The 230,686-nt window shown below is 30.2% G+C and carries 207 protein-coding genes, 1 tRNA gene, 2 other RNA genes, 4 pseudogenes, 1 riboswitch and 3 other annotated features (2 of these 218 only partly in view); of the genes and pseudogenes, 29 read left to right on the top strand and 185 right to left on the bottom strand.

What is annotated here, in order from left to right:
* From comGC to GEMHA0001_RS08860, 19 genes and pseudogenes are all read right to left on the bottom strand, one after another.
* Positions 1-301, bottom strand: the 5' portion of a protein-coding gene (gene comGC, locus GEMHA0001_RS07225) for a competence type IV pilus major pilin ComGC (protein ID WP_003144973.1). It extends 32 nt beyond the left edge of the window; 301 of the gene's 333 nt are visible here — the first part of the coding sequence; its start codon is at positions 299-301; its stop codon lies beyond the left edge, outside the window.
* A gap of 10 nt (positions 302-311) precedes the next feature.
* Positions 312-1,358, bottom strand: a complete 1,047-nt coding sequence (gene comGB / locus GEMHA0001_RS07220) for a competence type IV pilus assembly protein ComGB (protein ID WP_040464508.1) — start codon at positions 1,356-1,358, stop codon at positions 312-314.
* The gene (comGA, locus tag GEMHA0001_RS07215; RefSeq protein WP_224207483.1) at positions 1,333-2,301 is read right to left on the bottom strand and encodes a competence type IV pilus ATPase ComGA; all 969 of its coding nucleotides are present in this window, start codon (positions 2,299-2,301) and stop codon (positions 1,333-1,335) included. Before comGA ends, comGB begins: the two co-directional genes overlap by 26 nt.
* Before the next feature lie 142 nt (positions 2,302-2,443).
* The gene (locus GEMHA0001_RS07210; RefSeq protein ID WP_003145471.1) at positions 2,444-2,740 is read right to left on the bottom strand and encodes a helix-turn-helix domain-containing protein; all 297 of its coding nucleotides are present in this window, start codon (positions 2,738-2,740) and stop codon (positions 2,444-2,446) included.
* Between the two features lie 276 nt (positions 2,741-3,016).
* Entirely contained in the window at positions 3,017-3,784 is a 768-nt protein-coding gene (locus GEMHA0001_RS07205; RefSeq protein ID WP_003145438.1) for a tRNA threonylcarbamoyladenosine dehydratase, read from the bottom strand.
* A 68-nt stretch (positions 3,785-3,852) separates the two neighbouring features.
* A non-coding RNA gene (ssrS, locus tag GEMHA0001_RS08875) (6S RNA) lies at positions 3,853-4,035 on the bottom strand.
* A gap of 179 nt (positions 4,036-4,214) precedes the next feature.
* Positions 4,215-7,043 (bottom strand): excinuclease ABC subunit UvrA, encoded by a 2,829-nt coding sequence (uvrA, locus tag GEMHA0001_RS07200; protein ID WP_003145577.1) that lies wholly within the window; start codon positions 7,041-7,043, stop codon positions 4,215-4,217.
* A gap of 266 nt (positions 7,044-7,309) precedes the next feature.
* The gene (locus GEMHA0001_RS09275; RefSeq protein WP_003145031.1) at positions 7,310-7,735 is read right to left on the bottom strand and encodes a DUF4037 domain-containing protein; all 426 of its coding nucleotides are present in this window, start codon (positions 7,733-7,735) and stop codon (positions 7,310-7,312) included.
* A gap of 141 nt (positions 7,736-7,876) precedes the next feature.
* On the bottom strand, positions 7,877-8,089 hold the full coding sequence (locus tag GEMHA0001_RS09270; protein WP_003144885.1) for a nucleotidyltransferase domain-containing protein: 213 nt from the start codon (positions 8,087-8,089) through the stop codon (positions 7,877-7,879).
* A 312-nt stretch (positions 8,090-8,401) separates the two neighbouring features.
* Entirely contained in the window at positions 8,402-8,734 is a 333-nt protein-coding gene (locus tag GEMHA0001_RS07190) for a DUF1697 domain-containing protein (RefSeq protein WP_338085694.1), read from the bottom strand.
* 23 nt (positions 8,735-8,757) lie between these two features.
* Positions 8,758-8,874 carry a DUF1697 domain-containing protein gene (locus GEMHA0001_RS09340; RefSeq protein ID WP_003145082.1) on the bottom strand — a complete coding sequence of 39 codons (117 nt, stop codon included), beginning with the start codon at positions 8,872-8,874 and terminating at the stop codon, positions 8,758-8,760.
* Positions 8,875-9,034: 160 nt separating this feature from the next.
* Positions 9,035-9,514, bottom strand: a complete 480-nt coding sequence (locus tag GEMHA0001_RS07185; protein ID WP_003145426.1) for a Csac_0668 family 2Fe-2S cluster-binding (seleno)protein — start codon at positions 9,512-9,514, stop codon at positions 9,035-9,037.
* A 143-nt stretch (positions 9,515-9,657) separates the two neighbouring features.
* Positions 9,658-11,739: pseudogene (locus tag GEMHA0001_RS07180) on the bottom strand (heavy metal translocating P-type ATPase).
* A 145-nt stretch (positions 11,740-11,884) separates the two neighbouring features.
* A complete protein-coding gene (locus tag GEMHA0001_RS07170) occupies positions 11,885-12,253 on the bottom strand; it encodes an ArsR/SmtB family transcription factor (protein ID WP_003145044.1) in 369 nt (122 codons plus the stop codon).
* A gap of 132 nt (positions 12,254-12,385) precedes the next feature.
* The gene (locus GEMHA0001_RS08870) at positions 12,386-12,517 is read right to left on the bottom strand and encodes a DUF1413 domain-containing protein (protein WP_428829628.1); all 132 of its coding nucleotides are present in this window, start codon (positions 12,515-12,517) and stop codon (positions 12,386-12,388) included.
* Positions 12,518-12,781: 264 nt separating this feature from the next.
* A pseudogene (locus tag GEMHA0001_RS07165) lies at positions 12,782-13,194 on the bottom strand (DNA cytosine methyltransferase).
* A 1-nt stretch (position 13,195) separates the two neighbouring features.
* Entirely contained in the window at positions 13,196-13,657 is a 462-nt protein-coding gene (locus GEMHA0001_RS07160) for a DNA-methyltransferase (RefSeq protein WP_232015373.1), read from the bottom strand.
* A gap of 8 nt (positions 13,658-13,665) precedes the next feature.
* Positions 13,666-13,965: a class I SAM-dependent methyltransferase gene (locus GEMHA0001_RS07155; protein ID WP_233445898.1), complete on the bottom strand. Its 300-nt coding sequence runs from the start codon at positions 13,963-13,965 to the stop codon at positions 13,666-13,668.
* On the bottom strand, positions 13,913-14,053 hold the full coding sequence (locus GEMHA0001_RS08860) for a helix-turn-helix domain-containing protein (protein ID WP_428829627.1): 141 nt from the start codon (positions 14,051-14,053) through the stop codon (positions 13,913-13,915). The genes GEMHA0001_RS07155 and GEMHA0001_RS08860 overlap by 53 nt, the downstream gene beginning before the upstream one ends.
* On the opposite strand from GEMHA0001_RS08860, the gene GEMHA0001_RS09400 reads away from it, so the two are divergent.
* Entirely contained in the window at positions 14,052-14,306 is a 255-nt protein-coding gene (locus GEMHA0001_RS09400; protein WP_126512761.1) for a transposase, read from the top strand. The two genes, GEMHA0001_RS08860 and GEMHA0001_RS09400, sit on opposite strands and share 2 nt — an antisense overlap.
* Positions 14,307-14,814: 508 nt before the next feature.
* Here GEMHA0001_RS09400 and GEMHA0001_RS07150 read toward each other — a convergent pair.
* The 17 genes from GEMHA0001_RS07150 to glgB form a co-directional block, all read right to left on the bottom strand.
* Positions 14,815-15,348, bottom strand: coding sequence for a DUF1697 domain-containing protein (locus GEMHA0001_RS07150; protein WP_003145273.1), 534 nt, complete (start codon positions 15,346-15,348; stop codon positions 14,815-14,817).
* Between the two features lie 155 nt (positions 15,349-15,503).
* A complete protein-coding gene (gene cydC, locus GEMHA0001_RS07145) occupies positions 15,504-17,237 on the bottom strand; it encodes a thiol reductant ABC exporter subunit CydC (RefSeq protein WP_003145572.1) in 1,734 nt (577 codons plus the stop codon).
* Positions 17,227-18,942 (bottom strand): thiol reductant ABC exporter subunit CydD, encoded by a 1,716-nt coding sequence (gene cydD, locus GEMHA0001_RS07140; protein WP_003144988.1) that lies wholly within the window; start codon positions 18,940-18,942, stop codon positions 17,227-17,229. The genes cydC and cydD overlap by 11 nt, the downstream gene beginning before the upstream one ends.
* Before the next feature lie 3 nt (positions 18,943-18,945).
* On the bottom strand, positions 18,946-19,974 hold the full coding sequence (cydB, locus tag GEMHA0001_RS07135; RefSeq protein ID WP_003145489.1) for a cytochrome d ubiquinol oxidase subunit II: 1,029 nt from the start codon (positions 19,972-19,974) through the stop codon (positions 18,946-18,948).
* Between the two features lies 1 nt (position 19,975).
* Complete coding sequence (locus tag GEMHA0001_RS07130; RefSeq protein ID WP_003145246.1) at positions 19,976-21,358, bottom strand: cytochrome ubiquinol oxidase subunit I; 1,383 nt, start codon at positions 21,356-21,358, stop codon at positions 19,976-19,978.
* 212 nt (positions 21,359-21,570) lie between these two features.
* Positions 21,571-21,924, bottom strand: a complete 354-nt coding sequence (locus GEMHA0001_RS07125) for a DUF1634 domain-containing protein (RefSeq protein ID WP_003145272.1) — start codon at positions 21,922-21,924, stop codon at positions 21,571-21,573.
* Position 21,925: 1 nt separating this feature from the next.
* The gene (locus tag GEMHA0001_RS07120; protein WP_003145357.1) at positions 21,926-22,774 is read right to left on the bottom strand and encodes a sulfite exporter TauE/SafE family protein; all 849 of its coding nucleotides are present in this window, start codon (positions 22,772-22,774) and stop codon (positions 21,926-21,928) included.
* A gap of 11 nt (positions 22,775-22,785) precedes the next feature.
* Positions 22,786-23,418, bottom strand: a complete 633-nt coding sequence (locus tag GEMHA0001_RS07115; protein WP_003145729.1) for a thiamine diphosphokinase — start codon at positions 23,416-23,418, stop codon at positions 22,786-22,788.
* Positions 23,418-24,062, bottom strand: coding sequence for a ribulose-phosphate 3-epimerase (rpe, locus tag GEMHA0001_RS07110; RefSeq protein WP_003145062.1), 645 nt, complete (start codon positions 24,060-24,062; stop codon positions 23,418-23,420). Before rpe ends, GEMHA0001_RS07115 begins: the two co-directional genes overlap by 1 nt.
* Position 24,063: 1 nt before the next feature.
* On the bottom strand, positions 24,064-24,945 hold the full coding sequence (gene rsgA, locus GEMHA0001_RS07105; protein ID WP_003145365.1) for a ribosome small subunit-dependent GTPase A: 882 nt from the start codon (positions 24,943-24,945) through the stop codon (positions 24,064-24,066).
* A 33-nt stretch (positions 24,946-24,978) separates the two neighbouring features.
* Positions 24,979-26,679 (bottom strand): DNA repair protein RecN, encoded by a 1,701-nt coding sequence (gene recN, locus GEMHA0001_RS07100; RefSeq protein ID WP_003145648.1) that lies wholly within the window; start codon positions 26,677-26,679, stop codon positions 24,979-24,981.
* A gap of 11 nt (positions 26,680-26,690) precedes the next feature.
* The gene (locus GEMHA0001_RS07095) at positions 26,691-27,500 is read right to left on the bottom strand and encodes a TlyA family RNA methyltransferase (protein ID WP_003145172.1); all 810 of its coding nucleotides are present in this window, start codon (positions 27,498-27,500) and stop codon (positions 26,691-26,693) included.
* A gap of 237 nt (positions 27,501-27,737) precedes the next feature.
* Positions 27,738-30,131, bottom strand: coding sequence for a glycogen/starch/alpha-glucan phosphorylase (locus tag GEMHA0001_RS07090; protein WP_003145499.1), 2,394 nt, complete (start codon positions 30,129-30,131; stop codon positions 27,738-27,740).
* 24 nt (positions 30,132-30,155) lie between these two features.
* Entirely contained in the window at positions 30,156-31,574 is a 1,419-nt protein-coding gene (glgA, locus tag GEMHA0001_RS07085) for a glycogen synthase GlgA (RefSeq protein ID WP_003144968.1), read from the bottom strand.
* 144 nt (positions 31,575-31,718) lie between these two features.
* Positions 31,719-32,834, bottom strand: coding sequence for a glucose-1-phosphate adenylyltransferase subunit GlgD (glgD, locus tag GEMHA0001_RS07080; protein WP_003144865.1), 1,116 nt, complete (start codon positions 32,832-32,834; stop codon positions 31,719-31,721).
* Between the two features lies 1 nt (position 32,835).
* Positions 32,836-34,008, bottom strand: coding sequence for a glucose-1-phosphate adenylyltransferase (locus tag GEMHA0001_RS07075; RefSeq protein ID WP_003145446.1), 1,173 nt, complete (start codon positions 34,006-34,008; stop codon positions 32,836-32,838).
* Between the two features lie 28 nt (positions 34,009-34,036).
* A complete protein-coding gene (gene glgB, locus GEMHA0001_RS07070) occupies positions 34,037-35,890 on the bottom strand; it encodes a 1,4-alpha-glucan branching protein GlgB (RefSeq protein ID WP_003145466.1) in 1,854 nt (617 codons plus the stop codon).
* A 332-nt stretch (positions 35,891-36,222) separates the two neighbouring features.
* On the opposite strand from glgB, the gene GEMHA0001_RS07065 reads away from it, so the two are divergent.
* The gene (locus GEMHA0001_RS07065; RefSeq protein ID WP_003145222.1) at positions 36,223-38,073 is read left to right on the top strand and encodes a glycoside hydrolase family 13 protein; all 1,851 of its coding nucleotides are present in this window, start codon (positions 36,223-36,225) and stop codon (positions 38,071-38,073) included.
* A 164-nt stretch (positions 38,074-38,237) separates the two neighbouring features.
* Here the strand turns inward: GEMHA0001_RS07065 and ppc are convergent, their stop codons facing one another.
* From ppc to yaaA, 5 genes are all read right to left on the bottom strand, one after another.
* Entirely contained in the window at positions 38,238-40,928 is a 2,691-nt protein-coding gene (gene ppc / locus GEMHA0001_RS07060; protein ID WP_003145307.1) for a phosphoenolpyruvate carboxylase, read from the bottom strand.
* A 351-nt stretch (positions 40,929-41,279) separates the two neighbouring features.
* Positions 41,280-43,727 (bottom strand): DNA gyrase subunit A, encoded by a 2,448-nt coding sequence (gyrA, locus tag GEMHA0001_RS07055; RefSeq protein ID WP_003145389.1) that lies wholly within the window; start codon positions 43,725-43,727, stop codon positions 41,280-41,282.
* Between the two features lie 16 nt (positions 43,728-43,743).
* Positions 43,744-45,660, bottom strand: a complete 1,917-nt coding sequence (gene gyrB / locus GEMHA0001_RS07050) for a DNA topoisomerase (ATP-hydrolyzing) subunit B (protein WP_003145227.1) — start codon at positions 45,658-45,660, stop codon at positions 43,744-43,746.
* 40 nt (positions 45,661-45,700) lie between these two features.
* Positions 45,701-46,837, bottom strand: a complete 1,137-nt coding sequence (gene recF, locus GEMHA0001_RS07045) for a DNA replication/repair protein RecF (protein WP_003145114.1) — start codon at positions 46,835-46,837, stop codon at positions 45,701-45,703.
* Positions 46,827-47,042 (bottom strand): S4 domain-containing protein YaaA, encoded by a 216-nt coding sequence (gene yaaA, locus GEMHA0001_RS07040; protein WP_003144994.1) that lies wholly within the window; start codon positions 47,040-47,042, stop codon positions 46,827-46,829. Before yaaA ends, recF begins: the two co-directional genes overlap by 11 nt.
* Before the next feature lie 375 nt (positions 47,043-47,417).
* Here yaaA and GEMHA0001_RS07035 point away from each other — a divergent pair, with 375 nt between their 5' ends.
* Positions 47,418-48,236, top strand: a complete 819-nt coding sequence (locus tag GEMHA0001_RS07035; RefSeq protein ID WP_003145071.1) for a choline kinase family protein — start codon at positions 47,418-47,420, stop codon at positions 48,234-48,236.
* 103 nt (positions 48,237-48,339) lie between these two features.
* On the opposite strand, the gene rplT is transcribed toward GEMHA0001_RS07035, so the two are convergent.
* From rplT to GEMHA0001_RS06985, 10 genes and pseudogenes are all read right to left on the bottom strand, one after another.
* The gene (gene rplT, locus GEMHA0001_RS07030; RefSeq protein ID WP_003144917.1) at positions 48,340-48,699 is read right to left on the bottom strand and encodes a 50S ribosomal protein L20; all 360 of its coding nucleotides are present in this window, start codon (positions 48,697-48,699) and stop codon (positions 48,340-48,342) included.
* Positions 48,700-48,762: 63 nt separating this feature from the next.
* On the bottom strand, positions 48,763-48,957 hold the full coding sequence (gene rpmI, locus GEMHA0001_RS07025) for a 50S ribosomal protein L35 (RefSeq protein WP_003145690.1): 195 nt from the start codon (positions 48,955-48,957) through the stop codon (positions 48,763-48,765).
* A 26-nt stretch (positions 48,958-48,983) separates the two neighbouring features.
* Positions 48,984-49,511, bottom strand: a complete 528-nt coding sequence (infC, locus tag GEMHA0001_RS07020; protein WP_003145601.1) for a translation initiation factor IF-3 — start codon at positions 49,509-49,511, stop codon at positions 48,984-48,986.
* Between the two features lie 234 nt (positions 49,512-49,745).
* On the bottom strand, positions 49,746-53,426 hold the full coding sequence (gene rpoC, locus GEMHA0001_RS07015; protein WP_003145713.1) for a DNA-directed RNA polymerase subunit beta': 3,681 nt from the start codon (positions 53,424-53,426) through the stop codon (positions 49,746-49,748).
* Between the two features lie 71 nt (positions 53,427-53,497).
* A complete protein-coding gene (gene rpoB / locus GEMHA0001_RS07010; RefSeq protein WP_003144890.1) occupies positions 53,498-57,301 on the bottom strand; it encodes a DNA-directed RNA polymerase subunit beta in 3,804 nt (1,267 codons plus the stop codon).
* Positions 57,302-57,451: 150 nt separating this feature from the next.
* Complete coding sequence (locus GEMHA0001_RS07005) at positions 57,452-58,048, bottom strand: class I SAM-dependent methyltransferase (RefSeq protein WP_003144898.1); 597 nt, start codon at positions 58,046-58,048, stop codon at positions 57,452-57,454.
* A gap of 153 nt (positions 58,049-58,201) precedes the next feature.
* Positions 58,202-58,564, bottom strand: a complete 363-nt coding sequence (gene rplL, locus GEMHA0001_RS07000; protein ID WP_003144912.1) for a 50S ribosomal protein L7/L12 — start codon at positions 58,562-58,564, stop codon at positions 58,202-58,204.
* A 51-nt stretch (positions 58,565-58,615) separates the two neighbouring features.
* Positions 58,616-59,117: pseudogene (rplJ, locus tag GEMHA0001_RS06995) on the bottom strand (50S ribosomal protein L10).
* Positions 59,118-59,150: 33 nt separating this feature from the next.
* Positions 59,151-59,282: a sequence feature (ribosomal protein L10 leader region), on the bottom strand.
* Positions 59,283-59,370: 88 nt separating this feature from the next.
* On the bottom strand, positions 59,371-60,108 hold the full coding sequence (locus tag GEMHA0001_RS06990) for a MerR family transcriptional regulator (RefSeq protein WP_003145127.1): 738 nt from the start codon (positions 60,106-60,108) through the stop codon (positions 59,371-59,373).
* A 127-nt stretch (positions 60,109-60,235) separates the two neighbouring features.
* Positions 60,236-60,763 (bottom strand): QueT transporter family protein, encoded by a 528-nt coding sequence (locus GEMHA0001_RS06985; protein WP_003145555.1) that lies wholly within the window; start codon positions 60,761-60,763, stop codon positions 60,236-60,238.
* Positions 60,764-61,139: 376 nt separating this feature from the next.
* On the opposite strand from GEMHA0001_RS06985, the gene rpsT reads away from it, so the two are divergent.
* On the top strand, positions 61,140-61,382 hold the full coding sequence (gene rpsT, locus GEMHA0001_RS06980) for a 30S ribosomal protein S20 (protein ID WP_003145397.1): 243 nt from the start codon (positions 61,140-61,142) through the stop codon (positions 61,380-61,382).
* A gap of 95 nt (positions 61,383-61,477) precedes the next feature.
* On the opposite strand, the gene GEMHA0001_RS06975 is transcribed toward rpsT, so the two are convergent.
* The 6 genes from GEMHA0001_RS06975 to GEMHA0001_RS06950 form a co-directional block, all read right to left on the bottom strand.
* Positions 61,478-62,662, bottom strand: a complete 1,185-nt coding sequence (locus tag GEMHA0001_RS06975) for a MalY/PatB family protein (RefSeq protein ID WP_003145052.1) — start codon at positions 62,660-62,662, stop codon at positions 61,478-61,480.
* A gap of 12 nt (positions 62,663-62,674) precedes the next feature.
* Positions 62,675-63,760, bottom strand: a complete 1,086-nt coding sequence (locus tag GEMHA0001_RS06970) for an aminotransferase class I/II-fold pyridoxal phosphate-dependent enzyme (protein ID WP_003145609.1) — start codon at positions 63,758-63,760, stop codon at positions 62,675-62,677.
* Positions 63,761-64,191: 431 nt separating this feature from the next.
* Positions 64,192-65,172 (bottom strand): DNA polymerase III subunit delta, encoded by a 981-nt coding sequence (gene holA, locus GEMHA0001_RS06965; protein WP_003145123.1) that lies wholly within the window; start codon positions 65,170-65,172, stop codon positions 64,192-64,194.
* Positions 65,172-67,097 carry a ComEC/Rec2 family competence protein gene (locus tag GEMHA0001_RS06960; protein ID WP_003145024.1) on the bottom strand — a complete coding sequence of 642 codons (1,926 nt, stop codon included), beginning with the start codon at positions 67,095-67,097 and terminating at the stop codon, positions 65,172-65,174. Before GEMHA0001_RS06960 ends, holA begins: the two co-directional genes overlap by 1 nt.
* Positions 67,098-67,099: 2 nt before the next feature.
* On the bottom strand, positions 67,100-67,561 hold the full coding sequence (locus tag GEMHA0001_RS06955; protein WP_003145233.1) for a ComE operon protein 2: 462 nt from the start codon (positions 67,559-67,561) through the stop codon (positions 67,100-67,102).
* Positions 67,562-67,563: 2 nt separating this feature from the next.
* Complete coding sequence (locus tag GEMHA0001_RS06950) at positions 67,564-68,196, bottom strand: helix-hairpin-helix domain-containing protein (protein WP_003145111.1); 633 nt, start codon at positions 68,194-68,196, stop codon at positions 67,564-67,566.
* 164 nt (positions 68,197-68,360) lie between these two features.
* Between GEMHA0001_RS06950 and GEMHA0001_RS06945 the strand changes: the two genes are divergently transcribed.
* Positions 68,361-68,729 carry a PH domain-containing protein gene (locus tag GEMHA0001_RS06945; RefSeq protein WP_003145152.1) on the top strand — a complete coding sequence of 123 codons (369 nt, stop codon included), beginning with the start codon at positions 68,361-68,363 and terminating at the stop codon, positions 68,727-68,729.
* Between the two features lie 76 nt (positions 68,730-68,805).
* Here the strand turns inward: GEMHA0001_RS06945 and mnmA are convergent, their stop codons facing one another.
* The 9 genes from mnmA to GEMHA0001_RS06900 all read right to left on the bottom strand — a co-directional run bounded on the left by mnmA (position 68,806) and on the right by GEMHA0001_RS06900 (position 76,590).
* Positions 68,806-69,918: a tRNA 2-thiouridine(34) synthase MnmA gene (mnmA, locus tag GEMHA0001_RS06940; RefSeq protein ID WP_003145275.1), complete on the bottom strand. Its 1,113-nt coding sequence runs from the start codon at positions 69,916-69,918 to the stop codon at positions 68,806-68,808.
* 2 nt (positions 69,919-69,920) lie between these two features.
* Positions 69,921-71,042, bottom strand: a complete 1,122-nt coding sequence (locus tag GEMHA0001_RS06935; protein ID WP_003145256.1) for a cysteine desulfurase family protein — start codon at positions 71,040-71,042, stop codon at positions 69,921-69,923.
* A gap of 146 nt (positions 71,043-71,188) precedes the next feature.
* Entirely contained in the window at positions 71,189-72,250 is a 1,062-nt protein-coding gene (locus GEMHA0001_RS06930; RefSeq protein WP_003145077.1) for a hypothetical protein, read from the bottom strand.
* 30 nt (positions 72,251-72,280) lie between these two features.
* On the bottom strand, positions 72,281-73,090 hold the full coding sequence (locus GEMHA0001_RS06925; RefSeq protein ID WP_003145596.1) for a phosphotransferase family protein: 810 nt from the start codon (positions 73,088-73,090) through the stop codon (positions 72,281-72,283).
* An 89-nt stretch (positions 73,091-73,179) separates the two neighbouring features.
* Positions 73,180-74,220 carry a tRNA (adenosine(37)-N6)-threonylcarbamoyltransferase complex transferase subunit TsaD gene (tsaD, locus tag GEMHA0001_RS06920; RefSeq protein ID WP_003145021.1) on the bottom strand — a complete coding sequence of 347 codons (1,041 nt, stop codon included), beginning with the start codon at positions 74,218-74,220 and terminating at the stop codon, positions 73,180-73,182.
* The gene (gene rimI, locus GEMHA0001_RS06915; protein WP_003145020.1) at positions 74,207-74,659 is read right to left on the bottom strand and encodes a ribosomal protein S18-alanine N-acetyltransferase; all 453 of its coding nucleotides are present in this window, start codon (positions 74,657-74,659) and stop codon (positions 74,207-74,209) included. Before rimI ends, tsaD begins: the two co-directional genes overlap by 14 nt.
* Positions 74,643-75,311 carry a tRNA (adenosine(37)-N6)-threonylcarbamoyltransferase complex dimerization subunit type 1 TsaB gene (tsaB, locus tag GEMHA0001_RS06910; RefSeq protein ID WP_003145162.1) on the bottom strand — a complete coding sequence of 223 codons (669 nt, stop codon included), beginning with the start codon at positions 75,309-75,311 and terminating at the stop codon, positions 74,643-74,645. The genes rimI and tsaB overlap by 17 nt, the downstream gene beginning before the upstream one ends.
* Positions 75,305-75,757, bottom strand: coding sequence for a tRNA (adenosine(37)-N6)-threonylcarbamoyltransferase complex ATPase subunit type 1 TsaE (gene tsaE / locus GEMHA0001_RS06905; RefSeq protein WP_003145527.1), 453 nt, complete (start codon positions 75,755-75,757; stop codon positions 75,305-75,307). Before tsaE ends, tsaB begins: the two co-directional genes overlap by 7 nt.
* 242 nt (positions 75,758-75,999) lie before the next feature.
* Positions 76,000-76,590, bottom strand: coding sequence for a nitroreductase family protein (locus GEMHA0001_RS06900; protein WP_003144946.1), 591 nt, complete (start codon positions 76,588-76,590; stop codon positions 76,000-76,002).
* 171 nt (positions 76,591-76,761) lie between these two features.
* On the opposite strand from GEMHA0001_RS06900, the gene GEMHA0001_RS06895 reads away from it, so the two are divergent.
* Complete coding sequence (locus GEMHA0001_RS06895; RefSeq protein ID WP_003145354.1) at positions 76,762-77,106, top strand: winged helix-turn-helix transcriptional regulator; 345 nt, start codon at positions 76,762-76,764, stop codon at positions 77,104-77,106.
* Between the two features lie 4 nt (positions 77,107-77,110).
* The gene (locus tag GEMHA0001_RS06890; protein WP_003145374.1) at positions 77,111-77,659 is read left to right on the top strand and encodes a hypothetical protein; all 549 of its coding nucleotides are present in this window, start codon (positions 77,111-77,113) and stop codon (positions 77,657-77,659) included.
* A gap of 137 nt (positions 77,660-77,796) precedes the next feature.
* Here the strand turns inward: GEMHA0001_RS06890 and GEMHA0001_RS06885 are convergent, their stop codons facing one another.
* The 15 genes from GEMHA0001_RS06885 to GEMHA0001_RS06815 all read right to left on the bottom strand — a co-directional run bounded on the left by GEMHA0001_RS06885 (position 77,797) and on the right by GEMHA0001_RS06815 (position 101,804).
* Entirely contained in the window at positions 77,797-86,736 is an 8,940-nt protein-coding gene (locus tag GEMHA0001_RS06885) for a Rib/alpha-like domain-containing protein (protein ID WP_003145352.1), read from the bottom strand.
* A gap of 488 nt (positions 86,737-87,224) precedes the next feature.
* Positions 87,225-88,307, bottom strand: a complete 1,083-nt coding sequence (locus GEMHA0001_RS06880) for a zinc metalloprotease (protein ID WP_003145456.1) — start codon at positions 88,305-88,307, stop codon at positions 87,225-87,227.
* A gap of 11 nt (positions 88,308-88,318) precedes the next feature.
* Positions 88,319-89,485, bottom strand: a complete 1,167-nt coding sequence (locus GEMHA0001_RS06875) for an ATP-grasp domain-containing protein (protein ID WP_040464504.1) — start codon at positions 89,483-89,485, stop codon at positions 88,319-88,321.
* Between the two features lie 122 nt (positions 89,486-89,607).
* The gene (locus tag GEMHA0001_RS06870; RefSeq protein ID WP_003144932.1) at positions 89,608-90,918 is read right to left on the bottom strand and encodes an isochorismatase family protein; all 1,311 of its coding nucleotides are present in this window, start codon (positions 90,916-90,918) and stop codon (positions 89,608-89,610) included.
* A 218-nt stretch (positions 90,919-91,136) separates the two neighbouring features.
* Positions 91,137-91,367: an acyl carrier protein gene (locus tag GEMHA0001_RS06865; RefSeq protein ID WP_003144982.1), complete on the bottom strand. Its 231-nt coding sequence runs from the start codon at positions 91,365-91,367 to the stop codon at positions 91,137-91,139.
* The gene (gene plsX / locus GEMHA0001_RS06860; RefSeq protein ID WP_003145190.1) at positions 91,367-92,359 is read right to left on the bottom strand and encodes a phosphate acyltransferase PlsX; all 993 of its coding nucleotides are present in this window, start codon (positions 92,357-92,359) and stop codon (positions 91,367-91,369) included. Before plsX ends, GEMHA0001_RS06865 begins: the two co-directional genes overlap by 1 nt.
* Positions 92,352-92,987: a class A sortase gene (locus GEMHA0001_RS06855; RefSeq protein WP_003145276.1), complete on the bottom strand. Its 636-nt coding sequence runs from the start codon at positions 92,985-92,987 to the stop codon at positions 92,352-92,354. Before GEMHA0001_RS06855 ends, plsX begins: the two co-directional genes overlap by 8 nt.
* A gap of 9 nt (positions 92,988-92,996) precedes the next feature.
* Positions 92,997-95,006 carry an ATP-dependent DNA helicase RecG gene (recG, locus tag GEMHA0001_RS06850; RefSeq protein WP_003145407.1) on the bottom strand — a complete coding sequence of 670 codons (2,010 nt, stop codon included), beginning with the start codon at positions 95,004-95,006 and terminating at the stop codon, positions 92,997-92,999.
* On the bottom strand, positions 94,999-95,871 hold the full coding sequence (sdaAA, locus tag GEMHA0001_RS06845; RefSeq protein ID WP_003145476.1) for an L-serine ammonia-lyase, iron-sulfur-dependent, subunit alpha: 873 nt from the start codon (positions 95,869-95,871) through the stop codon (positions 94,999-95,001). Before sdaAA ends, recG begins: the two co-directional genes overlap by 8 nt.
* Before the next feature lie 11 nt (positions 95,872-95,882).
* Positions 95,883-96,551, bottom strand: coding sequence for an L-serine ammonia-lyase, iron-sulfur-dependent subunit beta (gene sdaAB, locus GEMHA0001_RS06840; RefSeq protein WP_003145603.1), 669 nt, complete (start codon positions 96,549-96,551; stop codon positions 95,883-95,885).
* Between the two features lie 2 nt (positions 96,552-96,553).
* Positions 96,554-98,224 carry a ribonuclease J1 gene (gene rnjA, locus GEMHA0001_RS06835; RefSeq protein ID WP_003145720.1) on the bottom strand — a complete coding sequence of 557 codons (1,671 nt, stop codon included), beginning with the start codon at positions 98,222-98,224 and terminating at the stop codon, positions 96,554-96,556.
* Complete coding sequence (locus tag GEMHA0001_RS06830; RefSeq protein ID WP_003144942.1) at positions 98,217-98,435, bottom strand: DNA-dependent RNA polymerase subunit epsilon; 219 nt, start codon at positions 98,433-98,435, stop codon at positions 98,217-98,219. The genes rnjA and GEMHA0001_RS06830 overlap by 8 nt, the downstream gene beginning before the upstream one ends.
* Positions 98,435-100,009, bottom strand: a complete 1,575-nt coding sequence (locus tag GEMHA0001_RS06825; protein WP_003145015.1) for an aminotransferase class V-fold PLP-dependent enzyme — start codon at positions 100,007-100,009, stop codon at positions 98,435-98,437. The genes GEMHA0001_RS06830 and GEMHA0001_RS06825 overlap by 1 nt, the downstream gene beginning before the upstream one ends.
* A 207-nt stretch (positions 100,010-100,216) precedes the next feature.
* A complete protein-coding gene (locus GEMHA0001_RS06820) occupies positions 100,217-101,407 on the bottom strand; it encodes an NAD(P)/FAD-dependent oxidoreductase (protein WP_003145158.1) in 1,191 nt (396 codons plus the stop codon).
* A gap of 37 nt (positions 101,408-101,444) precedes the next feature.
* Positions 101,445-101,804 carry a HesB/IscA family protein gene (locus GEMHA0001_RS06815; RefSeq protein ID WP_003145654.1) on the bottom strand — a complete coding sequence of 120 codons (360 nt, stop codon included), beginning with the start codon at positions 101,802-101,804 and terminating at the stop codon, positions 101,445-101,447.
* Between the two features lie 463 nt (positions 101,805-102,267).
* On the opposite strand from GEMHA0001_RS06815, the gene GEMHA0001_RS06810 reads away from it, so the two are divergent.
* Positions 102,268-102,522: a NifU family protein gene (locus GEMHA0001_RS06810; RefSeq protein WP_003145574.1), complete on the top strand. Its 255-nt coding sequence runs from the start codon at positions 102,268-102,270 to the stop codon at positions 102,520-102,522.
* Positions 102,523-102,580: 58 nt separating this feature from the next.
* Here GEMHA0001_RS06810 and GEMHA0001_RS06805 read toward each other — a convergent pair.
* The 16 genes and pseudogenes from GEMHA0001_RS06805 to ssrA form a co-directional block, all read right to left on the bottom strand.
* A tRNA-Arg gene (locus tag GEMHA0001_RS06805) sits at positions 102,581-102,654 on the bottom strand.
* Positions 102,655-102,885: 231 nt separating this feature from the next.
* The gene (rpsO, locus tag GEMHA0001_RS06800; RefSeq protein WP_003144987.1) at positions 102,886-103,158 is read right to left on the bottom strand and encodes a 30S ribosomal protein S15; all 273 of its coding nucleotides are present in this window, start codon (positions 103,156-103,158) and stop codon (positions 102,886-102,888) included.
* Positions 103,159-103,313: 155 nt separating this feature from the next.
* Positions 103,314-104,231: a bifunctional riboflavin kinase/FAD synthetase gene (locus GEMHA0001_RS06795; protein ID WP_003144897.1), complete on the bottom strand. Its 918-nt coding sequence runs from the start codon at positions 104,229-104,231 to the stop codon at positions 103,314-103,316.
* A 10-nt stretch (positions 104,232-104,241) separates the two neighbouring features.
* Positions 104,242-105,165, bottom strand: a complete 924-nt coding sequence (gene truB / locus GEMHA0001_RS06790) for a tRNA pseudouridine(55) synthase TruB (protein ID WP_003145155.1) — start codon at positions 105,163-105,165, stop codon at positions 104,242-104,244.
* Positions 105,165-105,614 (bottom strand): Fur family transcriptional regulator, encoded by a 450-nt coding sequence (locus tag GEMHA0001_RS06785; RefSeq protein ID WP_003144956.1) that lies wholly within the window; start codon positions 105,612-105,614, stop codon positions 105,165-105,167. Before GEMHA0001_RS06785 ends, truB begins: the two co-directional genes overlap by 1 nt.
* Before the next feature lie 19 nt (positions 105,615-105,633).
* Complete coding sequence (locus GEMHA0001_RS06780) at positions 105,634-106,509, bottom strand: deoxyribonuclease IV (protein WP_003144978.1); 876 nt, start codon at positions 106,507-106,509, stop codon at positions 105,634-105,636.
* Positions 106,509-107,840: a DEAD/DEAH box helicase gene (locus GEMHA0001_RS06775; RefSeq protein WP_003145284.1), complete on the bottom strand. Its 1,332-nt coding sequence runs from the start codon at positions 107,838-107,840 to the stop codon at positions 106,509-106,511. Before GEMHA0001_RS06775 ends, GEMHA0001_RS06780 begins: the two co-directional genes overlap by 1 nt.
* Before the next feature lie 266 nt (positions 107,841-108,106).
* Positions 108,107-108,745: a deoxyribose-phosphate aldolase gene (gene deoC / locus GEMHA0001_RS06770; RefSeq protein ID WP_003145376.1), complete on the bottom strand. Its 639-nt coding sequence runs from the start codon at positions 108,743-108,745 to the stop codon at positions 108,107-108,109.
* A gap of 9 nt (positions 108,746-108,754) precedes the next feature.
* A pseudogene (locus GEMHA0001_RS06765) lies at positions 108,755-110,058 on the bottom strand (thymidine phosphorylase).
* Positions 110,059-110,109: 51 nt separating this feature from the next.
* Positions 110,110-110,658 (bottom strand): hypothetical protein, encoded by a 549-nt coding sequence (locus GEMHA0001_RS06760; protein WP_003145436.1) that lies wholly within the window; start codon positions 110,656-110,658, stop codon positions 110,110-110,112.
* Between the two features lie 17 nt (positions 110,659-110,675).
* A complete protein-coding gene (locus GEMHA0001_RS06755) occupies positions 110,676-111,005 on the bottom strand; it encodes a hypothetical protein (RefSeq protein ID WP_003144888.1) in 330 nt (109 codons plus the stop codon).
* On the bottom strand, positions 111,002-111,481 hold the full coding sequence (locus tag GEMHA0001_RS06750; protein ID WP_003144986.1) for a crotonobetainyl-CoA--carnitine CoA-transferase: 480 nt from the start codon (positions 111,479-111,481) through the stop codon (positions 111,002-111,004). The genes GEMHA0001_RS06755 and GEMHA0001_RS06750 overlap by 4 nt, the downstream gene beginning before the upstream one ends.
* 23 nt (positions 111,482-111,504) lie before the next feature.
* Complete coding sequence (gene floA, locus GEMHA0001_RS06745; RefSeq protein WP_003145096.1) at positions 111,505-112,494, bottom strand: flotillin-like protein FloA; 990 nt, start codon at positions 112,492-112,494, stop codon at positions 111,505-111,507.
* Between the two features lie 21 nt (positions 112,495-112,515).
* Entirely contained in the window at positions 112,516-113,139 is a 624-nt protein-coding gene (locus GEMHA0001_RS06740) for an NfeD family protein (RefSeq protein ID WP_003145218.1), read from the bottom strand.
* A 6-nt stretch (positions 113,140-113,145) separates the two neighbouring features.
* Entirely contained in the window at positions 113,146-113,865 is a 720-nt protein-coding gene (locus GEMHA0001_RS06735; RefSeq protein ID WP_003145404.1) for an MBL fold metallo-hydrolase, read from the bottom strand.
* Positions 113,866-114,012: 147 nt separating this feature from the next.
* Positions 114,013-114,369: a transfer-messenger RNA gene (ssrA, locus tag GEMHA0001_RS08855) on the bottom strand.
* A 150-nt stretch (positions 114,370-114,519) separates the two neighbouring features.
* Between ssrA and GEMHA0001_RS06730 the strand changes: the two genes are divergently transcribed.
* Positions 114,520-115,767, top strand: a complete 1,248-nt coding sequence (locus tag GEMHA0001_RS06730) for a replication-associated recombination protein A (RefSeq protein ID WP_003145422.1) — start codon at positions 114,520-114,522, stop codon at positions 115,765-115,767.
* Positions 115,768-115,811: 44 nt separating this feature from the next.
* Here the strand turns inward: GEMHA0001_RS06730 and murB are convergent, their stop codons facing one another.
* From murB to GEMHA0001_RS06700, 6 genes are all read right to left on the bottom strand, one after another.
* The gene (gene murB / locus GEMHA0001_RS06725) at positions 115,812-116,714 is read right to left on the bottom strand and encodes a UDP-N-acetylmuramate dehydrogenase (RefSeq protein WP_003145662.1); all 903 of its coding nucleotides are present in this window, start codon (positions 116,712-116,714) and stop codon (positions 115,812-115,814) included.
* Positions 116,707-117,228 (bottom strand): GrpB family protein, encoded by a 522-nt coding sequence (locus GEMHA0001_RS06720; RefSeq protein ID WP_003145537.1) that lies wholly within the window; start codon positions 117,226-117,228, stop codon positions 116,707-116,709. Before GEMHA0001_RS06720 ends, murB begins: the two co-directional genes overlap by 8 nt.
* A gap of 133 nt (positions 117,229-117,361) precedes the next feature.
* Positions 117,362-117,925 (bottom strand): DNA-3-methyladenine glycosylase I, encoded by a 564-nt coding sequence (locus GEMHA0001_RS06715; RefSeq protein WP_003144989.1) that lies wholly within the window; start codon positions 117,923-117,925, stop codon positions 117,362-117,364.
* On the bottom strand, positions 117,918-121,469 hold the full coding sequence (mfd, locus tag GEMHA0001_RS06710) for a transcription-repair coupling factor (protein ID WP_003145569.1): 3,552 nt from the start codon (positions 121,467-121,469) through the stop codon (positions 117,918-117,920). Before mfd ends, GEMHA0001_RS06715 begins: the two co-directional genes overlap by 8 nt.
* A gap of 67 nt (positions 121,470-121,536) precedes the next feature.
* Entirely contained in the window at positions 121,537-122,094 is a 558-nt protein-coding gene (gene pth, locus GEMHA0001_RS06705; RefSeq protein ID WP_003144984.1) for an aminoacyl-tRNA hydrolase, read from the bottom strand.
* A 95-nt stretch (positions 122,095-122,189) separates the two neighbouring features.
* Positions 122,190-123,140 carry a ribose-phosphate diphosphokinase gene (locus GEMHA0001_RS06700; RefSeq protein ID WP_003144872.1) on the bottom strand — a complete coding sequence of 317 codons (951 nt, stop codon included), beginning with the start codon at positions 123,138-123,140 and terminating at the stop codon, positions 122,190-122,192.
* A gap of 494 nt (positions 123,141-123,634) precedes the next feature.
* On the opposite strand from GEMHA0001_RS06700, the gene glyA reads away from it, so the two are divergent.
* The 4 genes from glyA (at position 123,635) to GEMHA0001_RS06680 (ending at position 128,334) form a co-directional block, all read left to right on the top strand.
* Entirely contained in the window at positions 123,635-124,852 is a 1,218-nt protein-coding gene (gene glyA / locus GEMHA0001_RS06695; RefSeq protein ID WP_003145251.1) for a serine hydroxymethyltransferase, read from the top strand.
* 188 nt (positions 124,853-125,040) lie between these two features.
* Positions 125,041-126,402, top strand: a complete 1,362-nt coding sequence (gene guaD / locus GEMHA0001_RS06690; protein ID WP_003145189.1) for a guanine deaminase — start codon at positions 125,041-125,043, stop codon at positions 126,400-126,402.
* A 33-nt stretch (positions 126,403-126,435) separates the two neighbouring features.
* A complete protein-coding gene (locus GEMHA0001_RS06685; protein WP_003144913.1) occupies positions 126,436-127,749 on the top strand; it encodes a uracil-xanthine permease family protein in 1,314 nt (437 codons plus the stop codon).
* A gap of 114 nt (positions 127,750-127,863) precedes the next feature.
* Positions 127,864-128,334 (top strand): S-ribosylhomocysteine lyase, encoded by a 471-nt coding sequence (locus tag GEMHA0001_RS06680; RefSeq protein ID WP_003145014.1) that lies wholly within the window; start codon positions 127,864-127,866, stop codon positions 128,332-128,334.
* 62 nt (positions 128,335-128,396) lie between these two features.
* Here GEMHA0001_RS06680 and GEMHA0001_RS09045 read toward each other — a convergent pair whose 3' ends face one another.
* The 12 genes from GEMHA0001_RS09045 to GEMHA0001_RS06615 form a co-directional block, all read right to left on the bottom strand.
* Positions 128,397-132,458 (bottom strand): Rib/alpha-like domain-containing protein, encoded by a 4,062-nt coding sequence (locus GEMHA0001_RS09045; RefSeq protein WP_003145460.1) that lies wholly within the window; start codon positions 132,456-132,458, stop codon positions 128,397-128,399.
* 463 nt (positions 132,459-132,921) lie between these two features.
* Complete coding sequence (gene yajC, locus GEMHA0001_RS06670) at positions 132,922-133,185, bottom strand: preprotein translocase subunit YajC (RefSeq protein WP_003145274.1); 264 nt, start codon at positions 133,183-133,185, stop codon at positions 132,922-132,924.
* An 89-nt stretch (positions 133,186-133,274) separates the two neighbouring features.
* Positions 133,275-134,429, bottom strand: coding sequence for a tRNA guanosine(34) transglycosylase Tgt (gene tgt / locus GEMHA0001_RS06665; RefSeq protein ID WP_003145688.1), 1,155 nt, complete (start codon positions 134,427-134,429; stop codon positions 133,275-133,277).
* A 21-nt stretch (positions 134,430-134,450) separates the two neighbouring features.
* Complete coding sequence (gene queA / locus GEMHA0001_RS06660; protein WP_003145706.1) at positions 134,451-135,479, bottom strand: tRNA preQ1(34) S-adenosylmethionine ribosyltransferase-isomerase QueA; 1,029 nt, start codon at positions 135,477-135,479, stop codon at positions 134,451-134,453.
* 159 nt (positions 135,480-135,638) lie between these two features.
* Positions 135,639-136,856, bottom strand: a complete 1,218-nt coding sequence (locus tag GEMHA0001_RS06655; RefSeq protein WP_003144881.1) for an FtsW/RodA/SpoVE family cell cycle protein — start codon at positions 136,854-136,856, stop codon at positions 135,639-135,641.
* 1 nt (position 136,857) lies between these two features.
* Positions 136,858-137,142, bottom strand: coding sequence for an Fpa/YlaN family protein (locus tag GEMHA0001_RS06650; RefSeq protein ID WP_003145230.1), 285 nt, complete (start codon positions 137,140-137,142; stop codon positions 136,858-136,860).
* 10 nt (positions 137,143-137,152) lie between these two features.
* Complete coding sequence (locus GEMHA0001_RS06645) at positions 137,153-137,353, bottom strand: YqgQ family protein (RefSeq protein WP_003145053.1); 201 nt, start codon at positions 137,351-137,353, stop codon at positions 137,153-137,155.
* 10 nt (positions 137,354-137,363) lie between these two features.
* Complete coding sequence (locus tag GEMHA0001_RS06640) at positions 137,364-138,803, bottom strand: tetratricopeptide repeat protein (protein ID WP_003145442.1); 1,440 nt, start codon at positions 138,801-138,803, stop codon at positions 137,364-137,366.
* A 39-nt stretch (positions 138,804-138,842) separates the two neighbouring features.
* Positions 138,843-139,346: a PTS sugar transporter subunit IIA gene (locus tag GEMHA0001_RS06635; RefSeq protein ID WP_003145298.1), complete on the bottom strand. Its 504-nt coding sequence runs from the start codon at positions 139,344-139,346 to the stop codon at positions 138,843-138,845.
* Between the two features lie 223 nt (positions 139,347-139,569).
* Entirely contained in the window at positions 139,570-140,631 is a 1,062-nt protein-coding gene (ftsY, locus tag GEMHA0001_RS06630; protein WP_003145682.1) for a signal recognition particle-docking protein FtsY, read from the bottom strand.
* A 160-nt stretch (positions 140,632-140,791) separates the two neighbouring features.
* Entirely contained in the window at positions 140,792-142,291 is a 1,500-nt protein-coding gene (gene lysS, locus GEMHA0001_RS06625) for a lysine--tRNA ligase (protein ID WP_003145548.1), read from the bottom strand.
* Between the two features lie 1,424 nt (positions 142,292-143,715).
* Entirely contained in the window at positions 143,716-144,363 is a 648-nt protein-coding gene (locus GEMHA0001_RS06615) for a GDSL-type esterase/lipase family protein (RefSeq protein ID WP_003144975.1), read from the bottom strand.
* 171 nt (positions 144,364-144,534) lie between these two features.
* Here GEMHA0001_RS06615 and GEMHA0001_RS06610 point away from each other — a divergent pair, with 171 nt between their 5' ends.
* The gene (locus GEMHA0001_RS06610; protein ID WP_003145348.1) at positions 144,535-145,440 is read left to right on the top strand and encodes a cation diffusion facilitator family transporter; all 906 of its coding nucleotides are present in this window, start codon (positions 144,535-144,537) and stop codon (positions 145,438-145,440) included.
* 42 nt (positions 145,441-145,482) lie between these two features.
* Here GEMHA0001_RS06610 and GEMHA0001_RS06605 read toward each other — a convergent pair whose 3' ends face one another.
* From GEMHA0001_RS06605 to uppS, 24 genes are all read right to left on the bottom strand, one after another.
* The gene (locus GEMHA0001_RS06605) at positions 145,483-146,166 is read right to left on the bottom strand and encodes a YjjG family noncanonical pyrimidine nucleotidase (protein WP_003145439.1); all 684 of its coding nucleotides are present in this window, start codon (positions 146,164-146,166) and stop codon (positions 145,483-145,485) included.
* Between the two features lie 87 nt (positions 146,167-146,253).
* Complete coding sequence (locus tag GEMHA0001_RS06600) at positions 146,254-147,300, bottom strand: LLM class flavin-dependent oxidoreductase (protein WP_003145088.1); 1,047 nt, start codon at positions 147,298-147,300, stop codon at positions 146,254-146,256.
* 62 nt (positions 147,301-147,362) lie between these two features.
* Positions 147,363-147,770, bottom strand: a complete 408-nt coding sequence (locus GEMHA0001_RS06595; protein ID WP_003145195.1) for a MarR family winged helix-turn-helix transcriptional regulator — start codon at positions 147,768-147,770, stop codon at positions 147,363-147,365.
* Between the two features lie 141 nt (positions 147,771-147,911).
* Positions 147,912-149,702 carry an ABC transporter ATP-binding protein gene (locus GEMHA0001_RS06590; RefSeq protein ID WP_003145708.1) on the bottom strand — a complete coding sequence of 597 codons (1,791 nt, stop codon included), beginning with the start codon at positions 149,700-149,702 and terminating at the stop codon, positions 147,912-147,914.
* Positions 149,695-151,848, bottom strand: coding sequence for an ABC transporter ATP-binding protein (locus GEMHA0001_RS06585; protein ID WP_003144938.1), 2,154 nt, complete (start codon positions 151,846-151,848; stop codon positions 149,695-149,697). The genes GEMHA0001_RS06590 and GEMHA0001_RS06585 overlap by 8 nt, the downstream gene beginning before the upstream one ends.
* The gene (locus tag GEMHA0001_RS06580; RefSeq protein ID WP_003145559.1) at positions 151,835-152,299 is read right to left on the bottom strand and encodes a MarR family winged helix-turn-helix transcriptional regulator; all 465 of its coding nucleotides are present in this window, start codon (positions 152,297-152,299) and stop codon (positions 151,835-151,837) included. The genes GEMHA0001_RS06585 and GEMHA0001_RS06580 overlap by 14 nt, the downstream gene beginning before the upstream one ends.
* Before the next feature lie 156 nt (positions 152,300-152,455).
* A complete protein-coding gene (locus GEMHA0001_RS06575; RefSeq protein ID WP_003145659.1) occupies positions 152,456-153,901 on the bottom strand; it encodes an N-acetylmuramoyl-L-alanine amidase in 1,446 nt (481 codons plus the stop codon).
* A 2-nt stretch (positions 153,902-153,903) separates the two neighbouring features.
* Positions 153,904-154,356 (bottom strand): D-aminoacyl-tRNA deacylase, encoded by a 453-nt coding sequence (dtd, locus tag GEMHA0001_RS06570; protein WP_003145209.1) that lies wholly within the window; start codon positions 154,354-154,356, stop codon positions 153,904-153,906.
* A gap of 8 nt (positions 154,357-154,364) precedes the next feature.
* On the bottom strand, positions 154,365-156,542 hold the full coding sequence (locus GEMHA0001_RS06565; protein ID WP_003145318.1) for a RelA/SpoT family protein: 2,178 nt from the start codon (positions 156,540-156,542) through the stop codon (positions 154,365-154,367).
* Between the two features lie 213 nt (positions 156,543-156,755).
* Positions 156,756-158,252, bottom strand: a complete 1,497-nt coding sequence (locus tag GEMHA0001_RS06560) for an amino acid permease (protein WP_003145605.1) — start codon at positions 158,250-158,252, stop codon at positions 156,756-156,758.
* Positions 158,253-158,339: 87 nt separating this feature from the next.
* Positions 158,340-158,518, bottom strand: a riboswitch (Lysine riboswitch).
* Between the two features lie 466 nt (positions 158,519-158,984).
* On the bottom strand, positions 158,985-160,931 hold the full coding sequence (locus GEMHA0001_RS06555) for a fructose-bisphosphatase class III (protein ID WP_003145449.1): 1,947 nt from the start codon (positions 160,929-160,931) through the stop codon (positions 158,985-158,987).
* Between the two features lie 179 nt (positions 160,932-161,110).
* Positions 161,111-162,274 (bottom strand): ATP-grasp domain-containing protein, encoded by a 1,164-nt coding sequence (locus tag GEMHA0001_RS06550; RefSeq protein WP_003145502.1) that lies wholly within the window; start codon positions 162,272-162,274, stop codon positions 161,111-161,113.
* Between the two features lie 25 nt (positions 162,275-162,299).
* Entirely contained in the window at positions 162,300-163,040 is a 741-nt protein-coding gene (locus GEMHA0001_RS06545) for an esterase family protein (protein ID WP_003145629.1), read from the bottom strand.
* A gap of 32 nt (positions 163,041-163,072) precedes the next feature.
* Positions 163,073-163,903, bottom strand: coding sequence for an alpha/beta hydrolase (locus GEMHA0001_RS06540; protein ID WP_003145734.1), 831 nt, complete (start codon positions 163,901-163,903; stop codon positions 163,073-163,075).
* 323 nt (positions 163,904-164,226) lie between these two features.
* Positions 164,227-165,393 carry a D-alanyl-lipoteichoic acid biosynthesis protein DltD gene (gene dltD, locus GEMHA0001_RS06535; protein WP_003145057.1) on the bottom strand — a complete coding sequence of 389 codons (1,167 nt, stop codon included), beginning with the start codon at positions 165,391-165,393 and terminating at the stop codon, positions 164,227-164,229.
* Between the two features lie 4 nt (positions 165,394-165,397).
* Complete coding sequence (dltC, locus tag GEMHA0001_RS06530) at positions 165,398-165,631, bottom strand: D-alanine--poly(phosphoribitol) ligase subunit DltC (protein WP_003145008.1); 234 nt, start codon at positions 165,629-165,631, stop codon at positions 165,398-165,400.
* 21 nt (positions 165,632-165,652) lie between these two features.
* Positions 165,653-166,810, bottom strand: a complete 1,158-nt coding sequence (dltB, locus tag GEMHA0001_RS06525) for a D-alanyl-lipoteichoic acid biosynthesis protein DltB (RefSeq protein WP_003145080.1) — start codon at positions 166,808-166,810, stop codon at positions 165,653-165,655.
* Between the two features lies 1 nt (position 166,811).
* A complete protein-coding gene (gene dltA, locus GEMHA0001_RS06520) occupies positions 166,812-168,314 on the bottom strand; it encodes a D-alanine--poly(phosphoribitol) ligase subunit DltA (protein ID WP_003145236.1) in 1,503 nt (500 codons plus the stop codon).
* Positions 168,315-168,529: 215 nt separating this feature from the next.
* A complete protein-coding gene (locus tag GEMHA0001_RS06515) occupies positions 168,530-172,375 on the bottom strand; it encodes a PD-(D/E)XK nuclease family protein (RefSeq protein WP_003145334.1) in 3,846 nt (1,281 codons plus the stop codon).
* 26 nt (positions 172,376-172,401) lie between these two features.
* Positions 172,402-175,428, bottom strand: coding sequence for an AAA family ATPase (locus tag GEMHA0001_RS06510; protein WP_003145425.1), 3,027 nt, complete (start codon positions 175,426-175,428; stop codon positions 172,402-172,404).
* Positions 175,415-176,554: an exonuclease SbcCD subunit D gene (locus tag GEMHA0001_RS06505; protein WP_003145105.1), complete on the bottom strand. Its 1,140-nt coding sequence runs from the start codon at positions 176,552-176,554 to the stop codon at positions 175,415-175,417. The genes GEMHA0001_RS06510 and GEMHA0001_RS06505 overlap by 14 nt, the downstream gene beginning before the upstream one ends.
* 343 nt (positions 176,555-176,897) lie before the next feature.
* Positions 176,898-178,190, bottom strand: a complete 1,293-nt coding sequence (gene rseP, locus GEMHA0001_RS06500) for an RIP metalloprotease RseP (RefSeq protein WP_003145269.1) — start codon at positions 178,188-178,190, stop codon at positions 176,898-176,900.
* Between the two features lie 20 nt (positions 178,191-178,210).
* Positions 178,211-178,984 carry a phosphatidate cytidylyltransferase gene (locus tag GEMHA0001_RS06495; RefSeq protein WP_003144991.1) on the bottom strand — a complete coding sequence of 258 codons (774 nt, stop codon included), beginning with the start codon at positions 178,982-178,984 and terminating at the stop codon, positions 178,211-178,213.
* Complete coding sequence (uppS, locus tag GEMHA0001_RS06490; RefSeq protein WP_003145590.1) at positions 178,974-179,738, bottom strand: undecaprenyl pyrophosphate synthase; 765 nt, start codon at positions 179,736-179,738, stop codon at positions 178,974-178,976. Before uppS ends, GEMHA0001_RS06495 begins: the two co-directional genes overlap by 11 nt.
* A gap of 254 nt (positions 179,739-179,992) precedes the next feature.
* Positions 179,993-180,206, top strand: a binding site (T-box leader).
* A gap of 44 nt (positions 180,207-180,250) precedes the next feature.
* Here uppS and GEMHA0001_RS06485 point away from each other — a divergent pair.
* From GEMHA0001_RS06485 to GEMHA0001_RS06465, 5 genes are all read left to right on the top strand, one after another.
* Entirely contained in the window at positions 180,251-181,270 is a 1,020-nt protein-coding gene (locus tag GEMHA0001_RS06485) for a methionine ABC transporter ATP-binding protein (RefSeq protein WP_003145714.1), read from the top strand.
* On the top strand, positions 181,260-181,940 hold the full coding sequence (locus GEMHA0001_RS06480; RefSeq protein WP_003145653.1) for a methionine ABC transporter permease: 681 nt from the start codon (positions 181,260-181,262) through the stop codon (positions 181,938-181,940). The genes GEMHA0001_RS06485 and GEMHA0001_RS06480 overlap by 11 nt, the downstream gene beginning before the upstream one ends.
* Before the next feature lie 15 nt (positions 181,941-181,955).
* Positions 181,956-182,783 (top strand): MetQ/NlpA family ABC transporter substrate-binding protein, encoded by an 828-nt coding sequence (locus GEMHA0001_RS06475; protein WP_003145517.1) that lies wholly within the window; start codon positions 181,956-181,958, stop codon positions 182,781-182,783.
* A 21-nt stretch (positions 182,784-182,804) separates the two neighbouring features.
* Positions 182,805-183,986 carry an aminotransferase class I/II-fold pyridoxal phosphate-dependent enzyme gene (locus GEMHA0001_RS06470; RefSeq protein ID WP_003145165.1) on the top strand — a complete coding sequence of 394 codons (1,182 nt, stop codon included), beginning with the start codon at positions 182,805-182,807 and terminating at the stop codon, positions 183,984-183,986.
* Between the two features lie 116 nt (positions 183,987-184,102).
* On the top strand, positions 184,103-185,314 hold the full coding sequence (locus GEMHA0001_RS06465) for an L-lactate MFS transporter (RefSeq protein ID WP_003145487.1): 1,212 nt from the start codon (positions 184,103-184,105) through the stop codon (positions 185,312-185,314).
* 41 nt (positions 185,315-185,355) lie between these two features.
* Here the strand turns inward: GEMHA0001_RS06465 and GEMHA0001_RS06460 are convergent, their stop codons facing one another.
* The 15 genes from GEMHA0001_RS06460 to GEMHA0001_RS06395 form a co-directional block, all read right to left on the bottom strand.
* Positions 185,356-185,823, bottom strand: a complete 468-nt coding sequence (locus GEMHA0001_RS06460; protein ID WP_003145406.1) for a LysM peptidoglycan-binding domain-containing protein — start codon at positions 185,821-185,823, stop codon at positions 185,356-185,358.
* A gap of 16 nt (positions 185,824-185,839) precedes the next feature.
* A complete protein-coding gene (locus GEMHA0001_RS09090) occupies positions 185,840-186,016 on the bottom strand; it encodes a DUF6501 family protein (RefSeq protein WP_003145576.1) in 177 nt (58 codons plus the stop codon).
* 45 nt (positions 186,017-186,061) lie between these two features.
* The gene (gene panF / locus GEMHA0001_RS06455; RefSeq protein ID WP_003145649.1) at positions 186,062-187,516 is read right to left on the bottom strand and encodes a sodium/pantothenate symporter; all 1,455 of its coding nucleotides are present in this window, start codon (positions 187,514-187,516) and stop codon (positions 186,062-186,064) included.
* Entirely contained in the window at positions 187,506-187,760 is a 255-nt protein-coding gene (locus tag GEMHA0001_RS06450) for a YhdT family protein (RefSeq protein WP_003145515.1), read from the bottom strand. Before GEMHA0001_RS06450 ends, panF begins: the two co-directional genes overlap by 11 nt.
* Positions 187,753-188,355, bottom strand: coding sequence for a phosphatase PAP2 family protein (locus GEMHA0001_RS06445; protein ID WP_003145382.1), 603 nt, complete (start codon positions 188,353-188,355; stop codon positions 187,753-187,755). The genes GEMHA0001_RS06450 and GEMHA0001_RS06445 overlap by 8 nt, the downstream gene beginning before the upstream one ends.
* Position 188,356: 1 nt before the next feature.
* A complete protein-coding gene (locus GEMHA0001_RS06440) occupies positions 188,357-189,439 on the bottom strand; it encodes an undecaprenyldiphospho-muramoylpentapeptide beta-N-acetylglucosaminyltransferase (protein WP_003145304.1) in 1,083 nt (360 codons plus the stop codon).
* Positions 189,440-189,441: 2 nt separating this feature from the next.
* Complete coding sequence (gene coaD / locus GEMHA0001_RS06435) at positions 189,442-189,933, bottom strand: pantetheine-phosphate adenylyltransferase (protein ID WP_003144971.1); 492 nt, start codon at positions 189,931-189,933, stop codon at positions 189,442-189,444.
* 2 nt (positions 189,934-189,935) lie between these two features.
* A complete protein-coding gene (gene rsmD / locus GEMHA0001_RS06430; protein WP_003144905.1) occupies positions 189,936-190,490 on the bottom strand; it encodes a 16S rRNA (guanine(966)-N(2))-methyltransferase RsmD in 555 nt (184 codons plus the stop codon).
* Between the two features lie 97 nt (positions 190,491-190,587).
* Positions 190,588-190,851, bottom strand: a complete 264-nt coding sequence (locus GEMHA0001_RS06425; protein ID WP_003144958.1) for a DUF2129 domain-containing protein — start codon at positions 190,849-190,851, stop codon at positions 190,588-190,590.
* 9 nt (positions 190,852-190,860) lie between these two features.
* Positions 190,861-192,948 (bottom strand): polyribonucleotide nucleotidyltransferase, encoded by a 2,088-nt coding sequence (pnp, locus tag GEMHA0001_RS06420; RefSeq protein ID WP_003145313.1) that lies wholly within the window; start codon positions 192,946-192,948, stop codon positions 190,861-190,863.
* A gap of 239 nt (positions 192,949-193,187) precedes the next feature.
* Positions 193,188-194,822, bottom strand: coding sequence for a Na/Pi cotransporter family protein (locus tag GEMHA0001_RS06415; RefSeq protein WP_003145435.1), 1,635 nt, complete (start codon positions 194,820-194,822; stop codon positions 193,188-193,190).
* 221 nt (positions 194,823-195,043) lie between these two features.
* Complete coding sequence (rpmA, locus tag GEMHA0001_RS06410) at positions 195,044-195,325, bottom strand: 50S ribosomal protein L27 (RefSeq protein WP_003145565.1); 282 nt, start codon at positions 195,323-195,325, stop codon at positions 195,044-195,046.
* 5 nt (positions 195,326-195,330) lie between these two features.
* On the bottom strand, positions 195,331-195,660 hold the full coding sequence (locus GEMHA0001_RS06405; protein ID WP_003145722.1) for a ribosomal-processing cysteine protease Prp: 330 nt from the start codon (positions 195,658-195,660) through the stop codon (positions 195,331-195,333).
* A 2-nt stretch (positions 195,661-195,662) separates the two neighbouring features.
* Positions 195,663-195,971, bottom strand: coding sequence for a 50S ribosomal protein L21 (gene rplU, locus GEMHA0001_RS06400; RefSeq protein ID WP_003144981.1), 309 nt, complete (start codon positions 195,969-195,971; stop codon positions 195,663-195,665).
* Between the two features lie 19 nt (positions 195,972-195,990).
* Positions 195,991-196,062 (bottom strand) — a sequence feature (ribosomal protein L21 leader region).
* A 130-nt stretch (positions 196,063-196,192) separates the two neighbouring features.
* The gene (locus tag GEMHA0001_RS06395) at positions 196,193-197,086 is read right to left on the bottom strand and encodes a YidC/Oxa1 family membrane protein insertase (protein WP_003145552.1); all 894 of its coding nucleotides are present in this window, start codon (positions 197,084-197,086) and stop codon (positions 196,193-196,195) included.
* 208 nt (positions 197,087-197,294) lie between these two features.
* On the opposite strand from GEMHA0001_RS06395, the gene GEMHA0001_RS06390 reads away from it, so the two are divergent.
* Both GEMHA0001_RS06390 and GEMHA0001_RS06385 read left to right on the top strand, forming a co-directional pair.
* Positions 197,295-197,729, top strand: coding sequence for an ArsR/SmtB family transcription factor (locus tag GEMHA0001_RS06390; RefSeq protein ID WP_003145202.1), 435 nt, complete (start codon positions 197,295-197,297; stop codon positions 197,727-197,729).
* Positions 197,730-197,800: 71 nt separating this feature from the next.
* Positions 197,801-199,018, top strand: coding sequence for an MFS transporter (locus GEMHA0001_RS06385; RefSeq protein WP_040464453.1), 1,218 nt, complete (start codon positions 197,801-197,803; stop codon positions 199,016-199,018).
* A 132-nt stretch (positions 199,019-199,150) separates the two neighbouring features.
* Here GEMHA0001_RS06385 and GEMHA0001_RS06380 read toward each other — a convergent pair whose 3' ends face one another.
* The 13 genes from GEMHA0001_RS06380 to GEMHA0001_RS06320 form a co-directional block, all read right to left on the bottom strand.
* On the bottom strand, positions 199,151-200,431 hold the full coding sequence (locus GEMHA0001_RS06380) for a solute carrier family 23 protein (protein WP_003144928.1): 1,281 nt from the start codon (positions 200,429-200,431) through the stop codon (positions 199,151-199,153).
* Between the two features lie 259 nt (positions 200,432-200,690).
* A complete protein-coding gene (locus GEMHA0001_RS06375) occupies positions 200,691-201,275 on the bottom strand; it encodes a peptidylprolyl isomerase (RefSeq protein ID WP_003145124.1) in 585 nt (194 codons plus the stop codon).
* 204 nt (positions 201,276-201,479) lie between these two features.
* Positions 201,480-203,423, bottom strand: coding sequence for a threonine--tRNA ligase (gene thrS / locus GEMHA0001_RS06370; protein ID WP_003145320.1), 1,944 nt, complete (start codon positions 203,421-203,423; stop codon positions 201,480-201,482).
* 337 nt (positions 203,424-203,760) lie between these two features.
* Positions 203,761-204,960, bottom strand: a complete 1,200-nt coding sequence (locus tag GEMHA0001_RS06365; protein WP_003145613.1) for a leucine-rich repeat domain-containing protein — start codon at positions 204,958-204,960, stop codon at positions 203,761-203,763.
* Complete coding sequence (locus tag GEMHA0001_RS06360; RefSeq protein WP_003145341.1) at positions 204,941-206,509, bottom strand: glycosyltransferase family protein; 1,569 nt, start codon at positions 206,507-206,509, stop codon at positions 204,941-204,943. The genes GEMHA0001_RS06365 and GEMHA0001_RS06360 overlap by 20 nt, the downstream gene beginning before the upstream one ends.
* A 6-nt stretch (positions 206,510-206,515) precedes the next feature.
* The gene (locus tag GEMHA0001_RS06355) at positions 206,516-207,478 is read right to left on the bottom strand and encodes a glycosyltransferase family 2 protein (protein ID WP_003145434.1); all 963 of its coding nucleotides are present in this window, start codon (positions 207,476-207,478) and stop codon (positions 206,516-206,518) included.
* A 15-nt stretch (positions 207,479-207,493) separates the two neighbouring features.
* Positions 207,494-208,525: an L-threonylcarbamoyladenylate synthase gene (locus GEMHA0001_RS06350; RefSeq protein WP_003145154.1), complete on the bottom strand. Its 1,032-nt coding sequence runs from the start codon at positions 208,523-208,525 to the stop codon at positions 207,494-207,496.
* 25 nt (positions 208,526-208,550) lie between these two features.
* Positions 208,551-209,339: an energy-coupling factor transporter transmembrane component T family protein gene (locus GEMHA0001_RS06345; protein WP_003145303.1), complete on the bottom strand. Its 789-nt coding sequence runs from the start codon at positions 209,337-209,339 to the stop codon at positions 208,551-208,553.
* Positions 209,332-210,219, bottom strand: coding sequence for an energy-coupling factor transporter ATPase (locus tag GEMHA0001_RS06340; protein ID WP_003144940.1), 888 nt, complete (start codon positions 210,217-210,219; stop codon positions 209,332-209,334). The genes GEMHA0001_RS06345 and GEMHA0001_RS06340 overlap by 8 nt, the downstream gene beginning before the upstream one ends.
* On the bottom strand, positions 210,204-211,025 hold the full coding sequence (locus tag GEMHA0001_RS06335) for an energy-coupling factor transporter ATPase (protein WP_003144867.1): 822 nt from the start codon (positions 211,023-211,025) through the stop codon (positions 210,204-210,206). The genes GEMHA0001_RS06340 and GEMHA0001_RS06335 overlap by 16 nt, the downstream gene beginning before the upstream one ends.
* A gap of 189 nt (positions 211,026-211,214) precedes the next feature.
* Positions 211,215-212,012 carry a tRNA pseudouridine(38-40) synthase TruA gene (truA, locus tag GEMHA0001_RS06330; protein ID WP_003145518.1) on the bottom strand — a complete coding sequence of 266 codons (798 nt, stop codon included), beginning with the start codon at positions 212,010-212,012 and terminating at the stop codon, positions 211,215-211,217.
* Between the two features lie 330 nt (positions 212,013-212,342).
* Complete coding sequence (locus tag GEMHA0001_RS06325; RefSeq protein WP_003145543.1) at positions 212,343-213,443, bottom strand: MGDG synthase family glycosyltransferase; 1,101 nt, start codon at positions 213,441-213,443, stop codon at positions 212,343-212,345.
* Positions 213,444-213,455: 12 nt separating this feature from the next.
* On the bottom strand, positions 213,456-214,064 hold the full coding sequence (locus GEMHA0001_RS06320; protein ID WP_003145129.1) for a phosphatase PAP2 family protein: 609 nt from the start codon (positions 214,062-214,064) through the stop codon (positions 213,456-213,458).
* Positions 214,065-214,409: 345 nt separating this feature from the next.
* Between GEMHA0001_RS06320 and GEMHA0001_RS06315 the strand changes: the two genes are divergently transcribed.
* The 8 genes from GEMHA0001_RS06315 to GEMHA0001_RS06290 all read left to right on the top strand — a co-directional run bounded on the left by GEMHA0001_RS06315 (position 214,410) and on the right by GEMHA0001_RS06290 (position 218,357).
* Positions 214,410-214,637 carry a hypothetical protein gene (locus GEMHA0001_RS06315; protein WP_003145204.1) on the top strand — a complete coding sequence of 76 codons (228 nt, stop codon included), beginning with the start codon at positions 214,410-214,412 and terminating at the stop codon, positions 214,635-214,637.
* Between the two features lie 17 nt (positions 214,638-214,654).
* A complete protein-coding gene (locus GEMHA0001_RS06310; RefSeq protein ID WP_003144907.1) occupies positions 214,655-215,494 on the top strand; it encodes a serine hydrolase in 840 nt (279 codons plus the stop codon).
* A gap of 152 nt (positions 215,495-215,646) precedes the next feature.
* Entirely contained in the window at positions 215,647-216,303 is a 657-nt protein-coding gene (locus tag GEMHA0001_RS06305) for a LexA family transcriptional regulator (protein WP_003144979.1), read from the top strand.
* A gap of 353 nt (positions 216,304-216,656) precedes the next feature.
* Entirely contained in the window at positions 216,657-216,851 is a 195-nt protein-coding gene (locus GEMHA0001_RS09260; protein ID WP_248657387.1) for a Y-family DNA polymerase, read from the top strand.
* A 37-nt stretch (positions 216,852-216,888) separates the two neighbouring features.
* On the top strand, positions 216,889-217,083 hold the full coding sequence (locus GEMHA0001_RS09255; RefSeq protein ID WP_003145621.1) for a UV-damage repair protein UvrX: 195 nt from the start codon (positions 216,889-216,891) through the stop codon (positions 217,081-217,083).
* A gap of 47 nt (positions 217,084-217,130) precedes the next feature.
* Entirely contained in the window at positions 217,131-217,721 is a 591-nt protein-coding gene (locus tag GEMHA0001_RS09250) for a DinB/UmuC family translesion DNA polymerase (protein WP_345908466.1), read from the top strand.
* Positions 217,718-218,080 (top strand): hypothetical protein, encoded by a 363-nt coding sequence (locus GEMHA0001_RS06295; protein ID WP_003145306.1) that lies wholly within the window; start codon positions 217,718-217,720, stop codon positions 218,078-218,080. Before GEMHA0001_RS09250 ends, GEMHA0001_RS06295 begins: the two co-directional genes overlap by 4 nt.
* Positions 218,067-218,357, top strand: a complete 291-nt coding sequence (locus GEMHA0001_RS06290) for a DUF5960 family protein (protein ID WP_003145414.1) — start codon at positions 218,067-218,069, stop codon at positions 218,355-218,357. Before GEMHA0001_RS06295 ends, GEMHA0001_RS06290 begins: the two co-directional genes overlap by 14 nt.
* 72 nt (positions 218,358-218,429) lie before the next feature.
* Here the strand turns inward: GEMHA0001_RS06290 and GEMHA0001_RS06285 are convergent, their stop codons facing one another.
* The 18 genes from GEMHA0001_RS06285 to GEMHA0001_RS06215 form a co-directional block, all read right to left on the bottom strand.
* On the bottom strand, positions 218,430-220,100 hold the full coding sequence (locus GEMHA0001_RS06285) for a YSIRK-type signal peptide-containing protein (RefSeq protein WP_003145491.1): 1,671 nt from the start codon (positions 220,098-220,100) through the stop codon (positions 218,430-218,432).
* Between the two features lie 204 nt (positions 220,101-220,304).
* The gene (locus tag GEMHA0001_RS06280) at positions 220,305-220,616 is read right to left on the bottom strand and encodes a hypothetical protein (RefSeq protein ID WP_003145680.1); all 312 of its coding nucleotides are present in this window, start codon (positions 220,614-220,616) and stop codon (positions 220,305-220,307) included.
* A gap of 353 nt (positions 220,617-220,969) precedes the next feature.
* Positions 220,970-221,479, bottom strand: coding sequence for a ClbS/DfsB family four-helix bundle protein (locus GEMHA0001_RS06275; protein ID WP_003144941.1), 510 nt, complete (start codon positions 221,477-221,479; stop codon positions 220,970-220,972).
* Positions 221,480-222,132: 653 nt separating this feature from the next.
* The gene (locus tag GEMHA0001_RS06270; protein WP_003145686.1) at positions 222,133-222,897 is read right to left on the bottom strand and encodes a class I SAM-dependent methyltransferase; all 765 of its coding nucleotides are present in this window, start codon (positions 222,895-222,897) and stop codon (positions 222,133-222,135) included.
* 59 nt (positions 222,898-222,956) lie between these two features.
* The gene (locus GEMHA0001_RS06265) at positions 222,957-223,574 is read right to left on the bottom strand and encodes an SAP domain-containing protein (RefSeq protein WP_003145380.1); all 618 of its coding nucleotides are present in this window, start codon (positions 223,572-223,574) and stop codon (positions 222,957-222,959) included.
* 202 nt (positions 223,575-223,776) lie between these two features.
* A complete protein-coding gene (locus GEMHA0001_RS06260) occupies positions 223,777-224,919 on the bottom strand; it encodes a hypothetical protein (RefSeq protein WP_003145447.1) in 1,143 nt (380 codons plus the stop codon).
* 687 nt (positions 224,920-225,606) lie between these two features.
* Positions 225,607-225,837: a recombinase family protein gene (locus GEMHA0001_RS09395; protein WP_050767696.1), complete on the bottom strand. Its 231-nt coding sequence runs from the start codon at positions 225,835-225,837 to the stop codon at positions 225,607-225,609.
* A 39-nt stretch (positions 225,838-225,876) separates the two neighbouring features.
* Positions 225,877-226,236 carry a recombinase family protein gene (locus GEMHA0001_RS09390; RefSeq protein ID WP_224207481.1) on the bottom strand — a complete coding sequence of 120 codons (360 nt, stop codon included), beginning with the start codon at positions 226,234-226,236 and terminating at the stop codon, positions 225,877-225,879.
* 26 nt (positions 226,237-226,262) lie between these two features.
* Positions 226,263-226,586: an Imm59 family immunity protein gene (locus tag GEMHA0001_RS06250; RefSeq protein ID WP_003145244.1), complete on the bottom strand. Its 324-nt coding sequence runs from the start codon at positions 226,584-226,586 to the stop codon at positions 226,263-226,265.
* Between the two features lie 355 nt (positions 226,587-226,941).
* Positions 226,942-227,268 carry an Imm59 family immunity protein gene (locus GEMHA0001_RS06245; protein WP_040464449.1) on the bottom strand — a complete coding sequence of 109 codons (327 nt, stop codon included), beginning with the start codon at positions 227,266-227,268 and terminating at the stop codon, positions 226,942-226,944.
* A complete protein-coding gene (locus GEMHA0001_RS09335; RefSeq protein WP_003145242.1) occupies positions 227,265-227,399 on the bottom strand; it encodes a hypothetical protein in 135 nt (44 codons plus the stop codon). The genes GEMHA0001_RS06245 and GEMHA0001_RS09335 overlap by 4 nt, the downstream gene beginning before the upstream one ends.
* 223 nt (positions 227,400-227,622) lie before the next feature.
* Positions 227,623-227,955: an Imm59 family immunity protein gene (locus GEMHA0001_RS06235; protein ID WP_040464448.1), complete on the bottom strand. Its 333-nt coding sequence runs from the start codon at positions 227,953-227,955 to the stop codon at positions 227,623-227,625.
* A 14-nt stretch (positions 227,956-227,969) separates the two neighbouring features.
* Entirely contained in the window at positions 227,970-228,134 is a 165-nt protein-coding gene (locus tag GEMHA0001_RS08985) for a hypothetical protein (RefSeq protein WP_155800212.1), read from the bottom strand.
* Between the two features lie 215 nt (positions 228,135-228,349).
* Positions 228,350-229,042 carry a hypothetical protein gene (locus GEMHA0001_RS06230; RefSeq protein WP_003145624.1) on the bottom strand — a complete coding sequence of 231 codons (693 nt, stop codon included), beginning with the start codon at positions 229,040-229,042 and terminating at the stop codon, positions 228,350-228,352.
* A 19-nt stretch (positions 229,043-229,061) separates the two neighbouring features.
* Positions 229,062-229,661, bottom strand: a complete 600-nt coding sequence (locus GEMHA0001_RS06225; protein WP_233445907.1) for a hypothetical protein — start codon at positions 229,659-229,661, stop codon at positions 229,062-229,064.
* A gap of 150 nt (positions 229,662-229,811) precedes the next feature.
* Positions 229,812-230,264, bottom strand: a complete 453-nt coding sequence (locus GEMHA0001_RS06220) for a YrhA family protein (protein ID WP_003145194.1) — start codon at positions 230,262-230,264, stop codon at positions 229,812-229,814.
* Between the two features lie 133 nt (positions 230,265-230,397).
* Entirely contained in the window at positions 230,398-230,568 is a 171-nt protein-coding gene (locus tag GEMHA0001_RS08980) for a hypothetical protein (RefSeq protein WP_155800211.1), read from the bottom strand.
* A 43-nt stretch (positions 230,569-230,611) separates the two neighbouring features.
* On the bottom strand, positions 230,612-230,686 hold the 3' end of the coding sequence (locus tag GEMHA0001_RS06215) for a hypothetical protein (RefSeq protein ID WP_003145101.1). Its footprint extends 378 nt past the window's final position; 75 of the gene's 453 nt are visible here — the last part of the coding sequence; its start codon lies off the right edge, out of view — the gene reads right to left on this strand; its stop codon occupies positions 230,612-230,614.

The raw sequence follows: 230,686 nt of genomic DNA, 5'->3' as shown, positions 1-230,686 counted from the left end.
TTACTATTTTCTTACCATTAGGTGCTGTACTAGCTTTATCTGCAGGGCCATCTAAATAATGTTTTTCAACTAGTTTTTCAAATGTAACATCTTTATCATTTTCATTAATTTCATAAGCAGTAACTTGTGATTGTACTGTTTTTTCATATGCTTCTGAACTTTTATCTTTAGCTGTGTCTATATTCTTAGTAATATTAGGGATTATAAGAATTAATAGAATTGCGATTATAAAGAGTACGATTAACATCTCTATAAGTGTAAATGCATCTTTGTTTTTAAACTTTTGAATAATTTTTTTCATAATTCCCTCCTTATTTTAATGAACTTGCCATGTTAAAAATTGGAAGTAGTATTACCATATACAGTCCCACAATTACTACGGCTAAGATTCCAAATAAAATAGGTTGTAATTTTTTTAAGGTTCTATCTAATGATGTTAAAAAGGTATCTAACATCAATTCACTGAAAAGTTTTAATTCTTTATCAATCAAACCATTATTTCTTCCATGGCTTACAAATTTTCTAATTGATTTATCAAAATATTTAATTTTTCCAATTGCGTCTTCGAAACTTATGCCTTTATCTAGTTCATATAAAATTTCTTTAGCAAATTCTGTTAAATAATAATCATAATTTTCTTCGACCATTACTTCTAAAGCAGTTTTCAAAGAGAATCCACTCATAAGAAATAAACTTAACTCCATAGAAAATCTGTAAGAAAAATATAGTTTAGAATAGTTTCTAATCTTAGGAATATATAATAGAGTCTTTAAAAATAGATGTGGTTTATATCTAATTGTATAAAATAAGTAACTTATACCTAAAAGGATAAATAAAATTATAATGGAAATGATTTTTGGAATATAATAAAGTGATTTGATTAATATAATGGTTTGGAGATCCATCTTAATATTAGATGAAGTATAGATGTTCTCAAATTGTGGAATTACTAGCGCATTAAATACCATAATAAGGCATACTAATGTAAGTGTTAAAAATAGTGGATATCTTAATGTTTTTATTATCTTTTCTTGTTGTATTTTTTGTATTGATAGATAAGTTTCTACTTCGAGTAACATATCTTCAATTCGACCATAGTCTTCAGCAAATTTTATTTTGCTTATAATTAGTTGTGAATAACCAAGATACCCCAATATATCGGATAATTTATTTCCGTTAGAGAGTTTTTCTTTTATCTTTTTAATTTCATCATCAGCAACTTCATATTGTATTAATAGAAATTCTAAAGAATCTTCTAACATATATCCATGATTTATCAACTCATATAGACGCTTAATAAAATATATTTTATTCTCTTTATCTAGGATTTTTTTAATATCCCCATTTTTCTTTTTCATCATTGTTGATTAAACCTTTTTCGTAAGCTAATTCAAACTTTTTCTCTAAATAGTTTTTATGTATTCTATTATTATCTATATATTCATGAATATCTTCTTTTTTCAATATTTCGGTTACTAATCCTCTTTTTCCGTTTACTAAATTCACCAATCTTTGCGAAATAATGCAAATCACGGTTTGTTTTATATCTTCTAGTGACAGGTTTAAATCTCTTAATCGATTTATTACTCCAATAGAATCTTCCGCATGAATTGTACTTAAAACTAAATGTCCTGAAAATGCTGACGTAATTACTTGACTAGCTGTCTTATAGTCACGGATTTCTCCGATTACCATAGCATCCGGATCACATCGCAAGATAGATTTTAAGGCATTATCATAGTTAATTCCTGCTTTTTCATTTACTTGCATTTGTATTAAACTAGGAATCTTTTTTTCTACAGGATCTTCTACTGTAATTACCTGCTTATTCATGTTAGCAAGCTCACTTGCTAATTTATACAGTGATGTTGATTTACCGCTTCCTGTAGGTCCTGAAAATAATATTAGACCATTAGCTTTTTTTGAAAGATTGTTTATATATTCACTATCTTCTTCAAAAATACTGTATTCAACATCTTCTAATTCATTAATAAATATTCTAACCACACAGCCCTCATTTAACTCACTTAGTGGTAAGGTGGAAACACGTAAAAAATAATCTCTATCATTATAATTATAGACAAAGCGACCACTTTGCGGTTCCTTATTCCTTGAAATATCTATATTAGAATTAAATTTTAAAAGCGATATGATCGCGTCTAGCTCCCTATTAGAAAATTGTTCATATTTACTCAGATGACCGTTCACCCTGAGTTGTACAAAGGAATTCCCCGACGTATGTGGGTATATATGGATATCACTGGCTCTTTTTTCTATTGCTTCGTTAATAATTTGGTTCATTAATTCTTTTACATCAATAGTTATCACCCCTTTTTCCCAAGAAAAGAAAAATATAGGCTAAGTATTACCACTTAGCCTATATTAAAAAACTATTAATTTAATTTACTACATTATAACTCTATAGCCTAAGTATTTGAGTATGTTATAGATTTATATTTCTCGAAAAAGAATATCCCCTAAATCTTCTCAAAACTTCTTCTACTAATTTACAGTCCTCACTATCAAGTGATTTAATCATATCAATTACTTCAAAGTGAGTATCTGCCAACTCTTCTGGTTCCCCTTTTTCAGTTTTATAGCCTACTAGTTCATCAATAGAAACGTTATATAATTTCGCTATTGATACTAGTGTCGCAACGTTTGGTTCGTTACGCCCATATTCCCAGTTTGCATATACACCGTGAGATGATAACTCTAGTTTATCTGCTACAGTTGACATAGAGTAATTGTTCATTTATCGAAGTTTTTTCAAGTTTTGTGCCAGTAATGTTCCTTTATTCTTCAAAGTAATCCTCCTTTCTCATCTATAACTATTATACATCGTTTTCTATAAAAAATCAAATTATATTATAAATTTTCGAACCTTTTTTTCATACTAATATAGAATATTATTTTCAAATTATGTGTAATATTTACAGAAAAACTATCGAGAACTCTGATATGTCAACCATGTTAAAAAATAAAACAACGCTTTTATTAGCGTTGTTTTCATTCATTAAACAGGTTTTTCAACAGTTAATATTTTTATATTTTTCAATAAATTAGTATAAACATAATTTGCTGCTATAAGACCAGCAGTTGATGGACAAAATGCGTTCGATGCTGGTGGAATTTTCGCTTTTCGTATATCTGAATCTTGTTTTCCAATTTTTTCTAGATATTCTTTGTTTGCAATTGTTGGACTTTCTGTAGAAAATACTACGGGAACTTTCCCTCTTATTTTCTCTTTTTTCAATTTAGTTCTTATTACTTTTGCTAATGGACATACTGTAGTTTTACTTATGTCTGCAATTTGGAATTTTGTTGGATCTAGTTTATTTGCAGAACCCATCACACTAATCACTGGTATATTATTTGCTAAACAATGTTTTATTAAATGTATTTTAAAAGTTACCGTATCGCATGCATCGATGACAAAGTCCAATGGTTTCTCATAGAATACTGGATACTTATCTTCTGTATAGAAGTCTTGAATAGCAATAACTTCACATTCTGGATTTATATCCAAAATTCTTTTCTTCATTTCTTCTACTTTACTGCATCCTACTGTTTTTGTAGTAGCGTGTATTTGTCTATTAACATTTGTTATATCGATATCGTCTTTATCCATTAAAACTAAAGAACCTACCCCAGAACGTGCTAATGACTCAGCAGCAAATGAACCTACTCCACCAACACCTAGTATACCAACTCTTTTACTTTTTAATATTTCTAAACCTTCTGTTCCTATTACTAATTCATTTCTCGAAAATTGATGTAACATTTTTATCTCCATATTTCTAATTATTTCTTCTAAATTAAAAAAGACTGGATACTCTTTTGAACCAGTCTAAAAAAACCAAAACGCCGTAGATTCTTACCTGAATTGGTCCTGATATAATCAGGTGGGTACGATAGCCTTATCTTCTAAAGTCTTCTCAAGGAAGCATTTTATACTAATAAGCGATTCTCATTCCCGTTCAAAAAGTGTTAGGCCCGAATGTATGGTAAGTCTTACAAGCGCTTTAGTTGTATATTTATATTTTACCACACTTACTTTATTAAAACAACCTCAAAATTTGTATAATCATGTAGAATATCTTTTTTTATATTTCTCAATACTATCAAATAAAAGGTTTTCATAAAGTAAAATATTTTTTAAACATATTTTTAATAATCGATTCTTATTTACTTATTTTTTTATTAAATTTTTACTATTTTAAAAGTTTTTTCAGAAACTTACCTGTGTAACTTTCATTATTTTTAATTAATTTTTCTGGAGTACATTCTGCAAGAATTGTTCCTCCTCCTACTCCACCTTCTGGACCTAAATCTATCAGGTGATCACAGCATTTTATAACATCTAAATTATGCTCGATTACAACAACAGTATTTCCGCCATCAACTAACTTATCAATAATTTTAATTAATCTACTAATATCATCAATATGTAAACCTGTTGTAGGTTCATCAAGAATATATAGTGTTTTACCTGTAGATTTCTTGTAAAGTTCACTCGCTAGTTTTACCCTTTGAGCTTCTCCACCTGAAAGTGTAGTTGCACTTTGACCCAATCTTATATAATCAAGTCCAACATGTACTAATGTCTCTAGTTTATTTTTTATCTTAGGAATATTCTCAAAAAATTCATACGCTTCTTTAATAGTCATGTCTAAAACATCACTGATACTCTTACCTTTGTACTTAACTTCTAATGTCTCTCTATTATATCGTTTTCCTTTACATACTTCGCATGGAACATAAACATCAGGTAAGAAATGCATCTCAATTTTTAGAATTCCATCCCCACTACAAGCTTCACAACGACCACCTTTTACGTTAAAGCTGAATCGTCCTTTTTTGTATCCGCGTAATTTAGCTTCATTAGTACTTGCATATAAATCTCGTATATCATCAAATACACCTGTATAGGTAGCTGGATTACTTCGTGGTGTTCTTCCAATCGGGCTTTGATCTATATCGATAATCTTATCTATATTTCCTTTAATTCCCTCTACCGATTTCACTACAGTTGTATCGATTTCTTCTTTGTTAAGAATATTTTTTACTGAATTAAATAATATTTCATTAACCAGTGTTGATTTACCACTACCTGAAACCCCAGTTACTCCAATAAATTTACCAAGTGGAAATTTCACACTAACATCCTTTAGATTATTTTTTCTTGCTTTCTTAATAACGATATTTTCACCATTACCTTCTCTTCTTTTCGATGGTACAGCTATTTTTTTTCGACCTGATAGATAAGCTCCAGTTATAGAATTTTCATTCTCCATGATTTCATCAGGTGTTCCAACAGCAACTACTTGTCCTCCATGTTCTCCTGCTTTAGGACCTATATCAACTATATAGTCACAAGCTAACATCGTATCCTCATCGTGCTCTACTACTAATACAGTATTGCCTAAATCTCTCATAGAAAGCATAGTATTAATTAATTTTTCATTATCTCTTTGGTGTAAGCCTATTGAAGGTTCGTCAAGAATATAAGTAACCCCCATAAGTTTCGAACCAATTTGCGTTGCTAATCGAATACGCTGAGCTTCTCCTCCTGATAATGTTCCAGATGCTCTATCTAGTGTTAAATAATCTAAACCAACATCATTTAAAAACTGTAATCTTGATTTAATTTCTTTAAGTACTAGTTTAGCTATTGCATAATCTTTTTCACTTAGTTTTATGTTTTGGAAAAATTCATAACTGTCTTTAATAGACATTTCACAAACTTCTGCAATATTTTTATCTGCAACATATACCGATAAGATTTCTGGTTTTAGTCTTTGCCCTTTACAACTACGGCATGAATCTTCTTTAATATACTTAGCCATAGCTTCTCTAGTTGCTCTGGTCATTCCAGATTTATAGCGTCTAAGGATATTATTCGCTACTCCTTCAAAATATACAATACGTGAACGTTGCACACCTTCATCATTAATATATTTATGAGTAATTTCTTCTTGATCATTACCGTACAAAATAATCTGTTGTTGTTCATTTTTAAGGTCTTTGAATGGAGTATCCATATCAATTCCGAAATGCTCACATGCACATTTAATTAAACTTGGATAATATGTCGAAGTAGCATTATTATAAACTAATATCGCACCTTCATTTATCGTTAAGTCTTTTTGAATAATTTTGTTAACATCTACTGTTTCGTGCATCCCTAAACCATCACACTCAGGACAAGCTCCTTGTGGATTATTAAAAGAGAAGATACGAGGCTCTAAATCTCCTAATGTAAAATCACAATGTTTACAACTATACTTAGTTGAGAATAATTGTGTAGTTTCTTCTTTAACATCATCTATTTCTACTAAATCATTATTAGAAAGGTTTAGTGACGTTTCTAATGAATCAGCTAAACGTGTTTCAATTCCTTCTTTAATAACTATCCTATCAATAATTACACTAATAGAATGTTTTTTATTTTTGTCTAATTCTGGAATATCTCCAACTTCGTATAATTCACCATCAATTTTGAATCGAATATATCCATCTTTTATTAGTTTATCTATTAATTTTTTATGAGTACCTTTTTTATCTTTAACTATAGGTGCTACTATTTGGATCCTACTACGTTCTGGCATTAGCATAATAGCATCTACAATTTGACTTATTGAACTACTTTCAATTTTTTCATGATGATTTGGACAATAGATTTCTCCGATTCTTGCATAAAGTAGACGTAAATAATCGTAAATTTCTGTTACTGTTGCTACAGTTGACCTAGGATTTTTTGATGTCGTTTTTTGATTTATTGATATTGCTGGCGATAATCCTTCGATAAGATCAACATCTGGCTTTTCAAGATTACCTAAGAACTGTCTAGCATATGCACTTAAACTTTCCACATAACGACGTTGTCCTTCAGCATAGATAGTATCAAAAGCCAGTGAACTTTTACCACTACCACTTAGCCCAGTAATAACAACAAACTGATCACGTGGGATTTCTAAATCTATATTTTTAAGGTTATTTTCCCTTGCTCCTTGTATTACAATTTTATTTTTCTTTTGCATAAATTACCTCAAATGATTCTATACAATCAAATTTTTATTTTTCTTGGTAAAAGCTTTAAGTGCTCAAATACCTTTATATGGTTTTTTTCTCATAAAACTTTTCTCAACTCTCTTATTATAACATAAATACAAATGAATATTAAAAAAGAAAGTTCTAAAATACAATTTCAAAACTTTCAAAATATAATAAATGATACGCCAATCGATCAAAAAAGATTAGCAAATTTATCTTGCATAAAATTGAGTATCCTATAATATATCAGAGATTAAATAATATCTTCTAAATTTTTTATAATTGTTTTCAAATTATTTTCTACATCATTTATATTACTACCTATACTACTTAATAATTCATTCATATTCTCTTCAAAATCCTTAGGGAGAAATTTAGCATGTTCTTTAGCATAGTCTATCATTCTCTTTTCTCCTGGATGAGTAAGTTCATTTACTGCAAATATAATATCAAAATATGATTCTATAAAAGCCGAAATACGGTGATTTACACTTACAAGATCCCCTCGATTAAGTGCCTTTAAAATCTGCTTATCATAAGATGGTAAATTTCCAGTTAATAAACGAAAATTTTTCAAAATAATATTTTCTTTTAACTCTTTTGAGAATGGTACTGAAAATCTTTCTTTTATTCTATAAAATTCTTTATGTGGATCATATAGAATTTTACTATTTATCAAATTATGTAAAAAGCATGTTGTATATCCGTTACTCGCTTGATGTCTTTCAACAACATTTTCTATAATATTCTCAAAATCATTTATATTTCTATAAATAATATCTAAATCTATTCCATCAGATAAAATACAATTATCTTCTACTTACCAAAATTGATTTTCTAACTCAATATAAGAACAATATTTACCTAAAATTAATTTTCTTACATCTTTATTAGGTATATTTCCACAATAAATATATAGGTCATAATCAGAACTTCTGTCATAGTTATTACCACTTCTAGATCCACCTAATACTATCGCCGTTATTTCTGGTAATTTAGTAAATTCAAACCAAAGACTATTAAATACTTCCATTTCATTATCCTTCCTACGTCGATATAATTACTATTACATATTATTCTAACATACATCCTTATTTGTTTATATACATATTTTAAACTTTTACTAAATATTAAGAAAAAATGGAGTGACTCAAAAATCGTGATTTCTGAGAAATCAGTTTTATCGAGTCACCCTCACAAAGGTTCTGGGTCTATAATAAATACGGCTGATATTTATTATCAACCGTATTTATTATAGACCCAGAAAAAACAGTAAACCTTTTTTGATTTACTGTTCTTGTATTAGTTATGTTTAATTGTTACTTCAATAAGCTGGTGTTTATTCCTATTTCTTACATAATTCGACTAAATGTTCAACAACATTTAATTTCCTCATTGTCATGGTTATTGAAAGCTGTTTTTCAAGATAATTAGTATTCAATCTTTTAGGACTTGCATCTCTTGGAAGATACATATATAAACATTCAGAACCAATAATAAACTTTTCATCTCCAAAATCTTTATTTTCCAGTTTTTTTAGTTCATCTTCTCCCATACTATCGTTAGTGAATACTAAATGTATTCTTGAAAAATCATAATTTTCATTAAACGGATTTTCCTCAATAGCTATCTGTAATTGATTTTTTTCTTTTATAATGACACTTAAATCTGCTCCTATTTCTTTAGCTATTGTGTCATGAATTAACTTTCCTGTTTCCCTTTTGACAACTCTCTTTCCAAAATAACATTACCACTTTGAATATAAGTCTTTACTTTTTTTAGCCCTACTTTTTCAAGTATTTCTACCAAAAATGACATTTTAGGTATTCTATTTTTTCCTGTCGGTGTTACTCCTCTCAACCCCTATGGTTAAGGGGAACATATCCACACTCGTAGTCGGAAACATATCCAACATTGGCTCTCGTTTGTGGAAAGATATCAACGGTTTTGTCTGTTCGTGAGAACATATCAACTCAAATCATTTCATGGTTAATCCCATATCAATGGCTTCCTGAATAATCTTATGACAACATACCCCCAAAGGATTGTTTTCCTTACAAAGCGAATTTTTCATTGCTCCAGTTATGGCATTTGCTTCTTTAACGGTTTTCGCACCATGCTTTACAACTGCTTCAATTACCTGATCTTCTGTGACTTTGCTGCAATAACAAGCATACTTAGGATCTGCATCTTTCTTAAACCAGATAGGAACCCTAACTTGGTCTTTTAAGAATTTTATTTCTTTATCTAAGTTATAGTAAATAACGTCGTAGTCCTCATTCATGCATATCTTATATTGATCTCCATCAACGGCATTACGATAATCATCTGTCACCAAGTGTTCAACGGTTATCCTACTAACTGTTACTCCTTCATTATTACAGACAGGGCAACTCTCCTTTGTTCTATTTAAATTTTGTGTGATACATTCACAGCAACATTCATCAATAACTTTCAATTACATAACCTCCATATCTTTAAAACCATTTAATTCAAGGTAAATCCCAACAAATTTTCATTTATAGTTTTTAAATTAAAAAATACCCCTTGATTGTATCGTCAATTATCGGTATCATTCAAGGGGTGAATAGGAAAAATAGTTTATAGATTCTTTACATTCAAAGCTCTAAAAGCATTTAATACTGCGATGATAGTTACACCTACATCTGCAAATATAGCTGCCCACATAGTAGTTATTCCAAAAGCACTCAAAATAAGAACAATTATTTTTATTCCAATTGCAAATACTATGTTTTGATGTGCAATTTTTAGTGTCTTTTTAGAAATCTTCATTGTAGTAGCAATTTTCGATGGCTCATCAGTCATAATTACAACATCAGCAGCTTCAATGGCCGCATCAGAACCTAAACCACCCATTGCTATTCCAATGTCTGCACGAGCTAATACAGGTGCATCATTGATTCCGTCACCAACAAAGGCAAGTTTACCTTTTTTAGATTTTTGCGAAAATAATTCTTCTAGTTTTTCAACTTTGTCTGCTGGCAACAGTTCTGCATAAACCTTATCAAGCCCAAGCTCTTTAGCAACTTTTGAACCAATACTTTTATTATCACCTGTCAACATAACTGTTTGTTTAATATTAGCTGCCTTAAGTTCCTTGATTGCTTGTGCTGAATCTTCCTTTACCTCATCGGCAATTACAATGTAACCTATATATTTGTTATTAACAGCAACATGTACAATAGTACCGATTAGCTCTCCCTTGAAATAAGGGATATCCATCATTTTCATAAGTTTGATATTTCCTACCATAACCTTTTTGCCATCTACTGTTGCAATAACACCATGACCTGATATCTCTTCTACATCTGAAATACGTCCATTGTCTATTTCTTTGCTATATGCACGTTTCAGTGAAAGTGAAATCGGATGATTGGAATAGCTTTCCGCATGTGCAGTTAATTCTAGTAGCTCTTCTTTGGAAACTCCTTTTGGATGAATTTCCTGTACATTAAATACACCTTTCGTTAGTGTTCCAGTTTTATCAAAAACAACAATTTCAGTTTCTGCTAATGCTTCTAAATAATTACTACCCTTGACTAAAACACCTTTTTTTGAGGCTCCACCTATTCCACCGAAGAAACTCAAAGGAATTGAAATAACTAAAGCACACGGACAGGATACCACAAGGAATGCTAGTGCTCTATATATCCAATCACTAAAAGTCGCCCCGTCTATAACAAGAGGTGGTATAATAGCTAGAAAAACTGCAATTATACCCACAACCGGTGTATAATATCTCGCAAACTTCGTAATAAATTGTTCTGAATTGGATTTTTTACTACTTGCATTTTCAACTAAATCAAGAATTTTACTTACAGTAGATTCTCCAAATTCCTGGGTAACCTCTGCTGTAATAACCCCATTAATGTTGATGCACCCACTTAGGATATCACTTCCAACTTCTACTTCACGAGGAACAGATTCGCCTGTTAGTGCCGATGTATCAATCATTGAACTTCCCTCAATTACCTTGCCATCAAGAGGAATTTTTTCTCCTGCTTTAATTACAATAATATCTCCAATTTGTACTTCATCTGGGTCAACTTTGACAAGTTCATCACCTTTTTTAACATTTGCATAATCTGGTCGAATATCCATAAGGCTTGCAATTGACTTTCTCGACTTGCCAACTGCATAGCTTTGAAACAGTTCTCCAACTTGATAAAACAGCATAACTGCAACACCTTCAGGATACTCACCAATAAAAAATGCACCAATTGTTGCAATACTCATTAAAAAATTTTCATCGAAAACTTGACCTTTAAAAATATTTTTTACAGCTCTTTTTACAACATCTCCACCTACAATAATGTAACTTATTATAAAGAGAGCAATCTGTAACCATTCGTTATTTAAACTAAGCAATACTGCTGTAGCTAACACGGCTGCACCAATAATTATTCGCCATAGTCGTTTTGTCACACTAAATAGCCTCCTTTAAGCCTTTTTCATAGTTGTATCGGGTTCGATTTTTTTAACTATTTTTTCGGCCTCTGCTATTATTGTTGGCATTTTTTCATCCTCACCATCAATAACGAGTTTTGTGGTCATAAAGTTAACAGTAGCTTCTTTCACTCCATCAAGCTCATTAATAGCCTTTTCCATTTTTGCCGCGCAATTTGCACAATCTAAACCTTCAAGTATAAATTTCTTTTTCATTATTAAATCCTCCTAAATATTATTTGTAATTTTATTTTGAATACTACAAGTCTTTTTCAAATTTTCTTGAAGCATTGCTCATTTGAAATGAAGACTTAAATATATGCCCAAATATCTTCAAAAAATATTCTATTCTACCGCATTACTACTTCTCGTTGATATGAATTAGACCTTGGTCAAATATTTCTCTTACATGATCATCAACTAATGAATAATATACTACTTTGCCTTCTTTTCTGTTTTTCACTAAATTAGCTTGTTTTAAGACTCTCAGCTGATGGGAAATTGCTGATTGTGTCATGTTAAGTAATACAGCGATATCACAAACACACATTTCAGCTTCATGTAAAGCCCATAATATCCTGATTCGTGTTGAATCTCCAAATACTTTAAATAATTCTGCTAGATCATAAAGGCTTTCTTCTTGCGGCATTTTATCTCTAACTTGATTTACAATATCCTCATGAATTACATTGCAGTCACATCTTTCAATTGAATTAAATTTTTTAGTCATATTATCACCTCTTTTTAAATTATTCCATCTGATTACTTGAACAAATATTCATACGTTGTATATTTATTATATTATTATTTTTCTCTTGTGTCAATAATTATATGAGCATTTATTCAAGTGTTTTTATATTATTTAAAATATCTCTAAAACATCTACTAAGACATTAGTACAGTCCTTTCTCGGTATCCTGTTCCATACATATCCTTTAAACAATTCCTTAAAAATAAAGACTTCTCCTTCGTACAAGTTTTCGGTTTCTTTAATAGCTTCATCTAACAGCTTATTACATCACTCATGTGGTCAACTCCTTATCAATAACATTATAAAAACAACATTTTTGATAATATCACATGTATAAATCATGTAAAAGTCAATGCAAAAACCGCCAATCAAGAGAACCTAACTCTTAATTGACGGTTTATATTAGTATTAAATCATACTTCCATTTCAATTCCAGATTTAAAGTATATTACAAAGTGGTCATCATAAACACTAACATTCTGGATAATCTTCCTTACTAGGGTATCATCATAACGTGTAACCATTACTGGAACATAAGCTATAAATTTCGTCTTTAAAATGTCCGTTATTTGCAGTTAATATGTTGGGTACATTTTCTAGCACAAAATACTTCGGTCTAACAACACTAACTACCTCAAAAAAATATTTAAATAAATAATTACGTGGATCATCCATTATTTTTCTTTTCCCTTTTTGAGAAAATCCTTGACAAGGTGGTCCCCCAACAATTACATCTATATTTTTATACTCATTAAAAACATCATCAATATCTAATTTTGAAATATCTTCATTAATCATTTTCACTTTAGGATGATTTTTTTATAAGAATTAGCTATAGAATAGTCAACTTCATTTGCTAAAACAATTTCAAATCCTGAGTCGAAAAATCCTTTAGATAGTCCACCAACTCCAGAAAACAAATCAATAACTTGTCTTTTTATCTTCTACCCTCATATTCACTAATTTAGCATATTTTTCTTCTAATTCAACACCGATAAAATTTCTATTTAATCTATAGCTTGCAATTGCAGAAGAACCGCTTCCTAGAAATGGATCTACTACTAAATCGCCCTTATTTGAAAGCAATCTTATAAAATGTTCGAATAATATAATTGGCTTTTGTGTTGGATGTTTACCTAATTTCTTTTCCCTAGCAGTCGTGACAGATGTTTCAATATAGTCTAGAACCAATTTACCTTTATTATTGAATGTTCTTGTTTTTGTTTTATAAGTAAAATATATCCAGCACTCATTTGAATTAACAAAATGTAAATTCATATTTCTAGGCATTGGATTTGTTTTGTGCCAAATTCCAGTGGTTTTATAATAAAAACCAAATTTATTTGCTATTTCAACAAGAGTTTCACCCCTTAATATTGACATAAAAACTATCATGGAAGCACCATTCTTAAGTATCCTACTTGATTCTTTAAAAACAATCTCATATGGTCTTTCCAATCATTAAAATCTAAATCATCCCAACCAGCAGCACCAAAAAAATTAGAACGCATTTTTTGTAAATTTGTATCTCTCCCGTTCATGAAATTCGCAATATTATATGGAGGATCTGTAATAATTAAATCAACCGTAGATGAGTCTAACTTCCTCAATTCTTCTATGCATTCTCCATTTATTATTTCAATCATTTTTAATACACTCCATAATTTCTGATATGTCGCAATCCAATGCATCACAAATTCTGAGCAAAATATCGGTAGTTACATTCTCACCATTCTTTAATTTATAAAATGTACTCCTACTTACATTTGCTTTTTCCATAAGCTCATTATGTTGCATATCTAAATCAATAAGAAGAAGTATTTATACAACAAATATAATAGAAAATTATAATAAACATCTAAAAAAAGGAATTAAGAAAAAAGAACAATTCCCTAATGAACAATCTCTAAACAGATATGTTTGTGTATCAGCATGTGAATATAACGTAAAATATCTAGGTATATCGCACTATGGCTTTAGTATGGCGAAAGAAGAATTAGAGAATATGATAGAAGAAATATATATATACTAGCTTTTATTCCCTTCTAGAGTTTAGATTTTTCTATGATTTTGTCAAGAACAAGGGCAAACCTTCTTTGAATTCTTGACAAAATCTCTCGAAAAATCTTATTAAACTCTAAGAAATAAAAGCCATAAGAACTAATAAAATTATAAATAGTTAACTTTATTTAAAACCTCAGATTATGTTTACACAAAAATCTTGACACTGCCTTATCCTTCCTACGTCGATATAATTACTATTACATATTATTCTAACATACATCCTTATTTGTTTATATACATATTTTAAACTTTTACTAAATATTAAGAAAAAATGGAGTGACTCAAAAATCGTGATTTCTAAGAAATCAGTTTTGTCGAGTCACCCTCACAAAGGTTCTGGGTCTATAATAAATACGGCTGATATTTATTATCAACCGTATTTATTATAGACCCAGAAAAAACAGTAAACCTTTTTTGATTTACTGTTCTTGTATTAGTTATGTTTAATTGTTACTTCAATAAGCTGGTGTTTATTCCTATTTCTTACATAATTCGACTAAATGTTCAACAACATTTAATTTCCTCATTGTCATGGTTATTGAAAGCTGTTTTTCAAGATAATTAGTATTCAATCTTTTAGGACTTGCATCTCTTGGAAGATACATATATAAACATTCAGAACCAATAATAAACTTTTCATCTCCAAAATCTTTATTTTCCAGTTTTTTTAGTTCATCTTCTCCCATACTATCGTTAGTGAATACTAAATGTATTCTTGAAAAATCATAATTTTCATTAAACGGATTTTCCTCAATAGCTATCTGTAATTGATTTTTTTCTTTTATAATGACACTTAAATCTGCTCCTATTTCTTTAACTATTGTGTCATGAATTAACTTTGCTGTTTCCCCTTTTGACAACTCTGTTTCCAAAATAACATTACCACTTTGAATATAAGTCTTTACTTTTTTTAGCCCTACTTTTTCAAGTATTTCTACCAAAAATGACATTTTAGGTATTCTATTTTTTCCTATCGGTGTTACTCCTCTCAATAGTGCAATTACTTCCATATTCTAAACCTCCAAATACTTTATACTTTTATACAAGTTATATTATAGCATTTTTCAATCAAAATTTATAGGTCTAACTCGTTTCTCTTTACCTGTGTTAGTCGTTTTTCTTGTTCCTGTAACTGCTCTATATTTGTAAAGTTTTGCAAATACTATTACGCTATATTATCCATATCATACAATTTCTTATACTTATCATTTGTTGCGTATAATTCACTATGAGTTCCATCCATTTCTATTTCTCCATCTTTAATGAAGATTATTCTATCCATATATTCGATAGAGTTTAAATGATGGGTAATCCATACGATTGTTTTATCTTTACTAGATTCAAAAATTGTAGTTAATAATTCATGTTCAGTTTTTGGATCTAACCCAACAGTTGGCTCATCTAATAGTAGTAATTCATTATTTTGAATTATACTTCTAGCAAAAGCGATACGTTGACGTTCTCCACCTGAAAATCTACTTCCAGTTTCGAATACATTAGTATCTATTCCGTCCGGTAAACTTTGAAGCAATTTAGATAATTGTGCTTTTTCTAAACTCTCATTAATTTTATTTTCAATTTCAGAATCTTCTATACCTGCATCTAAAAGAGCAAGTTTTAAATTTTCTCTAATAGTCATATCGAATAAATATGGTTTCTGGTTTAATAGTGAAATTTCTGTACCTAACATTTTTTCTGTTGGTTTTTTATCTAGTACAACTATTTCTCCTTTATAGTCAGTATATGTCCCAGTTAATAGTTTTACTAATGTAGATTTACCTACACCACTTCTTCCCAATATTGCTACTTTCTCACCTTTCTTGATTGAAAGTGATAAGTTGTTTAATATTGTTTTACCTTCTTCATATTCAAAAGATAAATTCTTGACATCAATAATATTACCATCAGAATTTTTTGCATCAGTTACTTCGATTTGTTCATCGTCTTCTTGAGCATAAAATTCTTTAACACGATTGATTGATACTTCGTAACCTGGTATATGAGCAACAGCTTCACTCGTCATTACAGCAACACTAAGAACAGATAATACCATCATACAGAATGATGCAATGTAGACATTTTCGATTACATTGTTAACTGTCATATTCCAACAACTATATATCATTAAGAAAGCTGTGGCACCTGCAAGTAGGTTAACAAAGTTTTCTCTTAAGTGAACGAATGTTTTAATTTTTCTTTCACGTTTTAAAAGTTTTTGTTCTTTAACTTGATAGTCATCCATGAATTCATTTACTTTATTAGAAGAAATCCAATCACTTAATCCAAAAATAGCACTAGTAAAATCACGATATAGGTTATATTTAGCTTCTTTCATAATTTGGAAGTTCTTTCTAGTAATTGTAAGTGAAGCGAATGGTACTACAAAAATTATAAAAATTCCAAATAGTGTTGCTAATAGTGCATAATTCATATCATAGCCAAACATTACTGTAATGAAAAGTACATATAATACTAATGAGATGATACTTGGGAATATTGTTTTTAGATAGATATTTTGCATATTTTCAATATCTTCAGAAATAATACCTAGTAAATCTCCAGATTTATATTCTTTTTTCAATTTCAATGCTTTAGGTTCTAATATTCTATATACTCTACTACGCATTTTTTCTATTATTCCTAAAACTAAATTATGACTCACTAGCCTTTGAATATAAGCAAATGTAGATTGTGCTAACGAGAATGTTCTTGTTAATACTGTAGGTACCTGTAGCATTAGGATATTTCCTATTTGTAATGATGCTTTACTTATTAAGTAACCCGATACGTACATTAACGCCGCTCCACTAATAACAGACATTAATCCTAAAAAGACTACTCCGCTCATTACACCTTTATTCTTTTTAAGTTCTTTTCTTATTATTGAATTATTGTTCACTATAGCTACCTCCTACTAGATTAGCTTTCAATTCTTCGAAACGTGGTGAATTTTTAAATTCAGCAACTTTCTCAAAATCACTAACCTTTCCTTGTTCTAGATTTAAAACATAATCTACATTATTCAACCAGTGTAGTCTATGTGTAGCAATAATTACAGTTCTACCTTTAAATAATTCTAGTAGTTTTTCTTTAATCTCAAACTCTGTTTCTATATCCAGGTGACTTGTAGGTTCATCTAAAATAATTACTTCTCTATTACTAATTAATGCTCTAGCGATAGCAATACGTTGCGCTTGACCACCACTTAATTCTTGACCACCTTCTCCAATATTAGTGTCATACCCTTGTGGTAATGTAGAGATGAATTTATCTAAACCTACTAACTTACTAATTTCTTTTAAGTGATCTTCACTTATATTCTCATTAGAATAGAATAATATATTGTTTCGAATTGTATCTGGGAAAATATAAGGGAATTGTGAAATATATGAGATATTATTTGACCAGTGGACATTTTTTAAGTTTGTAACTTCATCGTTAATTAATATCTCACCTTCACTCTGTTCATTAAAACCAGATAATAATGAGATTAATGAGGTTTTTCCACTTCCGCTTTGTCCTACAAGACAAATCTTTTCACCTTTGTTTATTGATAAAGTAATGTTATCAAGAATTTTTTTGTCATCTTTTATTAATCCTACATTTTGTAGTTTTATACTTTCTACACTATTGATAGAAGATTTCTGCGATTTATTCTTCTCGTTATCCACTATCATTCGATTAATATCTTCATAAGCCATTTGCCCATCAAGTGTTGCATGGTAGTCTGTCGCAGCTTGTTTCATTGGTAGGAAAAATTCTGGAGCTATTAATAATACAGTAAGCGATGGTAATAATACCGTATCTCCATCTAATAATAGAATTCCTAATCTAACAGCTAAAAGAGCAATTGCGATTGTTGTTAAGAAATCAAGTGCAAAGCTGTTTAAAAATGCTACACTAAGTGTCTTCATCGTACTTTGGCGATACTCTTTATTTTTCTTTTCCATAATAGGTAAGTAGTTTTTACTTACCCCTAAAAATTTAAGGGTCTCTACCCCTCGAATTGTATCGATAAAGTTATTAGATAATGCCCTATATTTTTTATACTGTCTATTCGCCATATCTCTAGCGTTAATTCCTAATAGTATCATAAAAATAACGATAACTGGTATTACTGATATTATCATTAAGGCTGATACATAATCTGTATAGAATATAAAAATCACTACTAAGGTTGGGATAATAGCTCCACGGATTTGTTTTGATACATTTAATTCAAAATACTGTTTTACTTTTCCTATTCCATCAATCGCTAGGGTTACTAGCTTTCCTGATCCTTCTCTTGATGTGAAATCAGGTCCTAGGTCAAAATAACTCTGAAGTAATTTTCTTCTAAGCTCCGTTTCAAACTTAATTGCATGATTTTCTGTAAAATATTGTTGTAAGTGTAAAAACACTATCCTAAAAATATAACCTATTAAAAAAAGAACACTATCTCTTACAACATTATCAAAATTTTTATCAAAAAGTCCCACTATGGCTTTTGCTAAAAAAGCAGCTTGTATAATTATACAAGCTGCTTCGAATATTGATAATATTAATAATGTCAATGTAAGACTTTTTTTAACAGGAAGTTTTAATTTTGCTTCCTTTTTTTTCATTGACTAATACTCCAATTCATCTTCTTTAGTTAGTCGTTTTCTAAAAATAGAATATGACCAAACTTGGTATCCTAAAACGAATGGCAATAGGAATAATGCAACTATTGTCATAAGTCTTAGAGTGTATACTCCACTCGCAGCATCATAAATAAATAGTGATTGACTAACATCATTACTGTTTATTATAGCACGTGGGAACATACCTGCGAAGACACTTAGAGTTAGGAACGCTAAAGTTCCAGATGTACTTAAGAATGCACCTAAGTCACGACCTTTAAAGTTTAAAACAAATGATAACACGAAGAATACTACTGCAATTATTGCTAGTACTAAACCAACATAGTAGTTTGTTGTAAAGATATCTGTTTTAAATAATGCCCAAATAGCAAATACTAATGTTACTATCGCAGCAAATGGGAATAATAATGCAGATGTTGCACGAGCTGCATTTCTTAATTCTCCTGTAGTTTTAAGAGCTAAGAATTGAGCTCCGTGAACTAACATTAGAAGTAACATCATTACTCCTCCAAGGATAGTAAATGGTGATAATAAACCTAAGAAACCATCAACTAAGTTTTTCTTAGCGTCAAGGTTTGCTCCTGTCATGAAGTTAGCTACTGCAACTCCCCATAATACTGGAGGAAGTAAGCTACCAACAAACATTGCTATATCATATGATTTAATCCAAGTTCTATTATCTCCTAATTTACCTCTAAATTCAAATGATACGCCTCGTAAGATTAACGCCACTAACATTAACACGAACGCGATATAGTAACCACTGAATAATTTACCATACCAGATTGGGAAAGCTGCGAACATCGCTCCACCACCTGTTAATAGCCAAACTTCGTTTGCATCCCAGAAAGGACCGATTGTATTGAAGTAAACACGTTTTTCTTCATCAGTCTTACCTAGTACTTGAGCTAGTACACCAACTCCGAAGTCATATCCTTCTAATACGAAGAATCCTGTAAATAGTATTGTTATAAGTAAGAACCAAATATTTGGTAAAGCTACTGACCAATCCATACTATGCTACCTCCTTCACAGTTGTTTCTTTTTTATTCATTGCATATCTAAATGCGATATATTGTGTAATACCTAAGATTGTATATAATACACAGAATACTAATAGTGAGAATAATACTGACGCTCCTGAATTTGGAGAAACTCCTGATTCAGTAGCCATTACACCAAAGATTAAGAATGGTTGACGACCCATTTCAGCCATTATCCAACCACAAGCAGTAGCAACTTCAGCTACTAGTAAAGTCCATGGCATAAGTTGTAAGAACCAACGTTTCTTAGTTTCAGTTCTCTTGAATGAATAAATTGTTCCAAGTAATGCCATCAGTATTAAGATACCAACAGAACCAGACATAATTCTGAATGAGTAGTAAATTGTTGGTACATGCGGTGTGTAATCGATATGTTTTCCAACTACTGGATAATATTTTTCATCCATTTCTTTTTGAAGAGATTTCATACCTTTAAGACTTCCTTCAAACTTGTCATATGCTAAGAAACTTAACATACCAGGTACTTCAAGGTAATGTTCTGCTTTTTGTTGTTTTTGATCGATTGTTGCTAACACTGAGAACGGTGCTGAATTTCCAGTATCTTCATATAGAGCTTCAGCAGCTGCTACTTTCATAGGATATTCTCTTACTAAGTATTGCATTTGAGAATGTCCAGTTACAAATAATCCAAGTGAACCAATTAGAGCTGCTACGATTGAAACTTTAAATGCTTTTCTAAACATTTCAACTTCATGTTTACGTAACATTTTCCAAGATGCAATACCTGCAATTGTGAACGCCCCTACTGTTAACGCCATTGTTACTACGTGAGGGAATTGGTTCCATAAGTATGGGTTTTTAACGATTGCAAAGAAGTCAATCATTTCTGCTTTTTTACCAATTACACCATTCTCAACATACTTAACACCTACTGGGTGTTGCATGAATGAGTTAGCTGATAAAATCCAGAACGCTGACATAAGTGTTCCTATACTTACTAACCAAATACACATTACGTGTAATTTTTTGTTAATTTTCTCCCAAGAGAAAATCCAAATACCGATAAATGTAGACTCAAGATAGAATGCAAGTAAGGCTTCTATCGCAAGTGATGGTCCAAAAACATCCCCTACGAATGAAGAATATTCAGACCAGTTCATACCAAATTGGAACTCTTGAAGAATACCTGTAACAACCCCAACAGCAAAGTTAATTAGGAATAAGTGCCCAAAGAACTTCGTAATTCTTTTGTAATGCTCATCGCCAGTTTTAACATAAATACTTTCAAAAATTGCGATTAAGAACACCATACCTATAGTAATAGGTACAAAGAAGAAGTGGAACACTGTTGTTGCTGCGAATTGTATCCTTGCAAGTAATAGTGGATCCAACATAGATATACCTCCTTATATGTGTTATTTATATTTAATTGTAAATATTATATTATTATTGTATAACATAGTTTTTATTATGGCAAAACAAAAATGATAAAAAGTAGTATTTTTCCTACATTTTACCATTTTTCGTTCACAATTTGTTCACAATTAGCGATAAATTCTATATTATCATATAGTTGAACATTTTATTTTTTAATTTTTTTTATATTTTAGCTATGTGTTACTCCCAATAATAAACTCACAATTAGTATTACTAGTACTAAAATACAAATTCTTACAAATTTGTAATCTTTTTCTTCAATATAGACATACAGTAAACCTAATATACGTAGAACAGGTGTTAATATTAAAAGAAATATACCAAACATTAAGTATGAATAATAATTAAATGATACTAAACCTCTTAGCATTTCATTAAAAGTATATCTTTCTAAAGTTAATACTCCATCTGCTCCTTGTATAAAACTAAGTATAATTCCTGTTATAATAAAGAATGAACTTACAAAAACCCCTGTTTTTATAATATTTGCAATTAATATATTTATATCTCTTTTCCCATTCATATTAAAGCACCCCCAGACCTTTCAGGAACATGTTTATAATAGTAAATAGTAAGATTGGAAGGAAAATATAACGAATATACTTTGCATCTAATCTTTGCATTACTTTTGCTCCAGTTCTTGATCCAATTAAAGTTCCAATCGCTATTGGTGCTGCTACTACTGGATTTATAGTACCATTAAAGAAATATATTAACGCACTTGCTGTTGCAGTAACTCCCATCATAAAGTTACTCGTCGCTGTACTTACCTTTATAGGCAATTTCATATAAGTATCTAAAGCTACAACCTTAAATGCACCACTACCGATTCCTAGTAATCCACTAGCAAACCCAGCACCAAACATAACAAGTGAGCCTTGAGGGACATTAGTAACATTATACTTTACAGTTTCGCCTGTAGCCTTGTCATAGTATGTTGAATTTAATTTATATTTATCAGCGTACTTATCATTTTCTACATTTTCTTCTTCTTTTTTCAATTTAGTTATTAAGCCTGTTTTCTTCAACATTCCATAAAAAGAATTTAACAGTATTAAAGAGAAGAAAATATATAATAATTTAGACGAGAATACTCCAGCCATAAGCGCACCTACTACACCTCCTGCTGTAGTAAATACCTCTAAAAGCATACCTACTCGCATGTTACTAACATGATCTTTTACGAATGCTATTGCTGAACCACTACTTGTTGCAATAACCGCGACAATACTTGCTCCAATAGCATATTTAATATCAAATCCAAATAGTATTGTTAATGCAGGTGTAATAATAATTCCACCGCCTAACCCTACTAAAGAGCCTAAGAAACCTGCAAAAACAGCTATCAACATAAATTGTAATATTTCTACCATTGTTTCTCCTTTTAATCTTTTGAGTATAGTACTAGTACATTATTACTAACTTCTAATTTTATTTCCTCATTACTTTTAAATTCGTTACTAGTAGCGTTAGGCCGATTTAATGTCAGCATTAGATTTTTTACTTCATATTTAGAATTTTTTATTGTCATTAAAGTATCTTCATAAATAGGTACTATTGAGAAATACTTATACCCTTCTATGCTTTCAAAGATATTCAGACCTTTTTTAGCTACTGTAATAATATTATTATCATCTATTATTCTAATTTTAATATGTTGATATTTCTTATTATTAAGTAAAAGTATGTTACCAAAAAAGTGATCAAGTCTTCTTCCAGTAGCTCCGTAAATATCTATTACTTCAACCTCTTCAAATAATTCTAAAATATGTTCTAACGCAAATTCTGCATCTGTTAAATCTTCACTACTTTTCACTTTAAAGTACTTAGATTTTTCTTCAACTTCCTTTCTTTGTTCAAGTGTTATCGAATCAAAATCCCCACAACTTAATATTGGAATAATTCCATTATTAAGCAAGTACAACGCGCCTTTATCTACTCCACACCATAATTTAGAAGAAGGGAATTCTTTTGGAAATACTCCACCTAACATTATGTTTATATTTTTTTTATTCATTATTTTAACAACTCACCTAATGTTTTTTCTTTATCACTTGCTCCAAATAAGAATGAACCACAAACTAATAAGTCCGCACCTTTATCTCGACAAGCTTTTGACGTTTCTATATTTATTCCACCGTCTACTTCTATTAAGAAGTTATAATTTTTTTCTTCTCTAAGTTTTGCTAGTTCTTCAATTTTTTCTAACATTTCAGGAATGAATTTTTGTCCACCGAATCCTGGATTTACAGTCATAATTAAAACATAATTCAATTTTGGCAACAGATATTTAATACTCTCGATTGGTGTTTGAGGGTTTAGTACAATACCAGCTTTTTTTCCATTGTTTTTAATTACTTGTATAACTCTATCTGCATGGTTAGTAGCTTCGATGTGGAACGATACCATATCACAACCTACTTTACAAAATTGTTCAACGTAGTTTTCTGGATTTGCAATCATAAGATGACAATCAAAAACTTTATCTGTCTTAGGGCGGATTGATTCAATTATTGGGAATCCAAATGAAATATTTGGAACAAAGTTTCCATCCATTACATCGATGTGAAACATATCAATACCAATACTTTCTAATTCTTTAATATCTCTTTCTAAGTTAGCAAAATCTGCTGATAAAATTGAAGGTAATATTTTCTTCATCTTATCTCTCCTTTATATATTTTCTCTTTTGATTTTGTTTTTCCGTAAATAATACTTTATAGTCTTCATAACGACTTTCTAATATTTCTTTACTTTCTACCGCTTCTTTAACTCCACATTGAATCTCTTCCATGTGATTACACGGTTTAAACTTACAATCATAATCGTTAAATTCTCTAAATAAATATTGTAAATCTTCTTTTTCAATAAATGTAATATCTAATGAAGAGAATCCTGGAGTATCTGCGATATAGAAATCATCGATTTGATAAAATTCAGTATGTCTCGTAGTATGCCGTCCTCGTCCTAGATGTTTAGAGATTTCTCCAGTTTCAATATCTAAATGTTCTGCAAGCTTATTAATAAACGTCGACTTTCCTGCTCCAGATTGTCCTGAAATAGCTACATACTTCTCTGAAATGACTTGTTTTAATTTTTCAATATCCTCATCAGAGTTTGTAAATACTTGATATCCTATTTCATAGTAATAGTTCATTATTTCTTTCATTTTATTAAGCTCTTCATCACTTAATAAATCAAGCTTTGTAAAGACAATTATAATATCTACATTACTATTTTCATTTAAACAAATCATTTTATTCAGTAATTTACTAGAAAACTCAGGATCTTTTACTGATACTACGATAATACTATAATCTATATTTGCTACCTTAGGTCGTAGTAATTCATTTTTTCTTTCTAATATTTCTACAACATACCCTGTATTATTATCACTTAATTGAATTTTTACATCATCTCCTACTAACGGCGTGATGTTTTCATTTCTGAAGTTTCCTCGTGCACGACAAGTAATCAACTCTCCAGAACAGTCTACATAATAAAATCCACTAAGTGCTTTTAAAATTTTTCCTTCTTTAGTCATAGTCCTCCTTTACCTTTACGGTATTTTTACTAACTACTTATTTAGTTTTTCTTTTATCTCTTCTTTAATTTTTTCAGCTAATCTTAACATTTCAATAGAGTGTTCTTCTGAAAGTTTTGTCATAGTATCTCCAGATACCATTCTTGCTACCTCTGCAATCTTTTGTTCTTCAGTCAACTCTCTAATAACAGTTAATGTTCTCTTATCAATGATTTCTTTACTAATTAGTAAGTTGGTATCCGCCAAAGCTGTTGTTTGAGGTAGATGCGAGATACATAATACTTGTGATCCTACTCCTAGTTGATACATCTTTTCAGCCATTCGTTGTGATACTCTTCCACTTACACCAGTATCTATTTCATCAAAGATAATTGAAGTAGCCTCTATACTTCTTGAGAAGATTATTTTTAGTGCTAACATCACCCTAGAAAGTTCTCCACCTGAGGCAACTTTAGATAATGATTTTAATGGTTCTCCTAAGTTAGCGCTAATCAGAATCTTAACATCATCTTTTCCTGTTGATGAGAATTCTTTTTCTTTAAAGTCAACTTTGATTGTACTTTTTTCCATATATAAGAATTTCAACTCATCTTGGATAAGTTTTTCTAATTTTAAAGCTGTATCTTTTCTAAAAGAGCTTAACTCTTCAGCTAAAACTGTTAATTCTTCTTCAATCTTCTTACTTTCTTCTAAATAATTTTCGAAGTTTTCTTCATAATTTTCTAACTCATCCAATTCTTCTTTTATAGTTTCTGTGAAATCTATTAGCTCATTTAATGGTTTTGAATATTTTTTCTCTAAAGTTCTTATCTTATCTAATCTATAGATTAATCTATCTAATTTTTCTTCATCATATTCGATAACATCAGTATAACTAGATACTTCATATTTCAAATCGTCTAAGATATAGTATAAATTTGTAATTTCTTCATACTTTTCTTCAAAGTTTGAGTTATATCTAGTTAACTCTCCCAGATTAGATCTTATTTCTGCTAGCTTAGAAATAACACCATATTCTCCATCGATTCCTTCGGTAATACTATGAGCAAGATTATTCACCTTCTCAAAGTTCTCCAGATAGTCAATATCTTTTTCTAGTTCTAGGTCTTCATCTTTTTTAAGTTTCATCTGACTTAATTCTTTATATTGGAATTTCAAGAAATCTACTTTTTGAAGAACATCACTCTCTTGTTGTTTTAAGTTATCAATTTTTTCTTTTATTATCTGATATTCTTTATACTTCTCTTTGTATTTTATATACACAGGTTGTATTTTCTCACGATTAAAAGAATCTACTAAATTAAGATGATTTTTTTCTACTAATAGAACTTGATTATCGTGTTGTTCATGGATATCTAATAAATGAGCAGCTACTTTTTTTAATGTCGATAGGTTAACTATAGTCCCATTTATTCTACAGACACTCTTTCCACTACTATAAATGTCACGACGAACTACTATTACCTCATCTTCTAGATCTAAGTCTAATTCATTAAAAATTTCCTTAACTTCCTTACTCTTTGGAAAATCAAATACTCCTTCTACACTAGCCTTATCTTCACCATATCGAATATAGGAAGTTGAGGTTCTTTGACCTGATAATTGCGAAATTGCCGCTAGAATCATTGATTTCCCAGCACCTGTTTCTCCACTTAAGACAGTTAAACCATTTTTAAGTTCTATAGTTGCTTTTTCAATTATTCCAAATTGCTTAATATTTAACTGAATTAACATTAGCTCCTCCTCTATTTAAAGTGATTATGAGCATTGTTTACGATATGCTCGATATTTATATTTTTATTTTCTACTTCTTTAGTTGCATTGTATTTTAATATCATTAGGAATTCAATATTTCCTTCTCCTCCTGTTATTGGAGAATAAGATAGGTTCGTCATACTAAAACCTACACTATTTGCTAACAATAATACCTTTTCTACTACTTCAAGTTGAACTTTTTTATCTCGAACTATTCCGCCTTTTCCTACCTTATCTTTTCCAGCTTCGAATTGTGGTTTTACAAGTGCACAAACTTCTCCACCATCTTTTATAATTTCTGCAAGATTTGGTAATATTAATGATAATGAAATAAATGAAACATCAATTGATGCTATATCTATATCATATACATCAAAGTCTTCTTTTACTGAATGTCTGAAGTTAGTTTGTTCCATTACTTTTACACGTTCATCATTACGCAATTTCCAAACAAGTTGATTTGTTCCAACATCTAATGCATAGACAAACTTCGCTCCATTTTGTAAAGCACAGTCCGTAAATCCACCAGTTGAAGAACCAATATCAATCATCACCTTATCTTTAACATCAAAATTTAGTTCGTTGATTGCTTTTTCTAATTTAAGACCCCCACGACTTACGTACGGCATCTTTTTACCTTTAATTCTAAGCTCAGCAGTTGATTCAACCTTTTCTCCTGCTTTGTCGATTCTTATATTATCATTATAAACAATACCAGCCATTATCGCTCGTTTTGCTTTTTCACGTGATTCGAATAATCCTTGACTCACACAAAGGACATCAGCTCTCTCTTTTGCCATAATTACCTCTTTTAAATTTACTAATTATTTTCTTTTGAAAATTTTTTTAATTTTCAATTTCAAACAGTCTTTTCTTCTAATTTTACCATAATAATAACTTTTTATCTATGAGAACGGCGTGTTTATATACACTTTATGATTAAAAACAAATATATTTATTTTAAATCCGTAATAAAAATATAAAGAAAGAGTAACTTAGAAAAATAAATTTTCTAAGTTACTCTATTAAAGTTTATTCTATTTTACTTTTTTTATATTCCAAATGTCCTTTGCGTATTCTTCTACTGATCTATCTGCAGAGAAGATTCCAGCGTTAGCTGTATTAACTAAACTCATACGTCCCCATTTTTCTTTATCTTGATAAGTCTCTGCTACTTTTTCTTGAGCTGCAATATAACTTTCAAAATCCGCTAGACACATATAATTGTCTTGAGTTAATAGATAGTCTACAATAAAGTTGAAGTTCATACCCCCAACAGTCATAGTTCTAATAAAATCTAGAGTTTCTTTTATTTTAACTGAGTTATTATAATATTCCCATGGTTTATAGCCGCGAGCATTTAATTCATCTACTTCTGGTGTTTCAAGACCGAAGATAAAGATATTTTCATCCCCTACCGCTTCATGGATTTCCACATTTGCTCCATCAAGTGTTCCTAATGTTAATGCACCGTTTAGCATTAGTTTCATATTTCCTGTACCACTTGCTTCTTTACCTGCTTGAGAAATTTGTTCACTAATATCAGCTGCAGGTATTATTTTCTCTGCAAGAGTAACTTTGTAATCTGGAAGGAATACAACTTTGATGTAATCACGAACTAATTCATCACATTCAATCATTTGAGATATTGAGTGGATAAATTTGATGATATTTTTAGCCATTTGATATCCAGAAGATGCTTTTGCTGCGAAGATAAATGTTCTTGGTACTGGACGTAAACCATTGTATTTAATTTCTCTGTATAAGTATACGATGTGTAAAGCATTAAGTAATTGACGTTTATATTCATGTAGTCTCTTAACTTGAACATCAAAAATAGAGTCTGGATTTACAGTTATACCTGTAGTATTTTGAATATATGTAGCAAGTTGTTCTTTTTTAACTTTTTTAATTTCTTGAAGTTTTGCTACAACTTTCTTATCATTTTTATAGTCATTTAATTTACTGATTTTAGATAAATCTTTAACAAAATCATCACCAATTAGATCTTTTAGATAAGATGCTAACTCAGGGTTTGCTTGACCTAACCATCTGCGGTGAGCTATACCATTCGTAACATTACCGAATTTTGTTGGATATAATTCATTAAATGCTCTAAATGTTGATTCAACAAGAATATCACTATGTAATTTTGATACACCATTAACGTTATGACTACCTACGATAGATAAGTTAGCCATTCTGATTTGATTATCATAGATAATTGCAGTTTCTGCTAACGTATAATGTTTTCCTTGATCAATTACCAACTGACAGAATCGTTTGTTAATTTCTTCAATAATTGAGTAAATACGTGGTAATAATGGCTTGAATAAATCTACAGACCATTTTTCTAAAGCTTCTGCCATAATTGTATGGTTTGTATAAGCAAATATTTTAGTCGTAATTTCCCAAGCTTTATCCCAAGAATATCCGTATTCATCAAGTAATAATCTCATTAACTCTGGAACTCCCATAGCTGGATGAGTGTCGTTAATATGTAATGCTACATGGTCACTTAAGTTTTCTAATGTTCCAAATTCATTATAATGATTTTTTACTAATTGTTGTAAAGATGCACTGATAAAGAAGTACTGCTGTTTTATACGTAATTCTTTACCTTCATTTGTGCTATCTGCTGGATATAATAATTTAGAAATTGATGAGGCAATTGCTTCTGCTTCTGAAGACTTAGAATATTCTCCACGTTCAAATAATTTCATATTAAAACCAGTTTTTGCTTTTGCTTCCCAAAGACGTAATGTATTAACTGTTTTAGTTTTATATCCAGAGATTAATAAATCATATGGTTCAGCTTGGATTGATGTATAATCTTTGTGCTCAACTTTAAATCCATCTTCAGTCATTTTTTCTTCTACATGACCGTAGAATCTTACTTCAATTTCTTCATCATTTCTATAAACAAGACCGTATTTTCCTAAGTCTAACCAATAATCTGGAAATTCTTGTTGCCAACCATTGTTGATAACTTGTTTGAAAATTCCATATTCGTATAAAATTGAGAATCCAGTTACAGGATAATCACTACTAGTTAAGGCATCTAAATAACATGAAGCAAGTCTTCCAAGTCCACCATTTCCTAAACCTGGGTCTGGTTCAATATCATAGATTTCATCTAGATTAAAATTATTTTTTTCTAGATATTCTTTAGTTTGCTTTTCAATTCCTAGGTTAAATAAGTTATTTCTTAAAGTTCTACCTACAAGAAACTCCATTGACATGTAGTAAGCACGTTTTTGCTTTGTTTTTTTCAATTCTTGTTCGTAAGCAAATTTTTTCTCAGATAATTTTTCTCTTACCGTACTCATTAACGCTTCATAAACTTGACGTTTACTTGCTAAAGTTATAGTAATTCCAAATTGTCTTTTTAAATACTTCTCTATTCTTTGTTCAAATTCTTGATGTTTCATTATTCTCTCCTATAATCTAGTTTATTAGACTATTTCATTGTACATATCTATGTATTGTAAAGCTGATTTTTTCCAACTTACATCTTGTTTAATTGCATTTTTCATAATTTTATTCCAAATATGACGTTCTTGATAATAGCAGTATGTCGCTCTATAAACAGCATCTAGCATATCATACGCATCGAAACTTTCAAATGTAAATCCTGTTCCAAACTTACCGTCAAATGGTTCTACTGTGTCCCTTAACCCACCTACTCTGTGAACAATCGGCACTGTAGCATATCTCATTGAAATTAATTGAGATAAACCGCATGGTTCAGTTTTAGAAGGCATTAAGAACATATCACAAGAACTATATACTTTTGAAGATACTTCTGAAGAAAACATTATTAAGCTTCTTACTCTATCGTGACGACGATATTCTAATGAACGCAATGCATCTTCATAATGTCTATCACCTGTTCCTAAAATTACTAATTGTGCACCAGTTTTTAAAATCTCATCTGCTACATGAAGAACTAGATCTATACCTTTTTGATGAGTTAGTCTTGTAACCATTCCAATCATTGGAATATTTTCATTCACTTCTAATGCTAATTCTTCTTGGAATTTCAATTTGTTTTGCACTTTATTTTTTAAAGTTTTAGAATCAAAATTTTTGAAAATTTGTTTATCAGTTTTTGAATTAAATTTATCAGTATCTAATCCATTAATTATACCGTGAAGTTTCCCTTGTTCTATTCTTAAAATATCATCTAATCCGTATGAAAAATACGGGTCTAATATTTCATGAGCATATGTTTCACTTACAGTATTAATTCTATCAGCTAATTGTATAGCTCCTTTTAATAAATTTAAATCACCTTTGTAAATAAGTGCATCAAAGTACTTATTATCTAGCCCGAATAAGTTACCCATTTCATAAGGATTGAATTTACCTTGGAATTCAATATTATGAATTGAAATTACACTTTTAATATTTTGATAGAAGCCTTCTCCTCTTGCTTTAAGATCATCCAAATAAATAATCGATAATGCCGCATGCCAATCATTAGCGTTTACTACATCTGGTTTATAGCCAATATGAGGTAATATTTCTAATGCTGCTTTTGAGAAGAATGCAAAACGTTCCCCGTCATCTTCTTGACCATATACACTCTCTCTATTAAAATATTGTTCATTATCAATGAAGTAGTAAGTTACTCCATTTACTACAGTCTCAAAGATTCCACAGTAAACTGTTCTCCATCCTAAATTAATAAAAATATGTTGTCTGTATTTTAAATCGTACTTATCTCTGTCTATTGAAGAATACAACGGTAGTACCACCCTTGCTTCTACATTTTCATCTTGAAGGGCTTTTGGCAATGAACCTATAACATCACCTAGACCCCCAACTTTAACAAATGGTGCTGCTTCAGCTGCCACGAATAAAATTTTCATTATATTTCTCCTTATTCGTAATTTACTTTCATACTAAAAGGGTTAGTTTTAGATGCAGTCTATCTGTATATTATACTCTTTTTTCTTTTGAAAATCGAAAGTTTTACAAATCTCTCCCACATATTAATCTAACCCTTTTTTTTATTATTCTACTATTTTACCTTTTTCTACGATAACTTGGCAGTTTTCTGTTCCTTTTAATTCAACTTTTTCTGAAACTACTGCATATTTATCTAAAATCACACAATCTAAGTATGCTGATTTTTTAATCACACAATTAGGAAGTACTATTGAGTTTTTAATCACCGCTCCGTCTTCAACTACAACATCTCTAAAAAGGATACTATTTTCTACAATTCCGTTAATTTCACAACCATCACCTAGTATAGAATTCTTAACTATTGCTCCGTCTCCATATGTAGTTGGCACGCTATCTGCTACTCTTGTTAGAATATCAGTTCCTGATAAGAACAATTCATTTAACTTTTCTGGATTTAATAAGTCACGATTGAAATTATAGTATTCTTGTACGCTATTAATTGTTCTGTTGTAATTCTTAATTTCATATCCATAAACATTTAAACGATGGAAGTTCTTTGTAATAAAGTCTAATAGAAGGTCTTGCCATCCTAATGTCGTACCTTTTTTAACTAATTCTTTAAACATTTGTTTAGACATTATATAGATTTTAACCTGTGTCGGGCAGACCTGATCATATCCATCATAATGATATAAACTATCATAAACTCTATTCTTGTCATCAAAAATTATTTGCGATTCACGTTGTTGAGGTTTTCTATAAGTATAAGCTAACGTTATATCTGCATTTGTTGATTTATGGTAATTTATCATATCTCTAAAATCAATATTACCTACAATGTTCCCATCAGCTAAAATACAATATTCTTCTAACAATGTATCTGCATATTTAGAAGCATCCCCTAATGCCTCAATCTTGTTTTGAGCTACACGGTTTGAATGATGGTTTGACATTGGTGTAATAAACTTAAGCCCACTATTTTTTCTATTTAGATCCCAGTCTTTCCCCCAACTAAGGTGATCCATTAATGATTTATAGTGATAATTTGTTACTACTGCAATATTTGATACTTCAGCTTTTACTAAAGAAGATAACATGAAATCAATCATTCTATATCTTGATGCAACAGCTAAAGATGCTAGTGTTCTATTTCTTACTAATCCTTGCAAATCATCATTACGATAGTTATCTGCAAATAATACACAAAACGCATTTACCATATTATTTTCCCTCTACTTTCCTATTGTCATTTACAACTTCATCCCTACCGATTACCGTTATTTGTTCTTTTCCTATAACTATTTCTCTGTGACCAACTTCTACATTTTCTTTAACTATCGAACCTTCAGCAATAATTGAATTATAGACTTTAGCACCTTTTTCTATTAGTACATCTTTCATTATTATGCTTCCTACAACTTCTGCACCTTCTTCGATTCTAACACCTGAAGAAATAATTGATTCAGAAACAGCACCATAAACTGCAGTACCATCAGAAATCATAGAATTTTTTACATTTGCACTATGTCCTAAGTATTGTGGCATAGCACCTTCATGACGATAGTAAATTCTCCATAATCTATCATCAATATTGAAATTCTCTTTATTTTTAATAAGGTCCATATTAGCTTCCCATAAGCTTTCTATTGTACCTACATCTTTCCAATATCCATAAAATGGATAAGCATAGATGTTTTTACCTTCATTTAACATCATTGGAATAATATTTTTACCGAAGTCTTTTTCACTATCAGGATTTTCCTCATCACGTATCAGGTATTCTCTAAGTTCTTTCCAACTAAAAATATAAATACCCATTGATGCTTTTGTAGATATTGGATTTTCTGGTTTTTCTAGAAACTCTGTAACTTTTAAATCTGTATTTGTATTTAAAATACCAAAACGGCTCGCTTCTTCAATAGGAACATTTATATGTGCTATTGTTAAGTCAGCACCTTTTTGTTTATGGAAATCTAACATTTCTTTATAATTCATTTTGTAAATATGATCTCCAGATAAGATAAGTACGTATTCAGGATTGTATTGCTCTATGTATTTAATATTTTGATAAATCGCATTTGCTGTTCCCTTGTACCATTCTCCCGTTTTACCTGCAGTATAAGGTGGTAGAATTGATAATCCACCATCCATTCTATCTAAATCCCATGGTTGACCATTCCCCATGTATGAGTTAAGCTCAAGTGGCATAAACTGCGTTAATACCCCAACTGTTGAAATTCCAGAGTTCGCACAATTTGATAATGGAAAATCGATAATTCTATATTTCCCACCAAAAGGTACAGCTGGTTTAGCCATATCTTTAGTTAATACTTGAAGCCTCGTACCTTGTCCTCCTGCTAGTAGCATAGCTACTACTTCTTTTTTTCGTGCCATAAATTTGACCCCCTTCTTCTAAAACTTATTATTTCTTTTCTATATACATCGTTGTATAAGGTGGTATGTTTATACTCAAAGTATATTTAAATTCATTTTTCTCTTTATTTATAGTTTTTAAATTTCTATTTGAAATTGCTAATCCATCATATTTCTTAGCATCCGAGTTCAATACTATTTTATAACTTCCCCAAGTATTTACTCCTATTTCATAATGTTTTAATACTTGATTTGAAAAGTTAGTAACTACTAGTACTTCTTTACCAGATCTGTCTATACGTGAGAAAGCAAAAACATTATTGTTATTATCGTCCACAACATGCCATTTAAATCCGTCCCAGTCACTATCGTTTTCCCATAATGCAGGTGTAGATTTATAGTACTTGTTAAGTTCTTTAACATATCTATGTGTGAATACATGTTTTGGATAAAGCATTAATAACCAATCTAATTCTCTTTCTTCATCCCATTCAATAAACTGAGCAATATCAATTCCCATAAATGTCAGTTTTTTCCCGGGATGTGCATACATATATCCTAAGAATGCCTTAAAATTACCAAACTTATCTTCATAAGGAACAGGACTTTTATCTAATAGCGATTTTTTCCCATGTACTACTTCATCATGTGAAATAGGCAAGATGAAATTTTCTGAAAACGCATAATGCATTGAGAAAGTAAATTTGTTATGTACTCCTTTTCTGAAGAAAGAATCTGTTTCTAAATAATCAAGACTGTCATTCATCCATCCCATATTCCACTTAAAGTCAAATCCTAAACCTCCATGGTCAACAGCGGCTGTTACTTTTGAATAACTTGTCGATTCTTCAGCTATCATTGAAACACCAGGATAGTTTTCTTTTATGTAAAGATTTAAATTTTTTAAGAAATCAATTGCTTCTAAATTTTCAAAACCACCGTAGATATTTCTTGCAGATTTTTCCTCATCTCGACAATAGTTTAAAAATATCATTGAACTTACAGCATCTACCCTAATACCATCAATATGATAATCTTCTATCCAAGAAACTGCACTTGATGTTAAAAAGGATCTTACTTCATTTCGTCCATAGTCGAAGACTCTAGTTCCCCAGCCTTCATGTTCCATTTTTCTTGTATCTGAATACTCATAACAATGTGTCCCATCAAATTCATATAATCCATGAGCATCTTTTGTAAAATGTCCAGGTACCCAATCTAAAATTACTCCAATATTATTTTGATGACAACGGTCAACAAAATACATAAAGTCTTCAGGTGTTCCATATCTAGATGTCGGTGAAAAATATCCGGTTGTTTGATACCCCCATGATTTATCATAAGGATATTCAGTTATAGGTAACAATTCTATATGAGTGTAGTTCATATCTTTAACATAGTCTACTAATGTATGAGCCAATTCTCTATAACTTAATTCCCTACCATCTTCATGATGTTTCCATGACCCTAAATGAACTTCATATATATTCATTGGACAATGATAAGGAACCTCTCTATTTTTCATCCATTTGCTATCTTTCCATTCATAGTAAGGTAATGAATAAACTTTTGAAGCTGTTAATGGTCTAGTTTCAGCATGCTTTGCATATGGATCTGCTTTCCATAACTCAGTTCCACTTTTAGTAACTATTACGTATTTATATGCATCATATTGCTTAATACCACTAAGCTCAACTTCAAATACACCTTTATCATTAATTAATTTCATTTCATGAGTATGCGGATGCCAAGAACAAAACTCACCAGTTACAAATACCTTAACTGCATTTGGCGCCCATACTCGAAATATACATTTATCCCCATTTAAAAATGATCCTAAATATTTATGGCTATGGTAATTGGTCCCTTCATGGAATAAATATTCTGCCATATTATTGTTCACTAAATAACCCCCTTTCCATCGAAAGTAAACGTTTACTTTAGCTGGTAAAAATTTTTATAATATAGAAATATAAATAAAAATAGTTTATTTTATTACTAATTATTTCTTTATTTTTTATATCTATATTATAACACAATGAAGCCTTGATGTAAATGTTTTCTTTAGTTATTTTCTATAAAGAAATATACCCCTTATCTTGTTTTTATATTGATTAATTTTTACTATTTTATAATTAAATTATTTACTTTTAAAAACTTTTATATTAAAATTAAACTGATTAATTTTAGAAAACAGTTTAGTAATGAAAATTTTATGTTTCGGAGATGAAAAATATGATTAAATTTAATCCAATAAAAAATAAATACCCTCAGGGGGCATTAAAAAATAATGATGATTTCTATTTTGAAGTATTTATTAAGGATGATTTTTACTTTAATGACTTTAAAATAATTATTAAAAATGAATATACAGGTGAACTTATTTCAAAAAGTTTAGAGTTTAAAGAAAAAGCTAGAGAGAACTACTCTACTTATCATGTAACTTTTGAACCATTTAATACTGGTCTTTATTTTTATCATTTTGAAGTTCACTTTGACAGTTTTTATGTTTATTTAAAAAATGATAAACTCGACGCTAAGTTGGTAAATAGCAAAGACGAGCTACCTGATTGGCAGTTGACAGTATACGATAAAAACTTCACTACACCAGATTGGTATAAAGGGTCTATAATGTATCAAATTTTCCCAGATAGATTTAAGCGTAGCGAGAAATTCATAGCAAAAGTCGCAAAGAATGAAAATGTAAGAATTAGACATGAAAATTGGAATAGTATTCCTCATTCATCTATCACTCATGAAAATTATGGAGCTAAAGATTTTCTAATGGGGAATCTACTAGGGATTGAAGAAGAAAAAGAATATTTCAAAAAATTAAATATCGAGAGCATCTATCTTAACCCAATCGTTGAAAGTCCAGAAAATCATCGTTATTCTACTTCAGATTATTTTAACGTTGATCCATATTTTGGTACTAATGAACAATTTGAAAAGTTTTGTAAAGAATTTAAAGATAATAATATTAGAATCATACTAGATGGTGTATTTAGTCATACCGGTTCAGATAGTATCTATTTCAATAGGTATAATAACTATGATAGCATCGGAGCTTATAATTCACAAAATTCACCATATTATTCTTGGTTTAATTTCATAAATTTCCCTAACGAATATCATTCGTGGTGGGGATTTGATAACTTACCTACAGTAATAAAAGAAAATAAAGAATACAGCGATTTTATTAATAATAAGGATAGTGGGGTTGTCAACTTTTGGCAAAAACTTGGAATTGCTGGATGGAGACTTGATGTTGCTGATGAATTTCCTGACGAATTTTTAGATAGAATTCGTGAAAGTGCGAAATACTATGATAAAGATGCTCTAATCATTGGTGAAGTTTGGGAAGATGCAACTAATAAGATTTCATACAATACTCGTCGTCGTTATTTCTTAGGTAATCAACTTGATAGTGTTATGAACTATCCTTGGAAAAACGCAATTATTAATTTTGTAAAAAATAAAAACGCAGAAGACTTTACTCTTGAAATTTTAAAACTAGTAGAAAATTATCCCCGACCAGCTCTTGATGCTGTAATGAACTTATTAGGAAGTCATGATACAGAACGAGTATTAACTATGCTAGCATTTGATAATCCTGAAGATGTTCCTGTTCATGAAAGACCAACATATAAAATGTCTAATGAACAATATGCTAAAGCGAAAGAACTCCTTAAGTATGCTAGTTTTATTCAATTTACTCTACCTGGTGTTCCTTGTATTTATTATGGTGATGAAATTGGAATGTACGGCTTTAGAGATCCTTATAATCGTTTAGGGTATACACATAATGATAAGGATGAAGATTTGTTAAATCACTATATTAAACTATCAAACTTTAGAAATGAAAATAAAGATGATTTTATCACAAACTTCGAGTTTACTTATACAAACAACAAGTGTGTTGCATATAGACGAAATAATGTTCTTTGTATTATAAATCTTGATTCTAAAGCTCATTTTGTTGAAAATTACTCTGGTGAAAAACTATTTGGAAATAACAACGTTTATTCTACACCTTTCGGAACAGTTATTCCACCTAAGAGTTATGTTGCTATAAAAATTAAATAATTTAAAAAGGGAGTGACTCGAAAATCATGATTTCTTAAGAAACAAGATTTTTTAGAATCATCCACATTTATTTACGCAATTAAAATTCATATCTTATTGTATAGTTATAAAGTATTAAATTTTTAAAGAAAGAGAGGAATCGTATCGTTTCCTCTCTTTCTTTATTATCCTGAGTTTCTAAGTCCTGTAGCTACCCCGTTAATTGTTATGTGAATTGTATTAATTTGTGATTCAAGTAATTTACCTTCTCTTGAACGTTTAATTAACTCTAATTGAATTAAATTTAATGTATTAAAGTACTGTAACCTATTTTCTAAACTTTGAGTTAAATAAGTATTATCTTCTAGGAACTCTTTATGTTCTGAAATTTCTAAAACTACTTGTTTTGTTAAATTCCATTCTCTTAAAATTTCTTCATATATCTTTTTAGTTTCTTCTTCTTTACACAAGTTAGCATATTCTCTAGCTATATCCATATCTGATTTTGCCATAACCATGTCTACATTTGATAATAATGATGTGAAGAATGGCCACTCTTTATACATTTTACGAAGCTTTTCAATATTACCTTTATCTTTGTTTATGTAATTAGAAAATGCTGTTCCTACTCCATACCAACCAGGAAGCATGATTCTACTTTGTGACCATGAGAATACCCATGGGATAGCCCTTAATCCACCAATATCAGTAATTTTCTTACGTGAGGCTGGACGCGAACCAATGTTTAAACTTGAAATTTCTTTGATTGGTGTAGCTTCAAAGAAATAATTGTAGAAGTTAGGATTTTCAAATACTAGTTCTCGATATTTATTGTAACTATCTTCTACTATTTCATCCATAATAACTTGGATTTCAGGTATATCTCTAATATCAGTATTCACTTTATCAGCGTTCATTCTATGAATTACAGCTGAGAATAGCGCTTCTAAGTTATAATATGCAGCATCACTATTACCATACTTAGCCGCAATAATTTCACCTTGCTCTGTCAGACGTATTCTATCTTGAACACTTCCTAATGGCTGAGAGATAATCGCATCATAACTTGGACCACCACCACGCCCAACAGTACCACCACGTCCATGGAAGAATGTAACTTTAATATTATATTTTTCTCCTAATGATGATAGTTCCTGTTGAGCTTTATATAACGACCATCCAGATGATAAATATCCACCATCTTTGTTACTATCTGAGTATCCTAACATAATCTCTTGGTATCTGCTATTATCACTTACCCATTTTTTTACAATATCTAGACTTAAGTATTTATCCATTACTTCATATGAATTCTCTAAGTCTTCGATTGTTTCGAATAATGGTACAAGTTGCAATCTTGCAAAGTCACTTCCCACTAATCCGACTTCTTTTAGCATAATTGCAAGTTCTAATAAGTCAGAAACACTTGTTGTGTGTGAAATAATGTTTTGTTTAATAACATTATCACCTAGTTTATCTTTTAATTTTCTAGCTGTTCTAAATATTGCTAATTCTTTTCTTAATTCTTCTGATTGTTTGTTTTCATCATTAATACTTAGTGGACGTGGATCTTCTTTTAATTGATTTAATAGAAGTTCACATTTTTCTTCTTCACTAAGTGAACTATAATCTTTTTCAATATTAGCACTACTTAGCAATTCAGCAACTGATGCTTCATAGACACTTGAATCTTGACGCATATCTATACTTGCTAAATAGAATCCAAAGATTTTAACAACATTAAGCAATTCTTCAAATTCACCGGTTACTAAGATTTCACCTTTATTCTCTAATAATGACTTTTCAATTATTATTAAATCAGCGACAAACTCATCAACTGTAAGATATTTATCTCCAATTTCTTTATCTTGTAATAAATACTCTCTAGTATTTTCAAGTTTTTCTTTAATATATGATATCGCTCTTCTGTATAATTCTTTTTCTCTATATTCAGAAGTATCACTTGAACGATTTGCCAATTCTTCTAGTTCTTTACTTCCTTTAGCAACATGAGATGACATTGAGAAAGTTCTATATAAACTATTTAGTTTTTCAATATAATAAGCTATAATAAGCTCACATTGTTTCATAGCTGATAGATTTAATGTTTCAGCTGTTACAAATGGATTTCCATCACGGTCGCCACCAATCCACATTCCCATTGTTATTGGAGTCTCATTTTTTAATTCTATCTTATTTTCTTCTAACAATAATTTATACTCAGTCATTAACTTTGCAACTGCTTTAATAAATGATAGGTTATAATATTCTAATACATTTGTGATTTCGTTAGCTACTTTTAATTTTTTCTCACGAATAATATCACTTTGTGTTAATATTTCAATATGTTTTTGGATTGCATTTTTCCATTTTCTTTCATTTATTAAACCATTTTTTACATCACGGTGTTTTCTTAATAATGTGTGTAATTTTTCCGTTAAATCAAGAACTGTTTTACGTTGAACTTGTGTTGGATGCGCTGTTAATACTGGTACTACATTAATATTTTCTAAGATATTTTTATCTTTAATATTTTTAATAGACTCAGATAATTTCCCTACATATGTTTCACCTATATTATTTTTATAGTTAACTTCATAAGCTAAATCAACATCTTCAGCTATGTTAATTAATAATGGTAAAATTGAAAAGAAATTTGCAACAATTTCCATTTCTTCTTGAGTTAAATCTTTAATTATAAGATTTAATTTTTCGTAATTTTTTTCATCTGCTAACGCTTTTAATTCTACAATTTTTTCAAATGTATTTTCAGAAATCATTTTTTGTGTTGCTTTTAACAGCATTTCTGTAAGAATTTGAATCTCTTCTTGTATAATATTTTCATTTACATTGCTTTCTAATCTTGTGTTTTGCATTTAGTTACTCCTTGATAAGATTTTTACTAATAAAGTATATTTATCAGTTTTAACTACATATTCCATTATAAAACTTTTTTTCTAATAAAACAATGAATTTTAGATATTTTTTTTATATTCTTAATTATTTTACTAACTTTTTTTAGAAATTTCTTTTTATTGTTCTTATTTCACTGTGTTTAATTATTTATTTTAAACCACTTATAAACCTTTATTATATTATAATTTTTACATCAAATATTACTATGAAAATACTATTATTTAATACTTTATTTTCATAATAAAAAAAGCAACTTTATAAATAGTAAAATACTATTTATAAAAATTGCTTTTTTTATTATCTAATTATTTCTATTCGTCTTCGTAGCTTTCTTCTTTAGCTGCTAAAGTTACAGTTGCTACTTTCTGATCATCAACTAGGTTAATAACTTTAACTCCAGTCGCTGTTCTTCCTAATGTACTGATTGTAGAGACATCTATTCTAATAATAATTCCTTGATCAGTCATTATCATTAAATCTTCATTTCCTGCGATTGATTTAACCGCTACAATCTTACCTGTTTTCTTCGTAACTTTTGCTACTTTAACACCTTTTCCTCCACGGTTAATTACATTGAATTCCGTAGATTTAGAAATTTTACCAATACCATTTTCTGTTACTGTTAAAATTTTCTTAGATTCATCAACTACTTCCATACCTACTACATAGTCATCTGGGGAAAGTGTGATACCTTTAACACCGCGACTTACACGCCCCATTGTACGAACTTTTTCAGCATTAATTCTAATTGCTTGTCCATTTGCTGTAACGATCATAATATCTTGATCATCTGTAATTCTTTGAACATCGATTAATGAGTCATCTTCATCAAGTTTAAGGGCAATCTTACCTTTCTTAAGAATACTTGCGTAATCTCCTAATTTAGATTTCTTAATGATACCATACTTAGTTGAGAATATTAAGTTTGTTCCTTCTTCTTGTAAATCAGAAATAGCTATAATAGAGTTTACTTTTTCTTCTTTTTCAATTTCTAATAGATTAATAATTGGTATTCCTTTAGATTGTCTACTCATTTGGTTAATTTCATAACCTTTAAGAGTATAAACCTTACCTTTATCTGTAAAGAATAGGATATGATCATGAGTTGAACAACTTAGCATATAAGCTACATTATCCTCATCATTTGTAGTCATACCATTTACTCCACGTCCACCACGTCCTTGTGATTTATATGTACTTGCAGCAAGACGTTTAATATATTGGTTATGAGATAGTGTAATTATGATTTGTTCTTTTTCAATTAAATCTTCGTTCTCGATTTGATCTACTTGTCCTTCAATAATTATACTACGACGTTTGTCTCCGAATTTTTCCTTAACTTCAAGTAATTCATCTTTAACGATTTGAATTACACGTTCTGGTTTAGCTAGAATATCTTCTAAGTCAGCGATAAGTTCCATAAGTTTACTATATTCTTCTTCAATTTTATCACGTTCTAAACCTGTAAGTCTTTGCAGACGCATATCTAAAATCGCTTGTGCTTGAATTTCAGTTAATCCAAATTGATCAATCAGTCCAGCTTTTGCTTCTTCAGCAGTTTGAGAACCACGGATTAAGCTAATTATTCTATCGATATTATCTAAAGCAATTCGTAAACCTTCTAATATGTGGGCACGAGCTTGTGCTTTTTTAAGATCGAATTTAGTTCTTCTAACTACTACTTCTTTTTGGTGCTCTAAGTAATAGTAAAGTACTTCTTTAAGATTTAATAACTTAGGTACTCCATTTACAAGAGCAATCATGTTAACACCAAATGAACTTTGTAATGGTGTTAATTTGTATAAATTGTTTAAGATTACGTTACTATTAACATCTCGACGTAATTCAATTACAATTCTGATACCTTTTAAGTTACTTTCATCTCGAAGGTCTGTAACACCTTCAATTTTCTTATCACGAGCTAGTTCAGCAATTTTTTCAACTAATTTCGCTTTATTTACTTGATAAGGAATTTCTGTAATAATAATTCTTTCCTTACCATTTTTCATTTGTTCAATTTCAGTTTTACCACGCATAATTACAGAACCACGTCCTGTTGTATATGCTTTAACTATCCCACTACGTCCTAATAGGAATGATCCTGTTGGGAAGTCAGGTCCTTTAATTTTAGACATTAGTTCAGCAATTGTTATTTCAGAGTTATCAGCTAATGCGATTACCCCATCGATAACTTCACCTAAGTTATGAGGTGGAATATTAGTCGCCATACCAACGGCAATACCGCTACTTCCGTTAACTAACAAGTTTGGAATTCTTGCTGGTAATACTTTTGGTTCTTGTTTTGTTCCATCGTAGTTATCTTGCATATCAACAGTATCTTTGTTAATATCACGTAGTAACTCAGAAGCTATTTTACTCATTCTAGCTTCAGTATAACGCATCGCAGCAGCACTATCTCCATCAATAGAACCAAAGTTCCCTTGTCCATCTACTAAAGGATATCTACTATTGAAATCTTGTGCTAAACGTACAATTGTTCCATATGTTGCAGAGTCACCATGAGGGTGATACTTCGCCATTACTTCCCCTACAACGAAGGCACTTTTTTTGTAAGGTTTGTCATATGTTAACCCTAAATCATTAAAAGCATAAAGTATTCTTCTATGAACTGGTTTTAACCCATCACGCACATCTGGTAATGCACGTGATACAATAACACTCATTGAATAATCTAAAAATGAATTTTCAATTTCAGTTGTTATGTTTCTTAAGGTAATATTATTTTTATTATCTTCCATGTTCTATCCTTTCTTTCTAAATGTCTAAGTTTATAACATTTAGCGCATTATCTTCGATAAATTTACGTCTTGGTTCTACTTTTTCACCCATTAATGTATCAAATGCGGCATCTGCTCTTTGAGCATCATTAACACTAACTTGGTACATTAAACGGTGTTCTGGATCCATCGTTGTATCCCATAGTTCTTCTGCGTTCATCTCTCCAAGACCTTTGTATCGTTGAACAGTATACTTTTTATCTCCAGCATGTTCTTCAATATTTTGTTTAAGTTCTTCTTCTGTATGGCAGTAGAATTCTTTCTTACCTACTTTTAATCCATATAGAGGTGGTCTAGCGATATACACATATCCTGCATCGATTAATTCTCTCATATATCTGAAGAAGAATGTTAATAATAATGTTCTAATGTGACTTCCATCGACATCGGCATCGGTCATAATAACGATTTTGTGATAACGAAGTTTATCGATGTTTAATGTTTCACCAATACCCATTCCAATAGCTGTAATTAATGAACGAACTTCATCGTTAGCTAGTACTTTATCAATTCTTACTTTTTCTACGTTCAAAATTTTACCTTTAAGCGGTAAAATAGCTTGGAATTTACTATTACGTCCAAGTTTTGCACTTCCTCCCGCAGAGTCCCCCTCGACTAGGAATAATTCGCATTCAGCCGCATCTTTACTTGAACAGTCTGCAAGTTTCCCTGGTAGATTAGTAAATTCTAATGCATTTTTACGACGAGTAGATTCACGAGCTTTCTTAGCTGCTATTCTAGCACGTGATGCTTGAAGACCTTTTTCAACAATTATTTTTGCTGTTTTTGGATTTTCTAATAAGAATCTATCTAACTCTTCAGAGAATAGCTTATTAGTAATAGTACTCATTTCTGAGTTACCTAACTTAGTTTTTGTTTGTCCTTCGAACTGTGGGTTTGGGTGTTTAATAGAGATAATCGCAACAAGCCCTTCACGAACATCATCACCTGTTAAAGATTCTTTATCTTTAATCAGTTTATTTTTCTTACCATAAGAGTTAATTATTCTTGTAAGTGCAGTTTTAAATCCACTTTCATGAGTACCACCCTCATGAGTATTAATGTTATTTGCATAACTTAAGACATTATTTGAATATCCTGTGTTATATTGCATTGAGATTTCTACTTCTTTACCATCCATCTCACCGTGAACATAGATAGCTTCATGTAAAGCATCTTTATTCTCATTTAACATCTCTACATATTCTAATAGTCCACCTTCATAACAGAAAGTTTCTTCTTTTTCTTGTCCTATTCTTTCATCTTTAAGAATAATTGTTATTCCTTTGTTTAAGAAAGCAAGTTCTCTAATACGTGTTCTTAAAATATCGTATTCATATACTGTTGTTTCTTGGAAGATTTCTGGATCTGCTTTAAAACGAATAGTTGTTCCAGTTCTATCAGTATCTCCAATTACAGTAATACCTTGAACTACATCTCCTCGTTCAAATTTCATACTGTAAATTTTTCCATCACGATGAACAGAAGCTTCTAAGTTAGTTGACAAAGCATTAACTACACTGGCACCAACCCCATGAAGACCACCAGATACTTTGTATCCGCCACCTCCGAATTTACCACCAGCATGTAGTACTGTAAGGATAACTTCAAGTGCTGGTTTACCTGTTTGTTCTTGAATATCTACAGGAATCCCACGACCATTATCCTCTACTCTTATCCAATTTCCTTCTTCAATTGCTACTGTTATTGTATTACAATATCCAGCTAAGGCTTCATCTATTGAGTTATCTACTATTTCCCAAACAAGGTGGTGTAGACCTTTACTAGATGTAGAACCGATATACATACCAGGTCTTACCCTAACAGCTTCTAATCCTTCAAGGACCTGAATCTGATCGGCATTATATTCTTGTGTTTTTTTATTTTCTACCATGATTTTTCCTTTCATTTTAGTAAATTCATAAATAAATTTTTTAGACTATTTCACTAATGTTTCCATCCTCTATTTTGAAAACTTTAGCCTTTTTTAATAAATCTTCTTTAATATCTGATATTGAAGGTGTTGTAATGAATGTTTGTACATTTTCATTAATTGCATCTAATAATTTTAGTTGTCTATTTTTATCCAATTCGCTCAGCACATCATCTAATAGCAATACAGGATATGTTCCTGTTTTTTCTTTTAGAAAGTTTATTTCGGCAAGTTTAAGTGATAATACTATACTTCTTTGTTGACCTTGAGAGGCATACATTTTAGCATCAAGATCATTTATATAAAATTCTAGATCATCATGCTGTGGTCCAATTTTTGTACTACCTCGCATAATATCATCAAAAGATTTCTTCATCATGACTTTCGTCAAGTTTTCTTCAGTAAAAGACTCATCATTTATCTCTGCAATATTCAATGCATCTAAAACCGAACTTTTATATTTAATTTTTAAAGTTTCTTGTCCATTAGATATATTCAACATATTTTTATATGTTAACTTAGAAATATCTCGAACAAATGACACTCTCTCTTTTGTAATGTATAGTGCTACTTTCACAAGCTGAGAAGTAAGAGTTTCTAGATACGCTAAAGACATTTCATCTTTCGGATTCTTTCTCATATCTTTTAAATATGAATTACGCTGTTTTAAAAGATGTTGATACATTAAGTAGTATTTATGATAAATACGTGAGAATTGATAGAATTCACGATTCATAAATTCTCTACGTAGCGCTGGAGAACCTTTAACAATCTGCAAGTCTTCTGGAGAGAAAAGAACAACGTTTAATTCACCAACAAAATCAGTTAGCTTTGTTTTCTTTATTCCAGCAATCTTTGCACTTTTACCTTTATTATTAATTCCTAACATTATGTCTAATTCTCTATCATTTTTATTCACAATACAAGACATAGCTGTCGCTGTTTCTCCAAACATAATACACTCGCTATCACTCTTTGTTCTGTAGCTTTTTCCAAGTGCCAAACAAAAAATAGACTCTATAATATTAGTTTTTCCATTCGCGTTGTTTCCTACTAAAACATTAAGCGAGGGATGTACTTCTATATTCGTAGATAAATAATTTCGAAAGTATAGTAATTTTAAACTTTTAATTTTCATTAATTATTATAAATTCGTTTCCTTCTAATTTTATTACATCATTTGAATATAACTTTTTCCCTCGTCTGTTTTCTAGCTCTCCATTAAGCTCAACTTCTACTTCTTGTAAAAAGTATTTAGCTTCTCCGCCTGAACCTATAAATCCTTCTAATTTTAAGAATTGAGCTAATGTAATATACTCACTATTAATAAAAACTTCTTTCATTTCACACCTCCTATGATATTTAAAAATGAAACTATGTGTATATAAATATATTTTATACATTATAATTATATCAAATTTCTTGTTTTTTTCAACAACCACCATTTTTTTATAAATTTTTAATTTAAAATATCTATATATACCAGGTATTTTTAAAGATTAGTATCAATTTAAGTTCACATAAATAATATAGTATATATTTATAAATTTATTTCAAAAATAATGGAAATATATTATGAAAAAAAATAGTATTTTAATAAAAATTCAAAAATTAATTTTATAAACAATGTAATCGTTTTTCTTTCAACTTTAATTAGTTTATTATATAATTATAGTGAAAAAGGATTTTATATTTCAGAAACTAAGGAGGAGATTGATATGTACAATTTAGATAAACTTGAAAAAATCTTAAAAGAAAAAGTAATCTCATTAGAAGAAACTAGTTATGGAATCACCAATAAGAACTATATTATTACAACGGACAGTAATAAATATTTCTACAGAACTTCTAAAGATTCTACAAATATTGCAAATAAAGATAACGAAAGAGAAGCTATTAATCTTCTAGCTAATGAAAATTACTTTCTTAAACCAATATTCTTCAATAATGATAATCTAATTACAGAATTTCAACCTAATCCGAAAACATTTATTTCACAAAGAAAATTATCAACTATCATAAGAATAGGTAAACTTATTAATAACTTTCATTCGAAAAAATTTCAAGCTGAGCATATATTTGATCCTATTAAACAATTTTATAATTATTATAACCAAATAGATGAAAAAAAGAATATTTTTGATCAATACTTATATATTATAGACGACTTTAAAAAGTTCTATGAACCTGACAGATTATGTCACAATGACTTAGTTGAAGGTAATTTCTTATTTTCAAGAGATAAATTATATTTAATAGATTTTGAATACGCAGGATATAATGATTATTACTTCGATATAGCGAGTTTCATATCAGAAAATGATTTAAACTACGAGGAAACAATTACCTTCTTAAAAGCATATTTTAGTGATAAAGAATGCAATTATAAGAAACTAGATGTATTTTTACAGTTTTGTGATTTATTATGGTATATATGGGCAATTTTATTGTATGAAAAACGAGGAGAAGAAATATACAATGAAATTGCTCAAGCAAAGCTTCATAGACTAAATAATCCTAGAAAGATAGTATATTAATCAATAAAACACCTTAAAGAATCATAATAGGTTCTTTAAGGTGTTTTATTATAAAAAAAGAATACTTGCAAAATTATGCAAGTATTCCATAAATTATCTTTAATTATTTAGCTAAAGCTGCTTTAGCTTGTTCACAAATACTTGTGAATGCTGCTGCGTCGTGGATAGCGATTTCTGATAACATTTTTCTGTTAATATCGATTCCAGCAACTTTAAGTCCGTTCATTAGACGGCTGTAAGATAAACCATTTAATCTTGCAGCTGCATTAATACGAACGATCCACAATCTTCTGAAGTTACGTTTTGTTTGACGACGGTCTCTGAAAGCATACATTCCTGATTTCATTACTTGTTGCTTAGCAACTTTGAATAATGTATGTTTTGAACCAAAATATCCTTTAGCTAGTTTTAAAACTTTTTTACGGCGACGACGAGTCACAGTTCCACCTTTAACACGTGGCATATCTAATTCCTCCTTATGTATAACTTAAATAAGTATTTACGCTATAATTAATCTTCTTTAATATTATTTAACTAATAAAGTTCTAATACGTTTGTAATCACCACGAGATACTAATGAAGCTTTACGTAAGTGACGTTTTTGTTTAGTAGTTTTTCTTGAAAACCAGTGAGAAGTATAAGCACGGCTACGTTTTAATTTACCGCTAGCTGTTTTTTTCACACGTTTTGCTAAACCACGGTGAGATTTCATTTTTGGCATTATCAAATTCCTCCTATATTAAACCTTTATTTCTCTTTTTTTGGTGCTAGAACTAAGAACATACTGCGACCTTCCATTTTAGGTTTTTGTTCGACAGTAGCTATATCGCTAGCTTCGTTAGAAAAGTTTTCTAAAACTTTCTGTCCAATTTCTTTGTGGGTGATTGCTCTCCCTTTAAAACGAATAGAAACTTTAACTTTGTCTTCTTTTGCTAAGAATTTACGTGCATTTTTCAACTTAGTTTCAAAATCGTGTTTTTCAATAGTTGGAGATAATCTTATCTCTTTTGTTGTTACGATTTTTTGTTTCTTACGTGCTTCTTTTTCTTTCTTTTGTTGTTCGAATTTGAACTTACCGTAGTTCATAATTTTAGCAACTGGTGTTTTAGCATTTGGAGCTACTAGAACAACGTCTAAGTTCATACGCTCTGCAATTTGCATCGCTTCTGCCTTAGTTTTAACTCCTAATTGTTCTCCATTTTGACTAATTAAAAGAAACTCTTTCGCTTTAATACCTTCATTTACTTGTGCAGTATCTTTACTAATGATCAGCACCTCCTATTTATAAAATTCATTAAATACTAAAAGCATTAAAAAAACTGAGTGCAAAACACCCAGCATAAAATTCTACATTTCATCTACATAAACCTGAACAATCATTATTGGCAGGTGAGAAACGGGTGCTTCTACTTTTGTATTCAACATTATCTATTTTACATACTTTTTATAGATTTGTCAATAGGAATATAATATTTTTTTATATTCCTATTAACTTTTCTATGTTCTAAATTAAATAGATCCTAATTCTTCCTGTAATTCTTCTTCAATTGGTCTACTTAATTCGTTATCCATTTCTAATTCAAGCTCATTTTCGGCTTTGATATCTACGTCATTATATCTTGCCATTCCTGTTCCTGCTGGAATTAGCTTACCAATGATAACGTTCTCTTTAAGTCCCATAAGTCTATCAACTTTTCCTTTAACAGCTGCGTCTGTAAGAACACGAGTAGTTTCTTGGAATGAAGCTGCAGATAAGAAACTTTCAGTTTCTAATGATGCTTTAGTGATACCTAGAATTACAGGCTTAGCTGTAGCCATGTTTCCACGTACCGCAAGGATTTTTTTGTTTTCATCTGTAAATTTGTGAATATCAACTAACGAACCTGGAAGTAAATCAGTGTCTCCAGCATTGATTACACGCACTTTTCTTAACATTTGACGTACCATAACCTCAACGTGTTTATCACTGATTTCTACCCCTTGCATACGGTAAACTTTTTGTACCTCAGTTAATAAGTAACTTTGTACAGCTTCTAATCCAGCAATTGATAGTAATTCTTTTGGTTCAATAGAACCTTCTGTTAAAGCTTGACCACGTTTAACTTTGTCGTCTTCTTTAACTAACATACGGCTTGCACCATAGTCTTGATATTCTCTTTCTTCACCGATTTCACTTAATACGTAAATTCTACGTACGTGATTATTATCGATTTCAACTTTTGTAACTGTTCCATCTACTTCTGAGATTAATGCCTTACCTTTCGGATTACGCGCTTCAAATAACTCTTGAATACGAGGTAAACCTTGAGTGATATCGGCACCGGCAACCCCACCTGTGTGGAACGTACGCATTGTAAGCTGTGTACCAGGTTCTCCGATAGATTGAGCGGCAATTGTACCAACTGCTTCCCCAACTTCTACTTTTTCACCTGTAGCTAAGTTTTTACCATAACATTTCTCACAAACTCCATGACGAGAGTTACATGTAAATGCTGATCTGATTACAACACTTTCGATTCCAGCTGCTTCAATTTCTTTAGCTGTATCTAGAGTGATTAATTGACCATCTTCAACGATAACTTTTCCTGTCTCTGGGTGTACAACAGTTTCTTTACTGTATCTACCTTCAAGACGTTCTTGTAAGCTTTCGATTTCATCTGTTCCATTTTTAAGTGCTGCAACTCTTAATCCACGAGATGTACCACAGTCGTTTTCACGAACGATAACATCTTGTGCAACGTCTACAAGACGACGAGTTAAGTAACCTGAGTCGGCTGTCTTAAGCGCAGTATCGGCAAGACCTTTACGCGCACCGTGAGAAGAGATGAAGAACTCTAATACTGTTAATCCTTCTTTAAATGATGAACGTACTGGCATTTCCATGATACGTCCTGATGGAGATGCCATCAGACCACGCATTCCGGCTAACTGTGTAAAGTTTGACGCATTACCACGGGCTCCAGAGTCACTCATCATGTAGATTGGGTTAGTAGCTGGAAGAGAGTCCATAAGTTGATCTTGGATGATATCTTTTGCTTTTGCCCATTGTGCAATAACGTTTTGATATCTTTCTTCTTCTGTTAATAGACCACGTCTGTATAATGTTGTGATTTTATCAACATTAGATTGTGAGTCTGCTAAGATTTCATATTTATTTGGTAGGACGAATACGTCACTTACCCCTACTGTAATACCAGCTCTTGATGAGTATTTGAATCCTAAATCTTTCATTCTGTCTAACATCATAGATGTTTCAGTGATGTGGAATCTGTTAAAGATTTCAGAAATGATTTTCGATAGGAAACCTTTTTTAAATGGTGTTACAGCTTCTTGTTCAGCAATGTATGCTTTTAATCCACCTTCTGTAAGATCAGATGGTGATACGAAATATTTATCAGGAGTAGCTGATTCTAAATTATCTTTTGTAGGTTCATTTAGATAAGGGAATCCTTCTGGTAATATGTCGTTAAAGATTACTTTACCGATTGTAGTAACAAGTAATTTTTTGTTTTGTTCTTCTGTGAACGTTGGGTTTTCAAATGATTTAGCCGCGATACCAACACGTGTGTGAAGGTGAATATATCCATTTTGGTATGCTATTCTTGCTTCATCGGCATCTTTGAAAATCATACCTTCCCCTACTGCTCCAGGTCTTTCAAGTGTTAGGTAGTAGTTACCTAATACCATATCCTGAGATGGAGTAACTACTGGTTTACCATCTTTAGGGTTAAGGATGTTTTGAGCAGCTAGCATTAGCATACGTGCTTCCGCTTGTGCTTCTTTTGATAAAGGTACGTGAACGGCCATTTGGTCACCATCGAAGTCGGCGTTAAACGCTGTTGTAACAAGAGGGTGAAGACGAATTGCACGTCCTTCAACTAAGATTGGTTCGAATGCTTGGATACCTAGTCTGTGAAGAGTCGGGGCACGGTTAAGTAATACCGGGTGCTCACGAATAATATCTTCTAAGATATCCCATACATGATCTTCCATTCTTTCGATTTGGTTTTTAGCATTTTTAATGTTATTAGCTAACTCACGTTTAACTAATTCACGCATTACGAATGGTTTGAATAATTCAAGCGCCATTTCTTTAGGTAATCCACATTGGTACATTTTTAAGTTTGGACCAACTACGATTACTGAACGTCCAGAGTAGTCAACACGTTTACCTAATAAGTTTTGACGGAAACGACCGTGTTTACCTTTTAACATATTAGATAATGATTTTAATGTTCTGTTACCAGGACCTGTTACAGGACGACCACGACGTCCGTTATCGATTAATGCATCAACAGCTTCTTGTAACATACGTTTTTCGTTTTGTACAATTAGCCCTGGAGCTTTAAGTTCGATAAGTTTTTTCAGACGGTTGTTACGGTTAATTACACGTCTGTATAAATCGTTTAAGTCACTTGTTGCGAAACGTCCACCATCTAATTGAACCATAGGTCTTAATTCAGGTGGGATAACTGGCAATACAGTCATAATCATCCATTCTGGTTTATTTCCAGAATGTTTAAATGCTTCAAATACTTCAACACGTTTGATGATTTTTACAACTTTTTGACCAGATTTATAGTTGCTTTCACTTAATTCTTTAAGTTCATTTTTTAGGTCTTTAAGTTCTTTTTCAATATCTAGTTCAGCTAATAGATCGCGAATCGCTTCAGCTCCCATTTTAGCTACGAAAGAGTTTGCTCCAAATGTGCTACGTGCTTCACGTACTTCACGCTCAGAAACAATTTGTTTCTTCATGAAGTCAGTTTCACCTGGATCAATAACAATGTAAGAAGCAAAGTAGATTACTTCTTCCAATTGTCTTGGACTAAGGTCAAGTAGAAGACCCATTCTACTTGGAATACCTTTGAAATACCAAATGTGGCTGACTGGGGCAGCTAATTCTAAGTGCCCCATTCTTTCACGACGAACTTTAGCTAAAGTTACGTCAACTCCACATTTATCACATTTAATATTTTTATATCTAACTCTTTTGTACTTTCCACAAGCACATTCCCAGTCTTTTGTTGGACCAAAAATTCTTTCACAGAATAGTCCATCATTTTCTGGTTTTAAAGTTCTATAATTAATTGTTTCAGGTTTTTTAACCTCTCCATAAGACCAACTTCTGATTTTTTCTGGAGAAGCTAAACTAATTTTCATATATGCAAAATTATTTACGTCTATCAAGGAGCATACCTCCTTTATTTTTTTGTATAAATGCCTTGAATAGTTCTTTGTGATTAATTGTAAAATTTATATTATTCTTCATCAGTATCATCTTCAACGTCTTCATACTCATCTGTATCTGACATTAAAAGACTAGCTAATGCTTGATATCCTGAAGTTTCTTCACTTGATTCTTCTTCAACTTCTTCTTCTGAATCAGATAGAATTAAGTTAGCTAAACTTTGATATCCATTTTCAGTGTTTTCTTTTGAAGCTTTTTCAGTTTCATTAGCTTCTTCGTTGTGGTTGTGATTGTGTGATTCGTGGAAATCAATTGTATCTCCTAAATCTATATCACCCATGTCTACTTCGTTATCTTCATTATCCATTACTCTGAAGTCCATACCTAGTGCTTGAAGTTCTTTCATAAGTACTCGGAATGATTCAGGAACTCCTGGACGTGGAATGTTTTCACCTTTAACGATAGCTTCGTATGTTTTAACACGACCATTAGTATCATCTGATTTGTACGTTAAGATTTCTTGAAGAGTATATGCAGCACCATAAGCTTCAAGTGCCCATACCTCCATCTCACCAAATCTTTGTCCACCGAATTGAGCTTTACCTCCAAGTGGTTGTTGTGTTACTAATGAGTATGGTCCAATTGAACGAGCGTGAAGTTTATCATCAACCATGTGTGCAAGTTTAATCATGTACATTACCCCTACAGATACACGGCTATCAAATGGCTCACCTGTACGTCCGTCATAAAGAACTGTCTTAGCATCTTTAGCCATTCCAGCTTCCGCAACTGTAGACCAAACATCTTCATCAGTAGCACCATCGAATACTGGTGTAGCTACGTGGATTCCAAGTTGTTTAGCAGCCATACCTAAGTGTAGCTCTAATACTTGTCCAATGTTCATACGAGATGGAACCCCAAGTGGGTTTAACATTACGTCAACTGGTGTACCATCTGGTAGGTAAGGCATATCTTCTTCTGGTAAGATATTTGAGATAACCCCTTTGTTACCGTGACGACCGGCCATTTTATCTCCTACACGAATTTTACGTTTTTGGACGATAAATACACGAACAAGTTCATTTACACCGTTAGGTAATTCAGCACCATCTTCACGTTTAAAGATTTTAACATCAGCAACTACTCCATCAGCACCGTGAGGTACACGTAATGAAGTATCACGTACTTCTTTAGATTTAGCTCCAAAGATAGCATATAATAATTTTTCTTCTGGAGTTTGTTCAGTTAATCCTTTCGGTGTAACTTTACCTACTAAAATATCTCCATCTTTAACTTCAGCCCCAATACGAATGATTCCTCGTGCATCTAAGTTTCTAAGTGCATTTTCACCTACGTTTGGAATCTCACGAGTAATTTCTTCTGGCCCAAGTTTTGTATCACGAGCATCTGTTTCATATTCTTCTACGTGAATAGAAGTATAAACATCGTCTTTTACTAAACGTTCACTCATGATAACAGCATCCTCATAGTTATATCCATCCCAGTTTACGAATGCTACTACAAGGTTTTTACCTAAAGCTAATTCTCCTTTATCCATAGATGGCCCATCTGCAAGGATATCTTTAGGTTCTACTCTATCTCCAACTTTTACGATTGGTTTTTGGTTGTAAGCAGTAGAGTGGTTAGAACGTACGAATTTGTGAATTACGTAAGTATCTAAGTCACCTTTAATCTCTTTACCTTCTAGAGTTTCAATACGACGTACTTTAATTTTCGCTCCATCTACGTATTCAACGATACCTGGATATTTAGCGATAACCGCAGCTCCTGAGTCACGTGCTGCTAGGTGCTCCATACCTGTACCAACGAATGGTGCTTCAGTAATCATTAATGGTACTGCTTGACGTTGCATGTTCGCTCCCATTAGGGCACGGTTAGAGTCATCATTCTCTAAGAACGGAATACATGCAGTGGCAGCAGATACTACCTGTTTAGGCGATACATCCATAAAGTTCATCATTTCACGAGGTTTAACTGTGTTATCTCCTCTGAAACGACATACTACTTCTTCATCTACGAAGTAACCTTTTTCATCAACATTAGCTGTTGATTGTGCTACTACGTATTTATCTTCTTGATCAGCTGTTAAGTATTGTACGTTTTCAGTTACATATGGACGACCTTCTCCATCAAATTCAACTTTTCTATATGGAGTCATAATGAATCCAAATTCATTTATACGCGCAAATGATGAAAGTGAGTTAATAAGACCGATGTTTGGTCCCTCTGGTGTTTCAATCGGACACATACGACCATAGTGTGAATAGTGAACGTCACGTACTTCCATTCCAGCACGTTCTCTTGTTAAACCACCAGGTCCAAGTGCTGATAAACGACGTTTGTGAGTAAGCTCACTTAATGGGTTTACTTGGTCCATGAATTGTGAAAGTTGAGAACTTCCAAAGAATTCTTTGATAATCGCTGTAACTGGTCTTACATTAATTAGTTGTTGTGGAGTAATTTCGTTTGTATCTTGAATACTCATACGTTCACGAACAACACGTTCCATACGAGAAATACCTACACGAATTTGGTTTTGTAATAATTCACCGATACAACGTAGACGACGGTTACCAAGGTGGTCGATATCATCTACACGTCCGATTAATTCAAATTCAAATCCGTCGTTATTTCTACGAGTTCTGATTAATAATAGATAGTAGTTGATACTTGCTACGATATCAGCAATTGTTAATGTTAGAACATCTTTATTAGGTGCTCCATTACCAATTACGTGTAACACTTGATCATCAGTTAATTCATCGATATCATAGTCATTACCTACTTTAACTTGGTTTACAATTTTGAATAATTGTAATTTTAGGCTATCACTTCCATCAAGACTTTCATTCATATCGAATTCAACTACGTTAGCTGTAGTTCCTAATTCTTCATAAATTCCATCAATGATTTCACGTGTTAATTTAGTACCTTTTTCTACTAAAATTTCTCCTGTTTCTGTATCAACGATTGGTTCAACTAGAATTTGGTTTTCTAGACGTTCACCAACGTGAAGTTTGTTATTTAGTTTATAACGTCCTACTTTAGCAAGGTCATATCTTCTTGGATCGAAGAATCTACCGTGTAAAGTCGCTTTTGCAGTTTCTACGTTAGCTGGCTCTCCAGGACGTAATTTATCATAAATTACTTTTAACGCAGTTCCTGTATCTAGGTTTTCATCTTTTTCTAATGTATTTAATAGTTCTGTATCTTCACCGAATAATTTAATAATAGATTCGTCAGATTCAAAACCTAACGCTCTAATAAGCGTTGTTAAAGGAATTTTTCTAGTTCTGTCAATACGAGCATAAACTAATCCTTTAATATCTTTTTCAAATTCCAACCAAGCTCCTCTGTTAGGAATAACAGTTGTTTTATAGGCATTTGGAATATTTTTAACTTTAAGTTTGTCATCTTCTGTAAAATATACAGAAGGCGAACGTACTAATTGAGATACAATTACACGTTCTGCACCATTGATGATAAACGTTCCAGTTTCAGTCATCAACGGTAATTCACCCATAAATACTTCTTGTTCTTTAATTTCGTCACGTTCTTTATTAATTAAACGTACGCGCACTCTTAAAGGTGCTGAATATGTAGCGTCACGTTCTTTAGACTCATCAACATCATATTTAGGAGTTCCTAATTTATAGTCGATAAATTCTAAACTTAATTTATCATTATTACCTTCTATTGGTGATACATCTTTAAAAACATCTTTTAGACCAGTTTCTAAAAATTTATCATAAGATAAGGTTTGAATTTCAATTAAGTCCGGTAAATCAATTACCTCTGATATTCTAGCATAGCTACGTCTTTGTCTGTGCTTACCAAATTTAACTTTTTGCAACTGTGTCACCTCTCAGCTTTTCTCTTAAAAACTAAAAAGAAAATATATATATTTTCTCTTACTTACTTATATAATTTTGGCAATTCTATCTAAAAGAAAATAGAATTACTTGCAATATATCATTTTATCATAGTCATAGCAAGTTGTCAATTATTTTACGGCTTTCAGGATATAGTAACCCTTATTTTTCGTTACTACTTCTACCATTGAAAATGTATCTTCTAATAATTTTTTACAACTAGCCATTCCTTGTTTTTTTTGTATAACCACCCAAAGCTCACCTTGAGCATTTAGATGTTCATAACTATCTGTCATTATTTTATGTACAATTTTTTTCCCGGCTCTTATAGGCGGGTTTGTTAAAACTATATCAAATGTTCCTACAACATTGTCAAAGGAACTACTTTCTAGTACTTCTACTTCATTTTCTATTTTGTTTAGTTCAATATTTTTTTTAGATAATTCTAATACTCTATTGTTTACATCTACCATAGTAAACTTATATGTCGGGTATTTTTTTGCTAAGAATATAGATATTACTCCATATCCACATCCAATATCCACTACCTTTGCATTTTCTTTATTCGTAGTGAAACTTTCTAACATTGTTTTAGTTCCAAAATCTACACTCTCTTTAGAAAATACTCCATTATCTGTATAAAATTTCAAATTCTCATTCGCTATTGTTGAGTTGATAATTTTTTCACGACTTTCGGTCGTCGGATTATTTGTATAATAATGTTCCATAATAAAGACACCTCTTAAAATGAAAGAAAATAGTATATCCCATAGCTAGACACTTGAGATATACTATTTTTGTTATTATCATCGTATCAAATATTCTCAAATAGAATATTATTGTTTATTTACATCTATCTTTTTATCTACTTAGAATAGAAATTATTTAACTTCTACAGTTGCTCCAACTTCTTCTAATTTAGCTTTGATTTCTTCAGCTTCTTCTTTAGAAACTCCTTCTTTAAGTGTTGCTGGCGCACCATCAACTTTTTCTTTAGCTTCTTTTAGTCCGTCTCCAGTGATTTCACGAACAACTTTGATTACTTTAATTTTTGAGTCTCCAGCGTTAGCTAAAACTACGTCAAATTCAGTTTTTTCTTCAGCAGCTCCAGCAGCAGCTCCACCAACTACAGCTACAGGTGCAGCAGCAGTTACTCCGAATTCTTCTTCAATTGCTTTTACTAAGTCGTTTAATTCTAAAACTGACATTTCTTTGATAGCGTCTAAACTTTGTTCTTTAGTCATTATAAATTTCCTCCGATTTTTAAATTATATGTTTTTAATATTTTTTATTTATTAAGCTTCTTGTTCAGCTTTTTGGTCTGCAACAGCTTTAACAGCTAAAGCAGTATTGCGCATTGGCGCTGTTAACACAGATAGTAACATTGAAAGTAATCCTTCGCGGCTTGGTAATGACGCGATAGCTTTAATTTCAGCTCGATCTGCTACTTTTCCTTCTATAACACCAGCTTTTAGTTCTAAGTTTTCGTGTTGTTTTAGCGAAATCGTTTAAAACTCTAGCAGGAGCTACAGCATCGTCCGCTGAGAAAGCGAAAGCATTTGGTCCAGTTAGAACTTCGTCTAATCCTTCAATCCCTGCTTGCTCCATAGCACGACGAACTAATGAGTTTTTGTAAACTTTAAAAGTTAAACCTTCGTTACGCATGTTGTTACGTAATTCTGTTACTTCCGCAACGTTTAATCCACGGTAGTCAGCAATAAGAACTGAAGAACTTGCTTTAATTTCTTCTGCGATTTGATTTACTAACTCTTGTTTTCTCTCAATAGCTTTTGACATTGAACTTCCTCCTAAGTAGATTTATCAATTTCAGTACCATTAAAAAAACCTTCCTGCATGCGAGAACATACAAAAAGGCACATAAGTTTCTTTTCGAATTTTGTCCTCGGTAGGTTAATTAAGGATTTCTCCCCCTACTGTCTACGGTACATTTTCAACTGACTTAATTATTCTAATATATATAATTTCATTTGTCAATAGTTTTTTTAAAAAAATTTCAAAAGAATTCTAAATTAGCCATTTCTTCTATAGATTACTTATTTAATCTACTTTTACAATATGCATCTATAGCTCTAGAAGTATATTCAGCTACCCCTTCTCCAAATTTATCTATATTTTTTTTAAATTCTGGATTTTGAGAATATCCTTTTCCTATATACGAGAATACTTCTACACTGCAATCGAAAGCATACTTATTCATATAGTTATATAATTCTTCGACTTTCGATTGAACTTCTTTTTCTTCTATATTTATATTATTTTTTCTATATTCAGCCATTGAACGAAAAATACTATTAAATTTCTCAGCAACTATATCTTCATTACCACTCTGTCTTTTTTTAGATTCTTCTATTGTTCCTTTTCCATATTTTTCTATAGCTTGATCTTCATACTTATTTAAGTCCTCTTTTTTAAATCCATTAAATTTTTCTTCTATAGTCATTTTTTGTTCTCCTTTATATGTTTTTATTGTTTTTTCTATATTATGAAGAATTATTTCAAAATTCTCTTTTTCTTTTAAAATTAATTCACGTTGCTGTTCAAGTATTTTTAAACTATCAATATCTCCATCAAGTAATTCTTTTATATCATTTAACTTAAACTTTAGAAATCTATAAAATAGAATCTTTTGAAGTTTATCTAAATTTTCATCTGAATAATCTCTATATCCATTATTTAATTTTTCTGGAATCAATAATCCTATCTCGTCATAATATTGCAACGTTCTTGCACTAACTCCTGTAAGTTTTGCGACTTCATTTATTCTCATCTTCGCTCCTAAATTCTCGATATATTTCACCAGTAATATACCTATTATATACTATTACGTTACGTAAAGGTCAATACAAAAACAAAAAAAATCGCTAAGTAAATTTCTTAACGATTTTTTATGAATATTATTCAAATACTTTTTTAAGATCAATAGCTTTATTTAGGGCTTCTGTAATAACAATACCGATTACCATTACAACAACTTGTGATAATAAAAGTGATCCATAAATTGCTGTGAACGCTTCAAATTCAAATGGCACTCTTGCAGAGTTTTCACCGCTAAAAATAGCAATTTCATATGCAATAATTGGCATACAAACCACTAAGTAAATAACAATATTAAGGATGTGTCTAGCGATTCTATTTTTTACGAATTTGAATACAAAAATACTGATAGCTAACGCTAAACCTGTTCCTAACGTTCCAAAGAACACATCAACTATACCAAGTGGACTAAAAATATTTGCTATTGCTACACCTAAAGTTATAGGGAACCAATATTTTTTACTAAATACCACTAATTGAGATAGTGATTCACTAATACGTAATTGAATAGCACCGTATGAAAATGGCGCGATAGCAACTGTTAAAACAACATAGATAGCTGCTATTAATGCTTGAATAGTTAATACTTTAACTGTATTATTTCTCATTATATATCTCCTTGTCTTGTTTAAGAGAAATTAAAGAAGTACTGATTAAGAGAAATCAGTACTTCAAGTTTTTTTTATAGATGGATCTCTCAAACATCTTTTATTATAATAAAGTCAGAAGACAAATAACCTTACCTATGTAAAATTAAATATCAACGTCATTTATACTAACACATATTATATCCATTAGTCAATAAAAATATAAAAAATTATAAAAAAATAATGTAATACTAAAATTTTTATAAAAATATCTTGCATTTACATTTTTAATATGTTAAAATGAGGTAGTTGTATCTAACAACACTTAATTCATTGTAATTAAGAATATTAATTAATATTTCTTAGTAATAAAAACTATAATCAGGAGGTGAATCGAATGCCAAACATTAAATCATCAGTATTAAGCGTAAGAAAAGATGCTAAAACTAATGCTGCTAACACAGCTAAAAAATCTGAAATGCGTACAGCTATTAAAAAAGCTAAAGTAGCTAAATCTGAAGGTGCTGCTAACGCTGCAGAGTTAGTAAACCTTGCTTACAAAAAAATCGATAAAGCTGCTAAAACTAACTTAATCCACAAAAATGCAGCTGCTAGATATAAATCAAACCTAGCTAAATAATTATATTAACTACTCAGGCTTCTGGGTAGTTTTTTTATTACTAATAAAATGAAGAACCTAGAGAAAATCTCTAAGTTCTTCATTCTTAATTAATTCTAGTTATTACAATTTTTAATTATTCTATTAATAGCCTCTTTAACATTTTCTGGGCTAGTCGCTAGATTTATTCTAATATACTTGTTATAACCTTTACCAAACCAATGGCCAAAATCAATTGCTAGGCCACATTCATCTTGTATGAATTGTTTTGTTGTTTTTACATCTAGTACTTTTTCTAAATTCACTAAAACTAAATATGTGCCTTCTAGCGGATATACCTTAATCTCTGGAACTTTTTCTGCAAGGGTATCGTATAATAAATTATAATTATATAATACCGTTTCCTTCAAGCCTTCAAGCCATTCATGACCTTCTCTATAACCAGCTTCTAAAGCAATTTGTCCCAGCAAGCTAGGTTCCGCTTCTAAGTTCTCTTTTTTATACGCGTCAAAGACTTTTCTTACAGCATCATCTGGAATTAATATAGTTGCATGAACTAATGATGCAAGATTAAATGTTTTTGAACCTGAGTTAGCAACAATAAGACGATGATTATATTTTCCATCTTCCAGTGCTAATGCAGAAATTTGCTTATGATTATTATATGTGAAATCTTGGTGAATCTCATCAGATAATACTAGAACATCATATTTTTCACAAATTTCAAACACTCGTTTTTGTTCTTCTAACGTCCATACTCTACCCACCGGATTATGAGGTGAACAGTGGATATATAATTTTACATTGTTATCACGAATTTCTTTCTCAAATGTATCGAAATCTATTTTAAACTTACCGTTTTCCTCAAGCAATGGTGATTCAACTAGTTTTCTACCACTATTCCTAATAGAATTAGCAAAAGGATAATATACAGGCGGCATAATTATAACTGAATCGTCTTTTTTCGTGTACGCATGAATTACCCATAAAATTGCTTGAACAATACCAGGAGCAAATCTTATCCATTGTTTTTCTACATTGATATCGTATTTTTGCTTATGCCATTTTTTATATTGATCATAATAACTTTCAGGTAACTTAGTATAACCGAAAACCCCATGATCGATACGCTCAATTAATGCTTCTCTTATACTATCTGGTGTTTTAAATTCCATATCAGCTACCCACATAGCAAGAAGATCTTTATCGCCAAATCTTTCCTCTAAAGCATCCCATTTTAAACTATTTGTATTTCTTCTTTCGACATAATACTTATTTACAAATTCTTCTACTCTACTCATTTTACTTGTCCTCTATACCTCTAATGCTTGTGTAAAATCTTCTAATAAATCTTCAATATCTTCAATTCCTACAGAAATCCTTAATAAATCTGGTGTAAGACCATAAGAAAGACGTAACTCTTCTGGAATATCGAAATGTGTTTGAGTTGTAGGATAAGTAACTAATGTTTCTACTCCTCCTAAACTTTCAGCGAAAATTGCTATTTTTAACGAACGTAAAAATTTATCAATTTTAGAAGCATCGTGAAGTTTAAAACTTAACATAGCCCCCCTATTTGGATATAGAACTTCTTTAACATTTGGATTTTTTTCCAATTCTTTTGCTAATTTCATTGCATTTTTTTCTTGTTGATTAAATCGTAATGGCAAAGTTTTTAAACTTCTAATGAACAACCAACTATCAAACGATGACAATACAGCCCCTGTTGTATTAGAAATCCATGCTAATCTTTCTCCAACTTCTTCATTATTAGTAATTACAGCTCCAGCTAAAATATCGTTATGTCCTGTTAAATATTTTGTAGCCGAATGAACAACAATATCTGCCCCTATAGTTAATGGTTTCTGTCTTAATGGTGTTAATAAAGTATTATCTACTATTAATAAAGCATTTTTTTCTTTAGCAATCTTAGCAATTTTTTCAATATCAACTTCTTGCATCAATGGATTAGTTGGTGTTTCTATAAATACAGCCTTTGTATTTTCTGTAATTTTCACTTCAAGATCTTCTTCATCTGTAAAATAGACAAACTTCTGTGCACCTTTACGTTCAAGTTCATCAAAATATCTAAAACTTCCACCGTATAAATCTCTAGAAACAAGAAATTCACTATTTAATTCAAATAATTCAAAGACTAATTGAATTGCACTCATACCTGAACTCGTTACTATCGCACGACACCCTTCTTCAAGTTCGCACAATCCTTCTTCTAAAATTGTACGAGTAGGATTTTTTGTTCTTGTGTAATCATAACCTGTACTCTCTCCTAGTCCAGGATGCGCATATGCGGTAGATAAGTATATCGGAGTTACAATAGCACCGGTTACTTTATCTTTTCTATTTCCTAATTGAGCTAATTTAGTTTCAATTTTCATCATTAAACAATACCTCATTTTATTAATTTCTTTTCAACATTACTATTATAACATTATATTTACATATAATAAACTGATTTGTCTGAATTTTTTGTTTTTTTAGAACTATTTCAAGAGAATGTATTAAAATTCATTGAATTAACGCAAAATGATTGTTTGAGATTTTTTCAAACAATCATTTTCTTTATTAATATTCCTTTTTAAAAAGTATAACACCAGCAACAATTATCCGAAATATTTATAATACATACAATCATTCTTGGATAAAAGAAATACCAGTACTAATATTATTGATAAATTCACTAGTTAGATAAAACACACTATTTATAACAAAAAGAAACACTCGATCATATTAAGTCCACTTCAATCACTAGTTCTTATAATTTATAATTTTTCTTCTTTTGTAATAATGAGAAAAGTACAAAAACACAATATTATTTTAGCTCCTCAATTAATTTATTAATAAACAAATCTAAAATCAAATATTTATCCATATATGATGATTTCAATAACTTATCATAATCAGCAGCTAAAATTAGTGTCTTCATAATCTTGTCCACACTATAATTTCTAATACCTTGTGCAGCAAGTTGTACTCTATATGGATGAACTCCTAATTCTCTAGCTATATCTTTTTGTGAATAGTGTTCATTTAGTAGAACCTTTACTTTATAGTATATTCTTAATTGTCCACTAATAAGTGATAATAAGAAAATCGGTTCCTCTTTTTTTAACACTAAAGAATTGTAGACTACTCTTAGTTTAGAATAATTTTTTCCGAACAACTCGTTAGTTAAACTAAACACATCGTATTCTAAACTCCTTGTTGCTAGTAATTCGATATCTTCTCTAGCAATTACTTTCTTCTCTTCACAATAAAGAAGTAGTTTTTCTAATTCTTTTTTTATATTAGCAAAATCTAATCGTGTATAATTCACAAGAAATTCTGCATCATCTCTTGAAATTTTCAAATTAGCTTCAGCAACTGTTTTCACTATATAGCTAGCTATTTCCTTTTCATCGAAATTTGAAAATTCCTTAACTTCTCCTACTTCTTTAATTTTCTTTATAAGTTTTTTTCTACTATCAATCTTTTCAGAAATCTTTAAAATCAATACGACTTCTTCACTAATATTATCCAAATAACTTATTAATGTATCCACATTGTGCTCTACTTTAATCTTCTTAGGTTTAGCAAGTAGGAAATTACAGTTTTCTGCAACTACTACTTTTTCATTCCCAAATAAACCACTGCTTCTACATTCATACACTAATGACTCCAATGTATTTTCATGCATATTTATTTTTATATAGTTAAATTCATCCAAGTCTTTTAAATACTTTTTAGCTATACTCTTTTCATAATCATTAATGGCTTCAAAATTTTCACCATATATTACATAGACATTTTTCATTAATTATCTACCTCAATTTCAAATTCAGAATTCTTATTCTTTACTCTAACTTTTTTATTATGATAATAAATAGAACTCTTTCCAAACTTCATCTCTATATCCTCTTTAAGAACAATATAATCAATTTTTTTATACTGCGCCATATTCTTTATTTCTTGTAATTTTTTTTCTAAACTATCTATTACAACAACTTTTCCAACCAGGCCTTTTGCTATAAGATCTAGAGAATATCCACTCTTGTTCTTTTTCGCAGAAGTCAAAAGTAAATAATCAAATTTATATTTTCCTTCATAATTAAAAAGCAAATCGTACTGATTTATTATATCATAATCCTTATCATTTTTTCTGTAATCTGTATAAAAATTTTGAATATTATTAGATGTATTTATTAATAGATTATTCTTATTTTCTCTAATATATAAAACACTCTCTTTCCCTATTTTTACATCTTCGATATATGATTTAGGCGTATATGTTGCCCCTAAACAAATTAAAATTACCACAAGAACTCCATAAACAGCATTCATATATTTGAATTTATTCAAATTTATCAATATTGATAAAACAACAATAAATATAACTATTATAAAAAATATGTTTAACTTACCTATGCGAATAGGTTGAGCAATTAAAAACAACTCCTGAATTTTATCGAATACTTTGAAAGCAATATTTAATATTGGTCTACAAATAATATTAAAAACTTGGGCATTTATTAGGAATACAAGATAGCTAAAAATAACTAAAGGAAAAATCACAACACTAAAAATTGGTACTAAGATAATATTACTAAATACAGAAATATAAACAATATTATAAAAATTATACATTAATATCGGAATACTTGCTAATGTAGAAATTACACTGATTCTAAGCGCACTATGGAATTTATTCTTAGATTTTTTAATATAACTTTCGGACATCAGTAGACTAAATGTAATTAAAAATGATAATTGGAAACCGATATTAAAAATAAGTAACGGATTATACATTATTAATATTAGAAAAGTAAATAACAAACTGCCCAACTTATCTATATTTTTTCTTCTAAGCAAGATATAAAATATAATCATAAAACCTGCCCTAAGAACAGAAGCGCTAGCTCCACTAAGCAACATATACAATGGAACTATTATCAAGATAATTTTCTCAATATATTCAATACTTACTCTAAATTTTAATAAGATAAAGTATATTAGAGAAATAAGTACACCTATGTGTAATCCTGAGATAGCTAATAAATGACTTGTTCCTAAATTTTTAAAAGAATTTATGTCATCTTTTAATAAATATCCTTTATCTCCGAAAATTAAAGCCTGAAAATAACCACTTTTATCAAAGGTTAGTTCTTTATTAATTTTCAAACTCAATTTATTCCTAAAAGTTATAAATTTAAAGTATACAGAATCTATATTTTTAACCGCTTGAACTTCATTAATAGTTAATCTTTTAAAGATTCCTCTATTCTCATTATATTTTTTATAATCAAATGAATAAAAATTAGTCTTTTCTGAAATATCTTCTATATTAGCATTTACTAATAATTTCCCACCCCAAAATTTTTCTTTAAAAAATTTCTTTTCTTCTTCACTCTTGACTATATAACTCACTAGCACCTTCTCATCTGAAAGATAGCCAATAGAAGACACATAGGCTCCATTAACATCAAATCTATCAGAAACTACTAGTTCTAAATTTTTATTTTCACCATTACCTAGATGCGTAATGTTATTCTTTTGTTCATATGCTCCCCGAATAAAAAAAGCTAAGAAGACTATTACACAGATAATAGTTTTCCTAGCATTAAGATTTTTATTTTTCCAAGTTATCAGTAGAAAAATAACAATACATAGCATAGATATTATTACATTATAATTTAATAATATCGCCCCTAATGCTAGTAAAGAAAGTTGTAAGTATATCATTACTATTTATTTAGTAACCTTTCTACTACATTATTTACGTCGTAATCTACTTTTCTTACGACAACTCCTGATTTTTCTAATAACTCTCGAGCATATTCATTATTTCTATAATCATTTGCATAGCAAATTTCTTTTATCCCTGCTTGAATTATAGATTTTGTACAATTCAAACATGGGAAGTGTGTAACATAGATAGTTGCACCCTCAGTTCCAACACCGAACTTAGAACATTGTAAAATAGCATTTATCTCAGCGTGAATTGTTCTTACACAATGCCCTTCTACTACTTTACAACCAACATCTATACAATGTTCATCCCCTTTAATTGAACCATTATAACCACCAGAAACTATTCTCTTATCTTTAACTATCGTCGCTCCAACAGATAATCTGCTACAAGTCGATCTAAGTGATAATAGATGGCTTTGAGCCATAAAGTACTCATCCCAACTAATTCTCTGCATAACTATACCTCTATTTTATCTTTAATTTTCTCAAAAGTAGCTTTACCTATACCATGTACTTTTGTAATATCTTCTTTCTTTTTAAAATCCCCATTTTTTTCTCTATATGAAATTATTGCCTCAGCCTTCGTTTTTCCAACTCCTGAAATTTTCATAAGTCGCTCTTTATTAGCAGTATTAATATTAATCACATCTGTATTAGATGAACTACTACCACCATCAGATATTTGTTTCGGCTTTTCACCATGCTTAAGGACATAAATAACCATCTGATCTTTTACTTTTTGACTCAAATTCAAAGTAGAAGTATCAGCATCATCCAAAAGTCCACCGGCTTCTTCTATTAAATCTTTTACCCTTTTATCTTTTGTCGTTTCAAATACCCCAGGATGTTTTACTGCACCTTTCACATCAACAAAAATCTTTTCATCGTGTCTATTTTCAGCTTTTTCATCCTTATTATTAGTCTCATTACTAATATTAGAAAAACTAACACCACTATAATCTTCTGTCTTATTTTTATTAAAATAAAATAAACCACCGATTATTAAAACAAGACTACACACAAATGCCAAAATAATAGACTTAACATTTTGTCTAAAAAATAATACGACATCTTCCTTTTTAATATTCATATGTCTCTCCCCCTAGTACCTATATTATATCATTAAATCTATTATATTAGTACTGAAAACATAATTATAGTACATTATTTATAATTCATATATTTTATGTTATACTGATAAAAAATCACAAAATTCAATCAAATAATTAATTTTTTAAAATAAGGAGAAACATTATGGCTAACGAAATGAATTTATTAAACTGGACATTTTTTAGAGAAGTTGCTATCCCTCAAGATATTGCAAACTTATTGATAAACGGCGAACAGCCTGTCGCAGCTTTTGCAACAATAAGAGATGTTGCTGTGTTTACTGACAAAAGACTTATAGTAAAAGATGCACAAGGAATTACAGGGAAAAAAGTAGAAATCTATTCACTACCGTACTCTTCAATACTAATGTGGTCAACTGAAAATGCGGGTAAAATCTTTGACTTGAATGCTGAAGTAGAACTTTGGACTAAAGTTGGTAAAATAAAAATTAATCTAAAAAAAGATATCGATATTCGTAGATTTGATACATTACTAGCTCAATATATACTATAGTCTTATAACTTAGAAATAAAAACTAAAAATCCTAAAAATTAGAGTTTTTCTCTAACTTTTAGGATTTTATTAAATATTACAGTTGAAGTTTTTTCCCATCTTTATATACTTCGTCGATAATTGCTCCACCTAGACAAACATCTCCATCATAGAAAACAACCGCTTGTCCTGGAGTAACCGCACGTACCGGTTCTTTATAAACAACTTTTACTTTGTTATCTTCTAATACTTCTACTTCTACTTCAGTATCTGGTTGACGATATCTGAATTTTGCAGTACATGTGAATTTATTAGGTTGTGGATTTTTCGTTGTAAATGATAGTGAACTTGCTAGTAAACTATCTGAATATAGTTTTTCATTGTGGAATCCTTGGCAAACATACAATACATTATTTTCAAGGTCTTTACCACATGCAAACCATGCTTCTCCTTCTGTATCTTTAGTTCCACCAATACCTAGTCCGTGACGTTGACCGATTGTATAGTGCATTAAACCGATGTGTTCTCCACGTACATTTCCATCTAAGTCTACCATTTTACCACCTTGAGCTGGTAGGTATTGAGATAAAAATTCTCTAAAGTTTTTCTCACCGATAAAACAAATACCTGTTGAGTCTTTTTTCTTCGCTGTAGCAAGACCTGCTTCTTCTGCAATCTTACGAACATCTTTTTTCTCAAGTTCTCCTACAGGGAATAGGATATTTTTGATTTGATGTTGTTTTAATTGAGATAAGAAATACGTTTGATCTTTATTATTATCAACACCACGTAACATTAAACGTTCTCCATCAACATCTTTAACTCGTGCATAATGCCCTGTTGCTACATAGTCAGCTCCTAAATCTTCTGCATATTCTAAGAAAACTTTAAATTTAATTTCTTTATTACACATAATATCTGGGTTAGGTGTACGACCTTTTTTGTATTCATCTAAGAAGTAAGTGAATACTTTATCCCAGTATTCTTTTTCAAAGTTTATAGAGTAATACGGAATATCTAATTGTTCGCATACTTTAATTACATCTTCATAATCTTTTTCTGCAAGACAAACGCCTCTGTCATCTTTTTCTTCCCAGTTTTTCATGAAAACACCGATAACATCATATCCTTGTTGTTTTAGAAGATATGCTGTGACCGATGAATCAACTCCACCACTCATTCCAACTACTACTTTTTTGTTGCTATTCATTATTAATTCCTTTCTTTAATTCTTTTCTCTAAAGTTGCAATCTTTTCTACAACTTCATCAATTAATTCTTTGCTTGTATCAAAGCCAACACTCATTCTTACAGAATGTGCAGCACGTTCAATATTATACATCTCTGTTATTATACGACTTCCTTTAATATTTCCTGAACTACAAGCAGATCCGCCAGAAATATAAACATCACGAGCATCTAGATACGTAATAAGTCGTTGTGCTTCAATATTTTTAAAATAAATATTCAATATATTCGGCAATGAATTCTCTATAGATCCGTTTACTTCAAACTCAACTTCATTTTTCTCAAGTTCAGAAATAAAGTAATGTTTCAATTCTCTAAGAGCTGGAATTGAATTTAATGTCTCTGATAAACAGTCATTAAGAACTAGTATCCCTAATAAATCTGTTGTTCCAGAACGAAGACCATTTTCCTGACCTCCACCTAAAAGTAATGGTTCAACATCTCCATCTTTTGCGTATAAAAATCCAAAATTATTAAGCGAACCAATTTTATGAGCTGATGCTGAAGCAAAATCTAATCCTAATTCTTTCACATCAATTTCAACTTTACCTAATGCTTGAACAATATCGCTATGCAATAGTATATTTTTATCCGCAATAAGTTCTGAAACCTCTTTTATAGGATTTAGTACCCCTGTTTCATTATTTGCTAACATAATTGAAATCAATACTGTCTTAGAATTAATCTTCTCTTTCAATTCATCTAGCGATATAGCTCCACTTTCATCTACTGATAATTCATGAACCTTAAATCCAAACCTTTCAAGTCTCTTAGCACTAGCTCTAACTGATGGATGTTCTATAGATGAAATTATTATTTCTCCAGTTTCAAATCTAGTTAATACATGATTAAATACTGTATTATTACTTTCAGTACCACCTGAATTAAAAATTATTTCATTACTACTTGCGTTTAGAGTATTAGCTATTTTTTCACGACCTTCACGAACTAGCCTATTATTTTTCTTTCCTAGAGTATGGCCACTACTTGGATTAGCATAAACTTCTTTTAGTATATTCATATTCTTTTCTATGATATCAAAATGTTTTCTTGATGTTGCTGCGTAATCTAAATAAATATTCGCCATATCATCGCCTCCTATTATTAATCATATTATATTTTAACACAAATAATAGTCAAATAAAATCAATACCACTTTATGATATATAAATATATTGGATATAAAATTATTAATCCCTTTCTTATCAATATAGAAAGGGACTAATATTAATTTTATTTAGTTTTTTCTCTAAGTTTACTTATGACTATTATTAATATTGCTAATACTCCTGAAACATACAACAATATATTTTGTTCCTCTAAAATAGGAGTATTAACCACTCGTGGTTGAGTGTATACTAAGTAACAAAATGTCATTGGATAAAATAGAAGTTTTGCAGATCTTATAGCACTAACTTTCTTTAATACTCTAACACTACTAACAATCAGAACAGTTACCAGAATATACATCCAATCAATTGGTAGTTTTCCGAAAAAGTAAGCAGGTATGATACAAATAAAACTCATGAAAGCTATTATTTTAAAGATTATTGTATATACTGTATACATAAAATCCGCAGAATTTTTTAATTTGAATAAGCCATTAACAATAATTAAAATAAAAATATAAGTACCTATAGTAAGTTTAATTTCATTACTAATATTGTAGTTAGACCCTTGTGTAATAAATGTAGAAATATTCATATATATGTACATTATTATAATCGGAATATATGTCCAAACATACGCTAGGAATTTACTGTTTTCAAAATATGGTACTTCCCATTCCCAGATGTACTGTCTATCAATTACTTCAAGAACAAGGGCATTTAAAAACGTTCCTGCTATTAAATTAAAAAGAACCTCTTCAAAATTTCCACGAGCTAACATTAACATTATAAAATTAACGATTACAAACAATCCGGCTCCCAAGAAACCTGCAAAATATATCACCATCATTGCTGGTGAATTTTTAGAAGCACTCTGCCCGTATTTATTAAGATATTCTGTATTTTCTACTACTAAATAATTATATATATTTGAAATATTTGAATTATCTTGTTTATTTTTTAATATACCAGCCAACAAAGATCTTACAGGGAAAAATTCAATTTTTGTAAAATCTATATTACATATTTCTGTCCAAAACTCATCATTCATTTCTGAATCCTTAGAAACTAGTTTTGACAGTTCTCGCATACTTTTTAAATCATTAACGTTTTCTTTCAACTTATCGACTAAAAGTAATGCTTGTCTATGACTTTCTCCTAACTTTTTTTCACTAATATTATTCACTCTTCAACTCTCCTATTCCTTAATAGTTATTTAAATGTAATAATTTACAACATCTTCTAACATCTTTAATCCTAACTTCTCAAATTCTTTATCTTTAACACGTAGGGTGTAGTTTAAAATACCTAATGCCGATATGAAAATCATGCAGTACTCTAGTTCCTCAGAAAGAACTTCCTCATTTGAATGTTTATAATAATGTTTTAAAAATAGATCTTTTTTAAATTTATCATTATCTAAATCTTGATAGAAATATTTAATAAAATCTAAATAATAACTAGCATATTTAACTCTTTCGAAATCTATTAATACTAGATTATCGTCTTTTCTCATAATATTTCTAAGACCGAAATCTCCATGAATTAAAACTAGTGTTTTTTCATACTCTTCTTCTAATTTACTAATATTTTTTAAAAATCTAGAATGAAGCTTACTTATTTTAGTATACTCTTTTCTAGAAGCTAATCTATATACATTTTTTTCTAGAACTTTTTCCAATGAAATTTCTTTGTCATTTTCAATTGAGAGACAATTTCCTCTATAAAAATCAGATATTAACACTGCAATTTTTATTATATCTTCATCATTTATGTTTTCCTTATTTAGTGGAGTAAAGTCTTCATATTTCAATACTAGTGCAGAATACTCAGAAAAATCTAATAAAAAATTACCTTTATTTCTTAAAACTTTATACTCTAGTTTATATTTTAATGGATCTTTAAAAATTTTAACGAATACTCGTTGTCCTAATCTTTTAGAAAATCCTATAAAATGCTTATTTTCAGAAATATGATTTATTTGTTGTAAATTAGTATCTAATAATTCATCAAGTTGTTTTTTCATAATTACACCAAAACATTTATAAAAAGAGCGTGACTCAAAAATCATAATTTTAAAAAATCAATTTTGACGAGTCAGTTCCCTTCTAATGTTTATCCTCTAACTTCTTCTAAGTCTAATGTTGACTTCGCATTTAGCGTTAATGGATTAGCGAATATATTATTTTTATAATAATAGTATCCTACAGCTCCCATCATCGCAGCATTATCACTACAATAACTCATTTTTGGAATAAGTACTTCTACTCCTAATTGTTGTTCTAGTTCTAAGACTTGCTTACGCAGTTCACTATTACCTGCAACACCACCTGCTAAAATCAACTGCTTAACACCTAGATTCACAATAGATTTCTTAGTTTTTGCAATTAAAACTTCTACTACCGCTGTTTGGAAGCTGCATGCTAAATCTTCAGGTACGATCTCTTCACCACGTTGTTTTGCATTATGTACAAAGTTAATCACTGCTGACTTCATACCTGAAAAACTAAAGTTATAATCGTCACTATCAATCATCGCACGAGGGAATTTATACTTATCTTCACCTAATTTTGCTAGTTTATCTACTTTAGGACCCCCAGGGTACTCAAGATTTAACTGTCTAGCTACCTTATCGTAAGCTTCACCTACAGCATCATCATGAGTAGAACCGATTATTTCAAAATCAAGTTCATCTTTTAAATATACAAGTTCAGTGTGTCCTCCACTAACTACAAGTGCTAGTGATGGGTATACTATATCATTATCAATATTACTAGCATAGATATGACCTGCAATATGATGTGCTGCAATTAGAAGTTTATCTAAAGCATAACTTAATGTTTTCGCCACATTAACACCAACTAGTAATGAACCTATTAATCCCGGTCCTTGTGTTACACAAATTGCATCTATTTCATCTAATGCTGTTTTTGCTCCTTCTAGCGCTTCTTCAACAATCTGCATCACTACTTCTATATGTTGTCTACTCGCTATTTCAGGTACTACCCCGCCAAATTGCTTATGTGTTTCAATTTGACTACTTACAATATTCGATAGTACTTCTTTACCATTTTTAACTACAGCTACACTAGTTTCATCACAACTTGTTTCTATAGCTAATATGTTTATATTATCTAAATTCTTAAATTCGTTCATTGCTAAAATCCCTTATCATTACATAAGCATTTTCGCCATTATTTTTGTAATAATTCTTTCTTATATCTATAGTACTAAATCCTGCTTTCTCATAGACAGTTATCGCCGGCATATTACTTACGCGAACTTCTACAATCGCTTTTTTTACACCTTTTAATTTTAAAAGTTGCATAACGTAAGTGAAGAAAATTTGACCTAGTTTTTTATTTTGGTGCGGTTTATCGATAACTATTTTGTTAACTTGATATTCATCAGCAACTAGCCAACCACCACAAAAACCAATAATTTCATCATCGTTAAATAATCCATAATATTCTGCATTAGCGTGTTCTAACTCAGATTTAAACATCTCTTTTGTCCACGCATCTTCAAAATTATCTATATCAATTCTTGATAATACATCTAAATCATTAACATCTACCTTATTTACTTTTATCATTCTCAAGTTCCCTTTCTGCTTCAGTTTTTCTTAAATATTGTGGTTTCATATTATAACAATCCACTTCTTCTAATGAATCGTATATTTTTACAACATTAGCTGCTCGAACCATTTCATTATTTTTTAATCCATCAAGAAGGAGTTCATTTAACTTTTCTATATCTTTACTGATGTATACATATTCTTTGTTCTGAGAAACAAGGAAATCATTGATTTCTTCAAGTGAGTAATACCCTTCTTCTAATGTTTCTATTAAGTTTCCCCCAATATTTTCATATACTGCACCAAAAACATTACCACGTCGTGCATCAATAAAAGGTACAAGTAGCTTATTACTATCAAACTCCAATAACGCCTGTAATTTTAAAGAAGAAACTTTTTTCAATTTAATCTTAAGTGTATAAGCTAGTGTTTTACATACTGCTGCAACTACACGGATAGCTGTATATGAACCTGGTCCCTCACTAGATATTATTTCTGTTAAATCAGTTTTTTTCTTATTTGCTTCTTTTAAGCATTTTTCTATTTCTTCTAAAATAACCGAGGACAAGTTATTACTACATACAAAGTTTTTTTCGGCTAGAATATTTTTTTCTTCAAAACATGCAATTGAACACACACCATTCGAAGCTTCTACAATTAAACTTACCAATTTTCACATATCCTTTCTTCTATTTTCTCATATTCACCATTAGAAATAATTTCAACTTCTCTATGGTCATCTACTAATCGAATATTAAAAATTAATCTTTCTTTTGGTAAAAAGTCTTCAATAAACTCTCCCCACTCAATAACACTAACATTATCTTCAAAGAAAATATCTTCAAATCCTAAATCTTCATCACTATCTTCTAAACGATAAGCATCAATGTGATATAACTTTCCATTAGGATACTTATATTCTTTCATAATATTAAAAGTTGGTGAGTTAACCACACTCTTAACCCCTAAATATTCTGCTAAATACTTAGTAAAAGTTGTTTTCCCTGCTGCTAAATCTCCATTTAACAAAAGTACTAATCTATCTTCTATACCTTCACTAACTATTTTTGCTAAACGTTTAGTATCTTCTAAATCTTTTATTACTATTTTTAACATTATTAAACCTTCTAAATCTTTATTTATATACCAACTACTATAATATCATATTTACCAGTATATTCCAACAACTAAAGGTACAAATAATATTTATAGAAATAATCATTTATCACAAAATCAAGCGTCTTTCCCTACATAAATCATTCGTTTAGTAATCATTTCTAATAAAATCATAAAATAACGCCAAGATATCACTATCTCAGCGTTATTATTACTCATTTAATCCGTCGTTAAATCAAATCCTATTTTACTACTCTTACTCTTGAAGTTCTTTCAATTGGTGCAGCTTCTTGTAATTTTTCACCAAATGGCATTTGAGCACGTAGTACTAAGTTTGCAGGAATATTCCATTCAGCAGCAACTTTTTCATCAATTACTGGGTTATAGTGTTGAATGTTAGCTCCAACTCCAGCCTCTGCTAATGCATTCCAAACTGCAAATGATGCAATTCCTGTTGATTGTTCTGACCAAATTGGGAAGTTATCAGCATATGATGGAAATTGTTCTTGAAGACCTTTTACTACATCGTGATCTTCGAAGAATAAAATTGTTCCATATGCTGCAGCAAAACTATCGATTTTACCTTTTGTAGCCGCTTTAGCTTCTTCATTTGGTAAGAATTTTTCTAATTCATCAAATGTAATATCCCATAATTTTTGGTGATTTTCACCTAGTAAAACTACTGCGTGTGCAGTTTGTGAGTTAAAAGCACTTGGTGAGTATTTAACTGCATTATCGATAATTTCTAATGCATCTTGTTCTGAAATTGGTAAATTTTTACCTAGTGCATAAACACTTCTTCTGTTTTGATATAAATTTTTTGCTTCTGTCATTGTTATGTCCTCCGTTTTTTAGCTATTGCCAAACTTTATTATTTGCTTTATAATTGTTATATATATAATTATAATATTTACCAAAATTTTATCAAGTACGTTTTTTTAGAATAGTAAGTATCTTTTAAGATAGAATTGTATAATACCAACGAAATTTTAAGGAGATTTTTTATGGAACAACAAGAACCTTTTGGAAATTGCCCCTTTTTTACAACTCAAAAAATATTGTCTGGAAAATGGACAATATTAATTCTTCATCTACTGGAGGATAAAAGTGTTAGATTTAATGAGTTACAAAGATCACTAGGAACAATTACCCAAGCTACATTAACAAAACAATTAAAGCAATTAGAACAAGATAGATTAATAAATCGTAAGGTTTATGCTCAAATTCCACCAAAAGTTGAGTACAGCTTAACTGATATCGGAAAAAAATTCCAATCAGTACTAAATGAATTAGAAATTTGGGGAAATGACTACATAGAATATTTAAAAGAAAACAAAGAAGCAGTATAAAGTTATGGAAAAACTAAATGAAATTAAATCAAAACTTCATCTACTTTCAGATGAACAATTAGATATAATACATAGACTTATTTCAACTTGGAAGATTGAAGACAATAAAATTCAAACAGATGAAAATCTTGTCAAAAAAATATATGAAAGTACAATTTCACCTATAGAAGATCCTTTAAAAAATTATTCAAAAGAGGAACTCTTAGAAGAATACGGTGTGTTATTTTATAATCCGCAAGAATCAGCTAACGAAAATTTTGGAGAAATTTCCATCGAGTATAATTATGATGATAATCATACAACTCCAAGTTATAGTGACCAGATAGAACTTAACAAATTTTTTAATATTGCGGATAATAATACCTATTTTGAAACAATTAATTCAAACAAATTTACTTTTGACAACCCCTCAAACATTAACATCTCTAATATTGAATTCGACGATTTTGATCCACTATTTCCTGATACAGATTTCGATTCTTTAACAGGTCTAAATAAAAGTAAATACGATGATTTAGACTTTTCAGCATTAATTTCGAAAAAACCTAAATAAACATAAAAAAGAATCTAAACATTAACACTAGTTTAGATTCTTTTTTTTATTTCCTTCTAAACTCTTTCTTCTCTTGACATTTCATTATCAATCTCAATATATATAAAAAGAGAAGCAAATCGCTTCTCTTTTTATTATTATTTTTGTTTACGTCTTCTTCTTAGTCCAACTAATCCTAAAATTGCTAATCCTAATCCTGCTAATGCAGAGTTTTCATCAGCTATACCTGTATTAGGTAATACTTTTTCTCCTGTTTTAGCTACAGGAGCTTTTGGTGCTTCTGGAGTAGCTGGTACTTCTGGTGTTGACGGTTTTTCAGGACGTGGTGCTGGAGTTTCTTTCTTAGGAGTTACTGTTACTGGTACTTCTACTTCAACAATTTCTCCTGTTGGTAATTTAACTTTAACTTTAACACTTGGTTTTTGTCCTGCTGTTTCTGTTGTTGGGATTTCTCCAACTTCTACGATTTCAGCACCTTTTGGTAATTCAACATGTTTAATAACATCCTCTTTAGTAATTGGAGTTCCTACTTCTACAACTATTGGAGTTGTTTTTACTGTTGGTCTTGGAGCTGGTGTCGCTTTTGGTGTTACTGTTACCGGTACTTCTAACTCAACGATCTCACCTGTTGGTAGTTTAACCTTAACTTTAACAGCTGTTTTTTGTCCTGGTGTTTCTGTTGTTGGGATTTCTCCTACTTCAACTATTTCCCATCCTGGCTCTTTAGGAAGTTCAATGTGTTTCTTAACATCATCTTTAGTAATAGGTGTTCCTACTTCTACTTCGATTGGTGTTACTTTTGGTGTTGAAATAACAGGTACTTCTAACTCAATTACTTTTCCATTTGGTAATTTAACCTTAACTTTAACACTTGGTTTAACTCCTGCTGGAATTGTTGATGGAATTTCACCGATTTCAACAATTTCCCATCCTGGTTCTTTTGGTAAGTCGATGTGATTCTTAACATCATCTTTAGTAATAGGTGTTCCTTGAGGAACGATAATTGTACTTACTTTTGGTGTAACAATTACTGGTACTTCTACTGTAATTTTACGTCCATCTGGTAATTCTACTTCTACAGTTACAGATGTTTTTTCACCTGGTGTTGCAGTTGTTGGGATTTCTCCAACTTTAGTAACTTTCCATCCTTTTGGAAGGTCTACATGTTTCTTAACATCTTCTGCAGTTACTGGAGTCCCTACTGTTACTACTACTGGAGTAACTTTAGGTTTAACAATTACTGGTACTTCTATTGTAATTTGTTTTCCATTTGGTAATTCAATTACTACTGGAACCACTGGTTTAACACCTGGTGTGTCTGTTCCTGGTTTGTCTCCGATAGAAACAATTTTTCCACCTTCTGGAATCTTAACATTTTTCTCAACGTCTTCATTAGTTATTGGGTCTCCAACATTCTTAACAATTTCTTTAATTGGTGTTACTGTTACCGGTACTTCTACTGTGATTACTTTTCCATTTGGTAATTCTACAGTTACTTTAACTGGGTCTTTCTTACCTGGTGTTGTTAAGTCTGGAATGTTTTCTACATTCGTTACTTTTCCACCTTCTGGAATCTTAATACCTTTAGTGTAATCTTCTGGTGTTAATGGTGTTTTCGTTACCGGTGTTTCGATTTCCTTAACTGGTGTTACATTTACCGGTACTTCTACTGTAATTACTTTTCCATTTGGTAATTCTACAGTTACTTTAACTGGGTCTTTCTTACCTGGTGTTGTTAAGTCTGGAATGTTTTCTACATTCGTTACTTTTCCACCTTCTGGAATCTTAATACCTTTAGTGTAATCTTCTGGTGTTAATGGTGTATTAGTTACCGGTGTTTCGATTTCCTTAACTGGTGTTACATTTACCGGTACTTCTACTGTAATTGTTTTTCCATTTGGTAATGTTACAGTAACTTTTACTGGAGCTTTCTTACCTGGTGTTGTTAAGTCTGGTAAGTTTTCTACATTTGTAACTTTTCCACCTTCTGGCACTTTAACATATTTAGCAATATCTTCTTTTGCTAAAGGTGTATTCGTTACTGGCGTTTCGACTGGTGTAGGTACAGCTTCTACAACATTGACTGGCACTTCAATTACTTTAGTAATTTCATTTCCATCTTTATCTGTGTATTTAACTTGTACTTTTGCTGGTTTTTGTTCACCTGTTTTATCTGTTCCAGGAGTTGTTTCAACATTTGTTACTGTAACTGTTACACCTTCTGGAAGACCTTCAAGTTTTTTAGCTGCTTCTTCTGCTTTTTCTTTAACAACTTTTGCTAATTCAGTTTTATCACTATTTTTCGGTACTACTACACCTTCTGGTTTAACTTTTGGTAATACTGTTACTGGTACTGTTACTGGTTCTTCAACATTGTTAGGATATGTTACTTTTGTAGTAACTTTAACATCTTTATCTCCAACTTTACCTTCTGTTGTTGGGATAGCTTTGTTGATGTCTTCATCAGTTACAGGTGTTTTAGTTCCATCTGTATCAGGGATGATTGCTTTGTTTACATCTTCAGCTTTTGGTTGGTCACCTTCTACAACGTATACAGGTTTAACATCTGAACCTTTAACATTTACTGTTACAGGGATTGTAGTTGTGTAGTCTTTTCCATCAACTGTGTATGTTACTGGTACTTCTACTGTCGTTACTCCAGTTCCTTTTTTAGCAGTTACTGTGTCTTCTATAGCTTTTGTTACATCACCTACAGTTACTGTTGCACCTTTTGGTAATTTATCTGTAAAGTCTTTTGCTTGAACTGCTTCTTCAGCTTTTGCTTTTGCTAATTCTTTCAGTTTGTCTGGAGTTGTATTCTTAGCTACTGTTACTTCACCTTTAGCTACTGGTAATACTGTTACTGGTACTGTTACTTTCTCAGGGTCTTTAATTCCTGGGTAAGTTACTGGTACTTCTACTGTTACATCTGTAGCTCCTGCTTTTCCAGCTGTTTCTGGTAATGTTGTTGGTTCTCCAACTGTTCCACCTTGTCCTGGTGTTACTGCATCTTTAGCTTTTGTTGGTTTTTCACCTTCGAATAGTACTACTGGTTTAGGTGTTGAACCTACTACTGTTACTGGTACTTCTACTTCTTTAGTTCCAACAACATTTCCTTTATCATCAGTATATTCAATAACAACTGTTGCTGGTTTTGGTTTTCCTGTTTCAGTTACTTCAGCTGTTGTTGGTGTAGTTCCTGCTTTCACTTCTTTAACTTTTACAGTTACACCTTCTGGAAGTTTATCTTTTGGTAATGCAGCTACTACTTCTTCGGCTTTAGCTTTAACTGCAGCTTCTAAGTTTTCGCTTCCTTTAAGAACTGTTAACCCTTCTGGTTTCACTAATGGTAATACTTTAACAACTGCAGGTACTTCTACAAGTTTATCTTCACCATCTTTAGCTACTACTGTTACTTTCTTGTCTCCAGGTGTTGTTGTGTCTACATCACCATCTTTATAAGTGAATTTAGTACCTTCTGGGTATTGTTCAGGATCAATACTTTCATCAGCTGATGGTTGTGGTTTAGCAGGATCTTCAAACACATATTGTGTCTTAGGATCTACTACCATTACTTTAGCTGGTACTTCTACAATTGTTTTTCCATCTAATTCAGCTACAACGACTACATCTTTTTCACCTGATGTCGTTGTATCAACTGGTTCTTTATATTTAAATTTAGTTCCTTCTGGATATTCTTCTGGGGTAATGCTTGATTTAACATCAGGTTGTGGTTTCTTAGGATCCGCAACAACAAATTGTGGTTTACTATCAACTACACGTACTGTTGCTGGTACTCTTACTAATTCGTTACCTTCTTTATCCGTTACGATAACCTTAACTTGTTTATCTCCAATTGATGATGTATCTGGATCTTTTTCATAAGTGAATTTTGCACCTTCTGGATAATCAGCTGGATCAATACTATCTTCTGCTTTTGGAGCAGTTGTTGGATCTACTGGTACGATTTGTGGGTATCCTTTAACAACTTTCACTGGTACATTAACAGTTTCTTCACGTTTATTATCCCCTGAACCATATGTTACTGTTACAGGAGCTGTTAACGTTTCATCACCAACTTTATCAGTTGTATCAGGAAGTTTAGTTTCATCTACTGTTTTCTCATTTCCTTTAGTAGTAACCGCATCTTTTAATTTTTCTGAAGATGGTTTATCTCCTTCTACTACATAAACAGGTTTGGCAGTTGAAACTTGTGGTTTAACTTTAATTGTAAACTCTTGATCTATTTCTTTCTTAGTATCAAACGTTGGATCCTGATCAAATGGATTATCTACAATATCATATCCCATAGATTTCAAAACATCAACACGCGCTTGAACTTTTTCTTCTGGAATTTTATCTCCTGATTTACCAGCAAGATCATCAATATTATATTTCGCATCTAATGGTGTTTCAACACCTTTATCATCTACTGAAACAAATTTAACTTTTGCTTTTTGATCATCTTTGTCATAGGTAATCTTGATGTTTGTTTTTGGATCCGTAATTTTCGGTGGTTTATATCCTTGTTCTGGATTTGCAGGATTTACTGGTTCTAATGGTGTTCCATTTCCATCTTTCGGAGTATATCCATCTTTATGAGGAATAATTTCCGTAATTTCTCCTGTTTTCGTTGGATCGTTTGGATCATTAGGGAATGGAATTGGTTCTCCATCTTTACCTGTTGCTGGATCTACTGGAATCCAACTTCCAATCTTCGTATAAGTAACTTTATCAGTTTCATCAGGAATTACTTTTGTATCTTTTGCAGGAGTTACTGCTTCTTTCGCTGGAACTTCTTTTTTATCTGCAATATATCCAGGTAGAACATCTACTTCGACTTTATCCCATGTTTTATTTGGGCTTTCCCAATCTGTATAAGTTACTTCTTTAGTAACAAGATTAACGCTCGCTTTTCTTGTGAATGGCACCGTTTGAACAGTATCATCCTTAGCTTTTACTTCAGGTGCTGTATCAGAATCTTTCTTCACATATGAAATCACACGTTTAGCAGTTGTGTTCAAATCAGATTCAGTTAAGCCTTCTGGCCATTTAAGCTCAGGATTTTCCCCATTTGGATCTACTGGACTATCTTTTTCATGAGGTGTTGATGAAGGAACTTCAACAATTCTAGGTTTTACAACAATTTTAAATGTTTGAGAAGGTGCTGATGAACCATCTGTTGGGTTAACATCTTCCTTATCATCAAAAATTGGATGATGATTATCTTGAGTATGATATTCATCACTTTCTACTTCATAACCTTGGTTTTTAAGTTCTTTGATTTTGTTATCAACGTCCGTACTTGCTGGTAATTCTGAACCAGATTTACCTGTTAAATCAAAGCTAGAAACAACCTCATTAGCTCCTCCATCTACTTTTTTCTCAATAACCACTTTAGCTTTCTGAGTTGACGGAGTATACGTAATTGGCGATGTTCCAAAATTATCAGCTGGTGTAAATCCTTCCGGAACATTGTATCCTTGTGTTGGATCGTTTGGATTTTTCGGTGTTAATTCTTGTCCGTTATATACTGGAGCATATCCTGGTACATAAGGAATTGTTACAGTGCTAAAGTCCCCTGGTTTTGTTGGATCTGTTAGATGATTTGGATAATTTATTTTATCCGGAGCTCCTTGTGGTTTCTTACCTGCTGGGTACTCAGGCACAAACGAACCAATCTCCTTATAAAGAACTTTCTTCACTTCAGGAGATACTGTTCCATTTTGTGCTGGCTTAGGAGCATCTTTTTCTGGTACAAGTTTATCCGCATTATCTACTAATAAATAATTATTTATAACTGGAGATTCAACTGAATTGTACTTACCTTTGGTACCATCTGCTGTAGCATCTGTTAATTTATCAGCTCCATTGTAAACTTCCCAATCAGAGTAAGTTACCTCTTTTGTTTCTGGGTTAACCGTTGCTGTACGTTTATAAGTTACTTTTTGTACTTTTTCAGCATATAGAGGAGTTGCATCATCTTTGTTTGCATCTTCTTCTTTTAGATACTTAATTGTACGTGTAACTTCTTTAACTAAATCTTCACGAGCAACTCCTGCTGGATATTTACCAAGATTTTCATCTCCTTCTTTTACAGGTTTATCTGCTGTTTTTGGAGATACTGGAGATGTTGTACTTGGATTTGTTGGATCAGTTGTTACTGTTGGATCTACTTTGATTAAGTCTAATACGTGTACCGTTACATCAGCTTCTGTTGATTTCTTACCTTCACTATCAGTTGATTGTACTTTTACAGTATAATCTCCAACTGTAGTTGTATCTAAGTTACCTGCATCACTTACTGCGATTGTTGGTTTAGTAGAATCAACACCATCACGATCATCTTCTAAATCAGTTGCTGATGGTTTAGCTTTTTCTAAAACTTTAGCATTGTTCCATTTATCAGCTTCTTTTGTTTTATAAACATATAAATCTCTTTTCTCAACTGCTACTGTTGGAGCTTCGTTTAGAACATTAGCATAAGCAGGATCTGATTCGTTACCTGCTTTATCAAGCACAGTGACTTTGATACGTTTGTCCGGATTTGTTGTCTCATTCGCTTCCGTTAAATCTGTACCTGCTGGAACTGGAACAACTAATTTACCATCACGTACTTCGACTTTTGTTGCACCATTATACCAACCATCAGCTTTCTTCGTTAGAGTAATTGGTGTTTTACTATTCGGTAAAGTAACTTTTAATGAAGTTAATCCACCAATAGCTTCTTTAATATTGTCTACCTCAGTGTTAGCATCACGGTTCGTTCCGTTATTTCTATCGTTTTCAACGATATCTTGTTTTTCTCTAGTTTCATCTGTTAAGTTTTTTTGTTTTTCCGTAGGAACAGAAACTAGCAACTCTTTAACTTGATTTTTATCAGTTTTTTCACCATTAATACTATCTGTATGGACTGGTTCTACTGTAGGAGCAACAGGTTTAACAGTATCAATATAAATTGTTTTATTGTAGTAGTAATCAGGTTTATCTGTATTTCCAAGGGCATTGAATGTATTTCTATATGGACTATTTGGATTTACAACAGCTCCATTTTCTAACACCCTGTTTCCTTGTAAATCTGTAAATCCTTCTTTAATTTCTGCAGTTACTTTAAAAGTAGCAGTCCCTTTAAAGTTTTTCGCTGTTGTGAAATCAATACCGAATGTTCGAGTTCCATTTTTGGCAGGAACAGAATCCCCCGCATTGAATTTTAATCTAAGTGTTCTAGTTGTTTCATCATATGATACCACTTGGTAAGGACCAGGCCAATTCCATTCATTAGCTTTTTTAATTGAATCTTTTAATTCAACACCTTCAGGAATTTTAATAGTGTATTCATATGCACCATAAGTTGGTAATCCCCCAACATTTTTAACTGTAACTTTTAATTGACCAGACTCGTTATCTTTATATAATACATCTTCACCATATTCAGAAGTTGATTTACCACGAACGACGTCTGTTGTCATTTCTAAAGCTGCACCGACAGTTAAGTTAACTCCCCCTACAAAGTATCCATCTTCAATTTCTGTTTTACCTTTTACTGGGTAAGTCTTTTTAAATGCTGGACCATCTTCTAGTGCTTTAATAGTTACCTTAATTTTTTTAGTAGTATTTGGAGTATTAATAATAGTTCTCCAAAAACCAAAACCATTTCCATTACCACCATCACCGTATGGAGTTGAAACGTGTGTTGTTTCACTATTATTATTAGCATCTCTTAGTGTTGTTAATACTTCACCTGTATCTGCATCTGTAACTGTAATTTCTACTTTTTCTCCAGTACCAGCAGTTCCCATATTACCGTAAGCTCCACCTGTTAAAGCACTAAGGTATAGTCTAGAATTTGGATTGACATTAAATTCTTTAGAAATTTGTGTACCTTTCTTATTTAATTGAATATAATAACCTTTCCCTACAGCTGAATGTGCTGCATTATTTAAAGGAACACCAGGTACACTTGAGTAGTTAACACCATTTGCATAGTTTTGATTGGCTTTATTAGGCGCTAAAGGATTATTTGGAGTAGGAGTATCGTTATATTGTCTGTCAATACTTCCATTATTATCGTAAACTTTAGATGGTTTCGGATCAAATCCAGCAGGTCTATCCGCTGCAAATTCTGTTGGAGCTTCTGGTTTAATCGCTGTTACATAATTATTTGTTCCTTCTATTTTCCATCCATCAATTTCATTTTCAATTCTCTTTTCTTTCCAATTATATGTAATTTTACCAAGCTTCACTGGAGCTGGCTTTGGACTAGAAGCATTATTTCTTGAATATTGATTTTCAACAGTTGCGGATTTTGTTTTAACATCTTGAGTATTAAAATCAATATCTCCAAATTGATTTTTCAAACTTGAAATAACGTTATCTACTGGGTTAGCTCCTACCCCTCTTTTATTATTACTAGTAGGACCTTCTGCTGCTTGTTCTCCTACACCGGTAGGTGTTGCTCTAAACCCACTTTCCCCTTTTCCTGGTATAGCTTTTCCATTACGTGGATCATTATTTTTATTAACTTTTTCTTCTTTAGGTTCAGTAGATACTTTCTTCATACTTTCTAGTACGAAAGCTTTATTTTTTAGTTCTACTACTTTTCTGTTTATCTCTTCTTGAGTAGCTGTTGAATCTTGTGCTAAATTTTGTGCTGATGCTAATTCTAATTTAGCTTCTTCTATGAATGATTTTGTTTTGTCATTTACTCCAGCTTTTTCTATAGCAACCTGCAATCTATTAATTGAATTTTCTAATTCTGTTTTATTAAGCTGTTTCTCGACTTTAGGTTGTGATGAATCTACATTCCCTGCTTTTAAATTCTTAGTCTCGTCTTTTTCTACTAACCTACTACTTGTATTATTCTCAGTATTTAATTTTGTATCTGGACTAGGCTTATCAGTTGCTAAAGCTGTGCTATTTTCTGCATTATCACTAGCAAATGCATTTGTTCCTAAAAATGCAAAACCTGCGGCTATCAATACCGAAGCCGTTCCTACTTTGAATTTTTTTATACCGTAGTAATTAATTTTTTCTTGTTTCTTCTGAATAATCATTCTCTTATTATTCTTACTGTACATTTTTTATATCCTCCTTATCTAAACAATAAAAAATATAATATCTAAGTAATGTTAACGCGAATATTTTCATTATAATAATTACGTGATTTAAATTATCATTTTTTAAGATTTTTTCATCGCTTAAATTAATTTTACCTATTAAATAAGCCTATGTCAATAGATTTACTGCTATTTTAAGTATATTTAAGTTAAAAAGAAATTTCATTTTCATAATAAAATAGTTGTTTGATTTATGAAATAATCTTATTTTATTAAAAATAAATTAACATAATTTAATCATCAAAACACCTCTATTAGCTAACTTAATAAACTTTATAAAGTTTACGTATGTTTTCGATTGATTAGAATTCAACTGAAATTCACTATTTTTGATAACGTTTTCTAATTTTCTACATTTTAATTTGAAAATTATCATATATTTTAATAAATATTTAAGTAAAATAAAAGGAAATATCAGTAACCTTTTAAAAAGCTACTGATATTTCTTTTTATTTTATAATCTTATTCTCTAAAAAATCACAGTATCTCATCTCTAGATTTTGAACATATAAATTCGGTGCTTTATTTTTCAATTTTTTAGATTCGGCTAATAAACCTAAAGCTTTCTCATCATCTAACTTTACACCATATTCGTATGTTGCCAGGATATTTTTAGTCTGAGGATTTTTTTGCTTAAGTCGAACTTTTAAACTTTTATCCTTCATAATTTCTTCTAATAGTTCATCTTCTGGATTCACTAAACTTATTAATTTTACTAACAATGCCATAAGTTCAACTTTATAAACAGATAACAAATCATCTCTTTCGGTATATAGTTTTCTTACCTCATTGTATAAAGCATCAAACTCAAAGAAATATTCTAATCCATCTAATTTTATAAATTCTAGTGCATCAGTTAGATAATTAGTATTAGTTATTTCTAATGAATTTATTTTTTCTACTATTTCAGGTTTTTCAATTAATAAATTCTTTCCAATACTTTGATAATATATATATTCCAATTGTAAATGTAATATGAATCTAGTAGTTTCATCTTTACTAGCGTGATAGAACGTCATTCCATCGTTGAATCCCATCGGAATCAAATTTAGAAAAGCTAATACAAATCCTATTAAGGCGAATAGTAAAGTATAATAACTTGGTAAAACTAACCAAAATACAACAGAAAATACTATATTAAACGTTACTCCACCTAATAAGTATAATTTATACTTAAATTTCCCTTCAACATATTCAGGTGCTCTCATCAGACACTGACCGCCAGTTCCTGCCAGTCTTTCAAATCTAATTTTAAGTTTTCCATTTTCATCCTTTATAATTTTAAAGTCAAAAACCCTAAAACTAATAAACTTATATCCTGATAACAATCCAAAAAATAAATGTCCCGCCTCATGAACTATGATATGCAATATGAAGGCTAAAACACCCGCTATTAATAACAATATGCTATTTGGTGTATCCACTTTCGAAAGGGAATCTCCTACAATCTTACCAACAGAATATCCTATTATCGCCCCAACAATCATAATTCCTAATATTTGTAAAAGTCCGTTAAAAATTTTTTTCTTCATAAATTATTCTCCTATTCATTTTTTTCATGAATATAAGTCATCATTTCGCTAATATTTTCCATATTTTCATCTACTAAGATATACATCCACTCTCCCATAGCTGTTGCAAATACTTCCGGTACTCTATCAATTAAACGAAGTTCTTTAGAATATCTATTATAAATATCTTCATTAGTATATTTATAAGTATATTTATCACGTCTCGATAAAGCAACACCATTATAGTTATTCTTTACTTTTTTTGGTGAATTACCAACTACAACATCAGCATACATTTCAAATAAGTCACATTCGTAAGTATGATTATATAAATCAACTGTATATCCACCCGCTATTCTATTATTATATTCTAGCGCAATATAATCATTATTAGGTAATTTGAAAAATTCGATATGGAAGAACCTTTCCTTCATACCAAACTCTTTAACAATATTTCTACCATATTCTTTTAGTTTAGGATCAATTTCTCTAGAAATTATATTTCCATAATCTAGACTATCATTTAATAAATCTAAAGTAGGTTTTGTATAATAAAAACTAGTCTCAAATACGACTTCACCTTTAGAATCAATTAGCCCATCATAAGTGCAAAGGACACCATTATCTATATAACTTTCAATGAAATACACAACCTCTTGATCCCATTGATTTTTAAAATCTTCAACATCTTCTTTTGAGATTAATTTAAACGTATTATTAGCCCCTACTCCATTATTAGGTTTAGCAATTACTGGTAATTTAATATCTTTTATGGCTTTTTCAAGTTCTCTAATATTTTTTACAGCTCTCCCCTTAGCAACTGGGACTTTTGCTTTTATAAATCGTTCTTTCATTTTCGATTTATACTTTGTAAAATCTAATTTTTTAGGTTTTACTCCCGTGATATTAAATTGTTCTCGTATTATTGAATCCAACATTAACCAATGCTCATTGTTAGACTCAACCCTATCTATAACACCGTGTTTATATATTAAGAACGCCACTCCTCTTAATACTTCTTCATAATTTTCTAAATCATTTACTTTGTAATATTCGGTTAGAGAATTCTTTAATCCATCAGTAAGATTATCATAACTTTCACTACCTATTCCTAAGACTTTAACACCTTTTTCAACCAACTTTCTTGCAAAACTTTCCTGTGAAGTTGGAAAATTTGGTGATACTAATAAATAATTCATAATAATCCCTTCTTTCCTAATTTTATTCATTAGTTTACCATAAACTTCACTAATTTTCCAATGAAACATAAAAAAAATATGAATCATATCCCCAACGTTCGGAAAATGATTCATATTGTATTTTATTCTTTTACATTTACTGTTAAATTTTGTAAATATGTTTTAAATGATGAATTAACTTCCTCACTTAAACCTTTAGTAGCATTTAAATCAACTACTATTTCAACTTTTTCATTATATGTTTGTGTCATAATTATATTACTTAAGACACAAATATTTGATACTAAACCACAAAATTCAACTTCTTTATAATCACTACGTGAAATGAACTTAGCTAAGTCTATACTTCCAAATGAAGTTTTATTAAATACCTTTTTAGCATATTTTTCATAACTTGCAACTTTTCCATATAACTTATGCCCTTCACTATCAATTATGCAGTGTTCAACTGGTAAATGTTTACCTTCTCTTGTAGTTAAATAATTTGTATAATGAGTATCTTTTGTGAATATCACGTCTTGTCCAGCTTTTATATATTCATCAATTTTATTAGCAATAACCTGATCAAGTTGATCGGCAGTTTCAAAACCTAATGCTCCGTCTACGAAGTCTTTTTGATAGTCAACAACTACTAATAATTTTTCAGTTGTATCATGTTTTAGCGTTACTCTTAAGTATGCTAAAAATGCAACAAAAGCTAAGAATGCTAAACAATAAAAGATCACTTCCGATTTAAACTTCGGATGGGCTTTAGGGTCTAAAACTACAAACTTCACCAATACTGCTGCTTCTACTAAAAGTAATACAACAATATATTTAATATTCTTTTTAAAGTAAGTAGAAAAGTCTTTCGCACCTAATTTTTTATAAATTAGATAAACAAATAATACTGCAATGCCTAATATAAATATCATCGTACCGTACTTATGCATTAAGTGGAATACATGATGTGCACTAGGTCCAAGAACATAACCTAGAGTAATAAATACTATTACCCAGAATACACCACCTAATGTAGAATATATATGGAATCGTTTTGCATCTATACGTGAAATCCCTGAAAAGTATCCTAAAATATGTCTAACTCCCGGTAAGAAATAAGCTATGACTATAACTATATTTCCAAATTTGTTAAAAAATTCTGCCGCTTTCGTCATTCTATATGGAGTTAATCCTATATATATACCATACTTATCTATAGCCTTTGTTCCTAATCTTCTACCTACTTCGTAAGAAAATTGCATCCCAATTACCGTTCCTAAGGCACTTGCTATTATCATCCCAACGTAGTTACCATGACCATTATATGCCATAATTCCAGCCACAACCATCATAGTTTCACCTGGTAATGGCAGAGCCGCAAATTCCAAGATTAGCGAAACAAATAATATAATATAAACGTGTTCAGCTAATAGTTTAAATAACATTTCCATATATAAACTATTCTCCTTTTTTATTTATTTTCTAGTAAATTATACCATATTTCTCAACTAGTTAAAAGCTAAATAGTTAAAATTTATTTGATATAGATAATATCGTAAATTATCTTATCATACAAAACTAATAATTAGTTAAAAATTCATTTTAAATAGCTATATTTAGTAATTAAAAAACTAGAGTCTAATATTCATTAAAACTCTAGTTTTCAGTACTATTTTCTTTCTTCAATAACTCTTACTAAGTCTTTGATTTCTACAATGTTTTCTGCATCTTCATCTGAAAATTCAAAACCATATTTTTCTTCAATATCCATTACTACATCTGCAACATCAATTGAATCAGCATCTAGATCTTCATTTAATCTTGATTCTAATGTAATTTTATCTGCATCAACTTTAATATATTTAGTAATAATTTCTTTTACTTCTTCGAAAATTGCCATTAATTTGTTTCTCCTTTTTCCATCGTTTCTATCATTATACCATAAAGTTTTGTTTTGTGTATTTGTTTTGCTTGTTGCACGGCATAATATAGTGCATTTTCATCAGATGAACCGTGAATTTTTATACTTGGTTTTTTAATTCCTAATAAGAATGCTCCTCCATATTCACTATAGTCAAATTTTTTCTTAAATGCTGTGATTCCTTTTTTCACCAACAAAGCTGAAATTTTTGTTATAAGGTTTTCTAAGAAGATACCTTTAATCATTTTTCCTAAAGAACTTGCTACACCTTCTATAGATTTTAATAAAATATTTCCAGCAAATCCATCAGCAATAACTATATCATATTTATGCTCAAGAATTTCTCTTGCTTCAATATTCCCTTTAAAGTTAGTAATATCTTCTTTGAGTAACTTATGAGCCTCTTTATATACTTTATTACCTTTTGATTCTTCAACACCAACATTAAGTAATGCTACCGAAGGTGTTTCTATATTATAGATATATTTCATATATAATTGACCAAGTTTAGCATAGTTTACTAAATCATCTGGTTTTGCTTCTACATTTGCTCCTAGATCTGTAAATAAGAACTTATGTTCTGATCTTGTCGGTAATAACGAAGCCAACCCTGGTTTAGAGATACCTTCAATGCGTCCTAACATAAATAACGAACTAGCCATAAAAGCACCTGTACTTCCACCAGAAATTGCTACATCGATGACATCATTATTTAAATCAGCTAACATTCTTATCATTGAAGCATCTTTTTTCTTTCTATGAACACGTGCTGCATCATCAGACATTAGCACCTCTTCAGTACAAACATTCTTAATAATATTTTCTGTTTTAGTTATTTGATTTAAGTTTTCTTCAAGTCCATAGACATAAAGTTCTACTTCATCATCTTTATAACTATTTACAAAGTTAATAATTCTACTAGGTTCATCTATGCCTAGTATATCAATACCTATTTTCATAATATTATGCACTTTCTTCTCCTATTAATTTTGCTTCTACTACAAATCGGCTTTCCCATTCACCTGTTTGTGGATTAAAATTATCACATGTAAATAATTTTAATATTTTCGGTTCATTCTCATGTTGTTCTAAAATTTCAACTTGTGTTGGTACTACATCATAAAGTTTGTTTACTTCATATGTACGTAATTTATCTTTTGAAATAATTTGAATTTTAGCACCATTTTTTATTTTGTTTAAGTTATTAAATCTTATTCCAACACCTTGAACACTGTGTCCTGCGATAACAACGTTTTGAGCATCTAAAGTTGATGGTTCTTGTGATGTTGCTACTCCATTGATTAAATTGATTTCAGTAACATCTTGGAAGATTGGTTCTTCTATATCTACACTATCAATTTTTAAAATTCCTAACATTGAGTCTGTTAATTTAATTTTTGACTCATTATCTGTAAACATTTTTTGCCACCAAGGTATGTCTACTTCACCTTTATTGTTTTTATAAGCTGTAATAATCTTATCATTGGCGTTACCTGTTAAATATTCTCTAATTTGATTTTTGAATATCAATACTACTGATGTACACAACAGTACCACGATAAGAACATTCAAAAAAGCATTTTTAAACTTCTTATTCATTGCATCCTCCTATATTATCGTTTCTTTTAATCCAACGTACTGTAATAATCTTTCTTTATTATCAGTTACTTCTATAATTTTTACCGCTAATTTTTTCGCTAGGTACATTAAATCGACATCATTAATTAAATCAGCAACTTTAAAACTCGGTACACCACTTTGTTTTGTTCCAAAAAAATCACCAGGCCCACGTTGTTTTAAGTCAAATTCTGCAATTTTAAAACCATCATTTTCTAAGCACATTATATCTATACGTTCACTTTTTGAATCTGTTACTAATATACAATAAGATTGAAACTTACTTCTTCCTACTCGTCCTCTTAGCTGATGTAATGTGGCAAGACCAAAACGATGTGCATCTACGATAATCATAAATGTAGCATTTGGAACATTTACTCCAACCTCAATTACAGTAGTGGAAATAAGTATATGTATTTCTTTATTTAGAAACTTCTCTACAATTGCATCTTTTTCTTTATTATTCATTTTACCATGTAGAATTGCAATTTTATAATCATCTGGTAGATAATTTTTAATATTTTCATATGTTTCCTCTACATTTTGAAGATCCATTTTCTCAGATTCTTCAATTAATGGACAAACTACATAACCTTGTCTTCCATTATCAAGTTCCATACGAATATTATCTAGAACTTTATAAAAACTCTTATTAGTAGCTTTATAAGTCTGAACTTTTTTTCTACCAGCCGGTAGCTCATCAATTGTAGATACTTTAATGTCTGTAATCAAAGTAATTGCTAAACTCCGTGGTATTGGGGTTGCTGTCATCATTAATGAATTAACAGCTTCTCCTTTGTTGCTTAATAATTGACGTTGTTTCACACCGAAACGATGTTGTTCATCGGTAATTACATATTTTAAATTATTGAATTTCACATCTTCTTGAATTAAAGAGTGAGTTCCAATTAATAATTCTATCTCACCAACCTCAAGTAGACTTAAAATAGTATTTCTATCTTTCTTAGGAGTGCTACTAGTCAAAAGAGCTACAGAGATATTCAAATCTTTAAAGAATTCAAAAAATGTTTCAAAATGCTGATTTGCTAATATCTCAGTTGGTGCCATAATTGCTGTTTGATAACCTGCTTTTATTGTTGCATATAAAGTCGCTGCTGCTACTGCAGTTTTACCACTACCAACATCACCTTGTAACAATCTGTCCATCTTATAAGGATTATTTAAATCATCTACTATTTCATCAATAACACGACTTTGAGCTCCTGTTAGCATAAAAGGTAAACTATTTTTAAATTCATTGATATCTTTATTGTTTATTCCAACACAATATCTATTATTCTCTATCCTACTATTTATATTCTGAAGCTGTAATTTTAACTGGTAGTTAAACAACTCATGAAATGCAAACATCTTTTTCGCTTTATCAAATTCCTCTGAATTTTTTGGATAATGTAGCGTATATAAAATCTTATCTAATTTCCAAATCCCTTTAAAATTTTCAGGAACTAAATCTAAGATAACATTTTCACCATCTATCATATTAAACGATTCTTCAACAAGCTTTGTAAATTTTTTCTGCGTTATACCTTGTTTAAGATGGTAAAAGACTTCAATTGTATCACCTTTTGGCTTTTCATCAACAACATTGAAACTTACGCTCGAAGCTGTTATTGTATTATTCGCAGCATTATACGTACCTTTTACTACTACATCTTTACCTTCAATTAGGTTTTTTTTCAAGTAATGTTGATTAAAAAATACTATTTTTATACTACCAGAAGAAGTTGATAATGTGAAAAAAGACCTACTTCTTCTATTTCCATAAAACTGGGTACTTACCCTAGTTTCTACTTTTCCAGTCGTTATGACTTTTTCATTATCTTTTACAGAAGAAGAAAAATCAGTAGAACTAGATACTCTATAAGGAATATTATACAAAATATCACGAATAGTATAAATTTCTAGTTCGTTCAAAGTTTGTAAATATTTCTTTCCAACACCTTTTATAGTTCCTACTGATTTTTCTAAAATATTAATCATTACCGAATAATAAACTCCTATATTTTTCTCCAGTTTTTGTGATTGCAAGACCACCTCTGGCAGTCTCTTTTAATGTCGTGGACATTTCTAATCCTATTTTATACATTGCTTCTAATACTTCATCAGCAGGGATTCTACTCTTTATACCTGCTAATGCTAAGTCAGCAGCCATAAGTGCTGTTGAAGCTCCAGCTGCATTTCTTTTTACACAGGGTACTTCTACTAACCCCGCTACAGGATCACACACAAGACCAAGCATATTTTTTAATGCTATGGCAAATGCATGGGCACTCATCTCAGCATCTCCGCCCATTGCTTCAACAATAGCTGCCGCAGCCATTGCACTTGCAGAACCTATTTCCGCCTGACAACCACCTTCTGCACCAGAACAGGAAGCATTATTCGCTACTACAAAACCGAAAGCTCCGGCTGTAAATAACATTTTCAATTGTGTTTCTTCGTCAATATCGAATTTTTGTTTAAGTGCGTGAATACAACCTGGAAGAACTCCAGCCGAACCAGCAGTTGGAGTTGCACAAATTAAACCTAACGAGGCATTCACCTCATTAGTTGCAATTGCTGCTGCAACTCCGTTTAAGAAATCACTACCTGTAATTGACTTACCACTATCTATATATTCTTGAAGCTTTTTGGCATCTCCTCCAGTAAGTCCTGTTTTGGAACTCACTCCTGCCAAACCTTCTTCAACAGCTTGCATCATTACATTTAGATTTCTCTTCATTAATTTTTCAACTGCAGAACGTGTAACTCCATTCACTTCAATTTCTTGTTCTATCATTAATTCAGAAACTGGTTTATTTTCTAATTTTGATTTTTCTACTATTTCTGCTAAACTAGTAAACATTCTTGTTTCCTCTACAATCTATCTGCAAATTTTACTTCATTAATATAATCTAGTTCAGTTAATTTCTTAATCTTATCTTCAGTTAATTCTTTTTGTGATTCTATCACTAGTAAGTTTATTCCCTCTAGAATAGAGCTAGAATACATCTCATTTACTTTTAAATCGCCGAATATTTCTTCAATTTGCACCGAAAGATTTTTTTTAGTATCATCTTTAAATTTATAAAATATGAAATAACTAGGAAAATCTCCTGATAAATTGACATCGAAACCTAGAAGTTCAAAGATTACCATTTTTCCGCCACCTATTGACTTTCCAATAAGATCTAAACTATGTCTACCTGCTTCAACTTCTATTTTCGCAGTATTAGGATGAATGTGTTCAATTCCACTTTCTATAAATTCAAACTCCATTCCCGCTAATTTTGCATCTTCCATACTCGTTCTTATACGTTTATCAGATGTATTATAACCTAATAATCCACCTATTAATGCTATGTCAGTTCCATGACCTTTATACGTTTCTTTAAATGATCCATATAATGTTATTTTTACATTTTCTGGTTGTTCCCCAAAAATATATCTTATAAATAAACCAATACGTACTGCGCCAGCTGTATGCGAACTTGATGGCCCTACCATTACAGGTCCTATAATATCAAATACACTTCTGTATTTCATATTTACACCTCCAATATTGTAGGTAATATAACAGGTTTTCTTCCTATTTCACTTTCTAAAAATTCTCCTAAAGCTTCTAAAATTTGTAGTCTTATTTGGTAAACGCCACACTCTTCATTTTCTAATGCTGCTATTACAGCATCTTTAATTATTACTTTAGATTGTGCAAATAGTTCAGTAGATTCATTTACATTTACAAATCCACGGCTAATTACATCTGGATTATTCATTAGTCTTTTATTTTTAAAATCAATCGCAATTGAAACTACGATAACACCTTCTTCAGAAAGTTCTTTTCTATCTTTAATTACAACACTACCAATATCACCAATTCCTAATCCATCAACATATACATCAGATGCATCAAACTTACCAGCAATTCTAGCACTATCACTAGTTAAGGCAAGCACTTCACCATTTTCCATAATAAATGAATTTTCTAATGGAATATCACATTCAGCCGCTGTTTGAGCATGAATAACTTGCATTCTGTACTCACCGTGAATTGGCATGAAATACTTAGGCTTAATAAGTCTAAACATTAATTTTTGTTCTTCTTTTGAACCGTGTCCCGATGTATGAACATTATTTACACTTGATGTAATAACATTGGCACCAAGTTTTGATAATAAATCAATATTCTTATTAATAGACAATGTATTTCCCGGAATAGCTGAACTTGCAAAAATTACAGTATCAGTCGGCATTATTGTAATCTTCTTATGCGTACCATTAGCGATTCTACTTAATGCTGCAAGTTCTTCACCTTGAGTACCTGTACATAAAATAAGTAATTTATTAGGATCTACTTGGTCTAGATATTTACTATTAACAAACGTTTCTTTAGGTGCTTTAATATAACCTAACTCCGTTCCAATTTTAATAGCTTTCTCCATAGAACGACCAAATACCACAATCTTTCTTCCATGTTCAATACACGCTTCTACTACTTGTTTTACACGATATACGTTCGAAGCAAATGTAGCGAATATAACTCTATGTTTTTCTTTACGAAGTATATTAGAGATAGTTTTCCCTACTTCTTTTTCACTTTGGGTAAACTCTGTTCTTTCTGAGTTTGTTGAGTCAGATAGTAAACATAATACACCTTGTTCACCAATCGCTGCCATCTTATGTAAGTTAGATCCTTGACCAACAGGAGTAAAATCAAATTTAAAGTCCCCTGTATGAACAATATTTCCTTGTGGAGTATTAACAATTACTCCAAATGAATCAGGAATTGAGTGCGTAGTGTTATGGAATGAAACTTTAAGATATTTAAAGTTCAATACTGTATCTTCATCTATCACGTTTAACTCAGCTTTAGCCAATAAATTGTGTTCCTCTAGTTTTGATCTTATAAGACCAATAGCTAAAGGTCCACCATAGATTGGTAAGTTTACTTTTCTTAGTAAAAATGGTAATCCACCAATGTGATCTTCGTGACCGTGAGTAATTATTAATGCTTTAATTTTGTCCACATTTTTCTCAATATATGAGTAATCTGGGATTACATAGTCTATTCCTAGAATATTATCTCCAGGAAACTTAACTCCAGCATCGATAATAACTATTTCATCTCGATATTGGATTGCATAGGTGTTTTTCCCAATTTCCCCTAGACCACCAATGGCAGCTACACCTACTTCATTTTTTTTAATGATCTTATCCATTAACTTTCTCCACTTTAAAGTCTTCAGATTGTTTTTCAAACTCCAAGTATGCTTCGCTTAATTCTTGAACAAGTTCAACATTGTAGTTTCTGTCATCTAAATACTTTCTTACTGCTGGTACTCCATCAGCTTCAACATATAATACTTGAGTGTTCTCCCTTACTGGAATCTCTTTTGAATTTTCTTGGTAAAATACTTTAAATACTGCCATTAATAATCTCCTATCATTTGTTTTAATATATTTAATGTGTAATCTATTTCATTTTTTGTTGTGTTAATATTTATAAATGAAAACTGTATAATGTTTCTTTCTTGTAAGTATGAACTCTTGTAATGAATAAAAATATTATTTATCGCAAGTGAAGAACCTACATTAAGTGAACTTATACTTTCAGGAAGTTCTACAGTAATTATTACTGGAGATACTTCTTTTTCTTTAAATTTCATAATTGGAAGATTTAATTGCTTTAATCCTTCCTTCATATATGTATATTTTTCTTGTACCTTTTCATATCTTTCATCAGTTTTAAAAGCATCTAATGCTGTGTTTAAAGCTTCCATTAAAATCGATGGTTGAGTGAAAGGTATAGATGTAAGTTTGTTTGCATAGTGTAAATCTAGATATAATGGTGTGTTTTCTAAAGGAACTAACTCACAGTTAGAACCAACTATTGCTAAACCTGCTACAGAACAAAATGCCTTTCCAGATGAACAAGCTACATAATCAACATCTTTATAACTATATTTTATAGCTCCTACTGCTGAAACTGCATCCACAGCTAAGACTAAGTTATTATCTTTAACTATTCTAGTAATCTCATCTAAATCATTTAATATTCCAACACTAGTCTCGTTGTGAACTACATAAACAAAATCATAGTTTCCAGATTTAAGTTTATCCGATAGTACATCAAGATCAAAGCTCTCTCCAAATCCTACAGAATAAGTCTCTATATTAAGCCCATGTCTCTTTGTTTCACGAACTAGCCTATTACCAAATTCGCCATTAGCTAAAACTAGCCCATTTATAAGATTTCTTCCTTTTAATTGAGCCATAATAGCTTCGTTCGCTAGTGTAGCTGATCCATGTAATATCGTTGCTTGTTTGACATCCAAAATACCTTCAATCTTCGCTAATGTATCCTTAGTTAGCGCAACAAATTCACTACTTCTGTGTGAGTATAATTGCTTAGATAATTTTGCTATTACATCTTCGGATAAATCAACTGGACCTGGTAAGAAGTTTATTCTTTGTGCTCTCGCCAATCTTTCAATAACTTTATTACCATTATCCAGTCTAAGATACATAGGCATATACTCTGCTTCTTTTGTCCCTACATTTTCATGGAATTTCACAAATCCTATATGATTATATAATTTTTCCTGGCGTGTTGTACCTGAAATAAAAACAATGTCGTATGCATTTTGAATTATATAATTAAACGTTCTTTGTAATAATTCCGTGAAAACTTTAGTTTTTCTATATTGTTCCTTGATTGAAAGCAATCTAATTTCTACAGGCTTTTTGTAACTACCTTTATAGAATTTATCAATATCATTTAATTTTAGATCTAACGAAAACGGTCTTTGATCAGATAATGAAATCATCCCAATTACATCATTTTTCTTTTTCGCTATAATATATATATTTTTATCATGAAATTTATCTTTTAATTTTTTTGTTTCATTTTTTTCATGTTGAGGAATTTCTTCAACAAATGTTTCATAATTTAATTTGAAAATTTGTTCATATTCTTCCGCTGTATTTGCTATTTTATAAATCATAATTTTTCCCCATAACTTTATTTGGTTAAATTTTCTCTACACTATATCTTACCATAATTATAACTTTTTTTCAAACTAACATGGTTGAAAACTCAATAAATAACAAATTTATTGCATCATGTTTAACATCTATTCAAAATACATTTCAAAAAATAAAGAAGACTCATATTCATAGAGTCTTCTTTATAAATTTGATTAATACTATTCTTAAAGAATACGTTGATTTTTAAGTGCAGTTACGAAGTCAGTTAATTCATAAATTGCTTTAGCTTCAATGATTTTTTTAAGTTTCGCAGCTGCAAAACCTTTAGCTTTTTTACCACCCATAACGTCTGCGATACCATCTTTGTGTCCTAATGAACATACTACACCACGGTTAATGTATTTGAAGTCACCAACTTGTTTTCCACTGATTCTAGCTCCAACGTATGCTCCCATTTGGTTAGCAATCTGAGCTGTTGTTGGGTATGGTCTTTCTTGACCAGTTTCGATGAATGCTGCACAGTCACCAACGATATACACATCATCAAGTCCTGGTACTGTTAATTGTTGTGTAGTAACAAGACGTCCACGTTTAGAAAGTTCTGGGAATGCTTCGTCCATAAGTTTGTTTCCACGAACACCTGCAGTCCATACTAATGTAGATGCAAATAGTTCTTTTCTTTCTCCGTCAACTTCAATAGTGAAGCTATCTTTAGTAGCACCTTTAATTCCAGCTCCTAAGATAATTTCAATACCATTATCTTCTAAGAATTTTCTTGCATAATCACTATACTCTTTAGTGAACATTGGTAATAATGTTGGGGCTGCATCTAATCCGTAAATTTTAACTAATTTTTCATCAATTCCATATTTAGAACATAATTCTTTTTTACGGTGAACTAATTCTCCTAAGAATTCCATACCAGCAAGACCTGTACCACCAACGATTACAGAGATGTCTTTAACATCTTTTTCTTCGCTTGTAGCATATTTTCTGAAGTTATCTTCTAATGTAGCAGAGATTTTTTCTGCAGCGTTAATATCAGCGATTGGCATAGCATTTTCAGCCATACCTTCGATTCCAAATGTTTCAGGTTGGAAACCTAATCCAACTACTAATACATCATAATCAAGTTCGTGTTTTTTAGTTAATACTAATTTTTTCTCTGTATCAATTTTAATTACTTCATCTTGAATAAATTCAACACCTGGAGATACTAAATCTTTAATATCGATACAAATATCTCTTGATGCAATGTTCCCTGCTGATACTTCGTGTAAGTTTACTGTATCATAGTGATAAGAGTTTTTATTTACTAAAGTAACTTTTACCTCTCCAGCTTTAGCAGCTTTTTTTAATCCTTTTAAAGTCGTTAGTCCTGCATATCCAGCACCTAAAATTACTACATTTTTCATAGTATTGATTTCTCCTTTTTACTGTTATTTTGTATTTTTATCCGCAGCAGCAGCCGTTTCCACAGCAACCACCGTCTTCATCATATATTTCAATCATATTTGGATTGTGTAATGTAAATTCACTTCCAAATTCATCTTGAACATAATCAATTTCAAGACCTTTTAACAGAAGCTCATCTTCTTCATTAACAATAACTTTTAAATCACCGAAGTTAAGTACTTTATCTCCTGCTTCTAATTCATCCTTGATATCAATTGCATATTGCATTTGAGTACCTTGTAACTCTATAGAAATTTTTAAATAACTATCTCTTTTATCAGCATCAAATAACATCTCTTGGAATTTTCCAACTGCTACATCTGTTATCAAGATTAATTGATTCTCTGTATTAGCCATAAAATGTTTCCCTCTTTATTTTTATTTTCTATTTATTATTATAACCGTTTTTTTAATAAAATAATAGTATCTTGCTTACTTTTTATAAAATTATTTGTGAAATTTTTATGAATTTTTTAAAATCATCAAATTTCATGAAACAGTATTCTATCACTATACTTTCATATGTCTAATAAAATCCTAAATTTCAACTTGGAATCATCAATCTAATAATATTTTAATAGTTACAAATGTAGTCAACGAATGTTAATGAATTTTATATAATCTTTTTCATGTTTAAGATAAATAAAATCCCAAATTCAATACTATATTAATACTTTACATTTATAACTTCTCACTTAAATAGTTTAATTCTTAATACAGATTTTTCCCTTTGTTTTCATTATATCTTATAACGCTTACTCAGTTTATTGACTTTTTTTATAGCCACAAGTATAATATCATATAGAAAGGTGGTTGTATTTTGAATAAAGAATATTATGAAACTGTTGAAAAAATTAAATTTGAATTAGAAAAAATACGCCCCAAACTTATTATGGATGGCGGGAACATTGAATTTATTAATTATAAAGATGGTATATTAAAAGTTAGATTCCTTGGTGAATGTGCTCACTGTGAACTATCCCACATTACTTTAAAATATGCAATAGAAAAAACATTAATAGAAAAAATACCTGAAATAAAAAAAGTCCTACAGGTGAAAATGAGCGTTGTTTAGACGCTTTTTTTTATAAGTATAATAAAAAAAAGAGTAGACAAAAGTCTACTCTGGATGACGTCCCAGAAGGGATTCGAACCCCTGACCGACGGCTTAGAAGGCCGTTGCTCTATCCTGCTGAGCTACTGAGACATATTTAATAAGAACCTCTCTCTGAAGTACTTTAATAGTATATCAATTATTTTATATTATGTCAATACTTTTTTTAGAGAATTATAAATATTTTTTAGTAAAGAAATTATTACAGCAACTAACTAATCACAAATAGTTTTCCAATATTACCGTATCATCATAATTCGTTACAAATATAAAAAAAGGAAAGCACTGATTTCTCAAATTGCTTTCCTTTATTGTTAATAAAAATTATCTTCTTAATCCTAGAGCTTTAATTAATTCACGGTATCTTTGGATATCTTTTTTAATTAAGTAGTCTAGTAAGTGACGACGACGGAAAACTTTTTTAAGTAATCCACGACGACCTGCGTGATCTTTTTTGTGAGTGTTTAAGTGCTCAGTTAAAGCATCGATTTCTGCAGTTAATACTGCGATTTGTACTTCTGGAGAACCAGTATCTGATTCGTGAGTACGGTATTGAGCGATAATTTCTTGTTTTCTTTCTTGACTAATTGCTGCCATTGCAATTTCCTCCATATAATTTTATTTTGCGACCTTAATCCTAGTGTAGAACCTGGAGGGTTTCTATACCACGAATAAGGAACATTAGTTATTGTACAACATTTTTTAATATAATTCAAGAGATAACATTTAAAATCAGTACAATAATCAACATTTTAGTAATCTTTTTCTTCGCAATTTTTTTTATCTAGCTTAAGTTGCTCTTTTAAATGATCAAAACTTTCAAATTTTTGTTCTTTTCGTAAAAATTCATAGAAGTAAATTTCGATTTTTTCTCCATATATATCTTCATCAAAATCTAAAATATGTGTTTCTATAAATTTTTTATTTTTTTCATCTGATACCGTTGGATTATAACCAATATTGGTAACTGATTTATAAATATTATTATTAACTTTAATCTTAGTTATATATACACCATTTGTATCAGGTAATAGATATTTATCGTCTAATTCAAGATTAGCAGTCGGAAAATTAATTGTTCTACCTAGTTGTCTACCTTTCACTACTAAACCAGAAATAGAATAAAATCTTCCTGTGTATGCTTTATATTTTGAAAATTCACCTTTTCTGACGAATTCAATTAATACAGTCGTAGATATTTTCTCCTCATCTATTTTTTGTTTTTCTTGAACTATTACTTCTATACCACTATCTTTTATTAAATCTGGAGTTCCTAATCCTTTGTAACCAAATCTATAATCAAATCCACAAAAAACCTTCTCTACATTTAATTTTTTCAGGATATTATTTATAAATTCTTTAGCTGATAAATTTTGTAATTTTTCATTGAATTCTAAATAATATACCTCATCTACACCAAGACTTGTTAGAAGTTCATTTTTTTTATTAGTTGGTGTAAGAGATTCCTCACTAGTTTTTCCAAAATATTCCTTTGGACTCTTATCTAATGTAATTACTGCAGATTTAAATCCCTTTCCTGCAGCCTCTACAGCACTCCCTATTATTTTTTGATGTGCTTTGTGAATACCATCAAAAAAACCTAATGCTGCAACTCTCTTTTTATTTTCTTCCTTAATCTCACTTATATCTGAAATATTAAATATTTCCATCTTCATCTACCTACTCTATTATTTTTGGAAATGTCGTTTTTACTGATAATAATTCATCTTCTTTATCTTTTAGATGATAAATTGCAATTGCCTCATTCTCATATGTAAAAACTATTCCATCTGTAAAATCGTAATCTGGAAATTGATTTTTTCTAAACCTCAAACCATTCATTACTTGTTTCGCTCTAAATTTCGGTATTTCAACAAATTGAAACTCCTCAAGAGCATATTCTTTTCTTAAAAGACTTTGTTCCAAACTTCCATCTTGAACTTTTTGCTCAACTTCTGATAACTTCAAACAGTTTTCCAAAGTTATTTCACCGCTTCTAGTTCTTGTTAACTTACTCATCGTACTTGGTAAATTTAATTTTTCACCAATACTTGTAGCTATAGTTCGAACATATGTTCCTTTCCCACAACTTATATCAATTGAAAAGTAAAATCTATCATCTTTATAATATTCACTATTTTCTATAAAAGTAATATCGTATATATTAACTTTTCTCGTTGGAATTTCTACATCAAATTGACCTCTTCTAGCGTATTCATAAAGTTTTCTACCATTAACTTTAATTGCGGAATATATCGGAGGAGTCTGTTCTATTTCTCCAATCATAGATGATAAAATTTCTTTTAGCTCGTCAATGTTAATATTACTAACTTTACAATCATCTACTATTTCACCTGTAAGATCTTCAGTTGTAGTCTTAAGACCTAGGCAAACTTCTGCTCTATAGCTTTTCCCTAAATCCATAGCATAATCACTTACTTTTGTAGCTCCACCAAGCAACAGTAATAATACTCCATCGACTTCAGGATCTAGTGTACCCGAGTGCCCAATTTTTTTCATTTGAAGAATTTTTCTTACTTTAAAAACAACATCGTGACTTGTAACTCCACGTTCCTTGTAGATTGGTAAAATACCTTCAAACATTATTTCTTATCCTCTTTTTTCAAACAATCCGGACATAAACCATAAACTTCGAACTTATGCCCATCAATTTGATAACCTTTCAACTCATCAATTTCTAAATTATCACATACATGTACATGAATAATCTTAGCTTTTCCACATCCTAAGCATATATGGTGGTGATGATGGTGATCGGTTTCTAAACATCCGATTTTAAAATATTTTTCACCTTTTATTTCAGTTGTTTCTAAAATCCCTATTTCTTCATAAGTACTTAGATTTCTATAGATTGTATCAAAACTTAGTCCAGGATACATCTTACCAAGAGTCTCAGAAACATATTTTGCATTTATATATCTATCCTCATTTACTAATAGCTCAACCATAGCTTTTCTCTTCTCAGTATATTTATATCCTTTTTCTTTTAAAAGTTTCATTATCTTATCAACTTTTTCTTCTGATATTTTCATAGGTAACCTCCTGTACTTACTATTTTTTAAAGTCTACAAACGTCTTACTTCTTAGCATCTCGATCTCATCTTTATATGGTGCAACATCTTTCTTTTCACCATACCAAGGTGTTTCTAAAATTTTAGGAATATTGGCAAACTCATCTAAGTGTACAATCCTATTAATTGCATCAAATCCAATACCACCATATCCGATATTTTCATGACGATCTTTATGTGCACCTAATGTATTTTTACTGTCATTAATATGTAGAACTTGAATTCTATCTAATCCTACTATCTTATCAAACTCAGTAAGCACTCCATCTAAATCATTAACGATATCATATCCACCTTCAAAAACGTGACAAGTATCAAAGGTAACAGTTAACTTCTCATTTAATGTAACTCCATCAATAATCTGGGCAATTTCATCAAATGTTCTTCCACATTCACTACCTTTTCCAGCCATTACTTCTAGAGCGATATTAGGTTTCATATCTTTTGTTAGGACTTCATTTAATCCTTTAACAATACTTGCTATACCTACATCAGCTCCCGCCTTAACATGTGATCCTGGATGTAAAACGATATTTTTAGCACCAATTTTTTCAGTTCTTTCAATTTCTAGCCTTAGAAAATCAACTGCAAGTTGATAAATATCAGGTTTAATAGTGTTTGCTAAATTAATAATATAAGGGGCATGTACTACAATATCACTTATATTTTTTTCTTCCATTAGCTTATGAGCTTCTTCAATATGTAATTCTTCTATTGGTTTTCTTCTAGTATTTTGAGGAGCTCCAGTATAAATCATGAATGTATCACTATTGTAACTAGCCGCTTCTTTTACAGAACCAAGCATCATTTCTTTTCCAGACATTGATACATGTGATCCAATTTTCAAGTTCTTCATTATTTACCTCTATTCGCCTTATTGCTACGTTTAGCGAATTTTCTTCTTTCTTTTTGTTTAAGTTTATCCATTTTATATTTATATTTTTTCTTATAACCTGGTTTAACTTTTTTAGAAACTTTTACTTTTGATTTTAATTTCTCAGTTAAGTTATGATCAGCTACGACTTTCTTTCTACTTTGACGTTTATTTCTATCTTTAGCTTCAACGAATTCACCATTTCTAATATCTTGGTGATTAAATTCAATTCCACGTTTTTCTAAATCTTGTAATTTTTCTTCATCTTTATTGTTGTAAATTGTAATACAGTCTCCGCTTAATCCTGCACGTCCAGTACGTCCTGCTCTATGAATAAAAAAGTCTAAATCATTAGGAATATTGAAGTTAATTACATGACTCACTCCTTCAATGTCAATTCCACGACTCATTAAATCACTTGCTACAACATAAGTGAAATCTAAGTTGTTAATTCTTCTTTGCATTTGTTTACGTTCACGTGGCGTTAAATCTCCGTGTAGAACACCTACATTTAATCCTTTAGAAATAAGATAGCTACTTACTTCTTCAACTTCAGTTTTCTTATTGGCAAAGATAAGTGCTAAATATGGATTAATAACTGTAGTAATTTCGTGTAATTTTTCTAAACGAGATGAACTTTTCTCTGGGATTAAAATATATTCAATTTTTCCAAATTTTGCATTATCAACTTCGATATGCTGTGCATTTTTTAGATATTTTTTTAAGAAGTGATTCATTTGTGTTGGTATAGTCGCTGAGAATACTAAAAATTGACAATTTTCTGCTGCTCTTTTAGAAATTTTATCAACATCTTCCATGAATCCTAAGTCGATCATCATATCACATTCATCAATAACAAGACTCTCAACTTCTTTAATAGCTAAGGCACTTGATTTATCTAATTCTAATACACGAGTTGGTGTACCTATAATAATATGTGGAGCATTAGATACTCTTTCAATATCTCTATTTAAATCTTGCCCACCGATACATAGTGTAATTTTTATATCTTCTTCGCTAAAACTAGCTATATGTAACGCCATATCATATAATTGTCTAGATAATTCTCTTGTTGGTGCTAAAATTATACTTTGTGTTTTTTTCTTAGTTACATCTAATTTACTAAAAATTGGTAGCAAGAAAGAATGACTTTTCCCACTTCCCGTTTGTGATTTTGCAACTATATTTTTTCCCTTTAATACTGGTGAGAATACTCTCTCTTGAATTTTTGTAGGATTATCGAATCCTAAATCTACTACTGCCTTATTTACAAATTCATTAAATTTATACTGTTCAAATGACTTTGGTAACATTTAAAATCTCCTTTACGATTTCTCTAATCTTATTACGTGGTCTTTTTTATCAGTCCACAATCTCCTGCGTGAATTAATTTATAATAACGATTCTTGTTTCACGCCATAATAAACCATCTTTTATTATACTATAAATGCATAGAATAAGCTATAAAAAACAATGTTTTCTTATCTATTATACGTTTTTTATGACTATTATTTTAAACTTAAATGAAAAAAAGTAATTCAGAAAATATTTTTACAATCTTCTAAATTACTTTTTATTATTATTTTACAATGTCAATTCCTGAACTTGTTCCTAATCTCTCTGCTCCAAGCTCAACATATTTTTCTGCAGTTTCCTTATCTCTAACTCCGCCACTTGCTTTAACTTTTGCATTATCACCTACTACAGACTTCATTAATTTGACATCTTCATACGTTGCTCCGCCAGTTCCAAAACCTGTTGATGTTTTAACAAAATCAGCTTTTGCTACTAGTGATAACTCACAAGCTTTAACTTTCTCTTCATCAGTTAAATAACAAGTTTCAATTATAACTTTTAATACATTATCTCCAATAGCCTCTTTTATTTGACGGATTTCATTTTCAACATATTCAAACTCTCCATCTTTCAATTTAGCAACATTGATAACCATATCTATTTCGCTTGCTCCGTTTTCTACCGCTTCTTTTGCTTCAAAAACTTTCGCAGCAGTAGTCATTGCACCTAATGGAAATCCTACTACAGCGGCAACTTTAACATCTGTTCCTTGTAAAAATTGTTTAGCATCTACAACATAACAACCATTAACACAAACACTATAAAATTCATGTTCAATTGCTTCCTCACAAAGTTTTTGTACATCCGAACTACTCGCTGTTGCTTTTAATATTGTATGATCTATATATTTATTTAGTCCCATTTTTTACCTCTATTCTATAACTTCTAATATATTTTTAATATTTTCTATTTTTTCTTGTCCAATTACATAGGCATCTATGACCATAGCTTTACTAGATTGAACATTTTTTTCATCGTTAAAGTAAATTTCAGCAATAATTTCACCTTTTTCCACTTTATCTCCGACTTTTTTCTTAAGTTCGATTCCTACGGCATGATCAACCTCATCTTCTTTTGTAGCTCGACCAGCACCAATAACCATCGCCGCTTTACCAATTTCTTCTGCTTTGATTTTTGTTACAAAACCTTCTTCTTCTGAAAATACCTCTAAAACTGATTTAGGCGTTGGTAACAGTTCATAATTATTTACTACTTCACCATCACCACCACTTAATTCAATGAACTGTCTTAATAACTCTAAAGCACGCCCATTAGCAATAACTTCATCTATTTTTTTAGCAGCTTCTTCGTATGTCTTAACTTCACCTTTGTGTTTTAACGCTAGATAGACAATTTCATAAACTACTTCTTTAAGATCATCAGACCAGTTTCCTTTTAAGGCTTCTATTCCTTCCACAATTTCATTAGCATTTCCAATATTATACCCTAGTGGTTCTTCCATATTAGTCAGTACTGCTATGGTTTTTCTACCTACACTATTTCCAATTTCAACCATTCTACGAGATAATTCTCTCGCATCTTCAATAGTTTTCATGAAAGCACCGTCACCGACTTTTACATCTAAAATAATTAAATCAGATTGAATTGCCAATTTCTTACTCATAATACTACTTGCTATTAAAGGTATACTGTCTACTGTTGCAGTCACATCACGTAATGCATAGATTTTTTTATCTAACGGTACAATATTGTCGCTGTAACCCATTAGTCCTACTCCAGTTTTACTAGCTACTTCTACTAGTTCTTCTTTTGTAGTACTAAATTTAAAGTTTCTTATTGATTCAAATTTATCAATCGTTCCTCCAGTGTGTCCTAAACCTTTACCCGATAACTTTGTTGTAGCCATTCCTACGGCTGATAAAATCGGCCCTAGAACTACTGTAACCTTATCGCCTACTCCACCTGTTGAATGTTTATCAACAAGATAATGATCTAGATTATCAAAGTAGATTGTATCACCTGAATCTTTCATAGTTAAAGTGAAATTTGTAAGCTCATCTTTTGTCATATTATTAAAATATACAGACATTAAAAATGAACTCATCTGATAATCAGGTACCGATCCTTTAAGGTATCCTTCTAATAAAAATTCAATTTCAGATTTTGTAAGTTCTTTATTTTTTTCTTTTTATCTATGATATCAACAACTCTCATAGGTTATTCTCCTTAAATATTCTTCATTGAAAGATAAACTAATATATCTTTTTAAAAATCTTTACAATAAAAATTCGTCATACTATATTTCTCATTCTCTATGTAAATATTATTAGATACTTCTAATATCTGCAAACTCTTCTTATCTTTTAATATTTTATATAGTTCTTCTTGACTTTTTTTACTATATACTATTTTATCACGAATTATGTACATTTTGTAGCCTAATAATGTTAACATATAGTTTTTATATTTAAATAAAATCATATATAACATATAGAATAGAACTAATAGTATAACTATTTTCCATAAAAATTGAAGTTTTTGATTTATAATCAAAAATGTAATAATTATCATTAAAATTAAGTAATAATAATCAATACCGCTTTTCCCAGTAATTTCTTTTTTACTACAAACAAATATATTTGTAGGCTTACTACCATTTTGAATTATTAAAGAAAAAATAGATATTATCATCAGTATTGTAGTTAATAAGAGCGCATCTAAATCTTGTTTTACAAAAGTATAAATAAGTAAAATAAAATAAAGAGGCATAAATGAATAAATACAATAACTAATATAGTTAAATGATTTTTTCATCTCATACCTCCTATTTATTATCTTTTACTTTTTGGTTTAGACAAAATCTCCGAAAAAATTATATCATTCACAATTCTTTCTTTGTCAAAAGTTAAAGAATTTGAAAATATTTCTTTTTCCTTATCTACTATAACACGTGGTTTCCTTTCAAAAAATTGTTTCTGTGAAGATTCATGTTTTGGAATATGATTATCTCTTTGATTATACTTTTTATAATCTTGTTTAGGTGCTTTCTTCTTCTGTTTAACTTTCTTAACAGTTTCTTTATTATTTTTTTTATTGTTCTTCGCTTTATCAATAATAAGTGAAACTATTAGGAAAATTATAGGAATCACTAAACTACTCATCTTCCCCTCCTAGAGTCTCTGTTTAGATACTCATTTGCAATCAATCCACGAACAAGATTTTCTTGAGAAAATTCTAATTTTTTTGTATTATTTTTGGCATTACTAGGTTGGTCAAAGTTTCTTTGCATAGAAAACTTATTACGACCTTTGTTGTAATTCTGACTATAATACTGTTGATATTTGTTCATAGTAGAGTTATCAACTTGTTGTTCATATATATCTTCTTTATAAACTTGTTGATCAGATAAAGAACTTTGTCTATTTCTAAATTCATTAGAATCCTTATTGGCAGCTTCTTTGATTCTTTTCATCTCTTCAACTGCCTTCAGTGCTTGAGCTCGAGCATTATCTAGCTCCATTTGTTTGGAATTATCTAAATTTTTTCTGTATCTTTTACTGTCAGAAGCAAAAACCATTACGAAAATAGCAAAAATTATGATAAATGTTATTGGTGCTGCGAAAATTAAAAATGACATTTCACATCCTCCTTTTTATCTAATTATTTACCTGCTCCTGTTTCAGGTTGTGACATACGTTTTATTGAATCTCTCATACCTGTATCAGCTTCTAAATTCTTATAATTCATATAATCCATAATACCAAGATTACCTTGTTGGAAAGCTTTCGCCATAGCTAATGGTAATTCTGCTTCAGCTTCTACAACTTTCGCACGCATTTCTTGAATTCTAGCTTTCATCTCTTGTTCAGCTGCAACCGCCATTGCACGACGTTGTTCAGCTTTTGCTTGAGCAATATTTTTATCTGCGATAGCTTGCTCTGTTTGTAAGTTCGCACCAATGTTTTGACCGATATCAACATCTAGAATATCAATTGATAGGATTTCAAATGCAGTACCTGCATCTAATCCCTTATCTAAAATTGTTTTAGAAATTCTATCTGGATTTTCTAGAACAACTGTGTGTGATTCAGAAGAACCAATTGTTGAAACGATACCTTCACCTACACGGGCGATAACTGTTTCTTCTCCAGCTCCCCCCACTAAGCGTTCAATGTTTGCACGAACAGTAATTCTTGCTTTTGCTTTTACTTCAATACCGTTAATTGCAACCCCTGCAATATAAGGTGTTTCAATAACTTTAGGGTTAACACTCATTTGAACTGCTTGAAGTACATCACGTCCCGCTAAATCAATTGCAGCACAACGTTCAAATGTTAAACTTACTATGTTAGCTCTGTGAGCTGCGATAAGAGCATTGATTACTCTATCAACATTACCCCCTGCTAAATAGTGACTTTCCAATTGATTAATAGTAACAGCTAAACCAGCTTTATGTGCTTTAATCATCGGATTAATTACTCTACTTGGAATAACACGTCTTAGTCGCATACCAACAAGTGTAAAGATACTTACCTTAACTCCTGCGGCAATGGCACTAATCCAAAGACCAAGAGGGAAGAAAGTAAAGAATATCGATAGCACAATCAATACAACTACTACGATAATACCTGAGAATATTAATTCTGGCATAATACTACCTCCTTAAAATTTTTATATTTTTTTAACTACTATACGCATTCCTTCTACACGTATAATCTCTACCTCATTACCCTTTTCTATAAAATCTCCATCAGTTACTACATCCAACTTTTCATTTCCTAAAACAGCCACTCCTGCTGGACGTAAATCTGTATATGCTTGAAGTTTTTTTCCTATTAATTCTAATCTACTTTCACTCGCCACATATCCATCTTCTGTTGAGATAGAATCATTAAGAACAAGTCTATCTAATAACATTAACCTTTTATGAAAAACATTTCTATTAACATAAAATTGTATCGTTGCAAGTATTAAAGAAATAACTAAAATAAATGCAATATGATATGTTGACTTATTAATGTAGATTATTGCATAAATCACGGTAATGATCCCTACTGTTCCAACTATTCCACCAGGAATAAACATCTCTAGTCCTATTAGAGATATACCTCCAATAAATAACAATAGAACAAAAATACTAAATCCTGTAGAATAAGAATGTAAGGCAATATATGTCGCTAAACTTACTATTGACAATATTCCAAATAAATTAAATTTTCTTGAGAATAATTGTTGACAGAAAGCCAATGACATAGTAATTAAAAGAATCCAATCGAGAGACATCATTAAATTCATATGTAATCACCTCATTTTTGTATATTCTTTTTCTAGATAGTCTAATAATTCCTCCCTCGTGAAAACATTCCCATGACCGGGAACAGCATGTTCAAAGTCAAGAATTGATATTCTATCTATATAATCACGAAGCTTTTGTTTATTATATGCCATCGGTTTTGTATAATAATTTTTAGCGTGACTATCACCTAAAAACAATACCTTCTCCTCTGGAATATAAATTAAAAATGCATCATTAGAATGTGAGTTATCATTGTAAATACAATTAATTTTAACTCCTCCAAGATTTAAATTGAAATCAGCCATTTTAGGCATATCTGGAATTCTAATTTTTATCTCATGATTTTCATATACTCTCTTTATAACATCGGCACTGTATTTTATCTCCGTTCCATCCTTAACTCTTTGATACAGACTCTCATCATCCCATTCTAGTTGAGATAATTCTATTAAAGATTCTCTAGCTCTATCGGTAGCGATTACAGGAATATCTATATACGCTGCTCCAAAACTATGATCCCAGTGATGGTGTGTTAATATCACATAACTTGGCATTGGTAAGTCATTTTCTTTTAATTCTTTTAGAAATGTTTCAACTTGTGCAGGTCCATTTCCTGAATCTAACATTACAGAGAAGTATTCTCCTTTTACATACCCAAGCGTTGGCTCTAAATACATATATCGTTGTTTTGTATAATAAAATCTATCTGAAAATTTAATTAGCATCCTTTTTACTTCCTTTTGATTATAGATATATTATATCATACAAAAATTGTAAAGTATATTATTATATTTAAACATTTATATACTTAGCTTCTCCTAATAAAAAAAGAAAGAAAGCAATACCAAAAAGGTTTACTTTCTTTAAATTCTATATGGAGATGGCGGGATTTGAACCCGCGTCCAAAAATGCCTCCCCTTAGCTTCTACATGTTTAGTTTACCTATTAAATTTAATTCTCCACTTAAGCCGATAAACAGGCAATGAAAAACGAGTTTGATTAATCTCTTATTTTTTTCTACAAACGGAAGAAAAAAATCGTAGACTGCTAAGAATGAACCGATTAGCTTTGTCACAGTCAAACAAAGTAATCAGCCTTTAGCTTATTAAGCTGCTAAAGCGTAATTTGTTTTTTCGCCAGTTATATTTAACTGATGTGTTGTTAAAGGAGACAACCCTCCTACATGCCACCAAGAAGACTAGCATCCCTGTCGAATCCTAAACATCCCCTAATTGTGATTATTATATTTTATCATAAAATTCAAATTATGTAAAATTTTATTATCTCTGTAATATTCTATGATTTAAATTCAACTCTTACCTACATTAATCATTCTTATGATATAATAAATTGTATATAATAAAATTAAAGGAGGAACCATGGAAACACTTATTAATAAATTACGTCCAAGTAAAATCGATGATATTATCGGTCAACATCATTTAATTGGTGATGGAAAAGTTCTTACTAAAATAGTAGAAAGCAAAAAAATGTTCTCATTTATTCTATATGGTCCCCCTGGAACTGGAAAAACTTCAATCGCTAATGCATTAGCTAATGAACTAGACTATAAATTTAAAATACTAAATGCTGTAAATTGTACAAAAAAAGATTTAACTGCTGTAATAGAGGAATCAAAAAGATTTAAAAAAGTTATTCTACTACTCGATGAGTTTCACAGACTAACTAAACCTATGCAAGATATATTACTCCCTGAAATCGAGTTTGATAATATATACGTTATTGGATGCACAACAAACAATCCTTATCATACTGTAAATCCAGCGATTAGGTCACGTTTAATTATTTTTGAATTACAACAGGTTTCAAATGATGATATTTATGAATATCTAAAAAAAATATCAAATAATAAAGAAATATTCCCTAAGGATTTAAAAATAGAAGATGATGTTTTTAAAACAATCGCCCTAAACTCTTCTGGTGATTTAAGATTCTCATTAAATACTTTTGAAATTTTATATAATTTATCAAACGAAGGTGAAATTATCACAAAAGATAAACTATTAAACTTATCTCTAGGAAAATTTAAAGCTTATGACAAAGATGGAGATGCTTTTTATGATATTATTAGTGCTTTCCAAAAATCTATTCGTGGCAGTGATGTTGATGCTTCACTGTACTACTTAGCGCTGCTGATAGATAGTGGTGATTTAGACACTATATATAGAAGAATGAGTGTTATTGCTTATGAAGATATCGGTCTAGCTAATCCGAATATCGGACCTTTTGTTCATGCTGCGATTGAAAGTGCGAAGATGCTTGGACTACCTGAAGCAAGAATACCTTTGGCCAATGCTGTCATTCAACTTGCACTTTCCTTAAAATCTAATAGTGCTTATATGGCGATTGACAATGCACTGCACGAAACTAAAACAAATCCAAAATTCATAATTCCTGATCACTTAAGAGATGCACATTATTACGGTGCTGATAAACTAAATCGTGGAGTTGGATATCAATATCCACACAGCCATCCGACAGGGTATATTAAGCAGCAATATCTTCCTGATAACTTAGTAGGAAGAACATTCTACACACCAAAAACAAATAATAAAAATGAACAAAATCTAGCACAATATAAAAAATTTATAGATAATATGAAATAAAAAGAAAAGTAGTAACTCAAATAAATTCGAGTTACTACTTTCTTTTATTCACCTAATATTTTAACTTCACACTCAAGTTCAACACCTGAATCTTCTAAAACTTTTTTCTGAACTTCTTTAATTAAGTTTTTATAGTCTTCACAAGTTGCTGAATTTATATTAACCATAAATCCTGCATGTTTTTTTGAAACTTGCGCTCCACCAACAGTTAATCCTTGTAGTCCAGCATCTTGGATTAATTTTCCTGCGAAGTATCCTTCTGGTCGTTTAAATACAGAACCACATGAAGGGTATTCTAAAGGTTGTTTATCAGAACGCATTTTATTCAATTCTTCTACTTTAGAGACAATTTCTTCTTTGTTTCCTTTTTTCATTTGAAAATAAACTTTAGAAATAATTTCCTTAGTTTCTTGAATTATAGAGTGTCTATATGAAAATTCCATTTGTTCATTAGTATATATTTTCTTTTCACCGTTTTTAGTGAAAACTTCAACCTTTTGAACTACTTCTTTCATTTCACCACCGTATGCTCCAGCATTCATGAAGATTGCACCACCAACACTACCTGGAATTCCACATGAGAATTCAAGGTTAGTTAGGCTATTTTCAATACAAAAATCAGTAAGTTCTTTTAATGTTAACCCGGCATAACAAGAAATAACATCACCTTCTAGTAACTCTATATCATTCATATCACTAGTTAAAGCTACTATTCCTTGAATTCCATTATCAGAAATTAATACATTCGAACCATTGCCTAGTATAGTCAATTCAATATTATTTTCATTACTATATGCTATTACATTTTGTAAATCTTTTTCGTTATTTATTTTCACTAAAATCTCAGCATTACCACCTGTTTTTGTAAAACTATAATTTCTTAAAGGTTCGTTATATAATACTTCACTGCTTTGAAGAATATCTTTAATATTTTTTATTTTAATCATTAGTTTCAATCCTTTTTAAAATTTCATTTATAAATATTAATTTTTGTGCTAAATAATCTTTAAATGAAAGTTCTTTGTTCATATTTTTGAATGAATTATAGTCATCTTTTAGCGTATCATTACTAAAAACTGCTCTAGCTTTTGTAAAATCTTTGTGTACTTCTGTATCACGTTGAACAACATTTAGGACTACATCGTAACTCATTGTTAAATAATCAGTTATTCTTGCGTACTTAATTACCCCTTTTATTCCATTATGAGCAATTCTGTGATATCCTATATTGTTTAATCTTTTTTCATCAAATGTTGTTATTTCATGTAAATTCTCAACAACAACAAGAATATCTACAATTTTTTCTCCCAACACCTGTGTAGTACTAGTGGCTCCAATATGTAAAAACTCACATTTCGGCATTTTTGGGATTTCTTGTATTTTTTTTATTTCTTCTAAAAATATGCTTACAAAGACCTCATTGTCTTTTATTTCTTCAATTTTAACAATTCTCTTATCCATTTATAAAATCCAATCTTGTAATTAAATATCCTAATCTATTATAGACGTTATTTTATTTAAAGTAAAGCTATATCTGGATTTCATCTATGAGCTAAGTAAATAAACTTATGATATTAATTACATTATTTATTTACTAACAGCATTCTTCATAACAAAAACATCCTTTTTCATGATCATTTATCATTCCAATCGCTTGTAAATAGCTATAGATAATAGTACCACCTACAAAATTAAATCCTTTTTTTTTCAAATCTTTACTAATTTTTATAGAAAGCTCAGATTCACTTGGTGCATTTTTATAGCTTGTTAATTTATTATTAATTTTTTTATAGTCTGTAAAACTCCAAATATATTTATCAAAACTTCCAAACTCTTTTTGTATTTTGATAAATGCAAGAGCATTTTTTCTAACTGAATAGATTTTCAATTTATTTCTTATGATACTTTCATCTTCTCTTAATGATTCTAAATATTCATCTGTATAATTTGCACAAATATTATAATCAAAATTATTAAAAACTCGTTTGAAATTCTCGCGTTTTTTTAATACTAGTGACCAACTTAACCCAGCTTGCATACCTTCTAATACTAAGTACTCGAATAACGTTTGATCCTCATGAGTTTCTCTTCCCCACTCATTATCATGATATTCAATTTCTAAGGGATCCTTTGCCCACGGGCATCTATGTTTATTCATACGTATCCTCCAAATTACTATTTACTAAAGTAAGCATTTCTCTAATTCGTCTAATGCTATATCTTTCTTTTTTATCAATTTCTAAGAAAAATCCATCCTTTGCTATAATGCGTGTATCTTTATGAGGAGTTAATGCAGTAAATAATTCTTTTCCTTTTAGATTATTCATAATTTCTTTATTGAATGTTATAACAACTTTATTAGCTAATTCTTTTATACTAGTAACCATAGTATTTTTCGCCATAACTTTTAAATAACAAATATCTATTAGATTATTTACTTCTTCTCCAAAATCAGAGAATCTATCAATTAAATCTTCAACAATACTTTCTATTTCTTCATCACTAACAACATTGTTCAATCTCTTATAGAAATCTATTTTATCTGCATCACTAGAGATATACTCTTTTGGAATAAAGGCATCTACATTAAGTTTAATTTCAAGATCATCAGTCTCAACTTCAAAAATATCCTTTTTAATTGAAGGTGCTGCTTCTTTAATAATATTTTCATAGTAACTTACGTCTTGAGTTCTATCCTGCTCTAATAGCGGTTCTAAAATACCTTTTTTAGCTTGGATTTCTTGTTCTAACATTTGAGAATACAACGTATAACCTACTGAGTCGATAAATCCATGTTGTCTTCCACCCAAGACATCCCCTGCTCCTCGAATTGATAAATCCTGCATGGCAATCTTAAACCCACTCCCAAGAGATGTAAAGTTCTTAATTGCTGATAATCTTTTCTCTGAGTTTTCAGTTAGCGACTTAAACGGTTCATACATCAAGTAAGCATATGCTTCTCTGCTACTTCGACCAACTCGTCCACGAAGTTGATACAACTGACTTAGTCCAAAACGATCAGCATCCTCTACTATTAATGTATTTACATTTGAAATATCAATACCAGTTTCTATAATAGTAGTAGAAATTAACATATCATATTTTCTATCTATAACATCAGTCATAATATTCTCAAGCTCTCTTTGACTCATACGACCATGTGCATACGCTATATTAATATCAGGTAATAATCTTTTTAGCTCTAAATACTTCTCATCGATTGTCTCTACTCTATTATAAACATAGAAAACTTGTCCTCCACGATTAACCTCATTCATAACCGCTTCTTTAATAACCATTTTATTCTGAGCTGTTACGAATGTCTGGATAGGTTGACGTTCTCTTGGTGGTGTCTCTATTACAGATAAATCCCTAATTCCAATTAAACTCATATGAAGTGTTCTTGGAATTGGTGTAGCACTAAGAGTTAATACATCAACAGTATTTTTAAGATGTTTGATTTTTTCTTTGTGTTTAACTCCAAAACGTTGCTCTTCATCTATTATCAATAAACCTAAATCTTTATATTTAAACTTATCGTTTAATAGTTTATGCGTTCCAACGATGATATCTATTTTACCTTCTTCTAGCTTTTTACAAATCTCAGTAATATCTTTTGCAGATTTAAATCTACTTACTACCTCTATATTAATAGGGAAATTCGCAAATCTATTTACAAAGTTATCATAGTGTTGTTCAGCAAGTAGTGTTGTTGGTACTAAAACAGCTACTTGTTTATTATCTGTAACAGCCTTAAATGCAACCCTCATCGCTACTTCCGTCTTACCAAATCCAACATCCCCACATAACAATCTATCCATCGGACGTTCTTTTTCCATATCTCTCTTAATCTCTTCAGTAGCTTTTACCTGATCTTCAGTAGGAGTAAATGAAAAATCTGCTTCAAATTCAGCTTGCAAGCTTCCATCAATACTGTACGCATAACCTGAACTCAATTCACGCTTAATATATAACTTAATAAGATCTTCAGATATATCCTCGATTTCTTTACGAACTCTGCTCTTAGTCTTCTGCCAATTTTTGGTACCAAGTTTATTTAATGCGGGTTTTCTGTTATCAGTAGAAGCGGTATATTTCTGAATATAGTTCATATTATTTATATCTACATAAATAATATCTCCACCATCATAAACAATTTTTAAGAAGTCTTTAAATACTCCCCCTACTTCTACATTCTCAATACCTTCATATAAGCCAATTCCGTGACTAACATGAACAATATAATCCCCAATATTCAGTTCTTGATAGTTTCTTATTTTTTCTGAATTTGTATACTTAAATTTTACACGTCGTTTTTTTCTTTCTTCTTCTGTAAATAGTTCACGTGGCGTTAATAAGAATATTTTATTTTTTCTATCCTCTAATCCCTTAAGGTGATATTTATTTAAATCAATAAAAATTTTCCCTTCTTTAACACCGTAATAAATATCGTCATAAAAATAATTATCAAATAACACTTTTTCAACATAATCTTTTTGTTTCTGTGTGTTTAATGAGATAATTACTTTGTAATTGTCTGTAATCTTCTCTCTAATTTCTTTAGCTAAATACTCTTCACTTGAATAATAAGCTAAATCGATTATATCTAAGTTATAGTTTTTCTCTATAATCTTATCATTTAGCTTTAAAGTAGATAAGTAGTATTTTCTAATATCTAAATTTTGAATCTTTTCAAATGCTATATTATCTATTACATCTTGATAAATATAACTTCTATTCATTTCCTGCAAACTTGTTAAAAAATACTCTCTTAATCCTTCTATTTTTTCTAATATTTTATGATAATTATCATAGAAGACTATAGTATCATCGTTTAAATAATCAGCAATACTATATGTATTTTCATAAATTAAATTCGAGAAACTCTCTAAGTCACTGAAATCTCCTGTTGCTCTATAGATTTCTACTTTTTCCTTAAGATAAGTGCTAATCTCTTGATAATTCTCATCTTTTTGTATCTTTTTATCATCCAACTTAGCAAGTACTCTTTCTACAACTATATCTTTTTCTTCAGAAGTAAGGAAAAAATCACTTGTCGGATAAATAACTGCACTATCAATTCTATCTAGAGATCGTTGAGTAATTTCATCAAAAATCCTCATACTATCAAGCTCGTCATCAAAGAAATCTAATCGTATCGGCTTTTCACTTAGAGGACTAAAAATATCAACTATACTACCTCTTTTAGAAAATTCTCCAACTACATCAACACTTTCAACTCGTCGATATCCCATATTTACAAGTTTTCTTTGTAATTCATCAAAACTTATAACAGTGTCCTCATTAATTTCAAAACTGTTATTTTTGAAATCACTAGGATTTTTTACCGTTCTATATATAGCTTCTATTGGAATAATAATTATGCTTTGTATATTATGAACTAAGTTTTCAAGTACTTTTATCGAATTTTGGACTAGATCATTACTTTTAGATGTATGTCGTTTTAGTATATCGATTTCTGGATAAATATATGTTTCTCCTTCAAAATCACTTAAAATTGCAAATAACTCTTCAGCCTCAGCTTTACTTTGCGATACCACCACAACAGTCTTATCACTTTGTTTATACTCATTATATATCTCTAAAGCACGTGTTGTTAAATTTTGTCCGTAAATTCCTATATTTTTATGTTTTTTTTCAAATTTTAAATCAACTATTTCTAACAGACTATCTTTTATCATATACGCTCCTTTCCACGATAAATAGCAGCAAAAGAAACTATCTTTCTCTAATGCTGCATTTATTCTTCTAATTATATTTATTCATCAAATCTACAAAATTCATTTTAGAAAAATCTTCAATACAGTTTATACTCTTCGAATAAATCTTTTCAATTTCAACCATTTCATCTTTTGAAAATCTTCCTAATACATAATCAACTACCTTCATAGGTGGAGTTGGTCTATCAATACCAATTTTTAATCGATTAAATTTTTCTGTTCCAAGGTGACTTATTATACTCTTAATACCATTATGTCCACCGCTACTTCCTTTAGCTTTAAGTTTAAAGTTTGCAGTTTTTGTATCTAAGTCATCATAGATTATCAAAATATCTTCTATATCAATTTCAAAATAATCATAAAACTTCCCTACTGCTTCTCCAGATAAATTCATATATGTTGTAGGTTTAATTAATAAATATTTAATTCCATTGTGATACGTCATAGCATATTCTGAATTGAACTTTGTTTTATCAAAACTTACATTCCAAGATTTCGCTAGTTCATCTAGAACCATAAAACCAATATTATGCCTTGTATTTTCATATTGTTTTCCTGGATTTCCTAATCCAACTATTAATTTCATAGATTATCCTCTCTTTATTTTATTTACTATCGAAAATATGACTTAAAGAAGGCAACGGACTCCGCTGCCTTCTTTAAGCTTGATTTAATTAATTATTATTCAAAAAGAACACTTACAGGCTCGTTATTGTGTATTTTGTAAATAGCTTTAGCTATTAAATCCCCAACACATAACGGTACCATTTTATCTAATTTTTTCTCTTCTGGTATATCTATTGTGTTAGCATATACTAATTCTTTAATTGGAGAATTTTCAATTCTATCTAATGCTTGTCCACTTAATACAGCATGTGAGCAACCTGCATAAACTTCTTTTGCTCCTCTATCTTTAAGTGCTTGAGCTCCTAAAGTAATAGTTCCTGCCGTATCGATAATATCATCTATAAGGATACATGTTTTTCCTTCAATGTTACCTACAATATTCATAACTTCAGCAACATTCGGTTTTGGTCTTCTCTTATCGATAATTGCGATTGGTGTATTTAATGCATCTGCTAATTTTCTAGCACGTGTTACACCACCGTGGTCTGGTGATACAACAACCACTTCTTCCATATCTGGAAGTTTTTCTTTGAAATATTTCGCAATAATTGGTACACACATAAGATGATCAACTGGAATATCAAAGAAACCTTGAATTTGAAGTGCATGAAGATCTAATGCGATTATACGGTTCGCTCCTGCTACTTCTAATAAGTTAGCTACTAGTTTAGCAGTAATTGGTTCACGACTTCTTGCTTTTCTATCTTGACGTGCATATCCGTAATAAGGAATCACAACGTTAATAGTGTCCACTGATGCACGTTTAAGTGCGTCTATCATAATTAATAAAGTCATTAAATTATCATTTACAGGTCCACTAGTTGATTGAATTACGAATACTTCACATCCACGTACACTTTCCTCTATATTAATTGAAACCTCTCCGTCACTGAATTTTTTCACACTACATTTACTTAACTCTACTCCTAGTGACTTCGCTACTTGTTGTGCTAATGGAATATTAGCATTTAATGAAAACAGCTTTAATGGTTTATCTACAAGCATATTAAATTTTTCTCCTTAAAATTTGGTTCGATAGTAATACAGATGTATTCCATTGATTATTATAGCATAAATATTAATGAATTTCTACTAATTCAGGTATAGACTAATTAAAATCCATTAATTTTTTACTATTTGTATTTATATTTTTAATTAGAACTTATTACTTTCCATTATATTAATATTAAAAATTCTATCTCGTTAACTTATTGGAATTGATATTTCATAAAATGAATTTTAATATTCGTTTTTCATAGCTAGTTTTCTATATTTTTTTATAATTTTGAATATTTCCATCATTTTTTAGTTTATTTATTATTGATACTATGCTATTATTATAAGACATAGAATAAAAGAAATTTTGCAAAGATTTAACTATTAAAAAATGCATATTTTTCTTAATAGTTAACAAAGTTTTAATTTTAACTATTAGTTCTTACTTTTATGGAACTTTACTTTTCTTTATTCTAAATACATATAATTAAAGGAGTACCATTATGGATAAAATTTTTGAACTTATTGAAAAAGAACAACATAGACAAGACACAAACATTGAACTTATTGCAAGTGAAAACTTTGTTTCTAAAGATATTCTAAAAGCCACAGGAAGTATTTTAACAAATAAATATGCTGAAGGATATCCTGGAAAAAGATACTATGATGGTTGTGAAGTAATTGACGAAATAGAATCTCTTGCAATAGATAGATTAAAAGAACTTTATGATGCAAAATTTGCAAACGTGCAAGCACACTCAGGATCAAGTGCAAACATCGCAGTTTACTTATCTTTATTAACACCTGGTGACACTGTTTTAGGGATGAGTATGGATGCTGGTGGACACCTAACTCACGGTAGCAAAGTTAACTTCTCAGGGAAACTATTTAATGCTGTTTCTTATGGAGTGACAAAAGATACGCATCTTATTGATTACGATGAAGTTCTTCGTATTGCTAAAGAACATAAACCAAAAATGATTATTGCTGGATCAAGTGCATACTCTCGTGTAATTGATTTTGCTAGATTTAGAGAAATTGCTGATGAAGTAGGTGCTTACCTAATGGTTGATATGGCTCATATCGCAGGTCTTGTAGCTGCTGGCTTACATCCAAACCCAGTACCTTATGCTGATGTAGTCACATCTACTACACATAAAACTTTAAGAGGTCCACGTGGTGGTATTATCCTTACTAACAATGAGGAAATCGCAATTAAAATTAATAAAATGATTTTCCCTGGTGCACAAGGTGGGCCATTAGAACACGTTGTTGCAGCAAAAGCAATTTGTTTTGCTGAAGCACTTAAACCAGAGTTTAAAGTATATCAACAACAAGTAATAAAAAATATGCAAACAATGGTAGAAGCATTTAAAGCTAACAATATTCCTGTGGTTTCAAATGGTAGTGATAATCACCTATGTCTTATAGACACGTATTCTACTTACAATGTTACTGGACATGAAGCTAGTGACCTATTAAGTAAAGCTAGAATCACATGTAATAAGAATGGTATCCCATTCGATACATTACCACCAATGAAAACTAGTGGATTACGTCTAGGAGCCGCTGCTATGACTTCTAAAGGTTATGTGGAAGAAGACTTTGTAGAAATTACAAATATCATTTGTGATTTATTAAAACAAGGTGAAAACTATCTAGAAAAAGCTCAAGAAAGAGTAGCCACTTTAGTAGCAAAAGAAAGAAAAGAATTTAGATAGAAATATTAGTAATAATGTTTCAAACGACGAAGAAAATACTCTTCGTCGTTTTTTTACGAACTTTAAACTTTAATATACTATATTAAAGTTCATTTTTTAAAATTTATTTTTTAAATTTTAAATTTTCTTGTTGACAACGTTCGTTTTTCATGTTATATTTATAAAAATTCTTTAGGAGAAATGAAAATATGAAAACCAAAAAAATTATTAGAGCATCTTTTTTTCATAGTCCAAAGTATGGCGAAATTGAATTTCAAAAACATGCTGTACTTTTAGTTTCTGATGATGGAATTATATCTGAAATTATTAGAAAAGAGGATGAAAATTATCAACAAATATTAAGTCAGCATTCACAAAAGAGTAACTTTATTGATTTTAAAGATAAAGTACTTTTGCCCGGTTTTATCGATTTACACATCCATGCTCCACAATGGCCACAAGCTGGACTTGCCTTGGATGACGAATTAAGCCACTGGCTAAATAATTTCACCTTCCCTTTAGAATCAAAATATGCAGATATCAACTACGCTCGAGAAGTCTATACTGATCTAGTAAAAACTTTATTAACAAATGGTACGACGTCTGCAATGTACTTTGGAACTATCCATAATGAAGCTACACTCGAATTAGCGAGAATTTGTGCTAATTTAGGACAAAGATCTTTTGTCGGTAAAGTTGTTATGGATGATGAAACTATGAATCCTGATTTTTACCGAGATAATAGTACAAAAGAAGCTATTGAAAATACTGAGAAGTTTATTAATGATGTACAGAAGCTTTCAAAAGATGTACCTCAAGGTATCTATCCAGTTATTACTCCTCGTTTTGTTCCAAGTTGTACAGACAATGCTCTTTTAGAGTTAGGAAAATTAGCAAAGAAATATAACTGCTATATACAAAGTCATTGTAGCGAAAGTGACTGGGAGCATGATTTTGTTCTTGAACGATTTGGAAAAAGAGATACTGAAGTCCTAAATCAATTCGGATTATTAACAGATAAATCGATAATGGCTCATGGCAATTTTATAAATTCTGAAGATGCTGATATCTTTAAAAAGAATAAATCTTCAGTTTGCCACTGTCCTATTTCTAATTCATATTTTGCTAATGCAGTTTTACCTGTTAACAAACTCAAAAAACAAGGTTTAAATATTTGTCTAGGTACCGATATCTCAGGAGGGTTCTCCCCTAGCCTATATGACAATATAAAACATACCGTCATGACTAGTAGGATGTTAAATGACGGAGTTGATAATAGACTGGAAGCTAGTTGCCGTGGTAATCATGATTCAAAAGTGAGTGTATTTGAAGCATTTTACCTTGCAACAACTGGTGGTGGTGAAGCTTTAAAATTACCACTTGGGATTTTTAAAGAAGGTTATATTTGTGATTTCCAAGTTATTGATATTAATACACCCACAAATAAACTTCCAAATTATTTAGATAATGAAGAACACAAACATCTTCTTCAAAAAATATTATACCTTTCTACTTCAGAAAATATTCGTGAAGTCTGGGTTCAAGGTAAACAAATACTAAAAAAAGATTAATAACATAAAAATAAAAAGGAGATTACGTTTTTTATGACGAAACAAAATAAACATTTAACTATAGGTGTTGAAGAAAATATTCCATTTTCTCAATCCTTAATCCTAGGTTTACAACACGTCCTTGCAATGGATGTCTACGTACCACCTTTTATCTTAGCAACAGCTATTGCATTATCACCTGGTGATGCTACTGGTTTAATTCAATCTACTTTTCTAGGTGCTGGGATTGCGTCATTAATTCAGGTATTATTCTACCTAAGATTACCTGTTTGTCAAGGTCCATCATTTATTCCTCTTGGCGCTATTATTGGTATATACATGGGAACTAAAAATCTTGGTACTGTTCTTGGAGCAAGTATTGTCGGAGCAATCTTGGTAATCTTACTTGGATATTCTGGTATTTATAAATATATAGTAAAAAACTACATACCTTCTATCGTTAGTGGGACAATAATTATGATTGTAGGATTAACTTTGCTTCCTTCAGCATTTGTAAGTAATATTTACATCCAAGGAAATGGTCTGACAATGAAACAAAATGTATTATTAGCATTTATTACAGCCACTTCTTTAATTCTATTTTCTACATTAGGAAATTACGTTAACAAATTTAAAAGAATTTTCCAGATTTCTTCAGTAATTATCGCTTTAGCTATCGGAACATTTTCTGCATATTTAATGGGTGGATTTAATACTCAAGGAATTAAAGATGCTAGCTTTTTCTCAATGCCAAAACTATTGTTCTTAGACTATAGTATACATTTTGAAATCTCTGCTATTATCACAATGATTATTATTTACATGGTACTTTTAGCTGAAACAACGGGAACTTGGTATGCAGTAAGTTCAGTTATTGATGAACCTCTAAGCGATACTCAGGTTAACAAAGGTGTTATCGGTGAAGGAATCGGATGTTTAGCTGCTTCTCTGGTCGGAGCAACTCCTGTTACTGGTTACTCTACAAATGCTGGGATTATTTCTATTACTGGGGTAGCTAGTAGAAAAGTGTTTGTTATGGCTTCATTCTGGTTTATCGGATTATCATTCTTAGGTAAACTTTCTGCCATTATTAATTCAATTCCTTCTGCAGTAATCGGTGGGGTATTCTCAGTGGTATGTATCATAATTCTACTAAACGGATTTAGAGTTGTTAAAAATCTAGACTTTTCTGAAAGAGAATTATACATTATCGGAGTACCTTTAATGTTTACAATTGGATTATTATTTATTCCAGCAGAATTAAAAGCTAGCGCTCCACAATTACTTCAATACTTAATAGGTTCTCCTATTGCTGTTGGTGCAATTGTAGCAATAATAATGAATAAACTTATTCCGTTAGAAAAATAATATTTAAAACTGATGTTCAGACGAGCATCAGTTTTATTCTTATTAATTTTATATTTTCCAAAAATATAGTATAATTATAACTGCTAATTAAATTACAGAAATGGAGATATATTGATGACAGAAAAGAAAATGAATGTTGAAAGTTTCAACCTAGATCACACTAAAGTTGTTGCACCATATATTAGATTAGTTGGTGTATATTCTGGGGATAATGGCGATAAAATATATAAATATGATATTAGATTTTGCCAACCAAATAAAGAACACTTAGAAATGCCTAACCTTCACTCTTTAGAGCATTTAATCGCTGAACTGATTAGAAATCACCTTGATAATGTACTAGATTTTGGTCCAATGGGATGCCAAACAGGTTTCTACTTATCAGTAATTAACAATGATAGTTACGAAGAAGTTGAAGAAGCACTTGCAAAAACTCTAGAAGATGTCCTTGTAGCTACTGAAGTACCTGCATGTAACGAAGTACAATGTGGTTGGGCAGCATCTCACTCTTTAGAAGGTGCTCAAATAGAAGCTAAAAAATTCTTAGAAAAACGCTCTGAATGGAAAAACGTTTTTAGTAAATAATAAAAAATGGGAAACTCTTTATATTGATTTCTACAAAATCAATTGAGCTTCCCATTTTTTTACTAATAACTTCTATACTTTCTTCTAATACCTAATAGACCTATCATTAGTCCAATTCCAGCTAAAGATATTCCTTTTTCAGATGAGTTTTCACCAGTTTTTGGAAGAGATTCTTTTTTCTTGTAGTTATTATTTAAAGAAACTACCTTAGATGTATTTTTACTGTTTTCATCAAATTCTACTTGGCCATAACTTTCAGTTAGTTTGTTTTCATTTCGGTCAGAACTAACAGTATATGAATTTTCTTCTATTTTTTCATAAACATACTCTTTTTTCGAAGAAGATTCTATATAATTTTTATCGTTTATTTTATTTTCAGTCTCTTTTTTACTAAAATCGACGATCGCAAACAAACTAAAATGATTAATATTAAATTGAACTATTCTGTTATTTACTTCTGAAGGAATCAATGTTAACTTACCAGTTTTATCCACATGATATATTTCAATCTCACTACTTTCATTTTCCAGTAAAGCTATTCGAACTATTCTTTCATTATTTAAATGTACTATGCTATTATCCTTAGATAATTTTAAATCTAGAATTCTCACTTTATCCTTATCCACAGATAATTCTTTACTTATATTACTTAATTGTTGAGTATCCTTAACAGTTTTTACATTTAATGAAATATTATCAATTTTATTATTAAATAATTCTACTTCAACACCTGATTTATCATCATTAATTTTTTCTACTTTTCCTTTTGGAGCACTTTCTTGAATTAGCACTTCACCTTTCTCACTTACCACTAATTCTGGTAGCACTTCTACTTTTAATGGCTCACCTTTCTCACTTACCACTAATTCTGGTAGCACTTCTACTTTTAATGGCTCACCTTTCTCGCTTACCACTAATTCTGGTAATACTTCTGCTTTTAGTGATTCACCTTTCTCGCTTACCACTAATTCTGGTAACACTTCTTCTTTTAGTGATTCACCTTTCTCGCTTACCACTAATTCTGGTAAGGCTTCTTCTCTTAATGACTCACCTTTCTCGCTTACCACTAATTCTGGTAATACTTCTGCTTTTAATGATTCACCTTTCTCGCTTACCACTAATTCTGGTAATACTTCTGCTTTTAGTGATTCACCTTTCTCGCTTACCACTAATTCTGGTAACACTTCTGCTTTTAATGATTCTCCTTTCTCGCTTACCACTAATTCTGGTAATACTTCTGCTTTTAATGATTCTCCTTTCTCGCTTACCACTAATTCTGGTAATACTTCTGCTTTTAGTGATTCACCTTTCTCGCTTACCACTAATTCTGGTAACACTTCTTCTTTTAGTGATTCACCTTTCTCACTTACCACTAATTCTGGTAGCACTTCTACTTTTAGTGATTCACCTTTCTCACTTATCACTAATTCTGGTAATACTTCTGCTTTTAATGATTCACCTTTCTCACTTACCACTAATTCTGGTAATACTTCTGCTTTTAATGATTCACCTTTCTCGCTTACCACTAATTCTGGTAATACTTCTGCTTTTAGTGATTCACCTTTCTCACTTACCACTAATTCTGGTAACACTTCTGCTTTTAATGATTCACCTTTCTCGCTTACCACTAATTCTGGTAACACTTCTGCTTTTAGTGATTCACCTTTCTCGCTTACCACTAATTCTGGTAACACTTCTGCTTTTAATGATTCACCTTTCTCACTTACCACTAGTTCTGGTAACACTTCTACTTTTAATGATTCACCTTTAGAATCTGTATAAATACGAATAGGAATATTTATTAAATCAAAAGAATTATCACTATACTTTACTTTAATAGTAGCATTGATATCCCCTATTTCGTTCAGATTCGAATTATTTACAATTTCATAATTAATATTTTTCGGCATACCATCTTTTGCAATTTTCTTAACAACACTGTCAAGATTTATATTACTTCCTTGACGTAATAGAATTTTATTATCATCAATTAATCTTGGTGAATATTTACCTGCTTCAGTTATTTCTAGTGCTGTACGTTTATTAATAACATCCATTCCCAGTCTTGCTAATTCTTTAGTCATATTATTTATAACCAGTTGTGTAGATAAAGTATTAGCAAGAACTAATGAAGCTTCACTTAATTTAGTTGATAAATTTGTTTTAGCAAGAGAATAATTACTTACAGAATTCGCTGATTTGTCTGATAAATCAACAATAGTATCTATTAACTTATGCGCAGCATTCACTACAGAATTTAATTCTTGTTTATTAGCCTCATTAACTAAGATCGGTACATCTATTTCATTACTAGTATTATCATCAAGATATAATATTTTTACTTTTGCATGTTTTGTACCTAAAGAAGTCAATCCTTCTTTTTTTACAACAGTCAACTTAGTATTTACAGGTAATATACTTCTATTCACTCTATTTATAATATCGTTATCTTTTAATATGTCTCCAATAATTACAGAAACTGGATTTTTATCTACTAGCTTCGGTAAGAACGTCTTACTTAATGTTCCCTTTTCAGGCTTTACAATTTTCAAATTATTAATATTATTTACTTTTACAACTTTTCCGTCTATATTTTGTCTAGTACCAAAATTGAAATCTGTATTACTATTCATTCTGCTTTCAAAATAAGATGTCGAAGAATGCTTACCTTGGCTACTTCCTACATTTTTAATATATTTTGGTCTCAAGTTATTAGGTATAATATTGTCGTTATCAGTAAAATAATTTTTTACTTTTCCGATTTGCATCATATTGTTAGAAATATTTTCTTCTTCCTCTGGAACTCCCCAGAACCAACCACCTGTTTTTATTCTAGGCGCATTGAAAGTATATGTTTCTCTATAGTAATTATATTTATTTTTCTCAGCTAAAACACTAGCTCTTAAAGCTAAATATCCACCTAAAGAATGACCTGTAATATATAGATTTGTATATTCTTTACTATTTCTAAAACTATTTATTAGTTCTTTAGCAGCCTCACTTTGATTTGATTCATTCCCGAAAGCTAATGCTATGTCGGCTTTCAAGTCTCCTCCTTGTCCAATATTAGTCCCAGCAAATGCAAGCACCTGAATTTTCTCACCTTTTAAGAATGGGAAATTATTTTTTGTTTCAAACAATACCGCATCTAACCCATTATTTTGATGAAATGTCTGCTTCACAGTCCAGTATGGAGATAATTCACTGTGAGTAAGTCTTTTTATTTTATCTTTTTCTACACCTACTGGCAATTTATTAGATAAAATATTTTTTACACTCTCATCTGATTCATACGCTAGATTCATAAACATAGCCATATCTCTTGCTGAAATATTCCAAATTAATTTGTCTCTATCTTCTTTATCATTAAGACCATCACCATCTGTATCAGAAAGTCTTGGATGAATATCATATCCTAAATATGTTCTTCCATCTTTTTTATAAATATACAATTCGTCTTTATTCGCAATACCATCACCATCATCATCTCCATCAGGATTAAGCACTGCTTTTTTATAGATTAAACTATCGTATTTCCCACCTTCTAATCCAATATAGCCCTTGGCTATATCTTCTGCATATTTAGCAGTTAAACGAGAAATGATTTTTGTACCCTTTTCTACAGGAGTTTCCACATCCTGAGATGAAGCACTAGATATAGTATTACTTTCTGTATTTTTATTAATTATATTTGTTAATAATGTTGCAATATTCTGACTATCATCAGTTCGTCTATCTAAAACGTTTAAATTATTGTTTGAAGATTGGTTACCGTTGGAATTAGCTTGGTTAACAATATTATTTTCTACTGTAGAAGCAGTTCCACTTTTTGTTGATCTAGTAGCTGAATCTATAATCGTTGTATTTTGATTTAAATTGTTTCTATTTTCAACTGAAGCGACTACTCTATTCTCTCTATTATTTAAATCATTATTATTCTGTGTATTAGAAGTTGCTACTCTATTTTCTATATTTGTACTTGTTATGTTTGTGTTTCCAGTATCATGAGCACTTGCATCGTTTCCTAAAAATATAAATGCTCCAATAGCAACTGAAGCGATACCGAAGCTTAATTTTTTAATTCCATATTTAACTATTTTGTTATCTAATTTGTGTTTAAGCATATTCCCTCCATACTTATAAACCTTAAAAATTATTATATAAAAATTTATTAACAATAATTTTTGTTAACTATTTATTCTATACTCTAATTAGTATACACGAAAGTTTAAATAATAACAATTTTAATTTTTAATATATATTTACATTTTTAACCATGTGATAAATTTAATTTTCTTATTTTTCTATGTATCTTCTTAAATTATTTACTCATTTTGTTGCTCTTAATCTGATTTTTACATATCTACAAGGTTAAAAATCTCGCATTATATAATAATTTCTCAAAGTATTTTTTATACTATATACTTAACTTAACTCTTTTCTTTTTTTAAAAAAAGAGTGACTAGACAAAATAAATTCTGTCTAGTCACCCTCACAAAGTTTATTAGATATCAATAAATCACTGTGTCTATGAGTTTTCATATACTTTTTAAAATTGAGAACTCTTGCCTCAGCCTTTTTAATTTATTATTTTGCAACTATGCTACGAATAGCGTTTCTATCTAATTCGATTTCTACTTTTGGTGCAACTCTTACTTTTACTGTTACTGTCCCTACTTCTACGATATCTCCGTAAATTCCTGCGAAAGTTACAATTCTATCTCCTTCTTTTAGTGAATCTTGAAGAAGTTTTAATTCTTTATTTCTTTTAGATTGTGGTCTAATAATCATGAAGTACATGAATGCAAAAAGAACCACAATCATAATAATATTAATATATGAATATTGCATAATTTACCTCCGTTTGTTTAATATATATATTTATTCTACTATATACTCAGTAAAAAATAAACCTTTATTGTTCTTTTTTTACTAAATTCTTAGAAATTTTTAGGATTTTCTTGGTTTAGTCCGTATTTTTCAAAGAACTCTTCTTTAAAGTCTAATAATCTATCTTCTCTAATCGCTTGACGTATATCTTTCATCATATTGATTAAGAAATGAATATTGTGAGTTGTTGCTAATCTTGCTCCAAATATTTCATCGGCTTTAAATAAATGACGAAGATATGCTCTCGTATAGTTCTTACAACAATAACAAGAACACTCAGGGTCAAGTGGTGTAAAGTCTTCAGCATATTTAGCATTTTTAACTACAACACGCCCTTCAGAAGTCATACATGTTCCATTACGTGCAATACGTGTTGGTAATACACAGTCAAACATATCAACTCCTCTTAAAACTCCTTCAAATAGTGCATCAGGAGATCCTACACCCATTAAATATCTCGCTTTATTAGCTGGCAATAAAGGTGTTACATGTTCTAAAACTCTGTACATCTCGTGTTTAGGTTCTCCTACAGACAAACCACCAATAGCATATCCCGGAAAATCCATACTCACTAAATCTTTAGCACTTTGTTCACGAAGATCGTTAAATCCGGCACCTTGAACTATACCGAAGATACTTTGTGTTTTAAGATTTTTATGTGCTTCTAGACATCTCTCAGCCCAACGACTTGTTCTTTCAACAGATTGACGAATATATTTATAGTCATGGTTATAATCAGGGCATTCATCAAAAGCCATCATAATATCTGATCCTAAAGCATTTTGTATATGCATAGCTTTTTCTGGTGATAAGAATAATTTTTCTCCAGATAAATGATTTTTAAAATGAACTCCTTCTTCCTCTATTTTTCTCATTTCACTTAGAGAAAATACTTGGAATCCTCCTGAGTCCGTTAGGATGCTTCCATCCCAATTCATAAATTTGTGAAGTCCACCTGCTTTTTCAACAATCTCCTCACCAGGACGTAACCAAAGGTGATAAGTATTAGATAAAATAATATCTGCACCCATTCCTTTTACTTCTTCTGGTGACATTGCTTTTACAGTAGCTTGCGTCCCAACTGGCATAAATACAGGTGTTTCAAAGCTACCATGTGGTGTATGAACAATACCTAATCTTGCACCCGATTGCTTACAAGTTTTTATATGTTCATACCATACTGCATTTTCTTTTACATCTCTCATATAAATATTACCTTTCTTAAACTAGATTATTATCATCGCATCTCCAAAACTGAAGAAACGGTATTTATTCTCAACTGCTATGTTATATAATTCAATAACTTTTTCTCTATCATAAAATGCACTAACAAGCATTATTAATGATGATTTTGGTAAGTGGAAGTTTGTAATCAGTCCATCAACACATTTAAATTCAAATCCTGGATAAATAAAGATATTTGTCCATCCTGAAGCTGCAACAATTTTTCCATTATTATCACGTGCAATTGTTTCTAGTGTTCTTGTTGAAGTAGTACCTACAGAAAATACTCTTCCACCATCTTCTTTTGTTTTATTAATTATTCTTGCTGTATCTTCATCTAAAGTATAGTACTCTGAATGCATATCATGTTCTTCAATATTTTCTACAGCTACAGGTCTAAATGTTCCTAGTCCTACGTGAAGAGTCAAATAAGCAATATTTACACCTTTTTCTTTTATTTTTTCTAATAATTCATTCGTAAAGTGTAAACCTGCTGTTGGGGCTGCTGAACTTCCTACCTCTTTCGAATAAACTGTTTGATATCTTTCTTTATCAGTTAATCTTTCTTTAATATATGGTGGAAGAGGCATAGTTCCAAGTTCATCTAATCTTTCTTGGAAGATTCCCTCATATTTAAATTCAAAATGTCTAAATCCATCATCTAATACTTTTGTGCAGACTGCCTCCATTATACCATCACCAAAAGATACTATACCGCCTTCTTTTATTCTTTTAGCAGGTTTAACAAGGCATTCCCAGTCATTATGTCCAAGATTTTTTAATAAAAGTACCTCTATTGCAGCACCTGTATCCTTTTTAGCACCATATAATCGTGCTGGCATTACTCTAGTATTGTTAAGTACTAATGTATCCCCAGGATTAAAATAATCTATAATATCTGAAAAAACTTTATGCTCATGTGAATTATTTTTTCTATCTACACAAAGTAATTTACTAGTATCTCTTTTTAAAAGAGGTGTTTGTGCTATTAGCTCCTCTGGTAAATAAAAATCAAATTGTTCTAATTTCATCTAAAATCTCCTTTAAAAGTTACCTTTACTATTATAGCTTGATTATCTAAAGTTAGCAAGCCTCACTATAAGAAATTATAAATTTTTCTATTTTATACGATTTCCTTATTTAAAAACATAAAAAGAATTTGGATTAATTTTATCAATCCAAATTCTTAATTATTTTTTACTATTACTACGTAAATATTTTACATGAGATAAAATATTAGTAGCTATTCCTAATCCTACGCTCAATATTAAGATGGAACTACCACCATTACTAATAAATGGTAATGGTACTCCTGTCATTGGAATAGATGCGGTTACTCCACCAATATTAACAACTCCTTGAACTATTAATAAACTAGCAAATCCTAACGAATACATTGCAGAGAATGTGTTTCTTGATTTTGTACCAGAAAATATTACTTTCCCTATAATAACTAGCAGTAATGCTACAACAAATAATACTCCAACTAATCCTAATTCTTCAGCTATAATTGCAAGGATAAAGTCTGTATGAGCTTCCGGCAGATATCCAAGTTTCTGAATAGAGTTACCTAGTCCTCTACCAAATACTCCCCCGTTACCAAAAGCAACATATGAATTTATCACTTGGTCTGCAGCTGCTGCTAAATCCTCTGAGAAAGGATTTAAGAATACTTTCAAACGATTTGTTCTATACGATGTACCACTTGAAAAAAGAACATTCTTTATCATAAATAGCATAAGTACTGCTATCCCTGCAATTAAAGCAAGTAACAAGATTTTTTTTACATTTTTTGAATGCATATTAGAACACAAAGTCATAATTCCAATTACCAATAATGTAATAAGCATCATTCCTGTATCATTTTGCGCAGCTATTAACGTAACAAGTGCAAGAGGAATGCTAAATATTTTCAAAAGTTCTGAACTAGTACATATTTGTCTCAACTTTTCTTTTCTTGTCTCTAAAATAAAAGCCATATACATAATAATAAAGAGTTGTGCTAAAGTAGAAGGTTGAAAACTGAAAGAACCTATCCTAATCCAAGATTTCGCACCATTAATTGCCGGCATTAATTGTGGTATTAAAAGTAAAACAAACATTACAATAAAACCATATTGTAGTAATTTTTTCTCTTTAAAAATCTCAAATGGTATAGCAACCGAAAATAGTAAAAACGCTAAGTATGCAAGAATAGCCCACATAGCTTGTCGTTGTAGGAAATAAGTCTCACTTACAGGAATACCCGATGTAAATGTTCCATATTTATTTCCTATCATACTAGCACTATACACCATCATACAGCTTAAAACTAATAAAACTAGTAATGTTAAAGCTACCATCCAATCTAATCTGACATGACGACGTTCATGCTTTATAGATCTATGTAATTTTCCAAAAAGTTTCATACTAATTCGCTTTACTTTCTTGAATAACAGTATTATACATCTCACTAGCCTTATCTTCTAAATCTGCTAGTATTATTCGACCTGCTTCTTGAGAGATGCAACCTATTTCCACTGCCAGGTTTATTTCTTTTGAAAGACCGTAAATTTGAGTATCTATTACATCTTGGTATAAAGGACATGTTCTTTGACCTTTTACCGATACACAAGCATTAATCATTTCTTCAATCTTCATAACATCTTCTTCTATTCTCTTACGTACCTTAATAAAAATAAGGTTGTTTTCCATTTTATCTCACCTATCCTTTTGATAATTCATGATTAACTTCATGTTTTATAATTGCTATTGCTCTTATAAAATCTTCTTTTGAAATTAATTCTAAGCGTCTTAATTCTCTTACCTCATATTCTACCATACTTAATGTATGTTTTCTATCTTTCATGTATATTATTATACCAAAAGATTTTAAAAATTGTTGCAAATCGTAAAAATTTATCATTTACATCACCTTAAAATTTACTTAGCTCGTCTACTAGATTTTTATTTTCCTCTCTTCCATCTAGTTCATATGCTCTTTTAGCATATTCCTTAGCTTTTTCATAGTTACCTTCTTGACGTTCGATAACAGCTAAATTATAGTAGATTGGAGAAAATGTATCATCAAAACTTATACCGTCCAAGAATACCTTTTTAGCATCTTGCTTAGTTGCATTTGTCATTTTCACCATACCTAACTCATAATAAGTAAGTACAGACTTGTTTTTTGATGTTAATTCTTTTTCTAAATTGAATATATCCTCATCTGAATAAGTTTTTACTAATCTACTTTCCACTCTACTCGCTCTATATCTATTTATAACACTCTTAGTGTTTACACCTGCTAATAATAGCACCTCACCTAGAACACCAAAGATCAATATTGATATTAATGTAATATATATATTTCTTTTTTTCATTAAGAAAAGTTCTAAAAATACCCCTAGAACGAAAGAAAAAATATAAAGTACTATTGAAGTTTCAAATACAAGTGTAGCAATAGTTAGATATACTATTGACAGTGCGCCTGAATACATAAACTTCAAATTATCATTTTTCTTACTAAGTTGTTCCATAAAAATTGAACCTAGCAATGCAATATTAGAAACTAACGCTATATCAAGCGTACCAGAGTAACCAAATATCAGTAACAAATTAAAAATAAATGATACTACTAATAATATTCCAATACTCTTCAATACATTTAATGTTTTATTAAAAAGTATTGAAGTAACAAAAATTGAAACTAACACCAATAATAATTTCATAGAATTATCAGTAGTGAACACACTTGTGAACATCCTATAAAATTGTCCACTTATTATTTTTTGATAACTATATTCAATATAATTATATAAAGAATAAACACTATTCGATAAATATATTACAACAAAATTCACCAAAAATAATAATAAATATATACCTGATAAAACATTATATTTTACATTAAAAACATTTCTATCTAGTGTCTGACGTTTATAAAGTTCAACTACTCTGTTTTTATATCTTAGAGTGTCTGGCGTTCCTTCAATAAATCTAGCATCTTTTTCTTTTAAAAATAGTTTACTATTCTTTTCATTATAAAGTATACGCTCAATAATCAGGCTATTTGAAATTCTATATTTTTTGTAATCGTCGATAACTTCATCGAAATTAGGAGAAACATAAAGGATTTTCATTTTTAAACTACTCAGTTTAAACATTTTTTTTAGTCTAACTTCATTTCTAATTACATTAGAAACTATACTATCTATTTCTGTTGATTTAAAACTATCCCCATATATAAATCTTATTAATTCATTATCTTCATTAATAAGCCAGACATCTTTCTTTTCTGGACGATAATATAATATACTATAATTATATTTTGTTATATACAGATATATAATCTTCCAAAATTTCTTATCATTCATAATTTCTTCACTAACAGTAAAACTTAAATAGACCTAGGTCTATTTAAGTTTTACTTTTGCTACTTCTTGTAAGAAATCAACAGTTTCATTTAATTTTAATACTTCAATGTTAGCTACTGCATCCATGTTAGTAACAACACAAGGAGTAATAATATCTTTAGCTTTTTCTTTAACTAATTCTAAATCATAAGTTAATAAAGTTTGACCTACTTCAACTCTATCTCCAGCAGAAACAGCTACATCGAAACCTTCACCTTTCATAGCAACTGTTTCTAATCCAACGTGGATAAGAATTTCTACTTCTCCTGATTTAATACCAAAAGCATGTTTTGTTGGGAATACTTGGATAATTTCTCCTGCTACTGGAGATACTAATTTACCTTCTTCAGGAATAATTGCAAATCCATCTCCCATCATTTTTTGAGCAAATACTGGATCGGGTACTTCAGTAATATCTACCACTTTACCTTTCATGTATGAGTTTAATACTAACTCTTGTACTTGTTCTTCTTTTTTTCCGAATAATTTAGATAAAAATCCCATTATAATCCTCCATATATTATTACCTTCTTAATATATCTATTATATACTTTTATTGCTTTTTTTTCAATTAATTTTGATAAATAATTCCCAATTTAATATTAAAATATTTTCATAAATTTACTATAGCAATTTAATTTTAATAATTGTTGATTTATATAACAAAAAATATCCATTTTACACTGTCATAAAAACATGTAAAATGAATATTTCTAAAAATTATTTTTTATTCTTCTGCTTGTTCTTCTTTTTGTTCAGTATTATCTTGATAGAATAATCCATAAATATACTGTTCAGGATCGAACACTTCTAAATCATCAATATTTTCTCCTAATCCAACAAGTTTAACTGGGATTCCTAATTCTTTCTTAATAGCTATAACAATACCACCTTTAGCAGTTCCATCAAGTTTAGTAAGGATTACACCTGTAACATCACTAACTTCTTTGAATGTTTTAGCCTGAAGAATTCCATTTTGGCCTGTTGTTGCATCTATTGTTAATAACACTTCATGAGGACCTTCCGGTACTTCCTTCTTAATTACACGAACAATTTTTTCAAGTTCTTTCATTAAATGATCTTTATTTTGTAAACGACCTGCTGTATCACATAATAATACATCGTAACCTTTTGCTTTGGCAGATTGAATCGCATCAAAGATTATCGCGGCTGAATCAGCTCCTTCATGTGATTTAACTATATCTGCACCACTACGTTTAGCCCATACATCAAGCTGATCAATTGCACCTGCTCTGAATGTATCTCCAGCAGCTATAAGTACTTTTTTTCCTTCTTTTTTAAGATTATGAGCTAGTTTACCAATAGAAGTAGTCTTACCAACTCCATTAACCCCTACAAATAGAAATACAGAAAGTTCTTTTTCTGGCGCATAGTTTAATTCAGATTTTACAGTACCTTCCATGTAAACATCAACAAGTTTTTCAATAATCATACTTTGTAGTTCACTTGGTTCTTTTAAATTTTGTCTTTGTGATTCAACTTTTAAGTAATCAACTAATTCTAGTACAGTGTTATAACTAACATCCGATTGAATTAACAGTTCTTCTAAATCCTCAAAAAACTCCTCATTAATTTCTCTATATGAGCTAATTAAATTATTAAGTGCATTAGAGAAATTATCACGTGATTTCTTAAGACCTTTTTTAAATTTTTCAGTTACAAACTGACTCTCGACAAATTCTTCATATTCATCAAGTGAAATCAGTTCTTCATTTAATTCTTCCTTAGCAGAAAATTTTTCTTTTAATTTTTCAAAAAAGCTTGCCATTGGATACTCCTTATATATCTTATTATATACAAAAAGGGAGACCAAGCTCCCTTTAATTTTTTATTAAAGCTTCCTAAACTTTAGGGAGATTTAATTTTTATAAATATTTGCCTTTTATCTATAGGTTATACTTTATAACCCTTGATACATCAACAACGATTTACTTATGTTTCATGTATGGGAAAAGTAATACATCACGGATTGAAGCTGAGTTAGTTAATAACATAACCAATCTATCAATTCCAATTCCTAATCCACCTGTTGGAGGCATACCGTATTCTAATGCTTCTACGAAGTCTTCATCCATTTCATAAACTTCTTCGTTACCTGCATCTTTTTCATCCATTTGAGATAGGAATCTTTCTTTTTGATCTATTGGATCGTTTAACTCACTGAATGCATTCGCATGTTCACGTCTAACAATAAATAACTCAAAACGATCTGTAAATCTTGTATCTTCAGCATTAGTTTTAGCTAATGGTGATACTTCTACAGGGTGACCATAAACAAATGTTGGTTGAACTAATGTTTCTTCTACAAATGTTTCGAAGAATTCATTAATAATGTGTCCAACTTTCATATCTTTTCTAACAGGAACATTGTGCTCTTTAGCTAATGCATGAGCTTGTTCATCTGTCATTTCTGGCCAGAAGTCAACACCAGTAACTTCTTTAATAGCATCTACCATATGTACACGACGCCATTTTGGTGTTAAATCAATTTCATCTTCACCGTACATAACTTTAGTAGTACCGTGAATTTCATTACAGATGTATGCAATCATAGACTCAGTTAAGTCCATAATATCATTATAATCAGCATATGCTTCATATAACTCGATCATTGTGAATTCAGGGTTGTGTCGTGTTGAAACACCTTCGTTACGGAATGCACGACCAATTTCATATACTTTTTCTAAACCACCAACGATTAAACGTTTTAACGGTAACTCAAGTGCAATACGCATAAATAATTGCATATCTAGTGCATTGTGGTGAGTTACGAATGGACGAGCCGCAGCACCACCTGCAACAGAGTGCATCATTGGAGTTTCAACTTCCAGATATCCACGTTCATTTAAGTAACTACGCATAATTTGAATAATTTTTGAACGTAAAATAAATGTTTCTTTACTTTCTTCATTCATAATTAAGTCTACGTATCTTCTTCTGTAACGCTCTTCAACGTCTTTAAGTCCGTGGAATTTATCAGGTAGTGGACGTAGTGCTTTTGTTAAAATTTCAAATTCATCAGCTTTAACAGATAATTCACCTACGTTAGTTTTGAATAATACTCCTGTTACTCCTACGATATCTCCAAGGTCAAGAGTCTTGAAGTATTCATAAGAATCTCCTACTCTATCTTGACGAACGTAAATTTGAACTTGACCACCTAGGTCTTGAACGTGAGCAAATCCAGCTTTACCTTTACCACGTTTTGTCATAATACGCCCTGCAATTGTTACAGAGATATTTTTTTCTTCTAGTTCTTCTTTACTATATTTATCATACTCTGCTACGATTTCATTTGAAAGGTGAGTTCTTTCAAATTTAGTTCCAAATGGATCTAAACCACTTTCTCTCATAGCTTCCATTTTTTCACGACGAACAAGCATTTGATCATTTAAATCTTGCACATCTACTTTAATTTCTTCTGTCATGTTAAATTCCTTTCTAGTATAATCTAGTAATTTTATTCAGATACTCACTATTATAACATATTTTCAATGAATTTGTTAAATCTTTAACAATAATTTTATTAAAATTTACTACTATAAATTATAATTAGTTACTGATACTTTAAATAACTTATGGGCGTGAATCGACAAAGTCCTGATTTTGTAGAAACAAAATCTTGTCGAATCACCTCCGTGCGATTTATTAGATATCTAAAAAGCTTTTATAAATCAATTTTAGATATCAATAACTCACTACATATATGAATTCTCATATGAACCTTGTTAAATTTTAGGACTGTTGGGGCATCTCCTTCTCCTTTTATTGATATTTACATTTATTTTTGATAAAATATGATTATAACTTCTTTCAATTTTGTTTAGAAGGTTGAAGTTATCCCCCTAGTCCCTGTGCTACGGATAACTTCAATATTTTTTTATCTAAATCACAGTTATTGTAGTAGTAAGGAGGAAACTTTATCTTGAATTTTATTTTTAAAAAAGAGACCATTCTAACGTCTTTTTACACAATTTCATTGTCTTTATTAATAAGTAAATTTTCAGTAGATTATTCATTTTCAGATAAATCAATATACGACTTTTTTCACTTTATACTACTTTTTATTATTTTCTTTAATAGTTGGCTGTTGGAAGTTGTTCATCTAAATAGATACGGAAAAGATAGTTTTATAAATCACATCTTTTTAATTTCACAAATATTTGTTATATTGAATTTACTAGTGAGAAATTCTTTAAATATTAAATATATACTTGCAACATTAATCCTACTATCGGTAATACTAAGTATTCAACACATAACAGAGTATATTCTTACTGATAAAAAAGACCTTATGATAAAAAAATTAACTGAACCATTTTGTTATATTCACACAGGTCGTACACTTTCTTTGTTATTAGGTTTAATACTTATAGATTATAGTTACTGGTTTATACTTCTTACTTTTACAATAAGTCAGTTATTCCCAAGTTTTATATCTAGAAGTATTCATGTAAGAGATATTAATTTTAATCATTTAACTACTCATTTATTTATAATTACTAACACCATAGCTATTAGCTTGTGGTTAAGTGATTTAAAAATAAATATTACTACAAAGATAATTTTGTTAATTAGTATAGTATTTATTCTTTTATTAACTATCTATCGAAAAATATTTAAAACAATTGATAGAACCCTAACAAAACAGTCGGGTAATACCTATATAATCGGTATATATTTTACAATATTAGAATTAATATTTATCAATTTATTTTTCGTTTTAGAATACGACTGGAAATACTTTCTACCGTGTTACGCTTGTAGCATCATAAGTAATCGATGTTTTAACCAGTATAAAAAATAGAAAGGTAGTAAACTCTCTAAGTTAGAAAGTTTACTACCTTTTTATTTATCTTGCTTCTTCGTAATCCAAAACTTCTGCTACTTTACTAGCGATATATTTCGCTAATTTTTCATGATTTTTATCATCTAGGTGAATACAATCCACTAAAGAAGTTTCTGCTACACGCCCAGCATTTAAAAAGTCAACTTCGTATTTATCACTAACTTCTTTAAATGTTTGTGCTAAGAATTTTGATTGTTTCAAACTATTTTCATCGAATTCACCAAATAAACTATGTCTATCTATTATTTCATCACGTAATGGAACTGGTGATACAACAAGAATTTTTGGAATCTTATATCCAGCTATTAAATGTGGATTTCTAATATATTTAATGTATTCTTCTATACCTTTAGCAATAAGTTTGGCACTTGGATTAAATTGTTTTTTTAGATCATTTGTACCTAACATTATGATTACTAAATCAACGGGTACGTGACTTAACATTAGAATTGGTAATGTATCAATACCACATCTAACTGGTACGATTGTGTCTTTTGCAATTACAGTTCTACCACAAAGTCCTTCCTCTATTATTGTATCATTAGGACGAAGCTCCGCTAGTAAATTAGTCCATCTTTTTTCAGTTCTTACTCCATCCTCTCCAGGTATATATCCCCAAGTATTACTATCACCAATACATAAAATACGCATAATTTTTTCCACCTTTTTTTCTTCTAAATTCTTCTTAATTTTAGCAAACTAATATAAAAAAAGCAATAGTCCCTAATGATATAAGTACTAATAATTGTTATCAGTGCACTATTTTTGTATTGTTAACAAACATGATTTATAATATCAATAATCTAAAGAAAGGAGAATAAAATGATACAAACAAATTTCCATCATAAAAAACATTATAAAATTCAATCATATTCAAAAAAAATACTTTATATAACATTAATTTTAACAATAAGTTTCGCCTTATTAGAGTACATCGGAGGGTTACTTTCTAACTCATTAGCACTTTTAGGTGATTCTTTCCATATGTTCTCTGATGTTATCGCATTGGGATTCAGTTTAATTGCATTACTTTTCAGTTCAAAAAAACCAAATAAAAAATATACTTTTGGTTTTGTCAGATTGGAAGTCCTAGCAGCCTTTATCAATGGGCTAATGTTAGTTGGTATTTCTATTTATTTAATATTCGAAGGTTTTATGAGATTCTTCAATCCTAAAGATATTGATTTCAAATCAATGCTTATAATTTCAACTATCGGATTAATTTTTAATATTGTTGTTACTATAATTTTAACAAAAAGTCTAAAAGAAGAAGATAATTTAAATATCCAAAGTGCTTTATGGCATTTCCTTGGTGATTTAATCAGTTCAATCGGAATCATAATTTCATCAACTATTATTTACTTTACAAATTATCAAATCGTCGATGTTATTATGAGTATTATCATCAGTATAATTCTTTTCAAAGGTGGTTATAAAATTACTAAATCATCATTTGTTATTTTAATGGAAGCTACTACTCTAGATACAGAAGAAATTTACAATAAAATTAAAGAAGTGGAAGGAATTGCTGATATTCACGAGTTTCATATTTGGCATACTGATACAAATGAAATCAACGCTGCAATGCATATTTTACTAGATGAATATGAAACAAGCCATGATTATAAAATTGTAGAAGATGTTAAAATAGTACTTAAAGAAGAATACGATATAGAACATTGCTTCATCGCATTAGAAAATATTAAATACAACGATCACAGTTTATAAAAGAAAATGTCTAAGTTGATAATATATCAACCTAGACATTTTTTATATTTTTAATAAATCTATTGTCTTTTCAATTTTATACGTAGGCACTATCTCTGGATTAGAAATTTTATGAATATCTACTAAGCAACTATCAATCCCTGCATTATTAGCTCCTAGTATATCGGATGTTAAAGTATCGCCTATCATTAAAACTTCATCCTTATTTTTAACACCTATTTCTTTAAAGATAATATCAAAAAACTTTTTATCTGGTTTCTTACTACCAATTTCTTCAGAAATAAAAATCTTCTCAAAATACTTATTAAGATTATTATTTTTTAGTCTAGTATGTTGAGTGATTGCTATACCATTAGATGCTATGTATAGTTTATGAGTTAAACTTAATTTTTCTAACATCTCTATAATCCCATCAAATAGCTGATTTCCCTCAGCAAGATAACTTCTATACCTATTATCTACTTCACTACCATCAACTTTTCTATCAAACAATGAAAAAAATCTTATAAATCTTTCAATTGTAACTTCTTTATTCGATATTTCTCCACGTTCAAAACTTCTCCATAAAGATTTGTTTATTGTTTCATATTTTTCAAATAGCTCATTATTATACTCAATATTTTCATCTTTTAATAATTTTTTAAAAGCTAATACCTGTGCCTTACCAAAATCCAATAAGGTATCATCTAAATCAAATAATAAATATTTATACTTATCTAAAATCATCTATACACATGTTTATTATCTACTCATTATAACATAGAGATTGATTTTTTAGAAAAAATAGATTTACTTGATGTATAAATTTATCTTTTATTTTTTATTCTTAAAATATTCTCGAACTCGAGGAGCTACTTCTTCACCAAATAGTTTAATAGCTTTCATAATATCTTCGTGTGGCATAGAACCAAGCGGAAGATGCAACATAAATCTATCCAATCCTAATGTTTCTATCATATCAATAAGTTTACTCGCTACAGTCTCAGGACTTCCTACTAACATAGATCCGTCTGGACCTACACTATTTAAATATTGTTCAAAAGTAAGTGGTCTCCAAAATGGTCTATCTTTCGAAATTGCATCCACTACTTGTTTTGTTGGGTGGAAATATTTTTTAATAGCTTCTTCATCAGTTTCAGCTATGAATCCCCATGAATGTGAAGCAACTTTTAAACGATCATCACTATATCCTGTATTACGCCCAATAGCTTTATAGTAATCTACTAGTCCTTTGAATCTTCTATACTCTCCACCAATTATAGCATATGCTATAGGCAAGCCTTTCTGAGCTATTTTTATTGTAGACTCTATATTTCCACCAGTCGCTACCCAGATTGGAAAATCTTTTTGAACACTTCTCGGATATACTCCCTTATTTTCTACCTTTTGTGTGTGCTTTCCTTCCCATGTTAACTTTTCGTTAGCTTTTATTTTCTCTAACATTGCTAATTTTTCATCAAACAATTCCTCATAGTCTGCCAAATCATAACCGAATAATGGGAATGATTCTGTAAAAGAACCTCGCCCTACCATAACCTCTGCTCTTCCATTAGAAATAGCATCGATTGTTGCATACTGCTGATAAACTCTTACAGGGTCTGAAGATGAGAGTACTGTCACCGCAGAACTTAATCTTATATTCTTCGTAACAGCTGCTCCTGCTGCTAACAATATCTCAGGTGCTGAAACAGCAAAATCTTCTCTATGATGTTCCCCTATAGCATAAAGATCTAATCCAACTTCATCAGCAAGCTTCATCTCTTCTATCATATTTCTAATACGCTCATCATGCGTTGGTATTATACCAGTTCCTTCTATTTCAGTTGTTTCACCAAATGTACTAATTCCTAACTCTATCATTTTTTATCCTCCTAAATTATCTCAATTTCAAGATATTATTTTATAAAAAAAGAAAACAATTTTTAATTAATTTTCTTTAGTATTTCTTTCAATGTATCTAATTCTTCTTCAGTTAAATCATCGAAAACCTTTTTAGTATTTATTTTATGGATAGGGAAAATATCATCCATTAATTTTTCTCCTATTTTAGTTAACTTAATGTAAGTTACTCTTTTATCCTTTTGACTAACCTTTCTATTAACATATCCTTTTTTTTCAAGGTTATCGACTACGTATGTAGCACTTCCACTAGCAAGTAATATTCTATCACGTATTTCTTGAATACTCTTCTCACCTTTACTATATAAAAATTCCATAACAGAAAATTCAGTCGCATTTATTGGATAATTCTTTAAAGTTTTCTTTAAATCACCTACTAATAAATTACTTGCTCTCATAATTCCAATAACAGCTTTAAACTCATTATTCATAAGGATTCTCCTACTTTTATTATATACATATTTATATCGCAATTATCTCGAATATGAGATAATTATACTTTATTAACTTTTCATTGTCAAAGAAATTATATTAAAAGGCATCTAGAGAGAAATCTCTAAATGCCTTTAATTTTATTCTGCAAATTGACTTTGATATAATTCTGAATAGAAACCTTTCTGTTTCAATAGTTCATCATGGTTACCTTGTTCAATAATATCTCCATCTTTTAATACTAATATTTTATCTGCATTTCTAATTGTTGATAAACGGTGAGCGATAACGAATGTAGTACGCCCTTCCATAAGTTTATTCATTGCTTTTTGAATTAACACTTCTGTACGTGTATCTACACTCGAGGTTGCTTCATCAAGAATTAATATAGGTTTATCAGCAAGAATCGCACGAGCAATAGTTAGAAGTTGCTTTTGTCCTTGAGAGATATTTGAAGCATCTTCATTTAATTCCATATTGTAGCCACCTGGTAATGTTTTAATAAAATGGTGAATATGAGCTGCTTTAGCCGCTTCTATTACTTCTTCATCTGTAGCATCTAAACGACCATAACGAAGATTCTCCATTATTGTTCCTTTAAATAACCATGTGTCTTGTAGTACCATTGTGAAGTAAGAACGCAATTCGGATCTGTCAAGTTTAGAAATATCTTTTCCATCAATATAGATATTTCCTCCATTAATATCATAGAATCTCATAAGAAGTTTAATCATCGTCGTTTTACCTGCACCTGTAGGACCAACAATCGCAACCATCTCACCTTTTTTAACATCACTAGTAAAGTTTTTGATAATTACTTGATCTTCTACATAGCCAAATTTTACTTTATCGAATACTACATTACCTTCTTTACTTGTAACTGTTTCTAGTACTTCTACATCTTGTTCATCTTTAGCATCTAAGAATTCAAATACTCTCTCTCCAGCAGCGGCCATTTTTTGAATTTCTGACATAGACTGAGCTATTTGACCTATTGGTTGAGTAAAATTTCTAATATATTGAATAAAAGCTTGAATATCCCCTACACCTATAGTTCCTTTAGAAACTAATAAGCCACCTGAGAAGACAATACCAACATACCCAAGGTTACCAACGAAGTTAATCACTGGGAACATTAGTCCTGAGAAGAAGTTTGCTTTCCATGATGATGTATATAATTGGTTATTTTTATCATTGAATTCTTTAACACTTTTTTCTTTATAGTTAAATGCTGCAATAATATTTTGACCTGAGAAACTCTCTTCAACCTGTCCATTTACATCAGAAAGCATATCTTGTTGACTTTTGAAATACTTTTGACTCCATTTTGTTATAGCACCTAGTAGTATTCCCGAAACAGGAATTAAAGCTAACGCAATTAGAGTCATTAGAGGACTTATCGTAAACATCATTACCAATACCCCTAATACCATTGCTGTATTTGAAATTATCTGAGTAAAACTTTGATTTAGTGATTGACCTAATGTATCTACATCATTAGTAACACGAGATAAGGTTTCACCTACTGTACGTTGTTCAAAATAGCCAACAGGTAAAGTATTTATTTTTTTACTTATATCTTTACGAATATCATATGTCATTTTTTGAGAAACATTACTCATCAGCCATCCTTGAATAAACATAAACAGTGATGACAGTATGTATAAACCTAATACAGTAAGTAAAATTCCCGCTATTTTTTCAAAATTTATACTACCTTCATTACTAATTTTAGCAACTAACCCTTCAAATAATTCTGTTGTTGCTTGTCCCATAATCTTAGGACCAACAATACCGAATACCGTACTTGCTAATGCAAAGAATACTATCAAAATACTTGAAATTTTATACTGTGTAAACATCAATTTGATAATTCTTTTTAGCGTTCTGGAAAAATTATTAGCTTTATCTAGTTTTTGTTTCTTAGACATGATGTTTACCTCCTTTTTGTAATTCTTCTTCACTAAGTTGACTTTCTGCAATTTCTAAATACGTCGGACAAGTTTCTAGAAGTTCTTGATGTTTTCCAACTCCTACTATCTTACCTTCATTCATTACGATAATTTTATCTGCATTTAAAATTGTTGCTATACGCTGAGCAACTATAATAGTAGTCACCCCAGACATTTCTTCTCTTAAAGTTTTTCTTAATTTCACGTCTGTTTTGTAATCTAATGCTGAGAAACTATCGTCAAAAAGCAGTATCTTAGGATTTTTTGCTAGTGCACGAGCAATTGAAAGACGTTGTTTTTGTCCTCCAGAAACGTTAGATCCATCTTGTGAAATCTCACTATTAAATTTGTCTTCTTTTTCATTAATAAAATCTAATGCTTGAGCAATCTCAGCTGCTTTTTTCATCTGTTCATCAGTAATATTTTCATCAGCAAATTTAATATTTGATTTAATATTACCACTGAATAAAACTCCTTTTTGAGGAACAAATCCTAAAGTGTCTCTTAATTTACTTAAACTTATATCTCTAATATTAACTCCATCAATTGAAATTTCACCTTCACTAGCATCGAAATATCTAGGAATCAAATGAAGCAATGTAGATTTACCACTACCAGTACTTCCTATAATTGCTGTAGTTTTTCCTGCTTCTGCTTCAAAACTAATATTACTTAATACTGGACTATCAGCACCATCAAATGTAAAGCTAACATTATCAAATTTTAATGTCCCCTTCACGTCTTGAAGCTTACTATCATCAATATGTTTACTATCCACTACAGTAACCTCTGTTTCCAGTACTTCATTAATACGTCCTGCCGCAACTTCTGCACGAGGTAGTTGCATCATTAAGAATGTGAAGAATAAGAATGACATTACTATCTGCATTGTATATGTTATAAACGCCATCATATCACCAACTTGAATACTACCAGCATCTATATTTTTTCCACCAACCCAGATTATTAATAATGCAATACCATTCATAATTAGCATAATCATTGGCATAAGCGCTGATAAAGTTCTATTGATGAAAAGTTGTTCATTTTTTAAAACTGTATTTTCTTTATCAAATCTTTCTTCTTCATATTTTTCACGACCAAAAACGCGAATTACAGAAATACCAGTTAATGCTTCACGAGTTACCAAGTTTACTCTATCTATTAGCTTTTGCATAATTTTAAACTTCGGCATTACTAAGAATGAAATTATTCCTAATGTTAAACCTAAGATACCTACACCCAATGCAATTATCCAAGTCATTCCAGTATCAGTTTGAGTAACTTTATAAACCCCATAAACTGCCATCATCGGGGCATAGATTGCGATAAATAACATCATATTTAAAGCATTTTGAATTTGTTGAATATCGTTTGTACTTCTTGTAATTAGTGAAGCTGTAGAAAATTTATCAATATCTTGTTTAGAAAATGATAGTACTTTGTTATAAAGTTTTTCTCGTAAGTTATAAGCTATTTTCGAAGAAATTCTACTAGCTATAAAGTTCGATATAACACTTCCAATACCTGAAATAAATGTTACGATTATCATCATTATTCCAACTTCTTTTAGATAATTTTTTCTAATCTCATTAGTATCAATTCCTACATTATTTCTATACTCTTCTTTAACATAACGAACTCCAGCTTGTTTAGTTATCATATCAGCCGAACTTCCTAAGTCACTAATTGATTTATTCTTTTGTTCAATTAAACTATCTTTTTTGACTAGTCCTAGTTTGACACCTTCTGCAACCTTATCCAAATCTAAGTTTTCAGATTTTGCACCAGATACAACTGTCATAGCACTTTTAAAAATATCATTTAGTTCACTACGTTCTTGATCATTAATATTATCTAGTTTATAGACATCCCCATCTTTCGTATATTTAGCTGTAACTTTTTTAATTTCATCATCAGTCATAAATAATTGCAATTCTCTAAATGATTTTTCACTTATTTTTTCCGGTACAGAATCTTGAATACCACTTTGTTGAATACCTTTATCGACAATATTACTTGTATATGTCGGAAGTGCTAGCTCTGCAACAACACGAACGCCTAATATCGCAACTAAAAATATCATCGGTATCAGGAAACCTTTTAAATATTTAATTAGTTTCATTATTTTCCTCCTTATCAGATAATTCTTCTCTAAAAATCCCATTTACTCGAGATAATAATATATCAAACGCTTCTTTTTCCCTTGTATCAAATTTATCCCAGATAGATTTAAACCAGATTTCATAAGCTTTTCTATGTGATTCAATACATTCGACTCCTTTTTCAGATAAACTAAGATATTTTTTTCTTTTATCTTTTTCATCTGTACTTTGAACAACAAAATCTTTTTCTAGTAATTCACTTACAAGTGCTGTAACTCTAGGTTTTGTCACATGTAGTTCTTCACCTAATTCCTGCATAGTAATTTTCTCTTTACAAGATAAAAATAACATTGCTTGAAATTCAGGTTTTCTATACGGCGCATCACTTTTCTTATGAAATCTTTTCATTATCAATCTAAATTCTTCCATCATCTCCATTGCTTTATGATATGAAATTTCATCTATGCTCATTTTATACCTCCTTTAATCAAGAATAGTTCACAATATTAACTAAATAGTTAACTATGTTAACTATTATATTTTATTTTATATTCTTAGTCAATAGATAATTAAATTATTTCAATAAAAAAAGATTAATCTAGAATTTTTCTAGATTAATCTTTTTTCCTATTTACTAAACACCCAAGCTTGAGCAAGGTTGTTTTTTATATCATTTTCCGTGAAACCATTATAACTTGTAAGTTTAACATCATCGTCATTCGGATCGTTGATATAGAATTTATCGTCTTCAAAACCACGAATAACTTTATATGTTACTTTGTCACCAAATACTCCAGATTTTAATCTAACAAGTATAGGTTTATTATCTCTTAAGGCATTTTCTAAGTTTTCCACTAATTTATCAGTTTCAATACGTTCAACTTTAAGATTATATTTTTCAGCAAAAGCTGTAATAATCGTAGGTTGAGTTCCTTGATTTCTGATATAGTACTTATTACCAGCCCAAGAAGCAAGCTCTTCTACAGTTGCTTCATCTTTACCTATATATTTAGCAATCATCGCTAATGAGATAATAGCATCACCATTATCCTCAATTGTTTTCTTGGCATCAAGACCATATGCTATATTTTTATATGCATCTTGTTTCATATAGTACATAGGAACTGAAAGTCCTTTTTGTGGTAAGTTTAGTAACTGTTCTTTTCGTTTTGCATTATAATTATCAATGTTAATTAAATAATATAAGTATCCCTCTATACCATCTCTTAAAGATTCGATAAATTGTTTATTAACTATTTCATTATTTAATAAATCAACATCAATTCTATTTCCTATATTGGCCGAAATTAGTTTTATCTGGGGTAATTTATCACTTAATTGAGGGAAATTCGCCTGTTTCTCAGATGATGATATCTTCGAAATATAGTGTTCTGAAAGATTTTTTTCAACACTTCTTGCTACAATAGATGATTCTTGTGTTCCATAGTATACTTTCACACCAAAAACTTCTTTATTACTGTCATTATTAGTATCAATATCAATCAACATTTCTACTGAATTTTCTGCAGCAATTTTTAGAATATCTTCTTTTGAAGGATACGAATCATCATTATCTCTTGTTAATATTACTTTTATTCTGTCTTTTTCTAATATCTCTTTTAACTGTTTAGCTAGTTTCAAATTATAAGATTTAGAAGATATACCTTTATAATCAACCTTCTCTTCTTGTGAATTAACAGGATTCAATAAGACTGAATAAGAAGCTAATTTTTCTTTGTTTTGATCTTCAGGACTTTTCTGCCCAGTCCCTAAAATACTCCAACCTGGTATCCATCCTACAAAACTATCCTTTGTTTTAACTTCATACCAAGTATCAGATTTACTTAACATTTCAACATTATCTCCAGCTGTCACTTTTTTTAGTGTTGGATAAGAATCATCTGGTCCTGTTCTAATTTCAATTTCTTTTGCAATAGTAATATTATTTTCAGAATTAGATGATAAATTCATTTTCTCACCTATATATGTTACTACGCCTCCTACAACGAGTACTAATAATAGTATAGATATTACGAATAATATTCCATTCTTATTTCTTCTTTTTATTCTCATAATTAATTTCCTGCTGATAGTTTTTCGTAAACAATAGTAATCGGACCATCGTTAACAATATTAACTTCCATCATTGTTTGAAAAATACCAGTCTCTACTGTTACACCTTCTTCTCTCAAAAATTCATTAAATTTTTCATATAATTGATTAGCTTTTTCTGCTCCAGCAGCACTTGTAAAACTTGGTCTATTACCTTTTTTCGTATCAGCGTATAAAGTAAATTGTGAAACTGATAAGATACTTCCTCCAACATCTTTTAGACTCAGGTTAATTTTATCATTTTCGTCTTCAAATAAGCGTGCTTGTGCTACCTTTTTTGCTAAGTATTTCGCATCTTCCTCTGTAGAATCTTTATGAACTCCCACTAAAAGACAGTATCCTTTATCAATACTACCCACAACTTTATTCTCAACACTTACACTGGCTTTTTTAACTTTTTGTAATATAATTTTCATATATCCACCTATTTAACTATTCTTTCTACGCTATATACATCTTGAATTTGTCGTAATTTTTTAATCATATAATCGCATTCACTAACATTTTTTACATATATCCCTATCGTAATAACGCATGTTTTATCAGATTTTGATTCAGAGTTAAGTTTTTTAATCTCAACTCTACTTTCACTTAATGTTAATAGAACGTTTTGTAATAATAATTCTCTATCAAAAGCGTGAATTTGTAGTGTTACACTATAACGACGTGCATTTAAGCTTTCTACCCATTCAACATCCAATAATCTTGCATGATCTTCTTCACTTAAATTTGGACAATTATGTCTATGAACTGTAACCCCTCGACCTTTTGTAATAAATCCTACTATGTCATCTCCTGGAATTGGTTGACAACATTTAGATAATCTTACAAGAATATTATCTACACCTTTAACATAGACACCCGTTTCAGTTACTATTTTTTTATTATCTTCTGCATTGAAAAGTTTCTCAATTTTCGCTTGAGTCATCTTTTCTTTTCTAATTTTTTCTGTTAATCTTGCAAAGACTTTATTCGCTGTAATTCCACCGTATCCTATGGCAACATACATTTCTTCAAGATTAGCAAATTTATATTTATTAAGTGCAGTAGTGATATTTTCTTCAGTTAAGACTTCATCTATATCAAAGTTATTAGCTTTAATCTCATCTTTTAATAAGATTTCACCTTTAACTAAGTTTTCTTCACGAGCTGCCTTTTTGAAGAATGCTTTAATTTTTGACTTAGTCTGAGATGATGTAGCAATCTCTAACCATGAGCGATTAGGTCCAGTAGAATTTTTACTAGTACGAATATCACAAATTTCACCAGTTGATAACACATAATCGAATGGCTCGATTTTATCATTTACAGTAGCTCCTACCATCTTATTACCAACTTCTGAGTGAATCGCATATGCAAAGTCGACAATACATGAACCCTTCGGTAATTCAATAATATCACTATTTGGTGTAAACACATAAATTTTATCACTCAATAAATCCACTTTTAATGATTCCATAAAGCTTTCAGCAGTTGCTTCTGTTTCATCGTTTTCCGCAATTTTTTGGAACCAATTTAATTTCTCATAGAAGTTATTGTTTTTATTAACTTTCTTACCTTCTTTATATGCCCAGTGTGCAGCAATCCCTTTCTCGGCAATTTCATGCATCTCATAAGTTCTAATTTGAACTTCTAAAGTTTGTCCATCTGGTGCAATTACCGTTGTATGAAGCGATTGATACATATTAGGTTTTGGCATTGCAATATAGTCTTTGATTCTTCCTGGAATAGGTACCCAAAGATTATTTACAAGACCTAAAGTAGCATAACAATCTGCTACGCTATCTACCAGGACACGAACAGCTAATAAATCATAAATCTGGTCAAAAGTTTTATTTTGCTTAACCATTTTTTTATAAATACTATATATATGTTTTGGTCTACCTGTTACCTGTGCTTTAATATTATTATCAGCTAAAATTGATGTTATACTTGAGCATGCATCTTTTATACTTTTTTCCCTTGCACTTCTTTTTTGTTTCATCATCCCTACTATTGAAAAATATTGAGATGGATGTAAGTATCTAAGAGATGTATCTTCCAGTTCCCATTTAACAGAACTTATCCCTAATCTATGAGCTAAAGGCGCATAAATTTCAAGTGTTTCACTAGAAATTTCACGTTGTTTTTCCTCGCGCATATACTTCATAGTTCTCATATTATGAAGTCTGTCTGCTAGTTTAACAAAAATAACTCTTAAATCTTTCGCTATCGACACAAAAAGTTTCCTATGATTCTCAGCTTGAGATTGTTTTTTAGAACGGAATTTTACTTTATCTAATTTTGTAACACCATCAACTATTACTGCTATATCTTCCCCAAAAGTTTCTTTTATATCGTCAAACGTATACTTCGTATCTTCTACAACATCATGCAAGAAACCAGCACATATTGTTGCATAATCTAATTTAAGCTCAGTTAAAATTCCTGCGACTTGAACTGGGTGTAATATGTATGGTTCCCCTGATTTTCTAAATTGTCCTTCATGAGCATCTTTTGCAAATTCATAAGCTTTTCTTATAATTTCAATTTGCTCATCTGATAAATATTTACTCGCCATATCTTCTACATTTTCATAACTATATGGATATTCAAGATTCACAGAAATTCCTCCTCTTTCGTAATTTAATCTACCCTTCATTTTACCATAAAATTGAAAAAATTTCCTTTAATTCAACTATAATATTTCAAATTTTAAGTATTTATATCAAGTCTTCACTTTATATAAATTTAAAATTCAAACTACTTCTACACCTATTTTTATAGATTAATCAAAAAAATCCTAGTTCAAATTCGAACTAGGATTAAATTTTTTTTATTTTACATCTACATCTTGAGATAAATCAACTTTATCTAAAGGTATCATTTTTGTTTTATATCTAATTTTGTGGTATAGATAGAAGAATAAGAAGATTGGAACTCCCATGTATGTTGTTAACATTCCACTCCAGTTAACTACACCTTTAGTAATAAGTTCTGTATCTTGACCGATAATTACAATTATACATAGTACTAAAGCGATGATTGGTCCTACTGGGAACCATTTTGCTCTATATTTAAGATCATTTAAATCTTTACCTTGAGCAATAAATGCTCTTCTAAATCTATAGTGACTTAACGCAATACCTAACCAAGCGATAAATCCAGTTAATCCACTCGCTGCTACGATATATGTATAAGCATTGGCACTTGTAAGTTGGATTAAGAAGATTAAGAATACTACTGCAGCTGTTGCAACTAATGAGATAACAGGAGTACCGTATTTAGTAACACGACCGAAAATTGGATACGCAAGTTTTTCTTTACTCATCGCATAAAGCATTCTTGTTGATGCGTACATACCTGAGTTACCAGCTGATAGAATTGATGTTAGGATTACTGCGTTCATTACACTTGCAGCTAATGCAAAACCTGCATTTTTAAAGACAATTGTAAATGGTGATTTAGCAATTTCTTCAGCGCTTGCAGCACCTAATAAATCTGGTGAAGTATAAGGAATTAATAATCCGATTACTAAGATAGCTAGTACGTAGAAGATTAAAATTCTCCAGAATACTTGTTTTACAGCTTTTGGAATACTTTTCTCTGGGTTTTCGCTTTCACCAGCAGTAATACCGATTAACTCAGTACCTTGGAATGAGTATCCTGCGATTAGGAATACTCCAAGAGTAGCAAGGATTTGTCCTGATAATGAAGAATCTTCTCCGATAAATGGTGCATCACCGATTGTTAGGTTTTTGAATCCAATGTATTCACCACCTAAAATACCGAAGATAGTTAAGCATCCTACTACTAAGAAAATGATTACTACTACTACTTTAATAAGTGCAAACCAATATTCACTTTCACCATATACTTTAACACTAAGTGAGTTTAAAGCGATAATAATAACTAGGAATAATAAGCTCCAAGCCCAGTGAGGAAGTACTCGCATAGGCTCCCAATAACTAATAGCTAATGCAGATAATTCTACGTCAGCTGCTACTGTAATTACCCAGTTAAACCAATAGTTCCATCCTAAAGCAAATCCTAATGAAGGATCTACATAACGTGTAGCATATGTACTAAATGACCCTGATGTAGGAAGATATGTTGCCATTTCCCCTAATGATGTCATTAAGAAATATACCATAAGTCCGATACATAAGTAAGCTACAATAGCTCCCCCAGGTCCCGCACTTTGAATTGCTTGACCACTTGTCATGAATAATCCACTACCAATACATCCTCCGATAGCAATCATGCTAATATGACGTGATCGTAAATTTCTTTTTACTTCTGTTGCATTATTGTTATTGCTGTTGTTTGTCATAATAAAAACCTCCTTGATAAAATAAAAAAGCATAACCTCCTACCATATTTGCACGGAGTTATACTTCACATTATCTCTCCAAAACAAGATATTAGTAGCGCAACATAGCCTCACGACTATGACAGTCCTATACTTAGTTCAATATAGGCCCAATAATATTAACATAGGATTAATATTATTTCGGCGATGTTTCCTTTCAAGTAATTTCATCAAGCCCTACACTCTCAATTACCCTACTGATAAAAATCGCAACCTCTACCTCACTTACTTTGTGAGGTACATATTCAATTAACTGTTTATTAGTATAATATACTTTTTAACTGTTGTCAACAAAAAATTTAATTTTTCTAAAAATTCAATTAAATATTGAATATATTATCTTCAGTACTTTTTCAGCAAAGCAAGAATATTCATATCTTTAGCTAATATTATATCAAAAAAAGAGTGACTCAAAATCATGATTTCAGAGAAATTTTGATTTTTGAATCACCCTAGCAATGTTTATTAGTTATTTAGAAATCTTTTTAATTATACTTACACGTATCTTCTCATTTCTATCAACTTGATAAACAAATGACTAATTAATCTTTCTTTTTTTCTTTTCTTTTTTTCAATAGTTTATAGTTTGTTATTATTCCTAGTAGCATTATAATCTCTAATATACTTAATAAAATCTTCATCATATCTCTCCCCCTTAAATACATAGAAACTCAGAATATAAATTTATATTAACTAATATCTTTCACAAATTGCCCCTTGGCGATATTCTTCTAATAAAATTTTTAATAACTCAATTTGTTTTTTTATTCTTGCACCGCTATCTGTGTCAGCTACTTTTTTTCTACATAATTTATCTACAACTCTTTTAGTTGAAATAATATCTGTCTCATTTTTTATTGATTCTTCTTTACTTTGGAAGATATCATGACTCATTATCTGTAATCCATAAGAATTATAAGTTAATGTATAACCACCATGACCTGTTGTTTTATGATAAGCTCTAGACATTCCACCATCAATAACAATTGTTCTACCATTAGCTTTAATCGGATTTTCTCCTTTTGTTTCCTTAACAGGAGTATGTCCATTTATAATGTGACCTTCACTAGTTAAACCAAACTCATTTAATAACTTAATGCAAAACTCTTCATTATCTCTAAGTTTATAATATGCATTTTTTACTTCTTCATGAGTAGATTTATCCTCTATAAAATATCTTTCGAACGTCGTCATATCACATTTACCAAATAATGGAGAGTAGCGACCTTGCCATAAGTAAAAGAACAACCCGTTATCTTCTCTACAACCGCAATAAAATATACTTCGAATTTTTTTATCGAAAAAGTCTAGTAGCTTCTTACCTGCATATTTCTTTCCTCCATAAGAAAATTCCTGGAAGTTTCCATCCTCATCGACTGGCATACAACCATGAAGAAGTAGATTCCCATTATAGCAGCAATACATAGCACCTTTATTAATAAATAATTCAACATGTTTTTTTAATTTTTCACTTGCTATAAATGATTCCTTTAATTTATTAATAATCTTTTCTTCTTCATCCGTTAATAAATATGGATTTTCTTTATCAACTGTTGGAAAATTGCATGACGTTAATGGATATTCTTTACCATAAATTTTTACAGTTTCTTTTTCAAAATCAATTTTATCTAGTAACGCACGTGATTCCATATCAAATTCAGGATGTTTATCAATAATCTGTTTTTCTAATTTAAATTGAATTATTGCCATAGCTTTATGCATTCTAGCTATTTGCATAATTTCATGTTCACTATATTTCAGCTCATCATCCTTAGATATTTTTGGTAAAAACTCTTTACAGTGATCACCCTTGTAGTACTTTTCACTAAAATTTAATAAATTCCTAATAGGAATTCCATATCTATCTTCTATAATATCTAAATTATCATATCTTGCACATATTCTTATTACATTTGCTAATGATATTCTGTCTCCAAGATAAGCCCCTACCCATAACATATCGTGATTTCCCCATTGAATATCAACAGAATGGTAATCTAATAATCTATCCATTATTTTATCAGGAAAAGGTCCTCTATCATAGATATCACCAACTATATGTAAGTGGTCGATTGTTAACTTGTGGATGCTTAATGATAATTCTATAATAAATTTTTCCCCAGCACCTAATTCAATAATATTCTCAAGTATTTTATCATAGTAGTCATTCTTATCACTACTTTGCATTTTATAAAGCAATTCATCAATAATATACTTAAAATCTGTTGGTAAAATTTTTCTTACTTTGGATCTAGTAAACTTTCTTGCTGCAACTTGCGTTACCTCTAATAAACGAAGAAGGGTAATTTTTTGAAACTCTTTATAATCACATGCATCATATTCTTTTCTTATAAGATTTAATTTTTCTTCTGGATAATAAATAATGGTAGCTAAGAGATTTAAATCTTTTCTAGGTAACCTGTTACCAAATACTTCTTTAAGTTTTTCTTTAATAATACCTGAACCATTTCTTAAAATATGATCGAAGGCTTCATACTCTCCATGAATATCACTTAAAAAATGCTCTGTTCCTTTAGGAAGTGTTAATATAGCCTCTAAATTAATTATTTCCTTAGTTGTTTCATCTATACTCTGAAAGTTTTCTGCTAATAGTTCTAAATGTTCCTTAGATATTTTCATGCCATTCTCCTTTTTATTATTTTCAATTAAATCTTAACACACTTCCTACTGTAATTCAAGAAATGTTACATGCTATCAAACTTACTCAAACGGATTATTACATATCATTCCTCATGAGATAAAATAAAAGAAATACGATACTAAATGTAAAACCTTAGTCTCATATTTCTTTTATAAATTTATTTTAATTTTCCTACAAATCTTTCCATCTCTTTCATCTCTTCAAGAGTATCAGAAACAAGAACATACATTGTATTTCCTTGTAATTCAGCAAAAGCTTCAGGCATTCTTAAAACAGCTTTTAATTTATCTTGATATTTATTTCTAATATCTTCATCTGAATATACATAATCTTTATAATCACGGCGTGTTGAAGCTAATCCATATTTTTGATCAACATTTAATCCATTAAATGTTCCATTAACTACTTCAGCGTATACTCTAAAATAATCTGTTGAATGTGCAAAGTTATAAACGTCTACTGCAAAAGCTCCCGCTGGACGATTATTATATTCGATTGCTATATAATCATCTTTAGTTTTGAAAAATTCAACATGGAAGAATCTTTCTTTCATACCAAACGCTTTTACTGCATTTTTACCATATTCTACTAGTTTTGGATCTAACTCCTTATCTATATAATAAACCCAATCAAGAGTATTATTATTTAATAAGTCTAATGGAGTATGGTAATAAACGATACTTGTGTAAAAAACAATATTTCCTTTAGCATCTACTAATCCATCAAAAGTTACGATATCAGAGTTATCTACAAAAGGCTCTAAGAAATAATGAGTATTGCCATCCCATTCTTTTTTGAAATTTTCTACGTCCTTCTTATCTTTAAGCTTATAAGTTGCCGATGCTCCTACTCCATTATCAGGTTTAGCTATTAACGGTAATTTTAATTTTTTAACACCTTTTTCGATATCACCTTCTTTTTTCACTAAGAAACCTGGTACTACAGGCACTCCTGCTTTTTCGAAGTATTTTTTCATCTCTGATTTATGTTTTGTTTTTTTAAGATCGTGTTCTTTTAAACCAAACACATTAAATTGTGTACGAAGTACAGCATCTAATTCCATCCAGTGCTCATTTTGTGATTCTATTCTATCAATGTGCCCATGTTTGTGATATAAAAATGCAACAGCACGTTTTACTTCATCAACATCATCAAGACTATTAACCCTAAAATACTCAGTTAATGCTTCTTTAAGTCTTTGATCTAACTGTTCGTATGGCTCTTCACCAATTCCAAGTACATTAATACCTTGATTTTTTAACTCAATAGAAAATTTTTGAAAATTATGTGGGTAATATGGTGATATAACTATATAATTCATAAATCTTTGTCTCCTCTTAACTTTATTATAAATTTAATTTATCTAAAAAGTATGGCATTTGAATTCTCCACCAAGGCCAATCATGAGCAACATCTTCACCCCACACATCAAACCATGCTGGGATATTCTTTTCTTCAAATGCTTTTTTTAAACTATAAAATGATGGTAATCCATCTTGTTCCCATGGACCTAACCCTGTACATACGATAATATCAGCATTTCTATAGTGGTCAATAAACCACCCATCATTTTGATTCCAAATATTATCACTAGGCGAATTTCTATATATCAACTCATCATTTCCGTATTCACCTATGAAAAATCTAGCATCATAAACTCCACTAAGTGAAATTACTTTGCCAAATACATCCGGGTGTTGTAAGAAAATATTAAACGAGTGATATCCTCCCATACTACAACCAGTAGCCATCATTTGTCCAAACCAACCTGTTTTATGTTTAATAAAAGGAATAGCTTCTTCAATAACATATTTTTCATACTGAGCATGTGCTAATGCTCTATCATGACCATTTTTCCAGTCACATAACCACGATTCACTATCGACACTTGATAATGTGAAAAATTGTACTTTCCCCTCATTTATAAAACTTTCACAAGCATGAATCATGCCGAAATCATAATACTCATTGTGCGTTCCACCTGATGATGGAAACACAACAATCGGTAATCCCGCATGACCGTACCTATTAAGAACCATTTCTCTTCCTAAATTTCCACTATAATGACTTAAATTCTCTATATTCAATCCTAAAACCTCCATTTTCTAAAAAAATTATATTACCAGTTTTCACTTATAAATCTCAAACATTCTGGTAAATATCTAGCCCAACACTCCTCACTGTGTTCTCCATTAGCCACAACATTTAATTTCAACTCGCTTGTAGATAAACCTGCATCAATTAGCTGACGATAATAATCTAAACTTGCATCAATATATAATTGTTTTAGATTACCATTTGCTAATTGCTTATCAGTATCATCTCCCTCGTTCGTTCCAACTTCGATATATACTCTTTGATCCGAGACTTTATGTTTCGAAATAAATCTATCAAATTCTGGTTTATTCAACCAATTTGCAGATGAAAATACTCCTAGATCCCCTACAACATCCTTATGCTCTAAACCAATATATTGTGATATATTAGCACCTAAAGAACTACCAATCATCGCTGTATATTCTCTTTGTGGTTTTGTACGATAAGTACTATCAATAAATGGTTTAACTACATTTACAAAGAAATCCGCATACTCGGAACCTAATCCTCCTAATGTCAGACCAAAATTTAATATTGGCAGACTTGAAAACTTCCATGGTGCATATTCATTCATTCTCCCCTCATTATCATTATCAATCCCAACTATTATCATTTTCGGCATATCAGGATTTCTCTTAATCGCTGGTATAACTTTCCATGAGTGTCCGCTAAACGATTCACCACTATAAAAAACATTTTGTCCATCATTCATATACACTACAGGATAGTGTTTATGTTCATCTTGAGCATATCCTTTTGGTAGAAGTACTCTAATACGACGATTTTTTCCCGTATATGGAACTTTTAACTCATGCTCTTTCATTTCTAAATAAAAATACGCATCTCTATTCATTAATATTTTCCTTTTAAATTATTATTATAGCTTAATTCTACCTTATTTCTCTTATAAAATCAATTAATTGAGTGTGATTTTCCATAATTTTTCTGAAAATTAATTTTCATTGATTATTTATATACTAGTGTAATGTTCATAATTTAATTACATATAAAAAAAAACGAATTACCTCATGGTAATCCGTTTATCTATACTAAAACTCACTATATACATACTCTTGGACATTTGAAAAATCTGTTAAAAAACAGTATATTATTATTCCCATTATTACTATATAAAAGAATAATACCCATAGTGTTAGTCTTTGTTTATAGCTTAATTTACTTTTTAAGTTTGTAAAGATCTCTTTCAAAATCAATCCATCCTCTCCAACCTAGATGCATTGCATCATACATATAGTAGTCTTCATATTCTTTACTTGAATAATCCATTACCTCTATATTATTATTCTTAGCAATTTCTCTTAGTTTATTGTAGGCTACTTGTCTTTTTTCACTGCCTATTCCTGTATAATCACTCCATCTCCCATTAGCAGGAAAAATCGCAAACTTGATATTCATGTTCAAATCTTTAACAATAGATAATAGTATATCTAAGTCTTCGTATTCTTTAGAATCATCATACTTTGTATTCTTAGAACTATCTTTTAGTTGATTATATTTAACTCTTATGTATTTATCATAATATGTATTATCAATTTGATAATCATTGTTATTAGTTCTTTCTTTAGCTTCCTCAGCTACTTTTTTATCTAATTCTTCCCAATTATAATAAGGTGTATTTTCTCCACTAACTGGATAATTTTCTTTACCTTTATTTTTATAAAAGTTTAATTTATTTTTTAACACATAAAAGTAATTATCAAGTTTTATAAACTCTCCTGTAAATTTATTGACTTTACCTTCTAAAAAATATCGTTTATAACTTTTATACTTTTTATTCAGTTCCTTATTTGTAGATGAAAGTTCTATAACCCTATTAATAAATTTTTCTTTGGTTTTATAACTAATTTTATCATTCTTCATTGTATTGTACACATGTTCGCTAGAAATTCTAGATAGAAATGCGTCCTTTAAAATACCATTCTTGTTATCAAACCATTGAATAGACTGAATCATTACTATTTCATTATTTTTCACATCATTCCCTATTGATCCAATTGTAGCAGCATGAATAATATTTTGGGAATTTCCTACCCCTACTTGCATTATATTAAAATCTTCATAGTTGAATATTTTCTTAGGGTGATAATTCTCATTAATAGTTGTTGTTAATTCTGAAGACCCCAAAAGTAAAAGTGTTCTAGGAGTCATATTTTCGACTATTATATCTCTACTTTTATACTTTTCAAAAGCAGTGCTATACCTAACACTATTATCATTAGTTTTATAATAAGTTTGAATCTTCTTTAGAAGGGTTATATCTAAAATTACAAGTGTAATTAATACCAATACTATTGATATTAAAAATGCTTTTAATCTTATCATGATATTATTTCCTATTTTCTATATATGAAATTACCTTATTTGGTGTATCAATTTCTTCATATGTTACTTCTGTTGGAGCTATGCTTAGTCCAAAGATTTCTTCAATTTTTACTAACATTTCTACAAAAGCTAAAGAGTCCATTAACCCTTCTTCTTTCATGTTTATGTCTAAATCTTCTCTTACTACTTCGTCTTCACAGATTTCTTCTAACATTTCTAATACTTGTTCTTTTATCATGCTTGTTCTCCTAACTCTTTATTATTTTTTTAATACATGACTTATTAGTTTATATGGTTCTCCTGAGAAGATATATAAACCTATTATTACTAAGTTGATTGTTATGAACCAACTTATTACTTTGTACCATGTTTCGTTTTTATTCTTTTTGTAAAACTTACTTTTCTTTTGATAATACTCAAATCCTGCCATAAGTATTCCATGGTAGAATCCATATACTATATAGCTTATTGTTAAACCATGCCAAAATCCCATAAGAACCATGTTTACCATGTAGGCATACATTGCTGTATTTAGTCTTTTCTTGAATCTTTTTTTCTTTGTTGCTTCCATAAAGACTCTTGAGAATACGAAGTCTCTAAGCCACGTTGATAGTGTTATGTGCCATCTATTCCAGAAGTCTTTTATGTCTATACTTAGGAATGGTTTGTTGAAGTTCATCGGTGTTCTTATTCCTAAGATGTTACTACTACCTACCGCCATTAAACTGTATCCTGCAAAGTCGAAGAATAGGTATAATGTATATAGGTACATGTATTTTAATGAATAGATAAATGTACCATGGTTTGTTAAACCTACTAAATAGTGATAGCTTAGTGTTGAGAATACTATTTTATATAGTAACCCTAATATTAGTCTGTAGACTCCTTCTCCAGCTAATTCTAAATACTCTGTCCTCGGTATTCTTTCTTTTATTTCGCTCATAAACCTTCTACTTCTGTCTATAGGTCCTGCACTTACTGTTGGGAAGAATAGTAGGAATTGTACATATTCTACAGCACTGATTTTTTCTTTTATTAACCCATCTGATATTTCTATCATAATTTGTATTGTCTTAAATGACATATATGATATTCCTATAAAGGCTAATAGATGTAAGTGTGTTGTTGCGAATACTTTGTTTATTACTAGCGGTAATATCGATAGTATTACTAATATTTTTAAGTGTTTTTTACTTTCTGTTTTTTGAGCTATTAATACTAAGATATATTCAAATAGAATAAATCCTACTAGGTAAGTTATCATTGTAACACTCTTACCGTATATTAATGCGGCAAATATTACTGATAATGCTAATACATAATATTCTATTTTCTTACCTAGATAGTTTATTATAAAGCCTATGATTAGTGCTATAGCTAATAATAAGAAAAATTCATTTCCGTCAAAGTAGTTCATTTTATACTAACTCCTTTAACTTTTTCTTATCTATTTTCCCATTGTTGTTTAGTGGCATTTCTTCTAAAAATACTATTTTTTTTGGTATCATATATTCTGGCACTAATTTTTTTAACTCTTGTTTTATTTGTTTTGTTACTTCGAAGCGCTTTTCTATTTCTTCATTGTATACTACAAATGATGTCAATGCTTTTACTTTTCCATCTTCATAGCTTGGTACTGTCGCTGCTTGGCGTATTTTTTTATTTTTAAGTAGATTGTTATCTATGTCTTCTAGTTCTATTCTGTGGCCATGTAGTTTTACTTGGAAGTCTATGCGCCCTTCACAAAACAGCATGCCGTCTTTGAAGTACCCTAAGTCTCCTGTTAGGTAACTTCTTTCTTCTTTTCCTTCTACTTCCCCTACACCAAATTTTTCATTTGTTATAGCGTCATTTTTGAAGTATCCTTTTGCGACAGTGTTTCCTGTAATTACTATTTCACCTTTGTTTTCTTCATCTGGATTTGCTAGGTGTACTTTGGTACCCCATTTTACTTCTCCTACTGGTAGGTTCTCATAGTATTTTTTATTCACTTCTTTTGTTATTTCTACCCATGTGACCATTACTGTTGATTCTGTTGGTCCATAAGTATTTATTACCTGTGCATTTTCAAAGTTTTGATGGATTTTTTCTACTGTTGTGCTAAATAGTTTTTCTCCACAAAAGACGAATTGTTTCACCTTCGGCATTAGACTTTGATTGAAGTTTTTATCTACGAAACACATTTCTATAAATGATGGTGTTGAAATCCATATTGTTGCATTGGATTTATTTAGTTCTTCAAACATTATTTTGAAGTTTTCTTGATGCTTTTTATCTATTTGTACTAAAGTAGCTCCTAGATAAATACTTGGCCATAATGACATTACCGATAGATCAAATGAGAATGGTGGATGTCCTAAAAATACTAATTCTTCTTTTTCATCATAGTATCCTGTGTACCAGTGCAAGAAATTATTTAGGTTATTATATGTTATACATACTCCTTTTGGTTTTCCTGTGCTTCCTGATGTGAAAATTATATAGAATATATCTTCATCTTTCACATATTTTTCTTTTGAAATAGCGTTTTGAGTACTTGAGATTATTTCTTTAGCTGATTTAACATCTAGAATTTCTCTAGGTAGTTCTATTTCTTCTGTGACTAGTACTACTTTTGAGTCTGTTGTTTCTACTATTTCTTCTACTCGTTCTTTTGGTGTGTTTATATCTACCGGACAGAATGCTCTTCCTGATTTTACACACGCTAAAAAGTACACTAACATAAATGGATGTTTATGACCATATACTACTATAGGATTTTTGTCTTCTCCTAGTTTTTCTTCAAGATAAGACGCAAGTCTATCTGAATACTCTATTAAATTTTTATACGTTAAATTTTCATTCTGATATATATTATTAATATATACTTCTTTAGAACTATTTCTATACTGTTCTAGTTTTTCAAAAAAAGTTAATTTCATATTTATTTTATCCTTGCCTCTATATCTATTCTTAATTGACTTTTAATTTTACATCACTATATATCAAAAAGTCGACATTATACTCCTTATACTATTATAATATAAAACTTAAAAAATGTGATTAAAAAATAGAAAAAATTATAAAAAAAATTGATTTATTGCTTTTTATTTTCAAAACAACAAATCAATTTTCATAAGTTTTTTCTAAACTCGATTTATTTTAGGTCATTAAGTAACTTTTCTTTTAAATCTTTTGGTTTCAGCTCTACCTTCTCTTTATAGCTTAGTCGTGTATCACTATTACTTGCAAAGTTAAATAAAGTTTCCTTCTCAGTAGAATATTGATTATCAATTTCATAATTATCTAGAGAAAAATTAAATTCAAAGATTTTCTCTACTAATTTCATTATATTTTCAAGATTTTTATTAACTAATTTTTCAAGTTCAGGACTTGTAAATGCTTTATGACTGTCTGCTCCATGAATTTTCTTAGCTTTTGTAGTTCTAACATACATAATTTCAGGAGCTTTTTCATAAAATCCATCATCTAGTATTAAATCACTATTCGCTAAACCTCTTAATCTATATGTTTTTAGATCTTTACCTAACTTAGCTATCTCTCTATAAAATATACCTAATATATCCTCTGAATTTTTACCAAACATGAGTTCACATGCCAACGCATAAGTTAAAATCTGAGAGATAAATCCTAATTCTAAACTATCTAAAGAAAAATCACTTTGACTACTCTTATAATCAATTATTGAAATATTCTTTCCATTAACATCTACTCTGTCAATTACGCCTGTAAATTTAATTGGTGGTATATTATATTTCTGTTGCAATTCTTTCTTATTAATTTCCCCGGTTTCGACATTTTTACACGTAATAACATTATCTACTATTTCCAGACTAAATGGTTTTTCCAAGAACGTTGGCATAAACTTCGTTAAAGCAAAGTATTTTATTTCTATTGCTATAGCCATTTCAAGTCTCATAATCATATTATTTAAAATATACTTATGTGTATTCAATAATTCTATCAACTTCGACGTTTCTAATATATCTTTGTTATTACTAGAATAAATAACATCATTCAAAATCTCTTTAATATTAAATCTTCTTGCAATATCTTCATCTTTTATCAAGTCTATATCAAATTTACTTCCACATTCAGCTATAAAATTAGTAATTCTTTTTTCTGACATTACTGCGTGGAAAAATTTTCCAGTAACAAGATTATCAATATCAATATCCCTTTCCTCTTCTATTCCAAGTACTCGTTTAACAAAGAATTGATAAGGATTTCTTTCGAAATCAGAAATTTTAGAGATACTAAACTTAGAAAAACTATCTTTCTTAATTTCTAAAAATTCCTCTATATATTCTGAACTAAGTTGAAACCTATAATCTCTAATTATTTTAGATAAATAATTTTTAATACTAGTATCATTAGTGAAAAATACTCTGTCATTTAATTCATCAAGAACTTCATAATTCTCATAACTTTCATGTACTGAGGTAAGTTGATAATGTTCTAAAAACTTAATCATAAGCTCTACTAAAACTTCAACTTCCTTTGTCTTACTATCTTTCACTTCCATAAATCTACGATAAATTTTTGCAAATAGATAATTAAATTCCTTAGTTGAAACTATCTCTGAAATATTTTCTAAATAGTAATTATAATCAGCAATAGAAAACTCTAAAATTTTTGAAGTTTGCTTTTCTTCTAATTCTGGGAATAAAGATCTCACAGTATTTAAGTATGGAGATGCAAAATTCTCTTTAAAACTTTTATCAAGTAAACTGTAACTTATATATGTCTTTTCTTGAGCTCTTGTCATAGCAATATAAGCTACAAACTCTTCATCAATAAGTGCCGCTTCTTTTGTCGGTGATAAAAAGATATTATCGCTAATTAATCTTTCTTTATCTTTATCATCTATTAATCCTGAACTTTTAGATACTGGCAATACATCCTTATTGAATCCTAAAACAAAGACGACTTTTTTATTTTCAACTTTTGCCAAATCCATAGTAGACATAATAATAGAATTATTAATCTCTGGTATTGAACGGTACTTGATAGATGTTAATCCAGTATTAAATAAAGTTACGAATTTTTTATATTCAAACTTTTCACTACCAAAGTTCTCATTTATATCATTAATATATTCAAGAATTTTTTTGTAAACCTGTCTATCTATACTATCAATTTTTAGCTCTTCGATGTTATCATACTCACCATCTTCTTTATCAAGATACATTTTAATTTTGCAATGATTAAAAACATCTACTAATTTTTTTATATATCTCTTAGCTTGAAGATTGTTCTTAGCTGAGACATCTGAAACCTTATCAATAAGTTCTAATAAAACTTGTCTACAAATTTCAAGCTGTTCAGTCGTATACTTCGTCGTTTTTTCAATAAAGTAATCTTTTAAAATATCACTATGCATATTTACCAGTTTCTCATTTAGTATATTTTCAAGATCATCTATTGAAACTACTCTAACTTTTTCTAATAAATCACTGTATTTATATTTTCCACCTATATTATTTACTAGATTGCTTGCTAAGAACTTATCTTTTATCATGTTTTCATCTAACTCTGCAATATCTTTTTCTAATTGTTTTTCATCAATATTTAAATCTCCTAGTAAAACATGTGAAATTGCTTTTTGTCGATAAATGTTCTCAAAATTTGTTAATCTAGTTTTTAGTAGATTTAATAATCTAGTTTTAAATCTATCTTCATCAAAATATAATGTTTCTTGTATAAACTTAACTAAACGGTGATTGCTAGTTTCTATATTTTTATCTAGATGAACGTCTAAATTATAATCTTTGAATATATTTAAATAATTTTCATATGTACTATCACGATAAAGAATTGCTATCTCATTTTGATTGATATTATTATGTTTTAATTTCACAATCTCACGAGCGACTTGCTTAACCTCTAACTCCTTATTTTTTGCACACATAATTTCAATACTATCATCAATCTCATACTGTGCTGTGAAGTTTTTATAATATTTATCAGCAAGAATATCATTAGAAACTCCATTAAAGCGTCCTCTATGAGTTTCTAACACTTCATATTCCTCTACTTTATTATCTTTTATTTTAAATTTCAGCGTATTTATTTCTTCTTTTTTTACAAATGCAACTACAGAAAAATTAACATCTTTATTACTTTTCACTATTTCATTCATACTAGCGACTATCTCATGAGATTTTCTAAAAATATCTAGCTTATATTTTTCTTTACTATACAAATCAGATAGATAAAGATCATTATATTTCATCTTTTCTAGTTCATAACCTTGAACCAGTTGTGCTAAATCAAAATTAAAATATCTATTTGCATCACTTATAACACTAATTATTAACTTTTTAGACTTCTCAGCTAGTTTTCCAATGTAATAATATTCCTGTGCTGTAAAGTTATAATAAGCATCTACATAGAAAATGTAGTCACTTAAATCAATGTATTCTAGATACAATAGCAATTCAGTTATATAATCTACTTTGTCAAAAGAACTCTGTTCTCTTAATAACCTCGAATATTCAACATATATTTCTAAAATAGCTTCCAATTTTTCTTTATGACTACTATCTAGATTAGTATCTTTCTCCAGATACTCTTCTAATACATTAATACTTACTTTATACTCTTTTAATTCATTTATAATTTCTTCTACAACTTCTATAAAATTAACATCTTGTAGAATTCTTTTAACTAAAAAGTTATCACTACTTTCCAAATTTTTTGCAGCTTTATAAAAGTAGAATGGCTTAATATTATCTCCAAGTCTACTAAGATTATCCATTCCTAACTGTTTTGATAATTTTCTAGTTAGACTTGAGAAATTCATAACATCAATATTAAAAGTACCACCGAACTTATCACATAACATTTTTTCAAAATTAAAACTGTTCTGTTCCGGAGTTAATACAATTATTTTATGGTTATCTCTATTTAATTCGATATCATTTAATATGTAGTTAGTTTTACCTACACCACTTGGACCAATTAATAATTCTAAGTTCATGTTTTCTCCTTTCTTTTTATATTACATTATATTCCAGTCATTTTAATCTTCGCATAATTATCTTTAGAATAGACTTCTACCTTCGGTCTAATTCTTTCTTTTAGCTCACTGACATGTGAAATAATACCGATATTCCTTCCGTATGATTGTAAATCTATTAGCGTTGTTAGTGCAATATCAAGTGTTTCAGCATCTAGTGATCCAAATCCCTCATCGATAAAGATAGTCTCAAGTGATATTCCTCCACTTTCATTTTGAATAACTTCGGCTAACCCTAAAGCGAGAGCTAAAGAAGCTAAGAATAATTCTCCTCCAGAAAGAGAGCTAATAATACGAGTGCTATTTAGATAAATATCATGTATTTCTATCTCTAATCCTTGAAGTCCTCCACCTTTTGATTTTTCATCACGTCTAATAAATCTATATCTATCATTTGTCATCTGTAATAATCTTTTCGTACCAGCAACTAGAATCAAGTCTAGATAATAACCTTGAACATATGTTTCTAATGATTTTCTATTTTCAGTCTTCCCGCTCACAACATCACTAAATGCTACAATTTCTCTTATCTCTTTAGATGATTCTAAAAGTTCAATATACTCACTATGAATTTTTTTATATAATTTTTTATTATTTTCTAATCTTGTATTAAGAATTACAACTTTTTCTATAAAATCATTGACTTGAGATTCAATATCTTGTAGTTTCTGTTGCTCTTCTTCTAAACCTGGTTGATTTAACTCTTTTAGCTCTTCTTCAAGTTTTTCTATTGAGTTTACTATAATTTTCTTAGTATCTTCAAATTTATTAATTTGAGATTCATAGTCTTCTAAATTATTCAATTTCTCAATATCTTCTTCTGCCATTTCTAAGGTTACGTAATACTTATTAAGCTTAGAATTAGTGAAACTATCAACAATATTTTCTATTCTTTTACTAACTTCTAGTAAATTCGTCTTATTGTTTTTCTGTTCTGTTTCTAGTTTCGTTTTTCTCACCAATAGTTCATTACTATTATTTTGTAGAACGTTGTAGGTATTATCGAACTCTTCAACTTGAGATTGTATTTTCTCATAATAACCTGCAAACTCATCTAACTCTACTTTCACATTTTTTTCAAATTGTTCAATTTTATTTTTTGCTTCTAGATGTTTTTGTTTAATATCATCTTCATTTTTAAATAACTCTGAAAGTTCCTCTATTTCTCGATTAAGTCCCTTAATTTTATCCTCAGATGTTCTGATCACTTTACTAATATCAGTTAGTTTAATATTTTCAGCCTTTAATTCATCTTCTAATTGTAATAGTTCTTCCTTTGCTTTAAAGTTAATTGTATCCCCTAAATTTTTCAAAAGAGTACTTATTTTTCCTATTTCTTCTTCATCTTTTTTTATAAGAGTTTCTAGTTGAATTATATCTTTATTGACTTTTTGAAGCGATTTTTCTATACTTTCATCTACTACCGCTAAATCGGGAATATCTGGTAAGTGTTCAATTTTTTGTTTACATAAAGGACAATCATCCCCTTCATGCAATTTCAATAAAAAATCATTTAAAATTTCTTGTTCTTTATTCTTATTTAATAACTCAACTTCTTGCTCAAGCTTCTTCTTCTCTAGTTCCAGTTCTTTTAATTGTTTTTTATCAACAGTAAGTTTCACACTCTTATCATTTACTTCAGATAATTTGTTATTATATTCTTCAAGTTTTTCTACATCTTGTTCTTTTTTCAAAACTTCTAATTTTAACTTACCAATACTGCCATCTAGTATATTTTTCTCCTCAATATCCTCTAGGTAGCTTTCTTTTGCAACTTTTAGACTAGAATCTAACTCTTTATATGTTTCTTTTTTCAAAGTAAGCTCTTCTAATGTTTTACTATAAATTTCAATGTTATTTTTAGCCAAAATTAATTCATTAAAGTTATTATAGAAAAACTTATAATCAATAGTTTCCTTTCTAAGTTCTTCTATATCAGTTTTTTGTGCATTTAATTCTAATGCTAATTTCTTATTAGTATCTAAATCTAATTTGTATTTATCTTCCTCATTTAATAAAGCTTCTTCAAGTTTCTTCAACTTCATTTTCTTAGTTAATAAAGAAGCGTACTCTATAATCTTATCTTTACTCTTTTGTAATTCTTTTAACTTCTCTACTTCTAATTTAAGTCTACTATAATAATCTTCTTTTTTACTTAATTCTTCTAGTTCTAACTTGTTATTTTTAAGTTGAGTGAATTTATCATTGAGCTTACTTAATTCTATAAATTTCTCTTTTTCTTTAGAAAAACTACGTTCTAATTTTAATAATTCTTTTTTCTCATTCTTTACTGTTTCTTCTTGTGAGTTAATAATCCCTAGTATTTCTTCAAAATTTTCGTCTTTTAAATATTCAAACTTTGTAAGTTCTTCTTCAATATCAAACTGCTCAAATCTAGTAATCAACTCTTTTTCTTTTTGCTTATGTGAACTATCTATTTTTTTGGCTTGTTCTTGTAGTTGTTCCACGAATTTTTGATAGAAGTAAGTATTAAATAATGATCTCAAAGTTTCTTTTTTTTCACTCGATTTCGATAATAAGAACTCTTTAAATTTCCCTTGAGGTAAGATAATTATTTGACAAAATTGCTTATCATCTAAACCTATCAATTCTTCTACTTTTTCTTTTACCTCTTGTTCCTTTGTTGCGAGTACTTCTAATTTTCCATCATTATATTGCATTAAAGCAACTTTCCCCGATGTTAAGTTTTTATTACCAGCCTTCAAATACGCCAAAGTTCTCTCAATCCTATATTTTTTTCCACTTAATTCAAAATCAAAGTTAACCTGTGTTTTATCCTTATCCAAGGCTGTCTTCGTTCTTAGTGAGGCTATATCTTTACCTCCTGTTGTCTTATTGTATAATGCATAAGTAATTGCATCAAATAGCGTTGATTTTCCTGAACCAGTTTTCCCTGTAATTAGAAATATCGGTTCATTTATTATTTTATCCCATTCTATTATTTCATTCTTATATGGACCAAACTCTTTTAATTCTAATCTAATTGGTTTCATCTTGATTCACCTTATCTATAATATTTACCAGTATTTTTTTTTGACCATCAGTTAATTCACTACCAGTTTGTTCATTATAGAATCCCTCTATTAATTGTAAAGGACTCTTAGTTAGCATCTCTCTATCTAATTTCACTTCATTATCGATGCCAGTATTTCTTTTTTGCTTTAGTATAAGCGTATTAGGATAATATTCTTTAATTCTAGGTAACGGATCAGTTATTCCCTCTAAATCGCTGAGCTCCATACTAAAATAATCATTTTTACAATCATAGTTTAGTTGAAATTCTTTTGTTAAAACTTCTTCATAAGATCCACTAATATTATGTAGCTTTCTCTTTTGTTTTAATTGAATAAACTCTTCACTATAACTTTCTTTTGTTACCTCTATAAGTCTCATACCTTTGGTTTGAGAAGCTTCAGAGAATGAGTACGCCATTGGACTTCCACTATATTTCAGACGTTCCTCTTTTATTGCATTCGGATTATGAAGATGACCCAGGGCAACATAATCAAATCTATCAAAGACTCCCACAGCCACATTTTCAACAGTACCGACAGATATTTCTCTTTCAGAATCAGTCTCTAATCCTCCAGAAACAAAAGTATGAGCTACTAAAATATTAGTCTTATTCGTATCTAAATTTTTATAAATTTCATCAATTACTCTTTTAGTTGCTGTATTATGCGTTGTTAATGTAGCATCTTCAAAATGTTCTCTCACTTCAAAAGGCTCAAAATATGGTAATAAATATATATCAGCATCTTCATAAGATAGTTTATCAAAAGCTTGCTCTAATCTAGTATGAAGATAAAATTTATGTTTACTAAACCAAGCTTCTCCAATCGCTAATCTTTCTCTACTGTCATGATTTCCACTAATGGCAAAAATAGGTATATTACACTCTATATTAATTTTGACTAAAAGTTCTTGTAAAAGAGTAGTCGCTTCCTTACTAGGGACACTTCTATCATATAAATCTCCTGCAATTATTAAAAAATCAGGATTGATTTTCTTCATTTCAGTTATTAGATTTTCTAACACAACTTGTTGATCTTCTAATAAATCTTTTCCTTGTAATTTTCTTCCAATATGCCAATCAGCGGTATGTATAAATTTAACCATATAATCACCTTTTTCTATAAATTATCTCTATTATATTATATCTTAAAACAATTCAAAATAATAGGTTGCTTATCTAAAATCTTAATTACAATATTTTTGATTTTCTTTTTTCATAACTATAAATACTTAAAAAGAGCCATGCATTTCTGCAAGGCTCCTTATTATTACTTTGTACAAATAGTTTAATAGGTATAAAGTACCTACTAATATTATATATTATATTTACTAAAATTAATAGTAATATCCATGTTCTACACTTAAAAAACTTCACATCTAAATTAATTATTCTTTTAAAGATATAAAATAACGAGAAGTAAAATCAACTTCTCGTTATAAATATTATCTATTTCCCAAATAATCTTTGGATATCATTCCATGTTACTGCTAACATTAAAGCAACCATTAACAATCCAAACGCCACAGTTAAGTAATATTGGGCTTTTTTATTAATTGGCTTTTTGAAGATTGCTTCATAAATTACGAATATGATACGTCCACCATCAAGAACTGGAATAGGAATTAGGTTCATAAGACCTAAGTTAACACTTAGAATTCCTGTCCATTTTAATGTTGTAATTAAACCACTCTGTGCAGCTGCAGAAGACATTTCATAAATCGCTACAGGTCCTCCAAGTTGATTTAAACTAAATCCACCAGTAAATAATGAAGCAAACAGATTAATAATTCCCATGAAAATCCCTGTTCCGTAGAATAGAGTTTGTTCAAACCCACTCTTAATTGAACCAGCTAAGTCTTTCTCATAAGCTTGGTTTATTCCTAGTTTATATGTTTTAACTTCTTTACCCTTTTCCACGGTAACTTCTTCTTTTGGTGTAACTTTAATTTCTTGTTGTGAACCATCACGAGAAACTTTTAAAGTAAGCTCAGCTCCATTAGAATTTACTATCTCATTAGTCATTTCTTTCCATGTAGTAACACTCTTACCATTCACCTGCTCAACTACATCTCCTTGTTTTAATCCAGAAGAGTAAGCTGGGTAATTAGATGCTAATTCACCTAAGCGAGTAGTATTTGATGGAACTCCACTATAAATTGAAATACCTAAGAAAATTGCTAGTGCTAAGATAAAGTTCATTAATGGTCCTGCAAATAATGTCCAGAATTTTTGCCCCCATGAGTGTGAAGAAAACATTCTTTCTATTGGTGCTATTTGCTCCTCCATTCCTCCAAAGACAACACAAGCATCTTTTCTTACTTCATAGCGTTCTATTTTATCACCAACAAAACCTTTTACAAAAAGTTTCTCAGTAAGATCAAACTTTTTAAGCTCTAGTGGAAGTAGATCCATATCATTGCTTTTATCTAAAACTATTTTTTCAACCTTATCATCTTCATCTAGTTTTAAACTAACTTTCATTCCTTTTTTTAGGTCATATACCGACATGTCATTATTAAAATCAAAAACATTATCTGGCATCTTAACATATCCTCCGACTGGAAGAAGTCTTATTGTAAAGTTAGTCTCTCCTATTTTTTTATGGAATATTTTAGGTCCCATTCCAATTGCGAATTCCTGACATAAAATCCCTGCTCTTTTCGCAGCAATAAAATGTCCAAATTCGTGAATAGTTACTACTACAAAAAATATTAATATAAATGCTATAATACCTTGCATCTAATACCCCTCTCTATATTTTAAAATAAACTTAGTAATATTATTAAACATGGTGCTGATAAAATAACAGAATCAAATCTGTCAAAAATACCACCATGCCCTGGTAATAAATTACTACTATCTTTTACTTGATATTCTCTCTTATATGCTGATTCAATTAAATCACCAAATTGACCAACGACACTAACTACCAATGTAATAGCAATCGCAACTAATAGATTAGAAAATATATTAGTTGTATAGAAAAACGATAATGCTATTACTATTGATGATAGACTACCTATTACTGAACCTTCAATGGATTTGTTAGGACTTATTTTCGGTGAAAGTTTATTCTTCCCAAACTTCATTCCACCAAAATAGGCAAAACTATCAGTAAACCAAATTGTAAGTAATAAATAAGCTACATGAGATAAGCTCAAGTTTCTTATCATAAACAAACAATAAAATCCTATGAAAATATAGGCAGTTACAAATATAATCGAACCAATTTCAACTAATTTAATTTTATGACCTGTTGCAACTACAGTCGCTAACATACCAACTAAAATTAAAAAAAATAATCCGTAAAGTTGTAACTGTGAAATTTCTTCATTTAAAAATAGTAGTGCACCTGCTAAGGAAGATAACCCCAAAACTACTATGTTTGTTTCTTTAAAAGTCATTCTTACTATTTCATACATAGCCATCACACCTAGTGCGAATGTTGTAAATTTAAAATAGTCTCCACCTAGAAATAGTAATGGTAGGAAAACAATTAATGCCACGATGGCCGTTATTACCCTAGTCTTCATTTAAACCTCCAAACCTTCTGTCTCTACTTTGATATTCTAATAATGCCTTGTAAAATTCTTCTTCAGTAAAGTCTGGCCATGCCACTTTAGTAAACAAGAATTCACTGTAAGCAATTTGCCAAAGTAAAAAGTTTGAAATTCTTTGTTCTCCTGAAGTTCTTATTAATAGGTCTGGATCTGGAGTATTAGACGTAAATAGATTTTGACTTACATGCTCTTCAGAAATTTCATCTATACTGTATTTATTATCTTGTACGTCTTTAGTAATTTGTTTAATTGCTCTTAACATCTCATCTTTAGAACCATAATTCAATGCAAAGATTAATTTTAATCCAGTATTATTTTTTGTATTCTCTATTGCATCATTTACTGCCTTCCGAGTATTTTCAGGAAGTTTTTCCACAACACCAATAACTTCAACTTTTACGTTATTTTCCATAAGTTCTGGCATAAAACTACTGAACATCTTTTCAGGAAGATCCATTAAATAACTAACTTCTTCTTTAGGTCTCGCCCAGTTTTCTGTAGAAAAGGCATATAATGTTAGATACTCTACACCTAGTTTAGATGCATATTTTGTTATTTTTTTTACAGTTTGCATCCCTTCATAGTGTCCTTTAATTCTAGGCATATTTCTCTTTTTAGCCCAACGTCCATTACCATCCATTATAATAGCAACGTGTGTCGGAATTTTTTTCAACTCTTGTTTGTCATTTTTTTCCACTAATTCATTTTTTCTAAAAAATTTAAACATAATTCCTCCTATGTAACACACTTCATTATATCATAAAAGGCTTAATGCAACAAATTTTTAATAAATTTTGCATTTCAATATATTTATAATTTTATAAGTTAACTAACTATATTAATCATTTTAACAATTATCAAATATCATAATCTTATTAATTAAAGCTGTTTATTATCCCGAAAATTAACTTTTTTCATATGAACTTTTCAATTTTTATGTTGCATTGTCAGAAAATTTATGCTAGAATATAGTCATTACCAATTAATGCGTTGATGAGTAGAATCTTACTATCTACTTTTAGAGAGTTCTCGGTTGGTGAAAGAGAATAGTCAGGAGTAAGAGAAATGGACTTTGAGCATATAGTTTTTACTACGGTTTTGCCCGTTATAGCAAAAGTTATATTTGTAACTTATTAAGGTACAATAAGTGATTATTGTATAAATAAAGGTGGTAACACGGTAAGGCGTCCTTTAGCAAAAGCTAAAGTGCGCCTTTTTATTATATGAAAGGAGAAATATATGATAAATCTTAATAATGTAAGTAAAACTTTTTATCAAAAAGGTAAAGAAATCCAAGCACTTAAACCTACTAATCTCCATGTGAAAGCTGGAGAAATATTTGGGATTATTGGTTACTCAGGCGCTGGTAAAAGCACCTTACTTAGATGTCTAAACTTATTAGAAACACCAACAGATGGTGAAGTAATAGTTGATAATCAAGTTGTTAATAAGCTTAATAGAAAAGACTTACGTACTTATAGACAAAAAATCGGAATGATTTTCCAACAATTTAACCTACTTAGTTCAAAAACTGTAGGAGAGAATATTGCATTCAATCTAAAAGCCGGTGAAGTACCGACTAAAGATATTCCAAAAAGAATTGACGAACTATTAGAACTTGTGGGGCTTTCTGATAAAAAGAATGTTTATCCAAATCAACTTTCTGGTGGACAAAAACAACGTGTCGGTATTGCTAAAGCGTTAGCTAATAATCCTAAGTTATTACTTTGTGATGAAGCAACTAGTGCTTTGGATCCTGTTACAACTAAGCAAATTCTATCTCTATTAAAAGAAATTAATCGTAAACTTGGAATTACTATTATTCTAGTTACTCATGAAATGGAAGTAATAAAACAAATTTGTGATAATGTAGCAGTTATGGAAAATGGTGAAATTATTGAATTGAATTCTGTTTATGAGATTTTCTCAAATCCAAAAACAAAATTAATGCAAGAATTTATATCTAATTTACATAACGATGAAGATTTTGAAGAGCATCTTGCTGAACATTATAATAACGAGACAGTCATAAGGGTTATTTTTAAAGGTGAAGCTACTAAAGAACCATTAATTCAGACTTTAGCAAATAGATACAATGTCTCTACTAACATACTTGCTGGTCGAATTGAATACATTCAAAATAAACAATTAGGAAGTTTAACTTTCTCAGTAATTGGCGAACCTGATAACACAGAAAAATTTGTAAATCACTTAATTGATCAAGTTAATGATGTGGAGGTGTATGTATATGGAAAATAATCTAAGTTTAGCAGAACAATGGAAAACTCTACAACCTGAATTAATCAAGTCATTTGGAGATTCATTATACATGATAAGTGTTTCTATAATTATCACTGTAATCGTTGGATTGTTTTTAGGTATTGTCTTATTTTTAACAAGTAATAGACTTCTGTTTAAAAATGTATTTATATACAAAACTGTAGATTTTCTAGTTAATACAATTCGATCTATTCCATTTATTATTCTTTTGGTATTCTTAATACCATTTACTCTGTTTTTATTAGGAAAATCAACCGGACCTACTGGAGCAATAGTACCACTTACAGTTGCTGCTATTCCTCTATTTACGAGACTAGTTGATACTTCACTAAATGAAATAGACTACGGAGTTATCGAATCGGCAGTTGCTTCTGGAGCTTCGCTAAAATTAATAGTTAAAGAAGTATTAATACCCGAGGCTATGTTCGGAATCATTCAATCAATTACACTAACACTAATCAATCTAATTGCTTTTTCTGCAATGGCTGGTGTTGTTGGTGGTGGTGGAATTGGAGACCTTGCCATCAGATATGGTTATTATCGTTTCGATAACTTTACAATGTGGATTACAGTAATTCTATTAATTATATTAGTCCAAATTACACAATATATAGGAAATACAATTTCAAAAAAATTCAAAAAAAATTAAAGGAGATTTATATTTATGAACAAACTAAAAAAAATATTAACAATTGTTTTTACAGCATTTTTAGCTATCACATTAGCTGCTTGTGGAGCTACAAGCTCAAACAATAACAGCAGTGGAGAGAAAAAAGAAGTAAAAATTGGTGCAACATCTGGTCCTTATGCTGATATGGTTAACAAGGCACTTAAACCACTTCTTGAGAAAAAAGGATACACAGTTAAAGTTACTGAATTCTCAGACTACATCCAACCTAACAAAGCATTAAATAGCGGTGAATTAGATGCAAACTTATTCCAACACAAAATTTACATGAAAAAATTCGCTGAACAAAATGGAATGGACTTAACAGCCCTTGCGCCTGTTCCAACTGCACCAATGGGATTATATTCTGATAAAGTTAAAGATCTTAAAGATTTACCAGAAGGAGCCGAAGTAACTCTTCCAAATGACCCTTCAAACGCTGCTCGTGCTTATGCATTATTAGCTGCTGCTGATTTAATCAAAATCAAACCTGATACTGATGTACTAAAAATCACTAAAAATGATGTAGTAGAAAATCCTAAAAAACTTAAATTTACAGAATTAGAAGCTGGTCAGCTTGCTAGATCATTAAGCAGTACTACTCTAGCAGCAGTTCCTGGTAACTTTGCTCTTGCAGCTAAATTTGATTTAACAAAAGCATTAATTTTAGAAAAAATGAACGAAAACAACCGTAATAATGTTGTCGTAACTACAGCAAATAAAGATAAACAATTTGCTAAAGATTTAGTAGAAATCGTTCAATCTAAAGAATTTGATGAAATCATTAACAAAGATTTCAAAGGATTTGACAAACCTGGAAAATAATCAATAAGGAAGTGATTAATTATGAAAATTGAATTATCAAATACAATTAAAAATATTCCCGAAAATGTATTCTATCCTATTTTCAAATTAATCTCTGAGGAAAGTTCAAGTGGTAAGCCATTATTAAATGCGGGTATCGGAGTTCCAGACTCTGATACCCCTGAACTTTTACTTAAGGAATTAGAAATAGCTATAAGAAAACCTGAAAATATGAGATATGGAGCATTTGATGGAAAAATAACATTATTAAATGAAATTTCTCAGTGGTTAAAAGAAAAATATAATATCGATGCTAATCCTAAGGATGAAATTGCTTTAGTATTTGGTACTAAATCTGGACTATCTAGTATTCCTTCGGTACTTCTTAATCCAAATGATACTGTATTATTACCAGTACCAAGTTATCCTGACTACATTCAAGGAATTGCTTTAGCTCAAGCTAAATATGAAGAAATAGAATTAAAACAAGAAAATAATTATTTAGTTGATTACTCTGACATTCCTGAAAAATTAGTTAAAGATGCTAAACTTATATTTCTTAACTATCCTTCAAACCCTATTGGAGCTGTTGCTACAAAAGAATTTTATAAAGAAACTGTAACTTGGGCAAAAGAACACAATATAGTGGTACTTCAAGATCATGCATATTCGGACTTCTACTATAAAGACGGATATTCTCCTGCATTTATGCAAACTATTGGAGCTAAAGATGTAGGAATTGAGTTTTTCTCTTTCTCTAAAAACTTTTCAATCTCTGGTTTACGAATTGGATTTGCAGTTGGAAATAAAGAAATTATACGTGGACTTAAAGAGTATAATACAATATTCCATGCTAATATTTACGGGGCAATTCAAGATACAGTAGTAACTGCATTAAAAAATCATAACCTTTTAACAGAACATATAAAAGAAACTTATTCAAAAAGAATAGATAAAATAACTTCTAAACTTGATGAACTAGGATATTCATATTTTAAACCAGATGGTGGTATTTTTATATGGTTAAAAGTTAAAGACGGATATGATAGCCAAAGTTTCTTTGAATTATTATTAAAGAAATATAGAATTGTTACTATGCCTGGTCATGTATTTGGTTACGGTGGCGAAAATTATATTAGACTAAGTTTAAGTCTATCAGATGAACAAATTGACATTTTAATAGAGAAATTAGAATCACTAAACAATGATTTAAATAATAGATAATTTTATTAAAATCTTTATTAGATATTCATAAAAATTCGACTAATCTATTGATTAGCCGAATTTTTAATGTTAATATATTACTTTACATAAATAAATTATTTCGAAAGGATGATTAAATGAACAAAAATACAAGATGGATTGTCTTATTCGCCTCAATGGCTATTTTACTATGTGCAGGATCACTATATTCTTTTAGTGTTTTTGCAAAACCTTTAAGTGTATCGAAAGGATGGAGTATGCCCGATGTAATGTTAGCATTTACTATTAACGCTGCTATCGCTCCTATTCCTACTATTCTTGGAGGAGTTATAACTGATAAAGGAAAAGCAAATATTTCTATTATTTTAGGGGGAATATTATTTGCTGTTGGATTCATACTTACTGGATTTGCAACTACGAAAGGAATGTTATATTTTAGCTATGGTGTATTATCTGGGGTTGGACAAGCATTTGCTTATTCTGGAATTATAAGTAATGTACTTAGATTCTTTCCAGATAAAAGAGGATTAGCTGCTGGTTTAATAACGGGAGCAATGGGTGGTGCTAGTGTTATCGCTGCTCCAATAGCTCATAATCTAATCGCTAATTATGGAGTTCATAATGCGTTTATCTACTTAGGTAGTGCATACTTAGTAATTATTATAATAGCTCTATTCTACATAAAAGTTGCTCCTGCAAATTATCAACCTGAAGGTTGGATTCAACCAGTTGCAGAAATTAAACAAGAGGCTGCTAATAAAAATTGGAAACAAATGTTAATGAGTTTATCATTTTACTTTATTATTTCAATGTTTGCTATAGGCGCATTTTCCGGACTTATGGTAGCATCAAATGCATCTGTAATAAGTCAAACTATGTTTGGTTTAACTGCTTCAGTTGCTGCAACTTTTGTTAGTGTTTACGCTCTTTCAAATACCTTTGGACGTGTTGTATGGGGTGTTGTTTCAGATAAAATAGGACATGAAAAGACTCTTATTGCAATCTATTCGGTAATTGCTATTTCTCTATTAACTCTAGTTAATATTAGAACTACTGTTGGTCTAACAGTCGGTCTTGTTCTCCTTGGTCTATGTTTTGGTGGAATTATGGGAGTTTTCGCTCCATTAGTAATGAAAACATTTGGTCCCATTAACCAAGGAGTTAACTACGGGATTGTCTTTATAGGATTTTCTGTAGCTGCATTTTTCGCTCCTAAATATGCTGCTGGAATAGCTGCTAAAAATAATGGAGATTTTACAGAAGCATTTTATGTAGCTATCTCGATAGTACTTGTTGGATTAGTAATAAGTATTATTTACTCAATCTTTACAAAACGTAGAATTAAATAAATAAAAAAAGAAGTCATCTCAAAAAAATGAGATGATTTCTTTTATAATTTTGGTATTTGAATTTTTTGCCCAACTGCAATATTATTATTACTGATATTATTGGCTTCTTTAATTTTTTCTACACCATTTTGAGAATTTACTTCTCCATATGCTTTTGATGCTATAGCGAATAATGAATCTCCAGCTTTAATAATATAATCTTGACCTGCTACAGGAGTTGTACTTACTACTCCTTCAGATTCACTATTTCCTGATTCATTAGTTGGTGTTTCTTTTTTAGTCGTACTTTCCTCTGTGACTTTTGAGTCATTAGCTTTAGGTATATCATTATTATTTTCTGCTTTTGTCTCTTCAGGGACTTTAGCAGTCTGTTCTGTTGTTTGAACTACCTTATCCTTTGCCTTTCCTCCAAGAGAATTTCCTAGTGCAGTAACTCCCACCAAAATAAGTGGCGCTAGTATTATAAATAATACAACTAGTACTGTATTCTTTATAGTATTTTTCTTCATCATTTCGCCCCTTGAATTATTTTACTTCTTCAAAATAATCGTGGTAGTAGCCGCCTACTTTTCCACTGTTATCTACTACAAATATATATTCTTCTGTTTCATTCACTACTTCATATTCTTTGCCCACAGTTAGCATATTACTGACAGTGAATTTTTCAGCATCTGTATGTTTAACTATAACTTTTTTCGACATTTTTATTCCTCCTTATTCTTTATTTTTTATTTTATTACAATATAACTATTTTTTCAATTGTTTTTTACTCATTAATAATGAAACTATTACAAAAGCTACTAGAGATATTGATAACGAAATCACTACTGGTTCTATAAATTTAATCACATATACAGTTTTTATAAGTATATAACTTACTAGTCCTAAAACTATAGAACTAAGTGCCCCGTACTTTTCAGCTTTTCTCCAGTACAATCCTAATAAAATTGGCCATAAGAAAGTCGCTTCTAATCCTCCAAATGCAAATAGGTTAACATTCACTATTAGACTTGGTGGTCTCATACTTAGTAGCATTATCAATAAAATTACAAGAATATTAACACCATATACAAAGACAGGAATTTTCTTACCTGTAATTTTTTCTTTAATAGATTTATTATTAAATAGTAAATCCTTTATTAATGCAGATGATATTAATAAGAATTGAGCATTTACTGTTGTTATAATTGCTGCCATTGGTGCTGCAAGAACTAGCGCTGCTAAATACCAAGGAAGTACTTTTAGCGTTATTATTGGGATAACCGAATCATAATCTTTAATATCTGGGAATACTCCTCTTGCCATAACTCCTATTAAATGAACTCCAAACATTACTATAAAGATAACAATTGATCCGACAATAATAGATTGTTTTAAGCTTCGTTTATTTTTGTATAACATTGAGTTAATAGCAATTTGCGGAATACCAATAACCCCTACTCCGACTAATACCCAAAATGAACTAACATAACTTGGTGTTAAACTACCATTTGCCCCAAATGGAGTTAGTATTTTTTCATTTATATTAACTAAGTTTGCAGTAATCTGGTCAATACCTCCACCATAATTAATTACTGCAATTAGTAAAATTATCGTAGAGAAAATCATTATTAGTCCCTGAATCATATCAGTTATTAATATATTTTTTAGTCCACCGAAAACTACACAGAATATAATAATTACTGATATAAGAACAATACCAGTCTTATACTCAATTCCCATGAAAGCCGCTAATAACTTAGCTCCTCCTACCCATTGGGCACTCATCGCAGCAATTAAAAATACAATCATAGCAAGAGTTGATATGAAGGCTACTACTTTAGATTCATATCTATTTTTTAAATAATCGCTTATAGTTATTGCATTTATTTTTTGTGCCGCAGATTTAAACTTTTTAGCTAAAACTAATAGTACGAAATAACCTGTTACCACTTGAATTACAGCAAGTAATACCCAACCATAACCAAGTTTATACGCAACACCAGGTCCTCCTAAAAACGTAGAAGCAGATCCATAAGTAGACATTAATGTTATCGCTAAGACAATACCACTTACCTTTCTATCTGCTAAATAGTACTTTTCAAAAAAACCACCATGTTGTTCTGTTTTACTAATACGATTCATAAATAATGGTAATAATATTATTCCTAAAAATATAGTTACAAAGAGAATTAAAATTCTATAATCTAAATTACTTGTCATTGTTTTCCTCCTCTTTAATCTCATCATTTAATAAAAGATTTGTTGAGACAATAACTAAGATGATTATCAGAACACTAACTACTATAGAACTATAGAAAAACCATTCTGGAAGTCCTAACACATACTTATATGATTTAACATTATTCACATCAAATTTAATGTAAGCAAAATAATACCATAGAGCAAAATGTACAATTGCTAAGCAAAGTGCAACTACTCCTTCTTTATTTTTAAATTTATTCATTTTTCTTTCCTAATACCCTCATTAATATATTATAGATTTTTTCATAATAAACTTTCATAAAATCAACTATGATACTTCCTAGTAATAATCCCGCTGTTACGTCACTAATAAAGTGTGCACCTAGAATCATTCTTGAAATTGGCACTGCAATAATTGCAAAGGTAGCAATTATAGTTAGTATTTCTTTTTTATTAATTACAAATAGTAATGCTAAGAAAAACAATGCTACAAAAGTAGAGTGACCACTAGGAAAACTAAAACCATCGTGAAGTTCTGGTAATGGTCTAACTCTTTGAATACTGTACTTAAAAGCTGATAAGAAGAATCCTCCGAAACCTGCACTAAAGAATATAAATACAGCTTTCTTAAACTCTTTTATCCAAACTAAAAATCCTGTTAATAAGATCATTATTAATAATAATAACTTATCATTAAAAACAAGTGATAATATTTTAGCTATTTGTGCTAAAGCTTTTATTTCAAGTAAATCTGCAATTATTCTATCGAAATCATTATTTGGAAATTTTATTGCTACAATCGCTAATGCTATGAAAACTAATATCTTCACATACGTAAGTACGCTTAATTTCTTCATCCTAATTTTCACCTCCTACTTTATCCAAAATCTTATTATAAAAATCATTTACGTCATTTATCACACGTTTTTCATTTTTATAAACTTGCATAGAATGTTTATAATCTTCTAAATTATTATAAAATTCATCAATTTGAGAAATAGGAAGTGTTGCGAAGTCCTCTTCTACAACCACTTTTGCAAATCCATTTTTTTCGAAGAATCTAGCATTTTCAATTTGATCTCCTCTACTTTGATTAGTTCCAAGTGGAACAAGAATCGGAGGTAATTCTAAAGCTAAAAATTCATATATTGAATTTGCACCTGCTCTTGAAATAACAAAATCTGTAATTTTTAGTACATCAAACAATTCTTTTGAAAGAAATTCAAATTGTTTATACTCTTCTTTATCTATATTGTTATTTAATAACCCTTTTCCAACTAAATGAACGATTTGATATTTTTCAGTAAGTTGATCAATATTATCCCAAATATAATCGTTTAAAATTTTTGATCCTAAAGATCCACCCATGACTAATAATACAGGTTTATCTTCATTAAACCCTGTTAATTCATAAGCTTTTTGTCTATCCCCTGTATAAATATCGTCTCTTACAATAGCACCAATTAAACTAGCCTTGTTTTTCGGTAAAAACCTCTGCGTATCTTCAAAAGTTGTAAAGATATGATTGCAGAACTTAATATTAATTTTATTAGCAAGTCCTGGTGTAAGATCTGATTCATGTAAGACTACTGGAATTCTTAATAACTTAGCTGCCACACAAACTGGAACACTAACAAATCCACCTTTTGAAAAAACAAAATTTGGTTTCTCTTTTTTTAATATTAATAAAGAATCTACAATTCCTTTCATTACTTTGAATGGATCTATAAAATTTTCCCAAGAAAAATATCTTCTTAATTTACCTGAACTTATTTTGTAATATTTTACTTCTGGAATCTTTCCTATCATCTCATTTTCTATACCGGTTTTGCTCCCAATATAAGAAATCTCATATCCATTTTTCTTGAATTCTGGAATCAAAGCCACATTTACAGATACATGGCCTGCCGAACCGCCTCCAGTAAATAGGATTTTTTTCACCTTTATCCTCTCTCTTTCATCTTTTTTTCCAAACGCTCTTCTACATTTTTAGGAACAAACTTAGATAAATCTGCACCAAAACCTGAAACACCTTTAACAATACTAGAACTAATAAATGAATATTGTTTATTAGCCATCATATAAAATGTCTCAATTCCTTCATCCAAAGCTTTGTTCATGAATGTTAATTGCATCTCATATTCAAAGTCAGATACGGCTCTTAGACCTCTAACTATGACACTTGAACCAACCTTTTTTGCATAGTTTACTAATAATCCTGAGAATGCATCCACTCTAACATTTGGAATATCTTTTATTGTTTCTTTAATCATCTCCACTCTTTCATCAAGTGAAAATAAATATTTCTTATCAGGATTTACCAAGATAGCTACTATAATCTCATCAAATAACTCAGAACTTCGTTTTATAATATCTATATGTCCATAAGTAATAGGATCAAAACTACCTGGTACAATCGCTATTTTTCGTTTCATTTTTATTTCTCCATATATTCAAAGATTACTATATCTGTTATTCCATACTGTTTTTCTTTTATAACTTCAAGTTTTTCATCAGTAATAGTGATTTCTTCTGTATTGCTCTTTTCACAAATTACTAGCGCTTCATCATTACATAGATTATTCTCTAAAATACACTGTAATGCCTCATCTATTAAACCTTTATCGTACGGTGGATCTAGAAAAATAATATCGAATTTCTCTTCTTTTTTTCCGAAAATTTTCAATGCTCGTTTGAAATCATTTCTATATAAAGAATAATCTGTAGCATCTATTCTACATTTTTCAATATTACTTTTAATGACTTTTATTGCATTATTACTTCCATCAATAAAAGTTGAATGCTTAGCACCACGACTTAACGCTTCTATTCCTAAGCCACCTGTACCACCAAAAAGGTCTAATACTTTACAATCATAGCAATCTATCATATTGAATAAATTTTCTTTAATTTTATCCGTTGTCGGTCTTGTATTCATTCCTTCAACAGCATTTAATTTTATAGATCTGTATTTTCCTGCTATAACTCTCATGTTTCCTCGCAATAAATATCTAATATACTCTATTTAATATTGATATCTTTAAAATAAGGGAGAATATAGCTTTCGCTTCCCCCTTATTTTAATATTTTTATTTTGTTTGAAAATCTTTGTCTAAATGCTCAAAACTTAAATGTAAATCTGACATTCCTGATAATTCGATTTTCTTAACGAATTTCTTTTTCTTAAGATCTGCAACAATACTTTCTATTCTATTTTCATCAACATAGATGCATGCATATCTTCCTCTTTTAGAATAAGAAATAAAGTTCCCATATTTTTCTAATTTATTTAAGTCTTTAAAACTTTTAAAATAGACATATATTCCACGTCTTTCTTTTTCAAATAACTCCATAAATTTCTCCTAGAAATGAGCTGCTGCGTCTACTCGACCTTTCTCATCAATTTTAATTACTTTAACTTTCAGAGTATCTCCAACTTTTACAACATCTTCAACTTTATTTACTCTTTCTTCAGCTAGCTTAGAAATGTGAACTAGAGCATCAACACCTGGGAATAATTCAACGAAAGCACCGAATTTTTCAATACGTTTAACTTCAGCTAGGTAGATTTCACCAACTTCTGCTTCACGAGTAATATTTTCAATAATTTCAATTGCTTTATTAATTCCTTCAATTTCAGGTGAAGAAATAAATACATCACCATTTTGTTCGATATCAATTTTAACACCAGTTTTTTCAATGATTTCATTGATAACTTTACCACCTGAACCAATAACATCTTTGATTTTTTCAGGTTTAATTTTAATGATTTTAATTTTCGGTGCAAATGTAGAAACTTCTTGGCGTGGTTCAGCGATAATGCTATTCATGTGATCTAGAATTTGTAATCTACCTACACGTGCTTGTTCTAATGATTCTTTTAAGATTTGCTCACTTAAACCATCAATTTTGATATCCATTTGAAGCGCAGTAATACCTTCAGCAGTACCAGCTACTTTAAAGTCCATATCTCCAAGGTGGTCTTCCATACCTTGAATATCAGTTAAAATAGTGTAGTGTTCATCTTTCTTAACTAATCCCATTGCAATACCAGCTACCTGAGATTTAATCGGAACCCCTGCTGCCATAAGAGCCATAGATCCAGAACAGATTGTAGCTTGAGAACTTGAACCGTTAGATTCTAAGATTTCTGATACGATTCGAATCGTATATGGGAAATCTTCTTTAGAAGGGATAACTTGAGCTAATGCACGTTCCCCTAAAGCACCGTGACCAATTTCACGACGTCCTGGAGCACGACTAAATCCTACTTCTCCAACTGAGAATGCTGGGAAGTTATAGTGTAACATAAATCTCTTGTTTTCTTCTTGAGTTAGGTCATCAATGATTTGTTCATCTGATAGGTTACCTAATGTTACAACACCTAGAGATTGAGTTTGACCACGAGTGAATAATGCAGAACCGTGTGTTCTAGGTAATACATCCACTCTAGAGGCTAAAGGTCTAATTTCTGTTAATGCACGTCCATCTGGTCTAACTTTATCTTCAGTTATTTCACGACGAACCTCATCTTTTACAATTTTATCTAATGATAATTTAGCTTCTTTAACGATATCTAACTCATCTTCAGCTGTTGCGCGTTCTTCGAATACTTCAAGAACTTTTTCTTTAACAGCAGAGATTGCTTCGTCACGTTCTTGTTTATCTTTGATAGCAATTGCTTCTTTCATTTGAGATAATGCCATTGATAGTACTTCATTATAAATAGTCTCATCAATAACTTTTAACTCGACAGCCATTTTTTCTTGTCCGATTTCGTTAACGATTTGTTGTTGGAATTCGATTAAACGTTTGATTTCTTCATGTCCAAACATTATAGCATTTAACATAATCTCTTCAGATACTTCTTTAGCCCCTGCTTCAACCATGTTAATAGCATCACTTGTTCCAGCTACTTTTAAATCAACTGTAGAACGTTCCATTTGTTCAACTGTTGGATTAATTACATATTCTCCATCTACATATCCAACTGTTACTCCAGCGATAGGTCCTTTAAATGGAATATTTGATACTGATAGTGAAAGTGAACTTCCTAGCATTGCTGCCATTACTGGGTCACAATCATACTCTACTGATAATACAGTTGAAATAACTTGTACTTCATTTCTAAATCCATCTTCAAATAATGGTCTAATCGGTCTATCAATTAAACGTGCAGCAAGTGTAGCCTCTGTTCCTGGACGACCTTCTCTACGTAAGAATCCTCCTGGGATTTTCCCTACTGCATACATTTTTTCTTCATAGTTAACTGTTAACGGGAAGAAATCAACATCTTTTGCTTCTTTTGAAGCAACAGCTGTCGTTAGTACAACAGTATCTCCGTATTTTACTACTACTGCTGCGTTAGCTTGGCGAGCCATTTCACCTAGTTCAACTGTTAATGTTTTTCCAGCCCATTGTGTTGTATAAACTTTTTTATCTTGAAACATGTTTATTTCCTTTCAATATTTTCTTAAACTTTATATAAATCGACTACCTTATTATATCACGAATGCTAGTATTTACAAAGAAAAAAAACGAAAACATAGTAGAAATAACTTTGATTTCTCTATATTTTCGCTTATTGATTTCTAAACTAATTGTAATTGATATAGTTTATATAAAACTAATATTATTAACAACATAATAACAAATAATATAATATATATTTTTTGTTTATTTGACATAATTATAATTGACCTTGAATTTCTTTTTCTAGAATATTTCTAGTGTGTTCACATACACGAGTAAAGTGTTGGATTAAATCCATAAACACTACTCCCGCTGGAATTTCACAAACTCCATCTTTCATACGTTGAGTATGTTGTTTACGTGCATTTTTTTCAAGTGCATAGATATTTTCACAAGCTGCTAACGCTGCACCTGCTAACGCTATGTTGTTTTCTTCTAGTGATTTTATAGTTTTTAAAATTACATCATTACAAAGATCATACATTTCTTGAACTTCTGCTTTTGCAGTATCAGAAAACTTCATTTTTTTCCTAATTTGATAATCTACTGATAACACTATATCTCTAGCGTGGTCTCCAATTCTTTCAACATCACGAGTTCCATCTAATAATGTCGAAGCAATTAAACCTTCTTTTGGACTTAATTTTTCTCTAAATAATAGAGTTAAGTAATCAGTCATTTGTTCATCAAAATTGTTAATTGCATCTTCATAAGTTTCACCTTTTTCTCGTAACTGTTCATCACGATTCATAAAGTACTCTACTGAGTTACGTAAACTTTTTTTAGATAAAATTAACATTTCAACAAATTCTTTTTGCACTTGTCCTAATGCAACCGCTGGTGCACTTGTTACTAGTGACTTATCAAGATATTGTGTACTGTATTTGATTTGCTCATCTTCACCTGGTATAAGTTTCGTTACAATAACCACCAATAGATTAATGAATGGAAATTGTAATATTGTATTTAAAATATTAAATGTACCATGTGCTGATGCAATAGTCATTTTTGGTTCTAAACCTAATGTTGTTTCTAAATATTGAATAAACGCACCATAAGGTACTAACGCTATTAAACAGATAATAGTACCAATAACGTTAAATAATACGTGAGATGCTGCTACACGTTTTGCAGCAATATTACTTCCAACCATAGCTAATGCAGCTGTCGTAATCGCTGTCCCAATATTATCTCCAAATAACACTGGTAATGCACCAGTTAAGCTTAAAGCTCCGTCCGCATACAGATTTTGTAAAATTGCAATAGTTGCTGCTGAAGATTGAATTAATACAGTTAAAAATGTACCAACTCCTACCCCTACTACTGCACTATCATTAATATGCGTTAATACATTTTGGAACCAAGTCATATCTCTCATAGGCCCCATTGCTGTAGACATCATTTTTAGAGCGTAAAAGATTCCCCCGAATCCAAAAATTACACGACCGATATTATTTACAACTTTAGCACGAGTAAAGAATAAAAACGCTGCTCCTAAGAATAATAAAGGTAGCGCATATTTAGATATATTAAATCCGATGATAAATGATGTTAATGTTGTTCCGATATTAGAACCCATAACAATAGCAATTGCTTGTTTCGTTTTTAATAATCCAGCTCCTACTAAACTTATAGTAATTACGATTGTTCCTGTACTTGACTGAATAAGTATCGTAACTATAATTCCGGCTAAGACAGCCATAAGTGGTTTAGATGTATATTTATCTAAAACATATCGCATTTTCTCCCCGGCTATTAATTGAAGTCCGTCCCCCATGTACTTAATACTGAATAGGAATAAACCAAGACCTCCTAAAAAAGAAAATAAAATTTCTTGCCAAAGTGCTGACACTTTTTTGTCCTCCTAGTATATGTTGCGTGTATCATATAACACACAAGTAAATTTTACCATATAAATTTTAAAAGTACAACCAAAATCTGAAACAAGAAATATTAAAATATTATTACAAATATTTACTTTAATTACTTTATACTTTAGCTATAAAACACTAATATTTTAACAAAATAAAAAAGGCATCTACATAAAGTAAATACCTCTTTTTATTATGCTTATTAAGCTTGTGGATAAACAGAAACTTTTTTACGGCTACGTCCGTATCTTTCGAAACGTACAACTCCGTCTACTAGTGAGAATAGTGTATCATCTCCACCTTTTCCTACGTTAGTTCCTGGCCAAATTTTTGTTCCACGTTGTCTGTATAAGATAGAACCTGCAGTTACGTACTGACCATCAGCTCTTTTAGCACCTAAACGTTTTGATTCAGAGTCACGTCCGTTTTTAGTAGAACCTACCCCTTTTTTAGATGCGAAGAATTGTAAATTTAATTGTAACATCATGTCTATTTCACCTCTCTTACTTCAATAGTTATATAATCTGAATAATTTTCTTCAATTGTTTTTAATGCAACTAACATTGCATTTAGTAGAAGTTGCTCTTTATCTGTAGATTTTAACGATCTATATGTTAAATGTCCAGTTACATCTTCATTAGCCGAAATGTCAAATTGAACATCTTCATCTAGTTCATCTACTGCATTTATTAAACCGAATATGACAGCAGAAACACCTGCACAAACTATATCCGAACCATGTTCAGCATAATCAGCATGTCCATCAACTGTTACTTGTTTAATAACTTCAACTTCTTTTACGATTTCCACCTTAATCATGATTAAGCGTTAATTTTTTCAACTACTAATTTAGTGAAAGGTTGACGATGACCTAATTTACGGTGATTGTTCTTTTTAGGTTTGTATTTAAATACTGTGATTTTTTTACCTTTACCTTGAGCAACTACTTTAGCTGTTACTGTCGCACCAGCTACTAAAGGAGCACCAACTTTTGTAGTTTCTCCACCTACTAATACTACTTCGTCAAAAGTAACTGTAGAATCTACTTCAGCTGCTAACTTCTCAACTAAGATTGTTTGTCCTTCTTCAACACGTAGTTGTTTTCCACCTGTTTTAATTACTGCGTACATATCTGCACCTCCTTAAATATTTTTTACTAAGACTCGCCATATAAGGTGGATTTCTCACTTGTTTACCTTATACGTGCGGTTGTAGTAGCTATTTAGGAGCTACACAACAATATAATTCTAACATATATATATCCTAACGTCAACTATATTGATAACTTTTATTACTTTTTTTCAAAAAAAGATCAGTAAACAATATTTCTAATGTTTACTGATTTATTCAACTATTTACGTTTTTTCTTGTTAGAAACTAATGTTACTTTCTCTGGATCAAACGTTTGTTTCTTTTGTTTTTCTGGTTTATACGGTGGATATAAAGCATGTCCTAAGTAAGTTTGGAATATCATGAATAATCCCCCTACGATATAGTACACGGCTACCGCTCCAGCTACCCAGAATGAGAATCCTGTAATCATTATTGGTGATAGCCATTGCATCATCTTCATTTGACTTTGCATTTGCTCTTGACCTGGCTGAGTTGGTGTTGGCATTAAACTCATTTGTATTTTTGTTTGGATAGCATAAACTACAAACGCGATTATTGGTAATGTATATGAACGTGTTCCAAGGTTAAACACTCCTAAAAATGTTGAATCAATAATTCCTGCTGAATACAGAGGATTAGATAAAGTATAGAACAATCCAGTTAAGAATGGTAGAGGAATAAGCATTGGTAAACACCCACCTAAACTTAATGGCATTGCGTCATATTTCTTAAGAATAGCCATTTGCTCTCTTTGTAATTCCATAAGTTCGCTACGTGCTTGCATTTTTTCTTCATTAGAAATAGCTCTTGCTTCTTTTTCTTTGGCAGCTTGTTGTTTCTTCTGAAGTACTTCTAATTCTGGACGAGCTAATTCTTGTCCTTTTCTTGATTTATTTTGTACTTTGTAGTTATTTAACATGAACGGTAAAACTAATAATCTGATTACTAAAGTAATAATTACTATTGACCATCCCCAGCTTCCTGTATACTCATGTATTTTGCTCAGTGATAAATCCATTGGTTTTACGAAAATGTCGTAAAATGTTCCAGATCTGTCATCTTGAGAACATCCAGATAATGTTACTACACCAAGCAAACCTAATAAAATTGCTGATAGTTTTTTCAATTTCATTCTCCTTAATTTTTATTTCTTCTTGTAGTTTTAGTAAGTTCTTACTAACTAATATACCTAGTAAATTATATCAAATATAAAAGAGGTAGTCAAACTATTGTTTGACTAAACTTCATTAAATTTAACAAAGTTATAAAAAATATAATTTTAACGTTCAAAGTTAATTGACAGTTGATGGAGTTAGTTATATAATATTAGTAAGAAAGGAATGATTATTATTAAAGATATACAATATATAACAGATATCGAGAAACTAAAGGTTATTTCTGATCCTTTAAGAATAAGTATTCTTACAACACTCGGTACAGAAAAGAAAAATTCAAAAGAACTTGCTAAACTATTAAAAATTAATAGAACTAAAATACACTATCATCTTAATATTCTAGAGGAAAATAGTTTTATCGAAGTAGTTGATACAGATACAATAAATGGTATAATTCAAAAATACTATCTACCGACTGCACAGGCATTTGTACCTTCACCTAGTATCTTTAACGACTTATTTAACAATACTTCAGTTAATTTCAATATAAATAAAGAAGACATGAAAGATTTCTGGAATGAAGTTAAAAAACTAGAAAAGAAATTCTCCTCAGAAAATAAAAATAGTGTTAGTATTAGTATTATTTCTACAGCTCGCTAGGAGCTGTTAAATAATATTTTAACTGTCAAAATTTTTTTATCGTTAAAATTTTTATAAAGGATGTGGAGTCTATGTTTAAAAATAAAAACTTTTCAATTTTACTATTCGGTAGATTAATCACTAATTTCGGTGATAGCATATATTCAATAGCTACTTTAACATTAATTTACACATTAACTAAATCTACTTTTTATAGTGGTATTACTTTATTTCTAATTTCATTTACAGCTATATTACAAATATTTGTATCACCATTAATCAGTAAATTTAATATAAAGAGGTTTTTAATTATTTCACAGTTATTTCAAGCTATAATATTACTAGTTATTACTTATCTAATCTATGTAAATAAGCTACAGATTACTACACTAATAATTTTTATCGTTTGTATTAGTTTCATTAATCAAATTGTTTATCCTGTTCAACTTGCCTTACTTCCAAAAATAGTTAAACAAGAAGATTTAGTAAAAGCAAATTCACTATTTTCTATAGCTTATCAAGGTAGTGATGCACTCTTTAATTCAATAGGTGGATTTATTATAACAGTTTTCGGTACAATATATGCTTTCATTATTAATAGTATTACTTTTTTTGTCAACAGCTTTATATTCATCTTCCTATCAAATAATTTATCTAAAAATACTAATACTGTAGAAGAAAACTACTTTTCTAAACTAAGTAGCGGTATAAAAATATGGAATACTCCTCTATTAAAACCATTATTAATAGGAATCATAATAATTAATTTTTCTACCAGTTCGCTACTAACGCTACTTCCTGAGTATTCGGAAACTAGTTATTATTATGGAATTTTACTAAGTGCATCTGGACTTGGTATCCTAATAGGAGCCTTTCTTTCTAACAGTCAGACACTAAAAAATATAAGGTTAAGTACTCTATACACTACATTTACACTAGGTATAGCCCTATCTTGGTGCGCACTTAGCATACTTAACAATAATTCTATTATAAACAAAATTATCAATTTTTCATTATTTCTTTTTGGCTGGATATTAATTGGGATTTTAAACACATATTCTCAAACAATGATTCAATGCATCATAAGTAAAGATAAATTAGATGTCGCTATGTCCACTATGATTGGTTTATCTATAGCATTTAGCCCTCTAGGAGCTTTATTAGCAGGAGTATTAAGTATAAAATACAGTATTAAAACTATTATAATTATTACTTCTTTATTAATTTTTAGTATTTTTCTATTTTGGTTATTCAATAAAAATATTCGGAATTTACCTAGTTTTTCAAAATTACTAGAAATAAGAGATTAAAATATCATAATTCCTACTTAAAAATATACTTTACTATTATAAATATAATCTACATGTTAATTTAAAATATTGTTTTATACAAAAAATAGCCAGTAACTTATTAATATAAGTTACTGGCTATTTAATTATTTTCTATTTTTTATCTTCTTTTGGTAAGAATGCATTTAATAATACACCACTGATAGCTGCAAGAGCCATTGCTGGAAGTTCGAAGTTAATGCTTTCAAATTTTAGCATTGCTCCACCAACACCTAAAACGATGATTACTGATGAAATTACTAAGTTTCTATTGATACTTAGGTCTACTTTTTCATCTACTAACATTCTTAGTCCACTTGATGCGATTATACCGAATAGTAAGATCGATACACCACCCATAACTGGTGATGGAATCGTAGAGATTAGAGCTGAGAACTTACCTACAAAACTTAAGATAAGTGCGAATACAGCTGCTCCTCCTAATACGAATACAGAGAAGATACGTGTAATAGCAAGAACCCCAATATTTTCACCATATGTTGTACTTGGTGGTCCACCTAAAAGTGATGCAAACATCATCGCTGTTCCATCAGCTAAAATCGAACGGTGTAGTCCTGGATCTTTTAAGAAGTTTCTTCCTACTACTTCAGATAATACCATTTGGTGACCAATGTGTTCGTTAATAGTTACTATAGCAATAGGTACCATTGCTAATGCTGCAACATTCCACTCTGGTGCATATGTTACAAATGGAATAGTAAACTTCGGTAAGCTAAACCAAGGAGCATCGATAACTGGTTTGAAATCTACCAGTCCTGCAAATACAGCTACTATATATCCAAACACAATTCCTAATAATACTGGAATTTGTTTCGCAAATCCTCTTAAAGCAACACAACAAAAGATTGTTGCTGCTAATGTGATAAGAGCTACTAAGAAGTATTTTAAGTCATAAACTTTAGCTCCGTCTACTGTTTTATACATCGCCATATTGATTGCTGTAGGAGCAATTCCAAGTCCAATTACAATGATAATTGGTCCAACTACAACTGGTGGTAAAAGTTTAAGTAACCAATTTACACCAAATTTGTAAATTAACATTGCTACAACACCATAAACTAAGCTGGCTAAAAATGCACCAAGCATTGCTGTTTCAACACTGTGAGTAGTTGAAAGCACAATAATTGGATTAATGAAGGCAAATGAAGATCCTAAATACGCAGGAATTTTACCTCTAGTTATTAATAAATACGTAAGTGTTCCAATACCTGATGTCGTTAAAGCAGTACTTGCTGGCAATCCTGTTAAAATTGGTACTAACACCGTCGCTCCAAACATTGCGAATAAGTGTTGTAAGCTTAACGTTACCCATAGAGCTAAGTTAGGCTTTTCATGAACATCTAGAATTGGTTTTACTCTTGTTTTTTCTGCCATTCTTCTTCTCCTTTTTTTATATTCAAACTTTCATAATTATATCACATGAATAGTCAATTTGAAAGTGTTTTTTTCTATTTTTTTTTAATTTATTTTAAAGTGAATTTTAAATTAACTAATAATATTTTATTCTTAATAATGCTTTTCTTTTATTTCTTAAATTATCTTATACTCTAAATTCTAAAATTATATAATTATTATTTCTTCATAAATATATAAAAAACAAGATTAATCTCTTATTAATCTTGTTTTCTTATATTTATTTAACTTCTATATCAAGGATTACAACTTCTTCAACTGGTTTATCTTGAGCTCCAGTTTTTACAGCTGCAATAGCTTCTAAAGTTTTTGCACCAGCGATTAGGTGTCCAAATACTGTGTGACGGTGATCTAAATGAGGAGTTCCCCCTAGTTTAGCATATCCTTCAACAGCTTCTTGTGGCCAACCGCCTTGTTCAAGTGCTTGTAAAGTTCTAGCATCTACGTGAGAATTTTGAACGATAAAGAATTGACTTCCATTTGTGTTTGGTCCAGCATTCGCCATACTTAACGCACCGTAGAAGTGGAAGTAATCCATTGAGAATTCATCTTCGAAACTACGTCCCCAAATTGATTCTCCTCCCATACCTGTACCAGTTGGGTCTCCACCTTGAATCATAAAATCTTTAATTACACGGTGGAAAATAATACCTTTATAGTAACCATTTTTTGCATGAGTTAAAAAGTTTTCTACTGCTTTTGGAATATCTTTTTCAAATAGTTTGAAAGTCATATCTCCGTGAGTAGTTTTAATTTTTACTCTAACTTGACCTTTTTTTACATTTTTTGTTAATTGAGTTAACATTATATCTCTCCTTATTATGATTATGAGCTTACCCAAAAATTCTAAAATTTTACAAAGTTCATATGAAAAACCATAGACGCAGTGGTTTATTGATATCTTAAATCGCTTTATAAAAGCTTTTTAGATATCCAATAAACTGTGCGGGGTTGACTCGACAAAATTGATTTCTCCGAAATCACGATTTTTGAGTCACTCCCTATTTTACTATGCATTTTTCTCGATTAATCTTTCGTTGATTTCTCTTAAGATATTTTCTTTAAATTCAGCAAAGCTTTCTTCTTTTTGGTTTAATGAACCAAATGTTCTAACATTAACATTTCTGTTTTCTACTTCTTTATCTCCAATTACTAAAGTATATGGAATTTTTTTGCTTGCTGCTTCACGGATTTTATATCCTAGTTTTTCATCTCTATCATCGATAGCTACTTTAACACCAGCTTTTTTAAGTTCTTGCATGATTTCTTTAGAATAATCATAGTGGTAGTCATTGTTTACTGGGATAATACGTACTTGGTTTGGTGATAACCATGTTGGTAAATCTCCTTTGTACTCTTCTAATAAGAAGGCAACCATTCTTTCCATTGTTGATACGATACCACGGTGGATAACTACTGGACGGTGAGCTTTTCCATCTTCACCAATATATTCTAATTCGAATCTCTCTGGTAATAAGAAGTCTAATTGAATTGTAGATAATGTTTCTTGTTTTCCGATTGCTGTTTCTACTTGAACGTCAAGTTTCGGTCCGTAGAATGCAGCTTCACCTTCAGCTTCAACATAGTCTAATCCTAACTCGTCAGCAGTTTCTTTCAACATTTGTTGAGCATTGTTCCACATTGCATCATCATCGAAGTATTTCTCAGTGTTTTCTGGATCTCTGTATGATAGACGGTAGCTAAAGTTTTTAATACCTAAATCTTTATATGCTTCTTCGATAAGTCCTACAGTAAGTTTAAATTCATCTTTAAGTTGATCTGGACGTACGAAAATGTGAGCATCGTTTAGAGTCATACCACGAACACGTTGTAATCCACTTACTGCACCACTTGCTTCATAACGGTGCATCATTCCAAGCTCTGCGATACGGATTGGAAGTTCACGGTATGAGTGACGTTCATTTTTATAAACCATCATATGGTGAGGACAGTTCATAGGACGAAGTACCATTGTTTCGTGATCCATCTCCATTGGTGGGAACATGTCTTCTTGGTAGTGCTCCCAGTGTCCACTTGTAATATATAGATCTTTAGATCCCATAATTGGAGTATAAACGTGGTCATATCCTAACTCTACTTCTTTATCAACGATATATCTTTCGATAGTACGACGGATAGTAGCACCATTTGGTAACCATAATGGTAATCCAGCACCAACTTTTTGACTTGTAGTGAAGATTCCTAATTCTTTACCTAGTTTTCTGTGATCACGTTCACGTGCTTCTTGTAGACGTACTAAGTGTTGTTCTAAATGTTCTTTAGTGAAATAAGCTGTTCCGTAGATACGTTGTAACATTTTATTATCACTATTACCTCTCCAGTATGCACCAGCTACAGATAATAATTTAAATTCTTTAATTTTTGAAGTTGCACTTAGGTGTCCACCACGACAAAGGTCAGTGAAGTCTCCTTGTGTGTAAACTGTAATAACTTCATCAGCTGGAAGGTCATTAATTAATTCTACTTTATATGGATCTTCTTTAAAGATTTCTAAAGCTTCTTCTTTACTTACTTCGCGACCTTCAATTGCATAGTTTTCGCTAATAATTTTCTTAACTTCTTTTTCGATTGCTTTAAAGTCTTCTTCTGATACTTTATATTCAGCATCAAAGTCATAGTAGAATCCACCATCAATAGCTGGACCAACACCGAAGTGTACATCTTTACCATATAATCTTCTTAATGCTTGCGCTAATACGTGTGCACAAGTGTGACGTAATACATATAAACTATCTTTATCTTCATCATCTGCAACGATAAGTTTTAAGTGACCATCTTTTGTTATTGGTTTGTTAACTTCGATATAATCCTCATCTAATTTTGCAGAAATCACTTTTTTCTTAAGACTTACACTAATACTTTCAGCGATTTCTAATGGTGTTTTATTATCATATTCTCTTACATTTCCATCTGGAAAAACTAATTTAGCCATATTAAGGTCTCCTTCTTTTTTATATACTTAGTCTAACTTACTCAAAAATTAAAAAATCCCTTCTCTAGCCAAAACTAAAGAAGGGACGAATATTTTCGTGGTACCACCCAAATTCGAAGTAAATGTACTTCCTCTTTGTGAATAAAGCTCACTAACTATGTTAATACTATTGCTAGGTAGTAACATATATTGCTTATAGGTATTTTCAGCACCATACCCTCTCTTAAATAAGTTAAATATATATCTTGTCCTAAGTATATGTTGATTTATTTCATTAATGTAATTCTAGCACAAAGATAGATGAATTTCAAGGGGAAACTCATCTATCTTTTGCATTTTATTTATTTTTTCTCCAGTAACTTCTAATACCACTAAAAGTAAAAATTAGCATTAATACCATAAAAATATAATTTTTAATACTAAAATATTTCGCAGCTTCTGTTTTTACTATTTCTATCTTTTTATCAATGTTATTAGATTTTTTAACTTCTAGATTACTTTTCTCAAATGCAGTTATATCATCGTCACTAATTTTTGTATCTTTCAAAGCGATATAATATAGATACTTAGCATCCTTTAATGCTGAAATATCGGTTACCGAAGTATTAGATATATCTATGCTAGAAATATTTGGTACATCTTTTAATGCATCTATATTTTTTAAACCTAGATTATCATTTAACATTAGTCGATATAGATATTTTTTATCTTTTAACGCATCTACATTCTCGATATTATTTTTATATAATAGTAGTTCTTCTAAACTAACCAAATCTTTAAGCGCTGTAATGTCGCTAATATTATTTCTATCTAAATATAAAGTTCTTAAAGTCTTCAATTCAGCTAATGGAGTTAAGTCTTTAATAGCATTTTCTTCAGCAACTAAACGCTCAAGTTTCCCTGCATTTTTTAAAAATGATATATTATCTAAACCTATACCTGAAAGATTTAGACTTCTTAGATTTTCTAGTTTTAAATTATTCGGAATATAATCTTTTAAAACACTGTTCATCGAAATATCTAATGATTCTACTTTTAGGTCATTTAGAAAATCTAAATTATTCATTAAATTTTTTCTAAGCACTAATTGCCTTAACTTTGTTAATTTAGCTAAACTCTTTGGATCTTTTATTTTATTGTTTGTAAGATTTAAATCTTCTAATTCAACTAACTTTTCTAATGGTGTAATATCTTCAATAAAGTTATTAGATAAGTTTAGACTTTTTAAGTTAACAGCGTATTCTAAACCTTTTAGAGAAAAAATGTTTTTCCAAGGTAATGATAGACTTGTAAATTGCTCCATCATACCTACAGTTATTTCCTCACCTTTAAAGTCTTTATTAATATGAAACTTATAGTATTCTATTAAAGCCTCTTTAAGATTTAGGTCATCGAACTCTATTTTTTCACTATTTTCAATTTCTGTAAATTTCTTTTCTCCAAAGGGTACATAGCCATCGTTAGCCTTTATCACAGGAGCAGATACTGTTAATCCTAATAACGTTATGATAAAAGCTTTATATATTACCTTTTTCATTTTTTTCCTCTTTATTTTTTCTATATTCAGTTATTTTATTTCTTACAATTATTAATCCATATGCAGCAAGTGGAATTAAAAATACAAAGTACGGAAATACATATCTACTTTTCGCTTCCCATATCATATGGAATAACGTTCCACCAATGAAGGCTACAGGAATTATAGTTAATATTTCTTTTTTCTTCTTATAAACATTTACTGCAAATACTACAGAAAATATATACACAAATACTTGAAATACCTTCATAATAAAAGTAAGTACGTGATGAGTTTCATCAAAGTAAATTTGTTTTATAAAAAAGTCTTTTACTTTTTCTAACTTAGTTTCATTATCAAAATTCCTTTGTGGTGCAGTTACCAATAAACTCTGGAATGTTGGTTCTAAAAATTGATTTTCATATTTTCTTTGATAAAAATCTACAGCATATCTTGGGTTTTTCTTAAACACTTCTGCTCTTTGTTTTATAGAATCCTTAGAGATTTCGGTTATACGATTTGTATCATAATCTTCTTCTGGCATAATATCATAGTTAAATCTATTCCACCAACCTGCTTCACGATCTCCTTCTTGCATTCCCATAGCTATCCATGTAATTTTTGGGACACCGTCAGCAATGGTCTTTTGACTTTTCACTTCATAATAGTTGTAGATTAAACTCTTAGAGGCACTCATTAAAAACAGACAGCTGACCATAAACGCAATCACTTTTTTATCTCTAATTCTAATAAGATAAATAACTGCTGCCGAGAATATAGCTAACATATGTATTATATTATTACCTATAAATAGTATCGCAACATTAATGCTAATAGCACTTATTACTAACATATACCATTTTTTATGTTTAGTATACTTTATAAAGTAATAGTAAGCCAGTAATGTTAAAAACATACCCGGTAATAATCCGTATACAAATGCAACATAGAATATTAACGGAAAACATAGACCACTAAGAATTACAACTAGATAATTCGTATCCTCATCATCAAACATTATATTAGCTATTTTATATAACATAAAGATAATAAAACTTATTGAAAAACTTTGCATTATATATAGAATAAATGTTGCTCTACCAAATAATGACAGTATAATTTGGAATAAAAATACTGTTGTAATTTGATGTGAATATATGTATAAATAATTATTTCCTTTATCAAGACCACTGTAGTTTTCCCTTATGAAATTATTAGCTTGATCTATTACGTTAAATGGATCAAACTGAACATAGTCTCTTCTCAATATTGCAAACAAGATACTAATAATAAAGGCATAAATCATAACTATCAATACTAATCTTTGAACATTTATTATTTTTTTCAAATATCTCGCTAATATTAAGATAACTATACTAAATATTATAAGGAACATAATATTTAGTATAGCACTGACATTTTCATAATATAAAGTTTCTTGATAATCTTTAGGAAATATCGCTGTTTTTGTTAATACTAATAAAGAGTTTATCCCCATAAGTACCATGAAAATTACAGCTATAACTTTTACTAAAAAGTTAGAAAATTTATTTAATATTTCCTTGTTCATTGTCAATTATTCCTCTTCGTTTTTCTCTTCGTTTAAGAATTTTTCAACAATAAATCTTGGGCGTCCTTTTGTTTCTAAGTAGATTTTACCTACGTATTCACCCACAATACCTAGTGAAATCATAATCATTCCACCGATAAACCACATTGATATCATTAAACTTGACCATCCTGGTCTTGCAACTCCTGCAAAATAACTATACAATGTGTAGAAAAATACTATCGCAGCAATAAATATCATTAATGCTCCGCCTACAGTGATAAATCTAATTAACTTTACAGATAAAGAAGTAATTCCTTCGAAAGCAAATGCTAACATCTTAGATAATGGATATTTACTTTCTCCAGCAAATCTTTCTGCACGTTTATATGTAACAATATCGCTTGGATATCCTATCATAGGAACAATACCACGTAAGAATAAGTTTACTTCTTTAAACTGAGCTAATCCTTCTAACGCACGTTTACTCATTAAACGATAGTCAGCATGGTTAAACACTGTATTTGCTCCCAGTTTTTCCATTACTTTATAGAATGCTTCGGCTGTGAAACGTTTAAAGAATGTATCCGTAGTTCTTGCAGAACGAACACCATAAACTACATCAGCACCCGCTAGATATTTCTTCATCATTTCATCCATAGCATTAATATCATCTTGTAAATCAGCATCCATAGAAATACTTACATCACAGTGATCTTTAACAGTCATAAGTCCTGCTAAAAGTGCATTTTGGTGTCCTCTATTTCTACTTAAATTAATACCACTAAATAACGGATTTTTTTCATGAAGTTCTTCTATCATTTCCCATGTTCTGTCTTTTGAACCATCGTTCACTAAGACAACACGGCTATCTTTTGAAATTAAATCTTCTTCTATCATAGAATTCATTTTAACTTCTAATCTTTTTGCAGTCTCGTTTAATACCTCTTCTTCATTGTAACAAGGTATAACTACATATAACTTTTTCATTACAAATCTCCTATTTTATTTTTTACTTATAGCTTTATTAAGTCTATTTAACAAAGCTTTATTCTCTTTCGTTTCTTCGATTGGTAGTATAAAAATTTCCTCTACCTTTTCTTCATCAAACTCCCTTAGAATATTATATAAATTTTTATTAGATTGTTCAACACTTTTCTCATTCTCTGCTAAATATTTTATAGAAACATTTAAATCATCAACTCTAGATTCCATTTCTTTATATGTAATGAAACCGGTTTTTTGATTTTTATCTTTTAAAATATTTATTAAATTTTCAAATGAATCATTAAACAATACTAATTCCGCTTCAGGAGAATAATGTCTATATTTCATTCCTGGCGATATAGGTGCGACATTCTGTGTAAGTACTTCTTCATTATACTTCACACTACCTTCTCCTAATACAGACTCAATGTCTTCTTTAGTAATATCCCCAGGGCGTGCAATAACAAGTGGATATCTTGTACAATCAATAACCGTACTTTCTAAACCGATATCCGATTGTTCATCTTCGATTATTACATCTATTTTCCCATTCAAATCATGATACACATGTTCAAATTTTGTCGGAGATGGCTTTCCACTTGTATTAGCACTTGGTGCTGCTAATAAAATTTCAGTTTCCTTTAATATTCCTCGAGCGGTAACATTAGATGGCATTCTAACAGCAAGAGTGTTTAAACCAGCCGTAACCTTTTTAGAAATACCGTTATTTTCTTTAACATTTAAAATTAAAGTCATTGGACCTGGCCAGAACTTATCTATAAGTTTCTTAACATTTTCATCACTATAATCAACAATCTCATCTAGCTGACTCATTTCATAAAAATGAACGATTAGTGGATTATCACTAGGACGACCTTTTGCCTCATATATCTTACTCACCGCTTCATCATCCATAGCATTAGCACTTAAGCCATAAACAGTTTCTGTTGGAATAGCTACAAGCTTTCCTCTTTTGTAATACTCAGTTAACTTACTGTATATTTCTTCTTTACTTTCACTTTTCGAAATATTAATTATTTCAGTTTCCATCCTATCTCCTTTCTAAAATTTCATACTACACTAACATTATAAATATTGTAATAACTATTATTAATATATAACTTAAATAATCTAGTTTATTATATTTTAGTACTTTATACTTACTTCTTATACCGGTAGTAGAATAGCCTCTTACTTCCATTGCAGTAGCAAGCTCATCAGCCCTTTTCAAAGTAGCTATAAATAATGGTATCAGTATAGGAATAAACTTCCTTACTTTCTGCGCTAGGCTTCCTTCATTAAAATCTGAACCACGTGAAACCTGTGCATTTATTATTCTATTAGTTTCTTCTAATATAGTCGGAATAAATCTAAGTGATATAGATAATACTAGCGCAAAAGTTGAGATTGGCACCCCTACCTTCTGTAGAAATCCAAGACTCTTTTCTATAGCACTCGTTATTTCTGTTGGTGAAGTAGTAGCCATAAAGACAACCATAATCGCAACAACCAGAATAAACCTGACTGTAATCAATGCAATTCCTAAAAGTGCACCGCTATAAATCTTCCAACCTAATACTTCATACAACACGCTACCTTTTTTATTAAAAACAAGATGAATTAATGAAGTAAATAAAATTAGTATACTAATAGCTTTTACACTATTAATTAAAAATGCTGGACTTGTTTTTGATAATATAACAATTACTAGTAGCATTAATATTAAGATAAAAAATTCTAACACATTATATGCAATAAAGACATCTACTAAGTACCAAATCACAAAAAATATTTTAACTCGCGGATCAAGATTATGAATAATAGTATTTAATGGAATATACTTACTTATTAACGAATTATTCATTTCTACTACTTCCTATCTTATTTTTTAAAGCATTAATTAATTCTTCATATTTCCTAGGAAATACATCCAATACTATATTATTTGCTTCTAATTTTTTGTAAAACTTCAATACTTCTGGTAATTCTAATGAATTCTCCTTGAGTACTTGTTCATTCAAGAAAAGGTCTTCTACCTTTCCTTCAAAACTAATTTCTCCATTTTTCAAGACGAAAACTTTATCCGCATATTCCAATACATAATCCATATTATGAGTTACAAGTACTATCGTCATATTAAACTCTTCTTTAAGTCTTTTCACCATAGCCATGATTTCCTCACGACTCTGATAATCTAGAGCTACTGTAGGTTCGTCTAATATTAGTACTTTAGGTTCTAAGGCAAGTACACCACATAAGGCAACTTTCCTCATCTCTCCTCCTGACAATTCAAAAGGTGATTTATCCAAGTAACTTTCGTCAAGTCCTACTAATTTTATTAATTCTTTTGCTTTTAAGATAGCTTTCTCTTCTGCTACTCCGTAATTTAAGGGTGCAAAGATAATATCTTTTAATACGCTTGTTTCAAATAACTGCTGTTCAGAAAACTGGAATAACACCGCAACATCTTGTCTTAATATTTTCAGTTTTTTAGCCAATTCTCTTCTTTCTTTTTTACTCTGTGGATTAGTAATCAATATATTATCTACTGCTACTTCTCCTTTTGTAGGTAATAATAAGCCATTAATATGCTCTATAAGGGTAGACTTTCCGCTACCTGTCTTACCTACTATTACCGTATAACTTCCTTCATCTATCTCTAAGTTTATATCTTTTAAGACTTCTCTAGCATATGGGGTCTTATAATTATAAGTATAGTTCACACTTTTTAAACTAATTTGCATATTTTCCTTACTACACTCCCCTCGTCTTCTTCTATTTCAAATATTTCTTGATTCAGGTAATTGTTTAAGTCTTTTTTTATTCTTTCTACAAAAGGAACCTCTAAGCTATATTTTTCTAAAATCTCAGTATCAGCATATAGCGTTGTATAATTCCCTTGATAAACTATTTCTCCGCTTTCTAATATGACAATATCATCTGAATAAACACTCTCTTCTGCATCGTGAGTGATAGAGATTATAGTTATTCCTTTTTCTTTATTTATTTTTTTTATATACTCTAAAATAGACTTTTTAGCTTTAGGATCAAGCATACTCGTAGCCTCATCCAATATTAAAATCTCCGGATCTAAAGCTAGCGAAGATGCTATTGCCACTCTTTGTTTTTGCCCACCTGATAATGATGAGGGCTCATATTTTCTATAATCCGTCATATCAACAATTTCTAATACTCTATCTATTATCTCATCCATCTTTTCTTGAGGAACATTTCTATTCTCAAGTCCAAATGCTATATCTTCCTCTACGGTAGATCCTACGAATTGATTATCAGGATTTTGAAAAACAATAGCTATTTTATTTTTTATATCATCATAAAGTTCTTTATTGTATTCTTTATTATTAAAAGTTACTTTCCCAGAAGTTGCTAAATTCTGCCCATAAATCAACTTCATAAGCGTTGACTTTCCGCTACCGTTTTTTCCTAAAACACTAAGCCAACGCCCTTCTTTTATTTCTAAATTTATATTTGATAATGCAGTCTTTTTAGAACTAGAATATTGAAAAAAAACATCTTCAAATTTTATCATTTTATTACCTAATTTTCTACAGAATATCTTTTTATTATACCAAATATCCCGATTTTTCTCAAACTAAATGGGGATGATTCAAAAGTCCTAAATTTTAACAAAGTTTATATGAGAATTCATAAACTGTATGGGGATGACTCTAAAAAATCGATTTCTACAAAATCACGATTTTTGAATCACTCCAATCTATTATTTATTACAATAAGCTTTTAAACTATTATTTATAAATTTATTTATTTTATCATCATCATAAAGCACTTCTTTAAGATACAATCCTGCTGCATCAGCTTTCGGTCCTGCGAATTGTCGTTCCTTTTTTTCTAATATTTCTTTAACATAATTCGCTTCATATTTACCTGCAGCGACATTTTGTATAGTTCCGATAATTATTCTAACCATATTATATAAGAAACCATTCCCAGTAATTTCAAAGTTTACAATATTAGGATTAATCAAATCTTTCTCCATAGTTAAACTATATATCGTTCTAACCTTATCCTCAACACTAGAATTTTTCGAACAAAATGATGAAAAATCATGTTCTCCTATAAAATATTGCAAAGCTTCTTGAGCTTTTTCGAAATTAAAATCAAAACTATGTTTACCCACATAATTTAGTAAGAATGGATCCACTTCTCTTCCAATATGAAGTTTATAATAATATGTTTTTTGTGTACTATTATACCTAACATGAAAATCTTCCGAAGCTGACGTCGCCCCCACTATCCTAATATCTTTCGGAATAGTAGCATTAAGCGCCTTAACCCATGCTTCATCTGGAATATTCAAATCCGTGTCAAAATGCAATACCTGACCATAAGCATGAACCCCACTATCCGTTCTTCCACTCATATAAAGTCGTACATCTTTTTTATTAATTTTCTTTAAACTTTTCTCAATTTCTTCTTGAATTGTATTATTATTTGGTTGTATTTGAAATCCATGGTAATTACTACCATCATACCTACAAAGTAAAACTACTCTCACTCTTATCTCCTAAATGTTTTATTTTAATTTTTATTTCTTACTTCTTAACCGTTGTATTAGTCCTTAAATGCTTTCTAACAACTCACTCTATATTCTATTATACCATAACAATAGAAAGAGAAAAAGATAAGATAAGAGTTGAACACAGCAACAAATCAGTAAAAATCACACTTAACTTTACTCAACTGGTATACAAAGTTACAACTTTATCTTATATATTAAAGATATTATTTTGATAAAATAAAAAAGAGTAACTCAAAAATCTTGATTTCAGAAAAATCGATTTTATCGAGTCACCCTTACTCAGAACACATATAAAGTTAATTAATATTATACTTTATTCAATTCTAAGATCCCCATAATATCTTTGCAAATATTATAACTTGCATGCGGTAAATAATTTTTTATCATATTGTATTTAATCTTCTTAATATTATCTTCAAAAAATAGTTCTTCTAAACAATCTAGTACTTCTTCTAAATTTTTAGCGATTTTTGCCATTCCATTTTTCCTAAAGTAGACAGCATTTTCCATCTCTTGTCCGGGAACAGGATTAAAAAGAATCAGTGGAATATTACTTGCTAATGCTTCAGAAATAGTTACTCCTCCTGCCTTAGTTATAAGCACATCAGCAGTCTGCATCCATTCTCGCATATTTTCAGTATATCCTAGAATTTTAACCATTTTTTGTTCAGCATAATCAATTTCTAATTTATTCTTTAATGCTCTATTTTTACCACAGATTGCTACTACTTGAGTATCTTTATTTTTCTTCAGTATTTTCCCGATAAGATTCGAAAAATCAGTAGATACCCCAAAAGCACCAGCAGATAATAAAACTGTCTTTTTATCTATAAATAATTTATTATCTTCCAACCATTGTTCAGCATCCATTTTATTATCGAATTTTTCAGCAATCGGTATTCCAAATTTCTTAACTTTTTGTTTTTCTACATTTAACTTCAATAACTCTTTTTCAGTTTCATCTGTCGCTACATAATATCTAAATGCACCTTTAGTTAACCAACTTTTGTGAAAATGATAATCCGTTATTATATTAACTATCGGTATCTGCCTATCTTTCAATAATGATAAAGCTGGAGTTGGAAATGTTGAGACAATAATATCTGGTTTAGCTTGCTTTACTAGTTTTTTCAAATACTCAGAACTAAAATATCTATAAGCAGAGATATTACTATGATTTTTTCCTGCATAATACAAATATCCGTAAATATCTCTAAAATATGAAAAGCTATATAAATATAATTTTTTTAACACCGGAGTCAAATTCGGGTGTGCTTGTAAGAACAGGTCTGTTTCAATAACATCAATCTCATCAGCATAATATTTTTCAAATGTTTCTTTAATGTTTTTTGATACTTGAAGATGCCCATTTCCGAATGAACCTGTTATTAATAAAACTTTTTTCATATTACCTCACCTCTACTTTTTATCATAATAAATAAGATTATAAGTTAATACTATTACGCTACCTAAACACATCCCCGCCATCGTATCCGTCGGATAATGTACTCCTAAATATACTCTAGAAGTCGCTATAAATAAAATTCCCATTATCGCTATAAGAATAGGAAAATAATTATTATTTCCTTTCTTCGATAATTTAATAAATATTAACGCCAATGTTAAATACATTATTGTCGCTGAAGTCGTGTGCCCACTAGGAAAACTTAAGCTATTTAATTCTACTAAACGATGAATATTAGGTCTAGGACGATTAAAAATTATCTTAATAAACGCCATCACTATACCACACGTTCCCATTGTAAGAGTTAAAAATAGAGCCTCTCTTTTAAACTTACTCACAAATAAAATAATAACTATTATAGCAGTTATTATTACACTAGGTTTTTGATCTGCTATATTTGTTGTATTTAAATATATGCTTGTAAGCATTGGATTTTCTAAACCTTGAATAAAATTAATAATTATACTATCCAAAGGCTTCAAAAAATTATTGTAACCACTCGCAATAAGACCAAACATCACTATAAAAAATATAACTAAACGTTTTTGATTATTTTTTGTCATTAAATCTCCTAACCTTTTTAAAATTTCTAATTCATATCATATTACCATAATTTTATACATAATGACAGCAAAATAATATTATAATTTCATCAATCTTCTTTTAGAGCATGAGCTTTCTTATTGATTTATATTATTAATTTCAATTGAAAATATTTTATAATATATATCATTTTCTATTATAATTTCGAAATTATATATTTAACCGTATCTTCTTACACATATAATATTTCTCTTTCATTATTTTCATATATTTATCTTATTATATTAACTATCTATTTCTTGAATTTTAAAACATATTCTATTATAATTATTAAGTTAATTAAATAAGTTTATACAGGAGCTTGTATGTCAAAAATAAAAAAAATTATAATATCAGTAATACTACTATTCTCTGTAGTAATTGCTAGTTTGTATTATTACGGACGTTTCCACAACGTTAACTTTTTCGACTTTAAATATATACAATCATTTTGGAAAAGTAACGATCACAATACTAATACAAACGATACAACAAAAGATAATCATGACAATATAGAAAAAACAAAAGAACCAGAAAAAAAGGTAAGAGCTTAGAAGAAAAACAAGCTGTTATGAAAGCTGATACCCCTACTATGAATGCATATGGTTTATATTATGATTATGCTAATATGACTTTACCTGAAGTTATACAAGCATATGCAAAAGAATATGGGATAAAAAACTCACAAATAGCTTTTTCATATAAAAACCTAGCAACTGGTGAGTTAATTGAAATGAATGAAACTCAACCTATGACTGCTGGTTCTACATATAAATTGCCACTTAATATGTTAGTAGTAGATAACTTTGAAAAATATAACTTATCTATGACTAAACGTTATGATATTACTAACACTTACTATGAATATGATGGTGAACACAACACATATGTTAAAGTTTTTAAAGGGGCTATGACTATTCCCCAAATGCAATACTATTCATTAGTTCATTCAGAAAATACTCCTGCGTACGCCCTTGCCGATCGTCTTGGAGGTATGAGCGAAGTATACAAAATGTATAGCAACTACGGTGAGTCTAAAGCAGAATTAAAAAACTTTAGTACAGAAAATAAAACAACAACTAACTATTATATTCAAGTATTACAACACTTGTGGGATAATAGAGAAAAATATAAAGATATTCGTGCATATATTGGTGAATCTTTCCCAGGAGACTACTATAAACGTTATCTTCCAAATCTAGTAATAGAACAAAAACCTGGATATGTAAAAGAAGCACTAAATGTTGATGCTATTGTTTATGAGAAAACACCTTACATTATCGCTTTATATACTGCAGGTTTAGGCGGAGCTACCCCTGCTACTGAAGAAGTAAACCTTGTTGGATTAGATCAAGTAGGACAAATTTCTTATGTTATAAACGAATGGCACCGTGTTAATATGAATCCATAAATTTAATACACTCTTTAGAGCGGGAGTGATTCAACAAATCGATTTACGATTTTTGAGTCACTCCCCTTTTATTTTCTTTTGACAAATTCCTTATTATCATTTATAATATTTTGTAAAGTTATAACTTTACAAAATATTATGTGGAGGTAGTTATGTTTTGTAATAATAGATTGAAATCCTTACGTACTAAACAAAAAGTTTCTCAAACTGCAGTAGCTAAACACCTTGGTGTTACACGTGCCGCCTACAATAGTTGGGAAAAAGGAAAATACATACCTAATAAAAAAAATTTAGACGAACTGGCACTTTACTTTAATGTAGAGACTACTTACTTTGAATCAGAGTATGAGATAGTTAATAAATATCTCCAATTAAACGAGATAAATCAAAAGAAACTTTTGACCATGGCTAACGAGCTATATGTTTCTCAATTATATAAATATCAAGTTCACGCAAAATTATCCGCTGGTTTAGGTAATTTTTATTATGAAGATTATGAGTTCGATACTGTTTACTTCGACAAAGACATATCACACGATATAGCCTCTTGGATTGATGGGGATTCTATGGAACCAAAATACTACAGCGGAGATGTTGCCTTGATTAAAAAAACTGGATACGATTTTGACGGATTGGATTATGCAGTAGTCTACAATGAGGAAACATACATAAAAAAAGTCTTTCTAGAAGAAAATACAGTTCATCTAGTTTCTATTAATGACAACTACAAAGACATCATAGCACCGATAGAAGAAGTAAATATAGTAGGAGTTGTTACAGATTCATTTAAACCTATAAAAGAGGTGTAATAATATGGGAATAATCGACTATACATTAGAAACTCATTCAGACATAGCCTTTATAGATATGAAGTCTTTTTATGCAAGTGTAGAATGCGTAGACCGTGGACTTAATCCTTTAACAACCTCACTTTGTGTAATGAGCAGAAGTGACAACTCTAACAGTTTAATATTAGCAAGTTCCCCTGTTTTCAAAGAAGTCTTTGGAAAAATAATGTAGGTAGAAGTTATGATCTTCCCTTCGATATTAATACGCGACGCTTTTCATTTTATAACGCAAAAAGACAAGGTCTTGAAATAACTCAACATATATCAATCATATTGAAGCTTGGGCCAAAAAAACACTCATCGTCCCCCCAAGAATGACTCTATATATCGAAAAAAATATACAGATACTTAACGTACTTAAAAATTATGTTCCAGATGAAGATATTCATCCCTATTCTATAGACGAAGGATTTATCGATTTAACGCAATCACTCAATTACTTCATAAAAGATTCTACAAAAACAAGAAAAGAAAAATTGGACATAATTTTGCGCAAAAATCCAACATGATATATGGAAAAAAACAGGTGTTTACTCCTCTGTAGGAATGAGTAATGCAAATCCTCTTTTGGCAAAACTTGCTCTAGATAATGAGGCGAAAAAAACTCCAACTATGCGCGCTAATTGGTCATATGAAGATGTTGAAACAAAAGTATGGAACATATCTTCACTTACTGATTTTTGGGGGATAGGAAACAGAACAGAAAAAAGATTAAATAAATTAAAAAATATATTCTGTTAAAGACTTAGCAAATACTAATCCAGATATATTAAAAAAAGGAATTTGGTATAATTGGAGTTCACTTATGGTTCCACGCAAATGGAATCGATGAAAGCAAACCTTCAAAACCTTATAAACCGAAATCAAAAGGCTTAGGTAATTCACAAGTACTACCTAAAGATTATAAGATTAGAACAGAAATAGAACTAGTTTTGTCAGAAATGGCAGAACAAGTCGCGATAAGACTAAGAAGAGTTAAGAAAAAGGCAAAATCAGTACATATCCATATCAGTTACAGTAGAATTGAAAGCAAAAAATCTATTAATGCATCTAAAAAAATCAACCCTACTCAAAGCACAAAACAATTAACCGATCATGTTCTATCACTTTTTAGAAGTAAATATGACGGTGGTGCCGTACGTTCTATTGCAGTTAGATATGATAATCTAATAGATGATAATCTTACAATCTATACGTTATTCGATGATATTGAAACTATTGAAAAACAAAGAAAAATTGATAAAACACTAGATACTATACGTGATAAATACGGATTCTTGTCAGTTCAAAATGGAAGTATGTTAATGGAAGGTTCACGTGTAAAAGAAAGAAGTAAATTAGTAGGAGGCCATGCTGGTGGCATGGATGGAATAATATGATAAATAGAAATTATCTTCCCTATAAATCTGCAAGAGAATACGCTGACCGTGGCATGGCTAAGTGGATGGGCTTTTTCATCTCAGAACACACTACCGCGATTAATACCCAAGGTGACACTATAGATTTTTCGAACAATATGGATGAAGACGAAAAAAGACTACTATTAAACCAACTATATTTCTTTAAAGGTCTATCGTATTTATATACCTCTACTCAACGTGAACCATATCTAGGAAAGGTGGTTGATTGTACTAACGATATTATTTATTTTTCAACTAAACAAAATATACTACAAATTTCAATCAGCGATATTCTAAAAGTTTCTTTAGCAGAGGAATTAGACTATGAACAGACTTAATCAACATGAAGTCCAATTTGATTATTTTAGTAGTAATTACGATCAATTCGAAAAAGATTTCTATAAATATTCTGCATTAAATGTACCCTTAACATTTTTAACAGACGATATTCTAAATTTAATGGTAAATAACAATAGTAATTTTTTCAGATTAACTGCTAATAAATCAAAAGATAAAAGGGATCACTACTTCTTTTTCAAAGTTCAAACTCCTTTAGAAAATAAAATGGTGAGAATCTTTCAATATATTGGACATAAATTCATAAATGAAAAATAAACTCGAAACTAGGATACCTCCTAATTTCGAGTTTATTTATTTTTAATTTCTCTACTTTAAATTTAATAGATTCTATTGTTTTTGTTTTCTTCTAATCGCTATTGCTGTCCCTAGAGCTAATAACGCTATACTAGTAGTCTTCTCTGACTCTAAGCCAGTTTTAGGTAATTCTTCTTTTTTGTCATTATTAACCTTATTACTATTATCAGAATCCTCTTTTTTATTTTCAGCTTTATACTCTGCTTTAACCGGTGTTACTATTTGAACACGGCTTTCTAAATCTTTAGCTCCTACTCTAATTCTTTCTAGAATAGTAAATTTGCTGAAGTGGTTTATTTTGAATTGCAGCGAACTATCACTAAAGCTACTTTCAACTTTTTCTAGAATATTGTTGTCTGCTATGTGATATACTTCTAATTCTGCATTATCATTTTTCACTACTGATACTTTAACTGTACGTTCAGCATCACTATCTATTTTTTTCCCATCTTTTTTAAAATGAATTTCAAAAACTTCAATAACTTTATATTCACTACCTAATTTTTCAATAATAGTTTTATTTAGTTTCTCATCATTTATCGCACCTACAAAGACATCGTCAGCTTTTATTTTGTTTTTATCAAAAGATACAGCTACATCACGCCCTGATAATGTTGCAGATAAAACTTTATTTTTAACTGGCGCATTATTCTCTGAGGTTTCTTGTTTTTTATTATTAGATGAATCTGTTTTATCTGAAGTTATTTTTGGAGTTTCTTTGCTAGGAACTTCTTGCTTATTTTCTGGAACAGTTTGTCCTTTAGGAACTTCCTTCTTATCAGTTTCTTTTATAGATTCTTTATTTTCTTTCTTATCTTCTGCTTTTGCTGGTTCTTTATTTTCTTTTTTAGTCTCAGTTACTTTTTCTTCTTTAGATGCAGCTTTTTTAGTCTCATCTTTCTCTGATTCATTCTTTTCTTTCTTATCCTCAGTTATTTTTTCTTCTTTAGGTGTGACTTTTTTAGTCTCATCTTTCTCTGATTCCTTGTTTTCTTTCTTATCCTCAGTTACTTTTTCTTCTTTTGGTTTTTCTATTTCTACTAAAGAATTACTCTTTAAAGAATTTTCCAAAATAGCTTTTACCTTTTGAAGATTTATATTATTAGGTTCAACTGCTAATAACTCATTAACTTTAATTAACCATACTTCTTTTATTTCTTGTTCTTTCTTTTTATCGACTTTAATATCAGCAAATAAATAATTTACAAATTCTTTCTCGTCAATAGTATTCCAATCTATCTTATCTTCTAAAACAGATTTAAATAAATTATCTGCTTTATTAGCCCCTGTTACTGGCGTTACCGATTCATTTTTCTTTTCAGGTTTTGACACAACTTCGGGTACAGGAATTGGGTTTTCAACTTTTTCTAAAGCAGGCTTATCGACTACATTCACCAGGTGAGATTCTCTTTTAGGTTCTACTATATTTTCTTCATGTTTACAATCTTCACACACTGGAGGTGCCATAGGCTCTACGGGTTTTGGTGCTAATTCAGGTTTAGGCATTGGTTTTTCAACTTCTTCTAAAACAGGTTTGTTTACATGCTCTAAATTAACATCGTGATTAGATTCTGCAGTTACAACAACATTGTTTGTGTCTTCGTGTGCATAAGCTGTTCCAAGAGAGCCAGCAACAATGCCTATTAGAACACTAGCAATACCTACTGAAACCTTTCTAATCGAATATTTTCTCGTACTAAACATAATTTTCTCCTTATCAACTTGCTTAAAAATTACAATTTACTTATTAATCTATCTTTTTTATTATAATATATCTCAGAAAAATGAGCAAGCATGAACCTATTTTAATAACTTACAATACAAAAATACCAGGATCAAAAAGGTAAATATTCTACTTTACTCTTTGATACTGGCATATCATAATATCTATAATTTTTAAATTTTATATTATTTAATTTGGTGTTTATTCATTTTTTCTTGGAAAATGGCTGTAATAATTTTACGTAATTCTTCTTTTTCTTTTTCTGGCCATTCTCCCTCTTTTTGAGCTGCTGCGTATAGTTCTGGATATTCGACAGAAATTCTCTTAATAGTACGCGTATTAGCATGTTTTCTCACAAAAAATGGAATCTTCTTCATTAATTCTTCTGGAACTAATGAAAGTATTCTATCCGCAGTTTCTTTATCACTAATTACAGAAAAAGTAAGACCTTTCTTTATCTGTTGTTGTTCCTGTTCTGTAAAATCTTCTAACTTCATTCTTATTCTCCTAAAGTATATATATTTTCAATTAAGATTATATACTAATACTTATAAAACAACAAATGAATTCCACTGATAGAGATTATCAATATTATAAGTGGTTAATATTTAAATTATCTATCAATTAAATGTGTATAAACCAAAAGTACTATACTTTTATTAATCCTTTAAGTTTAACTTAATAAATAAATCTTATTATAATACCGTTTCCCCTCCCAATACACGCTGAAAAAATTAAGGAACAATAGAATACTAATTAATATATATAACAAAAAGTAATTGTACGTTAATTTGCTTCACTTCCTTGTATTTTCCATTTATAACTTACTTGCAATTTTTTTGATGAGCCTTTATTTTTTTATAGCCCAATTATAATGGCTAGAAGTAGCACTGACAAAATAAGATCCCAATGTACTTCCACCAACCCATTTATAAACTTTTTTTGAAAATAATTCTTCATTTGTAAAATTTTCGGCTAGTTTCAAAACATCTTTATGAGATTTTTGTAAAGCATTTGTTGCTTCTTCAAGAGACGTATTCTGATGCTTCTTCCAAAATTCTACATTCATATCGCCGTAAGTTCTCCAGTTATATGGTTCAGGAATAAATGATTTCTCTTCTCCTTTTTGATTGGAACATACCCAATTCAAAATAAGTTTATGCCATTCATAGAGATGAATTAAGATATCTCTTAAGTTTTTATCTCTTCTCCAATGAGCTTCTTTTTTCTTTTTATCTTCTGAAAAATCAAAGGGTGTATTTAACTCTTCACTCGTCATCTTTGAAATAAGTAAGTTTAACTTTTCATAACTTTCCTTAGCAACTATCATTAAATCATTTTTTGTTTCTGGTCTTGGCACAATTAATTCCTCTCTTTACAAAACACTATATTATTATCCTTTATAATTTTCTCATATTAATCATCTTCACAAGTAATGTCGCACATTCAGCGGTCATTGTTATCGCATCACTATCGCTCTACGACAGCTATCACATAAAGTATTCATAATTAATTACTTCGGTCTATACCCTTGTCATTAAAACAACTGTTTCAACATGAAACTAGTGAACACTAAATTCCGTCTGTAGATGGGAACATATTCACTAAAATATTTAACAATAGCATAAGGTTATCGTTAAATATTATTACCTCAGTAAACTGCGCTTTATTTATTTACGATACACCTCGATTTTTTATCTATATTCATTTAGAAATTGTTTTGAATATATTTTTTCATTCTTTGAGTTTCTAACTTCTTTCCAAAGGATAGATCAAACTTTTAACTTGTTAAAATAATTATTGCTGAAATCATCTTCACAAAATTTTTTTAGAAATTGATTCTACTAACAAGCAGAATTATCATACTTGGCGTAATCTGACTCTCCATAATATATTTTTATTATATCTTAGATTATAAATTCTTTACCGTTACCTATTTTTACTTTTCTCTAAGTTATTGTCATATCAGCATTAAACTTAAACCGACTATTCTCTGAAGTATGATTTATACCATTATAATTTAATGCAAAGTGTAGCTATATAGTCATTTCCATAACGTGATAATCTATGTCTTTTGTCACACGATTCATAAAAATCTATCATAGCGAGACCGTTTTTCAGTTGTCCTCTAATCTGAGTTTCTAAGGTATGGCTAAATTCATATCCAAATTCTGGATTTATAGTTATCTTGCCTTCCTCTTCAAGCTCTTTTGAATTAAAAGGGATTGAAAATTTTAGATGTAATTCTTCATCAGGTTTATCCCATACAATATCAGCATCGTACATGTATATCCAAGGATTCATGAATCCGACCATTAACAATCCACCCTTTTTCAATACTCGAGAGGCTTCTTTATACATGTTTTCTAAATCTTCTATATATACATTTGAAACTGGATTAAAAATAATATCAAATGTTTCATTTTCAAACGGAAATGGTTTTGTCATATCGCCTTGAACTGTGTTGATTTTTAAGCCTTCTCTTTTAGCAACCATTTCATCTCTTTGTAATTGTGATTTAGAAAAATCCATTATTGTTACATCATAACCTTTTACGGCAAAAACTGGCCCCTGCTGACCACCACCACAAGCTAAACCTAGTATCTTTTTCCCGTTTGCTTTTTCAAACCATTCTTTTGGAACTTTTTTCCCAACAGTTAATGCAACAGAAATTGTATTATTTCTAGCTTCTTCTAATTCTTCATGTGTCAGTGGCTCAGTATAGACATTTTTTACATTATTCCATCTATCTTCATTAAATTTTATATAATTGTTCATCTTTTAATCTCCTGGTATTTTTTGGGTATAAGCTATCGTTAAAAGTATCTAACAGATATTTATTTACGATACTCCTCTACTTTGTATCTATATTCATTCAAAAGTTGTTTTGAATAAATTTTTTCATTTTTTGAGTTTCTAACTTCTTTCCAAAGTATAGCTGCAACTTTTAACTTATTAGAATAATTATTGCTAGATTCATCTGCGCAAAAGTCTTTCAGAAATTGATTCCACTGACAAGCAGAATTATCATACTTGGCATAATCTGATTCTCCATAATATATTTTTATCATATCTTGAATCGTAAATTTTTCATCGTTATCCCTTTTTACTTTTCTCCAAGCCGTTGCCATATCAGCATTAAATTTAAACGGGCTAGCTCCTGTTACAGCTGAAAAATAATCTCTAAATTTTTGATTAAAAGAAAAACCACAGTTAAGTAACGGAGTCTCTAGGGTTACAGCTTCTAATTGACTTTTCTTACCTTTACTAAAAGATTTTTCTACTTTATTGCCCATGAAATATTGTTCAATAATATAGTTCAATTCTTTCTTCGTACATCTATACTCTAGTCCAAGAGACTTACATATTTGTGAAAGTTCTTCTCGATACCAATAGTATTTCTTAAATTCTTCAAATGATTTTATATTACTAAAATCCGGTCGATTTTCTTTCAACTACTTACCTCCAACGTCTAAAACCTTTTAACGATATCCTATGAATAAACCTTTATTTTCTACACTTTATTTACTTATCAGGTTCAACTTTTGACATCAATACCACACACTCAACATGTCTTGATAGGACAAACCAATACTCTGAAATGCCGCATTTCTTTTGGCACTTTAATTAGATACTCCGAAACGATTTCTAAAAGGACTATTGATAATCATTGCTTATTAAATTAATTGATTTTAGTAAATTATAAGAGTAATGCCTTAATGATTCACTGGAGTATGGGCAATTAGGTAAACGGGCCATCACCAAAGCAATACAGGCTTTTACAAGCAAGAGATAAGTATCATTTATTTGTAGATTGTTGTATAGAGTTTCAGTCATAATAATATTTTGAGAGGCATCTAACAACAAAAACTCGATGAGTTTATTGAATTCTCTCTTATCGTATTTATTGTACAGTTTTTCGAGATTCTCTATAACAACTTTCATTGAATCTACAGATTCATTAGGCGTTAATACACAAAAATATGCAGTTTGTAATGATTTATCAGGAATAATGGCATAGATTGATTGAAGTGGATTCTCTAACCTTTGAGGATCCATGGAAAAAAACATACTTCCACTAGCAAAAAAATCAGGAAGGAATTCTAAATCATAATACTTCAATTCGAAATACTTGCAAAAATCAGAATAATTTGGAGTTTTCTTTTCAAGAAATATGTCATCAAATTTATTTTTTATAATATCAGAGTTATAGAAGCTCGCATTTTCGCTTATTAGCTTCGTTGAGAGTTCCTGCTCGAATAAATATTGTGTCGCGTCTTCTTCTGATATTTTTTTAGAGTAAGGTCTACCAATGTTGATTTTTCTATTTACGCTCGGATTGTGAACTTCCGATTCCAACTGATAATCGTATATATAAGATCGATACAGAAATAAACATAGATAAGTTTCAAGATTCGTATTAATATTTTTTACTTCGATTGCTTTAAATATATCAGTATCATGTTTCTTGCAAAATAATGGTTGAACTCCAGATTTCTTAATATGAGTATCCTTTACCAAATCTGACACTCCTACATCATAACTATTCCCAACAATATGCTTTATATCAGTTGCATAGACCTTATTTCCACTTGCTATTTCTCTCAAAAATGATTTTGGATAAGTGTGTGAATCTATCGCAACATCACCACAACCTGGAAAATGACATAACGTTCCAGATTTATTTTCTTCATAATACTCAACTTCGTTAAGCCTTAGAAATATATTACTTTTCTGTTTATTGTTCTCCTGAATATAATTGTTCAGATAATTATCTACTATTTTTAACTCAGAATTCAAAGTAACACCTCCATTTAAAACAAATTAATTTAGAAATTAGTTCACAATTCTTATTATACCAAAAAAGCACAGAACTTACCTGCGCTTTTTATTACCTCCTATCAAAGTGTCACGTCAGTTCCATCCACATATCGGACAACTACTTGCTCTCCGATATCAATTTTCTCAAGTAGCCCAACCATCTGCTCTGGACTAAATTCATTGCTATTGTCCCCAAGTGCTTCTTGTAAGATCAATGCTTTATATCTTTCTAATGGAGTTCCTATTTCGCCACTTCGTTGCGCATTCCTGCCTATGGACTGATAGCTCATGCATAGCCGTCAAGTAGGCTTTCTGCAATGTTTCCTCATCAATGCGTGAGTTGGTGCAACCTAACTCACCTTATTTCTTATACCTTGAACCACATTGCCATACAGCTCGCTTTCCTTTGATAGTGGTCCAATGCTTTCGTGCAAATGGTGAACTCAGACTCCACAAAATACCATTGACGAAAATGGGTTACTTTCAATATTTTGTGCGAAGTTTTTGATACAGTTAGTTTGCTTAAAGACCTCTCTTCGTTCAAATTCTAACTGTGCCGCATCCCAAATCCAAGGTTCAATAATCGGTTCGTGATTGCCCCGACATAATACTGATTAGCATATCCGTTATTATCGGTCCGTTTCTTGTTCAAAAAGTCTCCTGTTACTATTTTCTGTAAGAGCAGATCCCCTTTATGCCTTTCATTATGGAACATTTTCTGAATGGAGCTTGGATACCAATTCGCCTTTCCTGATCATCGCCCCCCTCATAATTCAACCTTCTAGCGATTGATTCTGGTGTCTGACCCATTAGGAACATTTGAAAGATTCTCCTTAAGACTTGTGCTTGTTCTTCATTTATGATAAGATTGCCATCTTCATCCTTATCGTAACCCATGAATTTTGTGGTATTTTGGCGATTGATGCCTCGTTCAAATCACTTGCGGATTCCCCGTGTCGCGTTCTCTGAAATAAAGCGCGATTCATCCTGTGCCAATGACGATAAGATTGTTAGTAGAACCTCTCCTTTTGCATCTAGAGAGTCAATATTCTCTTTTTCAAAGGTAATGCCAACTCCTAGCTCTTTTAGCTCACGTACAAATCGTATGCAGTCTAGGGTATTTCTTGAAAACCGACTGATGAACTTAACAAGTATTCTATCAATCTTATCTTCCTTACAATCCTGAATCATTCGATTAAACTCTGACCGCTTTTTGGTAGATGTTCCTGAAAACCCTTCATCCGCATAGCTAGCATTGGGATCCTGGCCACGCTGAGCCGCTCCTGGATCCGTCAGAGCAGTGTAAGTAATAGATTTAACAATTACTTATCCCATAATGAAGATGAATAGGGATGAGAAAATCCTAATAAATTAGCCAAATTCTCTGCTTCTACTGTATCTTTAAGTATTTCTATAAACTTCTTAACTGCATCATCAAAATTATTAAATATCCAAGTTTCCCCCACGACATAAGAACGTTCATCTCTACTATTTACTTGGAATACACCATTCTTATAAAATAGATGTGTTGCCCAAGGTAATCTCTTTGATTCATCAAAGAGCACGTAATGTAGAGTCTGAAAATTATTCAATTTAATTCTCGATTCAATCTCTAACACATATTGTTTTTCTAGTTCTGCTCGCATTATTAACCCCCCTTTAACAAGTTCATGGCTTTGTAATATTTAAGATTCGAGCCTAATTGTATCTGTGTTCCTCCACCTGCTCCGAAAACCATAGCTATCTCTCCCTTTCGAATATTTGAAAGAACATCTATAGGATTACCATATTTAGAAAGACTCTTAGTTAAATATTTCCGTAACTCAGGTTAAGCATTATTGAAAGCCACTTCTATATTACTTCTTGTCAAATCATGTATCACCTCATATTTATGATAATCTTGATATCCTCGCTGCGCATAAAGGCAGCCGAGACTTGTTGATGGAAGAGCTCGATAAAATTCAAATCAAATTTCACTTCCTTGCTTTTCTAAATTTATCATTATAGTTTATCCCAAAGAGGTGAGGAATACATATAGCTTCCTCTGTTAGATATGTCCCTTCGACCCTCACGTACTATAAAGTCCAATATATTAAAGAATTTTTTTTCAGCCTCAGAAAAATTATCAAATTCAAATGCTCTTCCAATTTTATAACCCCTCTCATCTCTGCTATTCACCATGAATAAATCATCTTTGTAAAATATATGTACAGCAAATGGTGTTCTATTTGTTTCATCGAAAAGAACATACCGTAAAGATATATAATTTTGTTCTTTTATAATACATTCTATTTCTTGTTTAAATTTTTCAATTTGTTCCGAATTCATTTTATCACCTCTTTTAATAAACCTAAATCTTTATAATACTTCAAAGAATTCCCTAGTTGTATCTGAGTTCCTCCAACTGCTCCAAAGACTTTTGCAATTTCTCCTTGTTGAATACTATCCAAATCTGACAAAGAAAATTCCCGGTTTTCTATCGCATCAATTAAACTTTCTTTAACTTCTGATGAAGCTGTTTTAAAACATTTATTATATTTTCTTATGTCAAATCATGTATCACCTCATATTTATGATAATCTTGATATCCTCACTATGCACAAAGGAAGTCGATACTTGTTGATGGGAGAGCTCGATAAAATTCAAATCAAATTTCACTGCGTTGCTTTTCTAAATTTATCATTATGGTTTATCCCACAAAGGAGAAGGATATTCTGGTTCCTCGTTAGTCATCACTTGCAACCTGTTATATCTTACAGTTAAATCCAATATCTCAAAAAAGCATTGCTCTGCTTCTTCAAAATTTCCAAATGTTCTAATCTTTCCTATAATACTTGCCCTATCTCCTAAAGAATAAACTAAGTATACTTTTTTCCCCTCATCATATTCTATTCGCGTTTGCCAATCTTCTCTCCCTTTATTCCTGTCATTAAATACGGAGACTCTTAGCGTAGTATAATTCAACTCTTCAACTTTCTGTTGAATTATTTTTTTTTCATGCATCAATTTATCCATTTATTTTATCTCCTTTAATAGTCCCATTTTTCGACATTTGTGAGAACTCTTGCTTTAGTGCTGTTCTTGGCTAACTGAATCATCTCAGCTGCCTTAGCTCCTAGCTTCGTGTCCTTAGCAATCTTACCTACAGCTACTGCACCAATAAAATCTTCCACAAACAGGAGTGTATCTTTCATTCCTTGACGGTAAAATCATCTAGCACTTTATAGGATATCGAAGATAAAGTGTAGAATCTAACTTTTATTTCATCTCTATGAAGGTAGATGTAAGATTTCAACTTACCAAATAGCTCATTATAAAAAGTTTTTTCAATAAATAACTCAAGGAATTTATCACTCATAAATAGGACTCCCCCATTAAACTTTCTAATACTCTTAGCATCTATAAAAACTTACTCAAAACCAATTACTGTCCACTCATCAATATAATTCCAAAAATTTAAACCTCTTTCAGGCAAATCCATTTTAGACCATAAATAAGCTCCGTTTTCTAATTTAGAATCTATATCCAATACGATATAGTCTCCCATACCATTACTAAAAAATGTAAATAATGCTTCAAGATTAAAATCTATTTGCTTGATATATTCCCATTCATACAAGGATACTGGCTCTATATTTTTGACGGAATCCAATCCCATACTTTTACTTCTATAATCATAAAAACCATTATGAATATTTGTGTAAAAGTTTACTATTGAGCTGTCCAATAACACAAATAAATCTCCGAATTTTTTCCTTAATTCATCGACTGAGACTGGTTTCTTACCTTCATACAGAAGTACATCTTTATTATCATAGGATGAAATTGTATATAGTATAGAGTATTCACCATTGTAGAAAATCAAGTCAAGTCGAAGCAAGTATTCATCTAGATAGGAAATTGTATTAGACAATTCTGCTGATACAAATTTCTTCCATTCTGTAAGAAGTATGCTTTTTCTTTCTTTAAAGTCATCAGAAAGAAAGATTTTTTTCCAAAATTGCGGAATATCTGCCGTTAAGATTTTAGAGGTTTCCTCTATAATCTCCACTTCAGAATTTGATAGTGTGTACTGGCCCAAAATATTTGATAAATTATCCATAATTACTAACCTCTATTATTTAATTAAAAGAATCAATTAAATTTTGCAAAACAACTTCCAATTCTCTTTTCTTGGCTATCATAGCACTTTTAAAATCTGCAGAAATAGGTATATTTTCTTTTACATATCTAGTCCACTCGCTATAACTATTCGAACCTTTAGATGTGTTTGCTGTTTTTCTCAATCCGATAAAATTCTCTTCATAATTTAGAACATCAAGTTTTTGTTTTAGCGTCATTTTTTCGAAGCCTTCCATTTTTGTAATCCTATCCATTGAAACAATATGGTCGGCTTCTAATCTTTCTCCAATTTCTATAATCTTACCAGGAATAGCTGGATCGGGCATCGGTAACTGGATATCTTTATTCACATTATTTCTAATATTTCTGGATAGTGTCATTTTCCTCAATTTTGCGTATTCTTCATCAGAAATTTTCCGTTCACCATATCTAGCTTTGCCTTCAGATTTTGCTCCTTCTAAGACACTATCTCTAAGCTTACTTGTAGTCCTACTAGAACCACCTACTCCTCGTACTGCATCATCCGCATGTTTGCTTGAGAAGTGCATCACATCACGTAGTGTCTTGCTCTCAACGTTGAAGCTAGGCATGGTTCCCATACCTCTCGCAAAGGCAACTGCCTCTTTACGAATGCCGACTGGGATTAGGGTATCTAATAATTTCTCTCCAAATTGCCTAATGACATTATTGCGCTTTGCTAAGACATTGTCAAACTTTGAACCCCATTTTTCTAGAGTTAACTACTAATGCTAGTTCAATGCTGTTTTTAAAATAGATTCCAATAAGTCGTCTAGATTACTATACTTGTTGACTAGATCTCCTGAAGGTAAATCTAACTCCTTATATACTCTATGAAAAGTATCATAGACATACCAACTCATACCACTCTCACCTAAAAAGAAATAGCTGTTGTTACTAGATTCCTCATGCCAAATAATATTCATTTCAAATATATCATAGACATCTTCATCTATAATATCTGGGTTTGTTTTTTGAGAAATACCATACAAAATGAAACCATTAAAATCAATTCCATTTACTTGAGAAAGAAATCTTTTATAATCTTCCATTACTTCATCATTCGGCCAAACGTTATGTTTCTTCATGAGAGCTGAAAAAACAGTATTTGGAACCCCACTATTAACAGAATCTCCGTACTTTTCTTCAATTTCTGAAATTTTTGAAATAAAATTCATCCACATTTTTTATATCTCCTCTATTCTAATTTGGATAAATATTAGCTGTAAAGAATCGCCAATCAACTAATTTAGAGTCTCCAACTTTCATACCTTTAACAATATCCCTTGATAATTAGTTACCACTTTATGATAAGGATCATTCTTTCGTAATCGTTTTCTCAACTTCTCCATGCATGGAATTACTGGTGATAATGGCATTCATCCCATTTTTAGCGGTATCCAACTGACTCTGAGCAGTTGCGACCATCTTCATATAGGCCTCTTGGGCTTTCTGAAACTCCGCAATATCTACTACATAAAATCCCATTAGCCTTCCTCCGTGTTTACATACGGCTCGTAAACACTAGCTTTTATGTGATTAATTTCGATTTTTCTTCCTGTATCCAAGCTTCAAAAACATCTGATACTGATAAATCTTCATTTTT

This window comes from Gemella haemolysans ATCC 10379 (assembly GCF_000173915.1).
GTDB classification, from domain to species: Bacteria; Bacillota; Bacilli; order Staphylococcales; family Gemellaceae; genus Gemella; species Gemella haemolysans.
The sequence above is the reverse complement of the archived record's forward strand: the minus strand, read 5'-3'. Positions and strand labels throughout refer to the sequence as shown.

What these genes read in the sequence shown, in the direction of transcription:
- GEMHA0001_RS06495 (WP_003144991.1), bottom strand. Translation starts at nt 178,984, where the DNA reads ATGAAGACTAGGGTAATAACGGCCATCGTGGCATTAATTGTTTTCCTA.
- GEMHA0001_RS06715 (WP_003144989.1), bottom strand. Translation starts at nt 117,925, where the DNA reads ATGAATAAACATAGATGCCCGTGGGCAAAGGATCCCTTAGAAATTGAA.
- GEMHA0001_RS08860 (WP_428829627.1), bottom strand. Translation starts at nt 14,053, where the DNA reads ATGGAAAAAGCAAATGTAAGTAGGAGTACATTTTATAAATTAAAGAAT.
- GEMHA0001_RS06895 (WP_003145354.1), top strand. Translation starts at nt 76,762, where the DNA reads ATGGAACAACAAGAACCTTTTGGAAATTGCCCCTTTTTTACAACTCAA.
- GEMHA0001_RS06395 (WP_003145552.1), bottom strand. Translation starts at nt 197,086, where the DNA reads ATGAAATTGAAAAAACTATCAGCAATTTTATTAGGTTTGCTTGGTGTA.
- GEMHA0001_RS06740 (WP_003145218.1), bottom strand. Translation starts at nt 113,139, where the DNA reads ATGAATTTAATGATGTCTCTCGATTGGATTCTTTTAATTACTATGTCA.
- GEMHA0001_RS06875 (WP_040464504.1), bottom strand. Translation starts at nt 89,485, where the DNA reads ATGAATTATTTATTAGTATCACCAAATTTTCCAACTTCACAGGAAAGT.
- GEMHA0001_RS06720 (WP_003145537.1), bottom strand. Translation starts at nt 117,228, where the DNA reads ATGGATAAGAGAATTGTTAAAATTGAAGAAATAAAAGACAATGAGGTC.
- GEMHA0001_RS06585 (WP_003144938.1), bottom strand. Translation starts at nt 151,848, where the DNA reads ATGAAACTAATTAAATATTTAAAAGGTTTCCTGATACCGATGATATTT.
- GEMHA0001_RS06575 (WP_003145659.1), bottom strand. Translation starts at nt 153,901, where the DNA reads ATGAGAATAAAAAGAAGAAATAAGAATGGAATATTATTCGTAATATCT.
- GEMHA0001_RS06990 (WP_003145127.1), bottom strand. Translation starts at nt 60,108, where the DNA reads ATGAGAATAAATGAAGTCGCAAAACTTACAGGAGTTAGTGCAAGAACG.
- cydB (WP_003145489.1), bottom strand. Translation starts at nt 19,974, where the DNA reads ATGGATTGGTCAGTAGCTTTACCAAATATTTGGTTCTTACTTATAACA.
- GEMHA0001_RS09255 (WP_003145621.1), top strand. Translation starts at nt 216,889, where the DNA reads ATGAGTAATGCAAATCCTCTTTTGGCAAAACTTGCTCTAGATAATGAG.
- yaaA (WP_003144994.1), bottom strand. Translation starts at nt 47,042, where the DNA reads ATGAAAGAAGTTTTTATTAATAGTGAGTATATTACATTAGCTCAATTC.
- rpsO (WP_003144987.1), bottom strand. Translation starts at nt 103,158, where the DNA reads ATGGCAGCAATTAGTCAAGAAAGAAAACAAGAAATTATCGCTCAATAC.
- GEMHA0001_RS06595 (WP_003145195.1), bottom strand. Translation starts at nt 147,770, where the DNA reads ATGAATAATGAGTTTAAAGCTGTTATTGGAATTATGAGAGCAAGTAAT.
- GEMHA0001_RS06335 (WP_003144867.1), bottom strand. Translation starts at nt 211,025, where the DNA reads ATGATAAAATTTGAAGATGTTTTTTTTCAATATTCTAGTTCTAAAAAG.
- rplT (WP_003144917.1), bottom strand. Translation starts at nt 48,699, where the DNA reads ATGCCACGTGTTAAAGGTGGAACTGTGACTCGTCGTCGCCGTAAAAAA.
- GEMHA0001_RS09395 (WP_050767696.1), bottom strand. Translation starts at nt 225,837, where the DNA reads ATGGGTTACGATAAGGATGAAGATGGCAATCTTATCATAAATGAAGAA.
- GEMHA0001_RS06755 (WP_003144888.1), bottom strand. Translation starts at nt 111,005, where the DNA reads ATGAGTAGTTTAGTGATTCCTATAATTTTCCTAATAGTTTCACTTATT.
- rsmD (WP_003144905.1), bottom strand. Translation starts at nt 190,490, where the DNA reads ATGAGAGTTATAGCAGGAAAATACAGATCTATAAAATTAAATGCTGTT.
- GEMHA0001_RS06280 (WP_003145680.1), bottom strand. Translation starts at nt 220,616, where the DNA reads ATGAAGTTAGAAGATTTTACAGAACAGGAACAACAACAGATAAAGAAA.
- GEMHA0001_RS06505 (WP_003145105.1), bottom strand. Translation starts at nt 176,554, where the DNA reads ATGGTTAAATTTATACATACCGCTGATTGGCATATTGGAAGAAAATTA.
- GEMHA0001_RS06310 (WP_003144907.1), top strand. Translation starts at nt 214,655, where the DNA reads ATGAAAGCTGATACCCCTACTATGAATGCATATGGTTTATATTATGAT.
- GEMHA0001_RS06220 (WP_003145194.1), bottom strand. Translation starts at nt 230,264, where the DNA reads ATGTGGATGAATTTTATTTCAAAAATTTCAGAAATTGAAGAAAAGTAC.
- GEMHA0001_RS06555 (WP_003145449.1), bottom strand. Translation starts at nt 160,931, where the DNA reads ATGAAAATATCTAAGGAACATTTAGAACTATTAGCAGAAAACTTTCAG.
- dltD (WP_003145057.1), bottom strand. Translation starts at nt 165,393, where the DNA reads ATGATAAGATTAAAAGCATTTTTAATATCAATAGTATTGGTATTAATT.
- GEMHA0001_RS06355 (WP_003145434.1), bottom strand. Translation starts at nt 207,478, where the DNA reads ATGAAAAAGTTATATGTAGTTATACCTTGTTACAATGAAGAAGAGGTA.
- truB (WP_003145155.1), bottom strand. Translation starts at nt 105,165, where the DNA reads ATGTTTGAAGGTATTTTACCAATCTACAAGGAACGTGGAGTTACAAGT.
- gyrA (WP_003145389.1), bottom strand. Translation starts at nt 43,727, where the DNA reads ATGGAAGATAATAAAAATAATATTACCTTAAGAAACATAACAACTGAA.
- GEMHA0001_RS06480 (WP_003145653.1), top strand. Translation starts at nt 181,260, where the DNA reads ATGGAAAATAATCTAAGTTTAGCAGAACAATGGAAAACTCTACAACCT.
- GEMHA0001_RS06385 (WP_040464453.1), top strand. Translation starts at nt 197,801, where the DNA reads ATGTTTAAAAATAAAAACTTTTCAATTTTACTATTCGGTAGATTAATC.
- GEMHA0001_RS06360 (WP_003145341.1), bottom strand. Translation starts at nt 206,509, where the DNA reads ATGAACAAGGAAATATTAAATAAATTTTCTAACTTTTTAGTAAAAGTT.
- GEMHA0001_RS06445 (WP_003145382.1), bottom strand. Translation starts at nt 188,355, where the DNA reads ATGAAGAAATTAAGCGTACTTACGTATGTGAAGATATTAGTTTTCATA.
- GEMHA0001_RS06685 (WP_003144913.1), top strand. Translation starts at nt 126,436, where the DNA reads ATGACGAAACAAAATAAACATTTAACTATAGGTGTTGAAGAAAATATT.
- GEMHA0001_RS06375 (WP_003145124.1), bottom strand. Translation starts at nt 201,275, where the DNA reads ATGTTAACTCAATTAACAAAAAATGTAAAAAAAGGTCAAGTTAGAGTA.
- tsaE (WP_003145527.1), bottom strand. Translation starts at nt 75,757, where the DNA reads ATGTTAAAAATAGTAATAAAAGATTTAGAAGATACTAAACGTTTAGCA.
- GEMHA0001_RS08980 (WP_155800211.1), bottom strand. Translation starts at nt 230,568, where the DNA reads ATGGGATTTTATGTAGTAGATATTGCGGAGTTTCAGAAAGCCCAAGAG.
- GEMHA0001_RS06785 (WP_003144956.1), bottom strand. Translation starts at nt 105,614, where the DNA reads ATGAAAATATCAGAAGAAAAAGTTGATAAGATAATGAAACTTTTAAAA.
- GEMHA0001_RS06655 (WP_003144881.1), bottom strand. Translation starts at nt 136,856, where the DNA reads ATGAAACTTTTTGGAAAATTACATAGATCTATAAAGCATGAACGTCGT.
- GEMHA0001_RS07130 (WP_003145246.1), bottom strand. Translation starts at nt 21,358, where the DNA reads ATGTTGGATCCACTATTACTTGCAAGGATACAATTCGCAGCAACAACA.
- GEMHA0001_RS06580 (WP_003145559.1), bottom strand. Translation starts at nt 152,299, where the DNA reads ATGAGCATAGATGAAATTTCATATCATAAAGCAATGGAGATGATGGAA.
- GEMHA0001_RS06730 (WP_003145422.1), top strand. Translation starts at nt 114,520, where the DNA reads ATGGAAACACTTATTAATAAATTACGTCCAAGTAAAATCGATGATATT.
- GEMHA0001_RS06325 (WP_003145543.1), bottom strand. Translation starts at nt 213,443, where the DNA reads ATGAAAAAAGTTTTATTAATAACAGGTTCATTCGGAAATGGGCATCTT.
- uvrA (WP_003145577.1), bottom strand. Translation starts at nt 7,043, where the DNA reads ATGCAAAAGAAAAATAAAATTGTAATACAAGGAGCAAGGGAAAATAAC.
- GEMHA0001_RS06390 (WP_003145202.1), top strand. Translation starts at nt 197,295, where the DNA reads ATGATTATTATTAAAGATATACAATATATAACAGATATCGAGAAACTA.
- gyrB (WP_003145227.1), bottom strand. Translation starts at nt 45,660, where the DNA reads ATGGTAGAAAATAAAAAAACACAAGAATATAATGCCGATCAGATTCAG.
- tgt (WP_003145688.1), bottom strand. Translation starts at nt 134,429, where the DNA reads ATGAGAGATGTAAAAGAAAATGCAGTATGGTATGAACATATAAAAACT.
- mnmA (WP_003145275.1), bottom strand. Translation starts at nt 69,918, where the DNA reads ATGAATAGCAACAAAAAAGTAGTAGTTGGAATGAGTGGTGGAGTTGAT.
- GEMHA0001_RS06610 (WP_003145348.1), top strand. Translation starts at nt 144,535, where the DNA reads ATGATACAAACAAATTTCCATCATAAAAAACATTATAAAATTCAATCA.
- GEMHA0001_RS06735 (WP_003145404.1), bottom strand. Translation starts at nt 113,865, where the DNA reads ATGCTAATTAAATTTTCAGATAGATTTTATTATACAAAACAACGATAT.
- GEMHA0001_RS06900 (WP_003144946.1), bottom strand. Translation starts at nt 76,590, where the DNA reads ATGACAGAAGCAAAAAATTTATATCAAAACAGAAGAAGTGTTTATGCA.
- GEMHA0001_RS06865 (WP_003144982.1), bottom strand. Translation starts at nt 91,367, where the DNA reads ATGGCAATTTTCGAAGAAGTAAAAGAAATTATTACTAAATATATTAAA.
- GEMHA0001_RS06550 (WP_003145502.1), bottom strand. Translation starts at nt 162,274, where the DNA reads ATGAATTATATAGTTATATCACCATATTACCCACATAATTTTCAAAAA.
- ftsY (WP_003145682.1), bottom strand. Translation starts at nt 140,631, where the DNA reads ATGGCAAGCTTTTTTGAAAAATTAAAAGAAAAATTTTCTGCTAAGGAA.
- deoC (WP_003145376.1), bottom strand. Translation starts at nt 108,745, where the DNA reads ATGGGACTAAATAAATATATAGATCATACAATATTAAAAGCAACAGCG.
- recF (WP_003145114.1), bottom strand. Translation starts at nt 46,837, where the DNA reads ATGAAAATTAAAAGTTTAAAATTACTATACTTTCGAAATTATTTATCT.
- dltB (WP_003145080.1), bottom strand. Translation starts at nt 166,810, where the DNA reads ATGAACTACTTTGACGGAAATGAATTTTTCTTATTATTAGCTATAGCA.
- GEMHA0001_RS06945 (WP_003145152.1), top strand. Translation starts at nt 68,361, where the DNA reads ATGGCTAACGAAATGAATTTATTAAACTGGACATTTTTTAGAGAAGTT.
- thrS (WP_003145320.1), bottom strand. Translation starts at nt 203,423, where the DNA reads ATGGCTAAATTAGTTTTTCCAGATGGAAATGTAAGAGAATATGATAAT.
- GEMHA0001_RS06295 (WP_003145306.1), top strand. Translation starts at nt 217,718, where the DNA reads ATGATAAATAGAAATTATCTTCCCTATAAATCTGCAAGAGAATACGCT.
- rpe (WP_003145062.1), bottom strand. Translation starts at nt 24,062, where the DNA reads ATGAAGAAAATATTACCTTCAATTTTATCAGCAGATTTTGCTAACTTA.
- GEMHA0001_RS06405 (WP_003145722.1), bottom strand. Translation starts at nt 195,660, where the DNA reads ATGATTAAGGTGGAAATCGTAAAAGAAGTTGAAGTTATTAAACAAGTA.
- dltC (WP_003145008.1), bottom strand. Translation starts at nt 165,631, where the DNA reads ATGATAAAAGAACAAGTATTAGAAATGTTAGAAGAAATCTGTGAAGAC.
- GEMHA0001_RS06825 (WP_003145015.1), bottom strand. Translation starts at nt 100,009, where the DNA reads ATGATTTATAAAATAGCAAATACAGCGGAAGAATATGAACAAATTTTC.
- GEMHA0001_RS09090 (WP_003145576.1), bottom strand. Translation starts at nt 186,016, where the DNA reads ATGTCGAAAAAAGTTATAGTTAAACATACAGATGCTGAAAAATTCACT.
- GEMHA0001_RS06590 (WP_003145708.1), bottom strand. Translation starts at nt 149,702, where the DNA reads ATGTCTAAGAAACAAAAACTAGATAAAGCTAATAATTTTTCCAGAACG.
- dtd (WP_003145209.1), bottom strand. Translation starts at nt 154,356, where the DNA reads ATGAAAATTATATTACAAAAAGTTAAAAAAGCCAGTGTAAGTGTTGAG.
- glgA (WP_003144968.1), bottom strand. Translation starts at nt 31,574, where the DNA reads ATGAAAATTTTATTCGTGGCAGCTGAAGCAGCACCATTTGTTAAAGTT.
- GEMHA0001_RS07065 (WP_003145222.1), top strand. Translation starts at nt 36,223, where the DNA reads ATGATTAAATTTAATCCAATAAAAAATAAATACCCTCAGGGGGCATTA.
- GEMHA0001_RS09260 (WP_248657387.1), top strand. Translation starts at nt 216,657, where the DNA reads ATGACTCTATATATCGAAAAAAATATACAGATACTTAACGTACTTAAA.
- GEMHA0001_RS07095 (WP_003145172.1), bottom strand. Translation starts at nt 27,500, where the DNA reads ATGGCAAAAGAGAGAGCTGATGTCCTTTGTGTGAGTCAAGGATTATTC.
- GEMHA0001_RS06475 (WP_003145517.1), top strand. Translation starts at nt 181,956, where the DNA reads ATGAACAAACTAAAAAAAATATTAACAATTGTTTTTACAGCATTTTTA.
- GEMHA0001_RS06820 (WP_003145158.1), bottom strand. Translation starts at nt 101,407, where the DNA reads ATGAAAAATGTAGTAATTTTAGGTGCTGGATATGCAGGACTAACGACT.
- GEMHA0001_RS07035 (WP_003145071.1), top strand. Translation starts at nt 47,418, where the DNA reads ATGTACAATTTAGATAAACTTGAAAAAATCTTAAAAGAAAAAGTAATC.
- GEMHA0001_RS06970 (WP_003145609.1), bottom strand. Translation starts at nt 63,760, where the DNA reads ATGATGAAAATTGAAACTAAATTAGCTCAATTAGGAAATAGAAAAGAT.
- GEMHA0001_RS06485 (WP_003145714.1), top strand. Translation starts at nt 180,251, where the DNA reads ATGATAAATCTTAATAATGTAAGTAAAACTTTTTATCAAAAAGGTAAA.
- GEMHA0001_RS07210 (WP_003145471.1), bottom strand. Translation starts at nt 2,740, where the DNA reads ATGTCAACTGTAGCAGATAAACTAGAGTTATCATCTCACGGTGTATAT.
- GEMHA0001_RS07120 (WP_003145357.1), bottom strand. Translation starts at nt 22,774, where the DNA reads ATGGTAGAAATATTACAATTTATGTTGATAGCTGTTTTTGCAGGTTTC.
- GEMHA0001_RS06340 (WP_003144940.1), bottom strand. Translation starts at nt 210,219, where the DNA reads ATGCAAATTAGTTTAAAAAGTGTGAACTATACTTATAATTATAAGACC.
- rpmA (WP_003145565.1), bottom strand. Translation starts at nt 195,325, where the DNA reads ATGTTACAATTAAATTTACAATTCTTCGCATCTAAAAAAGGGGTAGGT.
- GEMHA0001_RS06315 (WP_003145204.1), top strand. Translation starts at nt 214,410, where the DNA reads ATGTCAAAAATAAAAAAAATTATAATATCAGTAATACTACTATTCTCT.
- GEMHA0001_RS06290 (WP_003145414.1), top strand. Translation starts at nt 218,067, where the DNA reads ATGAACAGACTTAATCAACATGAAGTCCAATTTGATTATTTTAGTAGT.
- GEMHA0001_RS09270 (WP_003144885.1), bottom strand. Translation starts at nt 8,089, where the DNA reads ATGGAAGTATTTAATAGTCTTTGGTTTGAATTTACTAAATTACCAGAA.
- GEMHA0001_RS06600 (WP_003145088.1), bottom strand. Translation starts at nt 147,300, where the DNA reads ATGATAGAGTTAGGAATTAGTACATTTGGTGAAACAACTGAAATAGAA.
- rseP (WP_003145269.1), bottom strand. Translation starts at nt 178,190, where the DNA reads ATGCAAGGTATTATAGCATTTATATTAATATTTTTTGTAGTAGTAACT.
- comGA (WP_224207483.1), bottom strand. Translation starts at nt 2,301, where the DNA reads ATGAACCAAATTATTAACGAAGCAATAGAAAAAAGAGCCAGTGATATC.
- cydD (WP_003144988.1), bottom strand. Translation starts at nt 18,942, where the DNA reads ATGAAAAAAAAGGAAGCAAAATTAAAACTTCCTGTTAAAAAAAGTCTT.
- GEMHA0001_RS09340 (WP_003145082.1), bottom strand. Translation starts at nt 8,874, where the DNA reads ATGTCATTTTTGGTAGAAATACTTGAAAAAGTAGGGCTAAAAAAAGTA.
- GEMHA0001_RS07115 (WP_003145729.1), bottom strand. Translation starts at nt 23,418, where the DNA reads ATGAATAAAAAAAATATAAACATAATGTTAGGTGGAGTATTTCCAAAA.
- GEMHA0001_RS06365 (WP_003145613.1), bottom strand. Translation starts at nt 204,960, where the DNA reads ATGAAAAAGGTAATATATAAAGCTTTTATCATAACGTTATTAGGATTA.
- GEMHA0001_RS06855 (WP_003145276.1), bottom strand. Translation starts at nt 92,987, where the DNA reads ATGAATAAGAAGTTTAAAAATGCTTTTTTGAATGTTCTTATCGTGGTA.
- rpmI (WP_003145690.1), bottom strand. Translation starts at nt 48,957, where the DNA reads ATGCCAAAAATGAAATCTCACCGTGGTTTAGCAAAACGTGTGAAAAAA.
- GEMHA0001_RS07090 (WP_003145499.1), bottom strand. Translation starts at nt 30,131, where the DNA reads ATGAAACATCAAGAATTTGAACAAAGAATAGAGAAGTATTTAAAAAGA.
- GEMHA0001_RS06870 (WP_003144932.1), bottom strand. Translation starts at nt 90,918, where the DNA reads ATGGAAATGTTATTTAAACTATTAGCTGAACACGTTTATATTATATTA.
- GEMHA0001_RS06615 (WP_003144975.1), bottom strand. Translation starts at nt 144,363, where the DNA reads ATGCGTATTTTATGTATTGGTGATAGTAATACTTGGGGATATATACCT.
- dltA (WP_003145236.1), bottom strand. Translation starts at nt 168,314, where the DNA reads ATGAAATTAACTTTTTTTGAAAAACTAGAACAGTATAGAAATAGTTCT.
- sdaAB (WP_003145603.1), bottom strand. Translation starts at nt 96,551, where the DNA reads ATGAAATACAGAAGTGTATTTGATATTATAGGACCTGTAATGGTAGGG.
- GEMHA0001_RS07005 (WP_003144898.1), bottom strand. Translation starts at nt 58,048, where the DNA reads ATGGAACATTATTATACAAATAATCCGACGACCGAAAGTCGTGAAAAA.
- GEMHA0001_RS06680 (WP_003145014.1), top strand. Translation starts at nt 127,864, where the DNA reads ATGACAGAAAAGAAAATGAATGTTGAAAGTTTCAACCTAGATCACACT.
- rsgA (WP_003145365.1), bottom strand. Translation starts at nt 24,945, where the DNA reads ATGACTAAAGAAGGAAAAATTTTAAAAGCACTTAGTGGATTTTATTAT.
- GEMHA0001_RS06795 (WP_003144897.1), bottom strand. Translation starts at nt 104,231, where the DNA reads ATGGAAATATTTAATATTTCAGATATAAGTGAGATTAAGGAAGAAAAT.
- murB (WP_003145662.1), bottom strand. Translation starts at nt 116,714, where the DNA reads ATGATTAAAATAAAAAATATTAAAGATATTCTTCAAAGCAGTGAAGTA.
- GEMHA0001_RS06345 (WP_003145303.1), bottom strand. Translation starts at nt 209,339, where the DNA reads ATGAATAATTCGTTAATAAGTAAGTATATTCCATTAAATACTATTATT.
- GEMHA0001_RS06700 (WP_003144872.1), bottom strand. Translation starts at nt 123,140, where the DNA reads ATGCTTGTAGATAAACCATTAAAGCTGTTTTCATTAAATGCTAATATT.
- mfd (WP_003145569.1), bottom strand. Translation starts at nt 121,469, where the DNA reads ATGATAAAAGATAGTCTGTTAGAAATAGTTGATTTAAAATTTGAAAAA.
- glyA (WP_003145251.1), top strand. Translation starts at nt 123,635, where the DNA reads ATGGATAAAATTTTTGAACTTATTGAAAAAGAACAACATAGACAAGAC.
- GEMHA0001_RS06935 (WP_003145256.1), bottom strand. Translation starts at nt 71,042, where the DNA reads ATGGCGAATATTTATTTAGATTACGCAGCAACATCAAGAAAACATTTT.
- GEMHA0001_RS06925 (WP_003145596.1), bottom strand. Translation starts at nt 73,090, where the DNA reads ATGAAAAAACAACTTGATGAATTATTAGATACTAATTTACAACAAATA.
- GEMHA0001_RS06270 (WP_003145686.1), bottom strand. Translation starts at nt 222,897, where the DNA reads ATGAACAATTATATAAAATTTAATGAAGATAGATGGAATAATGTAAAA.
- GEMHA0001_RS07125 (WP_003145272.1), bottom strand. Translation starts at nt 21,924, where the DNA reads ATGAATGGGAAAAGAGATATAAATATATTAATTGCAAATATTATAAAA.
- GEMHA0001_RS06515 (WP_003145334.1), bottom strand. Translation starts at nt 172,375, where the DNA reads ATGAACTTAGAATTATTAATTGGTCCAAGTGGTGTAGGTAAAACTAAC.
- pnp (WP_003145313.1), bottom strand. Translation starts at nt 192,948, where the DNA reads ATGTTTCAAGATAAAAAAGTTTATACAACACAATGGGCTGGAAAAACA.
- queA (WP_003145706.1), bottom strand. Translation starts at nt 135,479, where the DNA reads ATGAAATTAGAACAATTTGATTTTTATTTACCAGAGGAGCTAATAGCA.
- rimI (WP_003145020.1), bottom strand. Translation starts at nt 74,659, where the DNA reads ATGATAAAAGTAAATAAGGTAGATGTTAATGATTTAGATGTATTATCA.
- GEMHA0001_RS06305 (WP_003144979.1), top strand. Translation starts at nt 215,647, where the DNA reads ATGTTTTGTAATAATAGATTGAAATCCTTACGTACTAAACAAAAAGTT.
- GEMHA0001_RS06885 (WP_003145352.1), bottom strand. Translation starts at nt 86,736, where the DNA reads ATGTACAGTAAGAATAATAAGAGAATGATTATTCAGAAGAAACAAGAA.
- coaD (WP_003144971.1), bottom strand. Translation starts at nt 189,933, where the DNA reads ATGAAACGAAAAATAGCGATTGTACCAGGTAGTTTTGATCCTATTACT.
- GEMHA0001_RS06775 (WP_003145284.1), bottom strand. Translation starts at nt 107,840, where the DNA reads ATGTTACCAAAGTCATTTGAACAGTATAAATTTAATGAATTTGTAAAT.
- GEMHA0001_RS06225 (WP_233445907.1), bottom strand. Translation starts at nt 229,661, where the DNA reads ATGGGAACCATGCCTAGCTTCAACGTTGAGAGCAAGACACTACGTGAT.
- GEMHA0001_RS07170 (WP_003145044.1), bottom strand. Translation starts at nt 12,253, where the DNA reads ATGACTAAAAAATTTAATTCAATTGAAAGATGTGACTGCAATGTAATT.
- GEMHA0001_RS06450 (WP_003145515.1), bottom strand. Translation starts at nt 187,760, where the DNA reads ATGAATAAATTTAAAAATAAAGAAGGAGTAGTTGCACTTTGCTTAGCA.
- GEMHA0001_RS06285 (WP_003145491.1), bottom strand. Translation starts at nt 220,100, where the DNA reads ATGTTTAGTACGAGAAAATATTCGATTAGAAAGGTTTCAGTAGGTATT.
- GEMHA0001_RS06750 (WP_003144986.1), bottom strand. Translation starts at nt 111,481, where the DNA reads ATGTCATTTTTAATTTTCGCAGCACCAATAACATTTATCATAATTTTT.
- rplL (WP_003144912.1), bottom strand. Translation starts at nt 58,564, where the DNA reads ATGACTAAAGAACAAAGTTTAGACGCTATCAAAGAAATGTCAGTTTTA.
- GEMHA0001_RS06650 (WP_003145230.1), bottom strand. Translation starts at nt 137,142, where the DNA reads ATGGAAAACAACCTTATTTTTATTAAGGTACGTAAGAGAATAGAAGAA.
- GEMHA0001_RS06815 (WP_003145654.1), bottom strand. Translation starts at nt 101,804, where the DNA reads ATGGCTAATACAGAGAATCAATTAATCTTGATAACAGATGTAGCAGTT.
- GEMHA0001_RS06955 (WP_003145233.1), bottom strand. Translation starts at nt 67,561, where the DNA reads ATGCAGAGAATTAGTTGGGATGAGTACTTTATGGCTCAAAGCCATCTA.
- GEMHA0001_RS06960 (WP_003145024.1), bottom strand. Translation starts at nt 67,097, where the DNA reads ATGATATACTTACAACTTTCTTTACTAGCATTAGGGGCGATATTATTA.
- holA (WP_003145123.1), bottom strand. Translation starts at nt 65,172, where the DNA reads ATGAAAAATGTCTATGTAATATATGGTGAAAATTTTGAAGCCATTAAT.
- pth (WP_003144984.1), bottom strand. Translation starts at nt 122,094, where the DNA reads ATGAAATTAATAGTTGGATTAGGAAATCCAGGAAAACAATATGAAAAT.
- GEMHA0001_RS06975 (WP_003145052.1), bottom strand. Translation starts at nt 62,662, where the DNA reads ATGAGTAGAGTAGAAGAATTTGTAAATAAGTATTATGTCGAAAGAAGA.
- GEMHA0001_RS06605 (WP_003145439.1), bottom strand. Translation starts at nt 146,166, where the DNA reads ATGATTTTAGATAAGTATAAATATTTATTATTTGATTTAGATGATACC.
- lysS (WP_003145548.1), bottom strand. Translation starts at nt 142,291, where the DNA reads ATGACAGAAGAAATTAAAGTAGATGTGCAAGATTTAAATGATCAAATG.
- ppc (WP_003145307.1), bottom strand. Translation starts at nt 40,928, where the DNA reads ATGCAAAACACAAGATTAGAAAGCAATGTAAATGAAAATATTATACAA.
- rnjA (WP_003145720.1), bottom strand. Translation starts at nt 98,224, where the DNA reads ATGGATAAGATCATTAAAAAAAATGAAGTAGGTGTAGCTGCCATTGGT.
- GEMHA0001_RS06890 (WP_003145374.1), top strand. Translation starts at nt 77,111, where the DNA reads ATGGAAAAACTAAATGAAATTAAATCAAAACTTCATCTACTTTCAGAT.
- GEMHA0001_RS06320 (WP_003145129.1), bottom strand. Translation starts at nt 214,064, where the DNA reads ATGACAAAAAATAATCAAAAACGTTTAGTTATATTTTTTATAGTGATG.
- panF (WP_003145649.1), bottom strand. Translation starts at nt 187,516, where the DNA reads ATGACAAGTAATTTAGATTATAGAATTTTAATTCTCTTTGTAACTATA.
- GEMHA0001_RS06250 (WP_003145244.1), bottom strand. Translation starts at nt 226,586, where the DNA reads ATGCGAGCAGAACTAGAAAAACAATATGTGTTAGAGATTGAATCGAGA.
- guaD (WP_003145189.1), top strand. Translation starts at nt 125,041, where the DNA reads ATGAAAACCAAAAAAATTATTAGAGCATCTTTTTTTCATAGTCCAAAG.
- GEMHA0001_RS06950 (WP_003145111.1), bottom strand. Translation starts at nt 68,196, where the DNA reads ATGAATATTAAAAAGGAAGATGTCGTATTATTTTTTAGACAAAATGTT.
- GEMHA0001_RS06230 (WP_003145624.1), bottom strand. Translation starts at nt 229,042, where the DNA reads ATGGATAATTTATCAAATATTTTGGGCCAGTACACACTATCAAATTCT.
- GEMHA0001_RS07075 (WP_003145446.1), bottom strand. Translation starts at nt 34,008, where the DNA reads ATGGCACGAAAAAAAGAAGTAGTAGCTATGCTACTAGCAGGAGGACAA.
- tsaD (WP_003145021.1), bottom strand. Translation starts at nt 74,220, where the DNA reads ATGAACGAATTTAAGAATTTAGATAATATAAACATATTAGCTATAGAA.
- floA (WP_003145096.1), bottom strand. Translation starts at nt 112,494, where the DNA reads ATGCCAGAATTAATATTCTCAGGTATTATCGTAGTAGTTGTATTGATT.
- GEMHA0001_RS07155 (WP_233445898.1), bottom strand. Translation starts at nt 13,965, where the DNA reads ATGCATTGGATTGCGACATATCAGAAATTATGGAGTGTATTAAAAATG.
- GEMHA0001_RS06425 (WP_003144958.1), bottom strand. Translation starts at nt 190,851, where the DNA reads ATGGAGTTATTTGAAAAAGAAAGACGTGGAATATATGTCTATTTTAAA.
- GEMHA0001_RS08985 (WP_155800212.1), bottom strand. Translation starts at nt 228,134, where the DNA reads ATGAAAGATACACTCCTGTTTGTGGAAGATTTTATTGGTGCAGTAGCT.
- GEMHA0001_RS06510 (WP_003145425.1), bottom strand. Translation starts at nt 175,428, where the DNA reads ATGAAACCAATTAGATTAGAATTAAAAGAGTTTGGTCCATATAAGAAT.
- comGB (WP_040464508.1), bottom strand. Translation starts at nt 1,358, where the DNA reads ATGAAAAAGAAAAATGGGGATATTAAAAAAATCCTAGATAAAGAGAAT.
- glgD (WP_003144865.1), bottom strand. Translation starts at nt 32,834, where the DNA reads ATGGTAAATGCGTTTTGTGTATTATTTGCAGATAACTATCGTAATGAT.
- GEMHA0001_RS09045 (WP_003145460.1), bottom strand. Translation starts at nt 132,458, where the DNA reads ATGCTTAAACACAAATTAGATAACAAAATAGTTAAATATGGAATTAAA.
- uppS (WP_003145590.1), bottom strand. Translation starts at nt 179,738, where the DNA reads ATGTTTAAATTTTTTAGAAAAAATGAATTAGTGGAAAAAAATGACAAA.
- GEMHA0001_RS06760 (WP_003145436.1), bottom strand. Translation starts at nt 110,658, where the DNA reads ATGAAAAAATCATTTAACTATATTAGTTATTGTATTTATTCATTTATG.
- sdaAA (WP_003145476.1), bottom strand. Translation starts at nt 95,871, where the DNA reads ATGTTTACTAGTTTAGCAGAAATAGTAGAAAAATCAAAATTAGAAAAT.
- GEMHA0001_RS06350 (WP_003145154.1), bottom strand. Translation starts at nt 208,525, where the DNA reads ATGGAAACTGAAATAATTAATATTTCGAAAAGTGAAAGTAAAGAAGAA.
- rplU (WP_003144981.1), bottom strand. Translation starts at nt 195,971, where the DNA reads ATGTACGCAGTAATTAAAACAGGTGGAAAACAACTACGTGTTGAAGAA.
- GEMHA0001_RS06380 (WP_003144928.1), bottom strand. Translation starts at nt 200,431, where the DNA reads ATGGCAGAAAAAACAAGAGTAAAACCAATTCTAGATGTTCATGAAAAG.
- GEMHA0001_RS06830 (WP_003144942.1), bottom strand. Translation starts at nt 98,435, where the DNA reads ATGGCAGTATTTAAAGTATTTTACCAAGAAAATTCAAAAGAGATTCCA.
- GEMHA0001_RS06460 (WP_003145406.1), bottom strand. Translation starts at nt 185,823, where the DNA reads ATGAAGAAAAATACTATAAAGAATACAGTACTAGTTGTATTATTTATA.
- GEMHA0001_RS06985 (WP_003145555.1), bottom strand. Translation starts at nt 60,763, where the DNA reads ATGAGAAATAATACAGTTAAAGTATTAACTATTCAAGCATTAATAGCA.
- GEMHA0001_RS07150 (WP_003145273.1), bottom strand. Translation starts at nt 15,348, where the DNA reads ATGGAAGTAATTGCACTATTGAGAGGAGTAACACCGATAGGAAAAAAT.
- recN (WP_003145648.1), bottom strand. Translation starts at nt 26,679, where the DNA reads ATGTTAATTCAGTTAAATATTAAGCAATTTGGAATAATTGAAAAAGCA.
- recG (WP_003145407.1), bottom strand. Translation starts at nt 95,006, where the DNA reads ATGATTAATATTTTAGAAAAATCAGTAGGAACTATAAAAGGTGTTGGA.
- GEMHA0001_RS06560 (WP_003145605.1), bottom strand. Translation starts at nt 158,252, where the DNA reads ATGACAAACAACAGCAATAACAATAATGCAACAGAAGTAAAAAGAAAT.
- yajC (WP_003145274.1), bottom strand. Translation starts at nt 133,185, where the DNA reads ATGCAATATTCATATATTAATATTATTATGATTGTGGTTCTTTTTGCA.
- GEMHA0001_RS06235 (WP_040464448.1), bottom strand. Translation starts at nt 227,955, where the DNA reads ATGGATAAATTGATGCATGAAAAAAAAATAATTCAACAGAAAGTTGAA.
- GEMHA0001_RS06780 (WP_003144978.1), bottom strand. Translation starts at nt 106,509, where the DNA reads ATGAAGAACTTGAAAATTGGATCACATGTATCAATGTCTGGAAAAGAA.
- GEMHA0001_RS06540 (WP_003145734.1), bottom strand. Translation starts at nt 163,903, where the DNA reads ATGAATAGAGATGCGTATTTTTATTTAGAAATGAAAGAGCATGAGTTA.
- GEMHA0001_RS06635 (WP_003145298.1), bottom strand. Translation starts at nt 139,346, where the DNA reads ATGGGATTTTTATCTAAATTATTCGGAAAAAAAGAAGAACAAGTACAA.
- GEMHA0001_RS06880 (WP_003145456.1), bottom strand. Translation starts at nt 88,307, where the DNA reads ATGAAGAAAAAAATTTTTAACGGACTTTTACAAATATTAGGAATTATG.
- rpsT (WP_003145397.1), top strand. Translation starts at nt 61,140, where the DNA reads ATGCCAAACATTAAATCATCAGTATTAAGCGTAAGAAAAGATGCTAAA.
- GEMHA0001_RS06465 (WP_003145487.1), top strand. Translation starts at nt 184,103, where the DNA reads ATGAACAAAAATACAAGATGGATTGTCTTATTCGCCTCAATGGCTATT.
- GEMHA0001_RS07205 (WP_003145438.1), bottom strand. Translation starts at nt 3,784, where the DNA reads ATGTTACATCAATTTTCGAGAAATGAATTAGTAATAGGAACAGAAGGT.
- GEMHA0001_RS06470 (WP_003145165.1), top strand. Translation starts at nt 182,805, where the DNA reads ATGAAAATTGAATTATCAAATACAATTAAAAATATTCCCGAAAATGTA.
- GEMHA0001_RS06640 (WP_003145442.1), bottom strand. Translation starts at nt 138,803, where the DNA reads ATGAATGATAAGAAATTTTGGAAGATTATATATCTGTATATAACAAAA.
- GEMHA0001_RS07160 (WP_232015373.1), bottom strand. Translation starts at nt 13,657, where the DNA reads ATGTCAATATTAAGGGGTGAAACTCTTGTTGAAATAGCAAATAAATTT.
- GEMHA0001_RS06645 (WP_003145053.1), bottom strand. Translation starts at nt 137,353, where the DNA reads ATGATAAATTTTTACGATTTGCAACAATTTTTAAAATCTTTTGGTATA.
- GEMHA0001_RS06245 (WP_040464449.1), bottom strand. Translation starts at nt 227,268, where the DNA reads ATGAATTCGGAACAAATTGAAAAATTTAAACAAGAAATAGAATGTATT.